This window comes from Pseudonocardia benzenivorans CB1190 (assembly GCF_000196675.2).
Taxonomy (GTDB): Bacteria; Actinomycetota; Actinomycetes; order Mycobacteriales; family Pseudonocardiaceae; genus Pseudonocardia; species Pseudonocardia benzenivorans.
In genome coordinates this window covers 4,342,639-4,572,203 of sequence record NC_015312.1, presented here as the reverse complement: position 1 = coordinate 4,572,203, position 229,565 = coordinate 4,342,639, and the positions used below count along the sequence as shown (strand labels likewise).

The 229,565-nt window shown below is 73.6% G+C and carries 212 protein-coding genes, 1 tRNA gene and 2 pseudogenes (2 of these 215 only partly in view); 102 read left to right on the top strand and 113 right to left on the bottom strand.

Annotated elements, in window-relative coordinates; genetic code table 11:
* The 4 genes from PSED_RS21355 to PSED_RS21340 all read left to right on the top strand — a co-directional run.
* Positions 1-123, top strand: the 3' portion of a protein-coding gene (locus tag PSED_RS21355) for a carbon-nitrogen hydrolase family protein (protein WP_013676324.1). 885 nt of this gene lie to the left of the window's left edge; the window shows 123 of its 1,008 coding nt (coding positions 886-1,008); the start codon falls outside the window, past its left edge; the stop codon is at positions 121-123.
* Positions 120-1,787 carry an AMP-binding protein gene (locus PSED_RS21350; RefSeq protein WP_013676323.1) on the top strand — a complete coding sequence of 556 codons (1,668 nt, stop codon included), beginning with the start codon at positions 120-122 and terminating at the stop codon, positions 1,785-1,787. The genes PSED_RS21355 and PSED_RS21350 overlap by 4 nt, the downstream gene beginning before the upstream one ends.
* 43 nt (positions 1,788-1,830) lie before the next feature.
* Positions 1,831-2,748: an AraC family transcriptional regulator gene (locus tag PSED_RS21345; protein ID WP_013676322.1), complete on the top strand. Its 918-nt coding sequence runs from the start codon at positions 1,831-1,833 to the stop codon at positions 2,746-2,748.
* A 155-nt stretch (positions 2,749-2,903) separates the two neighbouring features.
* A complete protein-coding gene (locus tag PSED_RS21340; RefSeq protein WP_013676321.1) occupies positions 2,904-3,629 on the top strand; it encodes an alpha/beta fold hydrolase in 726 nt (241 codons plus the stop codon).
* A 24-nt stretch (positions 3,630-3,653) separates the two neighbouring features.
* Here the strand turns inward: PSED_RS21340 and PSED_RS21335 are convergent, their stop codons facing one another.
* The gene (locus tag PSED_RS21335; protein WP_013676320.1) at positions 3,654-4,532 is read right to left on the bottom strand and encodes a PaaX family transcriptional regulator; all 879 of its coding nucleotides are present in this window, start codon (positions 4,530-4,532) and stop codon (positions 3,654-3,656) included.
* 285 nt (positions 4,533-4,817) lie between these two features.
* Here PSED_RS21335 and PSED_RS21330 point away from each other — a divergent pair, with 285 nt between their 5' ends.
* Both PSED_RS21330 and gvpJ read left to right on the top strand, forming a co-directional pair.
* The gene (locus tag PSED_RS21330; protein WP_013676319.1) at positions 4,818-5,249 is read left to right on the top strand and encodes a GlcG/HbpS family heme-binding protein; all 432 of its coding nucleotides are present in this window, start codon (positions 4,818-4,820) and stop codon (positions 5,247-5,249) included.
* 129 nt (positions 5,250-5,378) lie between these two features.
* Positions 5,379-5,663: pseudogene (gene gvpJ, locus PSED_RS21325) on the top strand (gas vesicle protein GvpJ); the annotation flags it as partial.
* Positions 5,664-5,762: 99 nt separating this feature from the next.
* Here the strand turns inward: gvpJ and PSED_RS21320 are convergent.
* From PSED_RS21320 to PSED_RS21300, 5 genes are all read right to left on the bottom strand, one after another.
* Positions 5,763-7,364: a PP2C family protein-serine/threonine phosphatase gene (locus PSED_RS21320; RefSeq protein WP_013676317.1), complete on the bottom strand. Its 1,602-nt coding sequence runs from the start codon at positions 7,362-7,364 to the stop codon at positions 5,763-5,765.
* Positions 7,365-7,367: 3 nt separating this feature from the next.
* Entirely contained in the window at positions 7,368-7,739 is a 372-nt protein-coding gene (locus tag PSED_RS21315) for an STAS domain-containing protein (protein WP_013676316.1), read from the bottom strand.
* A gap of 84 nt (positions 7,740-7,823) precedes the next feature.
* Positions 7,824-8,117, bottom strand: a complete 294-nt coding sequence (locus PSED_RS21310) for a hypothetical protein (protein ID WP_132975607.1) — start codon at positions 8,115-8,117, stop codon at positions 7,824-7,826.
* Positions 8,118-8,479: 362 nt separating this feature from the next.
* A complete protein-coding gene (locus tag PSED_RS21305) occupies positions 8,480-9,424 on the bottom strand; it encodes a ParA family protein (RefSeq protein WP_013676314.1) in 945 nt (314 codons plus the stop codon).
* 50 nt (positions 9,425-9,474) lie between these two features.
* The gene (locus PSED_RS21300; protein WP_013676313.1) at positions 9,475-10,653 is read right to left on the bottom strand and encodes a hypothetical protein; all 1,179 of its coding nucleotides are present in this window, start codon (positions 10,651-10,653) and stop codon (positions 9,475-9,477) included.
* Positions 10,654-11,007: 354 nt separating this feature from the next.
* Here PSED_RS21300 and PSED_RS21295 point away from each other — a divergent pair, with 354 nt between their 5' ends.
* Entirely contained in the window at positions 11,008-12,354 is a 1,347-nt protein-coding gene (locus tag PSED_RS21295) for a serine/threonine-protein kinase (protein WP_013676312.1), read from the top strand.
* Positions 12,355-12,400: 46 nt separating this feature from the next.
* Here the strand turns inward: PSED_RS21295 and PSED_RS21290 are convergent, their stop codons facing one another.
* Together PSED_RS21290 and PSED_RS21285 are read right to left on the bottom strand one after the other, a co-directional pair.
* On the bottom strand, positions 12,401-12,541 hold the full coding sequence (locus PSED_RS21290) for a hypothetical protein (protein ID WP_158511336.1): 141 nt from the start codon (positions 12,539-12,541) through the stop codon (positions 12,401-12,403).
* Positions 12,538-13,026: a hypothetical protein gene (locus PSED_RS21285; protein WP_013676311.1), complete on the bottom strand. Its 489-nt coding sequence runs from the start codon at positions 13,024-13,026 to the stop codon at positions 12,538-12,540. The genes PSED_RS21290 and PSED_RS21285 overlap by 4 nt, the downstream gene beginning before the upstream one ends.
* A 250-nt stretch (positions 13,027-13,276) precedes the next feature.
* Between PSED_RS21285 and PSED_RS21280 the strand changes: the two genes are divergently transcribed.
* Entirely contained in the window at positions 13,277-14,524 is a 1,248-nt protein-coding gene (locus PSED_RS21280; RefSeq protein ID WP_013676310.1) for a PP2C family protein-serine/threonine phosphatase, read from the top strand.
* A 62-nt stretch (positions 14,525-14,586) separates the two neighbouring features.
* On the opposite strand, the gene PSED_RS21275 is transcribed toward PSED_RS21280, so the two are convergent.
* The 13 genes from PSED_RS21275 to PSED_RS21215 all read right to left on the bottom strand — a co-directional run bounded on the left by PSED_RS21275 (position 14,587) and on the right by PSED_RS21215 (position 27,513).
* A complete protein-coding gene (locus PSED_RS21275; protein WP_049803468.1) occupies positions 14,587-15,387 on the bottom strand; it encodes an SDR family NAD(P)-dependent oxidoreductase in 801 nt (266 codons plus the stop codon).
* Positions 15,388-15,610: 223 nt separating this feature from the next.
* Positions 15,611-16,462 carry a lipase family protein gene (locus tag PSED_RS21270; protein WP_013676308.1) on the bottom strand — a complete coding sequence of 284 codons (852 nt, stop codon included), beginning with the start codon at positions 16,460-16,462 and terminating at the stop codon, positions 15,611-15,613.
* A gap of 76 nt (positions 16,463-16,538) precedes the next feature.
* Positions 16,539-17,021, bottom strand: coding sequence for a hypothetical protein (locus PSED_RS21265; RefSeq protein ID WP_013676307.1), 483 nt, complete (start codon positions 17,019-17,021; stop codon positions 16,539-16,541).
* A complete protein-coding gene (locus PSED_RS21260) occupies positions 17,018-19,471 on the bottom strand; it encodes a molybdopterin oxidoreductase family protein (protein WP_013676306.1) in 2,454 nt (817 codons plus the stop codon). Before PSED_RS21260 ends, PSED_RS21265 begins: the two co-directional genes overlap by 4 nt.
* Before the next feature lie 60 nt (positions 19,472-19,531).
* Positions 19,532-20,011, bottom strand: a complete 480-nt coding sequence (locus PSED_RS21255; RefSeq protein ID WP_013676305.1) for a DUF421 domain-containing protein — start codon at positions 20,009-20,011, stop codon at positions 19,532-19,534.
* Positions 20,012-20,056: 45 nt separating this feature from the next.
* Positions 20,057-20,512 (bottom strand): hypothetical protein, encoded by a 456-nt coding sequence (locus PSED_RS21250; RefSeq protein ID WP_199796689.1) that lies wholly within the window; start codon positions 20,510-20,512, stop codon positions 20,057-20,059.
* A gap of 205 nt (positions 20,513-20,717) precedes the next feature.
* Positions 20,718-20,864: a hypothetical protein gene (locus PSED_RS21245; RefSeq protein ID WP_199796688.1), complete on the bottom strand. Its 147-nt coding sequence runs from the start codon at positions 20,862-20,864 to the stop codon at positions 20,718-20,720.
* Between the two features lie 130 nt (positions 20,865-20,994).
* Positions 20,995-22,038 (bottom strand): LLM class flavin-dependent oxidoreductase, encoded by a 1,044-nt coding sequence (locus PSED_RS21240; RefSeq protein ID WP_013676303.1) that lies wholly within the window; start codon positions 22,036-22,038, stop codon positions 20,995-20,997.
* On the bottom strand, positions 22,038-22,544 hold the full coding sequence (locus PSED_RS21235) for an SRPBCC family protein (protein ID WP_013676302.1): 507 nt from the start codon (positions 22,542-22,544) through the stop codon (positions 22,038-22,040). Before PSED_RS21235 ends, PSED_RS21240 begins: the two co-directional genes overlap by 1 nt.
* 170 nt (positions 22,545-22,714) lie before the next feature.
* Positions 22,715-23,194: a winged helix-turn-helix transcriptional regulator gene (locus PSED_RS21230; protein ID WP_013676301.1), complete on the bottom strand. Its 480-nt coding sequence runs from the start codon at positions 23,192-23,194 to the stop codon at positions 22,715-22,717.
* Positions 23,195-23,263: 69 nt separating this feature from the next.
* Positions 23,264-24,601: an MFS transporter gene (locus tag PSED_RS21225; protein ID WP_202946301.1), complete on the bottom strand. Its 1,338-nt coding sequence runs from the start codon at positions 24,599-24,601 to the stop codon at positions 23,264-23,266.
* 176 nt (positions 24,602-24,777) lie between these two features.
* On the bottom strand, positions 24,778-26,421 hold the full coding sequence (locus tag PSED_RS21220; RefSeq protein WP_013676299.1) for a long-chain-fatty-acid--CoA ligase: 1,644 nt from the start codon (positions 26,419-26,421) through the stop codon (positions 24,778-24,780).
* A gap of 93 nt (positions 26,422-26,514) precedes the next feature.
* On the bottom strand, positions 26,515-27,513 hold the full coding sequence (locus PSED_RS21215) for an LLM class flavin-dependent oxidoreductase (RefSeq protein WP_013676298.1): 999 nt from the start codon (positions 27,511-27,513) through the stop codon (positions 26,515-26,517).
* Positions 27,514-27,727: 214 nt separating this feature from the next.
* Between PSED_RS21215 and PSED_RS21210 the strand changes: the two genes are divergently transcribed.
* Both PSED_RS21210 and PSED_RS21205 read left to right on the top strand, forming a co-directional pair.
* Positions 27,728-28,687, top strand: a complete 960-nt coding sequence (locus PSED_RS21210; RefSeq protein ID WP_013676297.1) for an MBL fold metallo-hydrolase — start codon at positions 27,728-27,730, stop codon at positions 28,685-28,687.
* Between the two features lie 33 nt (positions 28,688-28,720).
* Positions 28,721-30,331 (top strand): FAD-dependent monooxygenase, encoded by a 1,611-nt coding sequence (locus tag PSED_RS21205; RefSeq protein WP_013676296.1) that lies wholly within the window; start codon positions 28,721-28,723, stop codon positions 30,329-30,331.
* Positions 30,332-30,390: 59 nt separating this feature from the next.
* Here the strand turns inward: PSED_RS21205 and PSED_RS21200 are convergent, their stop codons facing one another.
* The gene (locus tag PSED_RS21200; protein WP_013676295.1) at positions 30,391-30,693 is read right to left on the bottom strand and encodes a hypothetical protein; all 303 of its coding nucleotides are present in this window, start codon (positions 30,691-30,693) and stop codon (positions 30,391-30,393) included.
* A 139-nt stretch (positions 30,694-30,832) separates the two neighbouring features.
* Positions 30,833-31,489: a L,D-transpeptidase gene (locus tag PSED_RS21195; RefSeq protein WP_013676294.1), complete on the bottom strand. Its 657-nt coding sequence runs from the start codon at positions 31,487-31,489 to the stop codon at positions 30,833-30,835.
* 226 nt (positions 31,490-31,715) lie between these two features.
* Here PSED_RS21195 and PSED_RS21190 point away from each other — a divergent pair.
* Positions 31,716-31,808 (top strand) — tRNA-Sec (locus PSED_RS21190).
* A 25-nt stretch (positions 31,809-31,833) separates the two neighbouring features.
* Here PSED_RS21190 and PSED_RS21185 read toward each other — a convergent pair.
* Complete coding sequence (locus PSED_RS21185) at positions 31,834-32,391, bottom strand: pyridoxamine 5'-phosphate oxidase family protein (protein WP_013676293.1); 558 nt, start codon at positions 32,389-32,391, stop codon at positions 31,834-31,836.
* Positions 32,392-32,454: 63 nt separating this feature from the next.
* Here PSED_RS21185 and PSED_RS21180 point away from each other — a divergent pair, with 63 nt between their 5' ends.
* Positions 32,455-33,603: a CaiB/BaiF CoA transferase family protein gene (locus PSED_RS21180; protein WP_013676292.1), complete on the top strand. Its 1,149-nt coding sequence runs from the start codon at positions 32,455-32,457 to the stop codon at positions 33,601-33,603.
* A gap of 91 nt (positions 33,604-33,694) precedes the next feature.
* Here PSED_RS21180 and PSED_RS21175 read toward each other — a convergent pair whose 3' ends face one another.
* Positions 33,695-34,558, bottom strand: coding sequence for an alpha/beta fold hydrolase (locus PSED_RS21175; RefSeq protein ID WP_013676291.1), 864 nt, complete (start codon positions 34,556-34,558; stop codon positions 33,695-33,697).
* 137 nt (positions 34,559-34,695) lie between these two features.
* Here PSED_RS21175 and tyrS point away from each other — a divergent pair, with 137 nt between their 5' ends.
* The 3 genes from tyrS (at position 34,696) to PSED_RS21160 (ending at position 38,177) form a co-directional block, all read left to right on the top strand.
* Entirely contained in the window at positions 34,696-36,090 is a 1,395-nt protein-coding gene (gene tyrS / locus PSED_RS21170; RefSeq protein ID WP_013676290.1) for a tyrosine--tRNA ligase, read from the top strand.
* Positions 36,091-36,162: 72 nt separating this feature from the next.
* Entirely contained in the window at positions 36,163-36,933 is a 771-nt protein-coding gene (locus PSED_RS21165) for a TetR/AcrR family transcriptional regulator (protein ID WP_013676289.1), read from the top strand.
* Positions 36,930-38,177, top strand: coding sequence for an MFS transporter (locus tag PSED_RS21160; protein ID WP_407692849.1), 1,248 nt, complete (start codon positions 36,930-36,932; stop codon positions 38,175-38,177). Before PSED_RS21165 ends, PSED_RS21160 begins: the two co-directional genes overlap by 4 nt.
* Here PSED_RS21160 and PSED_RS21155 read toward each other — a convergent pair.
* From PSED_RS21155 to PSED_RS21140, 4 genes are all read right to left on the bottom strand, one after another.
* Entirely contained in the window at positions 38,174-38,605 is a 432-nt protein-coding gene (locus tag PSED_RS21155; RefSeq protein WP_013676287.1) for a PPOX class F420-dependent oxidoreductase, read from the bottom strand. The genes PSED_RS21160 and PSED_RS21155 overlap by 4 nt on opposite strands.
* Before the next feature lie 40 nt (positions 38,606-38,645).
* The gene (locus PSED_RS21150) at positions 38,646-39,002 is read right to left on the bottom strand and encodes a Rieske (2Fe-2S) protein (RefSeq protein ID WP_013676286.1); all 357 of its coding nucleotides are present in this window, start codon (positions 39,000-39,002) and stop codon (positions 38,646-38,648) included.
* Between the two features lie 8 nt (positions 39,003-39,010).
* A complete protein-coding gene (locus PSED_RS21145; protein WP_013676285.1) occupies positions 39,011-40,033 on the bottom strand; it encodes a Rieske (2Fe-2S) protein in 1,023 nt (340 codons plus the stop codon).
* A gap of 238 nt (positions 40,034-40,271) precedes the next feature.
* A complete protein-coding gene (locus PSED_RS21140) occupies positions 40,272-40,415 on the bottom strand; it encodes a hypothetical protein (RefSeq protein ID WP_158511335.1) in 144 nt (47 codons plus the stop codon).
* Positions 40,416-40,511: 96 nt separating this feature from the next.
* Here PSED_RS21140 and PSED_RS21135 point away from each other — a divergent pair, with 96 nt between their 5' ends.
* Both PSED_RS21135 and PSED_RS21130 read left to right on the top strand, forming a co-directional pair.
* Positions 40,512-40,841: a DUF6092 family protein gene (locus PSED_RS21135; protein ID WP_013676284.1), complete on the top strand. Its 330-nt coding sequence runs from the start codon at positions 40,512-40,514 to the stop codon at positions 40,839-40,841.
* Complete coding sequence (locus tag PSED_RS21130) at positions 40,838-41,440, top strand: nitroreductase family protein (RefSeq protein WP_013676283.1); 603 nt, start codon at positions 40,838-40,840, stop codon at positions 41,438-41,440. Before PSED_RS21135 ends, PSED_RS21130 begins: the two co-directional genes overlap by 4 nt.
* 6 nt (positions 41,441-41,446) lie before the next feature.
* Here the strand turns inward: PSED_RS21130 and PSED_RS21125 are convergent, their stop codons facing one another.
* The 20 genes from PSED_RS21125 to PSED_RS21030 form a co-directional block, all read right to left on the bottom strand.
* The gene (locus tag PSED_RS21125) at positions 41,447-41,869 is read right to left on the bottom strand and encodes a VOC family protein (protein WP_013676282.1); all 423 of its coding nucleotides are present in this window, start codon (positions 41,867-41,869) and stop codon (positions 41,447-41,449) included.
* 56 nt (positions 41,870-41,925) lie between these two features.
* A complete protein-coding gene (locus PSED_RS21120) occupies positions 41,926-42,309 on the bottom strand; it encodes an STAS domain-containing protein (protein ID WP_013676281.1) in 384 nt (127 codons plus the stop codon).
* Between the two features lie 75 nt (positions 42,310-42,384).
* On the bottom strand, positions 42,385-43,242 hold the full coding sequence (locus PSED_RS21115) for an HpcH/HpaI aldolase/citrate lyase family protein (RefSeq protein ID WP_013676280.1): 858 nt from the start codon (positions 43,240-43,242) through the stop codon (positions 42,385-42,387).
* A gap of 5 nt (positions 43,243-43,247) precedes the next feature.
* The gene (locus tag PSED_RS21110; protein WP_013676279.1) at positions 43,248-44,714 is read right to left on the bottom strand and encodes a dihydroorotase; all 1,467 of its coding nucleotides are present in this window, start codon (positions 44,712-44,714) and stop codon (positions 43,248-43,250) included.
* 2 nt (positions 44,715-44,716) lie between these two features.
* Complete coding sequence (locus PSED_RS21105; RefSeq protein ID WP_013676278.1) at positions 44,717-46,165, bottom strand: MmgE/PrpD family protein; 1,449 nt, start codon at positions 46,163-46,165, stop codon at positions 44,717-44,719.
* On the bottom strand, positions 46,158-47,000 hold the full coding sequence (locus tag PSED_RS21100; protein WP_013676277.1) for a cyclase family protein: 843 nt from the start codon (positions 46,998-47,000) through the stop codon (positions 46,158-46,160). The genes PSED_RS21105 and PSED_RS21100 overlap by 8 nt, the downstream gene beginning before the upstream one ends.
* Positions 47,001-47,028: 28 nt before the next feature.
* Complete coding sequence (locus PSED_RS21095; protein WP_013676276.1) at positions 47,029-48,297, bottom strand: CaiB/BaiF CoA transferase family protein; 1,269 nt, start codon at positions 48,295-48,297, stop codon at positions 47,029-47,031.
* Entirely contained in the window at positions 48,294-49,157 is an 864-nt protein-coding gene (locus PSED_RS21090; protein ID WP_013676275.1) for an IclR family transcriptional regulator, read from the bottom strand. The genes PSED_RS21095 and PSED_RS21090 overlap by 4 nt, the downstream gene beginning before the upstream one ends.
* Entirely contained in the window at positions 49,154-49,594 is a 441-nt protein-coding gene (locus PSED_RS21085; protein ID WP_013676274.1) for an Ohr family peroxiredoxin, read from the bottom strand. The genes PSED_RS21090 and PSED_RS21085 overlap by 4 nt, the downstream gene beginning before the upstream one ends.
* Complete coding sequence (locus tag PSED_RS21080) at positions 49,591-50,412, bottom strand: alpha/beta fold hydrolase (RefSeq protein WP_041759927.1); 822 nt, start codon at positions 50,410-50,412, stop codon at positions 49,591-49,593. The genes PSED_RS21085 and PSED_RS21080 overlap by 4 nt, the downstream gene beginning before the upstream one ends.
* A 5-nt stretch (positions 50,413-50,417) precedes the next feature.
* Complete coding sequence (locus tag PSED_RS21075; RefSeq protein WP_013676272.1) at positions 50,418-51,836, bottom strand: M20/M25/M40 family metallo-hydrolase; 1,419 nt, start codon at positions 51,834-51,836, stop codon at positions 50,418-50,420.
* A gap of 43 nt (positions 51,837-51,879) precedes the next feature.
* Complete coding sequence (locus PSED_RS21070) at positions 51,880-52,629, bottom strand: SDR family NAD(P)-dependent oxidoreductase (RefSeq protein ID WP_013676271.1); 750 nt, start codon at positions 52,627-52,629, stop codon at positions 51,880-51,882.
* A complete protein-coding gene (locus PSED_RS21065) occupies positions 52,626-53,492 on the bottom strand; it encodes an ABC transporter permease (RefSeq protein WP_013676270.1) in 867 nt (288 codons plus the stop codon). The genes PSED_RS21070 and PSED_RS21065 overlap by 4 nt, the downstream gene beginning before the upstream one ends.
* Positions 53,493-53,522: 30 nt before the next feature.
* Positions 53,523-54,353 (bottom strand): ABC transporter ATP-binding protein, encoded by an 831-nt coding sequence (locus tag PSED_RS21060; RefSeq protein ID WP_013676269.1) that lies wholly within the window; start codon positions 54,351-54,353, stop codon positions 53,523-53,525.
* A gap of 47 nt (positions 54,354-54,400) precedes the next feature.
* A complete protein-coding gene (locus PSED_RS21055) occupies positions 54,401-55,528 on the bottom strand; it encodes an ABC transporter substrate-binding protein (protein WP_013676268.1) in 1,128 nt (375 codons plus the stop codon).
* Positions 55,525-55,938, bottom strand: a complete 414-nt coding sequence (locus tag PSED_RS21050; protein ID WP_013676267.1) for a nuclear transport factor 2-like protein — start codon at positions 55,936-55,938, stop codon at positions 55,525-55,527. The genes PSED_RS21055 and PSED_RS21050 overlap by 4 nt, the downstream gene beginning before the upstream one ends.
* Positions 55,938-56,249 carry a hypothetical protein gene (locus tag PSED_RS21045; RefSeq protein ID WP_013676266.1) on the bottom strand — a complete coding sequence of 104 codons (312 nt, stop codon included), beginning with the start codon at positions 56,247-56,249 and terminating at the stop codon, positions 55,938-55,940. The genes PSED_RS21050 and PSED_RS21045 overlap by 1 nt, the downstream gene beginning before the upstream one ends.
* Positions 56,249-57,331: a class I SAM-dependent methyltransferase gene (locus PSED_RS21040; protein ID WP_013676265.1), complete on the bottom strand. Its 1,083-nt coding sequence runs from the start codon at positions 57,329-57,331 to the stop codon at positions 56,249-56,251. Before PSED_RS21040 ends, PSED_RS21045 begins: the two co-directional genes overlap by 1 nt.
* Before the next feature lie 128 nt (positions 57,332-57,459).
* On the bottom strand, positions 57,460-59,481 hold the full coding sequence (locus tag PSED_RS21035; protein WP_013676264.1) for an oxidoreductase: 2,022 nt from the start codon (positions 59,479-59,481) through the stop codon (positions 57,460-57,462).
* 242 nt (positions 59,482-59,723) lie between these two features.
* Positions 59,724-60,578 carry an IclR family transcriptional regulator gene (locus tag PSED_RS21030; RefSeq protein ID WP_013676263.1) on the bottom strand — a complete coding sequence of 285 codons (855 nt, stop codon included), beginning with the start codon at positions 60,576-60,578 and terminating at the stop codon, positions 59,724-59,726.
* Positions 60,579-60,750: 172 nt separating this feature from the next.
* Here PSED_RS21030 and PSED_RS21025 point away from each other — a divergent pair, with 172 nt between their 5' ends.
* From PSED_RS21025 to PSED_RS21005, 5 genes are read left to right on the top strand one after another with little or no spacing between them, the layout of a single operon-like run.
* Positions 60,751-63,624: an oxidoreductase gene (locus PSED_RS21025; RefSeq protein WP_013676262.1), complete on the top strand. Its 2,874-nt coding sequence runs from the start codon at positions 60,751-60,753 to the stop codon at positions 63,622-63,624.
* Positions 63,621-65,000, top strand: a complete 1,380-nt coding sequence (locus tag PSED_RS21020) for a M20/M25/M40 family metallo-hydrolase (protein ID WP_041761887.1) — start codon at positions 63,621-63,623, stop codon at positions 64,998-65,000. Before PSED_RS21025 ends, PSED_RS21020 begins: the two co-directional genes overlap by 4 nt.
* The gene (locus tag PSED_RS21015; RefSeq protein ID WP_013676260.1) at positions 64,997-65,866 is read left to right on the top strand and encodes an alpha/beta fold hydrolase; all 870 of its coding nucleotides are present in this window, start codon (positions 64,997-64,999) and stop codon (positions 65,864-65,866) included. The genes PSED_RS21020 and PSED_RS21015 overlap by 4 nt, the downstream gene beginning before the upstream one ends.
* Before the next feature lie 21 nt (positions 65,867-65,887).
* Positions 65,888-67,003, top strand: coding sequence for a class I SAM-dependent methyltransferase (locus tag PSED_RS21010; protein ID WP_013676259.1), 1,116 nt, complete (start codon positions 65,888-65,890; stop codon positions 67,001-67,003).
* The gene (locus tag PSED_RS21005; protein WP_013676258.1) at positions 67,000-67,269 is read left to right on the top strand and encodes a hypothetical protein; all 270 of its coding nucleotides are present in this window, start codon (positions 67,000-67,002) and stop codon (positions 67,267-67,269) included. Before PSED_RS21010 ends, PSED_RS21005 begins: the two co-directional genes overlap by 4 nt.
* 519 nt (positions 67,270-67,788) lie before the next feature.
* Here the strand turns inward: PSED_RS21005 and dmpG are convergent.
* On the bottom strand, positions 67,789-68,823 hold the full coding sequence (dmpG, locus tag PSED_RS21000) for a 4-hydroxy-2-oxovalerate aldolase (protein ID WP_013676257.1): 1,035 nt from the start codon (positions 68,821-68,823) through the stop codon (positions 67,789-67,791).
* Positions 68,820-69,725, bottom strand: a complete 906-nt coding sequence (locus PSED_RS20995) for an acetaldehyde dehydrogenase (acetylating) (RefSeq protein ID WP_013676256.1) — start codon at positions 69,723-69,725, stop codon at positions 68,820-68,822. Before PSED_RS20995 ends, dmpG begins: the two co-directional genes overlap by 4 nt.
* Here PSED_RS20995 and PSED_RS20990 point away from each other — a divergent pair.
* The 19 genes from PSED_RS20990 (at position 69,724) to PSED_RS20900 (ending at position 92,309) form a co-directional block, all read left to right on the top strand.
* Positions 69,724-70,533, top strand: a complete 810-nt coding sequence (locus PSED_RS20990) for an IclR family transcriptional regulator (protein ID WP_083845243.1) — start codon at positions 69,724-69,726, stop codon at positions 70,531-70,533. The genes PSED_RS20995 and PSED_RS20990 overlap by 2 nt on opposite strands.
* A 478-nt stretch (positions 70,534-71,011) precedes the next feature.
* Positions 71,012-71,674, top strand: a complete 663-nt coding sequence (locus PSED_RS20985; protein ID WP_158511334.1) for a GntR family transcriptional regulator — start codon at positions 71,012-71,014, stop codon at positions 71,672-71,674.
* A 121-nt stretch (positions 71,675-71,795) separates the two neighbouring features.
* On the top strand, positions 71,796-72,737 hold the full coding sequence (locus PSED_RS20980) for a polysaccharide deacetylase family protein (protein ID WP_013676253.1): 942 nt from the start codon (positions 71,796-71,798) through the stop codon (positions 72,735-72,737).
* 145 nt (positions 72,738-72,882) lie between these two features.
* Complete coding sequence (locus PSED_RS20975) at positions 72,883-74,079, top strand: CaiB/BaiF CoA transferase family protein (protein WP_013676252.1); 1,197 nt, start codon at positions 72,883-72,885, stop codon at positions 74,077-74,079.
* An 11-nt stretch (positions 74,080-74,090) separates the two neighbouring features.
* On the top strand, positions 74,091-74,744 hold the full coding sequence (locus PSED_RS20970; protein ID WP_013676251.1) for an isochorismatase family protein: 654 nt from the start codon (positions 74,091-74,093) through the stop codon (positions 74,742-74,744).
* Between the two features lie 30 nt (positions 74,745-74,774).
* Positions 74,775-75,950 carry a sugar ABC transporter substrate-binding protein gene (locus PSED_RS20965; RefSeq protein WP_013676250.1) on the top strand — a complete coding sequence of 392 codons (1,176 nt, stop codon included), beginning with the start codon at positions 74,775-74,777 and terminating at the stop codon, positions 75,948-75,950.
* On the top strand, positions 75,950-77,584 hold the full coding sequence (locus PSED_RS20960) for a sugar ABC transporter ATP-binding protein (protein WP_013676249.1): 1,635 nt from the start codon (positions 75,950-75,952) through the stop codon (positions 77,582-77,584). Before PSED_RS20965 ends, PSED_RS20960 begins: the two co-directional genes overlap by 1 nt.
* Positions 77,581-78,612 carry an ABC transporter permease gene (locus tag PSED_RS20955; RefSeq protein WP_013676248.1) on the top strand — a complete coding sequence of 344 codons (1,032 nt, stop codon included), beginning with the start codon at positions 77,581-77,583 and terminating at the stop codon, positions 78,610-78,612. The genes PSED_RS20960 and PSED_RS20955 overlap by 4 nt, the downstream gene beginning before the upstream one ends.
* 26 nt (positions 78,613-78,638) lie before the next feature.
* Complete coding sequence (gene ilvD, locus PSED_RS20950; RefSeq protein WP_013676247.1) at positions 78,639-80,321, top strand: dihydroxy-acid dehydratase; 1,683 nt, start codon at positions 78,639-78,641, stop codon at positions 80,319-80,321.
* The gene (locus tag PSED_RS20945) at positions 80,318-81,166 is read left to right on the top strand and encodes an HpcH/HpaI aldolase/citrate lyase family protein (protein ID WP_013676246.1); all 849 of its coding nucleotides are present in this window, start codon (positions 80,318-80,320) and stop codon (positions 81,164-81,166) included. The genes ilvD and PSED_RS20945 overlap by 4 nt, the downstream gene beginning before the upstream one ends.
* Complete coding sequence (locus PSED_RS20940) at positions 81,163-81,957, top strand: alpha/beta fold hydrolase (protein WP_013676245.1); 795 nt, start codon at positions 81,163-81,165, stop codon at positions 81,955-81,957. The genes PSED_RS20945 and PSED_RS20940 overlap by 4 nt, the downstream gene beginning before the upstream one ends.
* Positions 81,954-83,231: a polysaccharide deacetylase family protein gene (locus PSED_RS20935; protein ID WP_013676244.1), complete on the top strand. Its 1,278-nt coding sequence runs from the start codon at positions 81,954-81,956 to the stop codon at positions 83,229-83,231. Before PSED_RS20940 ends, PSED_RS20935 begins: the two co-directional genes overlap by 4 nt.
* 56 nt (positions 83,232-83,287) lie before the next feature.
* On the top strand, positions 83,288-84,025 hold the full coding sequence (locus tag PSED_RS20930) for a FadR/GntR family transcriptional regulator (RefSeq protein WP_013676243.1): 738 nt from the start codon (positions 83,288-83,290) through the stop codon (positions 84,023-84,025).
* Positions 84,026-84,037: 12 nt separating this feature from the next.
* Positions 84,038-85,483 (top strand): amidohydrolase family protein, encoded by a 1,446-nt coding sequence (locus PSED_RS20925; protein ID WP_013676242.1) that lies wholly within the window; start codon positions 84,038-84,040, stop codon positions 85,481-85,483.
* Between the two features lie 645 nt (positions 85,484-86,128).
* A complete protein-coding gene (locus tag PSED_RS20920; RefSeq protein ID WP_041759922.1) occupies positions 86,129-87,283 on the top strand; it encodes a sugar ABC transporter substrate-binding protein in 1,155 nt (384 codons plus the stop codon).
* A gap of 109 nt (positions 87,284-87,392) precedes the next feature.
* The gene (locus PSED_RS20915) at positions 87,393-88,955 is read left to right on the top strand and encodes a sugar ABC transporter ATP-binding protein (RefSeq protein WP_013676240.1); all 1,563 of its coding nucleotides are present in this window, start codon (positions 87,393-87,395) and stop codon (positions 88,953-88,955) included.
* Between the two features lie 17 nt (positions 88,956-88,972).
* The gene (locus tag PSED_RS20910) at positions 88,973-90,067 is read left to right on the top strand and encodes an ABC transporter permease (protein ID WP_199796681.1); all 1,095 of its coding nucleotides are present in this window, start codon (positions 88,973-88,975) and stop codon (positions 90,065-90,067) included.
* A gap of 56 nt (positions 90,068-90,123) precedes the next feature.
* The gene (locus PSED_RS20905; protein ID WP_013676238.1) at positions 90,124-91,296 is read left to right on the top strand and encodes an MFS transporter; all 1,173 of its coding nucleotides are present in this window, start codon (positions 90,124-90,126) and stop codon (positions 91,294-91,296) included.
* Entirely contained in the window at positions 91,293-92,309 is a 1,017-nt protein-coding gene (locus PSED_RS20900; RefSeq protein WP_013676237.1) for an aldo/keto reductase, read from the top strand. The genes PSED_RS20905 and PSED_RS20900 overlap by 4 nt, the downstream gene beginning before the upstream one ends.
* Positions 92,310-92,350: 41 nt before the next feature.
* On the opposite strand, the gene PSED_RS20895 is transcribed toward PSED_RS20900, so the two are convergent.
* Entirely contained in the window at positions 92,351-93,340 is a 990-nt protein-coding gene (locus PSED_RS20895; protein WP_013676236.1) for a hydroxymethylglutaryl-CoA lyase, read from the bottom strand.
* Positions 93,341-93,570: 230 nt separating this feature from the next.
* On the opposite strand from PSED_RS20895, the gene PSED_RS20890 reads away from it, so the two are divergent.
* Positions 93,571-94,758, top strand: coding sequence for an MFS transporter (locus PSED_RS20890; RefSeq protein WP_013676235.1), 1,188 nt, complete (start codon positions 93,571-93,573; stop codon positions 94,756-94,758).
* An 81-nt stretch (positions 94,759-94,839) separates the two neighbouring features.
* Here PSED_RS20890 and PSED_RS20885 read toward each other — a convergent pair whose 3' ends face one another.
* From PSED_RS20885 to PSED_RS20865, 5 genes are read right to left on the bottom strand one after another with little or no spacing between them, the layout of a single operon-like run.
* The gene (locus PSED_RS20885; protein ID WP_013676234.1) at positions 94,840-95,880 is read right to left on the bottom strand and encodes an alcohol dehydrogenase catalytic domain-containing protein; all 1,041 of its coding nucleotides are present in this window, start codon (positions 95,878-95,880) and stop codon (positions 94,840-94,842) included.
* Entirely contained in the window at positions 95,877-96,566 is a 690-nt protein-coding gene (locus PSED_RS20880; protein WP_013676233.1) for an isochorismatase family protein, read from the bottom strand. Before PSED_RS20880 ends, PSED_RS20885 begins: the two co-directional genes overlap by 4 nt.
* A 5-nt stretch (positions 96,567-96,571) precedes the next feature.
* On the bottom strand, positions 96,572-97,978 hold the full coding sequence (locus PSED_RS20875) for an amidohydrolase family protein (protein ID WP_013676232.1): 1,407 nt from the start codon (positions 97,976-97,978) through the stop codon (positions 96,572-96,574).
* A gap of 29 nt (positions 97,979-98,007) precedes the next feature.
* A complete protein-coding gene (locus PSED_RS20870) occupies positions 98,008-99,252 on the bottom strand; it encodes a CaiB/BaiF CoA transferase family protein (protein WP_013676231.1) in 1,245 nt (414 codons plus the stop codon).
* 44 nt (positions 99,253-99,296) lie between these two features.
* Complete coding sequence (locus PSED_RS20865) at positions 99,297-100,661, bottom strand: amidase (protein WP_013676230.1); 1,365 nt, start codon at positions 100,659-100,661, stop codon at positions 99,297-99,299.
* Positions 100,662-100,918: 257 nt separating this feature from the next.
* Here PSED_RS20865 and PSED_RS20860 point away from each other — a divergent pair, with 257 nt between their 5' ends.
* The 10 genes from PSED_RS20860 to PSED_RS20815 all read left to right on the top strand — a co-directional run bounded on the left by PSED_RS20860 (position 100,919) and on the right by PSED_RS20815 (position 111,386).
* On the top strand, positions 100,919-101,620 hold the full coding sequence (locus PSED_RS20860; RefSeq protein ID WP_013676229.1) for a GntR family transcriptional regulator: 702 nt from the start codon (positions 100,919-100,921) through the stop codon (positions 101,618-101,620).
* Positions 101,621-101,682: 62 nt separating this feature from the next.
* Entirely contained in the window at positions 101,683-102,744 is a 1,062-nt protein-coding gene (locus PSED_RS20855) for an isocitrate/isopropylmalate dehydrogenase family protein (RefSeq protein WP_013676228.1), read from the top strand.
* A gap of 158 nt (positions 102,745-102,902) precedes the next feature.
* Positions 102,903-103,073: a hypothetical protein gene (locus tag PSED_RS20850; RefSeq protein ID WP_013676227.1), complete on the top strand. Its 171-nt coding sequence runs from the start codon at positions 102,903-102,905 to the stop codon at positions 103,071-103,073.
* A complete protein-coding gene (kdpF, locus tag PSED_RS20845) occupies positions 103,070-103,171 on the top strand; it encodes a K(+)-transporting ATPase subunit F (protein ID WP_013676226.1) in 102 nt (33 codons plus the stop codon). The genes PSED_RS20850 and kdpF overlap by 4 nt, the downstream gene beginning before the upstream one ends.
* Complete coding sequence (kdpA, locus tag PSED_RS20840) at positions 103,171-104,832, top strand: potassium-transporting ATPase subunit KdpA (RefSeq protein ID WP_013676225.1); 1,662 nt, start codon at positions 103,171-103,173, stop codon at positions 104,830-104,832. The genes kdpF and kdpA overlap by 1 nt, the downstream gene beginning before the upstream one ends.
* Positions 104,829-106,934 carry a potassium-transporting ATPase subunit KdpB gene (gene kdpB / locus PSED_RS20835; RefSeq protein ID WP_013676224.1) on the top strand — a complete coding sequence of 702 codons (2,106 nt, stop codon included), beginning with the start codon at positions 104,829-104,831 and terminating at the stop codon, positions 106,932-106,934. Before kdpA ends, kdpB begins: the two co-directional genes overlap by 4 nt.
* Before the next feature lies 1 nt (position 106,935).
* Entirely contained in the window at positions 106,936-107,556 is a 621-nt protein-coding gene (locus PSED_RS20830) for a potassium-transporting ATPase subunit C (protein ID WP_013676223.1), read from the top strand.
* 20 nt (positions 107,557-107,576) lie between these two features.
* Complete coding sequence (locus tag PSED_RS20825) at positions 107,577-110,150, top strand: sensor histidine kinase (protein WP_013676222.1); 2,574 nt, start codon at positions 107,577-107,579, stop codon at positions 110,148-110,150.
* 26 nt (positions 110,151-110,176) lie between these two features.
* On the top strand, positions 110,177-110,680 hold the full coding sequence (locus PSED_RS20820) for a GNAT family N-acetyltransferase (RefSeq protein WP_013676221.1): 504 nt from the start codon (positions 110,177-110,179) through the stop codon (positions 110,678-110,680).
* Positions 110,681-110,765: 85 nt separating this feature from the next.
* Positions 110,766-111,386: a zinc ribbon domain-containing protein gene (locus PSED_RS20815; RefSeq protein WP_013676220.1), complete on the top strand. Its 621-nt coding sequence runs from the start codon at positions 110,766-110,768 to the stop codon at positions 111,384-111,386.
* Positions 111,387-111,435: 49 nt separating this feature from the next.
* On the opposite strand, the gene PSED_RS20810 is transcribed toward PSED_RS20815, so the two are convergent.
* From PSED_RS20810 to PSED_RS20795, 4 genes are all read right to left on the bottom strand, one after another.
* On the bottom strand, positions 111,436-112,635 hold the full coding sequence (locus tag PSED_RS20810) for an FAD-dependent monooxygenase (protein ID WP_013676219.1): 1,200 nt from the start codon (positions 112,633-112,635) through the stop codon (positions 111,436-111,438).
* Between the two features lie 104 nt (positions 112,636-112,739).
* Complete coding sequence (locus tag PSED_RS20805; protein ID WP_041759919.1) at positions 112,740-115,727, bottom strand: AfsR/SARP family transcriptional regulator; 2,988 nt, start codon at positions 115,725-115,727, stop codon at positions 112,740-112,742.
* A gap of 354 nt (positions 115,728-116,081) precedes the next feature.
* The gene (locus PSED_RS20800; RefSeq protein WP_013676216.1) at positions 116,082-117,221 is read right to left on the bottom strand and encodes a CaiB/BaiF CoA transferase family protein; all 1,140 of its coding nucleotides are present in this window, start codon (positions 117,219-117,221) and stop codon (positions 116,082-116,084) included.
* Positions 117,218-118,327: a zinc-binding dehydrogenase gene (locus tag PSED_RS20795; protein ID WP_013676215.1), complete on the bottom strand. Its 1,110-nt coding sequence runs from the start codon at positions 118,325-118,327 to the stop codon at positions 117,218-117,220. Before PSED_RS20795 ends, PSED_RS20800 begins: the two co-directional genes overlap by 4 nt.
* A 116-nt stretch (positions 118,328-118,443) precedes the next feature.
* Here PSED_RS20795 and PSED_RS20790 point away from each other — a divergent pair, with 116 nt between their 5' ends.
* Positions 118,444-119,793: a glycoside hydrolase family protein gene (locus tag PSED_RS20790; protein ID WP_013676214.1), complete on the top strand. Its 1,350-nt coding sequence runs from the start codon at positions 118,444-118,446 to the stop codon at positions 119,791-119,793.
* A 27-nt stretch (positions 119,794-119,820) separates the two neighbouring features.
* On the opposite strand, the gene PSED_RS20785 is transcribed toward PSED_RS20790, so the two are convergent.
* The 10 genes from PSED_RS20785 to PSED_RS20740 all read right to left on the bottom strand — a co-directional run bounded on the left by PSED_RS20785 (position 119,821) and on the right by PSED_RS20740 (position 131,906).
* The gene (locus PSED_RS20785; RefSeq protein WP_013676213.1) at positions 119,821-120,411 is read right to left on the bottom strand and encodes a TetR/AcrR family transcriptional regulator; all 591 of its coding nucleotides are present in this window, start codon (positions 120,409-120,411) and stop codon (positions 119,821-119,823) included.
* A gap of 65 nt (positions 120,412-120,476) precedes the next feature.
* A complete protein-coding gene (locus PSED_RS20780; RefSeq protein ID WP_233899094.1) occupies positions 120,477-121,355 on the bottom strand; it encodes an LLM class flavin-dependent oxidoreductase in 879 nt (292 codons plus the stop codon).
* 137 nt (positions 121,356-121,492) lie between these two features.
* Positions 121,493-123,334: a helix-turn-helix domain-containing protein gene (locus tag PSED_RS20775; RefSeq protein ID WP_013676211.1), complete on the bottom strand. Its 1,842-nt coding sequence runs from the start codon at positions 123,332-123,334 to the stop codon at positions 121,493-121,495.
* Positions 123,335-123,348: 14 nt separating this feature from the next.
* A complete protein-coding gene (locus PSED_RS20770) occupies positions 123,349-125,292 on the bottom strand; it encodes a helix-turn-helix domain-containing protein (protein WP_013676210.1) in 1,944 nt (647 codons plus the stop codon).
* Positions 125,293-125,411: 119 nt separating this feature from the next.
* Positions 125,412-126,662 carry an LLM class flavin-dependent oxidoreductase gene (locus PSED_RS20765; RefSeq protein ID WP_013676209.1) on the bottom strand — a complete coding sequence of 417 codons (1,251 nt, stop codon included), beginning with the start codon at positions 126,660-126,662 and terminating at the stop codon, positions 125,412-125,414.
* Positions 126,663-126,695: 33 nt separating this feature from the next.
* On the bottom strand, positions 126,696-127,457 hold the full coding sequence (locus PSED_RS20760; RefSeq protein ID WP_013676208.1) for an SDR family NAD(P)-dependent oxidoreductase: 762 nt from the start codon (positions 127,455-127,457) through the stop codon (positions 126,696-126,698).
* On the bottom strand, positions 127,454-128,239 hold the full coding sequence (locus tag PSED_RS20755; RefSeq protein ID WP_013676207.1) for an alpha/beta fold hydrolase: 786 nt from the start codon (positions 128,237-128,239) through the stop codon (positions 127,454-127,456). Before PSED_RS20755 ends, PSED_RS20760 begins: the two co-directional genes overlap by 4 nt.
* Before the next feature lie 145 nt (positions 128,240-128,384).
* On the bottom strand, positions 128,385-129,722 hold the full coding sequence (locus PSED_RS20750; RefSeq protein WP_013676206.1) for an MFS transporter: 1,338 nt from the start codon (positions 129,720-129,722) through the stop codon (positions 128,385-128,387).
* Between the two features lie 299 nt (positions 129,723-130,021).
* Entirely contained in the window at positions 130,022-130,816 is a 795-nt protein-coding gene (locus tag PSED_RS20745; RefSeq protein WP_013676205.1) for an SDR family NAD(P)-dependent oxidoreductase, read from the bottom strand.
* A 31-nt stretch (positions 130,817-130,847) separates the two neighbouring features.
* Positions 130,848-131,906, bottom strand: coding sequence for a zinc-dependent alcohol dehydrogenase (locus PSED_RS20740; protein WP_158511333.1), 1,059 nt, complete (start codon positions 131,904-131,906; stop codon positions 130,848-130,850).
* A 358-nt stretch (positions 131,907-132,264) separates the two neighbouring features.
* On the opposite strand from PSED_RS20740, the gene PSED_RS20735 reads away from it, so the two are divergent.
* The 6 genes from PSED_RS20735 (at position 132,265) to PSED_RS20710 (ending at position 139,002) form a co-directional block, all read left to right on the top strand.
* Positions 132,265-133,077: an alpha/beta fold hydrolase gene (locus PSED_RS20735; RefSeq protein ID WP_013676203.1), complete on the top strand. Its 813-nt coding sequence runs from the start codon at positions 132,265-132,267 to the stop codon at positions 133,075-133,077.
* 91 nt (positions 133,078-133,168) lie between these two features.
* On the top strand, positions 133,169-134,164 hold the full coding sequence (locus PSED_RS20730; RefSeq protein WP_013676202.1) for a 3,4-dihydroxy-2-butanone-4-phosphate synthase: 996 nt from the start codon (positions 133,169-133,171) through the stop codon (positions 134,162-134,164).
* Positions 134,165-134,181: 17 nt separating this feature from the next.
* A complete protein-coding gene (locus PSED_RS20725) occupies positions 134,182-134,850 on the top strand; it encodes a nitroreductase family protein (protein ID WP_013676201.1) in 669 nt (222 codons plus the stop codon).
* A 149-nt stretch (positions 134,851-134,999) separates the two neighbouring features.
* Positions 135,000-136,733, top strand: coding sequence for an L-lactate permease (locus PSED_RS20720; RefSeq protein WP_013676200.1), 1,734 nt, complete (start codon positions 135,000-135,002; stop codon positions 136,731-136,733).
* A 77-nt stretch (positions 136,734-136,810) separates the two neighbouring features.
* Entirely contained in the window at positions 136,811-137,695 is an 885-nt protein-coding gene (locus tag PSED_RS20715) for an IS5 family transposase (protein WP_013673184.1), read from the top strand.
* Between the two features lie 218 nt (positions 137,696-137,913).
* Positions 137,914-139,002, top strand: coding sequence for a VIT1/CCC1 transporter family protein (locus tag PSED_RS20710; RefSeq protein ID WP_013676199.1), 1,089 nt, complete (start codon positions 137,914-137,916; stop codon positions 139,000-139,002).
* Between the two features lie 126 nt (positions 139,003-139,128).
* Here the strand turns inward: PSED_RS20710 and PSED_RS20705 are convergent, their stop codons facing one another.
* On the bottom strand, positions 139,129-139,572 hold the full coding sequence (locus PSED_RS20705; protein ID WP_013676198.1) for an SRPBCC family protein: 444 nt from the start codon (positions 139,570-139,572) through the stop codon (positions 139,129-139,131).
* A 177-nt stretch (positions 139,573-139,749) separates the two neighbouring features.
* On the opposite strand from PSED_RS20705, the gene PSED_RS20700 reads away from it, so the two are divergent.
* A complete protein-coding gene (locus tag PSED_RS20700; RefSeq protein WP_013676197.1) occupies positions 139,750-140,091 on the top strand; it encodes a YciI family protein in 342 nt (113 codons plus the stop codon).
* Entirely contained in the window at positions 140,081-141,289 is a 1,209-nt protein-coding gene (locus PSED_RS20695) for an RNA polymerase sigma factor (RefSeq protein ID WP_013676196.1), read from the top strand. The genes PSED_RS20700 and PSED_RS20695 overlap by 11 nt, the downstream gene beginning before the upstream one ends.
* Here PSED_RS20695 and PSED_RS20690 read toward each other — a convergent pair.
* On the bottom strand, positions 141,276-143,372 hold the full coding sequence (locus PSED_RS20690) for an ATP-dependent Clp protease ATP-binding subunit (RefSeq protein ID WP_013676195.1): 2,097 nt from the start codon (positions 143,370-143,372) through the stop codon (positions 141,276-141,278). The two genes, PSED_RS20695 and PSED_RS20690, sit on opposite strands and share 14 nt — an antisense overlap.
* A 157-nt stretch (positions 143,373-143,529) precedes the next feature.
* Between PSED_RS20690 and PSED_RS20685 the strand changes: the two genes are divergently transcribed.
* The gene (locus PSED_RS20685; RefSeq protein ID WP_013676194.1) at positions 143,530-144,351 is read left to right on the top strand and encodes an oxygenase MpaB family protein; all 822 of its coding nucleotides are present in this window, start codon (positions 143,530-143,532) and stop codon (positions 144,349-144,351) included.
* A 13-nt stretch (positions 144,352-144,364) separates the two neighbouring features.
* Here the strand turns inward: PSED_RS20685 and PSED_RS20680 are convergent, their stop codons facing one another.
* The 6 genes from PSED_RS20680 to PSED_RS20655 all read right to left on the bottom strand — a co-directional run bounded on the left by PSED_RS20680 (position 144,365) and on the right by PSED_RS20655 (position 149,999).
* On the bottom strand, positions 144,365-144,715 hold the full coding sequence (locus PSED_RS20680) for a VOC family protein (protein WP_013676193.1): 351 nt from the start codon (positions 144,713-144,715) through the stop codon (positions 144,365-144,367).
* A gap of 97 nt (positions 144,716-144,812) precedes the next feature.
* Positions 144,813-145,322: a MaoC family dehydratase gene (locus tag PSED_RS20675; protein ID WP_013676192.1), complete on the bottom strand. Its 510-nt coding sequence runs from the start codon at positions 145,320-145,322 to the stop codon at positions 144,813-144,815.
* Positions 145,323-145,363: 41 nt separating this feature from the next.
* Positions 145,364-146,515 carry an acyl-CoA dehydrogenase family protein gene (locus PSED_RS20670; RefSeq protein WP_013676191.1) on the bottom strand — a complete coding sequence of 384 codons (1,152 nt, stop codon included), beginning with the start codon at positions 146,513-146,515 and terminating at the stop codon, positions 145,364-145,366.
* A gap of 39 nt (positions 146,516-146,554) precedes the next feature.
* Positions 146,555-147,739 (bottom strand): CaiB/BaiF CoA transferase family protein, encoded by a 1,185-nt coding sequence (locus PSED_RS20665; RefSeq protein ID WP_013676190.1) that lies wholly within the window; start codon positions 147,737-147,739, stop codon positions 146,555-146,557.
* Positions 147,736-149,136, bottom strand: a complete 1,401-nt coding sequence (locus PSED_RS20660; protein ID WP_013676189.1) for an MmgE/PrpD family protein — start codon at positions 149,134-149,136, stop codon at positions 147,736-147,738. Before PSED_RS20660 ends, PSED_RS20665 begins: the two co-directional genes overlap by 4 nt.
* Positions 149,133-149,999, bottom strand: a complete 867-nt coding sequence (locus tag PSED_RS20655) for an HpcH/HpaI aldolase/citrate lyase family protein (protein WP_013676188.1) — start codon at positions 149,997-149,999, stop codon at positions 149,133-149,135. Before PSED_RS20655 ends, PSED_RS20660 begins: the two co-directional genes overlap by 4 nt.
* Before the next feature lie 159 nt (positions 150,000-150,158).
* On the opposite strand from PSED_RS20655, the gene PSED_RS20650 reads away from it, so the two are divergent.
* Together PSED_RS20650 and PSED_RS20645 are read left to right on the top strand one after the other, a co-directional pair.
* Positions 150,159-150,920, top strand: coding sequence for an IclR family transcriptional regulator (locus PSED_RS20650; RefSeq protein ID WP_013676187.1), 762 nt, complete (start codon positions 150,159-150,161; stop codon positions 150,918-150,920).
* Between the two features lie 246 nt (positions 150,921-151,166).
* Complete coding sequence (locus tag PSED_RS20645; protein ID WP_013676186.1) at positions 151,167-151,781, top strand: carboxymuconolactone decarboxylase family protein; 615 nt, start codon at positions 151,167-151,169, stop codon at positions 151,779-151,781.
* A gap of 27 nt (positions 151,782-151,808) precedes the next feature.
* Here PSED_RS20645 and PSED_RS20640 read toward each other — a convergent pair whose 3' ends face one another.
* Positions 151,809-153,326 (bottom strand): catalase, encoded by a 1,518-nt coding sequence (locus tag PSED_RS20640; protein ID WP_013676185.1) that lies wholly within the window; start codon positions 153,324-153,326, stop codon positions 151,809-151,811.
* A 281-nt stretch (positions 153,327-153,607) separates the two neighbouring features.
* On the opposite strand from PSED_RS20640, the gene PSED_RS20635 reads away from it, so the two are divergent.
* The 5 genes from PSED_RS20635 to PSED_RS20615 all read left to right on the top strand — a co-directional run bounded on the left by PSED_RS20635 (position 153,608) and on the right by PSED_RS20615 (position 158,051).
* On the top strand, positions 153,608-153,763 hold the full coding sequence (locus PSED_RS20635) for a hypothetical protein (RefSeq protein ID WP_013676184.1): 156 nt from the start codon (positions 153,608-153,610) through the stop codon (positions 153,761-153,763).
* 197 nt (positions 153,764-153,960) lie between these two features.
* Positions 153,961-155,040: an NADH:flavin oxidoreductase/NADH oxidase gene (locus PSED_RS20630; protein WP_013676183.1), complete on the top strand. Its 1,080-nt coding sequence runs from the start codon at positions 153,961-153,963 to the stop codon at positions 155,038-155,040.
* Positions 155,041-155,150: 110 nt separating this feature from the next.
* Positions 155,151-156,878 carry an AMP-binding protein gene (locus PSED_RS20625; protein WP_013676182.1) on the top strand — a complete coding sequence of 576 codons (1,728 nt, stop codon included), beginning with the start codon at positions 155,151-155,153 and terminating at the stop codon, positions 156,876-156,878.
* Positions 156,879-156,925: 47 nt separating this feature from the next.
* Positions 156,926-157,183, top strand: a complete 258-nt coding sequence (locus tag PSED_RS20620; protein WP_013676181.1) for a DUF7218 family protein — start codon at positions 156,926-156,928, stop codon at positions 157,181-157,183.
* A gap of 70 nt (positions 157,184-157,253) precedes the next feature.
* Positions 157,254-158,051, top strand: a complete 798-nt coding sequence (locus tag PSED_RS20615; protein ID WP_013676180.1) for an SDR family NAD(P)-dependent oxidoreductase — start codon at positions 157,254-157,256, stop codon at positions 158,049-158,051.
* Positions 158,052-158,130: 79 nt separating this feature from the next.
* Here the strand turns inward: PSED_RS20615 and PSED_RS20610 are convergent, their stop codons facing one another.
* The 4 genes from PSED_RS20610 to PSED_RS20595 all read right to left on the bottom strand — a co-directional run bounded on the left by PSED_RS20610 (position 158,131) and on the right by PSED_RS20595 (position 161,148).
* On the bottom strand, positions 158,131-158,427 hold the full coding sequence (locus PSED_RS20610) for a hypothetical protein (RefSeq protein ID WP_041759916.1): 297 nt from the start codon (positions 158,425-158,427) through the stop codon (positions 158,131-158,133).
* Positions 158,428-158,517: 90 nt separating this feature from the next.
* Complete coding sequence (locus tag PSED_RS20605) at positions 158,518-159,669, bottom strand: acyl-CoA dehydrogenase family protein (protein WP_013676178.1); 1,152 nt, start codon at positions 159,667-159,669, stop codon at positions 158,518-158,520.
* Between the two features lie 10 nt (positions 159,670-159,679).
* On the bottom strand, positions 159,680-160,480 hold the full coding sequence (locus tag PSED_RS20600; RefSeq protein ID WP_013676177.1) for an enoyl-CoA hydratase-related protein: 801 nt from the start codon (positions 160,478-160,480) through the stop codon (positions 159,680-159,682).
* Positions 160,477-161,148 carry a TetR/AcrR family transcriptional regulator gene (locus tag PSED_RS20595; RefSeq protein WP_013676176.1) on the bottom strand — a complete coding sequence of 224 codons (672 nt, stop codon included), beginning with the start codon at positions 161,146-161,148 and terminating at the stop codon, positions 160,477-160,479. Before PSED_RS20595 ends, PSED_RS20600 begins: the two co-directional genes overlap by 4 nt.
* Before the next feature lie 107 nt (positions 161,149-161,255).
* Between PSED_RS20595 and PSED_RS20590 the strand changes: the two genes are divergently transcribed.
* The 3 genes from PSED_RS20590 to PSED_RS20580 are packed head-to-tail and all read left to right on the top strand — an operon-like array spanning position 161,256 to position 164,621.
* Positions 161,256-162,194 carry an LLM class flavin-dependent oxidoreductase gene (locus PSED_RS20590; protein ID WP_013676175.1) on the top strand — a complete coding sequence of 313 codons (939 nt, stop codon included), beginning with the start codon at positions 161,256-161,258 and terminating at the stop codon, positions 162,192-162,194.
* A 31-nt stretch (positions 162,195-162,225) separates the two neighbouring features.
* Positions 162,226-163,893: an AMP-binding protein gene (locus PSED_RS20585; protein WP_013676174.1), complete on the top strand. Its 1,668-nt coding sequence runs from the start codon at positions 162,226-162,228 to the stop codon at positions 163,891-163,893.
* Positions 163,890-164,621, top strand: a complete 732-nt coding sequence (locus PSED_RS20580; RefSeq protein ID WP_013676173.1) for an SDR family NAD(P)-dependent oxidoreductase — start codon at positions 163,890-163,892, stop codon at positions 164,619-164,621. Before PSED_RS20585 ends, PSED_RS20580 begins: the two co-directional genes overlap by 4 nt.
* Before the next feature lie 73 nt (positions 164,622-164,694).
* Here PSED_RS20580 and PSED_RS20575 read toward each other — a convergent pair whose 3' ends face one another.
* A complete protein-coding gene (locus PSED_RS20575) occupies positions 164,695-165,177 on the bottom strand; it encodes an SRPBCC family protein (RefSeq protein ID WP_013676172.1) in 483 nt (160 codons plus the stop codon).
* 440 nt (positions 165,178-165,617) lie between these two features.
* Between PSED_RS20575 and PSED_RS20570 the strand changes: the two genes are divergently transcribed.
* The 7 genes from PSED_RS20570 to PSED_RS20540 all read left to right on the top strand — a co-directional run bounded on the left by PSED_RS20570 (position 165,618) and on the right by PSED_RS20540 (position 173,916).
* Complete coding sequence (locus tag PSED_RS20570; RefSeq protein WP_013676171.1) at positions 165,618-166,613, top strand: ABC transporter permease; 996 nt, start codon at positions 165,618-165,620, stop codon at positions 166,611-166,613.
* 61 nt (positions 166,614-166,674) lie between these two features.
* Positions 166,675-168,426 (top strand): ABC transporter substrate-binding protein, encoded by a 1,752-nt coding sequence (locus PSED_RS20565; protein WP_013676170.1) that lies wholly within the window; start codon positions 166,675-166,677, stop codon positions 168,424-168,426.
* Positions 168,427-168,534: 108 nt separating this feature from the next.
* Positions 168,535-169,548: an ABC transporter permease gene (locus PSED_RS20560; RefSeq protein ID WP_013676169.1), complete on the top strand. Its 1,014-nt coding sequence runs from the start codon at positions 168,535-168,537 to the stop codon at positions 169,546-169,548.
* Positions 169,549-169,565: 17 nt separating this feature from the next.
* A complete protein-coding gene (locus PSED_RS20555; protein WP_013676168.1) occupies positions 169,566-170,648 on the top strand; it encodes an ABC transporter ATP-binding protein in 1,083 nt (360 codons plus the stop codon).
* Positions 170,645-171,751, top strand: coding sequence for an ABC transporter ATP-binding protein (locus tag PSED_RS20550; RefSeq protein WP_013676167.1), 1,107 nt, complete (start codon positions 170,645-170,647; stop codon positions 171,749-171,751). The genes PSED_RS20555 and PSED_RS20550 overlap by 4 nt, the downstream gene beginning before the upstream one ends.
* Positions 171,752-171,937: 186 nt before the next feature.
* Complete coding sequence (locus tag PSED_RS20545) at positions 171,938-173,047, top strand: LLM class flavin-dependent oxidoreductase (protein ID WP_013676166.1); 1,110 nt, start codon at positions 171,938-171,940, stop codon at positions 173,045-173,047.
* Entirely contained in the window at positions 173,044-173,916 is an 873-nt protein-coding gene (locus tag PSED_RS20540; protein ID WP_013676165.1) for an SDR family NAD(P)-dependent oxidoreductase, read from the top strand. Before PSED_RS20545 ends, PSED_RS20540 begins: the two co-directional genes overlap by 4 nt.
* 9 nt (positions 173,917-173,925) lie before the next feature.
* On the opposite strand, the gene PSED_RS20535 is transcribed toward PSED_RS20540, so the two are convergent.
* Positions 173,926-174,300, bottom strand: a complete 375-nt coding sequence (locus PSED_RS20535; RefSeq protein ID WP_013676164.1) for a VOC family protein — start codon at positions 174,298-174,300, stop codon at positions 173,926-173,928.
* Positions 174,301-174,376: 76 nt separating this feature from the next.
* Here PSED_RS20535 and PSED_RS20530 point away from each other — a divergent pair, with 76 nt between their 5' ends.
* Positions 174,377-174,712 carry a DUF3140 domain-containing protein gene (locus tag PSED_RS20530; RefSeq protein WP_013676163.1) on the top strand — a complete coding sequence of 112 codons (336 nt, stop codon included), beginning with the start codon at positions 174,377-174,379 and terminating at the stop codon, positions 174,710-174,712.
* Positions 174,713-174,740: 28 nt separating this feature from the next.
* Here the strand turns inward: PSED_RS20530 and PSED_RS20525 are convergent, their stop codons facing one another.
* From PSED_RS20525 to PSED_RS20515, 3 genes are all read right to left on the bottom strand, one after another.
* Complete coding sequence (locus PSED_RS20525) at positions 174,741-175,148, bottom strand: DUF5313 family protein (protein ID WP_013676162.1); 408 nt, start codon at positions 175,146-175,148, stop codon at positions 174,741-174,743.
* A gap of 130 nt (positions 175,149-175,278) precedes the next feature.
* The gene (locus tag PSED_RS20520; protein WP_103382280.1) at positions 175,279-175,473 is read right to left on the bottom strand and encodes a hypothetical protein; all 195 of its coding nucleotides are present in this window, start codon (positions 175,471-175,473) and stop codon (positions 175,279-175,281) included.
* 186 nt (positions 175,474-175,659) lie between these two features.
* The gene (locus PSED_RS20515; protein WP_202946300.1) at positions 175,660-177,792 is read right to left on the bottom strand and encodes a putative bifunctional diguanylate cyclase/phosphodiesterase; all 2,133 of its coding nucleotides are present in this window, start codon (positions 177,790-177,792) and stop codon (positions 175,660-175,662) included.
* Between the two features lie 125 nt (positions 177,793-177,917).
* Here PSED_RS20515 and PSED_RS20510 point away from each other — a divergent pair, with 125 nt between their 5' ends.
* A complete protein-coding gene (locus PSED_RS20510; protein ID WP_013676159.1) occupies positions 177,918-178,724 on the top strand; it encodes an SAM-dependent methyltransferase in 807 nt (268 codons plus the stop codon).
* Positions 178,725-178,792: 68 nt separating this feature from the next.
* Here PSED_RS20510 and PSED_RS20505 read toward each other — a convergent pair whose 3' ends face one another.
* Positions 178,793-179,764 carry an aldo/keto reductase gene (locus PSED_RS20505; protein ID WP_013676158.1) on the bottom strand — a complete coding sequence of 324 codons (972 nt, stop codon included), beginning with the start codon at positions 179,762-179,764 and terminating at the stop codon, positions 178,793-178,795.
* A gap of 422 nt (positions 179,765-180,186) precedes the next feature.
* Here PSED_RS20505 and PSED_RS20500 point away from each other — a divergent pair, with 422 nt between their 5' ends.
* Positions 180,187-180,918, top strand: a complete 732-nt coding sequence (locus tag PSED_RS20500) for a serine hydrolase (RefSeq protein WP_013676157.1) — start codon at positions 180,187-180,189, stop codon at positions 180,916-180,918.
* Between the two features lie 18 nt (positions 180,919-180,936).
* On the opposite strand, the gene PSED_RS20495 is transcribed toward PSED_RS20500, so the two are convergent.
* Positions 180,937-182,118, bottom strand: coding sequence for a hypothetical protein (locus PSED_RS20495; RefSeq protein ID WP_013676156.1), 1,182 nt, complete (start codon positions 182,116-182,118; stop codon positions 180,937-180,939).
* A 208-nt stretch (positions 182,119-182,326) separates the two neighbouring features.
* Between PSED_RS20495 and PSED_RS35355 the strand changes: the two genes are divergently transcribed.
* Positions 182,327-182,461, top strand: a complete 135-nt coding sequence (locus PSED_RS35355; protein ID WP_013676155.1) for a hypothetical protein — start codon at positions 182,327-182,329, stop codon at positions 182,459-182,461.
* Positions 182,458-182,919 (top strand): SRPBCC domain-containing protein, encoded by a 462-nt coding sequence (locus PSED_RS20490; protein ID WP_013676154.1) that lies wholly within the window; start codon positions 182,458-182,460, stop codon positions 182,917-182,919. The genes PSED_RS35355 and PSED_RS20490 overlap by 4 nt, the downstream gene beginning before the upstream one ends.
* A gap of 59 nt (positions 182,920-182,978) precedes the next feature.
* On the opposite strand, the gene PSED_RS20485 is transcribed toward PSED_RS20490, so the two are convergent.
* The 3 genes from PSED_RS20485 to PSED_RS20475 all read right to left on the bottom strand — a co-directional run bounded on the left by PSED_RS20485 (position 182,979) and on the right by PSED_RS20475 (position 185,687).
* Positions 182,979-183,746: an alpha/beta fold hydrolase gene (locus PSED_RS20485; RefSeq protein ID WP_013676153.1), complete on the bottom strand. Its 768-nt coding sequence runs from the start codon at positions 183,744-183,746 to the stop codon at positions 182,979-182,981.
* A gap of 373 nt (positions 183,747-184,119) precedes the next feature.
* Complete coding sequence (locus PSED_RS20480) at positions 184,120-184,551, bottom strand: cupin domain-containing protein (protein ID WP_013676152.1); 432 nt, start codon at positions 184,549-184,551, stop codon at positions 184,120-184,122.
* A 776-nt stretch (positions 184,552-185,327) separates the two neighbouring features.
* Positions 185,328-185,687: a DUF1330 domain-containing protein gene (locus PSED_RS20475; RefSeq protein WP_013676151.1), complete on the bottom strand. Its 360-nt coding sequence runs from the start codon at positions 185,685-185,687 to the stop codon at positions 185,328-185,330.
* Between the two features lie 188 nt (positions 185,688-185,875).
* On the opposite strand from PSED_RS20475, the gene PSED_RS20470 reads away from it, so the two are divergent.
* Positions 185,876-186,688 carry a maleylpyruvate isomerase family mycothiol-dependent enzyme gene (locus PSED_RS20470; protein ID WP_013676150.1) on the top strand — a complete coding sequence of 271 codons (813 nt, stop codon included), beginning with the start codon at positions 185,876-185,878 and terminating at the stop codon, positions 186,686-186,688.
* 54 nt (positions 186,689-186,742) lie between these two features.
* On the opposite strand, the gene PSED_RS20465 is transcribed toward PSED_RS20470, so the two are convergent.
* The 3 genes from PSED_RS20465 to PSED_RS20455 form a co-directional block, all read right to left on the bottom strand.
* On the bottom strand, positions 186,743-187,591 hold the full coding sequence (locus tag PSED_RS20465) for an MBL fold metallo-hydrolase (protein WP_013676149.1): 849 nt from the start codon (positions 187,589-187,591) through the stop codon (positions 186,743-186,745).
* Positions 187,592-187,656: 65 nt separating this feature from the next.
* The gene (locus PSED_RS20460; protein WP_013676148.1) at positions 187,657-188,502 is read right to left on the bottom strand and encodes an MBL fold metallo-hydrolase; all 846 of its coding nucleotides are present in this window, start codon (positions 188,500-188,502) and stop codon (positions 187,657-187,659) included.
* A gap of 64 nt (positions 188,503-188,566) precedes the next feature.
* Entirely contained in the window at positions 188,567-189,007 is a 441-nt protein-coding gene (locus PSED_RS20455; protein ID WP_013676147.1) for a nuclear transport factor 2 family protein, read from the bottom strand.
* A 228-nt stretch (positions 189,008-189,235) separates the two neighbouring features.
* On the opposite strand from PSED_RS20455, the gene PSED_RS20450 reads away from it, so the two are divergent.
* The 3 genes from PSED_RS20450 to PSED_RS20440 all read left to right on the top strand — a co-directional run bounded on the left by PSED_RS20450 (position 189,236) and on the right by PSED_RS20440 (position 195,393).
* A complete protein-coding gene (locus PSED_RS20450) occupies positions 189,236-189,823 on the top strand; it encodes a CGNR zinc finger domain-containing protein (protein ID WP_013676146.1) in 588 nt (195 codons plus the stop codon).
* A 148-nt stretch (positions 189,824-189,971) separates the two neighbouring features.
* Positions 189,972-193,058 (top strand): DEAD/DEAH box helicase, encoded by a 3,087-nt coding sequence (locus tag PSED_RS20445; protein ID WP_013676145.1) that lies wholly within the window; start codon positions 189,972-189,974, stop codon positions 193,056-193,058.
* Between the two features lie 52 nt (positions 193,059-193,110).
* Complete coding sequence (locus PSED_RS20440) at positions 193,111-195,393, top strand: M28 family peptidase (RefSeq protein ID WP_041759909.1); 2,283 nt, start codon at positions 193,111-193,113, stop codon at positions 195,391-195,393.
* Positions 195,394-195,477: 84 nt separating this feature from the next.
* Here the strand turns inward: PSED_RS20440 and PSED_RS20435 are convergent, their stop codons facing one another.
* The 8 genes from PSED_RS20435 to PSED_RS20400 all read right to left on the bottom strand — a co-directional run bounded on the left by PSED_RS20435 (position 195,478) and on the right by PSED_RS20400 (position 207,431).
* On the bottom strand, positions 195,478-195,897 hold the full coding sequence (locus tag PSED_RS20435) for a nitroreductase family deazaflavin-dependent oxidoreductase (RefSeq protein ID WP_013676143.1): 420 nt from the start codon (positions 195,895-195,897) through the stop codon (positions 195,478-195,480).
* Complete coding sequence (gene treS / locus PSED_RS20430) at positions 195,894-198,119, bottom strand: maltose alpha-D-glucosyltransferase (RefSeq protein ID WP_013676142.1); 2,226 nt, start codon at positions 198,117-198,119, stop codon at positions 195,894-195,896. The genes PSED_RS20435 and treS overlap by 4 nt, the downstream gene beginning before the upstream one ends.
* 147 nt (positions 198,120-198,266) lie before the next feature.
* Positions 198,267-199,496 carry a CynX/NimT family MFS transporter gene (locus PSED_RS20425; RefSeq protein ID WP_013676141.1) on the bottom strand — a complete coding sequence of 410 codons (1,230 nt, stop codon included), beginning with the start codon at positions 199,494-199,496 and terminating at the stop codon, positions 198,267-198,269.
* Between the two features lie 103 nt (positions 199,497-199,599).
* The gene (locus PSED_RS20420; protein ID WP_013676140.1) at positions 199,600-201,456 is read right to left on the bottom strand and encodes an ABC transporter ATP-binding protein; all 1,857 of its coding nucleotides are present in this window, start codon (positions 201,454-201,456) and stop codon (positions 199,600-199,602) included.
* The gene (locus PSED_RS20415; protein WP_013676139.1) at positions 201,453-203,348 is read right to left on the bottom strand and encodes an ABC transporter ATP-binding protein; all 1,896 of its coding nucleotides are present in this window, start codon (positions 203,346-203,348) and stop codon (positions 201,453-201,455) included. The genes PSED_RS20420 and PSED_RS20415 overlap by 4 nt, the downstream gene beginning before the upstream one ends.
* A 181-nt stretch (positions 203,349-203,529) precedes the next feature.
* The gene (locus tag PSED_RS20410; RefSeq protein WP_013676138.1) at positions 203,530-203,928 is read right to left on the bottom strand and encodes a YchJ family protein; all 399 of its coding nucleotides are present in this window, start codon (positions 203,926-203,928) and stop codon (positions 203,530-203,532) included.
* Positions 203,929-203,988: 60 nt separating this feature from the next.
* Positions 203,989-204,948, bottom strand: a complete 960-nt coding sequence (locus PSED_RS20405) for a helix-turn-helix transcriptional regulator (protein ID WP_013676137.1) — start codon at positions 204,946-204,948, stop codon at positions 203,989-203,991.
* Positions 204,949-205,079: 131 nt separating this feature from the next.
* Positions 205,080-207,431 (bottom strand): FUSC family protein, encoded by a 2,352-nt coding sequence (locus tag PSED_RS20400; RefSeq protein WP_013676136.1) that lies wholly within the window; start codon positions 207,429-207,431, stop codon positions 205,080-205,082.
* 72 nt (positions 207,432-207,503) lie between these two features.
* Here PSED_RS20400 and PSED_RS20395 point away from each other — a divergent pair, with 72 nt between their 5' ends.
* Positions 207,504-208,124, top strand: a complete 621-nt coding sequence (locus PSED_RS20395; protein ID WP_013676135.1) for an L-threonylcarbamoyladenylate synthase — start codon at positions 207,504-207,506, stop codon at positions 208,122-208,124.
* A gap of 12 nt (positions 208,125-208,136) precedes the next feature.
* Here PSED_RS20395 and PSED_RS20390 read toward each other — a convergent pair whose 3' ends face one another.
* Positions 208,137-209,243: a serine hydrolase domain-containing protein gene (locus PSED_RS20390; protein WP_013676134.1), complete on the bottom strand. Its 1,107-nt coding sequence runs from the start codon at positions 209,241-209,243 to the stop codon at positions 208,137-208,139.
* Between the two features lie 187 nt (positions 209,244-209,430).
* Between PSED_RS20390 and PSED_RS20385 the strand changes: the two genes are divergently transcribed.
* The 3 genes from PSED_RS20385 to mftD all read left to right on the top strand — a co-directional run bounded on the left by PSED_RS20385 (position 209,431) and on the right by mftD (position 213,268).
* A complete protein-coding gene (locus tag PSED_RS20385) occupies positions 209,431-209,988 on the top strand; it encodes a 2'-5' RNA ligase family protein (RefSeq protein WP_013676133.1) in 558 nt (185 codons plus the stop codon).
* A gap of 149 nt (positions 209,989-210,137) precedes the next feature.
* Positions 210,138-211,925, top strand: a complete 1,788-nt coding sequence (locus PSED_RS20380; RefSeq protein WP_013676132.1) for a hypothetical protein — start codon at positions 210,138-210,140, stop codon at positions 211,923-211,925.
* Positions 211,926-212,089: 164 nt separating this feature from the next.
* Positions 212,090-213,268, top strand: a complete 1,179-nt coding sequence (gene mftD / locus PSED_RS20375; protein WP_013676131.1) for a pre-mycofactocin synthase MftD — start codon at positions 212,090-212,092, stop codon at positions 213,266-213,268.
* Here the strand turns inward: mftD and PSED_RS20370 are convergent.
* Positions 213,246-214,034: a phytanoyl-CoA dioxygenase family protein gene (locus PSED_RS20370; RefSeq protein WP_013676130.1), complete on the bottom strand. Its 789-nt coding sequence runs from the start codon at positions 214,032-214,034 to the stop codon at positions 213,246-213,248. The two genes, mftD and PSED_RS20370, sit on opposite strands and share 23 nt — an antisense overlap.
* Between PSED_RS20370 and PSED_RS35700 the strand changes: the two are divergent.
* Positions 214,018-214,197, top strand: a pseudogene (locus PSED_RS35700) (relaxase domain-containing protein); the annotation flags it as partial. The gene PSED_RS20370 and the pseudogene PSED_RS35700 overlap by 17 nt on opposite strands.
* 24 nt (positions 214,198-214,221) lie before the next feature.
* On the opposite strand, the gene PSED_RS20365 reads toward PSED_RS35700, so the two are convergent.
* Positions 214,222-215,025 (bottom strand): LysR family transcriptional regulator, encoded by an 804-nt coding sequence (locus PSED_RS20365; protein WP_049803458.1) that lies wholly within the window; start codon positions 215,023-215,025, stop codon positions 214,222-214,224.
* Positions 215,026-215,129: 104 nt separating this feature from the next.
* Between PSED_RS20365 and PSED_RS20360 the strand changes: the two genes are divergently transcribed.
* Positions 215,130-215,894, top strand: a complete 765-nt coding sequence (locus PSED_RS20360) for an NADPH-dependent F420 reductase (protein WP_013676128.1) — start codon at positions 215,130-215,132, stop codon at positions 215,892-215,894.
* A gap of 61 nt (positions 215,895-215,955) precedes the next feature.
* On the opposite strand, the gene PSED_RS35350 is transcribed toward PSED_RS20360, so the two are convergent.
* Both PSED_RS35350 and PSED_RS20355 read right to left on the bottom strand, forming a co-directional pair.
* Positions 215,956-216,090: a hypothetical protein gene (locus PSED_RS35350; protein ID WP_267939103.1), complete on the bottom strand. Its 135-nt coding sequence runs from the start codon at positions 216,088-216,090 to the stop codon at positions 215,956-215,958.
* A 106-nt stretch (positions 216,091-216,196) separates the two neighbouring features.
* On the bottom strand, positions 216,197-217,126 hold the full coding sequence (locus PSED_RS20355) for an RluA family pseudouridine synthase (protein WP_013676127.1): 930 nt from the start codon (positions 217,124-217,126) through the stop codon (positions 216,197-216,199).
* Positions 217,127-217,611: 485 nt separating this feature from the next.
* Between PSED_RS20355 and PSED_RS20350 the strand changes: the two genes are divergently transcribed.
* The 4 genes from PSED_RS20350 to PSED_RS20335 are packed head-to-tail and all read left to right on the top strand — an operon-like array spanning position 217,612 to position 221,925.
* A complete protein-coding gene (locus tag PSED_RS20350) occupies positions 217,612-219,471 on the top strand; it encodes a PP2C family protein-serine/threonine phosphatase (protein ID WP_013676125.1) in 1,860 nt (619 codons plus the stop codon).
* Positions 219,468-220,541 carry a cobalamin B12-binding domain-containing protein gene (locus PSED_RS20345; protein ID WP_013676124.1) on the top strand — a complete coding sequence of 358 codons (1,074 nt, stop codon included), beginning with the start codon at positions 219,468-219,470 and terminating at the stop codon, positions 220,539-220,541. The genes PSED_RS20350 and PSED_RS20345 overlap by 4 nt, the downstream gene beginning before the upstream one ends.
* The gene (locus tag PSED_RS20340; protein WP_063821906.1) at positions 220,538-220,957 is read left to right on the top strand and encodes an STAS domain-containing protein; all 420 of its coding nucleotides are present in this window, start codon (positions 220,538-220,540) and stop codon (positions 220,955-220,957) included. Before PSED_RS20345 ends, PSED_RS20340 begins: the two co-directional genes overlap by 4 nt.
* Positions 220,954-221,925 carry a threo-3-hydroxy-L-aspartate ammonia-lyase gene (locus tag PSED_RS20335; protein ID WP_041761797.1) on the top strand — a complete coding sequence of 324 codons (972 nt, stop codon included), beginning with the start codon at positions 220,954-220,956 and terminating at the stop codon, positions 221,923-221,925. Before PSED_RS20340 ends, PSED_RS20335 begins: the two co-directional genes overlap by 4 nt.
* Before the next feature lie 13 nt (positions 221,926-221,938).
* Here PSED_RS20335 and PSED_RS20330 read toward each other — a convergent pair whose 3' ends face one another.
* Positions 221,939-223,447, bottom strand: coding sequence for an MFS transporter (locus PSED_RS20330; RefSeq protein WP_013676122.1), 1,509 nt, complete (start codon positions 223,445-223,447; stop codon positions 221,939-221,941).
* A 233-nt stretch (positions 223,448-223,680) separates the two neighbouring features.
* Between PSED_RS20330 and PSED_RS20325 the strand changes: the two genes are divergently transcribed.
* Positions 223,681-224,553, top strand: coding sequence for an LLM class F420-dependent oxidoreductase (locus tag PSED_RS20325; RefSeq protein ID WP_013676121.1), 873 nt, complete (start codon positions 223,681-223,683; stop codon positions 224,551-224,553).
* Positions 224,554-224,585: 32 nt separating this feature from the next.
* Here the strand turns inward: PSED_RS20325 and PSED_RS20320 are convergent, their stop codons facing one another.
* Both PSED_RS20320 and PSED_RS20315 read right to left on the bottom strand, forming a co-directional pair.
* Complete coding sequence (locus tag PSED_RS20320) at positions 224,586-225,272, bottom strand: alpha/beta fold hydrolase (RefSeq protein WP_013676120.1); 687 nt, start codon at positions 225,270-225,272, stop codon at positions 224,586-224,588.
* 50 nt (positions 225,273-225,322) lie between these two features.
* Positions 225,323-226,444: a PLP-dependent cysteine synthase family protein gene (locus tag PSED_RS20315; RefSeq protein WP_013676119.1), complete on the bottom strand. Its 1,122-nt coding sequence runs from the start codon at positions 226,442-226,444 to the stop codon at positions 225,323-225,325.
* Positions 226,445-226,683: 239 nt separating this feature from the next.
* Here PSED_RS20315 and PSED_RS20310 point away from each other — a divergent pair, with 239 nt between their 5' ends.
* The 3 genes in view from PSED_RS20310 to PSED_RS20300 are tightly spaced (each overlapping or abutting the next) and all read left to right on the top strand, a layout consistent with a single transcriptional unit that may run on beyond the window.
* The gene (locus PSED_RS20310) at positions 226,684-228,249 is read left to right on the top strand and encodes a hypothetical protein (RefSeq protein ID WP_013676118.1); all 1,566 of its coding nucleotides are present in this window, start codon (positions 226,684-226,686) and stop codon (positions 228,247-228,249) included.
* Positions 228,246-228,968: a hypothetical protein gene (locus tag PSED_RS20305; protein ID WP_013676117.1), complete on the top strand. Its 723-nt coding sequence runs from the start codon at positions 228,246-228,248 to the stop codon at positions 228,966-228,968. Before PSED_RS20310 ends, PSED_RS20305 begins: the two co-directional genes overlap by 4 nt.
* On the top strand, positions 228,965-229,565 hold the 5' portion of the coding sequence (locus tag PSED_RS20300; RefSeq protein ID WP_013676116.1) for a hypothetical protein. Its footprint extends 3,920 nt past the window's final position; the window shows 601 of its 4,521 coding nt (coding positions 1-601); the start codon lies at positions 228,965-228,967; its stop codon lies off the right edge, out of view. Before PSED_RS20305 ends, PSED_RS20300 begins: the two co-directional genes overlap by 4 nt.

The following is a 229,565-nucleotide window of genomic DNA, read 5'->3' as shown; positions in this document are numbered from 1 at the left end:
GGCCACTACAACCGGTTCGACGTGCTCTCGCTGCACCTCGACGCGACACCGCGGGTCCCGCTCGTCGTGACGGGCCGGCCTCCGGTCGCGGCGACCGACGACGAGGCGGAGGTGGAGCGATGACCCCGCTCTCGCCCAGCGCCCACGTCGACACCTTCTGCCGCGACCGGCTCCCACCGGCGCAGCAGTGGCCCGAGTTCGTGTTCGACCTGCCCGACCTGCACTACCCGCAGCGGCTCAATGCCGCGACCGCCCTGCTCGACGCGGCCGTCGCCGGGCACGGTGCCGACCGGCCCTGCCTGCTCTCGGCCGACGAGACCTGGACCTACGGCGACGTGCTGGCCCGGGCCAACCGGATCGCGCACGTCCTCACCGCCGACCTCGGCGTCGTCCCCGGCAACCGGGTCCTGCTCCGTGGGCCCAACACCCCGTGGCTCGCGGCGTGCTGGCTCGCCGTCCTCAAGGCCGGGGCGGTCGCCGTCGCCACCATGCCGCTGCTGCGCCGCCACGAGCTCGACAAGATCGTCGCGACGGCACAACCCACCGTCGCGCTGTGCGACGAGCGCTTCCTCGACGAGCTGCCACCCGGCGTGCCCGCGGTGTCGTTCGGCCAGGAGCTGCAGGCCCGCTGCGCGGCGCACCCCGCCACGTTCCCGGACGTCGCCACCGCCGCCGACGACGTCGCCCTGCTCGCGTTCACCTCCGGCACCACCGGGCGGCCCAAGGCGACGATGCACTTCCACCGCGACGTGCTCGCGATCGCCGACACCTTCTCCACGCACGTCCTGAAGCCCCGGCCCGACGACGTGTTCACCGGCACGCCACCGTTGGCGTTCACGTTCGGGCTCGGCGGGCTGCTCGTGTTCCCGCTGCGCGTGGGTGCGTCGGTGCTGCTGGTCGAACGCGCGACCCCCACCGAGCTGGCCCGGATCGCCGCCGAGCACGGCGTGACCGTCCTGTTCAGCGCGCCGACGGCATACCGGGCGATCCTCGACGCCGGCGACGGGCACCTGCTGGCCGGAGTCCGGCGCGCGGTGTCGGCGGGGGAGGCGCTGCCCGCCGATGTCGCCGTCCGCTACCGCGAGGCCGTCGGGCGGCCCCTGATCGACGGCATCGGCGGCACCGAGATGCTGCACGTCTTCATCTCCGCGGCCGACGACGACGCCCGCCCCGGCGCGACCGGCCGCGCCGTCCCGGGCTTCCGTGCCGAGGTGCACGACGTCGACGGCCGGCCGGTGCCCGACGGCACCCCCGGCCTGCTGGCGGTGAAGGGCCCCACCGGCTGCCGCTACCTCGACGACCCGCGACAGACCGGCTACGTCCGCGACGGCTGGAACCTCACCGGCGACGTCTACGTGCGCGACCCCGACGGCTGGTTCCACTACGTCGCGCGGTCCGACGACATGATCGTCTCCTCCGGCTACAACATCGCCGGGCCGGAGGTCGAGGAGCTGCTGCTCACGCACCCCGACGTCGTGGAGTCCGGCGTCGTGGGCGCTCCCGACGCCGAGCGCGGTGCGCTCGTCACCGCGTTCGTCGTCCTCCGCGACGGCGTCGAGCCCGGTCCGGCGACCGCCAGGACGCTGCAGGACCACGTCAAGCGTGTCGGAGCGCCGTACAAGTACCCGCGCCGGGTCGAGTTCGTCGACGCCCTGCCGCGCAACGCGTCGGGCAAGCTGCTGCGGGCCGTGCTGCGCGAGCGGGCCGCCGACCCCGCGGTCGCGGTGCCGGTACCCGCTACGCCGCAGGACGCTCGAGGTCTCCCGTCCACGACTGCGGGTCGCTAGCCTTCGGAGCTTCCCGGCCGGGCCGGGGACCCGAGGAGGCGCGGTGCAGGGCTGGGAGATCCGTCTCGACACGCGCGACGTCGATCTCGCGCGCGCCCAGGTCGCCCGCTCGTACTGTCCGCATGCGCTCGCGCCCACGAGGGGCGCGTTCCGCGCGCGGCACGCCGAGGCCGGCTCCGCCGACGTCGGCGTGTTCTCGCTGTCCTACGGCGAGGGCGCGGTGCGGGTGCGTCCGGAGCCCTTCGGCGACTTCGTCCTGCTGTCCCGTCCGCTCGCCGGGACGCTCACGGTCCGTGGCCGGGCCGGGGAGTGCCGTGCCGTCCCGGGGCGGACCGTCGCGCTCGATCCGCACACCGCGCACGATCTCGACTTCGGGCCGGGCTGCCGGCTGCTGACGATCAAGCTGCCGACGACGCTCGTCGCACGCGCGGGCGCCGCCTCGGGGCGGGCCGGCGACGTGCGCACCGGACCGGCGACCGATCCGCGGCCGTGGGACGCCATCATGCGGCTGCTGCTCGCCGACGTCGTCCCGCAGGGGCTGCTCGACACCCCGTTCGGCGCCTCGGTCGCCCAGCTCGCCGCCGTGGCCGCGCTGGACTCCTTCGGGGCCGCACCGGCTCCCGAACGCCGCCGGGCCGCCGCGGCCGACGTCGTGCGCCGGGCGTGCGACTACGTCGACGCCCACGCGGGCGACGGGATCGGGCTGCTCGACATCGCCGACGCGGCCGGCGTGGCGCCCCGGACCCTGCAGGACCACTTCCGCGACCGGCTCGGCACGAGTCCCACCGCGCACCTGCGCCGGGTCCGGCTGGAACGGGCGCGCGCCGACCTCCTCGCCGGCGACGGGGAGACCGTCGTCGCGGTTGCGTCGCGCTGGGGATTCGGCCACCTCGGGCGCTTCGCCGCGGAGTACCGCCGTGCGTTCGGCCGCTCACCCTCCGACGACCTGCGGCGCGGCTGACGACCCTGTGAGCGGCGATGGTCGCTGTAGCGGCCTGCTGTAGCGGCCATCGCCGCTCACGACCGCGTGATGCGGCCACGTCGCGCTCGCCGGACAAGCCGAGGGACGAGCCGCGCCTAGCGTCGCCGGACATCTCACACACGGAGGCCCAGCGCATGAGCACCTACGTCCTCGTCCACGGTTCCTGGCACGACGGCGACATGTGGAAGCCGGTCGCGACCCACCTGGCCGGCATGGGCCACGACGTGCACACCCCGACCGTCGCCGGGCACGGCGTCGGCGTGCCCAAGAACGTCGACCACGACGACTGCGTCGCCTCGATCGTCGACCACATCGTCGGCGCCGACCTGCGCGACGTGATCCTGCTGGGCCACAGCTTCGGGGGCACCGTCATCGCCCGCGTCGCCGAGGAGATCCCCGACCGGCTGCGCCGGATGATCTTCTGGAACGCGTTCGTCCCCGCGCCGGGCAACAGCCTGCTCGACGAGGTGCCGCCGCACTACCGCGCCCTGTTCGACCAGCTGGCCGCCTCGAGCGACGACGACACCGTGGCGATGCCGTTCCCGGTCTGGCGCGAGGCGTTCATCCAGGACGCGGACGCCGAGCTCGCCGCCGCGACCCACGCCCGGCTGTCGACCGAGCCCTACCAGCCGTTCCGCGACAAGCTGGACCTCAGCCGCTTCTATGCCTCGGACATCCCGAAGAGCTACATCAACGCCACCGAGGACACCGCGCTGCCGCCCGGCGAGTGGGGCTGGCACCCGCGCATGTCCGGTCGGCTCGGGATGTACCGGCTGGTGCAGCTCGCCGGCAGCCATGAGGTCATGTTCACCGCGCCGGAGCGGCTCGCGGTCGCCATCGACGCCGCCGGCCGGGACTGAGCGCCGGCGCGCCGCCGGGGCCGGTCAGCCCGCGCGGGAGGCGGGGAGCGACCGGGCCGGCGCCTCGGCCGGGCCGAGCATCGCCTCGACGTGCCGCGCGGCGGGCTCGCGCAGCCGGGCGGACAACGCGCTGAACAGCTCCTGGGCCCGTCGGCCGTTCCAGTCCGCGGGCAGCAGCTCCAGCGGGAGTCCCGGGTCGGCGTAGGGCAGCCGGCGCCAGGCGGTCAGCATGTCGACGAGGTCGACGAAGGCGCGCGCGTCGTCGCCCGTGCCGTCGAGCCAGCGGGCGCCGACCGGCTCGAAGCGGTCGAGGAAGTCGGCGTAGAGCGCCTGCAGACCATCGAGGTCCCACCACGACGCCACCAGCTCGGACAGGTCGCCACCGGCGACGTGCGGCCCGGTGAAGACCTGGGTGAACCCGGCGAGCCCCGCCCGCTCGAGCGTCTCGACCGTCGCGTCCCGCAGATGGCTCGGCGCGATCCAGGTGCCGGGCGACACGGTGCCGAAGCCGAGCCTCGTCAGGGTCGAGCGGAGCTGGTGGCGCTTGGCCCGCTCGGTGTCCGGGACGGAGAAGACGACGAGCAGCCAGCCGTCGTCGGCGGCGCCGCGGGTGTGCCCGAAGATGCGCACGTCGCCCTCGGCGAGCAGGCCGTAGGCGTCGGCCGACAGCGCGTACCCCGCGGCGTCGGCCCGGCGCTGGGCGTCGACGAGCCCGCGCCGCTTGAGCCGGTGGATGGCCGAGCGGACGGCCTGCACGTTGACACCCATCTCGCCCAGCAGCCGGACGAGGCCCGCGATCGGCAGCCAGCCGCCCCGCTCGCGTGCGTACAGGCCGTACACGGTCAGGATCAGGCGACCGGGTTGGCCCGCGGCACCTCCGCCGTCCTCGTCGTCGATCGCCACGTCGTCACCCTAACCGGCCGCGGTCCGCGCACCGCTCGGGACGCGGCGCGTGCCACGGCCGTCGCACGGGCCCCGCCGGAGCGTGTCGCTCGGTGAACACCCGTACTCGCCGCGATGCTCGTCGGCCTGCCACGGTCGCGACGGTTGTCGGCCGAGCTCTGCCGGACGAGCTCGGCGTGGGCGCGATGCACCCGGGCGCGTCCGGACCTGCGCCGAGCGCCATGTGCCCCTCCGAGCCGTTCCCGCCGCGCGTGATCCGGGCCGCGACACGTAGATCGCGCCGGCATGTCCGCTCCCACCTTCGCGCCGCCGACGGTCAGTGCTGCCCTGGCCCGCACGCTCCTCGACACCGCGGTCGCCGCGTCCGAGGTGCACGGCCAGGCGAGCGCCATCGCAGTCGTCGACAACTCCGGCGTGCTGAAGGGCTTCGTCCGGATGGACGGCGCCGCGCTGCTCACCGTCCAGATCGCGCAGGACAAGGCCTACACCGCCGCGTCGTTCGGACTGGCCACGCACGAGTGGCACGACTTCATCAAGGATGACGCCCCGCTGGCGGACGGCATCGTCCACACCTCGCGCCTGGTCGTCTTCGGAGGTGGCTATCCGATCAGGGTCGGCGGCGCCGTCGTCGGGGGTATCGGGGTGTCGGGCGGGCACTACTCCGACGACATGAAGATCGCGACGGCCGCGCTCGCGGACGCGGGATACCCCGCCTGACCGCCGACGCCGCGCCGCCGACGGTTGCTCAGGTGGCCGGTCGGCGAGGCCGGACGACCCGGTCCGGTCACCGAGCGTGGTTCGGACTCGCCCGGACGGGTACTCCGGCTCGTCGAGGAGGAGGGCGGGATGTCGGTGGCGACACGCGGCGGTGGCCATGTGCAGCGGTCGGGCGGGGGCGGGTCGAGCGGGCTGGCCGACGTCGTCGAGCTGATCCTGGACAAGGGCCTGGTGATCGACGTCTTCGTCCGGGTGTCGATCGTCGGGATCGAGCTGCTGACGATCGACGCACGCATCGTCGTCGCCAGTGTGGACACGTTCCTGCGGTTCGCGGAGGCGACGAACCGGCTCGACCTGTACAGCAAGGAGAAGCGCGGCACCGACCTGCCGGAAATCCTGCAGAAGACCACCGAGAAGGCGATGCGCTGACGACGGCGGGGCCGCGCTCAGGTCGTGGCCACGCGCCGGCTGATCGCTCGATGTCCTGCTCGACGTCCTCGTCCTCGTCCTCGCTCACGCCACGCCGCGGCCGGTGTTGCGGACGTGGATGAGGGCGACGTCGTCGTCGTGGGCGCCGCCGGTCAGCTCCGCGACCAGCCCGTCGCACAGCTCGGCGGTGACCGGGCGTGGCAGCGCCGCGACGGCGCTGCGCAACCACCCCATGCCGACGGTGAGGTCGCGCGTCCGGCTCTCGACGAGCCCGTCGGTGTAGAGCAGCAGTTCGTCGCCGATGCCGAACCGGATGGTGCGTTCGGGGAACGACGCGCCGACGCCGAGCGGCTGGCCGAGCGCCTCGCCGAACTCCGTGAGCGTGCCGTCGACGTGCCTGAGGAGCGCGGGGAGGTGCCCGGCGTTGGCGTAGCGCAGTGTGCCGTCGGCGGAGTGCACGGCGTAGAAGCAGGTCACGAACGTGCTTGCGGTGAACGCCGACAGGACGGCCGACGTCTGGTGCAGCACCCGGGAGGGCGGCAGGCCGAGCACCGCGTAGCAGCGGACCGCGGTCCGGGCCTGGCCCATGACGGTCGCGGCGGTGACCCCGTGCCCGACCACGTCGCCGATCACGAACGCGGTCGCATCCCCGGGCAGCGGGATGACGTCGAACCAGTCCCCGCCGATCTTCGACCCGGTGGCGGCGGGCAGGTAGCGGGTGACGATCTCCAGGCCCGCGACCGGGGGCGCCTCGGGCAGCATGCTGCGGGACAGCTCGCGGGCGAGGTTGCGTTCCCGTTCGAAGAGCCGCGAGTTGTCCAGCGCGATGGCCGAGTAGCCGGCGATGCCCTCCGCCAGGTACTCGTGCCGGTCGGTGAACCGGCCCGGTTCGGGATGGCCGAAGAAGAAGCCGCCGAGCACCTCGCCGCTGGTCGGGGAGATCACCGGGACCGCGAGGTAGCTGCGCACCGGCAGGTGCCCCTCGGGCATCCCGTGGTAGGGCGCGTTGCGCCCGAAACGCGGGTCGACGGTGATGTCCGGGCTGCGGACGGTGCCCTCGCCGTCGAAGGTCGGGGCGAAGACGGCGGTGTTGCGCGGCATCGGGAAGCGCTCGAACGCCTCCCGGGGCGCCCCGGAGAGCGTGTAGAGGGTGTAGGACTCGCCGAACTGGTCGACGAGGTTGTAGAAGAACGCCCCGAACGCGGCCCCGACGGCGGTGGTGGCGGCGTCGGTGGCGTCCTGCACGACCCGGTCGAGATCGAGCTGTGCGGTGAGCCGGCGGCCCACCGAGTTGAGCGCGTCGATCACCGCGGCCTCGGCGCGCAGGACGTCGACGGTGTGCTGCACCGCCGCGGTCCCCGCCGCGAAGGCCTCGAGGACACGCCGGTGTCCCTCGCCGACGTCGGTCCGGGCGACCAGCGCGACCGCACCCCCGGGCGGCGGCCCGGCGCCGTCGTCGCCGGCGAGACCGGCCTCGGCGGTCACGACGACGCCTGCGGTCGCTCCCCGGACCAGTGCGGCGAGTACGTCGGGATCGGGGACGAACACCATGGGCGACGCGCCGTCGCAGGGGCACAGCAACGACCGTTGTGCGGCCGTGAGCACGACGCGTTCGACCGGGACGGGTCGTCCGTCCGGGCCCGTCAGCAGCGCCGCCAGCGAGCTGAGCGCGGCCGGGCGGGGCATCGGTCAGGCCTCCGCGAGCGCGTCGTGCAGCGTCGAACGGATCTCGAGCTCGTCGGTGAGCCTGGTCAGCTCCAGCGGACGCAGCAACAGCGGGCCCGCCGCGACGATCCGGACGGTCACACCGGCGCCCGCCGTCCGGTGGGCGCGGACGAGCTCCGCCATCCCGACGGAGGCGAGGAACGTGCTCGCGCTCAGGTCGATCACCAGCGTCGCCGGCCGCAGCCGGACCGCCCGCAGTACCTCCCGCCGCAGCCGCGGAGCGAGGGAGAGGTCGAGCGGACCGGTCACGACCAGCACCACGCCCCCGGGGACCTCGTGGAGCCGCACCGAGCCCGACGGCTCATTGCCGAACGGTCCACGGTCGGGCTCGGTCATGGGCGACATCCTCGCACCCGCGAGGCCCTGCGGAACCCGTCCAGGACCACGTTCCTGGGCGGATAGCCGACCGGTCCCGCCGGGTCACGCCGCCGGGTGGCCCCGTCCGCCGCGGTCGTCGCCGAGCAGCGCCTCGATCGCCCCGACGAACACCCGCCACCGCTGGACGCGGCTCGCCAGGATCCGGGCCCCGACGGCGGTCACCCGGTACCGGCGGTCGGCGCCGCGGCGCACCAGACGGTTGCGTTCGAGATGCCCCAGCCTGCGGATGACCTGCTCGCGGGCCGGGACGATCCGGCCCGCCGCGCGCGTCGTCCCCAGGTCGAGCAACGCGGCCCGGGTCCGCGGCCCCTGTTCGAGCACCGCGAGCAGGATCATGTCCACCTGGTGGGCGTCACGGACGACGATCGGTCGCGTCCGGCGGCGCGGGGCGGCGGGGTGGTCGGCACGGCCCGGACGTCGGTCGCTCTGCCGGACCGCGGGCGCCGGATCGTCCGCCTCTCCGTGGGACGACCGTCGGGTCGGGCCGCCGCGGTCGACGCGCGACCGGTCGGGCTCCGCTGCCGCGCGACGGCCCCCGTCGGCGGCGTGGCCACGTCCGTCCCGGGATGCCGCACGGGGCTGGGAGTGGTCGTCGGACGCCGTGCCGGTCGGGCGTGGCGGCCGGGCCCGGGTCCGGGACGCCGCGGCCGGTCCGAACGCCGAGGCCAAGCCGTCTCCCGTCGTCGTGTCGCGTCGGGTCACCGGTGCTCCTTCCCACGTCCGGCCGGCTCGGGTGGTTCGGCCTCCTCCGCCGCCTGCAGCGCGGTCAGGATCTCCACGCCGAGCGCGCGGTAGTCGCCGGCGACGTTCGCCGCGGTCGCGGCGACACGCGGCGTCCGGGTGCCGGCGCGCAACGACTCCCACCACACCGGCTGGTGCGCGACCTCGATCTCCAGCTCGTGGGCCAGTTTGCCGAGCCTGCGGGCGTCCTGGGCGGTGCGTTCGGCGTGCCGGATGGTCGTGCGGAACCGCGGCGAGTCGTCGCCGAACGCCCGGTCGATCGCCGCGTTGGCCTCCGCGTGGATGGCCCGGGAGCGGCTGCCCGTGCCGAACAGGACGACACCGAGCAGCCCGAGCTGTGGGTTGATCTCGCGAGCCAGCACGAACCGCTCGGCGACCAGCCCGATCCCGACGAGGCCCCCGACGTCGGTCTTCGTCGGCATCAGGACCCACCGAGCCGCCGCGAGGGCGAGATCGGAGAGGATCGTCGACTCGGGAGGGCAGTCGATGAAGACGATCTCGTAGTCCCCGGCCACTGGCGCGAGGACGTCGCCGAGCACGGTGAACGCCTCCCGCCCGTGGTGCTGGAGCCGCGAGACCATCACCGGGGTGAGGTCCTCGAGTCGCGCACCGCCGCAGACGACGTCGAGCTGCGGCCGGACGTCGCGCAACGGCCGCACCGGAGTCCCCCCGATCACCGCCGCCAGCAGCCCGGCGCCCTGGTCGTCGTCGGGGGAGTCGCGGTAGCCGAGGTCGTCGGAGAGGTTCGCCTGGCGGTTGAGGTCCACGAGCAGGCAGCGGTAGCCCGCCGCGGCGAACTGGCCCCCCAGGTTCGCGGCGAGCGAGGTCTTGCCGACCCCGCCCTTGTCGTTGACGACGGCGACGACCCGCGACAGCGCCGCCCCACGGTCGCGCCCGTCCATCTCCGCCTCCCTGCGCGCGGCCGCGTCCGGCCGCCTGGCCCGCCCGTGCCTCATCGCTGCGCGCGGCCCCGCCGCCCGGTGCCGCGCGCCGCGCGCGCCCGCGTGCCCTGCTCGTCGACGCCGGTCTCCGGCGGGCCCGCCTCGCGGGTGGCCTTCCGGCGTGGTGGCGGCGTGCGGGCGCCGGCGTCGGCGTCACCCGACGCGCGGGTGCGTTCGGCGGCCGCCTTGCGACCTCCCGGATCGTGACGTCCCGCGTCCCGGCGTCCCGCCTCCCGGGTTCCTGCGTCGCGCTGTCCCGCGTCGCCCGACCGCTCGCGGCGGGAGCCGGCGTGCCCCGCCCGGCCGGAATCGTCGCGGCGCGATGAGGACCGGTCCGACCGCCGTGGCTCCGTGTCCTCCTCAGGCGCGCGCCGGCGTGCTCCCGTCGCGCGGCGAGGGCGGCGTTCGGTCGCCACCTCGGTGCCTCCGCCGGACGTACGTCGTCGGGGTCGGAGGAGCCCCTCGAGGCGGGTGCCCGCGGGCTGATGCTCGCCCTCGTCGGTCTCCTGGTCCGGGTCGTCGACCGTCTGCCCGCCGGGGTCGGTCTCCTCGTCGGAGTCGGTCAGCCCGACGTCCTCGTCCTCGTCCTCGTCAGAGTCTTCGTCGGAGTCTTCGTCGTCCGAGTCCTCCTCGTCGGAGTCCTCCGCGTCCGCCACGTCCGCGGTCTCGTCGTCGGGCTCGTCGATCTCGTCCTCGGTGTCGTCGTCCTCGGTGTGGTCGTCCTCGGTCCCGTCGAACTCGTCGTCGTCCGGGGAGGAGGCGTCCTCGGTGTCGTCGTCCGTCTCGGTCCCGACAGAGCCGGTGTCGTCGGCGTCGTCGACAGGCTCCTCGTCCTCGTCCCAATCCTCGGCGGCCTCGTCGTCCTCGTCGTCGGCGGCCTCGTCGTCGGCCGCCTCGTCGTCCTCGTCGGCCGCGTCCGAGTCCGGGCCGCCCGAGCCGGTGATCCCGGAACCGGACTCGTCGGTCTCGGCGTCGTCGGAGGCGTCGTCGGAGTCCCGGTCGGTCGCGGCCGTCTCGCCGGTCCGGGAGTCGTCGGAGGGTGCGGTGACGTCGGCGCGCCCGGACGTCTCCGCGGACTGCTCCTCGTCGGCGGCGGTGTCCTCGACGCGGATCTGCACGTCGACCCTGCGCGTCCCGATCATGAAGTAGCCGCTGAAGTTCGCCAGCTCGGCCGGTGATCGCTCGTTCATGATCCGCTCCTCCGTCGACGGTCGCGCTCGCGCCCTGCTTTCCCCACCGTCGGCGGCCCAAGCGGTCGGGAGCGCCGCGAGACCCGCCGGACCGAGAGGTTGCGCTGGTCGGCGGGACGGGGACACCCGGACGCGCACCCCGGCCTGCGCCGGTCGGACCTCGGGTGGCGACCGGGAGCGACATCGACTCGTCCCGCCGGGCACTGCGTGTGACGACAACGGGCCCACGATCGTGTTTCCGACTGTCGTGGGCGGGCAATGTCATCGACGGACGGCGCTGCTCCCCGGCGCCTGCCACCCACCGACGGCGGGCGCGCACGCGGCCCGCCCCGACCGCGAACGGAACCCGACGCGATGACCGCCACGGTCCACGGAACCGATCTCGGAGACCAACCCGCGTGGGGCCCGGAGCTGCCGGGACGGTATCGACTCGGCGGACTGGTCGGCGTCGGCGGGACGGCAAGCGTCTACCGGGCGACGGACGTCTCCACCGGCACCGAGGTCGCCGTCAAGGTGCTGCATGCGACGTCGGACCCGACCGTCGCCGCCCGGTTCGCGGGCGAGGTGAGGCTGCTGCGCGGTCTGCACCATCCCGGACTCGCCCGGATCGTCGACGCCGGTCTCGCCGGCCCGCACCCCTTCCTGGTCACGCGGTTCGTCGACGGCGAGACCCTGCAGACCACGATCCGCCGCGGGCCGATGGACGTGAGCGAGGTGACCGCCCTCGGGGCACGGCTGGCCTCGACGTTGGCCCACGTCCACGCGCACGGGGTCGTCCATCGCGACGTCAAACCCGCCAACATCCTTCTCGACGGCACCGGACGCCCGTTCCTCACCGACTTCGGGGTCTCCCGGCTCGTCGAGGCGACCCAGCTGACCGAGACGGGCGCCACCGTCGGGACACCCGCCTACATGGCTCCGGAGCAGGTGCGCGGCAGCCGCGTCGGTCCGGCGGCCGACGTCTACGCGCTGGGTCTGGTCCTGCTCGAGGCGCTCACCGGGCGACGGGAGTACCCGGGCGGGCTGGTCGAGTCGGCCGTCGCCCGGCTCCACCGGAGCCCACGGGTGCCGGCCGAGCTTCCCACCGGCCTCGCCGCGCTGCTGCGCCGGATGACCGCCGACGACCCGGACCGTCGCCCGGACGCCGGCACCGTCGCGACCCGGCTCGCCGGCCGGGACGCCGCGGCGGCGGCCCGGGGTCGTCGTGTGGCGCGCGTGCTCGCGGCGGCGGTGGCGCTGGGCGTCGTCGGACTGGGTGTCAGCCGGGTGCCGGACCTGGTAGGGGCCGACGCCGTCGTCGCCGACACCCCGGCCGTGCTGGATGCGCCCGCGAAGGCGGGCCCGGATCCGTCCACGGACGGCGGGTCCCGCGTGGTCGTGGCCGAGCGGACCCGGGCCTCGTCGGCGGGTCGCGCCGGTCCCGCGGCCGCGGCCGGCACCGAGCCGCCCGCGACGCCGGCGGCCGGGACCACGCCGGACGCGGGCACGACCGGGACACTCGACGACGATGCTGCTGACGATGCGGCGCGCGACGCCGCAGCCCGCGACTCCGCGGCGAACGACAGGCCCCGCGACGCCGCAGCCGGCGACAGTGTCCGCGACGCCGACGCGGGAGCTGCGACGACGCCGACCACGGCGGCGAAGTCGAACAACGGCAAGGCCAAGGGACACGACAAGGGGCGCGGCAACGGCCGCTCGTGACGCCCGACGAAGCCCGGGCCGCCCGCACACGACGGGGGCCCGGGCTTCACCGTTCACGAGGACGAGCGGGTGTCCTCCCTGTCGGACAGCCGAGGACTCCGACCAGCAGGAACACCACCCCCATCAGCCCGGCGGCGGTGCGGACCGGTCGGCCGGTGGCGGTCTCGGCGGATCGGGCTGTGCTCATCGTGATGGCTCCGTCGTCGAGGTGGACCGTGTGGTCGCGGACGGGTCGTCGGGCCGGTTGAGGCGGGTGACGAGCAACCCGGGGGTCGTGACGGTGACGGTCAGGCCGGGGTGGTGCAGCAGGCCGAACGGCTCGAACCCGCGGACCGGCCGGCGGAACCGGATGCAGACACCGCCACGGGTGTCGCTGCCGAACGTCAGACCGAGGTCGGCGAGCGAGAGGCGCGGGCCGAGAACCGTGACGGCGTTCAGCGGACCGGTCGGTTCGGCCGAGAAGACGTTGACCAGCGGCGTGCGGACCCGCCACGGCCCGAAGCGGACGTCGAGCAGGTCGTGCGTGACGGCGACCCACGCCGTCGCCGGTCGGACGCCGAGCGCGGCCAGCATTGGGCGGGCCACGGCGGCGAACGAGAAGTCGTACCGCGTCTCCGGCGTCAGGATCGGCGAGTGCAGCCGGCCGGACAGCGCGATCACGATCCGCGCCACGCGCGCGGCGCTGCTGCGCTCATGGGTTGCTCCTCGTTCCGGGTGGGGGGTGGTCGGGCTGCGGGAACGGCGGCGGCCTGCTGCTCGACCGCGCGGAGGTCGGCCCTGCCGACGACGTCGTCTGCCCGGTCGCACGCGGTCGAAACCGGTTTCACTGCGAAGAATCGGACACGACGCCCCCCGGCCGCGGCACCCGCGCGGCCGACCACAACAAGCCGCGGGGAGCACCGGCGCGTAATACCGTGCGGCCATGCACCTCGACGGGGCGTGGGCCCGGGCGTGGGCGGGCGCCCTCGCGCACCTGATCGACTCGGCGCACCTGGCGACGGGTGCCGACCTCTCGCGGACGGTCGACCGCTCGGTGGGCCCCCTCGGTCTGTCCGCCGAGGTGCTGATGGTGGACCTGGCCCAGCAGGTCCTCATGCCCGTCCGGCAGGAGCCGGTCGTGGGGGTGGACGTCGAGGGGACCCTCGCCGGGAGGGCCTACCAGTACGGCGAGATCGTCCGGGACGACGACCGCGGCGCGCCGCAGCTGTGGGTCCCGGTCCTCGACGGGACCGAACGGGTGGGGGTGCTGCGGATCGGGCTGCCCGGCCGCCGGCCGTCCGGGTTCCCCGACGACGACACCCTCGCCGACGAGCTCTGGACCCTCGCGGGGCTCGTCGGCCACATCGTGATGTCCAAGCTCGTCCACAGTGACCGGCTCCGGCGCCTGCGCAGCAACGGCCTGCTCTCGCCGGGATCGGAGCTGCTCTGGCAGCTCGTCCCGCCACGCACGTTCGCGACCGACCGCGTCGTGGTCTCGGCGATCCTCGAGCCCCACGACACGGTGGTCGGCGACGCCTACGACTACAGCGTCGACGGGGACGTGGTCACCCTCGCCGTGTTCGACTCGTCGGGACACGACATCCGGGCCGGGGTGACGAGCGCCTTGGCGTTGACCGCGGTCCGCAACGCTCGGCTGTCGGGGCGGCACGACCTCGTGGAGGTCGCGGCCCACGCCGACGCGGTCATCGCCGACCAGCCACGCCCGATGCAGTTCTCCACCGCGGTGCTCGCCCGCCTCGACACCGCCGGCGGAGCGTTGGACTACCTGCTGGCCGGTCATCCGCCACCGCTGCTCGTCCGGGACGGGCGCGTGGTGAAGGAACTGACGGCGGTACCCCGCCCGCCCCTGGGGGTGACCGGTCCGGACGTCGGCCCGGCGCACACCGCGCGTGAGCAGCTGGAGCCGGGGGACCGGTTGCTGCTGTACACCGACGGCGTCACCGAGGCACGCGACGGCAACGGCGAGTTCTTCGGGGAACGACGGCTCGTCGAGCTCACCGAGCAGGCCGCCGCCGCCGACCTGTCCGCGCCGGAGACCCTGCGCCGGTTGCGGACCGCGGTGATGCGCCACCAGGAGGGGCGGCTCCAGGACGACGCGACGCTCCTCCTCGTCGACTGGGCCTCGGACCGGCACCTGCGGATGTTCCCGGCCGGCCGACCGTCGCGCTGACCCGTGGCGTCGGGCGCGCGAGGGGTCCGAGGAGACGCCGTGCCCGTGAGCGGCGATGGCCGTCATGGCGACCGTCGCCACTCACGACGCGGTGCGGGTCGCGGGCACGAGGGGCGCGGGTCCGGCGCGCGCTCAGCCGTGGCGACGGCGGGCCCTCGCCCCGACGGCGACCGCGAGCCCGACGGCCAGCGCGGCCGCCGTCCCGGCCGCGCGCCGGCGCCGTTCCCGTCGGTGCCCGTCCCGGCCGCCGTGCACCTGCCGCGGGCGGTCGGGAGGTGCATAGAGCGCGCCCGCGCTCGCGGGGGCCGACTCGTCGGAGCTCTGCACGTAGTGCCGGACCTCCGTGGCGAACAGCCGCTCGGCGCTCTCGGGCCACACCTTGTGCTGCACCAGCAGCAGTCGCGCGAGCAGCCGCCGGCGACGACCCCGCGCCGCGGCACCCGCAGCTGGTCGACGACGATCCGGGCGACGCGCTCGGGGGTGTAGGTCGGCGGGGACAGCCGCAACCGGGTGCCGGTGCAGTTGCCCGCGTCCCGCCAGATCGGGGTGTCGATCGCGGCGGGCAGCACCGTCGCGACCCGGACCCCCGACGCGCCGGAGGTCCGCAACTCCTGGCGCAGCGAGACGCCCAGCGCCCGCACACCGAACTTCGCCATCGAGTAGGCCGCGCCGTACGGGAGCGCGATGACGCCGAGGACCGACGACACGTTGACGATCACCCCGTGGCCGCGCTCGAGCATGTGCGGCAGTACCGCGCGGCAGCCGTGGACGTAGCCCATGAGGTCGACGTCGAGGACGCGCCGGACGTCGGCGAGCGGCACGTCGAGGAACGCGCCGAACTGGACGTGGACCGGCACCGTCACTCGCGGGCGGAGCACCTCGACGAGATCGGCCCCTGGCGTGCGTCCATCGTGAGCAGCAGGCCGGCGATCCGCGTGCCGCCGAGGTGCGCGACGGCACGTCGGGTCGACGAGGTCCCCCATGACCGGTGGCAGGGCCCGCTGCGCTGGTCCGGGCCCGTGGCGGCCGGGCACGGCGGTCACGCGCAGCACCGTCGCCCCTCCCGGCTCGACCGCCCGGCCGACGTCAGGCCGAACCGGCCGCGGCGAGGTCGGGGACGGGCCCGCGCTGCCGCGGGACCCTGGTCTCGTGGCGTGCCTGCGGCCGGAGCCCGGCTCCGCGGTGTCGTTGCGACGCGCCGGCCAGTGCCTCGGCGACGGCGGCCAAGGGACCTGGGCCGTCGAGCAGGTCCAGGTGCCCGCCCTCCACCGTCACGTTCCGGGCGGCGGCGTCGACCGATGCGCGCCACGGGACCACCCGGTCGCCATGGCTGTGGATCGAGGTGAACGGAACCGGCACCGCGGCGCGGACCGTCCGCCGGAACTCGGCACAGCACGATCCGTACAGGCACTCGAACCGCGCGACGTCCGGCACCCCGAGCGTGCCGGCCGTGCTCATGAACGTCCCGAGGACCAGCCCGACCAGCCCCAGACGGCGCAGGTCGAACGGGGTGCCCAGGGTGACCAGCGACCGCGCGGGCGCCCCGGCGGCGACGGCGGCGCGGGCGAACAGGCCGCCCCGGCTGTGCGCGACCAGGTGCACGCCGGCACCCCGGTCGACGCGCGTGATCGTGTCGAGGAGCGCGTCGGTGCTGCGGGCGCCGCAGGCCGTCCCGATGCCCGCGGTGTGGGGTGTGACGTCGTACCCGAGCGAGCCGAGCCAGTCGCAGAGCGGCGTCAGCCCGGCGGCGACGGTGCCCACCCCGCCGACGACGACCACCGGGCCGTGGCCCCGCCAGCGCCGGGCGACGTCGTCGGCGGGCGTGGCCGTACCCCGCCACAGGGTCCGCACCCCCGCGATGCGGCCGAGGACGGTGGCGAGCGCCGTGAGGCCCTCGGTCACGGGATGGGTGCCGAGTGCCGCGGTCGTCGTGGTCATTGGTCGCCTCCGTCGGTTCCGGCAGTCATGTGCCCGGACGGTCGGGCGACAAACAGTCATCGGCGCCACAGCCCCGTCACGACGCGATGACCTGCGGCGACACCACTACGAGCTGCGATCGCGCCCAGGTGGCGGTCTGGTGCGCGTGGGGCGAGCAGGCGCCGGCGAGCTCGACGAGTGCGGCCCGCCGCATCGCCTGCGCGGCCTGGGCGAGCAGCGTCCAGTCGAGCGCGACCCCGGCCGCCTTGCGGTGCAGCCGACGCAGGTCGGCGAGCAGCAGCAGCCCCGTCTCGGGACGGTGGCGCACCGACCGTGCGGCGCGCGCGGCCACGGCGCCGCGCAGGGGCGCGGGACGCGGCCACGACCGCAGCGCCACACCGGTGTCGGCAGCGGTCTCGCCCAGCCGCTGCAGGTCGGCGGCGGCCCAGCCGGCGAGGTCGTGCGCGGTGTGGACGATCTCGTGCTCGTCGGGATGGCGGTCGGGCAGCGCCTGCAGCTCGTGCAGCAACGAGGTCTGGGACCGGCCGAGCTCGCGCAGCACCAGGGCGATCTTGCTCATCGCACTCCCTCGCTCCCGGCCGTCGGCGCCGCGGTCCCGCTCTGGTCGGGAACCCTCTGCAGCGCCGCGGCGGCGATCTTGAACAGTGGTTGCTTCGAGACGGGGTCCCAGTCGGTCGGCACCGTCTCGTTGGCCGCGCGTCCCGGCTCGCCGTCGCCGGGCCGGTCACCGGCGGGGGTGTCCCAGTAGCCGTAGTGGAACGGCACGAAGAGCACCCCGTCGCGGGTCTCGGTGATCCGGACGCGAGCCCTTACCGCACCCTGCGCGGTCCGGACGTCGGCGAGGTCGCCGTCGCCGAGCCCGCAGCGGCGGGCGTCCGTGGCCGAGCACTCGATCCACGGTTCGGGCGCCGCGTCGCGCAGCTCGGGGGTCCGGCCCGTCTTGGTGCGGGTGTGGAAGTGGTGGATCGTACGACCGGTGACCAGCGCGAACGGGTACTCGTCGTCGGGGGCCGTGCGCGGCGGGAGGAACTCGGCCGCCTTCAGCACGGCCTTGGCATCGGGGTTGAGCGCCCGGTACTCGGTCTCCTCCAGCGGCGCGCCGGTCACGAGGTCGCGCCCGTAGCTCTCGCACTCGTCCGGCGCGCTCCAGAACCGGCCGTCGGCGTACAGGCGCTCGGTGCCGTCGGGGTGCGCGTCGTTGCACGGCCATTGCACGCCCGACGCACGCGCGCGCAGCGTCGCGTGCGAGAGGCCGGTGTAGTCGCACGGGCGTCCCGCCGTCGACGCGGCCCACGCGTCGAACGCCGACTCCGCGTCGTGCCAGGCGGGGAACGGCCGTCCGTCCGCGTCCCGGAAGTCCATGCGACGTGCGAAGTCGAGCAGGATGTCGAGGTCGGCGCGGGCATCGCCCGGCGGGTCGACGGCCTTGTCCGACAGGTGCACCGTGCGGTCGGCGTTGGTGAAGCACCCGGTCTTCTCCGCCCAGGTGGCGGCCGGCAGCACGACGTCGGCGAGCCGGGCCGTCTCCGACGGGAAGATGTCCTGCACGACGAGGAACAGCCGCTCCTGCCCGAGGATCCGCCGGATGCGGGCGAGGTCGGGCATCGAGACGGCCGGGTTGGTCGCGCTGACCCACAGCATGCGGATCGTGCCCTGCTCGACGTAGCGGAACATCTGCATCGCGTGCGTCGGCGGGGCCATGTGCGGGATCTGCAGGGGATCGAGGTTCCAGTGCCGCGCGAGCTCGGCCACGTGGGCGTCGTTGTTCCAGTTGCGGAACCCGGCCATGTCGCCGTCGGCGCCGCACTCACGGGTGTTCTCCGCGGTGGGCTGGCCGTTCATCTGCAGGATCCCGCACCCGGGCCGGCCGAGCATGCCGCGCACCAGGTTGAGGTTGTTGACCTGTACGGCGGCGGCCGTCGCCTGGTGGGACTGGTAGAAGCCCTGCAGCACCGTCGACAACAGCCGTTCGGCCGAGCCCAGCAGCCGGGCCGCGGCGCGGATCTCCTCGGCGTCCAGCCCGCAGATGTCCGCGACCCGGCCGGGCGGGTACTCGGCGACGCCGGCGGCCAGCTCGTCGAAACCCACGGTATGGGCGTCGACGTACCCGTGGTCGATCCGGTCGTCGGCGATGACCTGGTGCAGCAGTCCGTTCATCAGCGCGAGGTTCGTCCCGGGCAGCGGGGCCAGGTGCACGCCACCGCTCTCGACGGCCGCGCGGGCGACCGCGGTGCGGCGCGGGTCGACGCACAGCAGCCGCGGGGGAGTGGGGCCGGCGAGCCGGTCGAGGATGCGCATCCACAGCACGGGCTGGGTCTCGGCGGCGTTGTGCCCGAACAGGGCGATCACGTCGGCGTGGTCGACGTCGCCGTAGCTGCCGGGTTGGCCGTCGCACGCGAAGGTCTCCTTCAGCGCCGCGGCCGCGGTCGCGGTGCACAGCCGGGTGTTGCCGTCGACGTGGTTGGTGCCGATCGCGCCGTGCGCGATCGCGGCGAGGGAGTAGTACTCCTCGGCGAACAGCTGCCCGGAGGTGTAGAAGCCGATCGCGCTCGGGCCCTGTTCGCGCAGCAGGGTCCTCGTCCGGTCGACGACCCGACCCATCGCGGTGTTCCAGTCGGTCTCGACGAGCCGGTCGCCGTCGCGCACGAGGGGTCGGGTGAGCCGGTCGGCCGAGGCGTTGGCCTGCCAGGCGTAGAGGTCTTTCGGGCCGAGCCGCCCGCGGTTGACCCGGTCGTCGGCGCGGCCGCGCACGCCGACGACACGCCCGTCGCACACGGCGATGTCCATCGCGTCGCCGTTGGAGTGCAACAGCGACGCCGTCGGCACCCACCGCTCGACGTCCTCCTCCCGGACGCCGTCGGCGAGGTGGACGTCGACCCGGGCGGGCCACGTCTCGCCCGCGGCGTAGGGGCACCGCGCACCCCACGGGTCGGCGATCGCGTCCCGATCGCGCGGTGTCGACGACGGGGACGACGGCGGGGACGACGGTCGGGGCGACGGCTCGGACATGCCGGGGGACTTCCCCGAACGACGGTGTTCACGCGTTCACCGGGCGCAGGGACACGCCGGTCACCCGACGGACGGGCGCTCCGCGGACCCGCTGCTCCCGGCCGTGGACGTGAAGAAGGAGATCTTGCCGTCGGCCTCGAGCACGGCGAGGTCGATCTCGGCGAAGTGCTGGATGCCCTTCTCCCTGGCGGCGGCCATGAGGTCGTTGGCGGGCAGGCGCTCCCGCGCCATCACGTCGAGCAGCGGATCGCCGTCGCGCACGATCACGACCGGCACGCCGTGGGTCAGCGGACGCGCCTGCCGCCAGCGGGTGTTGACCCACGAGACGCCGATCGTCAGCAGCGCGAACGTGCTCACCGCCAGGATGCCGGACGTGACGGAGTAGTCCTGCTGCGTGATGGCCTGTTGGACGAGGTCGCCCATGGTGACGTACAGCAGCAGCTGGAACGTGCTGAGTTCCCCGAGGGTGGAGCGCCCGGCGACCCGGGTGACCAGCCAGAGGAAGCCGAAGATGATCGCGGCCCTTACGACGATCTCCATCAGGTCACCGGTCCTTCGGCGGTGTGTTCGGTCCGCATCGCGGGCTCAGGGCAGCAGGAAGGTCGAGAACGACACCGTCGCCGCAGGCGCCCCCGCGTCGACGACGGACACCTCGCCGGACTCGCCGAGCTGGCTCGACGGCTGGATGTAGGCGTCGAAGTCGACGCTCAACGTCTCGCCGGGCGGCGGGTCGAACGTCCAGTAGAGGTTCGTGTCGTCGGCGGTCTCGGTGGCGGGCTCGGGATCGAGGCCCTGGCTCTCGAAGATGTCGAAGTAGTCGCTCGTCACGGCCAGGGTCACCGGGCCGGGGAAGCCGCCCGCCCGGCGCACGGTGACCGTCCAGGGCACGTCGAGTCCCGCCCGGGCGACCCAGGCGTAGGTCACCGAGACCGTCCAGGGTCCGCTCGACGCCGTGCGCGTCGTGCTGCGCACCCCCAGCAGCCCCGCCAGTCCGGCCAGCACGATCACCAGCAGGATCGCGACGACCGCCGTCCGGGCCACTGCGCTCCGCGGGCCGGCGGCGTCGCGGACGTCGGAGAGAGTCGATCCGCTGCCGGAGGCCGACCTTCGGCCCGCGCGGGAGACGGTCACGGCGCCGGCACCCCCACGGCTCCTCCTCCCACCGGGCCGCCGTCGGCGGCGACGGTCGATCGCTACCCACCGGCACGGCGGGCAAACATCCCGCCCGGACCCGGGGCAGCGCCGCTCAGCCGTCGCGCCGGCCGTCGTCGCGCAGGTGCGAACCGGCCATGGGCCCCATCTGCAGCATCCCGCCGTCGACGACCCACGACCGACGACCCACGACGCGCCCGTCACGTGGCAGGCGGCGGGCCGAGGCGGGGGAAGCGATCACGTCGGCGAGCGCGCGCGCGTGACCGGACCGGCCGCCGGTACTCCCGGACGGGCGGTGCCGGTGGGGTCCCGACGGTGCACGCGACGCTCGTCCGACCGGCGCGGACGGCGCCCCGCGGTCGTGACTGGCGTCAGCCGATCTCGTGCGCGAGCTCGATGGCCCTGGCGAGGTTCGTCAGCTTCGCGTCGACGGTCTCGCCGGCCGGGTAGAACCGGACGGTCGTCACGCCGCGGTCGCGCCACAGCGCCAGCCGGTCGCGGATCATGTCCTCGGTGCCGATCAGCGTCGTCGCGAAGATCATGTCGTCGGAGACGAGCGCGGTGGCCTCGGTGTGCCGGCCCGCCTGCCACAGGGCGCGGACCTCGGCCGCGACGTCGGCCCAGCCCTGGCGGCTGTAGGCGCTGTTGTAGAAGTTCGTGGTGGCCGAGCCCATGCCGCCGAGGCTGAACGCGAGGTCCTTCTTGCGCGTCGCCGCGACTGCCGCGAGCTCTCGTTCGTCGTCGACGAAGTTCACCTCGGCGCCCTGGCAGAGGTCGAGGTCGGCGAGCCTGCGGCCGGCCCGGTCGGCGCCCGCACGCAAGGGTTCCAGGTAGGCGTCGGCACCCTCGGGGACGAAGCTGCTGCCCAGCCAGCCGTCGGCGATCTCGCCGACGAGCTCGAGCATCTTCGGCATCAGGGCCGCGACGTAGATCGGGATCCCCGGGTTCGCCGGCAGCGAGGACCGCATCGGTACCCCGTCGCCGCCCGGCAACGGGATCGACACCGCCGACCCGTGGTACTCGATCTTGTCGCCGGCGAAGACCTGCCGGACGACGTCCACGGTCTCGCGCATGCGCCGCAGCGGGCGGTCGAACGCGACGCCGTGCATCCCCTCGATGACCTGCGGGCCGGAGTTCCCGAGACCCAGCACGAACCGGCCGCCGGACAGCTCCGAGAGCGTCATCGCGGTCGTCGCGATCGCGGTGGGTGTGCGGGTGCCGAGCTGCAGCGTGCCGCTGCCGAGCAGCATCCGGTCGGTCCTGCCCGCCAGGTAGCCGAGGGGGGAGGGGGCGTCGGAACCCCAGGCCTCGGAGATCCAGCACATGTCCATGCCGAGCTTCTCGGCCTCGACCGCGAGGGTGAGGTTGTCCTGCCACGATCCGACGAGGGCCTCGATGGTCGTCGACGTCCGCATCAGGCCGCCGCCTTCTCGGCGAGTGCCTTGATCGCCTCGAGGTTCGACTCGATGCCGCTGCGGAACTCCTGCATCCGGTTGGCCACGATCTTCGCCTCTTTGTGGGGCAGGCGGTCGATGGCGAAGCTGAGCCCGGAGCGGCCCGGACCCAACCGGCCCCACTGGTGCAGCGTCGTCGTCGGGCCCGCGCGGTCGAGGACGAAACCCCAGGTCGACGACGGCCGCTCGTCCTGTCCGGCGTCGACGTCCCACGTGAACGCCTTCTCCGGCTCCCACTCGACGACCGTGGACGTCGACTCCCACTCGCCGAGCGCGGCGTGGAAGCTGCGGGCGCGGAACCGGTGCCCGACGGCGGGCGCGTCGACGCCGTCGAGCCAGGTGATCTCGAGCAGCTCGGCGCTGAGCTTCACCATGAGCTGGACGTCGCCGACGAGGGCCCACACGTCGGCGGGTGAGGCGTTGATCTCGACGCTCGCCCGGGCGACGGGCAGATCGGCATACAACATCGGTGCCGCTCCTTCGGTTCTTCGCGGACGGGCTCTAGTAAGTTCTTTCATAGAACGTACAACGGCAGCGAATTGCCCACAAGAACGGGAAGGCGACCCACAGAAAAAGAGGTCGGCCCGCCGCGGTGCGCGGCGGGCCGACCCGGAACGATTTCGCGCCGGCGAAATCGTCAGGCGAACAATCGTCCCCGCGGCTGCACGCGCGGCGCGTCCCGGCCCTCGACGGTGCGGCCGGTGAACGGCTCACCGCAGTGCGAGCAGACCTGCACCGCGCGTGCGTCGTGGTCGCACGTCGTGTGGTGCAGCAGGACGGGTGGCCCCTCCGGCCCGGTGGCCCACTTGTCGCCCCAGTTGAGGAGCGCCATGATGACCGGGAACAGGTCCTTGCCCTTCTGCGTGAGGTGGTACTCGTAGCGCGGCGGGTTGTCCTGGTAGGGCCGCTTCTCCACGACCCCGTGCTCGATCAGGCCGTCGAGGCGCTCCTTGAGGATGTTCCGGGAGATCCCGAGCTCCTCCTGCATCTGTTCGAAACGGTTCCGACCCTTGAATCCGAACAGATCGCGGACGATGAGCAACGTCCACCACTCGCCCACGACTTCGAGCGTCTGGGCGATGGAGCAGTCGAAGTCTGCGAAGCTCTTCCTGCGCATGGTGCGACTATAGCCCGACTTCCCATATCGTGACGCAACCCACCCGTCGCGACGGGCGCGGCCGGCCGGTCACGCCGTTCCCGGGGCGGTCGCGGCGCGCTCGCCCAGCCCGGGGTCGGCCGCGGCGCCGTCGGTGGCACCGGGACTCGTCCACGACGTGCGCAGGGCCGCCAGCGCACCGAGCGTGATCAGGCCCATCACGACGATGTACACCGACACCGACGCCGACGTGCCCATCGACGCGAGCAGCGACGTCATGACCAGCGGCGCGAACCCGCCGCCGACGACGTTGGACAGCTGGTAGCCCAGCGACGCGCCGCTGTAGCGCACCGCCACCGGGAACAGTTCGGAGAACAGCGCCGCCGTCGGGCCATACATGATGCCGTTGACGAACATCGCGACGGCGATACCCGCGCCGACGACGACCGGGTTGCCGGTGTCCACCAGCATGAAGTACGGGAAAGCCCAGACCACGGTCGCGACGACGCCGATGAGGAAGACGGGGCGGCGCCCGATCCGGTCGCTGAGGCGCGAGAACACGATGATCGACACCGCCATGAACGCCGCCCCGATCATGATCGCGATCAGCATCGTGTTGCGGGTCAGCTTCAGTGTCTGTGTCGCGTATGCGAGTGTCCCGGTCGTGTAGACGTAGAACGAGCCGCCGACCACCAGGAACGTCCCGATCGTGACGAGGATCCGGGCCGGGTGGTCCTTGATCACCTGCAGCACCGGCGAGCGCCGGGGTCGGGCGGTCGCGGCGTTGTCGCGGAAGGCCGGTGTGTCCTCGATGCGCAGCTGGACCAGCAGCGCGACCAGCACGACCGCCCCGCCGACGAGGAACGGAATCCGCCAGCCCCAGTCGAGGAACGCCTCGGCGCTGGTCGTCCCCGCGACGAGGAAGAACGCACCGCTGGACAGGATGAGCCCCAGTGGGAGCCCGATCTGGGCCCAGGCGCCGTAGGCCCCGCGTCTGCCCGGCGGGGCGTACTCGGTGGCGAGCAGCACCGCGCCGCCCCACTGGCCACCCAGTGCGAGGCCCTGGGCGATGCGCAGCAGCGAGAGCAGCAGCGGTGCGGCGAGGCCGATCGTCGCGAAGCCCGGCAGGACGCCGATGGCGAAGGTCGCGGCGGCCATCAGGGCGAGTGCGACGACCAGGGCCCGGCGCCGTCCGTGCCGGTCGCCGAGGTGGCCGAACAGCGCGCCCCCGACCGGACGCGCGACGAACCCGACGGCGATCGTCGCGAAGGAGGACAGCGTGGCCACCAGCGGGCTGAACGACGGGGAGAAGAAGACCTTCGGGAAGACCAGCGCCGCGGCAGTCGTGTAGAGGAAGAAGTCGTACCACTCGGTCGACTGCCCGAGCAGCGTCGCGATGCGGACGCGGCGCAGCTCGCGGGGGGACACCGTCGACCCTCTCGGGTCCCGGCGAGGTGGGGTAGAGCTCATGTCAGGCCTCCGTTGGTCGTGGCAGAGCACTTTCCTTGTCGTGCGCGTGGCGCCGCAGATGTGGTCGTGCGCGTGGCGCCGCAGATGTGGTCGTGCGCGTGGCGCCGCAGATGTGGTCGTGCGCGGCGGGGTGGTCAGCGGGTTCCGGCGTCGGCACCCACGGGGGAGGGGTGTGCGAGCGTCCGGACGGTGAGGCCGCCCTCGGCGGCGACGGCCCGCAGTCGCTTCTTGTCGAGCTTCCCGACGCTGGTGCGCGGCAGCTCGGAGGTGAGGGCCCAGCGCTCCGGCAGCCACCACCGGGGGACGTGCACGGCGAGGTGGGCGCGCAGGTCGTCGGCGGTGACGTCGGCCCCGGCGCGCAGGACCACGACGGCGAGCGGACGTTCGTCCCAGCGCGGGTCGGGCACGCCGATGACCGCGGACTCGACGACGTCCGGGTGGGCGTCGAGCTGGTCCTGCAGCGCGACCGAGGAGATCCACTCGCCACCGGACTTGATGACGTCCTTGGCGCGGTCGGTGATCTTGAAGTAGCCCCGGCGGTCGATGACGCCCATGTCGCCCGTGCGCAGCCAGCCGTCGGCGGTGAACCGGTCGGCGCCGGTCCCGCCGAGGTAGGACCCCGTGACCCAGGGCCCGCGCAGCTCGAGCTCGCCGACGGCCTCGCCGTCGCGCGGGAGCGGCTCGCCGTACTCGTCGACGGCGCGCATCTCCAGCCCGGGGAGCAGCCGGCCCGACCACTGCCGCCACGGCGTGTCCTCGTCGTCGGCGTCCGCGGCGGCCGGCAGCGCCAGGCCGCCCCACGGACCGACCTCGGTCATGCCCCAGCCCTGCACGAGGTTCGCCCCGTGGGTCCGGGCGTAGTGGTCGATCAGCGAGTCCGGCACCGACGACCCCGCACAGATGATCGACCGCAGCGACCCGAGGTCGACCGGGTGGTTCTGCGCGTAGGTCTTCACCTGGGCCCAGATCAGGGGGATCGAGACGGCGACGGTCGGGCGGGTCGCAGCGACGATCGAGGCGATCGCCCGCGGCCCGACGTCGCGCCCGGGAAGGACCAGCCCGGCGCCGGTCAGCAGCGACGCGTGCGGCAGCCCCCATCCGTTGACGTGGAACATCGGGGTGACCTGGAGGATGCGGTCGCGATCCGACAGTGCCATCGCCGAGCCCGACGCGATGGTCAGCGCCTGCAGCCAGATCGACCGGTGGCTGTAGGCGACGCCCTTGGGGAGCCCGGTCGTCCCGGTCGTGTAGCAGATCGCGGCGGCGGCGCGCTCGTCCGGATCCGACGGCCAGCCGTCCGTCGGGTCGGCGGACCCGACCAGTGCCTCGTAGCCGAGGTACGGCTCGGGGGCCGTCCCCACGACGACCACCGTGTGCACGCTCGGCGTCCGCTCCAGCAGCGGCTCGACGCGCGGCAGGAGGTCGTCGTCGACGATGAGCACGCCGTCACGGGCGTCGTCGATGACGTACACGAGCTGGTCGTCGGAGAGCCGCGAGTTGACCAGGTGCAGCACCGCGCCCATCGCCGGAACCCCGTAGAACGTCTCGAGGTGCGCCTGATGGTTGTGGCACAGGGAGCCGACGCGGTCGCCCGCGCGGACGCCGAGCGCGTGCAGGGCCGCGGCGAGCCGTCCCGCCCGGGCGAGGACGGTGGCGAGGTCGGCCTCGTGCGCGACGGCGCCGTCGGCGCACGACAGCACCCGGGTGTCGGGGTGCACGTGCTGCGCGTGCCGCACCATCGCTCCCACGGTCAGCGGGACGTCCTGCATCGTGCTCATGAGCTCGCTCATGGGTCTGACCAACTCCAGTCCGTGATGCGTGCACAACCAGTTCGATGACGCTACGCAGCGGCGGTGTCGCCGCGGTCGTCGTCAGAGGTCCGCGACCGCCGGGATGACGTCGTCGCCGATGCGCCGCAGCGAGTCGAGGATCTGCTGGTGGTCGCCGACGATGTGGCGCACCAGGACCTTCTCGAAGCCCATGTCGCGGTAGCCGGCGAGCCGTTTGACCACGGTTCCGGCCGACCCGACGAGCGAGGTGTCGCGCTCGTGGCCGAACCCGCGGTACCCCGCCGCGATCATCGGTTCCACGGCCTCCCATGCCTGCTCGTCGGTCTCGGCGACGTAGATGTCGCGGCGGAGCACGGCGTCGGGGACCCGCCCGTGCTCGGCGCACACGGCGCGGTACCGGTCGAGCAGCACGCGCAGCTCCTCGGGGGAGGTGCCGGGTGCGGTCTCCCAGGCGTCGCCCAGCCGCCCCGCGCGGTCGACCGCGCCACCTGCCGTCGCCGCCACCCAGATCTGCGCGGGGACGGCGGGGACCGGGTTGATGCGCACGCCGTCGAGCTGGAAGAACTCGCCCTCGTGCGTCACCGTCTCGCCCGCCAGCAGCGCGCGGACGACGGTGATGAACTCCTCGCTGCGCCGCCCTCGGGAGCCCTTCGCGATCCGGAATCCCGTGAACTGCTCGTTGACGTCGCCGTTGCCGACGACCAGGGTCAGCGGCTCGGGCGCGAACGCCGCCAGGGTCCCGACCTGTTCGGCGGCGATCACGGGGTGGTGGAACGGCGCGAGGTAGAGCAGCCCGACCGGCATGTCTCCGGTGACGGCCAGCATCCGGGCGAGGGTGGGCGTCGGGGCGAACGCGTTCGCGTAGGACGAGGCGTGGCTGTCGCCGACCATCAGGAACCCGAAGTGGTGCTCCGCGGCGGTCCGCGCGATCTCCAGCAGCTGCCGGGCCTGGACGCGCGCGTCGGTCACCCCGAGTGGGATGTCGCTGAACTCGCCCTTCGCGACGACGGTCTCGTGGTAGCGGCGCAACGAGTCCTCCGACGAGGCGAAGATGAACCGGAGCGACGTTCCGAGCAGCATGCGCGTTCCCTCTCGGTGCGGCGTGTTCGCCGTCGTGCCGGAGTGGCCGGCGCTCGGCAGTGAGTAGCGTCATAGAACGCTAGCAGCGGTCGCCGGAGCGGGGCAAGGGTGCGGTTCGCCCGTTGTGGGCCGGTTTCCCGACACTGTGCGTGCCGAGGGGTGGGGCTCTACCGTGGCGATGGGTACCGGGAACCGTCGGAGAAAGGACCCGGCCATGGCCAAGCCGTTCGCCTCCTCAGCCGACGTCGAGGCCAAGGAGCAGACGCTCGAACTGCTCGCCGACGGCGTCTACGCGCTCACCGCCGAGGGTGACCCCAACATCGGCGCGATCGAGGGCGAGGACTTCCTCGTCTGCTTCGAGGCGCTGGCGACGCCCGTCGTCGCCGCGAGATGGCTCGCGATCCTGCGCGAGCACACCGACAAGCCGGTCCGGTACCTGGTGCTGAGCCACTACCACGCGGTCCGCGTGCTCGGGGCGAGCGCGTTCGACGCGGAGGCGATCGTCGCTCACGAGATCACCCGTGAGCTGGTGGCCGAGCGCGGCGCGCAGGACTGGGAGTCCGAGTTCGCGCGGATGCCGCGGCTCGCCGAGGGTGCCGACTCGGTCCCCGGGCTGACCTGGCCGACGCTGACCTTCGCCGACCGGATGACCATCGATCTCGGCGGCGACCGCGGCGAGCTGGTGCTGCAGTACCACGGCCGCGGGCACACCGAGGGCGACATCACCGCGTGGCTGCCCCGGCACCGGATCCTGTTCGCGGGCGACCTCGTCGAGGCCCAGGCCGCCCTCTACACCGGCGACGCCTCCCACCGCGACTGGGCGACCACCACGCTCGACCGCATCGAGGCCCTCGGGGCCGATCAGCTCGTCGGCGGCCGCGGCGGGGTGTCGCGCGGACCGGCCGAGGTCTCCGCCGCGATCGCGCAGACCCGGCGGTTCCTGCAGGTCATGATCGACCGGGTGGGTGCCGTTCAGCAGCGTGGCGGCACGCTGAAGGAGGCGTTCGAGACCACCCACGCCGCGCTCGTCGACGACTACGGGCGGTGGCCGATCTTCGAGCACTGCCTGCCGTTCGACGTCTCGCGTCTCTGGGACGAGCTCTCCGGGGTGGAGCGGCCGATCATCTGGACGAGCGAGCGCGACCAGGAGGTCTGGGCGCAGCTGCAGGACTAGCTGTCCTCGCTCCGACGACGGGAGACGACGACGATGTCCTCCTCCGCACCCGTCCTGGTGCTGGGCGCCGGGCCGGTCGGCCAGACGACCGCCTTGTTGCTCGCCCGCTGGGGCGTGTCGACGATCCTGCTGGACCGCCGTCCCCGGCGCGACGCCGTCGGGTCCAGGGCGATCTGCCAGCAGCGCGACGTCCTCGACATCTGGGAGGCCGTCGGGGCGGGCCACCGGATCGCCGACGAGGGCGTCACCTGGACCACGGCCCGGACCTTCCACGGCGACCGCGAGCTGTTCAGCGTCGAGCTCGCCGACCACGGGGTCCCGGCGTTCCCGCCGTTCGTCAACATCTCGCAGAGCCGCACCGAGGAGATCCTCGACGAGCTCGTCGCCGCCCAGCCGCTGGTCGACCTGCGCTGGGACCGGCACGCGACCCACCTCCACCAGGACGGCGACGGTGTGACGGTCGTGCTCGGTGACGGGCACCGGCTCCGCGGTTCCCACGTCGTCGTCTGCGCCGGGCCGCGCTGCGACGAGCTGCGCGCGCCGCTGGGGGTGTCGTTCGACGGGCACTCGTTCGACGACCGCTTCCTGATCTGCGACATCCGGACGGACCTGCCGGACCGGGTGCACGAGCGGCGGTTCTACTTCGACCCGGTGTGGAACCCGGGCCGGCAGGTGCTGATCCACCCGTGCCCCGACTCGCGGTTCCGCATCGACTGGCAGGTCCCCGCCGACTACGACCTCCACGACGAGGCGGTGTCGGGCGCCCTGGACGACCGCATCCGGGCGGTGATCGGCGATCGCCCGTACGAGCTGCTGTGGTCGTCGGTGTACCGGTTCCACTCGCGCGTCGTCGACCGGATGCGGGTGGGGCGCGTCCTCGTCGCGGGCGACGCCGCGCACCTGATGTCCCCCTTCGGGGCGCGGGGTCTCAACTCCGGGGTCGCCGACGCCGAGAACGCGGCGTGGAAGATCGCGTACGTCCGGCACGGCTGGGCTCCCGACGCGCTGCTGGACAGCTACCACGCCGAGCGGCACGCCGCCGCCCTGGAGAACCTCGCGGTCACGACGGCGACGATGAACTTCCTCGTCCCCCGCGACGACGCGCAGGCCCGGCACCGTGCGGACACGCTCGCGGCCGCCGCCGACGACCCGGCGAGCCGCGCCTTCGTGGACTCGGGCCGGCTCGCCGAACCGTTCTGGTACGTCGACTCTGCGCTGACGACCCCGGCCGCGCACCGGCCGTTCGCCGGGCGCCCGCCCCGGGGGCAGGCCCCGGCCGCCGGTCCGGGGGTGCTGGTGCCCGACGCGCCGGTCGTGGCCCCCGACGGTCGCCGCCGGCTGCGGCTGCTGGCCCGCGACGGGTTCCTGCTGCTCAGCGGCCATCAGGTCGGGCCCGCCGCCGTCCGCGACGGCGCCGCCGGGATACCGGGCCCGGTCCGCAGCCTCGCGCTGGCCGACATCGACGCCGAGGGCGCGCTCACCGCGGCCCTCGCGGCCCGGCCCGACGAGGTCTGGATCGTCCGGCCCGACGCCCACGTCGCCGGGGTCCTGGTCGACCCGGTCGCGCCGGAGATCGCGGCCGCGCTGCACCGCGCCGTGGGCCACCCGGCGCCGGCCGATCGGGACGACGCGCTGCGCCGCTGACGGAGCGGCTGCCACGCCCGCGGCCGCCGCGCCGCGGACGACCTCGGCGCAGCGGGAGCTCAGGGCGGGAGGGGCTCGTCGGGCGGCGCGGTGGTCCCGGCGACGTCCTCGACGGCGTCCGCGAGCCGCCGCGCACACGTCGCGATGTCCGGCGGCACCGAACGCAGGTGCCGCGACGACGCCTCCCCGAGCGCCGCGGCGGCCGCCAGCAGCCGGGCCATCCCGCCGTCGTCGTAGAGCACCCGGCCGGCGATGCGGCGCAGGGTGATCGAGGCCTGCGCGACGCGCCGCTCCTCGGCCCGGGCCGCCTCGTGCCGCCTGCCCGGTGCGGTGCCGGGCCAGTGGTCGTCGTGGATGGGCACGTCCCGACGATACGGGTCTTCGAACAGATGTTCGAGTGACGTCACCCGGCTGCCGCACCCACCGGCGCGACCGGGACCGCGGCGGCCTGCCCGGGTCGCTCACGAGCAGGCCGGCGCGGTCTCCGCCGCGCGGGCCGGTTCAGCTGTCGTCGCCGCCGTCGTTGCCGCTGTCGTCGCCGTGCGCGGCCTCCCACGCCCGGACGCCGCCCGCCCCATACATCGGGCCGTCGTAGGTCAGACCACGGGCCTTCATCTCGTCGGACGCCTTGACGACCTGCACCTCGTCGCCGACCTGGAGGTAGGCGTACCAGGCCTTCGCGTCGTCGGCGGCGAGGTGGATGCAGCCGCCGGACGCGTTCTCCGGGTCGCCCTCGTGGAACGCGATGCCGCCGTCCTCGAAGAACACCGAGTACGGCATCGGGTCCGGCACGCCGTTGGTGAACGACTCGCCGCTGACGTGGTCGATGTCCTTCAGGTAGACGTGCAGGTCGTGCCCGACCGGCGTCGGCTCGGTCTTGCCGCCCGAGGCGATGTTCACCGGCCCGCGCGTGACCTTGCCGTCCTGGATCAGCCAGGCGCGCTGGGAGTCGAGGTCGACGCAGGCCTTCGCCGTCACCGAGCACGGGGTGCCCGGGACGAGCGGCTGCGCCCGCGCCGCCGCGGCGGCGGCGGACTCGCCGGTGGTCGGGTCCGGTGCCGTGTTCGGGGTGGCGGACGCGGGGGCGGCGAGCAGCACGCTCGTCACGGCCGTCACCACGCCGAGTCCCAGTCCGCCGTACAGATGCCGTTTGCGCACCGATGTCCTCCTCTAGTGCCGGCCCTGTCACCTGGCCGCTGTAGGGAGGACGGCCATCACCCGGTCAGGTTGCGCCGGGTGGCCGAGCATGTGCGGTCCGCAAGGGGGTCTGTCCCTCGGCGTCCGGATTCATCCGGTTTCCCGCCGCCCCGGGCGCGCGGTCCGTGGCCGTCCGCCACGGCGCGTGCCCGGGGCACGCCGCTGTGTAGGGTGACCGTGCCGGTAGGGAGGCGTCTGGGTGCCTGGTGGCCCCCGCGGTCTTCAACACCGACGTGGCCGAGTATCTCGGTCAGGCGGGTTCGATTCCCGTCCGCCTCCGCTCCCGGCCGCGCGTGTCCGAGCGGTCAGAACCGCCACGTCGTCGCCCCGCCGGGCGCGATGCTCAGCGCCGTCGCCGACTCGGCGACGATCCGGTAGACGTGCCACGGCGGCCGCCCGGCGGACGGGGCGCTGAAGTCCGCCGTCAGCGCGGTGCCGGAGTCGTCGACCCGGCACGGCCAGTCCTCGGCCCAGTGCGCGGCCATCCGCGCCACCGTCGCGGGGTCGGTGACCTGCTCCGCGGTGCCGCGGACGACGAGGTCGAACTTCTCGGTGGCCAGGCTCAGCGCGCATCGCGGGTCGCGGGCGAGGTTGCGGCCCTTGCGCGTCCGCTCACCGGTCTCGAACCAGAAGGTGCCGTCCACCCACAGCGCGCCGATGCCGGTCACGTGCGGGCCGCCGTCCGCGTCGAGGGTCGTGAGCCAGCTGGAGTGCCGGTTCGGCCCGCCCGAGCCGGGTGCCTGCGGGAAGCCGGCGTCGAGCCCGGCGGTGATCGTGCCCCAGTCGAGGGTGGGCAGGTCGTAGAGCGTGGCGAGGTTGGTGGCGTCCATGGTGGTGGGACCGTCGCCGACCGCGGCGCTCATCGGTCGTTCGGCGCGCCGCCGCCGCGGATGGTACGAGTGATCACCGGGACGAGGAGGTCGGACATGACGGGTCCGCTGGACGGGGTCACGGTCGTCGCGCTGGAGCAGGCCATCGCGGCCCCGCTGTGCACGCGGCACCTGGCCGACCTCGGTGCGCGCGTGATCAAGGTCGAGAACCCCGGCGTCGGCGACGCGAGCCGGCACTACGACGGCGTCGTCCGCGGGCTCGCGGCGCACTTCGTCTGGCTCAACCACGGGAAGGAGTCCGCCGAGCTCGACCTGCGCGAGGAGGCCGACCGGGCCGTGTTCGCCCGCCTCCTCGACCGGGCCGACGTGCTGGTCAGCAACCTGGCGCCGGGCGCGCTCGGCCGCCACGGGCTCGCTCCCGACGACCTGGCGCGGCGGCACCCGCGGCTGGTCGTCGTCGACATCTCCGGGTACGGCACGGGCGGTCCGCTCGACCACAAGCGGGCCTACGACCTGCTGATCCAGTCCGAGGGCGGCTCGTGCGCGATCACCGGCACGCCGGGTGCACCCGTCAAGCCGGGTGTACCCGTCGCCGACATCGGCACGGCGCTCTACGCATACTCGGCGGTGCTGGCGGCGCTCTACGACCGCGAGCACACCGGGCGCGGCACCGTCGTGCGCGTCGCGATGCTCGACGTCCTCGCCGAGATGATGGGCTTCGCCCTCAACACGGTCGTGCACGGCGGCGAGCTCGTCCCGGTCGGCCTCGGCTCACCGACGGTCGCCCCCTACGGCGCCTACCCGACCCGTGACGGGCAGACCGTCGTGCTCGGGGTGACCAACGACCGCGAGTGGCGACGGCTCACCGAGGACCTGCTCGGCCGTCCCGACCTCGCGGCCGACCCGCGCTACGCCCGCAACTCAGACCGGGTCGGGCGCCGCGGCGAGCTCGACGCGATCGTGGGCGAGTGGTGCGCCCGTCACGACCTCGACGACGTGCGCGCCCGCGCCGACGAGGCCGGCATCGGCAACGCCCGGCTCAACGACGTGCACGACCTCGCCGCCCACCCACAGCTGTCGGCGCGCGGCCGGTGGCGGGAGGTGGGCTCGCCGGTCGGGCCGCTGCCCGCGCTCGTCCCGCCCGCGCTCGGCACGGGATGGACGCTGCCCGACGCGCGGGTGCCCGCGCTCGGCGAGCACACCGACGCGATCCGGGCGGAGTTCGCGGCCGCGGAGCCCCCGTGAGCGGCGATGGTCGCCATGGCGACCATCGCAGCTCACCAACCGGGGTGGACGGGAAGCCGGCTCCGGGGCCGACCGGGGACGGACGGGCGACTCAGGCGTCGAGCACCTCGCGCAGCCGGGCGGCGAACTCCGCCGGCTTGCCGGCGTAGGGGCCGTCGCCGCCGGTGAAGCCGCCGTGGTGGCTCGGGAAGACGACGGCCTCCTGGCCGAGCCGCGCGGCGAGGGCCCGCGCCGTCCGCCCGGTGAAGCTCTCCCCGGACTCCTCGGCGACGCCGACGACGATCCGCGTGGGTGCCGCGCTCAGCGCCGCGACGTCCGGGACGTAGTCGGTGACGGCCAGCGAGACGTCCGACAGCAGCGGGTCGTCGCGGCTCCCGTCGTCCTCCGACGGCATGCCGAACATCGCGGGGTCGGGTGTCGGCCGGGCGAAGTACGCGTCGGTGAACTCGCCCTGCCACGACGTCATCGCGATGAACGCCGCCATGCCGGCGCCGAACCCCTTCGCCCGGTACGCGTCGAGGAACCCGTCGCGGGCGCGGACCGCGGCGTCGGCGTCGGGCAGGACCGGGATCAGGGGCGGCTCGTGGGCGACGAGGGTCCGCACGTCGCCGGGGTGTTCCGCGACGAGCGCCAGGCCGGCGACGGCGCCGCCGCTGCTGCCGAACACGTCGACGGGGCCCGCGCCGAGGGTCTCGACGAGCCGGTGCAGGTCCCCGGCCTGGGTACGGGGGTCGTTGTCGGTGCGCCCGTCCCTGCGGACGCTGCGGCCGAGCCCCCGCGGGTCGTAGGTCACGGTGGTCCGGTCGTCCATCAGCGACGCGAGGGTCGTGAAGCCCTCGGCGGTCATCGGCTGGCCGATCAGGAGCAGGGGCGGGCGGCCGCCGGCGGTGGGCAGCGGACCGTGCACGTCGTAGGCGATGTCGGCCTCGGCGTCGCTGAGGGTTCGTGTCGTCATGCACGGTTGACGACGGCGCGCCCGCGAACTCATCTGTGCCCGGCGAAGCGGTCCCCGCGGGCCCCGTCACCAGCGGCGGGGCCCCACGCCGCGGGCCGATAGAGTCGGTGCCGCACGCCATCCCCAGGAGAGCTTCGATGACCCGACTGAGCCAGTCCGCCGAGCGCGTCACCGCGCTGCTCGCCGGCGCCGACCTCGCCACCGACGCCGCGGTGCGCGAGCTGCTGACCGAGACCACGGCGCGCCGCAGCCTGGACCTGTCGGACCTGCCGCCTGCCGAGCAGGCCGCCCTGATCGCCGCGCGCTCGCAGCAGCTGCAGCCCTCGGCCGACGCGCTCGCCGCCCGGATCGTCTCGGCGGCGGAGAAGGGCAGGCCGTTCGTCGCGAAGTTCGGGATCGACCCGACCGGCGCCGAGGTGCACCTGGGCCACTCCGTGCCGATGCAGATCCTGAGCCGCTTCCAGCGCATGGGCCACGACGTCGTCTTCATCGTCGGCGACATGACGGCGAAGATCGGCGACCCGTCGGGCCGTTCCGACGACCGCCCGGCGCTGACCGACGAGGACATCGAGCACAACCTCGCCACCTACCGCGAGCAGGTCAGCCCCTTCTTCGACTTCGACCGGGCGCACTTCCGGCGCAACGGCGACTGGCTGCGGAAGATCACGCTGCCGGAGATCATCGGCATCACGGCGCAGATCCCGGTGTCGATGTCGTTGCAGCGCGAGGACTTCCGCAAGCGGCTCGACGCCGGGCAGGGGCTCTCGCTCGCCGAGCTGATGTACTCGATCGTCATGGCGCTCGACTCCGTGGAGATCAACTGCGACCTCGAGGTCGGCGGCATCGACCAGTTCCTCAACATGCAGATGTGCCGCAAGGTCATGGAGATCAGCGGCCAGGTCCCGGAGCTGGTCGTCGCGACGTCGCTGATCGAGGGCACCGACGGCACCGGCGCCAAGATGAGCAAGTCCAAGGGCAACTACGTCCCGCTGACGGCCGCGCCCGGCGAGATCTTCGGCAAGATCATGTCGGTGCCCGACCGGCTCGTCGAGCCGTACTTCCGCGCCCTGTCGGAGTGGCTCGACGCGGAGCTCGCCGTCGCGGCGGAGCGGGTCGCGGCCGGCACGCTGCACCCGATGGACCTCAAGAAGGTCCTCGCGGGTGAGGTCACGGCGGCGATCCACGGTGTGGACGCGGCGATGAAGGCCCGCGACGAGTTCGCCGCACGCTTCTCCCGGCGCACCTTCGCCGAGGTCGACGACCTGCCGACGGTCGCGGACCTCGGGGTCAGCGTCACCGAGGCGGTCAAGGCGCTGGGCTTCGCCGCGAGCAACGGCGACGTCCGTCGCGTCGCGCAGCAGAACGGCCTGCGCCTGGTCGTGGAGGCCGACGGCGAGCAGGAGCAGCTGTCGCTCACCGCGGACGACGCCCGCGCGGTGCTCGCGGACCTCGTCAAGGACCGGCTCGACGGAAAGACCGGGGACTACTTCCTCAAGGTCGGGCGCAAGCTGGCACGCATCCGGGCCGACTGAGCCGGGTCGCCCGGGACGGGGCGACCGAGCCGGAACCGCGGGGCGTCGGCACCTGCGCTCTACCATCGCGGCATGAGCGGCGAGGAGACGCGCGACGGCGCCCGTCGGAAGAACGCGTCCCGGCGCGGTCGTGGCGAGGCCGGCGCCGACGACAGGGGAGCCCGGCCGAGCACCGCCCGCCGCGAGCTGGTGGAGAACGAGCTCTACGAGCACGCCACGCGCCTGTTCGCCGAACGGGGCTTCGCCGGCACCAGCCTGCAGGACATCGCCGACGCCCTCGGCATCACCCGGCCCGCGCTGTACTACTACGTGAAGAGCAAGGACGAGCTGCTCGCCAAGCTCGTCACCGAGGTCACCAACGGCCCGCTCGACGACCTGAACGAGCTCGCGGCGCGGACCGACCTCGACGCCGTCGCAAAGCTGCGCGGGGTCGTCGAGGTGATCGTGGGCAGGCGGACGGCGCAGCCCGAGCGGTTCCGGCTGCTCATCCGGTCCGAGGCGGAGCTGCCCGCCGAGCTCGTCGAGGCCTACGACGAGGGCAGGCGCGAGGTGCTCGCCACCATCGCCGGGATCGTGGAGGACGGCGTGCGTGCCGGGCGGTTCCGGCCCGTCGACGCCCGGGTCGCGGCGCTGGGCGTGCTCGGGATGTGCAACTGGGTGGCGTGGTGGTTCCACCCCGGTGGCCGGGACTCCGGCGAGTCGGTCGTCGCCCAGCTCGCGGACATGGCCGTCGGTGCGCTGCAGCGGCCCGACGGACACGTCCTCGACGGCGAGGGTCCCGCCGCGGCGCTGAAGATGCTCCGCCAGGACCTCGACCATCTCGAACGCATCCTGGACGTCTGATCGTCCCGCGCTCCGGGCCCGCAGCCGGGCCGCTTCCCGCCGCACGCGCTCCCGCAGCGCTGTACGCGGCGGGGTTCGTCACGGCGTTCGGGGCACACGCGGTCGCGGCGACCGTCGGGTCGGAGGCCGGGATCGACGCGATGTCGCTGTTCTCCCTCGGCGTCGTCCTCGCCGTGTACGACGGCGCGGAGGTGCTGCTCAAGCCCGTCTTCGGCTCCCTCGCCGACCGGTGGGGGCCGCGACGCGTGCTCAGCGGCGGGCTGGTCGCCTTCGCGCTGGTGTCCGGCGGGTACGCCGTCGTCGCGGCCACGGGTGCGGTCGCCACCGGGCCGGGCGCGGTCGTCGCCCTGACGCTGGCGCGGCTCGGACAGGGCGCGGCGGCGTCGGCCTTCTCACCGGCCGCGGGAGCGATGGTCGGCCGGCTCTCTCCGACCGGGAAGCAGGGCCGCGCCTTCGGGTCCTACGGCGCCTGGAAGGGCCTGGGCTACACCGGGGGTCCGCTGCTGGGCGGGGTCGTCGTCCTGCTCGGCGGGCTGTCGGTGCTCTTCGCGACGCTCGGGGCGCTCGCTGCACTCGTCGCGGTGTGGGTGCTCCTCGCGGTGCCCGTGCTCGACCCGCTGCCGCGGCGCCGGCAGACGGTCGTCGACCTGGTGCGCAGGCTCGGGTCGCCCACCTTCCTGCGTCCGACCGCCGCGCTCGCCGCCGGCACCGCCGCGCTCTCGGTGGGGGTCGGTTTCCTGCCGGTCCTCGGCGCGGCGGCCGGACTCGGCCCGGTCGCCACGGGTGCGGCCGTCGCGCTGCTCGCCCTCAGCTCGACGCTGGTGCAGCCGCGCGCGGGCCGCGCGCACGACCGCGGGACCCTCGGGACGAGGGCCGCGCTGCTGCTCGGGTTCGGCCCGATGATCGCCGGGTTCGTCGTCGCCGCGACGGTCCCCGGGCTGCCCGGGCTCGTGCCCGCGGCCGTCGCCATCGGGTTCGGCGTCGGGACCCTGACCCCGGTCGCCTTCGCGACGCTCGCCGCGACCTCGCCGCCCGAGCGACTCGGGCAGACCATGGGCTCGGCCGAGCTCGGCCGCGAGCTGGGCGACGCCGGTGGACCGTTGCTCGTGGGCGCGGTCGCGGCCGGGGCGTCGACCGGCGTCGGCCTGGCGGTGCTGGCCGGTGTCCTCGCCGTCACCGGCGCGGCGAGCCTGGTGCGGACCGGCGGCACCGCCCCGCACGGGCCCGATGCCGGGGCGGACTAGCGGATCCGGGCGCCGTAGACGTGGTCGACCGTCATCGTCATGAGCACGCGGCGGTCGTCGACCATCACGCGCCGGTACTCGTCCCAGTCCGGGTGCTCCCCGGCCGCCGACCGGTAGTACTCGACGAGGGCCTGCACCTCGGGCCCGTCCGGGTCGGTGCCGGGACCGACGAGCGTCGCGACCCCCTCGACCGTCGCCCAGCCCCACCCGTCGGCACTGGTCACCTCGAGCGTCGCGCGAGGGTCGCGGCGCAGGTTGGCGGTCTTCGCGCGGCCCTCCGTCATCGACACGCGCACGACACCGGCCTCGCGGTCGTAGAACGGCGTGACGGGGGAGAGCTGCGGACGGCCGTCGGACTTGATGGTCGCCAGCACGCCGAGGCGGCTCTCCGCGAGCAGGGCGTGGGGGTCGAACGAGGAGTCGCTCATGACCCCGGCAACCCTGCCCGCGGCGGCCCGTATTCCGCCGTCAGTGGAACGGCTTGTGCGGGATCTCGGCGTCGTTGAGCTGCTGCTCGGGGTCGACCCAGATCGCGTCGTCCTCGATCTTGCAGGCGTACACGGGGATCGGGCTCACCGCCGGTACCCCGCGCGGTTCACCGGTGCGCAGGTCGAAGCAGGAGTTGTGGGCCGGGCAGATCAGCGTGTCGTCCTCCTGCAGGTAGCCCTCGTTGAGCGGCTGCTGCTGGTGGGTGCACGTGTTGTGCACGGCGACGGCCTCGTCCTCGTAGAGCCGGACGACGCAGATCGGCTCGCCCTTCATCTCCACGACCATCATGTCGCCCTCCTCGAGCTGGTCGAGGTCGGCGACGGCTTCCCATGCCATGGCTGCTCCTAGTTGGTGGTGGGGGCACTGCGCGTCCGGGTGCGGCCCTCCGCCGGTGCAGCCGAGCCCGCCGCCGACCGCGTGCCGCGCGCCCGCGGCTGCGACCCCCGCACCTCGACCCAGCCGTTGCGGATGCGGGTCGGCAGCACGGGCTGGGGATGGTGGGCGGGTCCGCGCACGATGTGGCCGTCGCGCAGGTCGAACAGCGACTCGTGCAGCGGGCAGGAGATGACGCAGTCCACGACCTCGCCGCGGCTGAGCAGGCCGCCCGCGTGGCTGCACAGGTCGTCGAGGGCGTACACCTCGTCGCCGGCGCGGTGCAGCACCACCTGCCTGCCCTCGACGACGACGCCGGTGGTCGCGCCGTCGGGCAGGTCGGCCTCCTCGACCGCCTTCACCCAACGGTTGGGGCCCGACGTCGTCGCGACCCGGTTGACCATGAGCGCGCGACCCTGCACGAGGTGCCCGCCGACGTACCCGGCAGCGGCGGTCACCGCCATGCTCGCGACGCTCAGCGCCTGCGCCGGGCGGCGCCTGCCCGCGACACGCGCGGCGAGGGAGGCGGCCTGCAACGTCGTGCCGGCGAGGTTCATCATGCCGTGCAGCAGCCCGACCCGACGGTCCTCGCCGTCGCTGACGGTCCAGTCCGTCGCGCCCGTCGCGACCGTGGCCGCCGCGGCGGCGAGCCCGGCCGCGCTCAGGGCGCCGGCGGGATCGAGGCGGCTGCCGGCCGGACGCACGTCCTTGCCGAGGAGGTCGAGCACCACCGTGCCCGCCCAGAAGCCGATCGGCAGGTCGCTGAGCGCGGCGTGCAGCGAGTGCCCGGCCCAGCGGCCGCCGTGCATGAGCTCGACGGCGATGTTGCCGCGATGGCGGTCGTAGACGGGCAGGACGGCAGCGGCGACGTTCTCGTCGAGGTCGCGCAGCCACGGCCAGCGGGTGATCGCGGCGAAGAGGTCGCGGTGCCACGTCGTCAGCCGGGACGCGCCCCCGGGCGCCGGTGCGCCTGACGGTGTGTCCGAACTCGACATCGCAGCTCCGTCCGTCGTCGTGTCGCCCCGTCGCGATGTCTCGCATGGTCGCATCGCGGCGGTGTGCCCACCATCACTCACTTTCTCGCCCGGTGATGATCGGGCGGTTGCGCGACGATCACGCTGGTGAGGGGCCCGGGTCCGGTCAGGACGCCACCCGGTCCGGCGAGCCCCGGCACGGTGTCCGCTCACTCCGAGTAGGACTCGAACGCCGCGAGCCGCGACCAGTCGGGCCAGGTCAGCTCGTGCAGCCGCAGGATCCGGCCGTCGCGGTACTCACAGACGAGGACGACCTCGATGAGTAGATGTCGACGAGCGAGGCGTCCTTGGCCTCGACCATCCGCACGAACATCTCGCGCATCCGCTGCTGCAGCACCGTCATGTCCCCGACCCTGCCCGGCGGGGCGCCCGGCACGGAAGTCACACACCGCGCAGCTCGTGCGAGTCCACGGGTGACGACGCGTGAGGGGAGCCCGACATGCCGCGGACCGAACCCAGGTGGGTCCTCGACGAGGACGACGCGATCGAGGTGCTCGCGTACCTGGTCACGGCGGCCCGCACCCAGGTCGACGAGGCCGCCGAGTACGGCCCGCTGCGGCTGCTGACGGCCGCCCGCAGGCTCGCCGGCCTGCTCGCGCCGCGTGCGTCGGAGCCCACGGCGACGTTCGTCCGCGACCACGTCGAGCCGATGCCCGAGCTCGCGGTGCCGCGCCAGGGCCGCGACGAGTACGTCGCGCGGCTCGACGGCCTGTGCGCCGAGCTGGGCTCGTTGCTCGCGCAGCGCTACGTGCCGGGCCGGTCGTCGTGAGCGCCGCCGGGCCGGTCGACACGAGCGCCGCCGGAGCCGGGCCGGGCCGCGACGCGGAGCCGGGCCGCAACCCCGTCCTCGCGGCGATCCGCAGCCGCCGGGTGGTGCGCGCGATGACCGGCGAGCCGCTGGCCCGCGCGACCCTCGAGGCGATCCTCGACGCCGTCCGCTGGGCACCCACGGCAGGCAACCGGCACCTGCAGCGCTTCGTCGCGAGCGACGATCCCGGCACCCTGCGGGCGTTGCGGATGGTGTCGCCGGGGATGCTGCAACGGCCTGCCGCGGTCGTCGCCGTCTGCGTCGACCGGGACCTCGCCACCGACTACGGGTTCGCGCCGGACGCGCGGAGCCTGTCCGTCGACGTCGGCACCGCGACCGCGACGTTGCTGCTCGCGGCGCACGCGCTCGGCGTCGGCTCCGGACCGGTCACGTCCTTCAGCCGGGTGGCGGCGGCCGCGGTCCTGGACGTCCCGAGCGGCTGGACGGTCGAGCTCGTCGTCTGCCTCGGGCACCCGGCGCCGGTCGAGCCGGGCCGGCTGGGCCGCGGCCGGGTCACCTGGCGCGACCTCACGGTCTGGGCACCGCGCGACGCCGGCTGAGCCGGGTCAGTCCGCGTCGGCCCACAGCTCCAGAGCGATGTTGTCGGGATCGCGGAACTCCAGGAGGTAACCGATGCCGATGTCCTTGACACCGGCGTGCTCGACGCCCAACTCCTCGAGGCGCCTCGCGGCCGCGTCGAGGTCGGCCCGGCCCGGGAGCTTGAAGCTCAGGTGGTCCAGGCCCGCCCGGTCCTCGGTGAACCGGTCACCGCTGGGTGCGACGGGCCGCAGTCCGAAGAACCCGCCGGGTACCTGGTAGACGACACCGCCGAAGAGCCACCACATGTCCTGCTGGGTGGACTCGTCGGCGTCCGGGGGCATCTCGAAGGCGATCGGCAGGCCGAACACGTCGTCGTAGAACTGCTTCGATCGCCCGAGGTCGGTGACGGTGATCCGCACATGGGAGAACCCGGTGACAGGAAGGGACATGGCGGGAGTGTTCCCCCGGGCGCGGATCGCGTCACCTGGCCGACGGACAGGCCCGTTCAGCCTCGTCCGAGCGCCTGCAGGGCCGCCGCGACCGTGGGGAACGACCGGAACCGCAGCAGCTGGTAGCGGTCGCGACCGCTGAGGGTCATGGTGTGCTTCGACGTCCCGACGAGGTCGAGGGTGAGGCCGTGCGCCTCGGCGACCTCGCGGGCGCGCAGCAGGACGGTGGCCGTCCCGGGTGCCATGCCGGTCACCCCCGAGAGGTCGACGAGCACGTGCCGCGTCGCGCCGTCGCCTGCCGCGACGACGTGCCCCCTGGCGTCGACGATGCGCAGCAACCGGTTCGCCGTCGCGGCGTCCAGGTCACCCGAGACCCGGACCAGGTGCACGGTCGGGGTCGGGGACTCGATCGCGAGGAACCCGGGGTGTGCGAGCGTCATCGGCCGCCTCCGTCTGCGCGGGAGCGGCTTCTTCACCCCTGGACCGTCGGCGGCGGGAAGCCGCCCACCCCGACCTTACCGCGGAGTGGCCGCCCGTGAGAGGACGTCGCGGGCCGATCGGACGACCGCCTCGTCGAGCATGCGGCCCGTGCGGGGGTCGACGGCGACGCCCGAGCCCGCGGACTCCAGCGTCTCGACGATGCCCCGGGCGCGGTCGAGCTCGTCGGTGGACGGGGTGAACGCCGCGTTGATCGACGGTACCTGCCGGGGATGCACCGCCGTGCGCGCCCGGAAGCCCTGGCGGAGCAGGGCGGCGGTGCTCGCGACGAGCGCGTCGTCGCTCACCGTCAGGTCCGTCTCGACGGGGGCGATCGGGCCCGCGAGCCGCGCCGCCGCCGACGCGACGACGAGCTGCGCACGGTGCGGGGCGAGCTCGGCCCGGTCCGGACCCGGTACGACGCCCAGCTCGGCGGCGAGGTCGGCCTCGCCGATGGCGAGGCGCGCGACGCGCGGCCCGCGGGCGAGCGCCGCGGTCTCGAGCAGGCCCGCCGCCGTCTCGACGACCGGCACGACCGCCACGGACCCGGTGGCCATCCCGGCGGCCCGTTCGGCGTCGGCGAGAAGGGAGTCGATGCGGTGCAACGATTCCACGCTCGCCTTGGGCAGCAGGACACCCGCGAGCGCCGGGCCCGTCACGGCCGCGACGTCGGCGTCGAGCCGGTCGGCGTCGACGCGGACCCAGTTCTGCGGGCCCGGGCCCGTCGGGGCCAGCGCGGCGAGGTGCCGGGCCACCGCCGCGCGGGCGCGGTCCTTCGCCGCGGCGGCGACGGCGTCCTCGAGGTCGAACACCAGCGCGTCCGCGCCGCGCTCCGCGGCACGGGCGAAGCGGTCCTCGCGGTCGCCCGGCACGTAGAGGTAGCTGCGCGGACGCACCGGCGTCAGCTCCGTCCGGTCGGCCGGTGCAGGTAGCCGCCCACCGCGTCGCCGACGACCTTGCGGTCGGCCAGCACCTGGTGCCCGCGCACGAACGTGTCGGTGACGACCGCGTCGAGCTCGAAGCCCTCGAACGGCGTGTACTCCTGCGCCGACTCCGAGTCCGCGGCCCGGACCGTCCAGTGCACGGTCGGGTCGAGCAGCGCGACGTCGGCGTCGAACCCGACGGCGATGGCGCCCTTGGTGCGTAGGCCGAACCGCTGCGCCGGGTTCCACGAGGTCAGCTCGGCCACCCGCTGCGTCGAGAGCCCGCGCTTGGTGCCCTCGGAGTACAGCCCGGCGAGCAGGTACTCCGCGCCGCCGAACCCGGACTTGGCGACGAACACGTCGTCGCGCGGGTCGCCGAACTTCGTCTCGTCGCGGCAGCACGCGTGGTCGGAGACGACCCAGTCGAGCTCACCGGCGAGTAGGTGCGTCCACAGCGCCTCGACGTCCTCGCGCGGGCGGATCGGCGGGTTCACCTTGGCGCCCAGGCCCGACGCGGTGTCGACGTCGGCGAGCAGGTGCCCGATCGTCACCTCGCGGCGGAAGTCGATGTGCGGGAAGGCGCCCGCCATGCGCAGCGCGGCGTCGACGGCCTTGGCCGAGCTGAGGTGCAGCAGGTTGATCTTCGGCAGGCCGGTCTCGTGCGCCAGGTACGACGCGATCGAGACGGCGAGGCCCTCGGAGTGCGGCGGCCGCGACGCCGAGTAGGCCCGCAGCCCGGTCAGCGACCCGTCGGCCTCCACGATCTTCTGGTACGCCGTCATGATCTCGGCGGTCTCGCAGTGCAGGCTGAGCGAGATCTCCTCGGCGAGGTCCGGGAACCGCTCGCGGGCCGCCTGGATGCCGCGCATGACGAACTCGAAGTGCGCGAGGTCGTAGCGCTCGCCCTCGGGCGTCATGAGGAACGAGCTCTGGTCGTTCGAGCGTCCGTGCAGGCCGTGCCCGCCGTAGAACATGAAGATCTTGAACGAGGTGACGCCGAACTCCTCGACCAGGCGCGGGATCTCGTCGATGTGCTCGCGCATCATCGGCGCGAGGTGGAACGCGTAGTCGACGAGCGCGCGCCCGGCAGAGGCGTCGAGGACCTCGGGGAAGAAGTCGCGGTAGGGGCCGCCCTTGTTCAGGTAGTACTGCCCGGTGCGCATGTAGTTCAGCGCGGTGGTGACGCCGCCCTGCGCGCACGCGCGGCTCTCGATCGCGGTGTCCTCGGACAGCGGGTTGTAGATGCCCCAGTGCTGGTGGGCGTCGACGACGCCGGGGAAGGCCAGCTTGCCGGCTGCGTCGACGACGGTGGTGGCGTCCTCGACCGGGATGCCCGGCTCGAGGCGCACGATCTTCCCGTCCACGACGCCGATGTCGAGGCGCTCGGGCTCGGGCCGGTCATGGCCGGCGACGGCGGCGTTGGTGATGAGCAGGTCGAGTGCCACTGCTACTCCTCGGTGTCGGAGAAGGTCGGGGTGAGCCGGGCCAGCAGGCGGCCGACGACCGCGGGGTCGTCGGAGGCGGCCAGGCCCAGCACGGTGTCGGTGACCTCGTCGGCGACGGCGCCGGCGACGTCGGCCGGGAGCGTCACCGCGAGGTTGTCGCGGAACTTGCGGGCGTGCTCGGCGTCGGTCAGCGGCCGGTCGGGGCCGCCGCGGTTGGTGAGGACCTCCTCGGTCCACTCCCGCCCGTCGGCGGTGGTGACGCGCAGGACCGCCGGGAACTGGTGCGGGAACACGGCGTCGCAGCGGGCGTCGGCGACGACGTCGACCTTGGCCATCAGCGCGCGCCGGTCGGGGTCGGCGGCCAGCGCGTCGGTGTAGTCGGCGAGGGCGGCGCCGAGGCCGCCGCCGCCGAACAGGCCGACGGCCACGGCGTACGGACCGGAGAACTGCGCCTGGTAGCCGGTGACCGGCGCGCGCTTGGTCTCGATGGGCTCACCGATGGTGCGGATCACCGCGCCGGGCACGCCGAGCGTCGCCGACGTGACGTCCTGCGGCCGCACCCCGCGCTCCCGCAGCCGGGCCGCGGCGTCCACCGCGGTGTGGGTGAAGTGGTTGGCGGGGTAGGGCTTGAAGAAGATCCCGGGCACCGCCCACTCGTCGCCGAGGCCGTCGGTGATCGCGGCCGGGTCGGCCTCGCCGCGCAGGAACGCCTCGAAGAACCCGAAGCGGCCCTCCAGGACCGTCGGCGGGCCGGTGAACCCGCGGCGCACCAGTTGCGCGGCCGTGACGGCCGAGTGCGCGGCCCAGCCGCAGTGGACCCGCTTCACCGTGCCGCCCGTGCGGTTGGCCTCGATGACCCCGGCCGCCATCGACGCGGTGATGCCGAGCGCGTCGCGCACCCCGTCCTCGCCGAGGTCCAGCAGCAGCGCGGCCGCGGCCGCACCGCCCATCGCGCCGCAGATCGACGTCGCGTGCTGGCCGTGCTCGAAGAACACCGAGTTGCCGAGCCGCTCGTCGTAGCCCGCCATGCCGAGCCGGACGGTGATCTCCAGCCCGACGGCGATCGCCTCCACCGTTCGTGCGCCCGACGCGCCGGCGTACTCCGCGGCGGCGAGCGCGGCGGGGACGACCGCGGCGCTGGGGTGCAGCACGGACGGGAGGTGCGTGTCGTCGTAGTCCAGCGAGTGCGCGGTCACGCCGTTGGCGAAGGCCGCCCACGCCGCGGGCACCGCGGTGGGCAGCCCGACGGCGTGCGCCTGCGGGGCGCCGCCCTGCTCCGCGACGTGGTCCAGGGCGGCGCGGCTCGTCGGCAGGTCGAGCGCGGCGACGCAGAGCCCGAGGACGTCGAGGACGCGGCGGCCCACGCTCGCGGCGACGTCGCCGGGCAGCTGGCTCTGCGTGGACTTCGCGGCGAACGCCGCGAGGTGCTCGGCGAGGGTGCGCTCAGCCACCGCCGACCACCGCCAACGGCCGGACGGGCGACCCGGTCGCGCCGAAGAGGGCGAGCGGGCTCAGCACGAACAGGAACTCGTGGACCCCCGCGGCGGCGAGGTCGTCGAGCGCCATGGCCTCGATGATGTAGATGCCCGCCTCGACCAGCAGCACCCGGTGGGCCGGCAGCACGGCGTGCCCGGCGCCGGGGGCGAGGCGCTCGAACGCGATGGTGTCGGCGCCGGCGGCGTGCACCCGACGCTCGGCGAGCCACTGCGCGCCGGCCTCGGAGACCCCCGGGACCCCGGAGTCGTGCCCCACGTACGTGCGCGGGTCGGGATCGTCGAAGTGCCGTCCCCAGCCGCTGCGGACCAGCACGACGTCGCCCTCGGCCGGGACGGTGCCCTGCCGCTCGACGGTCGCGTCGAGGTCGTCGCGGGTGATCTCGTACCCGTCGGCGCAGTGCGGTAGGCCGAGCGTCGCGGGGACGTCGAGGAGGATCCCGCGCCGGACGATCGGTGCGATCGTGTGCGCGCCGAGCGCGGCGTACCGGCCGCCGACGCCCGCCTCGTGCGCGTCGGACCCGTCGTGCAGCCTGCCGTCCTGGGAGACGTGCGACAGCGCGTCGATGTGGGTGCCGACGTGCGTGCCCATCGTGATCATGTCGTTGGCCGCCGACGCCCCGTCGGACCGCACCCGGTCGCCGTGGCGGCGGGGGAGGGTGTGCCAGTAGGGCGGGTGGTTGGGCGACTGCGGCATACCGATGCTCAGCGGGCGGCCCAGGTCGTGGACCGTCACGCCGCCGGCGAGGGCGGCCAGGAGCGGGTCGGCCCGCTCGGTCGTCGTGGGGGTCATGCGTCCTCTCCGTCTCGCGGAGGCGGCGTCAGTTGACGACGCCGCGCTCCCGCAGCTCGGCGACGGCGTCCGGGTCCATGCCCAGCTCGCCGACGAGCAGTTCGTCGGTGTCGGCACCCGGTGGGCGCCCGGTGAACCGGATCGACCCCGGGGTCCTCGACATCCGCCACATCACGTTGTGCATGGCCATCGGCCCGAGGTCGGGATCCTCGACCTTCGTGATCATCTCCGTGGCCCGCACGTGCGGGTCGGAGACGATGTCGCTCGCGTCGTAGATCGGGGCGACCGCGGCGCCGGCCGCGGCGAACGCCTCGGCGACCTCGTCGCGGGTGCGTGCGGCGATCCAGTCGCCGACGTAGCGGTCGAGCAGGTCGGCGTGCTCGGCACGCTGGGCACCCGTCGCGAACCAGGGTTCGGCGATCACCTCGGGGTGCCCGACGAGCTCCATGACGCGTTCGGCGACCCTCTGCGCGCTCGTCGAGACCGCGACCCAGCGGTCGTCCTTCGTGCGGTAGGTGTTGCGCGGGGCGTTGTTCGACGACCGGTTGCCGTTGCGGGTGCCGATCTCGCCGAGCTGGTCGAAGACCGTCGGGCCCGGACCGACCGCGGCGAGGATCGGCTCCAGCAGGCTCATGTCGATCACCTGGCCGCGGCCGCGCTCGTCGCCGGGCGCGTTGTCGCGCGCGAACAGCGCCATCGCCACCGCCGACGACGCCGCGATCCCGGCGATGCTGTCGGCCAGCCCGAACGCCGGCAGCGTGGGCGGCCCGTCGGGCTGCCCGGTGAGGTGGGCGAACCCGCTCATCGCCTCGGCGAGGGTCCCGAAGCCGGCCCGCGCCGCGTACGGCCCGGTCTGCCCGAACCCGGTGACGCGCACCAGGATCAGGCCGGGGTTGAGCTCGTGCAGCACGTCCGGGCCGAGGCCCCAGCGCTCGAACGTGCCGGGCCGGAAGTTCTCGACGACGACGTCGGCGGTGGCCGCGAGCTCCTTGAAGACCGCGGCACCGGCAGGATCGGACAGGCTCAGCCCGATCGTGCGCTTGTTGCGCGAGATCTCCTTCCACCACAGCGGGACGCCGTCCTTGGACCGGCCGTGCCCGCGCATGCTGTCGCCCGCGACGGGGTGCTCGATCTTGACGACGTCGGCGCCGTAGTCGCCGAGGATCTGGCAGCACAGCGGCCCGGCGAGGATCGTCGAGGCGTCGATCACGCGGATCCCGGCGAGCGGGCCGGCGGCCGTCCCCACAGAGGCAGGGCCGTCGTTCACAGGGCCGTCGTGCACAGGGTTCTCGGTCATAGGGCATCCACCACCCCGTCGGGCTGCCACCCGAGCTCGAGGCTGATCTTGTGCGCGGCCGCGACGACGCGGGCGCCGTACTCGGCCTGCACGTCGGCACCGAACCGGTCGACCGGCCCGCACAGCGACACCGCGCCGAACACGCCGCCGTCGGCGAGCAGCACCGCTGCGGCGACGCTGCCCGCGCCGTGCTGGCGCTCGCCGCGGCTGCCCGCGTAGCCGCGCTCGCGGATCGACGCGAGCTCGGCGCGCAGCCGCTCCGCGGAGGTGATCGTGTGGTCGGTGACGGCGGCGAGCGCGTGCGACTCCAGGTACTCCTCGACCTCGGTGTCCGAGAGCGCCGCGAGGATCGCCTTCGACGACGAGCCCGCGTGCAGCGCGTGGGCGGTGCCCAGCGCGACCGACATCCGGATCTCGTGCGGCGACAGCACCTGGTCGATGTAGACGCGCGCCGCGCCCTGGCGGGCCGACAGCGTGGCCGTCTCGCCGGTCTCCTGGACCAGCCGCTGCAGGTGCGGACGGGCCACCCGCGGCACGTCGAGACCGCGCAGCGCGGCCATCCCGACCTGCAGCGCGCCCGTACCCAGCCGGTAGCGCTTGGTCACCTCGTCGAACGCGAGGAACTCCAGCGACGCGAGCTCCTTGAGGATGCGGTGCGCGACCGTCTTGGACAGCCCCAGCTCGCGCGCGATCGCCGAGACCCCCATCGCCTCGGGCGCCCGCTCGGCGAGCGTGCCGATCACGCCGAGTGCCCGGGCCAGGCCCGAGCGCGACGCGGTGTCCGGCACCGCGGCATCGGATTCGGTGACGTCGAGACCCGTCGGCAGCACGTGCATGTCCCCCCTGTCGGTGCCGGTCACGGCCGCCCCCTGGCGTCGAGCGTGACCGGGGCACCGGACCGCAGCGCGTTGGAGTACGGGCAGACCTGGTGGGCCCGCTCGACCAGCTCGTCGAGTGTGGCCTGCGGGCAGTCGGGTGCGTCGACGGTGAGCGCGGCGCTGATCGAGTACCGGCCGTCGTCGCCCGCGTGCAGGGAGACGGCGGCGGTCACGGTCGGGTCGCCGACGGCGACGCGGGCGGCGCGGGCGGCGCCGTGCAGCGAGCTCAGGAAGCAGGCCGCGTACCCGGCGGCGAACAGCTCCTCCGGGTCGGTGCCCTTGCCGGTCCCGCGGGTGGCGGGCCGGGCCAGGTCGAGGTCCAGCGAGCCCGACGTCGAGCGGGCGTGCCCGTCGCGGCCGCCGGTCGCGGCGACCTCCGCGGTGTGGAGCGCGGTCCCCGGGCCGGTCCCCGCGCTCATCGGGCACCGCCGGCGTGCGCGGGCTCGCGCAGGACGTAGCGGGCGAGCGCGTCGGCGAACGCCTCGGGCTGCTCGTCGGCGACGAAGTCGGTCCCGCCCGGGATCGTGACGAGCCGCGCGTGCGGCAGCGCCGCGGTGACCCGGGACGTCATCCGGTCGACGAGGTCGTCGGCGCCGTGCAGCAGCAGGACCGGGAAGGTGTCGAGCCGGTCGGTGTCGACGACGTGGTCGAACACGGCGCGGTAGGCCGTCGCGTAGTCGGGGCCGGTCTGCAGGTACTCGATGACCTGCCGGTCGGTCTCCGCGACGCCCAGCCGCGGGTAGAGGCCCTTCACACGGTCGCGGATGACCCGCAGGTGGCTGCCGTCCTCGGCCGGCTCGTAGGGCGGGGCGTAGACCGTCTTCTTCTCGATGCGCTCGGCGTCGTCGTAGAGCGGCAGACCCTGCAGCACGACGCCGTCGACCCGCTCGGGCTGCTGGAACGCCGCCTCCGCGGCGATCACGGCGCCGGTGTGCTGGCCGAGCAGGTGCACCCGGCCGAGGCCGACGGCGTCGGCGAACGCCCAGGCCGCCTCGGCGTACTCCGGGATCGACCACGTCGTGGGCGTCGGGTCGGACATGCCGAAGCCGGGTGTGTCGGGCGCGACGACGCGCAGCCCGCGCCGGGCCAGCGGCTCGACGACGGCCTCGTACGTGGCCGACGACAGCGGCGACTGGTGCAGCACCAGCACCGTCGGCGCGTCCGGGTCGCCGCCGTGGCGGTAGTGCACCTGACCCCACGGCAGGTCGACGTACCCGCGGGCGGCGCGGCCCCCCATGCTCCTCACGCCGGCTCCTCCGTGCTCGCAGCCATCGCGGCCATGATCTCGATGACGTGCTTGATCCCGGCCCGGTAGTCCTCGAGCAGGATCTGCTCGTTCGGGCCGTCGACGCCGGAGTCGGCGCGCGACACGCCGACGCCGACGATCGGCCGGTCGGCGAGCACGCCCTGGTTGCCGATCCACTGCGTGTAGGGCTCGATGACCGGCTCGGCGCCGTAGGTGCGCCGGGCGGCGTCGGCGACGAGCGCGACGAACGGGTCGCGGTGGTCGGTCAGGCTGGGCCGGCTGGTGGCCATGACGTCGATCTCGACGTCGGCGAAGCCGGTCCGGTCCAGGTGGGCGCGGATCGCGTCGAGTACCTGCTGGGGGTCCTGCCCGGCGACGAGCCGGATCTCGACCTTGGCCGACGCCTCGGCGGGGATGCCGAGGGTGACGTCGTCGCGGTCGTCGCCGCCGGTGAGGCTCGCGATCGTCATCGTCGGCCGGGTGCGGATCGCGACGGCCGCCTCCCGGTCGTCGACACCACCGATGAACCCGTCGACCTCGGCGCGGCGGCGCAGGAAGTCACCGTCGAACTCGACGTCGGCCAGCAGCGCGAGCTCGTCCTCGGTCGGCGGCCGGGCGCCGTCGGCGAAGCCGGGGACCCCGACGGTGCCGTCCGGGGAGACCATCCCGGCGAGCGCGCCGACGAGCCGGGTCGTGGCCGACGCGAGCAGCGCCGTGTTCTGGCTCGTCAGGTCGCGGGGCAGGGTGCGGACCTTGAGGCGCAGGTAGAGCACGCCCTTCTCGGCGAGCTTGAGCAGCGGGCGGCCCGTGCTGTCGCGCCACGAGTTCTCCCACAGCGCCGCGTCGGACGCGACCCGCTCGGCGTGCGCGGCGGTGAACGAGCCGAGTCCGGGGGAGTGCAGCATCTGCTTGCCCTCCATGATGAACACGCTGGTCACCGGCGGGGTGAGGCCCGCGAGCCGCCACGCGGCGACGGCGTGCAGCCGGGACATGATGACGCCCTTGTCGTCGGCGACGCCACGGGCGTAGAGCGCGCCGTCGCGGATCGCCGCCTCGTAGGGCCCGCTGACCCACTCGGAGTCGTCACCCGCGGGCTCCACCTCGACGTCGTAGTGGGTGAAGTGCAGCAGCCGCTTGGGCCCGCCGGGCACCTCGGCGAGCACGTACGGGTGCGAGTGCTCCCACGGGATGACGTCGGCCGTCGCGCCGTGGCGTCGCGCGGACTCCGCGAGCCACTCGGCGGTCGCCTTCATCTGCTCGGGCTCCTGGCGGCGGCTGCGGAACCGGCACAGCTCCTGCAGCTCGGCGACGAACTCGTCGAAGTGCGCGTCGACGGCGGCGAGCGCGGCGTCGATGTCGGCACGGGTCGGTGCGGGGGCCGTGCTCAGCTGGGTGCTTCCGGGCGCGTCGCCCACGGGGTCCTCCGGGAAAGGGGTGTCGGGGAAGGGCGGGGTGGTGTCAGTGGATGGTCACGCCGCCGTCGACGAAGATCGTCTGGCCGGTGACCATGCCCGCCGCGGGGCTGAGCAGATAGGCCACCGTGTCGGCCACGTCCTGGGTTCCGGCCATGCGGCCCAACGGGATCGTGGCCATCTTCTCCGTCATGTAGGCGTCGTCGACCCGGAGGTCGGCGGTCATGTCGGTCGGCACGATCGTCGGTCCGACGGCGTTGACGCGGATGCCGTCGGGCGCCCACTCCAGTGCGAGCACCCGGGCCATGTGCATGACACCGGCCTTGCTGACGCAGTAGCCCAGGGTGTTCAGCACGGCGATGTGGCCGTTGGTCGAGCCGATGTTGACGATCGAGCCGGACGTCTCCGCCAGCGCCGCGCGGGCGGCCCGGCAGACGCGGAACGTGCCGGTCAGGTTGACGTCGAGGACCTCGGTGACGGACTCGGCCGTCATCGTCGCCGCCGGGCCGCGACGCACGATGCCCGCGCCGTTGACGACGTGGTCGAGCCGGCCGTGCCGCGCGAGGACCTCGGCGACGACCGTGTCGGCCGACTCCTGCGACCGCACGTCGAGGGTGTGCCGCGAGTGCGGCTCGCCGAGCGTGTTGGTCCACTCCCCGGCGGGGAGCACGTCGGCGCTCGCGACGGTCGCGCCGCGCTCGGCGAGCGTCTCGGCGATCGTCTGCCCGATGCCGCGGGCCGCGCCGGTGACGAGCGCGACGCGCCCTGCGAACGAGTTCGGGTCCTGCCTGGTCATGCGGCGATCACCCGGCTCTCCTCGGCCCAGAACGCGATCTTGCGCTGGGCGAACCGGATCAGGAAATGGGCGAGCAGGCCCAGCACCGAGAGCACGACGAGCACGGCGAACATGCCCGCGATGTCGAAGTTGTAGTTGGTCTGCAGGAGGAGGTAGCCCAGGCCCTCCTTGGCGCCGATGAACTCGCCGACGACGGCGCCGAGGATCGCGAACACGATGCCGATGTCGAGACCGGCGAAGATGAACGGCATCGCGCTGGGCAGCCGCACCATCCGGAAGATCTGCAGCTTGCTGGCGCCGAACACGGTCAGCATCTGGATCCGGTCGGCGTCGGCGGCCCGCAGCCCCTCGATCACGTTGATCAGCATCGGGAAGAACGAGATCACCGCGGCCATGACGATCTTGCTGGTCAGGCCGAAGCCGAACCACACGACGAACAGCGGGGCGAGTGCCACCTTCGGCACCGTCTGGAACGCGACGACGTAGGGCATCAACGTCTTCTCGACGAGCCTGACCTGCGAGATCGCGGTGCCGAGGAGGATCGCCGACCCGACGCCGATGAGGAAGCCGATCAGCGACTCGCGCAGCGTCACCTCCAGGTGCCCCCAGAACAGCGGGTCGGTGAGCTGCTGGATCAGCGAGTCCACGATGCTCGAGGGCACCGGGAGCACGTAGTCGTCGACGAACAGCGGGATGAGGAACTGCCACACGAGGATCAGGACGACGAACACGGCAGGCACGAGCAGCAGCTCGGGCCGCTCCCGGACGTCGAACCGGGACTTGCGCTCCACGGCGGCGCTCCCCTTCGGAGACTGGCCCGGCGGGTCGGAGACGGTGCTCCCGGCAGGGGTCGCGGTGGTCATGTGGTCCCTCCTTTCCAAGCCGCGCCGGGCTCAGTCGATGACGCTGGTCGCGTTGAAGTGGCGGCGGATCCGCTCGACGTACACACCGGCCCGGTCGCTGGCCATGACCGAGAGGTCACGCGGCCGGTCGAGCTCGACGTCGACGATCTCGGCGATCCGGCCGGGGCGCGCGCTGAGCACGACGACCCGGTCGGACAGGAACACCGCCTCCGGGATGGAGTGGGTGACCAGCACGACGGTCTTGCCGCTCTGCTGCCAGATCCGCAGGAGCTCGACGTTCATGTACTCGCGGGTCATGGCGTCGAGCGCGCCGAACGGCTCGTCCATGAGCAGCACCGCGGGGTCGTGCACCAGCGCCCGGCAGATGCCGGCGCGCTGCTGCATGCCGCCGGAGAGCTCGTAGGGGTAGCTGTCGGCGAACTCGCCGAGCCCCACCATCTCCAGCAGTTCGTCGGCCCGCGCGCCGTACTTCTCCTTGTCCAGGCCCTGGACCTCGACCGGGACCAGGACGTTCTGCCGCACGGTCCGCCACGGCAGCAGGGTCGCCGCCTGGAAGACCATCCCGATCTCCGGGAGCGGCCCGTTCACGTCGTTGCCGGCGATCTGCACGTCCCCCGCGGTGCGGGAGACGAGGCCGGCGAGGATCTTGAGCATGGTCGTCTTGCCACAGCCCGACGGGCCGACCACCGAGACGAACTCCCCGCGGCGCACCGACAGGTCGATTCCCTGGAGTGCAACGGTCGGTTCGGAACGGCGTGCCTTGTACGTCTTGTCGAGACCCGCCACGCGGATCCACGCGTCGGTGTCGGTCTCGGCCGCGGTGGCCGGGCTGGTCTGCCGGCCGGGTGCGCGCAGGCTCACGGCGTGTCCTCCATGTCGGGGATCGGCCCGTCGGATGTGTGCGTCGGTCAGGGCTGGTAGTCGGCGGCCTGCTTGATGACCGCGGCGGAGTCGAACTGGTTGGCGGTCTGCAGCTGCGAGGGGTCCCAGATCTTGTCGAGCTCGACCGGCCCGGTGATCTGGCCGGCCTGCTGGGTGTAGTCCTGGGTCTTCGCCCACTCGGCGTCGCTGATCGCGCCCCAGTCCTTCCACGAGGACGGCTCGCCGGTGGCCGGGGTGGCGGTCTTGATCCAGGTCTTCAGCGTCTCGGTGTCGTTGGCCAGCCGCGTCGACGGGTCGGCGCCGCCGAGGATCTGCGGGAACACCTGGTAGCCGATGCGCATGGCGGCCTCGGGGTTCGAGGCGGAGAACAGCATCGCCTTGTACGCCGCACGCAGGAACTTGCCGTAGGTCTCGGGGCTGTCCTTGAAGTTCTTCGACGCGACGGCCCAGCTCAGCGAGCGGATGCCCTGGAAGACGTCCGGGTTGTCCAGGTAGGCGAGCTTCGTGCCCGCCAGCTCGATGACGGTGTAGGCCTGGGTGTAGAGCGCGAGGGCGTCGACCTGGCCGCCGTTGAGCGCGGCCGCGGCCTGGGCGCCGACACCCACCGGGACGAGCTCGACGTCGGTCTGCGGGTCGAGGCCGGCGGCCTTGACGTACGCCCGGGCGTAGGGCGCCGAGCCCGAGGCCAGGCTGATCACGCCGATCTTCTTGCCCTTGAGATCGGCGCCGCTCTTGACGGGCGAGTCGGTCTTGGTCGCGATGACCCACGGCCAGTTCTGGACGAGACCGCCGATGGTCGTGATCGGGACGTTCTTCTGCGCGGCGGCGAGCAGCGAGCCCGTGTCGGAGGCGGTGATGCTGCCGCTGCCGGAGGCGACGGCCTGCACGGCGGCGACGGAGCCGTCGGCGTTGATCGTGTCGACGGTCAGGCCCTCCTCGGAGAAGTAGCCCATCTTCTGCGCGACGGCGTAGACGGCCACCTCCTCCTTGGGTCCGATGACGGCCGACGCGATGGCCATCGTGAGCTTGGTGGGTTCGCCGCCGCCGCTGCCGCTGCTGTTGCTGTTGCCACTGTCGCCGCCGCTGCCACAGGCGGACAGCAGCAGGATGCTGCCGGCGGCGAGCGCGCCGAGCAGCTTTCGTCCGGTCTTCATGAGGTGGACTCCAGGTGGAGGGGGGTCGCCGCGGCCGTCGCGGCGATCGAGAGGTCGTTGAACACGTGCTGCTCGGCGATGCGGTCGCCGTCGAACACGAACACGTCGACGAAACGGATCCCGGAGAAGGACGTGCCGTCGAGCCACCGCCCGGACAAGGTGCCCAGGCAGGTGACGGTGGTGGCCCCCGAGCCGTCCGAACCGGCGAGGTAGCGCCGTTCGGGCTTGCCCACCTGCAGGTAACGACCCTTCGCCGCGGCCACCATCGACGGCAGGTCGGTGAACACCACCCCGCCGGGGAAGACGAGCCGGGCGCCGGGTGCGAGGTGGGCGGCCGCCTCGTCGAGACGGCGCTGCTCGCACAGCGTCAGGTACGTGTCGACCCGCTCGACGGCGGTCACGGCCGGCATCAGCCGGCCTTCGTGGCGAGGGCGTCCTCCCACTGCTCGCGCAGCGGGTGCTCGGCCGGTCCGGACTCGGTGATGATCCGGACGAGCCGGCGGGTGTAGGCGTCACGCTCGCGGTCGAGCGTGTCGGCCTCGTCGGCGGTGGCGCGGAAGCCGTCCAGCTCGCCGGCGGTCAGGGTACCGGAGCGCACGAGCAGCTGCTCCAGCGCGCGGGTGCGCTGGCGTCCGACGTGGACCTCCGTGGCCAGCTGCAGGACCAGGTCCAGCAGCTTGGAGATCCGGCGGTCGCCCAGGTAGTCGAACTCGTCTGCCATCAGTTCTCCTCGGCGGGGCGGGTCGCGGTCAGCACGGCCCAGGGGAAGTGCCACTCGGGACGGTGGCCCCAGCCCTGCGGGCGCATACCCTCCAGGCGCTCGTCGAACGGCGTCCAGCGGGCGTCGGTGAGGCCGTACCTCGCGCAGAGGGCGACCAGGTCGCTGCCGAACAGGTCGTGGAAGAACGGCTCGTTGTTGCGCTCGGCGTGCTCGACGACGGTGACGTCGCGCAGGGCCTCGCCGGTGGGCTGGAACTCGAGGAACGCGACGGTCCCACCCGGCTTCACGATGCGTGCGGCCTCGGCGATCGTCTCCTCGATGACGCTCGCGGGCATCTCGTGCAGCAGCATCGTCCCGGTGACGACGTCGCAGCTGTCGGCGTCCAGGCCGGTGCTGCGGGCGTCGGCCTGCCGGTAGCTGACCTCGATGCCGGCGTCGGCACTCTCGGCGTGGGCGAGCCGCAGGTTCGGAGCGGCGAGGTCGATGCCGATGACCTCGGCCGTCGGGTAGCGCAGCTTCAGCGGCCGGGTGCTCTTCCCGAACCCGCAGCCGAGGTCGACGACGCGGGTCGCCTCGGGGAGCTCGGGCAGCGCGGTGGTCACGAAGAGCTGGTGGAACTTGTAGCCGTCGTTGTCGCGCAGCATGACGATGCGCGCGCCGAACTCGTAGACGTAGGCCGACAGGTCGTCGGAGAAGACGCCGCCCGGCTGGACGTGGATGTCGTAGTCGGTGTACCAGTCCGGCAGGACGAGGTCGGGGTCGAGCCGGAGGCTGCCCTCGGGTCCCGCGGGGGCCTGCTCGAGCTGGCCGAGCAGCTCCTCGCGCCGTGCGATGACGGCGTCGCCCGCGATTTTCCACAGCATCTTCTGCTGTACCCGTTCGAGGTGGCTGAACCACGGATACAGCGGCAGATCGTGCAGCGCGGTGTCGGCGTCGCCGGCGGTCGCCGGGTCGGCGCCGGTCGCGACGAACTCCTCCACGAGGGCGGGATAGATCGTGTCCGACCAGCGTTTGCGCAGGCTGAGCACGAAGTCCACGGAAGAGCGCTCGTCGAGCGTCAACCGTTCCTCGATGTCGAGCACGAATGACCTCCGGGTTCGGCCGGCGGTGCCGGCAGATCGTCGTGCCGGCGGGGCCGGCGGATCATCCGGGCCGGCGGGTGCCGGCGCGGCGGTTCGGTATGCAGATGTCGATCGGTTCGCGTGCGGGTTCAGCGGGTCAGCGCGAGCAGGAACGGTGCCGGGTCGTGCACGGTGGTGTGCACCGCGCCGGCGAGCCTGCCCTCGTAGACGGCCTCGAGCGCGGTCCGCGGGGAGTTGGCGTCCCCGGCGAGGTGCAGGCGCGGACCCGGCCCGTTGCCGACGAGCGCGTCCAGCGCGCGGTGCAGCTCGTCGTCGGCCGAGCCGGACCCGGCGTCGACGACGAGCGTGACGCCCTCCACGCGGGCGCGGGTCCCGCCGACGACCTCGACGAGGTCGACCGCGTCCGGACCCGCCGCCTCCGGCGTGCACATCAGGTGGACGTGCACCCCGAGGTCGGACAGCCGCGGGACCAGCGCCAGCTTCGAGTAGGTCGTGATCTTCGGGCTCAGCGGCGCCGACGGCGAGACGAGATGGACCTCGGCGCCGCGGCGGGCGAAGCGCTCGGCGAGCGAGGCGGCGGGCCAGCCGCCGTCGTCGTCGAGCACGAGGACCGCGCCGGTCGGCGCCTCCTCGGCCTCGACGAGCTCGACCGCGGTCCAGGTGTCGACGACGCGCGGACCTCCCGGCAGCTCACGGCGCGCAGGGCGCGACCCGGTCGCGACGACGACGTCGTCCCAGCCGCCGTCGAGCACCTCGGCCGGGGTGACCCGGTGACCGGTGACGACCTCGGTGCCCGCGTCGCGCACGGCGCGCTCGAGGTCGTCGACCAGCAGCACGAGCCGCTCGCGGCCCCCGACCCGCGCCGCGGTGCGCAGCTGCCCGCCGAGCCGGTCGGCGGCCTCGACGAGCCGGACGGTGTGGCCGGCCCGGCGGGCGGACAGCGCCGCCTCCAGGCCCGCGGGCCCGCCGCCGACGACGAGCACCCGCCGTGCCGGCGCGGTCGCGGCGCGCTCCCGGTGTGCTGCCCACTCGCCCTCGGCACCGACCTCGGGATTGACGACGCACGAGATCGGCAGGCTCTGCTCGACGCGCGCGATGCAGCCCTGGTTGCACGCCAGGCAGTTGCGGATCTCGTCCGGGCGACCCTCCGCGACCTTGCGGACCAGGTGCGGGTCGGCGATGTGCGGCCGGGCGAGCGCGACGAGGTCGGCGTCGCCGTCGGCGACCAGCTCGGCCGCCTCGGGCAGCGTGTCCAGCCGGCACACCGCGATGACGGGCAGGCCCGGCAGTGCGCGCCGGAACGCGGCGGCGTGGTGCCGGAACGGCGCGTGCCCGAAGCTCATGTCCGCCATCTGCGTCGAGAGCGACCAGCTCCCGTGGTAGGCGGAGTGGCTGACGTGCACGTAGGCGAGCGGGAACTCCTCGCGCAGCAGCCCCACGATCTCGATCATCTGGGCGACGTCGAGGCCGCCGGGCAGGAACTCGTCGGCGCTGATCCGGATGCCGACGGGCAGGTCGGTCGCGCTCCGGACGGTCTCGAGGACCCGGCGGCTCAGCCGCATCCGGTTGCCCAGCGAGCCGCCGTACTCGTCGTCGCGCTGGTTGGTGACGGGGGAGAGGAACTGCTGCAGCAGATGGCCGTGGCCGAGGTGGACCTCGAGGCCGTCGAGCCCGGCTCGGGTCATCCGGGTGGCGGCGGCGCCGAAGGCGTCGACGACGGTGTCGAGGTCGCGGCGGCCCATCGCCCGCGGCACCTGGGCGCCGGAGGTCCAGCGCAGCGGTGAGGCCGACCAGGCGACGGTGCGCGTCGCGTCGCCGTTGGCCTGCCGGCCCGCGTGCATGATCTGCGCGAAGATCTTCGCGCCCTCGGCCTGGACGGCCTGCGCGACCTCGGCGAAGGCGGGGATCGACGAGTCGTCGAAGCTGCCGAGGCTGATGTGGCGCCCCGCGCTCGTCGGGTGCACGCGCACCGCCTCGGTGACGATCAGCCCGACTCCGCCGCGCGCCCGCTCGCGGTGGTAGTCGACGTGGCGGCGGGTGGGCAGGTTCGCGTGCCCGAAGTTGGTGGTGTGCCCGGGGACGACCACGCGGTTGCGCAGCGGGACGCCACCGATCGTCACGGGCGAGAGCACCGCCTTGACCGCGTCCACTCGTTCTCCCTGTTCCGGTGAGCCGTACGGCATTCCGATGAGAGGAACGTAGAGGGGCGTTCCGTCAGAGTCAACGGCCAGTTCGTTATGGTCGTGTTTCGAGGTACTGAATCGATTTCAACTGGAACGACGACGGGAGCCATGTGCGGGCCCGCAGGGTTGGGGCGCTCCTGCGTGTGCGGGCGCTCGACCGGCATCGGGATCGGAACGGTCGATCGGGGTGATACGGACCCCGAGCGTCGTCAGAAGGTGAGCGACTGCCCGTCCCGGTCGAGGGGCGAACGCCCCGTCGCGGAGTCGGGGCCCGCCGGTCGGCGCGGACCACCGGGGGTGGCCCGCCCGGCGAGCGCATCGGTCACCAGGGTCGCCGCGGCGACCACGTCGGGTACGACGGCGGCGATCCGCTCGTCGGTGAGGCGGAAGCGGGGGCCGCACACCGAGACCGCGCCGACGGCCACGTCGGCCCGGCCGAGGACGGGTGCGGCGACCGAGGCGGCGCCGGCCTCGCGTTCGCCCACCGACGCCGCGTGGCCGTCCGCGCGGATGCGGGCGAGCTCGGCGCGCAGCCGGTCCGGGTCGACGACCGTCGCCTGCGTCACCGCGCGCAGGTCGCGGGACAGGGCGAGGTCGATCTCGTCCGGGGTCGAGAACGCGAGGATGCACTTGCCGACCGCGCCGGCGTGCAGCGGGAGCCGGCGACCGACCTCGACCGACATCGTGATCTCGTGCGCCCCGACCACCTGGTCGAGGAAGAGCCGGCCGCCCGGCACCTTCGCGCTCACGGTCGCCGTCTCGTGCAGGCGGTCCCGGAGGTCGACGAGATGGGGCAGTGCGACCGCGCGCAGGTCCGAGTCCCGCAACGCCCGGCTGCCGAGGGACGCCGCGGCGGGGCCGAGCCCGTACTCGCGGCTCGCGGCGTCGTAGGCGACCAGGCCGCGGCCGGTGAGGGACTGCAGGATGCGGTGGACGACCGCCTTGGACAGACCGAGCTCGCGCGCCGCCCGGGTGACCCCGATCGTCCGCGGCCCGTCGGAGAAGAGCAGGAGGATGTCGGCGACGCGCTCGCTCGAGCTCGTGCCGCCGGTCGCCTCGGGCACCTGCACCTCATTCCGCTCAGAGGAACAATAGACGAACCGCCGCCAGGACGTCGTCGCACCAGGTATCGCGCCACCGACGACGTCTTGCCTTCGATCCCGGTAGATGTTCTCATCGCTGCGCCGGGAATACAACGACAGATGTTCCTCTTGGCGGAACGAGGAGGCCGACGTCGTGACCGACAGGAATGACGCGCCGCCGCCGGAGCGGGTGTTCCGGCCGTTGACGCTCGGTCCCGTGACCTTGCGGAACCGGATCTTCGTCTCGGCCCACACGACGAACCTCGGCGAGCGGCACGAGGTCTCCGACCGGCTCGTCGCCTACCACCGAGAGCGTGCCGCGGGCGGCGTCGGGCTCGTCGTCACCGAGGGGCTGCGCGTCCACCCCACGAGCCTGAAACGACCCGAGGCCCTGTCCGTCTGGTCCGACGACGCCGTCGCGCCACTGCGCCGGCTGACCGCCGCCGTCCAGGGCGAGGGCGCGGCGATCTTCGCCCAGATCCTCCACTCGGGACGGGAGGCCGCCGACGACTACACGCGGACGCCGTCCTGGGGACCGAGCCCGATCCCCTGGAGCCGGGGCGCGGCCGTACCCCACGCGATGACGACCGACGAGATCGACGAGCTGGTCGACTGCTTCGCAGGCGGCGTGCTCCGCGCCGCGGCCGCGGGGTTCGACGGGGTCGAGATCCATCTGGGTCACGGGCACCTGCTGCAGCAGTTCCTCTCGCCTATCAGCAACGGACGCGACGACGAGTACGGCGGCACACCCGCGAACCGGGCGCGGCTCGTCGAGCGAGTCCTCACCCGGACCCGGGGCCTGGTCCCCGCCCACATGGCGTTCGGCGTGCGGATCAGTGCCGAGGAGTTCGTCGACGGCGGCCTGGGCGTGGACGTCATGTCGCAGTACGCCGCGCAGTGGGCGTCGAGGTACCGGCTGGACTTCGTCGACGTCAGCCACTCCGCCTACGTCGGCGGCCCGTCCCTGTCGACACAGATGGCCGACATGTCGCACGGCCCGGCGCCCTTCGCGCATCTCGGGAAGGCGGTGCGCGACCGGCTGCCCGACGACGTCGCGACGCTGCTCGCCTGCCGGATCGACTCCCTCGACGTCGCCGAGGACGTCCTGGCCGCGGGATGCGCCGACGCGACGGCCATGACGCGCGCGCACATCGCCGACCCCGGCCTCAATCGCAAGCACCGCGGCGGCGAGGTCGTCCGCAGGTGCACCTCCTGCAACCAGCTCTGCATAGGCCGCTCGTCCGGCGGCCTGCCCATCAGTTGCGTCGTGAACCCCGAGGTCGGCCTCGAGGAGGCCTGGCGCGAGGCCTACGCCGCAGCCGACCGGGTCGTGACCGGCGGACGTCCCCGGCTCCTGGTGGTCGGCGGCGGCCCGGCCGGGATGGAGGCGGCGCTCACGGCCACGCGGTGGGCGGACGTCACACTCGTCGAACGTGAGCCCGCACTCGGCGGTGCGCTCCGGACGGCCCGTGCCCTGCACGGCCGGTCCGGTTGGGCCCGGCTGGTCGAGGACCAGGAGCGGACGTGCCGGGAGTGCGGCGTCGAGCTCCGCCAGGGCGTCGCGTTCGACGCCGGCCTCCTCACGGCCGAGCCGTGGGACGGGATCGTGCTCGCGACGGGCGCCGTCGTCGGGCCGCGATGGAGCGACGACCGCGACCCGGTGCGCTGCTTCGGCTCCGGCGTGCCGGATCCCGCCGGTGTCCGGCGGGCCGCCGTCCACGACGACCGCGGCGGCTGGGAGGCGTGGGGCGTCGTCGCACACCTCGTGCACCATGGCGTCGAGACGCACTACGTGACGCCGCTGCAGAGCCTGGCGCCGGGCGTGACGATCTACTCCCGACTCGGCCTGCTCGCCGGACTGCGCGCGTCCGACCTGCTGCACGTCCACCTGATGACGACCGTCTCGGGGTGGCGCGACCGCGTGCTGACCCTGCGGGCGAGCCTGCCGGACACCGAGACCGCCGTCGCGGACGTGGACGCGCTGTGGGACGCCGGCGTCGCGACCCCGGCTGCGCCACGTCGACTGCCGGTTCCCCATCGTGTCGTCGGCGACGCCTACGCGCCGCGCGGCGCGGGATGGGCCGTCTACTCGGGGAGGCTCGGCGCGCTGCGCATCCTCGCCGACATCCGACACCGCGACGACCCCGTGGCCCGCTCGACGGCCCAGCGGGGCCTCGACGCCGATCGGCGTGTAGCACACGTCGTACCAGGGAGAACCGTGAAGATCTGGTTTCAGAAGCATACGATCATCGGCCGCAACCCGTGGCTCGACGAGACCTACCCGAGACACGCGACGGCGATGCTCGGGGACCGCGCGGACGTCACGTTCGTCGGCCTGCCCGGCGCGGTCTACGACGACCAGATCCCGGCCGACTACGTGCGGTTCGGCCAGATCGAGGTGTTCTTCTCCTGGTACTTCGCCTCCCAGGCGGTGAAGGCCGAACGCGCGGGCTACGACGCCTACGTCATCGGCACGAGCCAGGACCCCGGGCTGGCGATGGCCCGCTCGCTGGTCTCGATCCCGGTGCTGGCCTACGGCGAGACCGCGTTCACCCTCGCCCGCACCCACGGGCTGCGCTTCGGCGTCGTCGGTTTCATCCCGGAGCTCGAGGAGGCCCTGACCGCCAACATCCGGGCACTGGGGCTGGCGGACTCCTGCGTGGGGTTCCGGTACCTCGAGGGCGGACGCGACCTCGTCACCAGCGCGACACGTGACGGTCGCACCGACGCGCTGGCGGCGGCGATGGACGAGGCCGCGACGACGTTGCGCCGCACCGGGGCGCAGTGCATCGTCCCCGGTGAGGGGCTGCCCAACGAGATGCTGTGGGCGGCGGGCATCCACGAGGTCGGTGGGCTGCCGGTGATCGACTGCGACGGCCTGGTGATGCTCACCGCGGAGATGCACGCCCGGGCCCGCCGGCTCCGCGTGTGGGCGCCCGACGACGACAGCTACGACACCCGTCGCGCGCCCGACGAGGTGATCGACCGGATGACGGAGATCTTCAGCCCGGGCGGTGGGAGGTGGTGACCCCCGCCGCGCCCGCTCAGGAGCGTGTCGCCGCGGTCTGGGAGGCGATCGACGCCTCGTTCGACGGCTACCTCGACGAGCTCGAGGAGCTCTGCCGGTTCCGGTCACGGCGCGAGGAACCCGACGGGATGCTCGCGACGAAGGAGTGGATCGAGCGCCGGCTACGCGCCCTGGGCGCGTCGATCGAGGTGGTCGAGTCCGCCCGCGCCTACCCGTACCTGCTGGCCAGGGTGGGGACCGGCGAGCGCTCGCTGCTGAACTTCAACCACTACGACGTCGAGGTCGAGCCGCCGGGACCCGACGAGGCGTGGACGACACCGCCCTACGAGCCCGCGCGCCGCGACGGTCGGATGTTCGCCCGCGGCATCGCCGACGACAAGGCCGCGCTGCTCTCGCGGATCCACGTCGTCGACGCGTTCGTGAAGGCCGGCGTCGAGCTCCCGGTCGAGGTGCGGTTCCTGATCGAGGGGAAGCGCACACTCGGCGCTCCGGCCCTGGCGGAGGTGGTCGACTGCTTCCCGGACTTCGTCCGCGCCGACGGTGCCCTCTGGGAGAACTCCTGGAGCGACTTCGACGGAAGGCCGCTGCTCAAGCTGGGGGAGAAGGGGATCCTCTACCTCGAGCTCCGGTGCCGGGCGCTCGACCGCGACCTCAGCTCGCAGAACGCGATCCTGCTCCCGCAGGCGGCCGCGCGCGTGACGGCCGCCGTCGCGGCGCTGACCCGATCCACCGACGGGCGGCACGTCCCCGGCTTCCTCGAGTCCGTGACGCCGTGGGGCGAGATCGACGCCGCGACCCTCGCGGCGATGCCGTTCGACCGCGAGTACCTGATCGGCCGGGCCGGGGAGTCGTTGCGCGAGAGCCTGACCGCCGTCGACGCCCCGGCATACACCGTCCGGACGTCACCGACGATCGTCCTGTCGTGGATCCACGCCGGCCCGCCCGCGGGGTCGGTCGCGCTCGGGGTCCCGGCCGAGTGCAGTGCGGGCATCGAGGTCCGGCTCGTCCCCGGCCAGACGACCGACGGCGTGCTCGCGGCGTTCCGCTCGTTCCTCGCGGGGGAGGGCCTCGACACCGGCCTGGAGATCGAGGTGCGGCGGGCCGGGGAGCCGGAGTCGACGGACTCGTCGGGATGGTTCGCCGGTGTCGTCGCGGCCGCGGCCGAGCTCGCGCACGGCGTGCTGCCGGTGCTGGAGGCGACGACGGTGTGGATCGGGACGCGGGCACTGGTGGCCGCGGCCGGTGTGCCCGTCGTGGGGGTCGGGATCGCGCGTCCGGACTCCGGCGTCGACGGGCCCGACGAGAACATCCTGATCGAGGACTACCGCCTGGCGTTGCGGCACCTGGCGGCGATCATCGTCGGGATGGCGACGTGACGGCCGCGGACGCCGGGTGGGGTGTGTCGACCGTCCCCACGGCTCGGGGACGGGTGGGGGTGCGGCTGCGCCCCGCGGCCGACCACGGCGTCGTCACGCCACTCGTCGCCATCCTCCACCAGTCCCCGCTCTCGGGCTGGACACACGAGCCGGTCCTCGACCACCTCGGCCACCGCGGTCCGGTCGCCGTCCTCGACACGCCGGGCTACGGGCTCTCCGATCCGCTCGACCCGGCGACGGACGACCTCGCCGTCTACGCCGCCACACTGTGGGACGCGATCGAGATCGTGCGCGCAGGCAGGCCCGTCGTCCTCGTCGGCCAGCACACCGGCGGCCACCTGGCGATGATCATGGCTGCCGCGCACTCCGGGGTCGTCGCCGCGGTCGTGTTCCACGGTGTGTCGCTCTACACCGACGACGAGCGGGCCGAGCGAGCGGCCCGCTATGCCCCCGACATCGAGAACGCCGGGGACGGCACCCACCTGGCGACGATCTGGGCACGGCTGGCCCACCTCTATCCGGACGTCGACATCGCGCTGCGCAACCGCGCCGTCTGCGACTACCTCGTCGCCCGGCCCGGGTATGCCAGCGCATACCGCGCGGTCTTCGCGACGCCCGTCGCACCGATGCTCGAGGCGTTCCGCACGACGGGGATCCCGTCGGCGGTGCTGATCGGCTCCGCCGACCTGATCGCCACCCGCCAGGACCGGGTCGCCCGCGAGCTCGGGAGCAGGGTGGTCCGTCTCCCCGGGCTGACCGACTTCGCCCCGTGGGAGGCGCCGGCCGACTTCGCCGCGGCCCTCGACGAGCTGGTCGACGAGCTCCTCACCCAGGGGTCCGGTCCCGGCGGCCCGCACGAGCACTGATCGGACGGAGGAAGGACAGGGATGGCCCGCATCGCACTCGACACCCTCGGCGACGACGACCGCCGCCGCATCGACTACCTGACCGCGATGAGGAGGCTCTGGTCGACCGAGGTCTTCGGACGGCTGCGCGACGAGTTCGACACGCTCGCCGCCCGGGAGGGCGCCCCGACGACCCTCGAGGAGGCGGGTGAGCTGGTCGAACGGTGCCCGAGCTACGCGTGGTTCGGCTTCCTCGAGCGCGGCGCCCAGGTCCTCAAGTGGCGGGTCGTGAACGACGTCGTCGCGCGGAACTGGGAGACCCTCGGCGAGGACCTGCGCCCGCCGCACCTCGCGCGCGCGGAGCTGGACCCGGAGCTCGAGCTGCCGGGCTGGTACCGCGACCACGACATCCACTGTCAGCCCGGCGGTGTCTGGGGAGCGGCGCCGTCCGCGCTCGTGTACGAGATCGGGACCCAGGTGCTGCACATCGGCCGCAACCGCGGGCTCGAGCTGCACCGCAGGTTCACCGCGACGTTCCCGGGCGAGACGTACCGGCGGATCGTCGACATGGGGTCCGGGTTCGGCAAGAGCACCCGTCCGTTCAAGGAGCGGTACGCCGAGGCCGACGTCATCGGCATCGAGTTCTCCGGACCGTGCGTCCGGCTCGCCGCGACCAGGGCCGACGACGACGGCCTGGAGATCACCTTCCGGCAGGGCGATGCTGCCGCGACGGGCCTGCCCGACGGCACCGTCGACGTCGTCACCGGGACGATGGTGCTCCACGAGATGCCGCCCGACGTCCTGCGCGCGACGTTCGCCGAGGCGGCCCGCATCCTCACGCCCGGAGGCATCGTGCGGTTCCTCGAGTTCAGCCGCACCGGCGACCTCTTCCGGGACGCGGTGATGGAGGACCACGCCTGGCGGCAGAACGAGCCGTTCATGCCCGGGCTCATGGAGTTCGACGTCGTACGGGAGCTGTCCGCGGTCGGGCTGGCCGGGGCGCGGTGGGTGCCGTTCGACGAACGGACGGGCGAGCTCCTGCCCGAGGGCTTCCCGGAACGAGCCGAGTGGCATCTGCCGTGGGCGGTGCTGGAGGCGCACAAGCCCGCTCTGGCGGCATCGACGACACCGCCGGCGCCGGCGGAGGGAGCAGCATGATCGACATCGATGACGTCGTGGAGGGGTCGGAGCCCGCCTTCCTGGGCAGCGCCACCGTCGACCAGCTGGCGGCGATGGTGCTCACGCTCGGGATGGAGCTCTCGGTGCTCGCCGCCCGGGTCGCCGAGCTGGAGGGCCGGGATCCCGCGACGGACAGCCAGTCGGCGTCGAGCCTGCTCGACCGGCTCTTCGCGAACCTGCGGCCCAGCAGCGGGCACGCCCGCCCGCTGGTCGCGGAGCGCCTCGACCTCGCCGTCCGTCCCTGACGGCCGGCGGTGGCGTGATACACGGGCTGACCCCGATCCGTGGCGACGTCACCGGTCGCGGGTGAGCACCAGCGCGGAGCCGTCCTCTGGGCGCCGGACGTCGCGACGGCGACGTCGTGGCGGGGCCCCGGCCCTGGACCTGCCGGACGGCCTCGGCGACGGTGTTCGTCCCGTGCAGGTAGCCCTCCCCGAGCAGCCCGCCGTGGGTTCTCCAGCGACATGAGGACTGCCTCGCTCCGCTCGTTGTGCAGGAACGGCACTTTCCCGCAACTGGACTGCCGGAAAGGGCCGTTCCTGGCGGCAGGAGGCCGGTGACGTTGCGGGCGTGGTCTGGGTGAGGACATCGCCCGGCCCGGCCCGGCCCGGCCCGGCGCACAGCACGCGGCGGCGGAGCGCCGGCGCGGCACAGCACGACGCGCCGAGCCGTCGGGGCGACGGGCTCGGCGCGCGTGTCGTCGGGGAGCCGGCGGGTCCGGCGTGGTGGTGTCCAGGAGCCGGCGCGGGCCGGCGCCGACGTGGTCAGGAGCCGGCGCGCTCGGCCGCCAACCCGATCGCCACGTCGATGATCATGTCCTCCTGGCCGCCGACGTAGCCCAGCTCGCCGCAGCGACGCAGGATCTCGTGCGCCGGGACCTTGTAGCGCTCTGCGGCCCGCTCGGCGTGCAGCAGGAACGACGAGTACACCCCGGCCCACCCCTGCACGATCGCGTTGCGGTCCATCTTCGGCCAGCGCTGCAGGTACGGCCGCACGACGTCCTCGGCGGCGTCGAGCAGGGCACCGGCGTCGAGCCCGGTGTCCACGCCGAGCCGGTCGAACACCGCGGCGAGCACCTCGGTGGGGGAGTTGCCCGAGCCCGCGCCGAGCGCGCACAGCGACCCGTCGATCGACCGGACCCCGGTCTCGTAGGCGATCACCGAGTTCGCGACGCCCATCGACAGGTTCTGATGCCCGTGGTAACCGACGAGCGCCTCGTCGCCGACCTCGGCGAGCAGCGCCTCGAACCGCGCCCTGGCCTCGTGCATCAGCAGCGCGCCCGCGGAGTCGGTGACGTACGGGCACTCGCACCCGGCGTCGACCATGATCCGCGCCTGCTTCGCCAGGTCGGCGGGGTCGGTGCGGTGGGCCATCATCAGGAAGCCGACCGTCTCCATACCCAGGTCGCGGGCGGCCGCGAAGTGCTGCGGCGACACGTCGGCCTCGGTGCAGTGCGTCGCGACGCGCACCATCTCCGCGCCCGCGTCGTGAGCCCGCTTGAGGTCGTCGACGGTCCCGATGCCCGGCACCAGCAGCACCGCGATCCTCGCCTGCCGGGCCTCTTCGCGGGCGGCGGCGATGAGGGTCATCTCGTCGGTGCCGGAGAACCCGTAGTTGAACGACGAGCCGCCGACGCCGTCGCCGTGCGACACCTCGATCCACTCCACCCCGGCGCCGTCGAGGGCACGGACGGTGTCGCGGACCTGCGTCTCGGTGAAGCGGTGGGCCATCGCGTGGCTGCCGTCGCGCAGCGTGGTGTCGATGATCCGGACGTCGTTGCGGAGTGCGCGCTTCGTCATGCGAGAGCTCCCAGCTCGGCGCGGGCCATCAGCTCGCCGGTGCGTGCCGCGGCCGCGGTCATGATGTCGAGGTTTCCGGCATAGGGCGGCAGGTGGTCGCCGTTGCCCTTGACCTCGAGGAACACGGCGACTCGGGCGTGCCCGCCCCACTCGTCGGTGGGCTCGTCGAACTGCGGCTCGGCACGCAGCGTGTAGCCCGGGACGTACTCCTGCACCCGCAGGACCATGTCGTGGACCGACGCGGTGATCGCGGCGCGGTCGGCGTCGGCACCGATCATGCAGAACACGGTGTCGCGCATGATCATCGGCGGTTCGACCGGGTTGAGGACGATGATCGCCTTCCCGCGCGCCGCCCCGCCGACCTCGGCGACGGCGCCGCCTGTGGTGTGGGTGAACTCGTCGATATTGGCGCGGGTGCCCGGTCCGGCCGACCGCGACGCGATCGAGGCGACGATCTCGGCGTAGGGCACCGGGGTCACCCGGGAGACGGCTGCGACCATCGGGATCGTCGCCTGCCCGCCGCAGGTGATCATGGAGACGTTCGCCGCGTCGAGGTGGTCCTCGCCGTTCACCGCCGGGCAGACCATCGGGCCGAGGTGGGCCGGGGTGAGGTCGACGGCGCGAATGCCCGCCGCCTCGTAGCGCGGCGCATTGGCCAGGTGCGCCTTGGCCGACGTCGCCTCGAAGACGATGCGCGGCAGCGGGTCCTGGGCCAGCAGCCAGTCGACGCCGCCCGCCGACGCCGCCACGCCGGCCTCGCGGGCCCGGGCCAGGCCCTCGGACTCGACGATCCCGGCGACGTAGCGGACGTCGAGCACCGGGCTCCGACGGAGTTTGACCAGCAGGTCCGTGCCGATATGTCCGGGGCCGACGATCGCGACCGGCACCTTCGGGATGTCCATGGACTGGACGATCGCACCGCGACGACGCAGGCTGGAAGGCGTGCGGTCCACTCATCGGAACGGCGACGGGCCCAACTCCGTTCTCGGCCGGGCCCTGACGGTGCTCACCGCGTTCCGGCTCGGCGACGACGAGCTTTCGCTCGCCGAGATCGTGCGCCGCACGGGCATCGCGAAGGCGACGGTGCACCGGTTGGTGAGCGAGCTCGCCGAGTGGCAGGTCGTGGAACGCAGCCCGGGGGGCGGGGTGCGGCTGGGGATGCGCCTGTTCGAGCTCGGCCAGCTCGTGCCGCGGCAGCTTGGCCTGCGCGAGGCGGCGGTGCCGTTCCTCGCCGACCTCTTCGAGGCCACCCACGAGACCATCCACCTCGCGACGCCCGACGGCACCGAGGTCGTCTACGTCCAGAAGCTCGAGGGCCGCTCGGGACCGCGGGTGCCCTCACGCGTCGGCGGCCGGATGCCGATGCACTGCACCGGCGTCGGCAAGGCCATCCTCGCGTTCGCGCCGCCGGAGCTCCTCGACGACGTCCTGCGCGCCGGCCTCACCCGCCGCGCCCCACGCACGATCATCGCGCCCGGCCTCCTGCACGCCGAGCTGGCCCGGATCCGCGAGCGCGGCGTCGCCTACGAGCGTGAGGAGTCGGGTGTCGGTGTCACCTGCGTCGCCGCCCCGGTGCTCGACGCCGACGGACGCGCGCTCGCCGCGCTGTCGATCACGGGCTGGGTCAACCGGTTCGACGCCGAGCGGCTCGCCCCGGCCGTTCGCACCGCGGCCCTCGGCCTCACCCGCGCGCTGGCCGTCGTCCGCTGACCGGCCGCAACCTCACTGTCGTCTCCGGGCGGGAAAGCGACGCTCAGGTTGCGCCCGGCGGGTCGTCCTTCCGCGTCGCGGGGGCGCGTCCGGTGTTGCCTGCCGACCCCGGGCGCAACCTCGCTGTCGTCGCCGGGCGGGAAAGCGACGCTCAGGTTGCGCTCGTCGGCCGCATCCGGGCCGGTCGCGCTCGCTCGCAATCCCGCGCGCAACCTCACTGTCGTCGCCGCGCGGGAAAGCGACGCTCAGGGTGCGCCCGGTCGTGGCGGCGCGAGCGGGCGGCCCTGCCGAGCGTGCTGAACGGGGCGTCGCAGCGGCTCCGTGACGACGAGGTTGCGTCGGGCAACGAACGGGTTTCGGCTGAAGCCGGTTCCTTGCATACAACCCGACTACAGGATATTTTCTATTCACTGCAGAACACGTCGAGGGGAGCCTCCCGTGAGACAGAGACGTCTGTGTTGCCTGCATGATCTGCCTCGTGACCGAACCTGAGATTCCGACGCATCGGACCAAGTCGGAGCTGGCGCTCCGGGTCCTGCGCGAACGAATCCGCAGTGGCCAGCTGGAGGTGGGCTATCGCCTGCAGGTCGACGAGCTGGCGGCCGAGCTGGGCATGAGCCCCACCCCGATCCGGGAGGCGCTCCGCCTGCTGCAGGCGGACCGTCTCGTGCACTACGAGCCGCACCGGGGTGTCGTCGTCGCGCGACACTCGCCGGAACGGCTGTCTGATGTGTATGCAATGCGCATGGCGCTCGAGCCGTTGGCCACCCGGCTCGCGATCGAGCGGATGACCGACGACCAGAGGGGAGAGCTGCAGACCATCCACGAGAGCTTCCTGGCCGCAGGCCGCGCCGGCCGCGGCAAGCGGATGGCTCAGCTCAACTCCGCCTGGCACCTGGCGATCTACGAGGCCGCCGGCTCGGACATGCTGCGGGACTTCACCGCACGGCTGTGGGACGTGTTCCCGTGGCGGACCAACTGGGCCGTCGAACAGCGGTCGCCCGACAGCATGCGCGAGCACAGCGAGGTCATGGCCGCCGTGCTGGCCGGCGACGCCCAGGCCGGCGCCGACGCGATGCTGGCGCACATCCAGGCGGGCTCGGCCTCCGAGCAGCCCGAGCTGGGCGAGCCGAGGACCTAGGACCCCCGCCGGCGACCCCCGGACACCGGCATGCCGGCGTCCGGCAGGCCCGCATGCCGTTCGCGACACGCAATTCCCGACATCGACAGCGACAGCGACTTCCGACATCGACGAGGATCCGATGACCCTTCAGTTCACCGAAGCCGACGTGCCCGGCCCCCGGCGCGACCTCATCGGGTACGGCGCGACGCCGCCCGCCGTCGAGTGGCCGGGCGGCGCGAAGATCGCCGTGAGCATCGTGGTGAACGCCGAGGAGGGCTCGGAGATCTCGTGGGCCGCGGGCGACGCCCGCAACGAGGGCCTGGGCGAGATCCCGTACGGCATGCCCGCGGAGTACCGCGACCTCTGCGTCGAGTCCATCTACGAGTACGGCGCGCGCGCCGGCGTCTGGCGGCTGCTGCGCCTGTTCGAGGAGTACCGCGTCCCGACGACGTTCTACGCCGCCGCCGTCGCGTTCGAGCAGAACCCCGAGCTGGCCAAGGCCGTCGTCGGCGGTGGGCACGAGGTCTGCAGCCATGGCTGGCGCTGGGAGGAGCCGTGGGTGCTCAGCCGCGAGGAGGAGCGCGAGCACATGGCGGCGGCCATCGCGTCGTTCGAGCGCACCTGCGGAACCCGGCCGGTCGGCTGGTACTGCCGCTACGGCCCGAGCGTGCACACCCGCGAGCTGCTGGTCGAGGAGGGCGGGTTCCTCTACGACTCCGACGCCTACAACGACGACCTGCCCTACTACGTCAGCGTCGGCGACAAGCGCCAGCTCGTCGTGCCCTACACGATGGTCTACAACGACGTGAAGTACGCGATGCCCCCCGGCATGGCCAGCCCGACCGACTTCTTCGACGTCTGCCGCCGCGGTTTCGACGAGCTGCTGCGCGAGGGCCGCGCCGGGCGGCCGCGGATGATGTCGATCGGTCTGCACCCGCGCTGGGCCGGCCAGGCCGGACGCACGTCGGCCCTGCGCGAGTTCATCGAGCACGCCCAGCGGGAGTCCGACGTCTGGTTCGCCACCCGCGAGCAGATCGCGCGCTTCTGGCTGGAGAACCACCCCGACGAGGGGGCCGCGTGACGCCCCCGGCGGGTCGTGAGCGGCGACCATCGCCGCTCACGGGGGGACCGGGCGCGAACCCCGGAGCCGCTCCGACCTTACTTCATAGAATATTTTCTGTATCGACTCCGAGCCTCCACGAGCTGACGACGAGGAGCCGTCCGGCATGACAGATCTTCCCCTGCAGGGACTCAAGGTGGTCGACGCGGCGTCGATCTTCGCCGGGCCCGTGGCCGCGACGCTGCTCGCGGACTTCGGCGCCGACGTGCTGAAGGTCGAGCACCCGCGCGGTGACAGCCTGCGATCGATGGGCTGGAACGTCGACGGCGAGTCGCTGTTCTGGGCGCTGGTCTCCCGCAACAAGCGCTGTATCACGCTCAAGCTGTCCGCCCCCGAGGGTGCCGACATCCTCAAGAAGATCATCGCCGACGCGGACGTGTTCGTCGAGAACTTCCGGCCCGGCACGCTCGAGCGCTGGGGCCTGGGCCCCGACGTCCTGCACGAGATCAACCCCGGCCTGGTCATCCTGCGCACCACCGGGTTCGGCCAGACCGGCCCGTACGCGAACCGGCCGGGGTTCGGCACCCTCGCCGAGGCGATGTCGGGGTTCGCCCACATCAACGGCTGGCCCGACAAGCCCCCGGCGCTGCCGCCGTTCGCGCTCGGTGACTGCATCGCGGGGTTCACCGGCTGCTTCGCGATCATGTTCGCGCTCTGGTGGCGCGAGCACGGCGGCAACGGCAAGGGGCAGGTCATCGACCTGTCGATCTACGAGCCGATGTTCTGGATGCTCGGCCCGCAGACGATCCTCTACGACAAGACCGGTGAGGTCGTGGGCCGCTCGGGCAACCACACGCCCTACAGCGCCCCGCGCAACGCCTACCAGACCAAGGACGGGCGCTGGCTCGCCCTGTCGGCCACCGCGCAGTCCATCGCCGACCGGGTCGTCCGGCTCGTCGGCCGGCCGGACTTCGCCGAGCAGCCGTGGTTCGCCGGCAACCCCGGCCGCATCGCCCACACCGCCGAGCTCGACGAGGCGATCGGCGGTTGGATCGCCGAACGCACCGCCGAGGAGGTGCTCGCGGAGTTCGAGACCGCGGAGGGGGCGATCGCGCCCGCGTACACCGCGGCGGACATCGTCAAGGACCCGCAGTACCTCGCGCGGGAGACGATCGTGCGGGTCCCGCACGAGGGGCTCGGCGACGTGCTGATGCAGAACGTCGTCCCGGTCCTGTCGGACACCCCGGGGAAGGTCCGGCATGCCGGGGCCCCCAAGGGGTCGAGCAACGACGAGGTCTACCGCGAGCAGCTGGGCCTCACCGACGAGCAGCTGGCGGCCCTCGAGGCCGACGGCATCATCTGAGGAGGAACGCGTTGTCGGACAACGGTTTCGAGGCCGTCGGGGAGTTCTACGCGGAGCGCGGCATCGGCGCGGCCGCCGGTGCGGGGGAGCGCCCCGCGGTGCTGGTCGTCGACGTCTCGCGGGCGTTCACCTCCAGCGCCTACGGCGTGGGTGCCGACGACGCGCCTGCGGTGCCGCACATCGCCGAGCTGCTCGGGCGGGCGCGGGAGGCCGGCGCGCCGATCGTGTTCACGACGATCGCCTACGCCCCCGGCGAGGACGCCGCGTCGTTCGCGGCGAAGGTCCCGGCGCTGCGCGAGCTGCGCACCGACGACCCGGCCGCGGTCGAGGTCCACCCGGACCTGGACCGGCGCCCCGACGAGCTGGTGCTCGTCAAGAAGTTCCCGTCGGCCTTCTTCGGTACCCATCTCACGTCGTACCTGGTGCAACGGGGGATCGACACCGTTGTCGTCACCGGGTGTTCGACGTCCGGCTGCATCCGCGCCAGCGTCATCGACGCGGTGTCCTACGGGTTCCGGGTGGTCGTGCCCGAGGAGTGCGTCTTCGACCGGGCCGAGGAGCCGCACCGCGCGAACCTCTTCGACATCGGCTCGAAGTACGCCGACGTCCTGCCCCGGCAGGACGTCGAGAAGTACCTGCTGTCCCACGCCCGCGGCGACCGCTGACCCGGTCCCGGCTGGTCTCTAGGAGGAGACATGCTGTCTGGCACGTCCATGAAACGGATGGCGACCGTCGGCGCGGCGGCGCTGATGCTGACCGTCGTCGCCGCGTGCTCGTCGGGAGGCTCGTCCTCCGGTGACGCCGCGGCGGCGGGCGGGGGCGCCTCGTGCGACCTCACCGCCGTCAACGCCGCGCTCGACAAGTACTCGGCGGTGCCCGAGTACAAGGAGCCGGGCCCGGCGTTCGACATGAGCAAGGCCGCCGGCAAGACCATCTTCAACATCCAGGAGTCCAGCGCGAACCCGTTCACGCAGGCCCTGACGACGTCGATGACCCAGGCCGCGGAGAAGGTCGGCATGAAGGTCGTCGACTACCCCAACCAGGGCGACCACACCCAGTGGATCCAGGGCATGAACGCGGCCATCGCGCAGAAGCCCGACGCCATCACCCTCACCGGCGGCACCATCAGCCCGACCTACTTCCAGCCGCAGGCCGCAGCGGCGAAGGCGGCGGGGATCCCGATCATCACCGTCCTCAACGAGGACCTCACCCAGCCCCAGGGACCCGAGGTCACCGCGCGTGTCGCGCAGCCGTACGACCTCGCCGCCCGGCTGTCCGCGGACTTCGTCATCAAGGACACCAACTGCGCGGGCAACGTCCTGGTGCTGACCTCGAAGGAGGTCATCGGGAGCCCGGCCTCGATCGACGCGATCAACGACGAGTTCAAGAAGTACTGCCCGAACTGCAAGCTGACGTTCCAGAACGTCTCGGTGCCGGACTGGTCGACGCAGATCACCAACATCGTCCGCTCGGCCATCCAGACCGACCCCAACCTCAACTACGTCGTGCCGCTCTACGACAGCATGTCGCAGTTCGTGGTGCCCGGCATCCAGCTCGCCGGCGCCACCGGCAAGGTGCACATCTCGACGTTCAACGGCACCCCGTTCGTGCTCAAGATGATGCAGGACGCGGACGTCGTGCGGATGGACGTCGGCGAGAACCCGGCGCAGGTCGGGTACGCCGTCGTCGACCAGGTCGGCCGGATCATCTCCGGCGCGGGCCCGATCGCGTCGGGTGACGAGGGCATCCAGCTGCGGGTCTTCACCAAGACCAACGTCGCCGAGGCCGGCAACCCGCCGGAGCTCGGCAAGGGCTACGGCGACTCCTTCGCGGACAGCTACCTCAAGCTGTGGGGCAAGGCGGCGGGCTGATGGCGGTTCCGGCAGGTTCCGGTGGGGCGCCCCGCGCGGGCGCCCTGCCGGTGGTCGAGGCGCGCGGCGTCTCCAAGTCGTTCGCCGGGGTCCGGGTGCTCGACTCGGTGGACCTCGACGTCCTCCCTGGAGAGATCCACGGTCTGCTCGGGGAGAACGGGTCGGGCAAGTCGACCTTCATCAAGGTCCTCGCCGGGTTCCACGACCCGGACCCGGGCAGCCGGCTGCGGATCAACGGCGAGGACGTCGCGCTGCCGCTGCCGCCGGGCGCGTTCCGCGACCACGGGATGAGCTTCGTGCACCAGGACCTCGGGCTCATCACGAGCCTGTCGGTGCTGGAGAACCTGCGCATCGGCTCGTTCAGCCGGTCGCGGAACTGGGCGATCGGCTGGCGACGGCAGCGGGCCGAGGCCCGGCGTCTGTTCGAGGAGTTCGACGTCGACCTGGACCCGGCCGCCCGCGTCGCGGATCTCGACGGCACCCAGCGGGCGCTGCTCGCGATCGTGCGGGCCGTCCACGAGATGCGGACGCTGCGCGGCAGCACCCGCACCGGGCCCGGGATGCTGATCCTCGACGAGCCGACCGTGTTCCTGCCGGAGACGGGTCGCCGCCAGCTGTTCTCGCTCATGCGCGAGATCGCCGGCGGCGGCTCCGCCGTCCTGTTCGTCTCCCACGATCTCGACGAGGTCCGGGAGATCACCGACCGCGCCACGATCTTCCGGGACGGCCGGCTGCGGGCGACGGTCGAGACGGCCACGGTGAGCGACACCGAGCTGGTCCAGCTGATCATCGGGCGCGAGCTGCCCGATCACAGCGGGGAGCGCGAGGAGGTCGTGCCGACCGCGGCGACGGGGGCGATGGCCGTCGAGGACCTGTCCGACGAGCGTGTCGAGTCGGTGTCGTTCGCCCTCGGCCCCGGTGAGGTGCTGGGCCTCACCGGGCTGCTCGGCTCCGGCTTCGAACGCATCCCCTACCTGCTGTTCGGGGCGTTCCCGGCGGCGTCGGGCACGCTGCGCAAGGGTGCGGAGGTGCTGTCGCTGCCGGGGATGGACCCGGTCAAGGCGATCGCACACCGGATGGCGCTCATCCCCGCCGACCGGCAGCGCGACGGCAGCGTCGGCAGCGTGAGCGTCCGCGACAACGCGATGCTGCAGGTCATCGACCGGTACTCGACGTGGCACGGGCTGTCGCGGGCCCGGCTGGCCCGGGACTGTCAGGACACCCTGCACCGGTTCGACGTGCGACCGCCCGTCCCCGGACTGGCCTACCAGTCGCTCTCGGGCGGCAACCAACAGAAGGTGCTGCTGGCCAAGTGGCTCGCGGCCGAGCCCGAGGTGCTGTTGCTGCACGAGCCGACGCAGGGCGTCGACATCGGCGCCCGCGCACAGATCTACGACGTGGTCCACGAGGCCGCGCGGTCCGGCTGCGCCGTGCTGTGCGCGAGCTCGGACTACGAGCAGCTGGCGGCGATCTGCGACCGGGTGCTGATCTTCGACCGCGGCCGCGTCGCCCGTGAGCTGTTCGGCGACGAGATCACGAAGGACCGCATCGCGCACGAGTGCTACACACTCGCCGACCGTGCGGTTCCCGCCGGCCCGGTGGGGCCGACCGAAGGCGAGGGAGAGGACCGATGACCCGCACGAGCAACTCCGAGCCGGCGACCGACGTCGTCGTGGAGCCGGGGCGCTCCTCGAGCGCGACCGTCGCGCGGTCGCTGGCGCAGCGGTTCTCGATCGTGATCGCGCTGGTCGTCGTCGTGGTGGTGTTCGGTGCGCTGCGCCCCGGCACGTTCCTGACGACGTCGACCCTGCAGGGCATCCTCGGCTCGCAGGCCGTGCTCGTCGTGCTGACGTGCGCGCTGCTGATCCCGCTCACCGCGGGCGACTACGACCTGTCGGTCGCGGGCGTGCTGATGACGTCACAGATGCTGATCGGCGTGCTGAACGCCCAGCAGGGCATGAACATCTGGCTCGTCATCGTGATCTGCCTGGTCACCGGGGCGGTGATCGGCCTGCTCAACGGTGCGTTCGTACTGCTGTTCGGCGTCGACCCGTTCATCGTCACGCTGGGGACGGGCACGATCCTCTCCGGCGCCGTGCTCTGGCTGGGCGACTCGACGACGATCAGCGGCATCTCGTCCGGCCTGACCGACTGGGTCATCGTCAACCGGTTCCTCGGGGTGCCGCTGGCGTTCTGGTACGGCCTCGTGATCACCGCCGGGCTCTGGTACTTCCTCGAGTACACCGCCGCAGGGCGGCGGCTGCTGTTCGTCGGCCGTGGCCGGGCCGTGTCGCGGCTGTCGGGCCTGCGGGTCACCCGGATCCGGTGGGGCGCACTGGTCGCGTCCGCGACGCTCGCCGCCCTGGCCGGCATCCTCTACGCCGGCACGACGGGCGCGGCCGACCCGGTGTCCGGCGAGGCGTTCCTGCTGCCGACGTTCGCGGCGGCCTTCCTCGGTTCGACGGCGATCCTGCCCGGCAAGTTCAACTCGTGGGGCTCGTTCATCGCCGTGTACTTCCTGGTCGCGGGCACCACCGGCCTCCAGATGCTCGGCGCCCAGTCCTACGTCTCGGACCTGTTCTACGGCGGCGCGCTCGTCGTCGCGGTCTGCGCCTCGCGCTACAGCAGGCGCAAGGAGGTCCGCGAGGCCGGATCGCTCTGACCCACTCCACGGAGGAAGCACCCACCATGCCGTTCCACGAGCGCCCCAGCCGGGCGCTGTACGCCGGGCCGGAGCGGGCCGCGGCCCGCTCCTACCTGCGCAACATCGGTTTCACCCCGGACGACCTCGACCGTCCCGTCGTCGGCGTCGTGCACAGCTGGACCGGCACGATGCCGTGCAACCTCAACCACCGCGACCTCGCCGTGCACGCGGCGGCGGGCGTGCGCTCCGTCGGGTACACGCCGATGGAGGTCAACACGATCGCGATCTCCGACGGGATCACGATGGGCACGCCCGGCATGCGGGCGTCGCTGGTGAGCCGCGAGCTCGTCGCCGACTCGGTCGAGCTCGTCGCCCGCGGCCACATGTTCGACGGCATCGTCGGCATCGCCTCCTGCGACAAGACGGTGCCCGCCATGGCGATGGCCATGGCCCGCATCGACCGGCCGTCGGTCCTGCTCTACGGCGGGACGATCCTCACCGGCCGGTTCCGCGGCCGGGAGGTCGCCGTGCACGACGTGTTCGAGGCCATCGGCGCACACGCCGCCGGGACCTTCACCGACGCCGACCTCGACGAGATGGAGGCCGCCGCCTGCCCCGGCGCCGGGGCGTGCGGCGGCCAGTACACGGCCAACACCATGGCGATGGTCATGGAGGTGCTCGGCCTCTCGCCCGCGCGGGTCAACGGCATCCCCGCGGTCGACGCGGACAAGCCCGAGGCGGTCGCGGCGGCGGCCGCCCTCGTCGACACCGTCGCCACGAACGACCTGCGTCCCAGCGCGTTGCTCACCCGGCCCGCGTTCGAGAACGCCGTCGCCGCCGTCGCGGCGTCGGGCGGCTCGACGAACGCGGTCCTGCACCTCATCGCGCTCGCCGCGGAGGTCGGTGTCCCGCTCACCCTCGACGACATCGACCGGATCTCCCGGCGGACACCGCTGCTGTGCGACCTGATGCCGGGCGGGCGCTACAGCGCCGCCGACCTGCACGCCGCGGGCGGCACGATGCTGCTCGTCGCTCGCCTCGTCGAGGGCGGGCTCGTCGACGGCTCGACGCCGACGGTCACCGGCCGCACGCTCGGCGAGGAGGCGGCCGACGCGGTGGAGTCGCCGCGCCAGCGCGTCGTCGCCCCCCTCGCCGAGCCGTTCGCGGCCGAGGGCGGGCTCGTCGTCCTGCGCGGCAACCTCGCGCCGGACGGTGCCGTCGTCAAGGTCACCGCGCACACCCCGCGGTCGCACACCGGGACGGCGCGGGTCTTCGACGGCGAGCGCGCCGCGCTCGACGCCGTCCTCGGCGGCGCGGTGGGCCCGGGCGACACCGTGGTCATCCGGCACGTCGGGCCGCGCGGCGGGCCGGGGATGCCCGAGATGCTGCAGGTGACGTCGGCGATCATGGGCCGGGGACTGGGCGAGACCGTCGCGCTGGTCACCGACGGCCGGTTCAGCGGCGCGACGCGTGGTCTGATGGTCGGGCACGTCGCGCCGGAGGCCGCGGCGGGCGGGCCGATCGGATTGCTGCGCACCGGCGACCGGATCGTCCTCGACGCCGACACCCGCACGATCGCCACCGACGCCGACCTCACCACCCGCACCCCGCCGCCCGCGCCCGGTCACGAGTTCACCCGCGGCGTCTTCGCCAAGTACGCCGCCACGGTCGGGTCGGCGGCCGGAGGCGCGGTCACGACCCCCTCCTCGAACGGAGCCCCCGCATGACCGACCCCCGCTCACTGCTCTTCGTGCCGTCCAACCGGCCCGACCGGTTCGAGAAGGCCTCCCGCAGCGGCGCCGACGCCGTGATCCTCGACCTCGAGGACTCCGTCGGCGTGAGCCAGAAGGTCGCCTCGCGCGACAACCTGCAGCAGGCCGCCGACCTGGCCGCCGCCGCCGGGCAGTCGGTGTACGTGCGGGTCAACCCCGTCGACACCGAGTGGCACACCGGGGACCTGGCCGCCGCCGCCCGGATCGGCGCGCGCGGCGTGATCGTCCCCAAGTGCGAGGACGCCGACGTCGTCGCGGGCATCGACCGCGACCTGGCCGCCGGGCTCGAGCTCGTGCTGATCCTCGAGACCGCGGCCGGGGTGCTCAACGCCGTCGCGCTCGCCCGCCCGAGCGACCGGGTCCGCCGGATCTCCTTCGGCGCCTACGACTTCGCGCTCGACATGGGGGTCGTGCCCGAGCAGGCGCACGCACTGATGACGTCGTCGCGGATCCACGTCGCGATGGCCGCCGTCGCCGCGGGCGTGCAGCCGATCGACACCGCGTTCGCCGACGTCCGCGACCCCGGCGCGATGCGCCGCCAGACCGAGGAGGCCCACGGGATGGGCTTCACCGGCAAGTTCGCGATCCATCCCGACCAGGTGCCGATCGTCAACGAGGTGCTCTCACCGAGCCCCGCCGAGATCGACACGGCGCAGCGCATCGTCGCCGCCTTCGACGAGGCCGAGCGCGACGGCATCGCCGCGATCACCGTCGACGACAAGCTCGTCGACTACCCGATCGCCCAACGCGCGCAGGCCACCCTGGAGCGGGCCGCGCAGTTCGGGCTGGTTGCGTCGTGAGCACGACCGCGCGCAGGTCGGCGTCCGGCCTCGACCTGCACGTCCACACCGGCGACGGCTCCGGGAAGGCCCCGATCGTCGCGCTGCACCCGTGGTTCGGCTGCTGGCAGTTCTGGCTGCCCGTCGTCGAACTGATGCCCGAGCGGGACTGGGTGCTCGTCGACATGTACTCCGGCGCCGGCACGATCCCCGCCGACGACGGTGCCTTCGACGGCCTCGCCGCCGCGATCACGTCGGCGACCGAGGAGTACACCGACCGGCCCGTCGTGCTCATGGGCAACTCGACGGGCGGGCTGCTCGCGCAGGTCATCGCCATCGCGGGCCGCCCGGCGCTGGACTCGCTCGTGCTGGTCGGCACCGGCGCCACGGCCGCCGGGGTGAAGGCGCCGTTCCGCGCGACGCTCGGCGAGTGGCTCGACGCGGGTGGCACCGCCGCGCCCGCGTCGACCGCCGCCGTCGTGCGGTCGCTGGTGTACCGCGACCCGCCGGCCGAGGACATGCGGCTCTACGCCGAGGCCGTCGAGACCGCCGATTACCCGTTCCTGTCCGCGGTGCTGCGCGGCGTGCTCGCCGGTGACGTCGTCGACCGGCTGCCGGAGATCTCGGTGCCGACGCTGGTCGTGCGTGGCACGGAGGACGCGGCGCGTACCGAGGAGCACGTCGCGACGCTCGTCGCGGGCATCCCCGACTGCCGGGCCGTCGAGATTGCGGAAGCGGGCCACTCGCCGATGGTCGACACCCCGCGTGAGTTCGCCGCGGCGGTCCGCGAGCTGTTGGGGGACGAGGCATGACGGGACCGGGAGGACGCGACGTCGTCGGCTACGGACCGACCCCGCCGACGCGTCGGTGGCTCGGCGACGACCGGCTCGCGATCTCGCTCGTCGTCAACTACGAGGAGGGTTCGGAGCGTTCGCTCCCGGCGGGGGACGCGACGCAGGAGTCGCTGACGGAGTGGGGGGCCTACCCCTTCCCGGACGGTGTCCGCAACCTCGCCATGGAGTCGATGTACGAGTACGGCTCGCGCGTCGGCGTCTGGCGGATCCTCGACGTGCTGCGCCGCCACGGCGTGCCCGCGACGTTCTTCGCGTGCGCACAGGCGTTCGAGATGGCCCCCGCGGTCGCGGAGGCCGTCTCCGCCGCCGGGCACGAGGTGTGCAGCCACGGCTGGCGGTGGGAGGAGGTGTTCGGGCTCTCCGAGGAGGAGGAGCGCGAGCACATCCGGATGGCCGTCGAGTCGCTGGAACGCACCACCGGGAGCAGGCCCGTCGGCTGGTACTGCCGGTACGGGCCCAGCGAGCGGACCCGGCGGCTCGTCGTCGAGGAGGGCGGGTTCCTCTACGACTCCGACTCCTACGCCGACGACGTGCCCTACGAGGTCGACGTCGACGGGACCTCGCACCTCGTCGTGCCCTACACGGCCGACACCAACGACATCCAGTTCTGGCTCGCCGACCCGCTCGCGACCTCGGAGCAGTTCTTCACCTACCTCAAGGACGCCTTCGACACGCTGTACCGCGAGTCCGCGCAGGCGCCGCGGATGATGTCGGTCGGCCTGCACTGCCGGATCATCGGCAGGCCCGCCCGCATCGCGGGCCTCGAGCGGTTCGTCGAGTACGCATCGGGGTTCGACGGGGTCGTCTTCACGACGCGCGAGCGGATCGCCAGGTCCTGGCGGGCCTCGGCCGACGGGCCCGTGCCCGCGTCCCCGGTGACCGTGATCCCGCGGGCCCAGGCCACCGCCGCCGCGGGCGAGGGGTCGTGGGCGACCATGCTCGTCGACGCCGACACGGTTCCCCACGCGACGTCGACGCTGGGGCTCTCCCACGTGCTGCCGGGGGAGTCGACGGCGCTGATCCGGCACACGACCGAGGAGGTCTGCCTCGTGGTGGCCGGGTCGGGTGTGCTGCGTACGGACCTCGGCGACGTCGCCTTCACCACCGGCGACACCCTGCACATCCCGGCGGGACGCCCGCACGCCATCGTCAACACCGGGGACGCGCCCGCCGAGATGGTCTTCTCGTTCCCGGGCGCCCGCCGGCCGCGGACCGAGGAGGTCACCGGCTGACGGTGTCCGGATCGTCGGCCCTTGTCCCAGTCCGTGGACAGGTCTAACCTCTCGCCATGCAGAGATCGGGCCAATCCTCGGGCGCGAAGCCCCGGCTGTACCTGGCGGTGGCCCAGCAGCTGCTCACCTCGGTGGCGACGGGCGAGTACGCCGCGGGGACCCGGCTCCCGGGCGACCGCGATCTCGCCGAGCGGCTCGACGTCTCCCGCGCGACGGCGCGGGAGGCGATCCTCGCGCTGGAGATCGTCGGCGCCGTCGAGGTGCGGCACGGCGACGGGACCTACGTCCGCACGCACCCGGCGGTCGCGGCGATCGAGGCCTCCGCGCTCGACGTCGCACCCCGGGAGCTGATCGAGGCCCGCCGCAGTGTGGAACCGGCCGTGGCCGCGCTCGCGGCCACCCGGATCGACGGCGACACCGTCGGCAGGCTGCGCCGGATCCTCGCCGAGGCCGCCGAGCTCGTGGCCGAGCCCGCCGAGGTGACCCGGTTCCTCGCCCTCGGTCTCCGGTTCCACGGCGAGCTCGCGCTGGGGTGCGGCAACACCCTGCTCGCCGGCATCGTCGGCCAGTTCGTCAACGCCGAGTCGCATCCGCTGTGGGTGCTGGTGAACCAGTTGGCGGTGAGCTCGCCGGCGGCCAGGGAGAGCCAGCTCGCCGAGCACACCGAGATCGTCGACGTGATCACCGCGGGCGATTCCGGCGCCGCGGCCGCGACGATGGCGGCCCATCTCGCGGCGGTCGACACCGTCATCTTCGATCCCGCGGCGGTCCGGGCCGCCACCGCAACGAGCTGAGGAGCCCGCCCGATGACCTCGTCGACCCCACCGTCGACCCCACCGTCGACCCCACCGTCGACCCCACCGGCTCCCGCGGACCTCGTCGTCCACGGCGGCACCGTCGTCAACGCGGGTGGCAGCGCCGCCGCGACGGTCGTCGTCACCGACGGACGGATCGTCGCGGTCCAGGACCCGGCGCTGCCGCTGCCGCCGCACCGACGGGCGATCGACGCCGCGGGATCGTTCGTGATCCCCGGTGGTGTCGACCCGCACTGCCACATCGGGCAGCGGCTCGGCGAGTACAGCCAGCTCGACGACTACGCCTCGGCCAGCATCGCCGCGCTGTGGGGCGGCACGACGACCGTCGTCGACTTCGCGATCCCCGATCCGGGTCAGCGTCCGATCGACGCGGTCGCCGAACGTCGCAAACTGGCGGAGATCTCCCGCTGCGACACCGCGCTGCACGGTTGCGTCATCCAGTGGGACGCCACGACGGCGGGCCAGATCGCCGAGATGGCGACCACGGGCGTGCGCACGATCAAGCTGTTCACGACGTACAAGGACGTCGTCATGGCCGGGCCCGACACGGTGCTCGAGGTGCTGCGGACGCTGCACGCCCAGGGCGGCATCGCCTACGTGCACGCCGAGGCCAACCACGTCATCGAGGACGCGCAGGCGTCGGCCGTCGCGGCGGGCGAGGCGGCCGCCGGTCACATGCCGCGGACCCGGCCCGAGCTCGCCGAGGCCGCGGCGGTGGCACAGGTCCTCGCGACGGCCGAGCACGTCGACGCCCCGGTCTACTTCGTGCACCAGACCACCGCCGAGGCCGTCGACCTCGTCCGGGCGGCGCGCCGGCGTGGGGTGCGGGCCTACACCGAGACCTGCCCGCACTACCTCTATCTCGACGAGGGCACCTACGCGGGCGACCATCCCGAGCGCTTCGTCTGCTGCCCGCCGCTGCGCGCGCCGGAGACCGTCGCGCAGCTGCGGGCCCGGGCGCTCGTCGGCGACGTCGACACCCTCGGCTCGGACCACTGCTGCTACTCGACGGGCCAGAAGTCCGAGCACTCGCACGACGTCCGGGTCATGCCCAACGGGCTGCCGGGCGTCGAGACCCGGCTGCCGGTGACCTTCACCCAGCTCGTCGTGCGCGGCGGGATGCCGGTCGAGCGGTTCGTCGGCATGTTCGCGACGAACCCCGCCCGGCTCAACGGCCTGACCGGCAAGGGCGTGCTGGCTCCCGGGCACGACGCCGACCTCGTCGTGCTCGACCCAGCCGGGCGCCGCCCCGCACGGATCGCCGACCTGCACATGGCCACCGACTACTCGCCCTACGAGGGGGAGGAGCTCGCCGGCTGGCCGTCGGTCGTCGTCAGCGGGGGCCGCGTGGTCCTCGACGCCGACGGCTTCCACGACCCCGGGCCCGTCGGCCGCGCCCTGCACGCCGACCCGATGCCCGACCACCTCATCACCTGACGGCCCCGCCGTCGCGCGTCGCTCGACCGTCACCGACCTCCGGAAGGCCACCAACCCCACGCGGAGCCCGTCATGACCAGCTCGGCCGCACGCCCCGGCCACGGACCGGCCGCCCGTGCCGCGCAGTGCGCGGCCGGCGGGTGTGCCGGGACGGCGGGCGCGGCCGGCGACGGCGCCGGGTGCGTGAGCGCGTGCGTGATCCGGCGTCGCCGTGATGCGTGTCTCGCGACGGCGTCCGCGGGGCCCGTCGCGGCCACCGTCGGTTCGCCCCGAACACCGGACGGCACGGATCTCCGGGCGAGCGGCCTGCCCGCGCCCGTGGGGATCCGGCGGCGTCCGGCGGACGCGCGACGACCTGGACGAAACCGACACGTCGCAGGGGCGGAAGGCTCTCCGCGAGCGTCCGGACGGACGGCCCGACGCGGAGCGCCACACGGGGCCGCGGGACGGCTGCGCCCTGTGACCGTTCCAAGATTGCATACCGAACGGGCAGAGTCACCGCCCGCTTACGAAACTCAACAGTTACAAACTGGGCGCCAGATCTGTTGACTGATGAGGGGAAACCCGGTTCGATTGGCCGATCGGGGGACTGAATCTGGTCCGAGAAGAGGGCAGCACATGTATACACATAGAGCCCGGCGCTGGGTGGCAGGAGCGATCGCCGCCGTCGCCGTGGTGGCACTGGCCGCCTGCTCCAAGGGCGGGACCGCCTCGACGTCGTCCGACTCCGGGGCACCCGCCGCGGCGGTGCCGCAGGCCGTCGTCGACAACATCGCGAAGTACAGCGGTCCGTCGACGTTCACCCCGCCCGGTCCGGCCATCGACGTCTCGTCGCTCAAGGGCAAGAAGATCTTCGACATCCCGTCGGTGCCGAACCCGTTCGTGCAGTCGATCTCGGCCTCCATGCAGGAGGCGGCCGAGAAGGCGGGCATGGTCTACACCAAGTTCGACAACCAGGCCCAGGTGTCGCAGTGGGTCCAGGGCATCAACCAGGCCATCGCCTCCAAGCAGGACATCATCGTCCTCAACGGCGCGCCCGACCCCCGCGCGCTCGGCCCGCAGCTGCAGGCCGCGAAGGCCGCGGGCATCCCGGTGATCGTGATGCACTTCCACGACAACGAGATGCCGGACCCGCCCGCCTGTGAGGGCTGCACCGACGTCACCGCGACGGTGACCGCGCCGTTCAACGAGGCCGGCAAGGCGGCCGCCGACTGGATGATCAAGGACTCCGGCGGCAAGGCGAACGTGCTGATCGTGGGCGGCAGCGACATCCTGCCCAGCCCCGGCACCATCAAGACGATGCAGGACGAGTTCGCGGCGAACTGCCCGGACTGCTCGACGACCGTCACCAACATCCCGGTGGCGGACTGGAACACCAAGACCCAGGGTGTCGTCCAGTCGGCCCTGCAGGCCAACCCGAAGGTCAACTACGTCTACGTGCTCTACGACGCCATGGTCGCGGGCGCGATCCCGGCGGTGCAGACGCTGGCCAAGACCGGTCAGGTGAAGATCACCAGCTACAACGGTTCGCCCTTCGCGCTCGACGCGATCCGCCAGTCCAACGGTGAGCTCGTCGCGATGAACGTCGGTGAGGACACCCCGGGTATCGGCTACGCGACGATGGACCAGGTCTTCCGGGTCCTGCTCGGTCAGCAGCCGGTGCACGAGCGCACGCCGATCCGCATCTGGGACAAGACCAACGTGGCCGAGGCCGGCACGCCGGCCAAGGCCGGCGAGGGCTACGGCAACGCCTACACCTCCGGGTTCCTCAAGCTGTGGGGCCTGGGCGGCGGCGCCTGACCCGTACGAACCATCCGCTCTCCAGCGGTCCCCGGGCCGGTCGCCGACGCGGCCGGCCCGGGGCCGGGTGAGCAGCCGACCCACCGCTCGCACGCCGAGGAGGACAGTCATGACGAACTCGACCCCGCTCGTCCGGATCCGCGGGCTCACGAAGATCTTCGGTGGGCAGCGGGCCCTCGACGGTGTCGACCTCACGATCATGCCCGGCGAGGTGCACGGTCTGCTGGGGGAGAACGGCTCCGGGAAGTCCACGCTGATCAAGGTCCTGTCGGGCTTCCACACGCCCGACGGGGGCACGCTGGAGGTCGCCGGCCGGGACGTTCCGCTGCCGCTGCTGCCGGGCCAGCACCGCAGCCTCGGCTTCGACTTCGTCCACCAGGACCTGGGGCTCGTGCCCTCGCTGTCGGTCACCGAGAACCTGATGCTCGGCGAGATCGCGTCGTCGCGGAAGGTCGCGTACTCCTGGCGGGCGGCCCGTGAGCGGGCAGCGGCCATGTTCGCGCGCTACGACGTCGACATCGACCCCGACGCCACCGTCGAACGGATCCGGCCCGTCGACCGGGCGATGCTCGCGATCGTGCGTGCCGTCGAGAGCATCCGCGCGGGCGCGGCCGCGGAGGGTGAGGCGGGCGCGAACATGCTCGTCCTCGACGAGCCGACCGTCTTCCTGCCCAAGCAGGAGGTCGGTCAGCTGTTCTCGCTGGTGCGGCGCATCACCTCCGACGGGTCGAGCGTCCTTTTCGTGTCGCACGACCTCGACGAGGTCCGTGAGATCACCGACCGGGTGACCGTCCTGCGCGACGGCCGTACGTCCGGCACCGCGGTGACGAAGGAGATCTCCGGCCGCGAGCTCGTCACGATGATCATCGGCCGTGAGCTCGCCGAGCACCCGCACGACGCGCACGCCGCGACGACCGTCGGCCGCGACGTCGTGCTGTCGGTGCGCAACCTCTCGCACGGCCCGCTGCAGGACGTGTCCTTCGACCTGCACGAGGGCGAGGTGCTCGGCTTCGCCGGCCTCGTCGGGTCCGGGTACGAGGAGGTCGTCTACTCGCTGTTCGGGGCCTCCCCGGGCGCGACCGGGACGATCAGCTCCGGCGAGCGCACCATCGACATCGCGAGCCTCACGCCGCGGCGCGCCATGTCGTTGGGCATGGCGCTCGTGCCTGGTGACCGCAAGAACTCCGGCAGCGTCGCGACGCTCTCGCTCGGCGAGAACATGAACCTCACCGTGCTGGACCGGTACTTCCGCGGCTGGCGGCTGCGGCACGGGACGATGCGCGACAACGTCCGTCAGCTCGTCACCGAGTTCGACGTCCGGCCCGCCGTGCCCGACCTGGAGTACGGGTCGTTCTCCGGCGGCAACCAGCAGAAGGCCCTCATGGCCAAGTGGCAGCAGACGAACCCGAAGGTGCTGCTGCTGCACGAACCCACCCAGGGCGTCGACGTCGGCGCCCGCCAGCAGATCTTCGACATGATCCGCGGCAGTACCGCGACCAGCGCGACGATCTGCGCGAGTTCGGAGTACGAGCAGCTCGAGACAATCTGTGACCGCGTGGGGATCTTCGTGCGCGGCCGGCTCGTCACGTTCGTGACGGGCGCAGACATCACCAAGGCCCGCATCGCCGACCTGTGTCACGGCCAGGCGTCGGCCCCCGTCCCGGCCCCGTGAACGACCACACCGGCCCCGTGAACGAGAAGAGAGGCGCCGACATGACGACCGCGCGCAAGGACGCCGAGACCCCGGTGGACGCGGGGCCGCCCGTCACCGAGTCCCCATCGTCCACCGCCGCCGAGGCGGCCGAGCCGTCGGAGAAGGCGGCCCGGCGCAGGCCCACCGGCCGGCTCGAGGCCATGGCACTGCCGCTGACCTGGCTCGCGGTGATCGTCGTCTTCAGCATCCTGGAGACCGACACGTTCTTCACCTCGGCCAACGCGGCGTCGATCCTGGCCTCGCAGGCCGTCCTCGTGGTGGTGACCCTCGGCCTGATCGTGCCGCTCATCGCGGGCGACTTCGACCTGTCGATCGGGTCGGTCGTCGGGATGTCGGCGCTGGTGATCGCGATCCTCAACGTCCAGCACGGCTGGAACATCTGGGCCGCGGTCGTCGTCGCGCTGCTGGCCGGCATCGTCGTCGGGTTGATCAACGGCATGCTGACCGTGCTGCTCGGGATCGACAGCCTGATCGTCACCCTGGGCATGAGCACGCTGCTCGCCGGCGTCGCGCTCTGGATCAGCGGCGCGAACACCATCACCGGCGTCGACCAGACGCTCGTCGACGTGGTGATCTCGTACCGGCTGTTCGGGATCCCGATGGAGTTCTACTACGCGATCATCTTCGCGCTGGTGCTGTGGTACGTCTTCGCCTTCACCCCGCTCGGGCAGCGGCTGCTCGTCGTCGGCCGCAACCGCGAGGTCGCCCGGCTCTCGGGCATGCGGGTGTCGACGCTGCGCATCGGCGCGCTGGTCACCTCGGCCTTCGTCGCCGCGCTCGGTGGTGTGCTGATCGCGGGCACGTCCGGTTCCGCGGGCCCGACCACCGGTCTGGACCTGCTGCTACCGGCGTTCGCGGCGGCGTTCCTCGGCTCGACGACGATCAAGCCCGGTCGCTTCAACCCGTGGGGCACGGTGATCGCGGTGTACTTCCTGGTCACCGGCATCACCGGGCTGCAGCTGCTGGGCCTGCAGTCGTTCGTGCAGAACATCTTCTACGGCGGGGCGCTGATCCTCGCGGTGTCGTTCTCCCAGATCATCCGGCGCCGCCGGATGAAGCAGGGGTTCTGACGCCCGCGCGGGCGGGACGGCCGCCGTTCTCGCTGCGCGAGGGAGTCGCGCTCTCGGTGCTCGCCCTGGCGGCCGGCGGCTTCGCGGTCGTCGGCGCCTCGGCGAACGCCCCCCTGATCAGAGTGGATCTCCGGCTCACCGAGGTGGGCGTCGGCGCGATCGCGTCGGTCGCCTACCTCGGCGCCATGTTGACGTCACGCACGGGTGGCCGGGCCACCGACCGGTTCGGCCCGGCCGTCGTGCTCGCGACGGGCCTGCTGACCATGGCCGCCGGCGTCACCGTCGCGGCCACCGCGGCGGGCGCCGGCTGGTTCTTCATCGGGATCGCCGTCACCGGCCTCGGCTACGGCATCGTCAACCCGGCGACGAACGTGCTCGCCAACCCGGTGCACGCCCGCCGCCGGGGCCTGGTCATGAGCGTCAAGCAGGCGGGTGTGCCGCTCGGCGGCATCGTCGCGGGCGCGGTACTGCCGGCCGTCGGCTCGGCCGCCGGCTGGCGCTGGGCCGCCGTCGTCCCGCTCGCGACGTGCGCGGTCGCCGGCCTGCTCGTCGCCCTGCGCGGGCGGGTGCGGGTCGCCGCGTCCGGGGTCGTCACCGGGCTCGCGCGTCCCGACCTGCGGATGCGGCTGCCGCACGGCTACGGCTACGGCTTCGTCATGGCCGGGGCCCAGGTCAGCATCTTCGCGTTCACCACGGTGTACCTCGTGGAGGAGCGCGGCCTGGATGCGGCGCGAGCCGGCCTGGGTGTGGCGCTGCTGCTGGTCGGTGGGGTCGTCGGGCGACCGCTCTGGGGCTGGGTCTCCGACCTGCGTCCCGACGCCCGGCTGCGGCACCTGCAGGTCGTCGCGCTGGCCGGGGCGGCCGCCGTCACGCTGCTGTGGGTGGTGCCCGAGGCCCTCCTGCCGGTGGCGCTGCCGGTCGTCGGGCTGTGCGCGATCGGCTGGAACGGCGTGTACGTCGCCGCGGTCGCCGAGGCCGCGCAGCCGGGCGAGGTCGGCCGCACGACGGGCGCCTCGCTGACCCTGATCAACCTCGGCGCCGTGGGCTGCCCGCTGCTCGTCGGGTTCGTGGTGTCGCTCGCGGGCGCCTGGACGTGGGGCTGGGTGACGTGTGCGGTCCTCAACGTGGCCGGCGCCGCGATCGTGGCGGTGTCGCGCGCCGACCGGGTCGACGGTACCGGCACCGAGAACGAGCCCCACGTCGACTGTTCCGAGGAGATGCAGCCGTGACCGATCCTGTCCTGTTCGACGACGACCACGCCGTGCTGGGCCGCACCGGTCTGCCGGTGTCGCGCTTCTGCCTGGGCACCGCGACCTTCGGCGGCCAGTGCGACGAGAAGGAGTCGCACGCGATCCTCGACCGGGCCGACGAGCTCGGCATCTCCTTCCTCGACACGGCCGACAAGTACCCCATCGGCAGCCCCTGGGAGCAGGCCGGGACGACCGAGGAGATCGTCGGGCGCTGGCTGCGCGGGCGGCGCGACCGGTTCGTCGTCGCGACCAAGGTCCACGGGCCGACGGGGCCGCGGCCGTGGGACGGCGGGCTGTCGCGACGGCACGTCCTCGACGCCGTCGACGCGTCGCTGCGCCGGCTGGACACGGACTGGATCGATCTCTACCAGCTGCACCGCCCCGACCCGCTGACCCCGGTCGAGGAGACCCTGTCGGCGCTCGACGACGTGGTCCGCGCGGGCAAGGTGCGCTACGTCGGCTGCTCGAACTTCCTCGCCTACCAGGTGGCGAGGGCGTTGGGGCGCAGTGCCCTGCACGGGTGGACGGCGTTCGTGTCGGTGCAGGCCCGCTACAACCTGCTCTTCCGCGAGCACGAGCGCGAGCTGCTGCCGCTGTGCCGCGAGGACGGCCTCGGGCTGCTCGCCTACAACGCGTTGGCCGGCGGCATGCTCACCGGGAAGCACCGCCGTGACGGCACGTCGGCGACGGGCACCCGGTTCGCCGACGCCGGCGCAGGCGGGCTCTACCGCGACCGCTACTGGCACGACGACGCGTTCGACGCCGTCGAGGCGATCCGCGGGCTGGCGGCCGGAGCGGGCCTGACGATGCCGGTGCTGGCCACGGCGTGGCTGCGCTCCCGGGCGGGGGTGACCTCTGTGATCCTCGGCGCGACCCGGCCCGACCAGCTCGATCTCGCGGTGGAGGCGGCGGGCGTCCGGCTCGACGACGCGCTGCTCACCGAGCTCGACGCGATCACGGCCCGGTTCCGGACGGGCGACGCCGTCCAGTGAGCCACCGCCCGCGGCCGGTGTGCGGCCGCGGGCGGGACGGATCACTTCTGCAGGGCGGAGTTCCCGCGGGCGGGCGCGTCGATGTGCGCCAGCGCCTCCTGGTGGAACTCGGCGTACGTGCCGTACTTGGACACCCGCCCGTAGGTCGGCAGGCCGATGATCTCGGCGGTCCGGTTCGCGGCGGTGCGCACCGCGTCGAGGTCGACGCCGGTCGAGACGCCCATCTCGTCGAACATGTTGACGACGTCCTCGGTCGGGACGTTGCCCATGCCCAGCACCGACACCGGCATCGAGATGCCGCCGCCGTAGCCGCCCGCGCACGTCTCGAAGATCGTCGCGCCGTTGTCCAGCGCAGCGACGATGTTGGCCAGCGCCATGCCGGTCCGGTCGTGCATGTGCATGCCGAGCTCCAGCTCGGGCCAGCGCGACGTGATCGCCTTGACCCGGGCGGCGACCATGCGCGGGTTGGCCATGCCGATGCTGTCGGCGATGCTGACCTCACGGACGCCGAAGTCCATGAACGTCTCGATGAGCCCGAGGATGTGCTTCTCGGGCATCTCGCCCTCGTACGGGCACAGGAAGCAGGTGCCCATGCTGACGTTGACCACGGCCTTCTCGGCCTTCGCCAGCTCGGTGATCAGCCGAATCTGCTCGATGTTCTGCTCGAGCGTCATGTTCGAGTTCTTCTTGTTGTACGTCTCGCTCGCGACGATCAGCGACGACAGCTTGGTGCAGCCCGCGGCGACGGCCCGCTGGGCGCCGCGCAGGTTGGGCACCAGCGCCCGGAAGACGGTTCCGGGGCGGTCGGGGAGCCGCTGCACGACCTCGCTCGCGTCCGCGAGCATCGGGATGACCTTCGGGTGGACGAAGCCGGTGACCTCCAGCTCGGGGATCCCGGCGTCCGCGAGCATCTCGATGAGCTCGAGCTTCTCCTCGGTCGTCGGGACGTGCCATTCCGACTCGTAGACCATCGTCTGCAGCCCGTCGCGCAGCAGGACCTCGACGATTCGGGCCTGGGGAGTGCCGGCCATCCGGGACGTCCTCTCGGTTGGGGCGGGCCCGCCCTCGCGGGGGTAGCACCGCAGGTGTACACGACCTGCTAAATGTATACGATCGTCCCAGGAAAGACCATGCTCTCCGGCGCCGCATCTTCTCTCGAATTCCGGCATTCAACAGGTCTTTCATGAGGAACGACGATGTGCGACGGTGGCCGGACGTAGACGCAGGTCGGGTCCATATCGCATACAACAGGAGATGAGTGGTGGACGAACGCGTGAGCTGGGGACGGGTGCTCGCGGCGGTGACGTGCGCGGCGACGGTGTCGATGCTGCCGGTGTTCCTGCTCGGCGCGGCCGCCCCCAGCCTGGGCGCCGACCTGCACGTCGACGCCGGACGCCTCGGCATCGCCGTGTCGGCGTTCTGGATCGCGATGGCGCTCGTCGGGCTGGTCGGCGGGCACGTCGCGCACGCCCGTGGTTCCCGGGCGACGACCATCGCGGGCATCGCGATCGCCGTCGTCTCGCTCGTCGGGCTCGCGACCGCCGGCTCGTTCGCGGCGCTCGTCGTGTTCGCGGTGGTCGGCGGTGCGGCGACGGCCCTCGCGACCCCCGCGGGGGACATGGCCCTGTTCTCCGTGCTCCCGCCCGAGCGGCGCGGTTTCGCCTACGGCGTCAAGCAGGCGTCACTGCCCGGTGCGTCGCTGCTGGCCGGCCTCGGGGTGCCGCTGGTCGTGCTCACCGTCGGCTGGCGCTGGGCGTTCGCCGCGGCCGTGCTCGTCGCACTGCCGGCCCTGATCGCGTTGCCGCGCAGGCTGCCGCGTCCGGCCGTGCGGTCGGCGGCGGAGCCGGCTGCGCGGCGGGCGGCACGGCCGCGCGGGCTCGTCCCGGTCTCGACGGCCGTCGCGCTCGCCATGGCCGCGGTCTCGGCCACGGGTGGCTTCTACGTCGTCGCGGCCGTTGCGGGCGGGACCGCCGCGCCGACCGCGGGCTTCCTGCTCGCGCTCGGCGGGGTGTGCGGGATCAGCGGCCGCTTCGTCGCATCGTGGCGGTTCGGTACGGCGGCGCGGCCGTTGCTGGTGTGCGCCGGGCTGATGGCGGCCGGCGGGCTCGGCACCGCGGGCCTCGCGCTGACCGGGTCGACGGGCGGGCTCGCCGCCGCGACCGTCCTGGCGTGCGGCGCGGGCTGGGGCTGGAACGGCCTGCTGACCCAGGACGTCGTCGCGTCGCACCCCGAGGCGACCGCCCGCGCGTCGGCCGCGATCATGGTGGGCGCGGCGGTCGGCGGGGTCGCGGGGCCGGCGCTGTTCGGGCTGGTCGCGACGGGTGCGGGCTATACGGTCGCGTGGCTGGCCGCCGGTGGCTGCCTGCTGCTGGCCGCGGCGGTGCTCGTCGTGCGGGAGGCCCGACGCGCCCCGGCCCCCGTGAGTGGCGCCACCGGTCATCACCGGTGACGCCACTCGCGGGGCCGAGCAGGGCGGACGTGAAAGTGCCCGGACCCCCCACCGCGAGGGCCCGGGCACCGGGAGGGACGGTCAGTTGCCGCCCACGTCGAGCAGGATCTTTCCGTAGTGCCTGCGGGCGACCAGCTCCTCCTGCGCCTTGGCCGCCTCGGCCAGCGGGTACACCGAGTGCACCCGCGGCGAGAACGTCCCGTCGGCGACGAGGCGGAGCACATGGGTCATCTCGTCGCGGGTCTGCGTGTGCGAGGAGATGTAGGAGATGTGCCGCCGGAAGAACTCGATGATGTCGAACGGCACGACCTCGCCCGCGTGGGCGCCGATGCTGATCAGGCGGGCGTAGGGCCGCATGACCTGCATCGACTTCCCGAACGCCTCGCCACCGACGACGTCGAACACCAGGTCGACCCCGCGTCCGCCCGTCGCGTCGAGGATCTCGGCGTACAGGTCGGGGGAGGTCGTGTAGTTGATGACGTGGTCGGCGCCGTCGGCCTTGGCGCGCTCGAGCGTCGCGTCCTGGCTCGCCGTGCCGATGACGGTCGCGCCCGCGGCCTTGCAGATCTGCAGGGCCGCCGACGCGACACCGGAGCCGATCGAGTGGATCAGCACCGTCTCGCCGAGCTTCAGGTCACCGCGGGGGATGAGCGCGTGGTACGCCGTGCCGAACGCCGTCAGCGAGGCGGCGGCGTCGGCGAACGACAGCCCGTCGGGCAGCGGCAGGCAGTGGTTCGCCGGCGTGAGCAGCTTCTCGGCGTAGGCGCCGGGGATGTGCTCGCCGTAGAGCCTGCGGTTCTCGCACAGGTTGTCCTGCCCGCGCTTGCACCACTCGCAGTACCCGCAGGTGCGGATGTAGGAGACGGCGACGCGGTCGCCGACCTTCGGCGACTCGACACCGTCACCGACGGCCGACACGACGCCCGCGCACTCCAGCCCGAGGATGTGCGGCATCTCGAAGTCGAAGCGCGACACCCCCTCGCGGATGTCGATGTCGACGTGGTTGAGTGCGGTGAACCGCACGTCGACGACGACCTCGCCCGGTCCGGCGACCGGGTCGGGCATGTCGGTGTGGCGCAGGACCTCCGGCCCGCCGAACTTGTCGAAGACGACGGCCTTCATCGTGCTCCCTCCGCCCGCGCGGCCGCGACCGACTCGATCGCGGCGATGGCCTCCTCGCTGGTCACGACGTCGGCGTACTTCCCGTCGAGGTCGATCAGGTTGGCCCGGTGCTGCTCGGGGCTGCGGTCACCGACGGCGTCGGCGACCACGACCGAGCGGAACCCGTACGCCTGGGCGTCGACGGCGGTCTGCCGCACGCAGCCCGACGTCGAGCAGCCGACGTTGATGATCGTGTCGATCCCGCGGTTCTGCAGCACCTGCTGGAGCTCGGTGCCGATGAAGGAGCTGCTGTGCCGCTTGGTGAGCAGGTAGTCGCCCTCCTGCATGGCGACGCGCTCGTCGATCTCGACCCAGCGGCTGCCGAGGGTGAGCGCACCCAGCGCGGGCACCTTCTCCACGAACAGGCCGGCGTCGGCGAGGTCCTCGCGGAAGGCGACCCGGGTGTAGACGACCGGCACCCCGGCCGCCCGCGCGGCCGCCAGGATCCGTTGCGTCACCTCGATCGGAGCGTCCTGGTTCGCCGACCCGAGCGGGCACTCGGGGTCGGTCATCCCGTACTGGAAGTCGATCACCAGCACGCACGGGTTACGGCCGAAGCCGGTCCGCCTGCGCATGCCTCGGGCGGCGTAGTCGTCGAGGGTCGCGTCGGCGATCGCCCCGCCGTTCGACGACTCGGTGACCGTCATCGGGCTCAGACCGTCTCGGGCGTCGACGCGGGGACGAACTTCCCGACGTTCTGCGGGCCGACGAACTCGCCCTTGTCGATCATCACGTTGCCGCGCAGGATCGTGGTGACCGGCAGACCGCGGACCTCCCAGCCGTCCCAGTTGCTGTAGTCGCAGTCCGAGTGCAGGTTCTCGCCCTGCTTGTAGGTGTGCGCGAAGCCGTCGTCCATGATCACGATGTCGGCGTCGGCGCCCGGGCGCAGGACACCCTTGGTGCCGTACAGGCCGAAGATCCGGGCCGGGTTGGCGGCGGTCAGCTCGACGAAGCGCGGGACCGACAGGTTGCGCTTGCACACGCCCTCGGACCAGAACACCGACATGCGGGTCTCGACGCTGTTCGTCCCGCCGGTGACGTTGTCGACGGTGTCGCCCATCATCTTGTTGTCCCACGGGATCGTGTAGTCGTCGCTGGCCAGCGTGTGCAGCGCGCCCGACTCGCACGCCGCCCAGAGGGCGTCGCGGTGCTCGATCGTCTTGTTCGGCGGGTAGTTCATGTAGCGCTGGCCGTTGGGCCGCTTGTAGAGCTCGGGGTCGAACACGAGGTTCGGGTGCAGCACCTCGCCGAACGCGTGGGCGCCCTTCTCGCGGAACTCGCCGATCGCGTCGATCGACTCCTTGGCCGAGACGTGCACGATGTAGAGCGGCGACCCGGTGCGCTCGGACAGCAGCAGCATCCGGCGCACCGCGGCCTCCTCGGCCAGCGGCGGGCGGGCCTCACCGATGTTGGAGAAGTGCTCGCGGCCCTCGCTGTAGAGCCTGCGGACGTTGTAGTCGATGATGCAGTCGTCCTCGCAGTGCACCATCACGACGCCGCCGTGCTTCTCGGTCTCCAGCATCGCGGAGTAGATGCGGCCGTCGTCGGTCATCATGCCGCCGATGGCCTCGGAGCCCGCGAACGTCGTGAAGAACTTGAACGACGTGACGCCACCGCTGATGGCCTCACGGATCCGGTCGGCGTTGGACTGCGGCCAGTTGCCGGTCATGATCGCGTGCAGCGCGTAGTCGCTGTAGAGGTTCTGCGAGTTCGTCTTCTCCATCTTCGACTGGATGGACTCGACGAGGTCCTCCTCGCCCCACGAGATCGAGAAGTCGATGTAGGTGGTCGTGCCGCCCCACAGGCCCGCGCGCGAGCCGGCCTCCGAGGACTGCGCCTTCATGGCCTCGGAGATCTGCAGGTCGTAGTGCACGTGGCTGTCGATGCCGCCGGGCAGCACGTAGCGGCCCGCCGCGTCGACGACGGTCGCGGCCCCGGTCTCGGAGAACTGTCCCCGAGTGCCGACGGCGACGATCTTCTCGTCCTTGATCGCGAGGTCGAGGGGCTGGACCGTGCGGTCGTCGGCCACGAGCCCGTTGGTGACGATGAGGTCGTACATTCTCACTCCTTGCCGTGCGGTGGATTCGCTCAGATGGCCCCGACGTCCTTGAGCTTGCGGTACTCCTCTTCGGAGAGTCCCACCTCGTCGAGGTAGAAGCTCTCGTTGTCCTGTCCCATCACGCCGCCGAGCCGGCTGACGCCGCCCGGGGTCTCCGACAGCCTCGGGTGCACGTGCGTCACCGACGTCGGACCGAGCTCCGGGTCGTCGATGCGCTGCAGCAGCTCGCGCGCCTTGAAGTGCGGGTGCTCGGCGACCTGGCTGATGTCGTGCACCGCCGCGGCGGCCACCCGGGCCTCCTCGAAGCGGCGCAGCACCTCCTCCTGCGGATGCCGGCCGACCCACTCGGCGATCACCTCGTCGAGGTCGGCCACGTTCTGCAGGCGGGTCTCGTTGTCGAGGAACCGGGGATCGGTGATGAGCTCCGGCCGGTCCATGACCCGGAACATGCGCTCGACGATGGCCTGGGTGCCGCCGGAGATCGAGATCCAGTGCCCGTCGGAGCACTGGTAGGTGTTGCGCGGGGCGAGGTCGGCGAGCCGGTTGCCGCTGCGCTTGCGGATGACGCCGCGCTTCTCCCAGTCCAGCATCGTGTAGTCGATCAGCCTGTAGGTCGCCTCGGTGATCGCGTTGTCGATGACCTGGCCCTTGCCGCCGTTGACGTCGCGCCAGTACACGGCTGCGAGGACGGCCATCGCGCCGGTCAGCGCCGCGACGCCGTCGGCCAGCGGGTAGCCCGCGATGCTCGGCGGCCGGTCGTCGGCGCCGGTGATGTAGGCCAGGCCGGAGAAGCCCTCGGCCAGGGTGCCGAACCCGGGACGCTCGGCGAACGGGCCGGTCTGCCCGTAGCCCGAGGTGCGCAGGATGATCAGCTTCGGGTTGATCTCCTGCAGGACGTCGGGGCCGAGACCCCAGCGCTCCATGACGCCGGGCCGGAAGTTCTCGATGAGGACGTCGAAGTCCTTGACCAGCCGCCGCACGAGCTCCTGGCCCTCGGGCTTGTTCATCGCGAGGGTGATGAGCCGCTTGTTGCGCGCCAACGTCTTCCACGCGAGCGACACGCCCTTGTACTGCGTGCCCCACTTGCGGACCGGGTCGCCGGTGCCGGGCAGCTCGGCCTTGACGACGTCGGCGCCGTAGTCCGCCAGGTAGGTCGCGGCCCATGGGGCGGCCATCATCGTCGCGAGGTCGAGTACGCGCAGGCCCTCGAGGGCGCCGCGCCCCTGCTCGACGGGCGGGAGCGCCGAGACGTCGACGGTGTGCTGGTCTGCCATGACAACCTTCCGGGTCTGCCCGGGTGTGCGGGCGGGAGAGCTGGTCAGCGGGTCGGGACGACGGCGCGTGCGCGGTGCCAGTCGGTGGCGTCCTGGTAGGCGCACGCGATCTGGAACAGGACGGCCTCGCCGAACCGGGGAGCGGTGAGCGCGACCCCCACCGGCAGCCCGCTGCGCGGGTGGAAACCGATGGGCAGGCTCAGCGTCGGGCCGTCGTGCAGCGCCCAGGGATAGGTGATGCGGCCGAGCTGCAGGGTCTGGGCGCGGGAGTCGGGGCCGTCGGCCGGCGGGACGTCGACGGGCACGACGGGCGTGACGATCACGTCGAGGTCGGTGAACACGTGGGCGAGCCGGGTGCGGTACTCGGCACGGAACACCAGCGAGCGGACGAGGTCGACGGCGCTGACGTCCAGGCCGGCCGAGACGCGGCCGAGGACGTCGGGGGAGAAGTCGTCCGGGCTCGCGAGCAGCCGCTCGCGGTGGTAGGCCGCGCCCTCGCTGCCGACGATGCGCGTCCAGTGCTCGTGGGCGTCCGGCGCGCCGAAGTCGGGAACGTCGGCGGCGACGGTGCCCTGGTCGGCGAGCCAGCCGAGGAAGGTCTCGATGCGCTCGCCGACGCCGTCGTCGAGGCCGTCGAAGAAGAAGCGGCGCGCGACGCCCACGGTGAGCCCGTCGAGCGGCTTGCCGATCGCGGAGGTGGCGGGCGCCCCGGTCGAGGCGACCGAGTAGGGGTCGGCCGGGTCGAACCCGGTCAGGACCTCGGTCAGCCGGGCCGCGTCGATCGCGCGCCGGGCCATCGGGCCCACGGTGTCCTGCGTCTTCGCGGCGGGGAGCACCCCGTCGATCGAGATGCTGCCGACGCTGGGCCGCAGCCCGACGACCCCGTTGAGCGCGGCCGGGATCCGGACCGAGGCGCCGGTGTCGGTGCCCAGCGCGAGGTCGCAGTAGCCCGCGGCGAGTGCGGCACCCGACCCGCCGGACGAGCCACCCGGGATGCGGTCGAGGTCCCACGGGTTGCGACAGGCGCCGTAGGTGAGGTTCTGGGTCGTCGCGCCCCAGGCGAGCTCGGCCATGTTGAGCTTCGCGCTGACGACGGCACCCGCCTCGCGCAGCCTGCGCACGACCGTCGCGTCGGCGGGGGCGACGTTGTGGGCCAGGAACGACGCCCCGGCCGTCGTCACGACCCCCGCGACGTCGATGTTGTCCTTGAGCCCGACGAGGACGCCGTCGAGCGGCCCGCGCGAGCGGCCCGCCTCTGTGCGGCGGGCGGCGGCGACGGCGTCCTCGCGGGAGCCGTCGATCCAGGTGATGACGGCCCGGACCCGGTCGTCGATCTCCTGGTACCGCGCATGCGCGGCGTCCCAGCCGTCCGGACCGCGGAGCGGTCCGGGATCGTCGGGTGTCTGCACGAGCGACCTCCTGACGTTGCGGAGCCGGAGACCCCGGCGTGACGGGCAAACTGTATGCAACTCGCGGTTGCGACGTCAACGGCCGTACGGCCGCTCCTGGCATCGAATCCGCAGCCAGTCAGGGTGTCAGCCGGTAACCTGCCGGAAACAGCCGGACCCGCCGCACGCCGTGAAGTGTGCACAAAGTTCGAGGATTTCGGTGGGTCGAGCGGCTGCAAGGGTGGCGTGGGCCGTTCGGACCTGTACCGTCTCGGCGAGTGACGTCGAGTAACGAACGGGCGGCCGACCGGGCCTACCGCATGATCCGGGCCGACATCATGTCCGGAGAGCTGGAGGGCGGCGCCCGGCTGGGCGAGGCCAACCTGGCCGAGCGGTACGGGCTGAGTCGAACCCCGGTGCGGGAGTCGTTGCGCCGCTTGCAGTCCGAGGGTCTCGTCGAGGTGCTGCCGCACCGTGGCGCCCGCGTCGTCGACTGGCGCTCGCTCGACATCGCCGCGATCTACGACATGCGCGCCGTCGTCGAGGGGTTCATGGTGCGCCGGGCCGCGGTGACGATGTCGGACGAGGAGATCGACCGGCTGACGACGCTGTGCGACAAGGTCGAGCGGCAGACCGCGGCGATGGAGCTGGGCGACCCGGAGCTCATCGACCTCCTGGCCGGGTTCAATCGCGAGTTCCACGGCTCCATCGCGCGCGCGGCGGGCGGGGAGATCTTCGCCGCCGTCCGGGCCAGCGTCGTCATCGGGCCGCTGATGCTGCGGACCGTGCACGACTACACGCGCGCCGACCAGGAGCGCAGCAACCGCCACCATCGGGAGATTCTCGCCGCCTTCCGGGCCCGCAGCCCGCAGTGGGCCGAGTCGGTGATGCTCGCCCATGTGTACTCGGCCAAGTCGCGGTTGCTCGAGGGCCGCGGTGAGGTGATCGGCCCCGATGCTGCTTCCATCGAGGCGAGCTGACTGCATACAATCCCGCGGCCTCATTGCCTCTGTTGCCTCTGTGCTGCGAACTGGAGGGCCGCATGGCCTACGACGTCGTCGTCCTGCCCGGGGACGGGATCGGGATCGAGGTCACGGACTCCGGTGTCGCCGTGCTGCGGGCCGTCGCCGCCGCGGTCGGCCTGGAGGTCGACCTGGAGTTCCTCGACGCCGGTGCCGGCGCCTACCAGCGGACCGGCGTCGCCATCGCGGAGCCGGTCATGGCGGCCGTCGGCCGCGCCGACGCCGTGCTCTTCGGCGCCATGGGCCTGCCCGACGTCCGGCGCGAGGACGGCACCGAGATCACCCCGCAGCTCGACATCCGGGAGCGCTACGACCTCGTGGCGGGCGTCCGGCCGTCCACGTTGCTCCCCGGCATCGACCCTGTGTTGTATGCACGAGACATCGACTTCGTCGTCGTGCGCGAGAGCACCGAGGGCCTCTTCGCCGGCCGTCGCGACCCGCGGTCGGCCGATCCCGACGTCGAGCACGACCGGATGACGATCACCCGCGCGACCAGCGAGACGCTGTTCGACATCGCGTTCTCGCTCGCCGCGGCCCGCCGCGAGGCCGGGCACGCCGGGCGGGTCACGCTCTTCGACAAGGCCAACGTGCTGAAGAGCCAGGCGTTCCTGCGCACCGTGTTCGACGAGGTCGCCGCGCGGCACCCCGACGTCGAGACCGAGCGGGTCTACGTCGACGCCGGCGTGATGATGATGGTCCGCGAGCCCGAGCGGTTCGACGTCGTCGTCATGGAGAACATGTTCGGCGACATCGTCTCCGACCTCGCCGCCGGCATCACCGGCGGGCTCGGCCTCGCGCCGTCCGGCGACATCGGCCGCGACCACGCCGTCTTCCAGCCCTGCCACGGCAGCGCGCCCGACATCGCCGGGCTCGACGTCGCCAACCCGGTCGGCATGATCCTCTCCGTCGCGATGATGCTCGACTGGCTCGGGGACCGGCACGACGACGGCCGCTGCCTCAAGGCCGCCGCCCGCGTGCGCGCGGCGGTGGGCGCGGCGCTCTCCGCCGGGGTGCGGACCCGTGACATCGGCGGCACCGCCTCGACGAGCGAGGTCACCGCGGCCGTCGTCGCCGCGCTCTGACCACCAGGCCCGGCGGGCCCCCTCGGCATGCCTGCCCACGATCGGTGAGCCGTTCCCCCGGCGGGTGCCCATGGGTGGGTCGAGCCTGCGGGTGACCGGCGTCTCCGGGGCGTAGGGAACGCGTCAAGACGCGGGGTCGTGGCGTCAAGGTCGCGTCGGTGGCGCGGCCGGCCGGGCCGGCGGATCGCAGACTCGGTCGGCCCGCCGGAGGTACCGGCGGCCCCCGACCCAGGAGTGAGTTCCCGGTGGCCGATCTGCTGTACACGCTGCTGCTGGTGGGCGTGTTCGCCGTGCTGGTGCTGTGCCTGCGCGGGCTGGAGCGCCTGTGAGTACCGCCGACGTGGTGACCAATGTGATCGGGGGCCTCGTCGCCCTCGCGCTGCTCGTTCATCTGACGGTCGCCCTGCTTCGCCCGGAGCGGTTCTGATGAGCGACACCCTCGCGGGCCTGTTCCAGGTCGCCGCGCTGCTCGTGCTGCTCGGCGTGTGCTACGTCCCGCTCGGCGACTACATGGCCCGCGTCTTCACCGCCGAACGGCACTGGCGCATCGAGTCCATGCTCTACCGGCTGGTCCGGGTCGACGCCTCGAGCGGCCAGCGCTGGCCCACCTACGCCGCGGGCGTGCTGGGCTTCTCGTTCGTCTCGTGCGCGCTGCTCTACCTCCTGCAGCGCCTCCAACCCGTCCTGCCGGCGAGCTTCGGGCGCGGACCGGTCCCGCCTGCGACGGCGTTCAACACCGCGGTCTCCTTCGTCACCAACACGAACTGGCAGTCCTACGTGCCCGAGCAGACGCTGGGCGACACCGTGCAGATGGCCGGGCTCACCGTGCAGAACGTGCTGTCGGCAGCCGTCGGGCTGGCCGTGGCCGTCGCGCTGATCCGCGGGTTCGTCCGCTCGGGCACCGACCGGCTCGGGAACGTGTGGGTCGACCTCACCCGCGGCACCGTGCGCATCCTGCTGCCGCTGGCGTTCGTCGCGGCCGTCCTGCTGCTGGTCATGGGAGTGACGATGTCGCTGCACGCGGGCGTCGACACGACCGGCGTCGACGGGGCCGCGCACACGCTGCCGCTCGCCCCGACCGCGTCGCAGGAGGCGATCAAACAGCTGGGCACCAACGGTGGCGGCATCTTCAACGCCAACTCCGCGCACCCGTTCGAGAACCCGAACGCCGTCTCGAACCTGTTCCAGATCTTCCTGATGCTGCTGATCCCGGTGTGCCTCACCCGCACCTTCGGGACCATGGTGCGCAACCCGCGGCAGGGGACCGTCCTGGTCTCGGTGATGGGCGTGCTGTGGGCGGGGCTGCTGGCCGTCGCCTGGTACGCCGAGATGCACCCGAACGGTCCGGCCGCGCTCGCCGCGGGCGGGGCGCTGGAGGGCAAGGAGGTCCGGTTCGGCATCCCGTCGTCGGTGCTGTTCGGCATCTCGACGACCGGCACGTCGACCGGGGCGGTCAACTCGATGCACGACTCCTTCACCGGGGGCGCAGGCGGGGCGACGCTGCTGAACATGCTCCTCGGCGAGGTCGCGCCGGGCGGTGTCGGGACCGGCCTCTACGGCATCCTCGTGCTGGCCGTCATCGCCGTGTTCCTGGCCGGGCTGATGGTGGGCCGCACCCCGGAGTACCTGGGCAAGAAGCTCGGCAGGCGGGAGGTGACCGCCGCCGCGGTCTCGATCCTGGTGATGCCGACGATCGTGCTGATCGGGGCGGGGCTGGCGATCGCCCTGCCCGGCACCGCGGGCGCGCTGAACAACGGCGGCGCGCACGGCTTCTCCGAGGTGCTCTACGCCTACGCCAGCACGGCGAACAACAACGGCAGCGCATTCGCCGGGATCACCGTGACCGGCAACTTCTTCCAGTCGACCCTCGGCGTGGCGATGCTGCTCGGCCGCTTCGTGCCGATCCTGGCCGTCCTCGCGCTGGCCGGTTCGCTGGCCGCGCAGCGCCGCGTCGAGCCAGGGGCCGGAACGCTGCCGACCGACAAACCGCAGTTCGCGGTCCTCGTGGGCGGCACCGTCGTGCTCGTCGCCGCCCTCACCTTCTTCCCGGCACTGGCCCTCGGCCCGATCGCGGAGGCACTGGCATGACCACCTCGTCGACCACCTCTGCGGCGACGACCCAGCCCGACACCGACGGTCGCGACGCGGTGCGCGCGGCGGCGGGCCCGGTGCAGGCCGGTGCCTTCCGGCCCGCGCAGCTGTGGGCCTCGCTGCCGGACGCACTGCGCAAGCTCGACCCGCGGGCCCAGCTGCGCAACCCGGTGATGTTCGTCGTGTGGGTCGGCTCCGTGCTGGTCACCGTGGACGCGATCGTCGACCCGACGGTGTTCGGCTGGCTGATCGCCGTCTGGCTATGGTTCACGGTGCTGTTCGCCAACCTGGCCGAGGCCGTCGCCGAGGGCAGGGGCAAGGCCCAGGCGGAGACGTTGCGCCGCACCAAACGCGACACGGTGGCCCGGCGGCTGACCGCCGACGGCGGCGAGGAGCGCGTCGGCGGCACGGAGCTGCGGATCGGCGACCGGGTCGTCGTGGAGGCGGGGGAGACGATCCCCGGCGACGGCGACGTCGTCGAGGGCATCGCGACCGTCGACGAGTCGGCCATCACCGGCGAGTCCGCACCCGTCGTGCGGGAGGCGGGCGGCGACCGGTCCAGCGTCACCGGTGGCACGACCGTGCTGTCGGACCGCATCGTCGTCGAGATCACCACGACGCCGGGGGAGTCGTTCGTCGACCGGATGATCGCGCTCGTCGAGGGCGCGTCGCGGCAGAAGACACCCAACGAGATCGCGCTGACGATCCTGCTCGCCGCGCTGACGATCATCTTCCTGCTCGCGGTCGTCGCGCTGCAGCCGATGAGTGCCTACGCGGGCGGGCTGCAGTCCGTGGTGACGCTGGTGGCCCTCCTGGTCTGCCTGATCCCGACGACGATCGGGGCGCTGCTCTCGGCCATCGGCATCGCGGGCATGGACCGGCTGGTGCAGCGCAACGTGCTCGCGAAGTCCGGCCGGGCCGTCGAGGCGGCCGGGGACATCGACACCCTGCTGCTGGACAAGACGGGCACGATCACCTTCGGCAACCGGCGGGCGACCGAGCTGATCCCGGTGGGCGACACCTCCCTGGCCGAGCTCGCCGCCGCGGCCCGGCTATCGAGCCTCGCCGACCAGACCCCGGAGGGTCGCAGCATCGTCGAGCTCTGCGCACGCGACCACGGGCTGGCCGCGGGAGCGACGGCCGACGAGGCCGTGGCGCAGTTCGTCGCGTTCACCGCGCAGACCCGGATGTCCGGCCTCGACCTGCCCGGCCGCGCGGTCCGCAAGGGTGCCGCGGCCGCCGTGCTGGCCTGGGCGGGCACCCGGTCGGACCAGGTCACACGCATCGCCGACGCGATCGGCGACGAGGGCGGTACGCCGCTGGTCGTGGCCGAGGCGGCGGGTCCCGAGGGCGGCTCGGCGCGGGTGCTCGGGATCGTCCGGCTCTCCGACGTCGTCAAGCCCGGCATCGCGGCGCGGTTCGCCGAGCTGCGGGCCATGGGCATCCGGACGGTGATGATCACCGGCGACAACCCCCGCACCGCCAGGGCGATCGCGGCCGAGGCCGGCGTCGACGACCACCTCGCCGAGGCCACCCCCGAGGACAAGATGGAGCTGATCAGGAAGGAGCAGGAGGGCGGGCGGCTCGTCGCGATGACCGGCGACGGCACCAACGACGCACCCGCGCTCGCGCAGGCCGACGTCGGCGTCGCGATGAACACCGGGACGGCCGCGGCCAAGGAGGCCGGCAACATGGTCGACCTCGACTCCGACCCGACGAAGCTGATCTCGATCGTCGAGATCGGCAAGCAGCTGCTGATCACCCGCGGCGCGCTGACCACGTTCTCCGTGGCCAACGACCTCGCGAAGTACTTCGCGATCCTGCCCGCGATGTTCGCCGCGCTCTATCCCTCGCTCGGCCTGCTCAACATCATGGGGCTGCACTCGCCGCAGTCCGCGATCCTCTCGGCGGTGATCTTCAACGCGCTGGTCATCATCGCGCTGATCCCGCTGGCGCTGCGCGGCGTCCGCTACCGGCCCACGTCCGCGGCCGCCCTGCTCCGCCGCAACCTGCTGATCTACGGCCTCGGCGGCGTCGTCACGCCGTTCGTCGGCATCTACCTCATCGACCTGCTGGTCCGACTCATCCCGGGGATGTGACGTGCTCTCCACGTTGCGCAGGCAGACCGGCACCGGTCTGCGGCTGTTGATCGTCTTCACCATCGTGTGCGGGATCGTCTACCCGCTGGCCGTCTGGGGGGTCTCGCGGATCCCGGGCCTGTCCGGGTCGGCCGAGGGCTCGGTCGTCACCGCAGCCGACGGGACCGTGGCCGGGTCGTCGGTGATCGGCGTCGACCCGGTGCCCGCGAACCCCGCCGCCGACCCGTACTTCCACACCCGGCCGGCGGCCTCGGCACAGGGGGTGCTCGGCCCGGCCGACACCACCACCTCGGGCGGGTCGAACAAGGCAGCCGACTCGCAGGACCTGCTGCACGAGGTCGAGCAGCGCCGCGCGGCCATCGCGCAGCGCGAGGGCGTCGCGCCCGCCGCCGTGCCCACCGACGCCGTCACCGCGTCGGGCTCCGGGCTCGACCCCGACATCAGCCCGGCGTACGCGGCGCTGCAGGTCGCGCGCGTCGCCCGGGTCACCGGGCTGCCGGTCGCACAGGTGCAGGGGCTGGTCGCGCAGGCGACGAGCGGGCGGGCCCTCGGCTTCCTCGGCGAGCCGGCGGTCGACGTCACGACGCTCAACCTCGCCGTGCAGGGCGCACTGCACCGCTAGCGCCGGGGGCAGGCGGGTCCATGATGGCGGTGGGACAGGGGGTGGAGCGCGTGGGGCGGGCCGGTGAGCTGCGTATCTACCTCGGGGCCGCGCCCGGCGTCGGCAAGACCTTCGCGATGCTCGGCGAGGCGCGGCGACGGTGTGAGCGCGGCACCGACGTCGTCGTCGGGCTCGTCGAGACCCACGGCAGGCCCCGCACCGCCGAGCTCCTCGAGGGGCTGGAGGTACTGCCCCGCCGGGAGGTGGTCCGCGGCGGGAACGTCCTCACCGAGCTCGACGTCGAGGCCGTCCTCGCCCGGCGGCCCGACGTCGTGCTCGTCGACGAGCTGGCCCACACCAACGCCCCCGGCTCGCGGCACGCGAAGCGCTGGCAGGACGTCGAGGAGATCCTGGCGGCCGGCATCGACGTCCTGTCCACGGTCAACGTGCAGCACCTCGAGTCGCTCAACGACGTCGTGCAGCGGATCACCGGGGTCCGCCAGCGCGAGACGGTGCCCGACGGGTTCGTCCGCCGCGCCGAGCAGATCGAGCTCGTCGACATCACCCCGGAGGCGTTGCGGCGCAGGCTCGCCCACGGCAACGTCTACGCGGCAGAGAAGGTCGACGCCGCACTCGCCAACTACTTCCAGCCCGGCAACCTCATCGCGCTGCGCGAGCTGGCGCTGCTGTGGGTCGCCGACGAGGTCGACGTCGCGCTGCAGCGCTACCGCAGCGACAAGCACATCCGCGAGACGTGGGAGACCCGGGAGCGGGTCGTCGTCGCGCTGACCGGCGGCCCCGAGAGCGAGACAGTCCTTCGCCGCGCCGCCCGGATCGCGAAGCGGGCGGGGCAGGCCGACCTGCTCGCCGTCCACGTGCTGCGCGGCGACGGGCTGGCCGGTGCCCCTGTGGGCGCGGCCGCGCGGCTGCGCACGCTGGCCGACGACGTCGGCGCCTCGTTCCACACCGTCGTCGGCGACTCCGGGGCGTCAGGGGTGACGGACTCGCTGCTGGAGTTCGCGCGCGGCGTGAACGCGACCCAGCTGGTGCTGGGCACGTCGCGCCGGTCCCGGCTGGCCCGGCTGTTCGATCCGGGGATCGGCGCGCGCGTCGTGCAGGAGTCCGGCTCGATCGACGTCCACATGGTCACCCACGACGCCGCCGGCTCGGCGCTGCGGCTGCCCACGTTGCGCAGCAACGTGCCCGGCGGCCGCCGGATGCTCGGCTGGGTGCTGTGCGTGCTCGCCCCGGTGGCCGCGACCGCGCTGGGGGTGGCACTGCGCGGGATCGTCGGACTCTCCACCGACGTCGTGCTGTTCTTCCTGGCGACGGTCGTCGCCGCCCTCGTCGGCGGGCTCGGCCCCGCGCTCGTCGCCGCCGTGCTCGGCGTGCTGATGCTGAACTTCTTCCTCACCCCGCCGCTGTACTCGCTGACGATCGGGGAGACCGAGAACGTCGTCACCCTCGTCGCGATGCTGCTGGTCGCGGTGCTCGTGGCGCTCGTCGTCGACCGGGCGGCACGGCGGGCCGAGCAGGCTGCGCGGGCGCGCACCGAGGCGGCGCTGCTGGCGTCGTTCGCGCGGACCGTGCTCACCCGCGCCGACCCGCTGCCGCGGCTGCTGGAGAAGGTCCGGGAGGCGTTCGGGCTGCGCTGCGTCGCCCTGCTCGAACGCGGTGACGGAGCCGCCGGCTGGGCGCGGATCGCCGTGTCCGGGCCCGCCGAGTGCGGCCGGCCCGAGGACGCCGAGGTCGACGTCGCCGTCGAGGCGGGGCTGCACCTCGTGGGGACCGGCCGGTCGTTGCCCGCGCACGACCGCCGGCTGCTCGAGGTGGTCGGCGGCCAGGCGCTGGTCGCGCTGCGCAGCCAGCGGGCGGCCGCCGACGCCGTCGCGGCGCAGCGGCGTGCCGAGGCCAACGAGACCCGCAGCGGGCTGCTCTCGGCCGTCGGCCACGACCTGCGCACGCCGCTGACGTCGATCAAGGCTTCGGCAGGCAGCCTGCGCGACCCGTCGCTGCCGCTGTCGGACGCCGACCGTGCCGAGCTGGCGGCGACGATCGAGGAGTCCGCCGACCGGCTCACCGGGCTCGTCGACAACCTGCTGGACTCCTCGCGGCTCGCCGCCGGTGCGGTCACCCCGCTGCTCGAACCGCTCGGCTACGCCGAGGTCGTCGCCCGGGCGCTGCTGGGGTTGCCGGGCGCCGAGCGGATCGACCTCGACGTCGCCGAGGACCTGCCCGACGTGTGCGCCGACGCCGGCCTGCTCGAACGCGTCGTCGCGAACCTGCTGGACAACGCGCTGCGCCACGGCGACGGCGCCGCCGTGGCGGTGCGGGGCAGCGCGTACGCCGACCGCGTCGAGCTGCGGGTGGTCGACGCCGGACCGGGGGTGCCGCCGAGGCAGCGCGACCGGCTGTTCACACCCTTCCAGCGGCTGGGCGACCGTGGCACCGGGACGGGACTGGGGCTGTCCGTCGCGCGCGGGCTCACCGAGGTCATGGGCGGCACGCTGACCGCCGAGGACACCCCCGGCGGTGGGCTCACCGTGGTCGTGTCGCTGCCGGCCGTCGCGCTCCGCTCCTCCGGATCGACGGCGCCCGGTTCGACGGCGCACTGACGCTGCCGAACTGCCAGCATCTCCGCGTGACCCCCACGATCCGGACGTTGCACGACGACGACCTGCCCGCCGTGCTCGACCTGGCCGTCCGGGCCTGGGCGCCGGTCTTCGCCTCGATGCGTGACGTGCTCGCGGGCTCGGGCGTGTACGAGCACTTCTTCCCGGAGTGGGAGCCGGTCCAGCGGCGCGCCGTCGGCCAGGTCTGCACGGCGACGGGCCACGACGTCGCGGTCGCGGTCGACGGCGGGCGGGTCGCGGGCTTCGTCGCCGCCCGCGCCGACGAGGCCGAGCGGCTCGGTGAGATCGTCATGCTCGCCGTCGACCCGGAGTTCCAGCGGCGGGGGATCGGCGGCGCCCTCACCCGGTACGCCGCCGACGGGTTGGCCGCGCGCGGGATGGCCGTCGCGATGGTCGAGACGGGCGGCGACGTCGGGCACGCGCCCGCGCGGCGCACCTACGAGCGCGCCGGGTTCACACCGATGCCGGTCGTCCGGTTCTTCGCGACGCTCCCGATCACCGGAAATTCGTGAATATTTCGTTCTTTTCGGACAGACGTCCGTAGCGTCCGGGGCGTGGCGGGCGACTAATCGTCAGAGCTCCGACGGACGGGACGAGATGACCGAACTGATTCCCTTCACCAGCAACTTCTCCGACATGAGCACGAACGAGGGGTACCAGTTCGAGTTCCGCTGCCAGCGCTGCGGCAACGGCTTCCGGTCGCGGTTCCGGCCCTCGGTCACCGGCTTCGGCGGCCGGCTCGCCGCACTGGGCGGGAGCATCCTCGGCGGGGAGATCGGCAACCGGGTGCAGGAGATCGGCTACATCGCGCAGTGGGACCGTTCCGGCACCCGCGGCGTCACGAACGACAAGCGGCTGCTGGAGGCGTCGGAGGACGTCGCGGGGGAGTTCCGGCAGTGCCGCGGCTGCACCGACTGGGTGTGCCGGCACCAGTGCTGGGACCAGCGCGCCGACGTCTGCACGACGTGCGCGCCCGCCCAGCACGGCCCGCCCCAGGGCGCCGACCCGTACGGCCGGCCCGGCCACGGCACTCATGGGCATTCCCCCGGCTACGGGGCACCGGCGGGAGGTGGCCGGACCTGCACGAGCTGCGGTGCGGTCGGCCCGGGCCGGTTCTGCGGTCACTGCGGCACCCCGTTCGCGCCACCGTCCTGCCGGGGGTGCGGCGCACCGTCGCAGGGCACCCGGTTCTGCGGGCACTGCGGCACACCCGCCTGAGCCGCGCCGCGTCGGTGCCGCGCGACGGCGGCACGCGCGGCGGGCCGGTTCACGACACCCCGGAGGGGCGCGGGTAGTCGCGCAGGTCGACGTCGGTGGCGTAGTCGTCGGTCATCCGCAGCATCAGCGCGAGCATGGGCCGGAAGCGGAAGATCGCGTTGCGCAGCCATCCGCCCGCGCGCGTGCGCGGCGCCAGGAACGGCCCGGCGTTCCCCTTCTTCGCGACCTTCGCGTAGCGCCGCATCACCGCCTCGTACTCGGCGAACGCGACCCGGTGGTCGCCGCCGGCGGCGGCCAGCTCACCGGCGAGCACATACGCGCCGACGACGGCGAGGCCCGTCCCGAAGCCGCCGAGCGTGTTGCCCCGCGCCGAGTCGCCGAGCAGCACGATCCGGCCAGACGACCAGCGGTCGATGCGCACCTGGCTGATCGAGTCGAGGTAGAAGCCCGTCGACCCCGGCAGCCGGTCGACGACCTCACCGACCCGCCAGCCGGCGCCGCGGTAGGCCTCGGCGAGCATCCGCTGCTGGGCGAGGGCGTCGTCGCGGGCGGCGTCGAGCCGGGCGGCCCGGTCGTCGGCGTCGGTCGCGAAGACGAAGAACGCGGGTGCCTTCGGGCCGCCGACGGCACACATCCGGCCGGGCTCGTTGTACATGACGGCGCCGTCGGCGAGGCCGAGGTCGCCGACGTCGGCCAGCGCATAGTGGTACCCGAGGTGCCGGACGAAGTCGGCCTCGGGGCCGAACGCGAGGCGGCGGACCGCGGAGTGGATGCCGTCGGCGCCGACCACGAGGTCGAACGTGCGCGGGGCGGCCTCGCGGAAGGTGACGTGCACGCCGTCGGCGGTCTCGGTCAACGACGTGACCGTGTCGCCGAAGACGTACTCGCAGGTCTCGGCGGTGTGCTCGTAGAGGACGGCGGCGAGGTCACCGCGCCGGATCTCGACGTCGCCGCCGGTGAAGTCGCCGGGGATGGTCGTGATCGCGCGGCCGTCGGCGTCGATGACGGTCTGGTCGTGGCCGCCGGTGGCGCGACGTTCGATCTCCTCGTACAGCCCCATGTGATCCAGGACCGCGCGGTGGACCGCACCTTTGAAGTCGACGGCCTGGCCGCCGGTACGCAGCTCGGACGCCTTCTCGACGACGGTGACGGCCGCGCCGTGGCGGGCGAGCCAGAACGCCAGTGCCGGGCCCGCGATGCTGGCGCCGGACACGAGGACGGTGGTGCCGGTGAGTCCGTGGTTCGTCATGTCCCGACGGTCGCGCGGGCCGCTGACAGTCCGGCGACAGTCCGCTGACAGCCGCTGACGGCCCCCGAGCGGCCCGTGAGTGGCGATGGTCGCGATAGCGACGGCTATCGCCACTCACAGTGCAGGGCCTCCTCGCGGGGCAGGGCGGCACCGCGGGCGTAGGCAGCGGAGAAGGCGTCGGGACCGAGCAGGTCGCGGGCCGCCGCCGCGGTCCCTACGACGTGCCGGTCGCCCACCACCGCGGTTCCGCGCAGCGCGACGGCGACACCCAACAGGAACGCGGCGCGCTCGGGGTCGGGGCCGGGGTCCAGCAGCGCCGCACCCGCCACACCCTCGACGACGTCGGCCCGGGCCGCGGCGAGCGGCGGGGCCGCGGCGAGCGCGGCGGCGTGCAGCCGTCGTGCCTCGTCGGCCTCGCCCGCTGCCGCGGCGACCCGTCCGCGGGCGGTCAGCACCGCGTGGCCGGACCCGGCCCCCGCCAACGCCTCCCGCGCCGCCGCCACCTGCCCGCGGGCCAGCGCGATCTCCGCCGACGACAGCAGCGCCTCGTCGGGCAGCGGGGTGCGGCCCGCCGCCGCCCACAGCTCGCGGGCGTGCGCGACGTCGGCGGCCGCGGCATCGAGCTCCCCGTGCCGGAGCAGGCTCGCCGCCCGGTGACACAGCACCTCGGCGCACTCGTCGAGCGCACCCAGCTCCTCGTGCAGCCGCAGCGCGGCAGCCCACAGCTCGTGCGCCCGGGTCCACTCCCCGCGCCGGCTCGCGATCAGCGCCGACCAGTCCAGGGCCTGCGCACCGCCCCACCGCTCGCCGAGCGCACCGAACGCCTCCCGGGCCGTGGACAGCTCCGGTTCGGCCTCGGCAGGTCGCCCGTCGAGCAGGGCGAGCAGGGCGCGGCTGAGCCGGTCGAGGGCGCGGCTCCACGCGTCGGACCCGAGCAGCCGCGGGTCGGGGTCCGAGCTGTCGGGCGGTCCCGCGACCATGCCCCACAGTGCCGCGCCGAACGGGTAGCGCAGCTCCCGGCCGTGCGTGCGCATGATCGCCTCGCCGCGCGCCCAGTGCTCGGGGGCGGCGCGCGGCACGGCGTGCGCCACGACCGCGACGTACTCCTCGGCCATGCCCTCCGGCACCTCGGCGGCGAGCAGCTCGGCCGCGACCGGACCCGGTCTGCTGTGCCGCCCGGAGAGCCACCAGTACGCGGCGAGCGCCGCGACCAGCGCGAACGCCGTCCGCCGGTCGTGGGTGGCGGACCAGCGCAGTGCCGCAGTCAGGTTCGCGTCCTCCGCGGACAGCCGGGCGAGCCACCGCAGCTGGTCGGCCCCGCGCAGCTGCGGGTCGGCCTCGCGGGCCAGCGCGAGGTGGTGACGGGCGTGCGCGGCGGCGACGGCATCGCGCTCGCCGGCCTCCTCGAGCCGGGCGAGGCAGAACAGCCGGACCGTCTCGAGCATCCGGTAGCGCTCGCCGTCTGTCTCGACGAGCGAACGGTCGACCAGGTCGGCGAGCACGTCCTCGCCGACCCCGCACACCGGCTCGACCGCCTCGGCAGGCGCCCCGCCTGCGAAGATCGCGAACCGGCGGGCGAGCGTCTGCTCCTCGGCGCCGAGCAGGTCCCAGCTCCACGCGACGACCGCCGCCAGCGTGCGGTGCCGGGCGTCGGCGGTGGGATCGCCGCGCGACAGCACCCGGAACCGGTCGTCGTCGGAGAGCTTGCGCGCCAAGGTGTCGACGCCGAACGTCCGCAGCCGCGCCGCCGCGAGCTCGACGGCCAGCGGCAGACCGTCGAGGTCGGCGCAGATGGCCTCGACGGTGGCGGCGTTGCCGTCGTCGACGACGAATCCGGGCCGCACCGCCGCGGCCCGCTCGGCGAACAGGCGTACCGCATCCGGCAGCGGGCCGAGCGGCAGCAGCGTCTCGCCGGTCAGGCCCAGCGGCTCGCGGCTGGTCGCGAGCACCCGCACGCGCGGACATGCGGTGAGGACGGTGCGGGCCACGGCGCCCGCCCCGCCGACGACCTGCTCGCAGTTGTCGAGCACCAGCAGGACCTCCTGCCCGGCGAGTGCCGTCACGAGGCGGTCGAGGGGCCCGTCGGAGCCGGTGGGGGAGTCGCGCACGCCGAGCGCGGCGAGCACCGCGGCGGCGACGGCCTCGCCGTCGTCGGCCGGCCCGAGCGGGGCCAGCTCGACCCAGCACACCGGTGCGCCCGTTCGGGCGGCGTGCTCGGCGGCCAGCCGCGTCTTGCCCATGCCGCCGGGACCCAGGATCGTCACCAGCCGGGCGTCGCCGAGTGCGGCGAGCCGATCGAGCTCCACCCGCCTCCCGACGAACGACGTCAGCTGCGCCGGCACCCGGCGCCGCCGACGCGGGGCGGGGTGCTCGGCCCGCAGGATCGCCGCGTGCACCTCGGCGAGCTCCGGGGACGGGTCCGCGCCGAGCTCGGTGCGCAGGAGCCTGCGGACCTTCTCGTACTCCTCGAGTGCCTCGGCCGGCCGGCCCGCGGCGTGCAGGGCACGCATCAGCAGCCCGCGCAGGTGCTCCCGCATCGGGTGCTCCGCGGCGAGCGCCGCCAGCGTCGCGACGGACGTGCCGCCCGGCAGCGCCAGCTCGGCCTCGGCGAGGTCCTCCCGGGCGTCGAGGTGCAGCCCGTCGAGCCGGGTCGGGTCCGGGCCGGGCGGCAGGTCCGGAACCGCCGGCCCGCGCCACAACGCCAGCGCCGCCCGCAGGACGGCGGCCGCCTCGGCGGTACGGCCCGACCGCAGGAGCCTGCGCCCCTCGGCCGCGACCCGGGCGAAGCGTAGGGCGTCGACGTCGTCGGGATCGGCCACCACCCGGTACCCGCCGCCGGTGAACTCGATCGTCCCGGGTGGCAGGGCCCGCCGTAGCCGCGACACCTGTGCCTGCACCGCGTTGGCCGCACCCGCGGGCGGGTCGTCGCCGTACTGGCCGTCGACCAGCGCCTCCACCGGGACGACGCGCCCGGCCCGCAGCAGCAGCATCGTCAGCAGCGCCCGCGGCCGAGGGCCGCCGACGGCGACCTCCTCACCCTCGGGGGTCCGGACCTGCAGCGGTCCGAGGATGCCGAACTGCACGATCTCCATCCTTGCAGGGCGGCCCCCGAGTGCAGGAGCTGCGCCGGGGGCGCGCCCGGGAGATCGCGCGCAACCTCACTGTCGTCGCGCGGCCGTCGGGGAGCAGTGGGGTTGCGCTCGGGTGGGTGTCGCGGACCACGCCGGTGAGCGCCGGGGTTGCGCTCCCGAGAGCGGGCGCAACCTCACGGTCGCCGCGACGCCGCGACGCAGCAGTCAGGTTGCGCTCCGGGGCTGCCGCGGCGACTTCCGTCGTATCCACCGGATGGGCATCATCGACTGCCACTACCGGGCCGCGGAGGGGCGGCACAAGGAGATCGAGCTCGCCGCGCACGAGCTGCTGCAGTACCTGGACGCCGCCACGGCCTAACGGATCTCGCGCAGCACCTCCTCGGTGTGTTGCCCCGGCGTCGGCGGGTTGCGGAGCGCGACGTCGGGGGACAGAAACGGCAACCGCGGCAGGGCGGGGGCGCCAGGAGGGGCGTCGACCGGGTCCACCAACATCCGGCGTTCCTGCGCGACGGGGGTGGCGAGGGCCTCGTCGAGCCGGTTGACCGCGGACACCGGGACCTTGGCGTCGCCGAGGAGCTTCTCCAGGTCACGACGGGTGTGCAGCGACGTGCGGGCCTCCAGCAGCGCGTGCAACGCCTCCCGGTTCACGACGCGTTCGCCGACCGACCCGAACCGCGGGTCGTCGGCGACCTCGGGGACGCCGAGGGCGGCGCACATGCGTCGGAAGATCGCGTCGTTCCCCGCGGCGACTATCAGCTCGCCGTCGGCGCAGCGGAAGGTCTCGTAGGGGGCGGCCATCGGCGTCACCGCACCGGTCTTGACGGGCGGGCGGCCCGTCGCGACGAGGTTGACCATCTGGTGGCACATCAGGGCGAAGCCCGAGTCGACGAGCGCGACCTCGACCCGCTCCCCGCGGCCGCTCTCCGACCGGCGGGCCAGCGCCGACATGACGCCCATCGCCGCCCACATGCCCGTCGTGATGTCGACGACCGACGCCGGCACCCGCGCCGACGGCCCGCCGGGGTGCCCGGTGGCGTCGACGATGCCGGTGAAGGCCTGCACGACGGGGTCGTAGCCGGGCAGCTCGGCGCCGAGCGGGCCACGGCCGAAGGCCGACACCGAGCAGTAGACGAGCCGCGGGTTGCGCGCCGACAGCGTCTCCCACGACAGCCCGAGCCTGTCGAACTTCAATGGCCGGTAGCTCTCCATGACGACGTCGGCCCCGTCGCACAACCGCAGCGCCGTCTCGCGTCCCGCGTCGGTGGTCAGGTCGAGGACGACGCTGCGCTTGTTGCGGTTGAACGTCGTGAAGATCGTCGAGATGCCGTCGGCGGCGAAGGGCGCGAGGCGGCGCGAGTCGTCGCCACCGGGCTTCTCGATCTTGATGACGTCGGCGCCCTGGTCGGCCAGGATCATCGCCGCGAACGGCCCGGCGATCATGGCAGTGAAGTCGACGACCCGCAGCCCGGCGTAGGTCCGACCGGGGCTCGTCACGGCCGGGAGGGGTCGAGCACCGGCTTGATCTCGGCCATGGCGCGCATGGCATCCATGGCCCGGTCGAGCTCGGAGAGGCCGTAGGTCGAGCCGAGGATCCGGTTCCAGTCGAAGCGGTCGGAGAACCGGTCGAGCGCGTCGAGGGCGACGGCGTAGTCGCCGATGTCGCCGCTCATCGAACCGCGGATCCGCAGCCCGTGGCCCACGATACGGGCGACGTCGACCTCCTGCCGGGGGCCGCCGAGCGTGCCCATCAGGACGTAGCGGCCGTTGCGCCCCATCATGTCGATGCCTTCCGCGCCCGCACCCGGGGCGCCCGCCATCTCGAACCCGACGCTCGGCCCGCCGCCGGTGAGGTCGCGGACCAGCTCGACGCGTGCCGCCGGGTCGGGGTGCTCGTCGACGGACACGACGTCGGTGGCACCCCATTCCTGCGCGACGGCCAGCCGGTCGGCCGGACCCCCCACGACGACGAGCTTGCGGGGGCCGTGCAGGGAGGCGAGCGCCGTCGTGAACAGGCCGACGGGACCCGCGCCCTGGACGAGGACGGTGTCGGTGAACTCGATGCGCCCCATGACGTCGAGCGCGCGGACGACGGTGCGCACGGCGCAGCTGCCCGCCGCGGCCCAGGTGCTCTCGACACCGTCGGGGACCACGAGCCGGCGCGCTCCCGGGACGACGTAGCCGACCTCGGCGAACGTTCCGGTGAAGTGCGGCGGGCGGCTGCAGTCGGACATGTAGCCGATGTAGCGCTGCGGGCACAGCGTCGGCTCCTTGTCCAGCGTGCACTGCCGGCAGCGCCCGCACGGGGTGTGCGCCCAGACGACGCGGTCCCCGATGCGCACGGGGTTGCCGAGGCTGTCGACGTCGGCGCCCGCGCCGATCGCGGTGACGCGCCCGGCCATCTCGTGGCCGAGGATCAACGGGAGGGAGATCGGGAGGCGTCCTTCGAGGTCACCGGCCCACACGTGCACGTCGGAGCCGCAGACGGTGGCGGCCTCGATGTCGACGACGAGCGCGCCCGGCTCGGGCTCGGGGCGGGGGAACGTCTCGACGGTGAACGGGGCCCGGTACTCGGTGAGGACGGCTGCTCTGGCGTCGGTCACCCCCTCTTCCTAGCCGATCCCGCCGCGACGCGCCCGGGTTCTCCGGGGTCCCGAGGCCGGGCCCTCGATCGGGTGAGGTGCCGGGCCGGAGCGCTCGGCGATGCCACTCTGACGCCATGCGCGAGGGTGGGCGACGGGTCACGACCGCACTCGCGGGTGCGGTGGTCGCCGGTGCGGTCGTCGTGGCGGGTCTGGCGGGTGTCCCGACGCCCGCGGCGGCGGCCGCGCCCCCGCCGACAGCCCAGCCGACGGCCCTGCCTCCGGCGCCCTCCGCCGCGCCGAGCACCCTGCCGTTGCTCGTCCCGCCGACGTCCGAGCTGCCGCTGCTGGTCCCGACGAGCACCGTCCCGGCGACCGCGTCCGCTCCGGCCCCGGCGCCGACCTCCTCGGTCGTCCCCACGACGGGACCGTCGGCTCCGAGCGGCGTCACGATCTCGGGGCTGGACCTGCACGACGGCACGATGCTGCAGTCCGGCGGTGTCGACCTGCTCTACGGGACGATGTACGGCTGCGGGTTCGAGTGGGGCGTCTCGTCACCGTGGTGCGGGTTCGGGGTGTCCGAGGCGTCGACGCCCGCAGGCCCGTGGTCGGCCCCGACGCGACTGTTCGCGCCGACCGACGTCAGCCCGTTCACGGGTACGACCTGGCAGGCGATCTGCGGCGACTCGGGCGCGGGCTGCTTCAACCCGCGCATGTTGCACCGCAGCGGCTGGGGTGACGACGACGGCGCCTGGATCCTCTGGTTCAACGCGCCCGACGACTTCGCCCGGACCCGGGCGAACGCGTACTACGCCATGGAGTGCGCGGGCCCCACCGGCCCGTGTGGCGGTGCCGGCCGCACGACGACGAAGCCCTCGCTGCACGACTGCACCGACAACGGCGACTTCTCGCTCGTCCCCGACGACCCCCGCCCGCCGATGATGCTGTGCACCATGGCCGACCAGACGCTCGCGTCGGAACGGCTGAGCGCATCGGGCACCGCCGGCGCCGGCGGCGGCTCGCACGACCTCGCGGGCCTGACGAACACCGAGGCCCCCGGCGCCTACCGCGACCCGTCGACGGGGACCTGGATCCTGACCTACAGCGACCCGAACTGCGGGTACTGCGCCGGCGCACCGACCGGGTACGCGACCGCGCCGGGTCTCGACGGGCCCTGGACCGCGCCGGCCAACACCAACCCCGACTGGGGCGCGCCGCCCTCGGGACGCCGGGCGATCTCCGCGACGTCGTGCGGCGGGCAGAGCCGCACCGTCGTCACCCTGTCCGGGCAGGCCTATCAGCTGATCGACCTCTGGCTCGGCACGCGCAACGAGACGCGGGCGGGTATCCGGCTCGAACCGCTGGTCTACCGCGGCGCCTCGGCGCCGGGGACGCCGCTGCAGGCCTTCGCGCCGTGGACGTGCGGCGCCGTCGAGGGCGGCCCGCACGGGACGGGGCACCGCGGCTCGGCCGCGTCCCCGGGGTGAGGCCGGAGTGCCGGGAGAGCCACCGCATCAGGCCACGCCGACGTAGGCGAGCACCCCGTCGAGCGCGCGCTCGAGGTGGACGAACTCGCCGGTCGACTGGTACATCGACGCCCCGCCCTGCACGGCCGCGAGCACGACCGAGGCGGCCGCCTCCGGGGCGACGTCGCCACCGCCACCGGAGGACCACAGCCGCGCGACGGCCCGCGTCATCAGGGCGTGCCAGCGCGTCTGCATGTCGACGACGATGCCCTCGGCCTCCGGACCGGTCCGCGAGATCTCGACGACGAGCGCCGTGACCGGGCAGTACCGCCCCAGCTCCGAGTAGCGCGCGATCACGGCGGCCCGCCAGGCGCGCCACGACTCCGGTGTGGACAGGTCCTCGATGTAGGGCTGCTGGTCGGCGATCACCCGGTCGGCCTCGAACCGGGCGATCGCGGCGAACAGCTCGGAGCGGCCGTCGGGGAAGTAGTGGAAGAGCTGGCTCTTGCTCGCGCCGGTGCTGGTGCAGATCCGCTCGAGGCTGACACCCGCGGTCCCGTTGGTGCGCAGCAGTTCGGCGGCACCCTCGAGGATTCGGCGACGGGTCTCCGCGCCCTTGGCCGTCAGCACCCGCTGCATGGCACGATCCTACGTGCGTCGCGGACGGTCCGAAACGGCCCGATGGCCTTCCGTCGCCAGTCCACTCACGCCGTCGTCGTCAGAGTGCGTCGCTGCGTGGCGGTTCCCCTTGCGCGAGCTGCTCGTCCCGGCGTGAGGACAGGGGCGACGACGTCCGCGATCGCCCGCATCGTCGTGATGTGCCCGGTGAGCCGCACGGCCGGCGGGCTGGTCTGGACGACGAGCTCGGTCGCCCAGTGCAGCGCCGGGTCGCGCCGCAGCCGGGCCACGGTGACGGCCGGGTCCTCGCCCGCGGGGACCAGTCGCGACACGGCCACCCGTGGGCTGCCCGCGGCGCGTGACCAGTACCGCGCCAGGTCCGCGGCGACGGGGGAGCCGGCGACGTCGGCGGGGCGACCGGTGAGCACCCCGATCCCGCGAGCGGCCGCCTCGTCGATCGCGACTCCCGAACCCGTCGCCCACCAGAGTCGCTGCGCGACCCCGGGCGCCGCCGGCACCAGCCGTGGACCCCGCAGGACGGTGCGCACCCGGTCGAGGACGGCGAGCGTCTCGTCGTGGCGGGCGCCGTGGTCGCGGCCGAACGCGGCCGCGGCGGCGGCGTCGGTCCCGGTGCCGACCCCGAGCTCCAGCCGGCCGCCGGACAGGGTGTCGACGACGGCGGCGTCCTCGGCCAGTCGCAGCGGGTCCTCGAGCGGAGCGGCGACCACCCCGGTCCCGAGCCGGATGCGCGACGTCGCGGTCGCGATCGCGGCCAGCAGGACCAGCGGGGAGGGCAGGAGGCCCGCCGACTCGTCGGCGTGGTGCTGGGCGACCCAGAACGTGTCGAAGCCGAGCTCCTCGGCGGCGACGGCGGCGGCGATCGTGTCGCGGTAGGTCTCGGCGGGTGCGCCCCGACCGCTGACGTGCGTGAGGTAGCCGAGCCGCATGTGCGGAACGTAGCGCACCGTTGACACACCGTGGCGCCCGCCGTCACCGCTCGGGCCGGCCGCGACCGACGGAGCAGCGGGCGGTCGCGCGGCCATCGGACCAGCGGCGGCCGCGCGGACCACCGGATCATCGGATCATCGGCCCACCGCGGCGGCTACCGGAGCAGATCGAGGAACCGCAGCACGACCTGCATCTCCAGGCTGCCCCGCGCCGACCGCCAGTCCTCGTCCCCGAGCACGGCGTCGATCCGTGCGATGCGCTGGTAGACGGTGTTGACGTGGACGCCGAGGGCCCGGGCGGTCGCGGGCGGGTTGCGGTCGTGCGCGAAGTAGCAGCGGACGGTCTCGACGAGCGGCGTCCCGTGCTCGCGGTCGTACCCGGTGAGCGGCCCGATCCGGCGATCGAGCAGCGCCCGCACGCGCTCGGGGGCCACGTCGTCGAGCAGCGCCCCGAGCACTCCCAGCTCATCGGCGGCCACCCCCTGACCGGCGCGCCCCAGCGCCCCGAGCAGCCGGGCGCTGCGCGCCGCGCCGGGATGCAGGTCGCGCAGGGCGGCGATCTCGCCCGCGGGGCCGTCCGCGCCCGCCGCCACGGGCGTCCCGGTCGTCGCCGACAGCGCGGCCGCGACCCGGCGGGCCGCCGCCCCCGCGTCGGCGTCGGGCAGCACCAGCACGGCGAGCCCGCCCTGCTCACCCGCGAGGCCGCCCTCGTCGTCGGCGAGATCGGCGGCGGCCGCGAGCAGGGTCCGCCGCGGCAGCGTCCCGCCCACGACCACCACGACGCAGTGCGCGCGCCCGGGATCGAGCACACCCAGGCGCGCGGCCCGCCGCTGCAGCACGTCCGGGTCCGCGGCGGACGCCCCGACCAGGTCGGCGACGAGCTCCGCGCGTAGCTCGCGGGCGACGCCGTCGGTCTGCCGGCGCATGAGGACGAGCAGCGCCGCGGTCTGGGCGGCGCGTTCGACGATGCGGGCGTCGCCGTCGTCGAAGGGAGCCGCGCGGTGCACCCGCAACGTCCCGAACGACTCGTGGCCCGCCTGCACGGTGACCTCGCGGGCGGCGCCGGCTCCGGCAGCGGGGGGAGCCGCGCCCGCCTCGGCCAGTACCGAGCCGTCGACGCCCACGAGGCTGACGCCCGCGTCGAGCAGCGCCGCCACGGCCGTCGCGAACTCGTCGAGCCCGGCCCGGCGCAACGCCATCGGCATCAGCTCCTCGTGGGCGCGGGCGGCGCGTTCGAGCGCCTCGCGGTGGGCGTCGAGCCGGGCGTTCGCCGCCCGCAGCCCGGCGGAGTCGGCCTGCACCCGCTCGAACAGCCGCGCGTTCTCGATGACGATCGCGGCGTGCGCCGCCAGCGAGGCGAGCAGCGCGATCTCGTCCTGGTCGAACGTGCGGTGGTGCCGGTCGGCGGCGAACAACGCCCCGATCACCGCGCCGCCCGAGGTCATCGGCACGCCCGCGATGCTGACGACGGCGTCGGCCGCGACCGCGGCGGCAACGTGGGGGTCGTGACGGATGCGCTCGTCGTTGAGGTAGTCGGAGGTGGCCAGCGGCCGCCCGGTCTGGATGACGTAGCCGCCGACGCCGTAGCCCATCGCCTGCCGGACCTGGCGCAGCGCGAGTGTCCGGGTGCCGGCCGTGACGCGCATGTAGGCGTCCCCGGTGTGCTCGTCGACGAGAGCGATGTAGCTGGAGTCGCAGGCCAGCAGCCGGCGGGCGCGGTCGACGATCGCGACGAGCACGTCGTCGCCGGGGCGCAGCGAGGTGAGGTCCGCGGCGGTCTGCAGCAGCGCCTGGCCCTCCCGCTCGCGCCGGGCGGTGCGCTCCAGCAGTGCCCGGACCCGCCCCGCGTCGGCGAGGGCCGCGGCGACGGCGGGTCCCGGCCGGTCGGTGCCGTCCAGGACGGCGGTGAGCTCCTCGGCGGGGGCCTCGTCGGCCAGCATCCGCAGGAGCGCGGTCAACGACCCCGTGCTCGTGCTGTGCTCGGCGGCGATGGGCACGCGGCGAACCTCCCTCACGTCCCCGTCGCGGGGACGAGCTCCTCCAGCGGGATCTCCGCGGTGAGGCGGTGCAGCTGCAATCCCAGCTGCATGGTGACCGCCCCCTCGCCCTCGCGCCAACGGCGGTGCCCGAGCACCAGGTCGATGCGGTCGAGGCGCTGGTAGACGGTGTTGGGGTGGACCTGCAGGGTGCGCGCGGCCGCGCGCGGGTTCTGCCCGGCGGCGAACCAGGCGTCGAGGGTGTCGAGCAGCAGCGCGTGGTGGGTGTCGTCGTAGCGGCGCACCGGGTCGACGGTCCGGCCCAGTAGCGCGCGAACCTGCTGCTGGGTGGTGCCGTCGAGGATGACGCCGAGCATCCCGAGATCGGTGGGACACGCGCCCTGGCCGTGGCGCCCGAGCGCGACGAGCAGGCGCAGGCAGCGCTGCGCCTCGCGGTGCCGCGCCCGGATCTCGGCGGCGGAGTCGGCCGGTCCGGCGACGCCCGCGGTGACGACCCCGCCGGCCAGCCTCTCCAGCTCGGACGCGACGGACCGGGCGACGGCGTCGGGGTCCTGGCGCGGCAGCACCATGACCACCCGGCCGTCGTGCTCGGTGCCCAGCCCCCCGCGCACCCCGACGTACTCGTTCGCGGCCCGTAGCAGCCGGGCGCGGGTCACACCCGTCGCCGCCGCGACCACCACGGTGTGCGCGACCCGCAGGTCCAGCGCACCCGAGCTGCGGGCCCGGCGCGTGAGCGCCGCCCAGTCGGGCTCGCGCGCGGCGAGCAGGTCGTCGATCAGCTCGCCGCGCACCTGGTGCTCGGCCGCGCCCACCTGCTGCTCGATCAGCAACATCAGCGCCGCGGTCTGGGCGGCCCGCTCGAACGTCCGGACGTCGGCGTCGGAGGGCACCTCGTCGGTGACGAGGACGAGATGGCCGAACGTCTCGTCACCGGCGCGCACCGGGACCGTCCAGCACGTCGGTGTGCCGCCGGGCTGGGCGGCGTGCGCGTCGTGCGGCGGCGCCGGCAAGGGGCTGGGAAGGTCGCCGTCGCCGCTGGTCACGAGCAGGCCGCCGTCGACGCCGACCGCGGCGACCGTGCCACCGAGCATGCTCGCGACGGACTCGACGAGCTCGCCCAGGTCGGCGCGGCGCAGCGCCAGCGGCATCATCTGCTCGTGCGCGGCGCTCGCCCGCTCCAGCGCCCGCTGCCGCTCGGCGAGCTCCTCGTTGACCGCGCGCAGCTCGGCGGCCGTGCGCTCGGCCCGCTCGAACAGCTCGGCGTTGCCGATGACGATCGACGCGTGGTCGGCCAGCGAGCACAGCAGGTCCATCTCGGCGTCGTCGAACGCGCGCTCGTAGCGGTTGGCGACGAACAGCACCCCGATGACCTCGTCGCCGAGCCGCAACGGCGCGCCCGCGATGCTGACGATGCCGTCCTCGATCACCGCGTCGGTGACGTGGGGGTCGCGGGACAGCCGGGCGTCGGCGAGGTAGTCGGCCGTCGCGAACGGCACCCCGGTGGCGACGACGCGGCCGCCGATGCCGGTGCCCACCGGCTGCCGGATCGACTCGATCGCCTTGGTCAGGGTGCCGAGCGTGATCCGCATGTAGACGTCGCCGCGCTCCGGGTCGCGCAGCGCGAGGTAGGTCGCGTCGGTGCCGAGGAGCTGGCGGGCCCGCCGGACCATCGCGTCGAGGACCTGGTCGACGTCGCGCATCGCGGCCAGGTCACGGGCCGACTCGACCAGCGCGAGCGCCGCCTTCTCCCGCCGCCGACGGTGTGCCAGCAGGTCGCGGACGCGTCCGGCGCTGCCGAGGGCCAGGAACATCTCGTCGCGCGCCGGCCCGGGCGGGCAGGCCTCGACCTCGGCGGCCAGCAGGTCGAAGGCGGCGGGCGGGGCCTCGGTCGCGAGCAGGTGCAGCAGCCGGGCGGCCAGCCGCTCGGCTGTCCGGGGAGCCGGGTCACCGTCGGCCATCGTCGCTCACCTGCCTTCTCGTGTCGTGACGTCACTCACCCGGCCTGCCGCCCGCCCGGACCACCCGCCGTTCACGCTAGGCGGGCGGTCCGGCCGACGGGCATCGGCCGATCAGGCGCTCAGGCCGCGGGCAGTCCCGCGTTCGCGCCGAACTTCGCCGCGACCCGCTCCTGGCTGACCCTGGGCGTCCAGCGGTCCTCCTCGTCCGCCCAGACGTCGCGCAGCTTCGGGATGACCTGGGTGCCGAACAGCTCGTTGTTGCGCATCGCGACCTGCTCGGGCAGGTCACCGACGTGCATGCACGTGATCAGCTGGCCGATGCGCAGCTCGGTGGCCAGCTCGCGGACACGCTGCTCGACCCGCTCGGGCGTGCCGGCGATGATGTAGCCGAGCTCGTCGTACTCCCAGAACGACAGCTCGCCGCGCGCCGCCTTCGTCCGCTCCTCGGCCGACTGCGTGCGCGCCCGCTCGAGGTTGGCGCGGATCGAGGGCAGGGTGTTGTAGCCGGGCGGCGTCGCGAACTCCAGCCCGGTCGGGTTCTGCCGGTAGAAGTACTTGACGGCGTCCGCGTACTGCTCCTCGGCCTCCTTCTCGGAGTCGGCGCAGCAGATGATCTGGGTGAACGCCATCCGGTTCGGGTTCATGTTGGCGCTCTGGCTCGCGGTGTAGTCCCAGAACCCGCCGACGATGGGCGCCGCGCTCTGCTTGCCGGAGAACGACAGGTAGCCGTAGCAGTAGTCCAGCGCGTTGACGACGTCCCAGGTCTCCGGGCTACCCGAGCCCGGGATCCAGACGGGCAGCTCGTCCTGGATCGGCCGCGGCCAGGTGTTGACGTAGCGCAGCTGGGTGTACTTCCCGTTGAACGCGAAGGGCTCCTGCGCGGTCCACGCGCGCGTGATCAGCTCGCGTGCCTCGTGGAACCGTTCGCGCAGCTCGATCGGCGGCACACCGTAGGAGAACGCGGTGTCCATCGGGGTGCCGAAGACGATGCCCGCGATGATCCGGCCGCCGGAGAGGCAGTCGAGCATCGCGATCTCCTCGGCCACCCGCACCGGGGGGTTGTAGAGCGCCAACGAGTTGCCGCACAGCGCGATGGCGGCGTTCTCGGTGGTCGCGGCGAGGACCGACGCGATCAGGTTGGGCGACGGCGTCATCGCGAGGGTGGTCTGGTGGTGCTCGTTGAGCAGCAACGAGTCCCAGCCGAGGGTGTCGGCCTGCTGCATCAGCCGGATGTAGAGGTGGTAGTCCTCGCCGACCTGCTGCGGGTCGGCCACCGAGATCGGCGGCGTGACCCACGAGCTGTGGACGGTCTCGCCGAAGTCGGCGGGCAGTTTCGTGTAGTACTGCTGGGCGAACCAGTGGAACTTCACTTCGTCAGCTCCTGCTCTCGAAAGAAGGGGGCGTCAGCCGGCCGTCATCCCGCCGCCGTCGACCCGGTAGACCTCGCCGTTGACGAACTCCGAGTCGTCCGAGGCCAGGAAGAGGACCATGTTCGCGATGTCCGACGGCTCGCCGACCCGCGGCGCCGCGACACCGGCGAGTGCCTGGGCGGGTAGGTCCGGCACCGCGTCGAGCAGCTGCTGGGTGCGGATGACGCCGGGTGCGATCGCGTTGCAGCGCACGCCCTGCTTGCCGTGCTGCGCCGCCACGTAGCGGGTCAGCCCGATCACCGCGGCCTTCGACGACCCGTAGGCCGTCAGCGCGGGGGAGCCGCGCAGGCCGGCGACCGACGCCATGTTGACGATCGAGCCCCTGCCCGCCGCGGCCATGTGCGGCAACACGTTCTTGCACATGACGAAGATGCTGCGGACGTTCGTCGCGAACGCGCGGTCCCACATCTCGATCGAGGTGTCGACGACCGAGCCGTCGGTGAACCACGCGTCCGGCCCGACGAGCGCCGCGTTGTTGTGCACCACGTCGATCCGGCCGTGGCGCCCGATCACCTCGGCGACGAGCGCCTCGATCGAGGCGGCGTCGGTGGCGTCGAAGTGCAGGGCGGAGGCACGTGCCCCGATCTCGTCGGCGACCTGCTTCGCCCGGTCGAGGTCGATGTCGGCGACGACGACCTCGGCACCCTCGCGGGCCAGCGTCCGCGCGGTCTCCCGTCCGATGCCCGCGGCGCCGCCGGTGACCAGCGCGATCTTGCCCTCGACGCGGCCGGTCACGACGCGTCCCGGGCGGTGAGGAACTCGCTGACGACGGACACGAACGCGTCCTCCTGCTCGATCTGCGGGTAGTGGCCGGCCTCGGGCAGCACCTCGAGCCGGGCGTCGGGGATGAGCCGGGCGAACTCGTGGGCGTAGGAGACGGGCAGCAGCCCGTCGGACGCGCCGTGCACGACGAGGGTCGGCGCGTGCACCAGCGGCAGCCGCCTGCGCAGGCCGCGGTCGGCGATGGGCCACATGAACTTGGTGGCCGAGCCCAGGTTGCGGGCGCTGAACAGGATGGCGGCGTGCGGGTCGTCCGGGTCCGCGACGAAGTTCGACGGCTCCCGCTCGGGCGGGGTGCCGTGCCACTTCGCGGCGGCGACCTCGGCGGCGGGACCGAACGGGTCGAGCGCGGGCTCGTCGTCGAGCCACAGCCCGAACGCGTCGACCAGCACGAGGCGGCGGACGAGTTGGGGCGCGAGCACGGCCAGCTCCGCGGCGAACATGCCGCCGAGGGAGTGCCCGACGACGTCGATGCGGTCGACGCCCCACGACGCGACGAGCTCGCGATGGAACAGCGCCACGTCGTGGACGTCGACGAAGGCCTCGAAGCCGGTGGAGCGCCCCCATCCCGGCTGCTCGGGGGCCAGCACCCGGCGGTCGGCGGCCAGCCGGGTCAGGAACCCCGCCCCGCCGGGATGGCGCTCGTATCCGTGCAGGTAGAGCAGCGGCTCGCCGCTGCCCTGCTCCCACACGTCGACGTCGAACGCGCCGACGTGCGGGATCTCGAGGGTGGTCACGCGGTCCTCCTTCCGGCGCGGCACGACGGATGAGCGTCGTGTCCGCGCAGCGAGTCTGTGGCGGCTGCCCGGGATGGACAACGGGACGATGTCCACCCCGGGCGGCATCGGTGTGTGCGGAGACCCATCCGCCGGGTGGCGGGCCTCAGGTGGTGAGCGACGGCTGCGCCGCCGGTTCGGCCTTCGAGGCGACGGCCTGGTGCACGCGCACCTCGCGCGAGAGCAGCACCGGCACGATGGCCAGGGCGAAGATCACCGCGCCGACGATCCAGACCGTGTTGAGCTGCGCGCGGCCCTCGACGGCAGTGTTGATCCACTTGCCGCTCTGGTCGGTGATGATCCAGCCGACGGCGACCTGCATGGCCGCCGACGCCCCGTTGAGCGTTCCGGTCACCTCGGGACGGGCGATGCCCGACCAGTAGCTGTTGACGGTGCCCCAGAACATCGGGTCGCACAGGAACGCGAACGCGCCGATGAAGAAGCCCCACAACACCCAGGTCGAGTTGTCGAGCACCACGCCCATGAGGAACCCGACGACGCCGCACGCGGGGCCGGCCACCAGCCACGGCCGGGTGCGACCACCGAAGAACCGTGCGACGAGGGAGCCGTTGACGAGCCCGAACAGCACGGGCACGACGGCGATGAGCGGGCTGACCCAGGCGACGGTGTCGGGGTTGACCTTCTCGAGGGTGATCAGCCCGTAGGGCAGCCACGGCCCGGACAGCCACGTGGGCGTGGTGGCGAACGCCGTCGCGATGATCATCGTGAGGACGCTGCGGCTGCGCAGCGCCCGGCCGAGCTCGCGGAAGGTGAGCTTCTCGCGGACCGTCGCGCCACGGTGCTCCTCCTGGATCGTGGCGATCTCGGCGGCGCTGATGCCACGCAGCTTCTCGGGCTTGTTCGACGTGAACAGCAGGAGCAGCACGAGCGCCGGGATGCCCAGCGCCGCGACGATCAGGAACGCGTCACGCCACGACAGGTGGTTGGCCAGCGGCAGCGCGATCGCGGGTGCGATCACCCCCGCGACCAGGCAGGAGCTCATCCAGGTCGACGTCGCCCGTGCGTTGAGCGCACCGGGGAACCACACCGAGAGCAACCGCTGCGACGGTGCCCACAGGAACCCGAAGAAGATGCCGAACAGGAAGTTCCGCCACCACATCTCCTCGTAGGTGTGGACGAAGGCCATCGTCGCCGACAGCACGGTCACACCGGCGATGCAGATGACGAGCATCAGCTTGGCGCCGATGCGGTCGGCCATGATCCCGGCGAGCAGCAGCAGGGGGAAGTAGCCGAGCAGGTAGCTCGCGGTGACGCTGGAGATCTGGGCCGTCGTCAGGTGCAGGTCGACCGACCAGAACGGGTTGAGCAGGCTGAACTTCGCGCTGTCGAGCCAGACGACGAAGTTGAGGAAGAGGATGCTCGCGAGCATCAGGCCGCGCTTGCCCGCGAAGAGGCGCGGAGACGCGGTCGCGGTGATCGACATGGTTGTCCTCCGGTCGGCCGGCGGCGGTGCCGGCGCGGATCGGCCCGGACACGGCGGGCGGATGCGCCCGCGACCCGGCGGAGGTCCCCCTGGGAGGGACCTCCGCCGGTTGACGTCCGGGGTGGTGCGTCCTGAAAGGACCGAGGGGCGGCCGTGCAAGGGCGTCACCACGAGGACGCCCCGGTTCATGACGTGGTGACCGGTTCACTGTGATCGCGCTCGCACCCGCTCACAACGGGAGGACGACCAGGCCGGCCAGGGTGCGGGTGGTCGGATCCACACTGCGGGATCCGTGTGGTTCACCCGGTGAACTGACCACCCGCCGGATGGAGCATCTGTCCGGTCATGAAGGACGACTCGTCGGTCGCGAGGAACAGGCACGCCGCCGCGATCTCCTCGGGTCGGCCGAGCCGGTTCATGGGGGTGATGCTCATCGCCGACGCGAACGCCGCGGGTTGCTGCTCGATGCCGTCGATCATCGGGGTGGCGGTGTACCCCGGCCCGACGGCGTTGACCCGCACCCCCGTCGTCGCCAGCTCGAGGCCCAGCACCTTCGTGAGCATCCAGACCCCGGCCTTGGAGACGCAGTAGGGGGCGGCCCCCGCCAGCGGGATGCGCGCGGCGCTGGACGCGATGTTGACGATCGAGCCGCTGCCCTGCGCGACCATCCGCCGCGCCAGCGCGCGGTCGGTCTGCATCACACCGACGACGTTGACGTCGAGCACCCGCTCGAACGTCTCCGTCGCCAGATTGACCACGTGCGTCGCGTTCGCGGCGTCGCCCGCGCGGGTCTGGACGTTGCTCGGGCCCGCGGCCGTCGCGATGCCGGCGGACGCGACGCCCACGTCGACCCGGCCGAACCTGTCGACGGCCGCGGCGACGAGCGCCTCGCAGTCGTCCTCGCTGGTGGTGTCCGTGCGCAGGTACACCGCGCGGCCACCGGCCTTCTCGACCTCGGCGACCGCGTCGTCGCCGGGGGCGAGGTCGCCGATGACGACGTCGGCCCCCTCGGCCGCGAAGCGGACGGCGGTGGCGCGGCCGATGCCGCTCGCCCCACCGGTGATCACGGCGACCTTGCCGTCGAGCGCACCCATCTGGGCTCCTCTTCTCCGAGAACGTCGGGGGTCAGGGACGGTCCGGCAGCACGACGACCTTCACCGAGCCGTCCGTGGCGTGCTGGGCGGCGAAGGCCTCGTCGACCTTCGACAGCGGGATGCGGTGGGTCACCAGCGGGGCGACGTCGACCGCACCGCTCGCCAGCAGCCGGAAGGCCTCCGTCGCGTCGTCGCCGGTGTAGGCGAACGTGCCGCGCAGCCGCAGCTCCTTCTGCACGACGGTGTCGAGGTCCACGCGCGGCCGCGAGCCGGACAGCCCGGTGAGCGCGACGACGCCGCCCGCCCGGGTGACGGCCGTCGCGACGCTGATCATCGCCTGGGCACCGGAGCACTCGAAGAACGCCGCGACGTTGCCGCTGCCGGGCTGGTAGGGCGAGTCCGAGGTGCCCCAGCGGTCCCGGACCGCGGCGACGACGCCGTCGCCCCCGCCCTCGCGGGCGTCGAGCACGTCGATCCCGGCGGCCGCCGCGACCTGCAGCCGCGGTGGCGAGACGTCGACCCCCAGCACGTCGGCGGCACCGTAGGCCCGCAGGACACGGACCACGCACTGCCCGATCGAGCCCAACCCGGCCACGACGATCGGCGCCGCGAGGTCGGCGTCGACCGTGCGCACGGCGCGGACCGCGACCGACAGCGGCTCCAGGAACGCGCCCTCCTCGAACGACATCGTGTCGGGCATCCGGAAGAGCCGGGCGCCGGACTCGGCGTGCGCGACGAGGACCTGGTCACCCAGCCCGCCGAACGAGCTGTGCACGGGCCGCGCGCAGAGGTTCGACGACCCGGCCGCGCACTGGGCGCAGGACCCGCAGGGCCCCATGGGGTTGACCGCGACGCGGTCCCCGACCGAGAAGGCGGAGACCTCGGACCCGACGGCGCCGACCGTTCCGGAGAACTCGTGGCCCATCGGGTCGCCCGTCGAGATCCAGGCACCCTCGGCGAAGGCGTGCACGTCGGAACCACAGATCCCGCAGGCGCCGACGTCCAGGACGAGGTCGTACGGGCCGGCCTGCGGTGCCGGCACCTCGACGAGACCGACCGTGCCGATCGTCTGCCATCGCGTGGACCGCACGGTGCTTCTCGCGGTCGCTGTCACAGCGCACCACTCTCCTCGACGTCGTCGTCGGTGGGATCGGGCAGAGCACCCGGGAGGCCGTCCGGACCGGGGTGGGCCGGGCGGCGGGACGGTCCGACTGTAGGAACCGGCATCGGGCCGGCGCGATGTGAAGGGCTCCACGAAATCCGCGGCCGGAGTGGTCACCGCTCCGTTGCCGGGCCCGTCGTGGCGACCCACGATGATCGGGCCGGCGTGCAGGCGGCCGGCGTCGCGGCGCCGGCGAGCCGCGTGCCGGGGGCGGTCCCGTCGTGAGTGGCGATGGTCGCCATGGCGACCTGCCACTCACAGACCGCAGGTCCCGAGGGGAGAACCGATGGCACAGTCCACTGTGAACGGGGTCCGGCTGCACCACGAGACCGTCGGGTCGGGCCCGCCGCTGCTGCTCGTCTCGGGCCTCGGCGCGAGCTCCGCGGCCTGGGCGGGCGTGGTTCCGGTGCTCGCGCAGCGCCACACGGTGACGACGCTGGACAACCGGGGGACCGGCCGCAGCGACGTGCCGCCCGGCCCCTACGCGATCGACGACCTCGGTGACGACGTCGCGGCGCTGGTCGACCGGCTGGGGGCCGGCCCGACGGCGGTCGTGGGCTGGTCGATGGGTGGTTCGATCACCCAGTCGCTGCTGGTGAGGCACCCCGGGGTCGTGTCGCGGGCCGTGCTGCTCAACGCCTTCCCGTCCTACACCCGGCTCCAGGACGCCTGGCTCGACGCGGGCCTCGCGCTGCGCCGCGCGGGGGTCGACCCCGTGACGACGGGGATCGACTCGATGCCGTGGGTGTACACGCCGCGGCTGCTCACCGACCACGACGCCGCCCTCGCCGCGGCCGAGCTCGCGCGCAAGGACCCCTACCCGACCACGCTCGCCGGGTTCGAGGCGCAGGCCGCCGGGCTGCGCGTGTACGACTCGCGACCCCACCTGCCGCGGGTCACCACTCCGACGCTGGTGCTCGTCGGGGCCGAGGACGTCCTCACCCCCGTCGCGCAGTCCGCCGAGATCGCGGCCCTCGTGCCGACGGCGAGACTGCAGGTGCTGCCCCGCGGCGGCCACGGCATGGTGCTGGAGTACCCGGACGACACCCTGGCGGCGATCACCGCGTTCCTCGACGAGGCGCCCGGGGCGGCGTCGTGAGTCCGCACCGGCCGGCCCGGCCGGGCACCGTCGTCGACCGGGGCGACGGGCGCGACCGGAAGGCGGGCCCCGCGCGGTTCGGGGCGGGCCGGTGACCGCTGGTCAGGGGCTCACGGGCGGCCGGCCCGTCGTCCTGCTGGACGACGCCGGGCCCCACCCCGGCACCGGCGTCCTCGTCGTGGCGGCAGCGGCCGTCGACCCGGCGACCATGGCGTTCGTGGTGCGGGCGAGCAGCGGTGTGGTCGGCGTCGCGCTGCCGGAGGAGCGGCTCGACGCCCTTCGGGTGCCGCCACAGGTGGCGGGCGCCGCAGGACCGGATGCCACGGCGTTCGCCGTGTCCGTCGACCTCCGCCGCGGGATCACGACCGGCATCTCCGCCCGCGACCGGGCCGCGACCGTCCGCGCCCTCGCCGACCCGGCCCTGCGCCCCGACGACCTCGTGCGCCCGGGGCACGTCCTGCCGGTCCGGGCGCGTGCCGGCGGCCTCGCCGAGCGGCCGCGTCCCGCCGAGGCCGCGCTCGCCCTGTGCGAGGCCGCGGGAGTGCAGCCGGCCGCCGTGCTCGCGACGCTGGTCGGCGCCGACGGCGACGCCGCCGGGCCGGTCGCCGCCACGGCGTTCGCGACCGGGCACGGCCTCACCACCCTCGCCGTCTCGGACCTCGCCCGCCCGTCGGGGAGCCGGCCGCCGTTGCGCCGCAGCGCACCTGCCGTGATCCCGACGCGCCACGGCCCGTTCACGGCCATCGCCTTCGACGACGGCGCCGCCGAGCACCTCGTGCTGGTGCGCGGGAACCCGGGTCGCGGGTCCGCGGTCGCGGTGCACGAGGAGTGCCTCGCCGCCGACGTCCTCGGCTCGCTGCGCTGCGGCTGCGCCGGCCGCCTCGACTCCGCACTGGCCGCGCTCGGCCGCGGCGGGTGCGGTGCCGTCGTGCTGCTGCGGGCGCCCCGCCGCGGGTTCGCCGCGGACCCCGTCGGCTGCACCGCGGGACGTCGCCCGCCCGGCGACCCCACGGCCGACCGCATCCTCGCCGACCTCGGCCTCACCGCGCCGACGGCACTGCCCGACCCGCTCGCCGACGCGGGCTGACGACCGGAGACCCCCTGATGAGCGACCTGACGACCGACCCCGACGCCCTGCCCGTCCTCGAGGCGCTGCACACGACACCGGCCCGTCGCTATCTCTCCACCGACCCCGTCCCCGACGAGGTCGTGTGGTCGATGCTCGACGCCGCCGTGCGGGGACCCTCGGGCGGGAACTCCCAGGGCTGGGGCTGGGTCGTCGTCACCGATCCCGACGTCAAGAAGCGCGTCGCGGGCTGGTACCGCGAGAACTGGAACGCGGTCTACGGGAGCAGGCGCGCTGAGATCCTCGCCCAGCCGCCGGGCACGCCGGGCCTGAGCCGCAACGGTTTCCTGGGTGCGGAGCACCTCGCCGAACACCTGGAGGACGCGCCGCTGTGGATCTTCCCCGTGCTGCGCGGCGCCGCGGGCGCCACCGACCCCATGATCGGGGCGTCGATCTACGGCGCGGTGCAGAACCTGTGCCTCGCCGCCCGCGCGCACGGCCTGGGCACCTCCCTCACGACGCTCTACCGCGGCCACGAGGACGAGCTGCGTGAGCTGCTCGGCCTTCCCGACGACGCCCTCACCATGGCGCTCGTCCCGATCGGCCGGCCCGTCCGGGGCCGCTGGGCACAGCCGCGGCGCCGGCCCGTCGAGGAGGTCGTGCACTGGGACCGCTGGGGTGCAACCCGCCCCCGTGAGGGGCGCTGACCCGGGCCCGGGTTGGGCCGTTCGGGTGGCCGGACGTGCCTCGTCGTGCGGGCGGTGCGAGACGGGCGGATTCTCCCGGCGCGGCCGTCGTCACCGGGTGGCCGTCCCGTGCCGGCGGGGGCGCCGCCGCTCCAGGGGGGTGCTGCGCGGTGAGCAGCGGGATCGTCCTCGCCTCGTACACGCAGGACTACGACCCGATCGGGAACTCGCTCGGGCTCTCGTCGATCGTGGCGGTCCTGCCGCTGGTGGTCCTGTTCGTGTTGCTGGGCGTCGTGCGGATGCGGGCCTGGCTGGCGTCGGTGATCGGCCTCGCGGTCTCGCTCGTCGTCGCGATCGTGTTCTACGGCATGGGGGTCGGCGACGCGCTCAACAGCGGCCTGCTCGGGGCCGCCTTCGGCTTCTTCCCGATCATGTGGATCGTCATCAACGCGATCTGGGTCTACAACCTGACCGTCGACACCGGGCACTTCGACGTCCTGCGCCGCTCCTTCGCCTCGATCAGCGACGACCAGCGCATCCAGGCGATCATCATCGCGTTCTGCTTCGGCGCGTTGATGGAGGCGCTCGCCGGGTTCGGCACACCCGTCGCCATCAGTTCGGTCATGTTGATGGCGCTGGGGTTCCGACCGCTGAAGGCCGCCGCGGTCGCGCTGGTGGCGAACACCGCACCGGTCGCGTTCGGGGCGCTGGCCGTCCCGATCACGACGCTCGCGGCGGTCACGAAGCTCCCGGTCGACGACCTCGGCGCGATGGTCGGCCGGCAGACCCCGATCCTCGCCGTGTTCGTGCCGCTGGCGCTGGTGTTCATCGTCGACGGAAAGCGTGGGCTGCGGCAGTGCTGGCCCGCGGCGCTGGTGTGCGGACTGGTGTTCGGGATCGCGCAGTACGCCGCGTCGAACTTCTGGTCCATCCCGCTGACCGACATCATCGCGGCGCTCGCCTCGGCGCTCGCGGTCCTCGCCTTCTCGAAGCTCTGGCGGCCGGTCACCCCGCCCGACGTCACCGAGCAGGGCGGCGAGCCGCAGCCAACGGCCGCCTCCGGTGCCGCCGGCCCCGAGCCCACCGGCGGCGGTACGGCCACCCGGGTGGAGGAGCGCGTCGTCGACTCGCGGTCGGAGGTGCTCAAGGCGTACGCGCCATACCTGATCATCATCGTGGTCTTCGTGCTGGCGACGCGCGTCCCGCCGATCACCGGGGTCGCGCCGACCAAGCCGGGGGCGACCGGGACCGGGCTGGAGGCAGCGACCTGGATCGTCAACTGGCCGGGTCTGCACATCGTCAGCGGCACCGGCGCCCCGGTGTCGACGACATTCAAGATCAACATATTGTCCGCCGCGGGGACGTTGCTGCTGATCAGCGGCCTGCTCACGCTCCCGGTGCTCCGGATCGGCGTCGGGCACGCCCTGCGGACCTACTGGCGCACGCTGGTGCAGCTGCGCACGGCGATCGTCACCGTCATGGCCGTGCTCGCGCTGGGGTTCGTCATGAACGAGTCCGGGCAGACCCAGACGCTGGGCCTGTGGCTGGCGGGCGCGGGTGGGCTGTTCGCCCTGCTCTCACCGATCCTGGGCTGGCTCGGCACCGCCGTCACCGGCTCGGACACGTCGTCGAACTCGCTGTTCGGTGCGCTGCAGGTCAGCGCCGCGACGTCGGCGCACCTGTCGCCGACGCTGCTCGCCGCGGCGAACTCGTCCGGCGGTGTGCTCGGCAAGATGATCTCGCCGCAGAACCTCGCGATCGCAGCGGGCGCGGTCGGGCTGGCCGGGCGCGAGGGCGAGAGCTTCCGCAGGGTCCTGTGGTGGAGCATCGGGTTCCTGGCGTTCATGTGCGTGCTCGTCTACCTGCAGTCGACGCCGGTGCTGTCCTGGATGGTCGTCGCCTGAGAGAGTGTTGTGAAACCTGGTGATCACTCGGCGTGGCGGCCGTAGTAGTCGCCCGGACCTGTTGATCATCCGGTCGGGTGTGTGTCTGTACCTGCAAACCGGCGTATGACTCCTCGGTGACCGACGCCCAGTGGGTGTTGATCGAGCCGTTGCTGCCCCGCCCGGCGGCGGTGTTGGGCGGGCGCCCGTACGTGCACTCCCGCCGGTTGATCATCGACACGATCTCTTATGTGCTGGTCAGCGGGTGCGCTTGGCGGCTGGTCCCGCACGATCTGGCCCCGTGGAGCATCGCCTACCAGTGGTTTCGGGCCTGGACCCGCGACGGCACCTGGGACCGGGTCCACGAGGTGCTGCGTGAGCGGGTCCGCATCGCCGACGGGCGTGACCCGCAGCCCTCGGCGGCGGTGCTGGACTCCCAGTCGGCGAGGTCCAGCGAGGGCGGTGAACAGATCGGCTACGACGCCGGTAAACGCGTCCGGGGCCGCAAGCGCCACCTGCTGGTCGACACCCTGGGCCTGGTGCTGCACGTGGTGGTGCACTCGGCGTCGGTGCAGGACCGGGCCGGGGCCCGGTTGATGCTGTCCGGTGCCCGGGCCCGGTTCCCGCTGCTCGGGTTGGTGTGGGTCGACGGCGGTTATGTCAACTCGGTGGACGCGGGCCTGGTCGGTTGGGCCCGGCGCAGTGAGGGGCTGGAGGTGGTCGCGGTGCCGCGTAACGCCGACGTGAAAGGGTTCCAGGTGCTGCCCCGCCGGTGGGTGGTCGAGAGAACCTTCGGCTGGTTGACGAGGTGTAGACGGTTGGCCCGGGACTACGAACGCAAGACCGCCCACGCCGAGGCGATGATCAAGTTCGCGATGATCCGGCTGATGGCCGCCCGCCTCGCCGGTGAGGAACTCCCCGCTCCCCGCAGTGACATTGAGAAGGAAGCCGCCCGCCGACTAGCAGAAGACCTCAAAGACTGACCACCGAGGTTCTACAACACTCTCTGAGCCGGGACGGACCCGGACGCCGCCCGGGCGACGACACCACCCGCCGCGCCCGTCACCTCCGACGGTCCTGTCGGAGCTGAGTGGCACGCTCGGCGCGGGCGCGCTCCGGGGTGGGCCGCCCGGTGCCGCGGCCGCGCCTCGTGGCAGCGTTGCCCGCGTCGGGGGAGCGCGTGCGTGTGGAGGTGGTCGCGGTGGCGGACCCGGGGGTGGGCACGGGGGCGTCGCGGTCGTCGGTGCGTCGCTGGCGGCGGATGCTGGCCGACGAACGCGCGGAGTCCGCGCTCTACCGCGACCTCGCCCGGCGGCGCACCGGTGAGGACCGTGAGATCCTGCTCGGCCTCGCGCGCGCCGAGGAACGTCATGCCGCGCACTGGGAGAGCAAGCTCGGGCCACGTGCGGGCAGGCTGCCGCGGCCCGCGTTGCGCAGCCGACTGCTCGCGTTGCTGGCCCGCCGGTTCGGGTCGGTGTTCGTGCTCGCGCTCGCGCAGCGGGCGGAGAGCCGGTCGCCGTACGCGACCGACCCCGAGGCCACCGCGACCATGGCCGCCGACGAGCGGATCCACGAGGAGGTGCTGCGGGGGCTGGCGGCGCGCGGCCGGGCGCGGGTGTCGGGGTCGTTCCGGGCCGCGGTCTTCGGCGCCAACGACGGTCTCGTCAGCAACCTCGCGCTGGTCCTGGGCATCGCCGGTGCCGGCGAGAGCGCGCGGACGGTCCTGCTCACCGGCATCGCCGGGCTGCTGGCCGGTGCGTTGTCGATGGGGGCGGGGGAGTACGTGTCGGTGCGCTCGCAGCGCGAGCTGCTGGAGGTCTCGGCGCCGGTGCTGACCGACGCACCGCAGGTGCTGCCCGCACTCGACGTCGACGAGAACGAGCTGGCACTGGTGATGCGCGCCCGCGGCCTCTCCGCCGAGGAGGCACAGGAGCGGTCCCAGGAGATGCTGCGGACCCACGACCCGGCCGTCGGGCTCCGCGGCGGGGCCGGCGACGACGCCCACGAGACGGTCGGCACCGCGCTGGCCGCGGCGGCGTCGAGCTTCGCGTTCTTCGCGTCCGGGGCCGCGATCCCGATCCTGCCGTTCATGTTCGGCGCCGCCGGGCTGTCGGCCTACCTGGTCTCCGCGGTGCTGGTCGGGCTCGCGCTGCTGACGACGGGCGCGGTCGTCGGGCTGCTCTCCGGCGGGCCGCCGCTGCGCCGCGGGCTGCGCCAGCTGCTGATCGGCGCGGCCGCCGCGGGTGTCACCTACGGGCTGGGCCTGCTGTTCGGGTCGGTCCTCGGCTGACCCGGCCGGCCTGCTGTTCGGGTCGGTCCTCGGCCCACCCGGCCGGCCGCGGGCTCCGCCCCGTGGCGGACCTCCCGGCCTGCGCCGACGCCGCCGGCGGCCCCGCTCAGGACTCACGGGACGGGCTCACCCGCCGAACGGGCTGCCGGCCCCGTCCTCGAGGTGCCGGACCAGGCTCGCGAGGTGGGTGTTCCAGCCGTCGGTGCACATCTCGATGCAGTCGAGCGCGGAGTTCAGGCCGTGGTGGCGGAAGTGCACCGTGGTGCGCTCGTCGCCGGGAACGATCGTGAACGTCGGCCGGGTGCCGACCCACTCCGGCAGGAACGCGCAGTCGGTCACGGTCCACTCCACCCGTCCCGGCCGGTCGGCCCGGTCCACGCGCATCACGCACGGCTCGGGCACGGAGAAGAAGAACCGCAGCTCACCGCCGGTCTCCCCGGAGCCGGTGGCGCGGGTCCACCACGAGCCGAGGCCGTCGGTGGTGGTGACGGCGTCGAACACGGCGTCGGCGTCGGCGCGGATGTGCAGGGTGGTCCGGTAGTCGGTCGTCGTGGTGGCGTCGATGGTCATGAGGGTGTCCTCCCGAGCGTGTCGGCCGGCGGGGTGCCGGGCCGGCAGGACGACGAACGGCGACTCGCCCGACGGACATCCCCTCGCCGAGAATTCGTCGCGAGAGGGTGTCCGTCCCGCCGCCGCCCGCTCGTCGAGAGGTCGACGCGAACACACCCGACGCCGGACAGGAGCGACATGCAGTACGCACTGCTGATCCACCGGACCACGGAGGCGACCCCCGAGGAACGACGGGAGGTCGAGGCCGGGGTCGCGCCCGTCCTCGGCCGGCCCTACGTCCGCAGCTGGACCCGGCTGCACCCGCCCGAGACGGCGACGACCGTGCACGGCCCCCGCGAGGCGCCGCTGCTCACCGACGGGCCCTTCATCGACACGAAGGAGTACCTGGCCGGCATCATCGTGATCGAGGTGGCCGATCTCGACGCGGCGCTGGCGGTGGCGACGGAGCTGCAGGCGCTGCGCCCGGGGCTCGCGATCGAGGTGCGGCCGGTCCGCGAGGAGGTCCCGGGTGGCGGGTGAGGACGCGGTCGAGGCGGCGTTCCGCGCGCACTGGGGCCGGGTGCTCGCGACGCTCGTCGGGATCTTCCGGGACCTCGAGCTCGCCGAGGAGGTCGCCCAGGACGCGTTCGTCGTCGCGGCCGAGCGCTGGCCGCGCGAGGGCGAGCCGGCGAACCCGGTCGCGTGGCTGGTCACTGTCGCGCGCAACCGCGGCATCGACCGGATCCGCCGGCGCGCGGCCCTCGACGACAGGACCAGGGCGATCGCCGCCGAGCTCGCCCGCGGGGACCGCCGCCCACCGGCCGAACCGACGACCTTCCGCGACGAGCGCCTGGAGCTCGTCCTCACCTGCTGCCACCCGGCGCTCTCGCGTGCGGCGCAGGTGGCGCTGACGTTGCGGACGCTGGGCGGTCTGTCCACCGAGGAGATCGCGCGGGCGTTCCTGACCCCCGTCGACACGATGAGCAAGCGCCTCACGCGGGCCAAGCACAAGATCCGCGCCGCCGGGATCCCGTTCGCCGTACCGGACGACCATCAGCTCCCCGACCGCCTCGCGGCCGTCCTCGCCGTCGTCTACCTGATCTTCAACCAGGGCTGGGGCGACGGCCGGCCGGACCTGGCGGCCGAGGCGATCCGGCTCGGCCGGGCGCTCGTCGAGCTCATGCCCGACGAGCCGGAGGCACTCGGGCTGCTCGCGCTCATGCTGCTCGACGACGCGCGGCGCGACGCCCGGCAGAGCGACGGCGTGCTGGTCCCGCTGGATGAGCAGGACCGGTCGAGGTGGGACGACCGGCAGCTGCGAGAGGGCCGTGACCTGCTCGAACGTGCGGTCGTCCGGCCGGACCCCGGGCCCTACGTCGTCCAGGCCGCGATCGCCGACCTGCACCTGCGCCGGCCGCGCGACTGGGTGCAGATCGAGGCGCTCTACGCCGTGCTCTCCCGGCTGACCGGCTCGCCCGTCGTCGAGCTCAACCGGGCCGTCGCCGTCGCGGAGCTCGACGGGCCCGAGGCGGCCCTGGCCGTCGTCGACACGCTCGCCCTCGACGGCTACCGCTACTACCACTCGACCCGCGCCGAGCTGCTCCGCCGGGCCGGCCGGACCGAGTGCGCGGCGGCGGCGTACGCCCGGGCCGTCGAGCTCGCGGAGACCGGTCCCGAGCGCCTGCTGCTGGCCCGCCGGCTCGCCGAGCTGCAGCCTGACCGGGTCAGGTCGCGGTGAGCGTGAGCGCCGTCGCGTCGGGACCGGTGACGTCGACGAGCACCCGGGCCCCGGCCCCGAGGTCCTGCGCGATGAGCAGCCGCGACAGCCGCCGTTCCAGCTCGCGGCCGACCGTGCGGCGCAACGGCCGCGCCCCGAGCCCGGGCTCGTGGCCGCGGCGGGCGAGCCAGTCGACCGCGGCCGAGCTGACGTCGAGGGTGATGTGCTGTGCCGCCAGCCGGGCGGTGGTCTCCGCGAGCAGCAACGTGGTGATCCGCCGCAGGTCGGCGTCGTCGAGCGAGCGGAACGCGACGACGTCGTCGACCCGGTTGAGGAACTCCGGGCGGAAGTGCGCGCGGGCGGCGGCCAGCAGCGTGTCGCGCGTGGCCGGGCCTGCGGCGGCGAGCAGCGGCGGCGCGCCCAGGTTGCTGGTGAGCGCCACGACCGTGCGGGTGAAGTCGACCGTGCGCCCGTGCGAGTCGGTGAGCCGGCCCGCGTCGAGCACCTGCAGCAGCGTCGACACGACGTCGGGGTGGGCCTTCTCGACCTCGTCGATCAGCACGACGGCGTAGGGGGTGCGCCGCACGGCCTCGGTGAGCTGGCCCGGCTCGTCGAACCCGGCGTGCCCGGGAGGGGCCCCGACCAGCCGGTACGCGCTCGCCCGGTCGGTGTACTCGCTCATGTCGAAGCGCAGCAACGCGTCCTCGCCGCCGAAGAGCGCGTCGGCGAGCGTCCGCGCCAGCTCGGTCTTGCCGACGCCCGTCGTCCCGAGGAACAGGAACGACCCGACCGGCCGGCCGGGGTGCGCGAGCCCGGCCCGCCCGGCTCGGACGGCGTCGGCGACGATCCCGACGGCCTCGTCCTGGCCGACGATCCTGCGGCGCAACGTGTCCTCGAGCCCCAGCAGCGAGCGGCGGTCGTCGGCGGTGAGCCGGGCGACGGGGATGCCGGTGGTCTCGGCGAGCAGCCGGGCGACGTCGTCGGCGGTGACGGTGACGCGACCGCCGCGGATCGTGCCGCCACCGGCCTCGGCGGCGTCGATCTCCCGGGTGAGCTGCAGTGCCCGCTCGTAGTCCTCGGCGTCGACGGCGACCTCGCGGGCCCGGCGCAGCTCTTCGACGGCCCCCGCCGGCCGGCCGCGGGACGCCCGGATCCGGGCGCGGGCCCCGGCCCGGTCGACGAGGTCGATCGCCTTGTCGGGCAGGAACCGGTCGGTGATGTGCCGGTCGGAGAGCTCGGCGGCGGCGACGAGCGCGGCGTCGTCGATCGCGACGTCGTGGTGGGCCTCGTAGCGCTCCCGCAGCCCGCGCAGGATCGCGACTGTGGCGGCCACGTCCGGCTCCGCGACGCGCACCGGGGCAAGCCTGCGTTCCAGCGCGGGGTCGCGCTCGATGTGCCTGCGGTACTCCCCGGCCGTCGTGGCCCCGACGAGCTGCAGGTCGCCGCGGGCGAGCGCGGGCTTGAGCAGGGTGCCCGCGTCCATGGCCTGGCCCTCGGCCGAGCCCGCGCCGACGACGGCGTGCAGCTCGTCGACGAACACGACGACCTGCCGGCGCGCGGCGACGATCTCGTCGATCACCCGGGTCAGCCGCTGCTCGAAGTCACCGCGGTAGCGGGTGCCCGCGACCATCCCGGCGAGGTCGAGCGCGAGGACCCGGACGCCCTGCAGCGCGGGCGGCACGTCGCCGTCGGCGACGCGGTGGGCGATCCCCTCGACGATGGCCGTCTTGCCGACGCCCGGATCGCCGACCAGCACCGGGTTGTTCTTGGTCCGCCGGGCGAGCACCTCCAGCACCTGGTCGATCTCGGCCTCGCGGCCGATGACGGGATCGAGCTCGCCGGCCGCGGCGGCGGCGGTGAGGTCGCGGGCGAACCGGTCGAGCCGGGGGGTGCGGGCCCGCGGGGCACCGGCGGGCGGGGTCTGCGGGCCCGCCTCGGACGTGCGCCGCTCGCCGCCCAGGTCCCCGAAGCCGAGGTCGCCGAGGCCGCCGAACGGCGAGCCGCCCTCGCCACGGCCCATGTCGCCGAGCGCCGTGCCGAGATTGCCGATGAGCCGTTCGACGATCTCGTCGAACGGGCCGAAGTCGGGTCGGTCCTGTGCCACGTGCACCTCCGTCGACGGGCGTCGACATCGATGCTCCTCCGATCCCGCGCATTCGGCACGCGCCCGGCAAGGACGCCGGGTCCGGCGGAGCGCCGGACCGGGTGCCGGGGCCACCGCTCCGGTCGCCGTCCCGGGCGCGCAGTGGTGTCCTGTAGGCATGCTGGAACGTGTGGACCACGGGCTGTTCGGCCCCGCCTCGGTGACCTGGCGGGTGCACCTGGAACCCGTCATGTGGGTGGCCGGGATGCGGGCGTTGCTGCTGCAGTCGCTGCACCCGCACGTGATGCGCGCGACGTGGCAGAACTCGGCGCTCTTCGACCCGAAGAAGGCCTATCCGCGGTTCCAGCGGACCGTCGAGTTCGTCGGTACCCGCACGTTCGGCAGCACCGACGAGGTCGAGGCGGCCGCGGCGCGGGTGCGGCGGCTGCACGCCTCGCTGACCGGGTTCGACCCCGACACCGGCCGCACCTTCCGGGTCGACGCGCCCGCGGGCCTGCTGTGGGTGCACTGCGCGGAGATCGACTCCTACGTCGACATCGCCCGCCGGGCCGGGATCGTCGACACCGCGGGCGTCGACGCCTACATCGCCGAGAGCGTCCGCGCGGCCGAGGTGATCGGCATCGACCCCGCCGTCGCGCCGCGCTCGCGCGCGGAGCTCGACGACTACTTCACCGCCGTCCGCCCGCAGCTGCGGCTCACCGAGGAGGCCACCCGCGGCGTCGCGAACCTGCTGGCGCCGCGCGGTGAGGCGCCGCGCTGGACCAAGGCGGCCATCTCGACGGTGTCGACGCTGGCGGTCGCCACCCTGCCCCGCTGGGCCCGGCGGATCTACGGCCTGCCCGGACTGCCGACGACCGACCTGGTGACCGCGGCCCTGCTGCGCGTGGTCAGGACCGGGACGCAACTGCTGCCGGAGGTCCCGGCGCCGCCGGAGATCCGCGAGGCCCGCCGGCTGGTCCGCGAGGCCCGCGGCGCCTAGGCCGGCTCAGACATCAGAGTGCGGTCGGGTGGCGTGGCTCGTACAGGCCGATCTCGCCTGCGCCGGGGACGCGCAGCGACGTCACGAGGCCCCAGCCGCGGTCGGCGACGGGCGAGGTGAACTCGACGCCCTTCGAGGTCAGCGCGGCCACCGTCGCGGTGACGTCGTCGCACATCAGGTACAGCTCCGCGCGCCCACTGCTCGCGGCGTCGGTGGGGTGGACGGCCACCTCGGTCGGCGGGGCGGCGAAGACGAGCCATCCGTCGCCCGCGTCGACCCATCCGAGGCCGAGCACGTCGCGCAGGAACTCGCGGGCCCGCGCGGCGTCCTGCGCATAGACGATCGTGTGCAGTCCGGAGATCATGGGTCCTCCTCGACGGCCGACGCGCGGACCGTACCGGGCGGCGGTGCGGTGCGGGCGGTCGGCGCGGGCGGCGACGGGCCGCGCAGGCCCGCGACCGTCAGCTCGTGCCCTCCGAGCCGGCGTCGCCCGCGGTGCTCGGCCGCTGCCCCCGCTTGTAGACCATCACGGTCCGGCGGAACGTCATGATCGTCGTGCCGTCCTGGTTGAAGCCCTCGGTGCGGACCGTGAGCAGCCCCGCGTGCGGGCGCGACCGCGACTCGCGCTTCTCGAGGATCTCGGTGCGCGAGTAGACGGTGTCGCCCTCGAAGACCGGGTTGGGGATCTTCACGTCGTCCCAGCCGAGGTTGGCGATGACGTTGTGCGAGATGTCGCGCACGCTCTGCCCGTTGACCAGCGCGAACGTCAGCGTGGAGTTGACCAGCGGCTTGCCGAACTCCGTCCGGGCGGCGTAGGCGTGGTCGAGGTGCGCGGCCGCGGTGTTCTGGGTGAGCAGCGTGAACCAGATGTTGTCGGTGGTGGTGATCGTGCGGCCGACGCCGTGCTCGTAGACGTCGCCGGGGACGAAGTCCTCGAAGAAGTGGCCGGTCGAGGTGTGGTGCACGGTCATGGGGAGCCTCCTCGGGCGGGGGTGGTGGGGACACGAGCCGGTCAGAACGAGCGCGGCATGCCCAGGACGTGCTGTCCGATGTGGGCGAGGATGAGGTTCGTGGAGATCGGCGCGATCTGGTAGAGCCGCGTCTCGCGGAACTTGCGCTCGACGTCGTACTCCGCGGCCATCCCGAAGCCGCCGTGGGTCTGCAGGCACGCGTTGGCGGCTTCCCAGGACGCGTCGGCGGCCAGCAGCTTGGCCATGTTGGCCTCGGCGCCGCACGGCTGGTCGGCGTCGAAGAGGTCGGCGGCGCGCCAGCGCATCAGGTCGGCCGACTCGACGTGCACGTGCGCGCGGGCGATGGGGAACTGGATCCCCTGGTTCTGCCCGATGGGCCGGTCGAACACGACGCGCTCGCACGCGTAGCGCGAGGCCCGCTCGACGAACCAGCGCCCGTCGCCGATGCACTCCGCCGCGACGAGGACGCGCTCGGCGTTCATCCCGTCCAGGATGTAGCGGAAGCCCTTGCCCTCCTCGCCGACCAGGGCCGAGGCCGGGATGCGGACGTCGTCGAAGAACACCTCGTTGGTCTCGTGGTTGACCATGGTGCGGATCGGGTTGACGGTGATGCCCTCGACCTCGCGCAGGTCGATCAGGAACATCGACATGCCCTGCGACTTCTTCTCCACCTGGTCGAGCGGGGTGGTGCGGGCGAGCAGCAGCATGAGGTCGGAGTGCTGGACCCGCGACGTCCACACCTTCTGCCCGTTGACGACGTAGGAGTCCCCGTCACGGCGGGCGAACGTGCGGATCTTCGTCGTGTCGGTGCCCGCCGTGGGCTCCGTGACGCCGAAGGCCTGCAGCCGGATGTCGCCGGACGCGATGCCGGGCAGGTAGCGTTCGCGCTGCTCGGGGCTGCCGTGCCGCAGCACCGCGCCCATCGTGTAGAGCTGGGCGTGCACGGCCGCGGCGTTGCCGCCGTTGCGGTTGATCTGCTCGACGATGACCGACGCGTCGCCGACGCCCAGCCCGAGCCCGCCGTGCTCCTCGGGGACCAGCGCGCCGAGGACGCCCGTCGTCGTCAGCGCGTCGACGAACGCCTCCGGGTAGGAGTGGGTCTGCTCGAGCTCGCGCCAGTAGGCGTCGGGGTGGTCGGCGCACACCCGGTCGATCAGGGAGCGCAGGTCGCGGCGGACCTCGGAGTCGGTCATGGCGGTGCAGTCCTTTCGGTCCGGCATCCGGGGTGGGTGTCAGACGACGCCGTCGGCGCGCAGGGCGGCGATGTCGTCGGGGGACAGGCCGATGCCGCGCAGCACGGCGTCGGTGTGCTCGCCGACGGCGGGCACCGCCCCGAGGGGGGCCCGCCCGTCGCCGGGCAGGCCCGGCGGGTAGAGGGTGCGGGCCGGGCCGGTGGGGGTCGGGGTGTCGACCCAGCGGTCGCGTTCGACGAGCTGCGGGTGGGTGGGCAGGTCGGCGATGTCGTTGATCCGGGCCTGCGCGATCCCCGCCTCGTCGAGCAGCGCCTGCGCCTGCGCCGTGGGCAGCGCGGCCAGCCGGGCGCCGACGAGCGAGTCCAGCGCGGTGCGGTGGGCGATGCGGTCGTGGTTGGTGGCGAAGAGCGGGTCGTCGGCGCGGGCGGGGTCGCCGAGCACGACCTCGCACAGCCGCCGCCATTCGCGGTCGTTCTGCACGGCGACGAGCACCGGGGTGCCGTCCGCGGTCGGGAACGCGCCGTAGGGGGCGATCGTCGGGTGCGTCGTGCCCATCCGCGCGGGCGCGGTCCCGCCGTAGAGCGTGTAGTAGAGCGGGTAGGCCAGCCACTCGGCCAGCGAGTCGAACAACGACACCTCGACCGGCAGCGCCTCGCCCGTGCGGTCGCGGTGCACGAGGGCCGCGAGGACCGCGCTGTAGGTGTACATGCCGGCGGAGATGTCCGCGATCGAGATGCCCACCTTCGCCATCGCGGCGGGGTCGCCGTTGATGGAGATGATCCCGGTCTCGCCCTGGACGAGCAGGTCGTAGGCCTTGGCGTCGCGCATCGGGCCGCCGGTGCCGTACCCGGACACCCCGCAGGCGATCACCCGCGGGTGCCGGGCCCGGACCGCGGCCGGGTCCAGCCCGGCCCGCGCCGCGGCGGCGGGGGAGAGATTCTGCACGAACACGTCGGCACCGGCCAGCAGCCGTTCCAGGACGTCGCGCCCCGCCGCGGCCTTGAGGTCGAGGGAGAGCGACTCCTTGCCCCGGTTGAGCCACAGGAACACGCTCGACGTCCCGTTGACGGTGCGGTCGTAGCCGCGCGCGAAGTCCCCGCCACCGGGCCGTTCGATCTTGACGACGCGCGCGCCGAGGTCGGCCAGCTGGCGCGTCGCGAAGGGGGCCGCGACCGCCTGCTCCACGGTGACGACGGTGACGCCGTCGAGCGGGCGTGGCGTCACGAGCCGACCCGGGCGGCCAGGCTGACGCGGTCGAGCTCGCCCAGTCCGGACAGCCGCTCCCACACGGCGTCGGCGTCGGCGCTGTGCCCGCCACGGGCGAGGCAGTCGTCGAACTTGGCGCGCAACGCCTGCGCGCCGGCGGGACGGGTGGCGTGCCCGAGCGGCGCCGGACAGTGTGCGGTGTGCTCGGCGCCGTCGCGGGTGCGGACGGTGACCTCCGCGCTGAACTCGAGCCCGTCTGCGGCGCCACCGCCGGTGGACTCCTTGTGGGGCAACGTCTCCGTCGACCCGACACGGGCCGCGAGGTCCGCGACGGCGGGGCGGGTGACGGCCTCGTCGGTGAAGCTGGCGAGCCGCAGCGCGCCGTCGTGCAGGCACGCGGAGACGACGTAGCCCATCGAGAACTTGCCCTCCAGCTCCGTGCGCGGCGCCCGGGTGATGAGCGGGCGCAGCCCACCCGGCGGCACGCGCACCGAGACCGTGTCGATCTCGGCCGCGACGACCCCGCGCCCGGCGAGGTCGAGCGCGGCGTCGGCGGGCGCGTGGGTGGCGTAGCAGCAGGGGTGCAGCTTGACGTTCAGTGCCGCCGGACCGGGGTCGGCGACGACGGCGAGCGCGCGGGCCGCGGCCGCCGCCAGGTCGGTCGTGCCCGGGTCCCCGGTCTCGCCGGAGAACAGCGCGAGGTAGCCGAACGGGCTGTCGAGCTGGTCGGCGTCGGCGGTGAAGCCCGCGGCGGCGAGCCGGGCGGCGAGCACCGCGTCCGAGGCCGCGACACCGGCGTGCAGCGGCTTGGTCATCGACCCGAAGTTGCGCCTGCTGCCCGCGGCCCGGGACGCGGAGATGCCCAGCGCGTGCCGGGTGGCGTCGGCGTCGAGGCCCAGCAGCACGGCGGCGGCCGCCGCGGCGCCGACGACGCCGAGCGTCGCCGTGGAGTGCCAGCCGCGGGCGTAGTGGCCGCCGATCCCGACGCCCGCGGCCAGCGCCCGTTCGACGACGAGCCCGCGCCAGAACGCCTCGACGACCGTCGCCCCGTCGGCGCCCACCTGCTCGGCGACGGCCAGCACGGCCGGGACGAGGACCGTGCTCGGGTGGCCCGTGAGGGCGTCGTCGACGTCGTCGAAGTCGAGCGCGTGGCCTGCGGTGCCGTTGAGCAGGGCGGCGGTGGGCGCGTCGGTGCGGGAGCCGTCGACGAGCACCGTGCACGGTCCCTCGGGCAGCGGCCCGTCGGGCGCGACGGCGGTGCGCAGCCGCGTCACGGCCGGCTCCGCGGTGGCGGCGAGCGCACATCCGACGGTGTCGAGGACAGCCGTCGTGACGAGGGTGGCGACGTCGTCGCCCGCGTGCCGGCCGGGGTCGGCGACGAACTCCGCGAGGGCGGGGGTGAGCCGGGTGGTCACGTGTCTGCCTCCTGTCCCACGAGCAGGTCCCGCGCCCGGCGCGCGACGGGCTCGTCGATGAACGTGCCGTCGGCGAGCCGGGCCACGCCCGACCCGGACGACTGTGCGGCCTCGTGGGCCGCGACGATCTCCCGGGCCCGGGCGAGGGCCCGCGCGTCGGGGGTGAACTCCGCGTGGACCGCGGGGATCTGCGCGGGGTGGATCGTGGCCTTGCCGCCGAAGCCCAGCTCGCGGGCGGTGCGGACGGACCGGGCGAGGCCCTCGGGGTCGTCGAGGGTGAGGTAGGGACCGTCGAGCGGGGGCAGGAGGCCTGCGGCCGCCGACGCGAGGACCAGGTGTGCCCGGGCGTGCGCCAGCTCGGATCCCTCCGCGGTGACGGTGACGCCCAGCTCGGCGGACAGGTCGGCGACGCCGAACATCATCGTCGTGACCCGGGCCGACGCGGCCCCCGTCGCGCGGGCGTCGAGGATCCCCGCGGCGGTCTCGGCGATCGCGAGCACCTGCAGGCCGTCGGGAGCGGAGTGGGTGGTGAGCACCCTGTCGAGCTCGGCTGCGGCCGCGGGCGAGGCCTTGGGCAGGACCAGCGCCTCCAGCGCGCCGAGGACGGGCGCGAGCGCGGCGACGTCGTCGGCGAACCAGGGCGTGTCGGCGGCGTTGACCCGCACCATGACGCGGCCGTCGATCCGGCTGTCGCGCAACAGCTCCACGAGACCCTCGCGGGCGGCGGGCTTGGCGTCGGGGGCCACGGCGTCCTCGAGGTCGGCGACGACGGCGTCGGCGCCGCGGCGAGGCGCGGACTGCACGCGGTCGGTCCGGTCGGCCGGCACGAACAGGACGCTCCGGTATCTCCGGCGGACGGCCACGGTGCCCCTTCCCTCGTCCCACGGTGTTCCGTACCATGGAACGTCGTATCGACAGTGCGTACGATTCTCGGCAGCCTGGTCGACCCCCGTCAAGGTGGGGCGGCAGTGACGGCGGCAACGACGAGCCGCTGCGCGGCACGGACGGACGGGACGGGAGCGGTGTCAGGGGACTCGGGCGGCATCCAGAGCGCGCTGAGCACGTTGCGCGTCCTCGAGGAGGTCGCCCGCCGCCAGCCCGTCGGTGTCTCGGAGATCGCCCGCGCGACCGAGATGCCCAAGAGCTCGGTCCAGCGCTGCCTGGTCACGCTGCAGCAGGCCGGCTGGCTGCGGGTCGTCGACACCACACGCGCCCGCTGGGGCCTCACCGCCAAGCCCGTGGGCATCGGGCTGCGCGCGGCGGGCGAGGGCGGGCTGCGCGAGGCGGCGCTGCCCGTCATGCGGGAGCTGTCCAAGGAGCTCAACGAGACGGTGCACCTCGCCGTCCGGGACGGCGACGGCCTGCTCATCGTCGCCCGCCGCGACGGCACCCGGACGCTGCGCACCTACGTCGAGCTCGGCACCGTCGCGCCCCTGCACGGCACGGCGAGCGGCCTCGCGATCCTCGCCGGGCTGCCCGACGCCGAGATCGACGACGTCGTGGCCGCCGGTCTGGAGGCCTTCACCGAGACGACGATCGTCGACGGTGACGCGCTGCGTGCCGAGATCGACGCCACCCGCGCACGCGGCTTCGCGGTCAACGTCGCGAGCTGGTGGCGACCGCACGTGGCCGCTGTCGCGGCGGCGATCACCGGCCCGGCCGGGCGGCCCGTCGCCGCGTTCGCGGTGTCGATCCCGAGCGTGCGTTTCGACCCCGACGACGTCGAGCGGATCGGCGGGCTGGCGGTGCAGGCGGCCGACCAGGTGTCGGAGCTGCTGGACTGACCGCCGCCCGCCCGCCCGGGCGGTCCCGACGGCACCGCACGGTTCGCGGCCGGCCGCCCTGATCGTGCCGCCCGGCGCTGCGGACCGCCCGGTGGACGGAGCCGCACTGCGTCCTCCGTCCGGACGACAGCGACGCGTGCCGTTCAGCGCATCGTGGTCGGACGGATTCCGGCAGATCGGGCAAGACGTGCCACTTCCGCGCGACCGGCGAGTAATCTCCTCCTCACGGAGAGCAAGGAGCTGACCATGGGCGGCCGTGCGGTCGACCGGATCGTCACCGGTCTGCTCGAGTGGGGATGCAGACGGATGTGGGGCTTCGCCCCGCGCATGATCCCGCACATCGTGGCGCACAAAGGGGCCGCCGGTTCGCTGCGCTGGTTCGCCGCGAACATGCCGCGTTACCTGACGACGCTGCACGTACTGGGCCCCGCCCGGACCCATCTCGCGGCGCTGGTCGTCTCCCTGCTCAACGGCTGCGTCTACTGCGCGTACGGGCACGGGTACGCCCTCGAGCTGATCTACCTGCGCGACCGCGACCGCCTGTTCCCGTTCGACGCGCGCGCCGTGCACGCCTGGGCGGGGCTGCCGCCGCGGGCGCTGGCCGAGCGGATGCGCGCGGTCCTGCAGGCCGCGGGCATGCACGCCGAGGTCATCTGGGCCGACCGGACGATCGAGATGCTCGCCGGCAGCCAGCCCGTCGACGCGGCCGAGGCGCGGATCGCGCACGTCGTGCGGATGCTCTCGGAGATGAACGCGATCGCCTCGGCCGCGGGCGTCGAGCCCGACGAGGCGCAGAACCCCGTCAACAAGGACCACGGCCTCAAGGAGCGGCACGCCGCCATGCGCGCCGGCGTGGGCTGACCCGCACGCCGGCGCGGGCGTCGTACGTCAGGCCTTGGCCTGCATGCTCTCCCTGGCCGGGTTGCCCTGCTCGCCCGCCTTCGGGTCCGGCTGCGCGGCCTTCTCCCGAACCCCGGCCTCGATGCGCCCGCCGAGGTCCTTGTCGACGTTGCGCCAGTACTCGAACGCCCGCTCGAGCACGGGTGCGCTGACGCCGTTGAGCAGGTGCCCCACGACGTTGTCGACGAGGCGGCCGCGGGCGTCGTCGTCGAGCACCTCCCGCACGAGCGTGCCGGCCTGGCCCCAGTCGTCGTCCTCCGCGTGGTCGACGTAGGCGCTGCGCATGATGTCGCCGTCCGCATGCCAGGTCGGGACGTGCTGGGTGGTGTCGGCGGCCGGGCCGCCGTAGGAGTTCGGGGCGTAGACGGGGTCGGAGACCTTGGTCATCCGCATCGCCCCGTCCTTCGAGTAGGAGTGCACGGGACAGACCGGGGCGTTCACCGGGATCTGCTGGTAGTTGCCGCCGAGGCGGTGCCGGTGGGCGTCGGCGTAGGAGAACAGCCGGGCGAGCAGCATCCGGTCCGGGCTCGGCCCGATGCCCGGCACGAGGTTGTTGGGCTGGAACGCCAGCTGTTCGATCTCGGTGTGGTTGTCGGTGGGGTTGCGGTCCAACGTCATCCGCCCCACCTCGTGCAGCGGGTAGTCGCCGTGCGGCCACACCTTCGTCAGGTCGAACGGGTTGAAGCGGTAGTCCTTCGCGTCCGCGTACGGCATCACCTGCACGTACAGCGTCCACGACGGGAAGTCGCCGTCGCGGATGTGCTCGAAGAGGTCCCGCGTGTGGTAGTCCGTGTCGGCCGCGGCCATCTGGTCGGCCTCGTGCTGGGTGAAGAACTCGACGCCCTGGTCGGTCTTGAAGTGGTACTTCACCCAGGACTGCTCGCCGGCCTCGTTGATCCACATGTAGGTGTGGCTGGTGTAGCCGTTCATGTGCCGCCACGTGCGCGGGATGCCGCGGTCGCCCATCAGCCACGTGACCTGGTGCGCCGACTCGGGCGAGAGGGTCCAGAAGTCCCACTGCATGTCGTGGTCGCGCAGGTTGTTGTCGGCACGGCGCTTCTGGGACCGGATGAAGTGCTGGAACTTCATCGGGTCCTTGACGAAGAAGACCGGCGTGTTGTTGCCGACCATGTCGTAGTTGCCTTCGGACGTGTAGAACTTCACCGCGAACCCGCGCGGATCCCGCCAGGTGTCGGGGCTGCCGCGCTCGCCGGCGACGGTCGAGAACCGGACGCCGAGCTCGGTCGTCGTCCCGGGCCGGAAGACCGCGGCCTTCGTCCAGCGTGACACGTCGGCCGTCACCTCGAAGCGGCCGAACGCGCCGCTGCCCTTGGCGTGCGGCTGACGCTCCGGGATGCGCTCCCGGTTGAACTGAGCCATCTGCTCGATGAGATAGCTGTCCTGCAACAGGATCGGGCCGCCGGCACCGACGGTGAGCGAGTGCTCGTCGCTCTCCACGGGGATGCCCGCATCGGTCGTCGTCGGGGTGGGCCGCGCGTGGGTCACAGCGTCGTCTCCTCGGGGTCGGAACGGGGCTCATACCCGGGTCACCGTTTTCCCCGACGTCAAACCTCCGCCTCCGGAACACCATCGGGCGGAACACCATTCGGGCGGGCCGGGGCGGTACACGTCCGCACGGGTGACCGGCATTCGGGGAACCGGCGGCGCGCACTGCGACGAACGGAGTGAAATCACATTCGTAGGTTTCGAAGACGGGCCTGCGGTGCATTCTCGGCCAGCTTTTCGACCCTTCCTCCCGGAAGGGCCCCCTTCGGAAAGGAACGCCAATGATCATCCTCGGGCTGATACTCCTGGTCATCGGTCTGATCGTCGGGATCCCGGTGCTCTACTACATCGGCGGCCTGCTGCTGCTGATCGGCATCGTCCTGCTCGTGCTGGGCAGCGTCGGCCGTCCGGTCGGTGGTCGAAAAGTCTGGTTCTGACGCGCGGCAGAGCCGCGTGACCGACTGACCGGCGACGGCCGGTCCCCGAACTCCGGGGGCCGGCCGTCGCCGTGCGTGGGCGTGCTGCGAGAGGCAGCTGCGAGAGACGTCGATCACGCCGTGCGATGCCCCGGCGACATCCGGCCGTTGATCAGCGTGGTGGGCCACGCGGGTGGCCATGTCGTGAGGAGCGCTGCATGCCGGCCCTGTTCGACCCGATCACGCTGCGCGGGCTCACCGTCCGCAACCGGATCTGGCTCGCCCCGATGTGTCAGTACGCCGTGGACGCCCGCGACGGGGTGCCGACGGACTGGCACCTGGTCCACCTGGGTTCGCGTGCGACGGGCGGCTTCGGCCTGGTGCTCACCGAGGCGGCCGCGGTGCTGCCCGAGGGTCGGATCAGCCCGCAGGACGTCGGCATCTGGGACGACGCGCAGGCACAGGCGTGGGAGCGCATCGTCGGGTTCCTCCACGCCCAGGGTGCGGCCGCGGGCGTCCAGCTGGCGCACGCGGGACGCAAGGCCTCGATCGAGGCGCCCTGGCGAGGCGGCGGGACCGTCCCGGCCGACGAGGGCGGCTGGCCGTCGGTCGGCCCGTCGGCCACCGCGTTCGGCCGGTTGGCCGAGCCCCTGGCGTTGGACGCGGCCGGGCTGCGTGGGGTCGTCGACGCCTTCGCGGCCGCTGCGGCCCGCGCCGACGCCGCCGGGTTCGACACCGTCGAGCTGCACGGCGCGCACGGCTACCTGCTCCACCAGTTCCTCTCGCCGCTGGCCAACCGCCGCGACGACGCCTACGGCGGCTCCTTCGAGAACCGGGTCCGGCTGCTGCTCGAGGTCGTCGACGCGGTCCGCGGGGTCGTCCCCGAGCGCAAGCCCGTCCTCGTGCGGCTCTCGGCGACGGACTGGGTCGACGGCGGCTGGAGCGTCGAGGAGACCTGTGAGGTCTCCGGGCTGCTCGTCGAGCACGGCGTCGATCTCGTCGACGTCAGCTCCGGCGGCCTCGACCCGCGGCAGCAGATCGACCTCGGGCCGGGCTACCAGGTGCCCTTCGCCGCGCAGGTCCGGGCGAAGGCCGGCATCGCGACCGGCGCGGTCGGGCTCATCACCGAACCGGGGCATGCCCAGCGGGTCCTCGACGACGGCGCGGCGGACGTCGTGCTGCTCGCCCGGGCCGCGCTGCGTGAGCCGGCCTGGCCGTTGCGGGCCGCGCACGAGCTCGGCGTCCCGGCGGCGCAGGCTCCCTATCCCGTGCAGTACGAGCGCGGCGCCTGGGCCTAGACGGTCCGACGGATCGCCGTTGCCGAGACCGCGGCGAGTGATCCGCCGGACGCCCCCAGGCACCCGCGCGGACGGCACCGCGCGGGATTTGGCGGAGGTAGGTTCGCCGGGTGCCCGAGGAGATCTGCGCTCAGGATTTCAGTACCGAGGAGATCAGCGCTCAGGAGATCAGCACCGACGCGGGGCCACCGGCTCCGCACCCGGTGGCGCCGCACCCGGCCCCGCCCGCCGCGCCGGCCGACCTCCCCGCGCTGCTCGGCGATCTCGCCCGTCGCGACCCCGGGGCGGTGGTGGTGCTCGACCGCACCGCGGCCGGCACGACCGTCCCCGTCACCCGCGGTGAGCTGTGGCGGCGCACCTGCCGGCTCGCCGCCGGGCTCGCCGAGCGCGGGGTCGGGCCGGGCGACTGCGTCGCGGTCTGGCTCCCCAACTGGTCCGACGCGTTGGCCTGGCAGTTCGCCGTCGCGGCCCGCGGCGCGCACGTCATCGGGGTCAACACCCGCTACAACGTCGACGAGGTCGGCCACGTCCTGGAGCGGGCGCGACCGGTCCTCGTCGTCCTCGCGCACGCGTTCCACGGCCTCGACCTGCTCGGGAGGCTGCGCGAGGCGCTGAGCGCGATCGACGCCCCGGCTCCCGCCGTGGTGCTCGTCGCCGGGCCGGGCGAGCCGGCGCCCGATCCGGGCGCTGCCGACGTCGGCGGCGGGTCCTGGGCCCCGGACCCGACGGGCCCGGCCCCGGAGCCGGCGCCGTCCGACCCGGCCGCGCCGGTCGTCGCCTTCACCACGTCCGGCTCGACCGGGATGCCCAAGCTCGCCGCGCACAGCGGGTCCGCGGTGCTCCGGCAGGCCGTCGCCGACGCCGCCGCGATGGGGGGCCTCGGCGAGGCCGACACGATGCTGTGCGCGCTGCCGCTGTCGGGCGTGTACGGGTTCAACGCGGCGACCGCGACGCTCGCAGCCGGCGGCCGTTGCCTGTTCGTCCCGGTGTTCGACCCCGACGAGGTGCTCGACCTGATGGCCGAGCACGGGGTCACGCACGTGCCTGCCGGCGACGACATGGTGATCCGGCTCCGGGCGGCGCAGCAGGCCCGGCCGCGTGACCTGCGGAGCTGGCGGTGGTGGGGCGCGGCGGACTTCCAGGGCAGGATGCGGGAGCTGGCCCGGTGGGCGGCCGACGAGCTCGGCGTCCGCACGACCGGCGTGTACGGCGCGTCGGAGCTGTTCGCCCTGCTCACGATGTGGCCGGACGCGGAGCCGGCGCCGGGACGCTGGTTCGGTGGCGGACGCGTCGTCGACCCGGCGACGGAGGTGCGGACCGTCGACCCGGCGACGGGGGAGCCCGTCGCCCACGGGGTCGAGGGCGAGCTGCAGTTCCGCGGCCCGTGCGTCGTCGACGCGTACCTGGGTGAGCCCGAGCGGGCCGCCGCGTCGCGCACCGCCGACGGCTGGTTCGGCTCCGGCGACCTCGGCGTGCTGGTCGACGACGGCGCCTTCGTCTACGTCTGCCGGATGGGCGACGCGCTGCGGCTGCGCGGGTTCCTCGTCGACCCCGCGGAGATCGAGAACCGGCTCGGCGCGCACCCGGACGTCGGGATCGCCAAGGTCGTCGGCGTCACCGCGGACGACGGCGCGACGGTCGCGGTCGCGTTCGTGACGGCCGCGGACGGGGCGGCGCCCGACGCGGCCGCGCTGCGCGCCTGGTGTGCCCAGGGGCTGGCGCACTTCAAGGTGCCGGAGTCCGTCCACGTCGTCGACGCGATGCCGACGACGTCGGGCACCAACGGTACGAAGATCCGCGCCGCCGTGCTGCGGGAGTGGGCGCGCGAGCGTCGCTGACGGACGTCGCGCGTTTCGTCGGGTGGCGATCCGGGCACGTCAGGAGCATGCCGAACTCGAGCATCAAGGACGAGAAGACCTACGAGGAGATCCGCAAGCAGGGCGCCTCGAAGGAGAAGGCTGCGCGGATCGCGAACGCCTCGGCGAACGAGGGCCGCAAGAAGGTGTCCTCGCGCGGGGGCAGGTCGGGCAGCTACGAGGACATGACCAAGGGCGAGCTCTACGACCGCGCGAAGAAGGTCGGCATCGACGGCCGGTCGTCGATGAGCAAGAAGGAGCTCGTCGACGCCCTGCGCAACCACTGAGCCGGGCGGCCGCACCGAAGATCCGTCACGATCGTCGTCGCAACCCTCACGACGAACGGAGCGGACGACGATGACCCCTTCTGGTGAGACCGTGGCCGACAGGGCGGCCCCGGGCCCCGACGTGCTGCGCGACAAGGTCGCGGTGGTGACCGGCGCGGCGGGCGGGCTCGGCCGGGCGATCTCTCGACGGTTGCACGCCGCGGGGGCGCGGCTGGCACTGGTCGACCTCGACGAGGCGAGCCTGGCCGATGCCGCGGCCGAGTTCGGGGAGCAGGCGGCCACGTTCGTCGTCGACCTCTCCGACGACGAGCAGACCGAGGCGCTCCCCGGCCGGGTCCGCGCGCAGCTCGGCGGCCTCGACGTCCTCGTCAACAACGCCGGCGTCCGCCAGATCGCCCCGATCCTCGACCTCACGCCGAAGGAGTGGCGCCACACCCTCGACGTCGACCTCACCGCGCCGTTCGTGCTCTCGCGCGCGGCGATCCCCGGCATGATCGAGCAGGGCCGCGGCAAGATCGTGAACATCGCGTCGATCACCGGGGAGCTGGCCTTCGCCGACCGTTCGGCCTACTGCGTCGCCAAGGCCGGGATCATCATGCTCACCAAGACGATCACGCTGGAGTTCGCCGCTCGCGGCATCTGGTGCAACGCCATCGGCCCCGGTGTCGTCGAGACGCCGATGACGCGCGCGTACTTCGAGTCGCCCGCCATGCGGGAGTCGATCGAGCGCAACGCCCCGATGAAGCGGTGGGCCCAGCCGGAGGAGATCGCCGGGCCCGTCGCGTTCCTGTGCGGCCCCGAGTCGGACTACGTCAACGGGACGACCCTGTTCGTCGACGGCGGCTGGAACAGCGCGAAGACGTACTGACCGGGACGCACTGACTGGGACGCACTGACCGGGACGCACTGACCGGGACGTACCGCCGGACCGGCCGGCTCCGGGCGCCTCAGCCGTGCCCGGAGCCGCTCCTGCGCACCTTCGCCAGCCGCGCGCGGCACCCCACGAAGATGCCGATGCAGATCAGCGCGATGACGGCGAAGACGATCGCCGCGGCGATCGTCTCGAGGTAGACGAAGACGACGGCCACGAACAGGCACAGGATCGTGGCCATCACCGAGATCGCGGCGTGCAGCTTGAGGGTGCTCTGGCCGTCGTGCGAGTCGACCGCCCAGCCCGGGCCGCCGACGGAACCGCCGCGCGCGTGGGCGGGCGACGCTGCGGGGGGCGGGGTACCGTCCGTCACCGGTGTCGGGGTCGGCTCGGCGGCGTGCGATGTGGACATACGGCAGGGTACCCATGGCGACCGGCCCACATGCCAGAGTCCCCCCACGTGTCATGGCGCATACGCCCTCCCCAACAGGTGACGGGCGACCACGAGCTTCGCGATCTGGGCGGTTCCGTCACCGATCTCGAGGCCGATGACGTCGCGCAGCCGCTGCCCCTGCGGGTTGTCGGTCGACCAGGCCGCGTGCCCGAAGGTCAGCAGCGACTGGTGGACGATGTCGGCGGCCAGCTTGGGTGCCCACCACTTGGCCATGTTCGCCGGGACGGCCGGGTCCTCGCCGGCGTCCTTGAGGGCCAGGGCCTCGTAACAGAGGTGCCGTGCGGCGCGCAGCTGCGTCGCGCACTCCACCAGCGGGAACGCGAGCCCCTGGAACCGCCCGATCGGCTGCCCGAACGCCTCGCGCTCGCGGGCGTAGGCGAAGGCGTCGTCGAGCGCGGCGGAGGCGATGCCCAGGCACATCAGCCCGATGACCGCGCGCGAGTAGTCGAAGCCGCGCATCACCGACACGAAGCCCTCGCCCTCGCCGCCGACGAGCTGGTCGCGGCCCACGCGCACGCCGTCGAAGTACAGGCTCGCCCGGCCGATCGCGCGGCTGCCGTGGTCGTCGAGCGGGCTGCGGGCCAGGTCGGGGTCGGGGTCGGACAGATCGACCATGAACGCCGACACGCCCCGCGCCCCCTCGCCGCCGGTGCGCGCGAACACCGCCCCGACGTGGGCGTACATCCCCAGCGAGATCGAGGTCTTCTCGCCGAAGAGCCGCCATCCGTCGCCGTCGGGCTCGGCGCGCAGCTGCAGGTGCGCGGCGTCGGAGCCGTGGCCCGGCTCCGTCAGGCAGAGCGCCGGGACGTGCTCTCCCGACGCGATCGGCGGCAGCCACCCGGCCAGTTGCTCCTCGGTCGCGCCCGCCAGCAGGATGTCGGTGACGAGTGCCGAGTTGAGCACCAGGTAGCACGCGTTGAAGTCGGCCCGCGAGACCTCCTCGGCCACCAGCCCGGTCGTGACGGCGTCGGCGTCCTGGCCGCCGAAGCGCTCGGGCGCCCGCAGGCCGGTCAGGCCCATGGCGCCGAGCTCGCCCGCCAGCGAGGGCCGCAGCGATCCGGCGAGGTCGTCGGCACGGTAGTGCGGGGCGAGTCTCGCCGTCGCGAACGCCCGCACCTCCTGACGGAAGGCCTCCTGCTCGGCGCTGAGCCCGAAGTCCACGGCGTCCCTCCTAGCGGACCGCGTAGCCGCTGAAGTCCGGCGGCCGCTTCTCGGCGAAGGCCCGGGCGCCCTCCCTGCCCTCCTCGGACTCGACGAACAGCGCGAGTCCGGCCGACGCGACGTTCGCCAGTCCCGCCTGGTGCTCGGTGTCGGTGTTGAACGAGTGCTTGAGGAAGGTGATGGCCGTCGGGCTCATCCGCCCGATGTCGGCGGCCCAGCTCAGCGCCTCGGCCATCAGGTCGGCGGCCGGGACGACCGCATTGACCAGACCCCACCGTTCGGCGGTCGCCGCGTCGTACTGACGGCACAGGTACCAGATCTCGCGCGCCCGTTTCTCACCGACGACGCGCGCGAGGTAGGTGGTGCCGAACCCGGCGTCGAACGACCCCACACGCGGTCCGGCCTGCCCGAACCGGGCGGTGTCCGCGGCGATCGAGAGGTCGCACAGCACGTGCAGCACGTGGCCGCCGCCGATCGCGAGGCCGTTGACCGCCGCGATGACGGGTTTGGGGATGTCGCGGATGAGCTTGTGCAGCGCGTCGATCTCGAACAGCCCGCTCTCGGTGGGGCCGTAGTCGCCGGTCTCGGCGCGCTGCTTGACGTCGCCGCCGGTGCAGAACGCCTTGTCGCCCGCCCCGGTGAGCACGACGACCCGCACCGCCCTGTCGGCCCACGCCGTGCGCAGCGCGGAGATCAGCTCCTCGACGGTCCTGCCGCGGAACGCGTTGTAGCGCTTCGGCCGGTTGATCGTCACGACGGCCGTCGTGTCCTCGACGCGGTAGAGGACGTCCTCGAAGTCGGTGGGCGTCACGCGCTGTTCCCTTCGTGCGGGGTCGGGGTGAGGGCGGGCCGGACGAGCGTCGCGACCTGGTCCGCGACGAACCGTTCGACGCCGTAGCCCTCGGGGAAGTGCCAGTGTTTGAGCGCCCAGACCTGGGCGAGCACCGTCAGGTCGAAGACGAGCACCTCGGGGGAGACGCCGTCGGCGAGCAGCCCGGCGGCGGCGGCCTCCTCGACCACGGCGGTCAGCGGCGCGAACGTCCGGCGCTCGGCCTCCTTGAGCCGTTCGCGGGCGGCGGGGCCGAGCTCGGCGGACTGCCGGTAGGTCAGCAGCCCGGCGTTGCGGTGGGAGTCCATCGCCACGCAGTAGCCGGCGAACCCCGCGGCGAGCCGCTCGACGGGGTCGGCCCCGGCGGCGGCGATGCGGTCGTCGACCTCCCGGCGAATCTGCTCGGCCAGGTCGGCCACCACCGCGACGACGACGTCCTCCTTGCCGCCGAAGTAGCTGTAGATGAGGCCGACGCTGATCTGCGCCTCCTTGGCCAGCGCCTGCATCGACATGCCGTGCAGGCCGCCGGTGTTGATCAACCTGACCGCGGCGTCGAGGACCTGGCGGGTGCGCCAGCGGGCCCGGACGTCGCGGATGTCGCGGCGGACCTGCTCCTCGGCCGCCGGCCGCTCGCCTGCGAGGTCCGGCACGCGGCCTCCCGGGACGTCGTTGAACGGGTCTTCTCTTGACAATGAAGCTACGTTCAATCCGGGTCGGCCGTCAACGGGCGGTGGCCGGGCGAGAGCGGGAGGCGCGCGTGGTCCAGCCGTCGGATGCGGGGTTCGGGGTCATGCTGCCGAGCTTCGACCCCTTCCGCAGGGGCCGGACGCCGGTCGTCGAGGGCGCCGTCCTGGCCGAGGAGCTCGGGTTCGACTCCGGCTGGGTCGGCGACCACCTGAGCTTCCACCCCCCGCTGCTCGACGCCCTGACCGCGCTCACCGCCGCAGCCGTCCGCACCGAACGCCTCGTCCTCGGGACGGGTGTGCTGCTGCTGCCGATGCGCAACGCGGTGTGGACGGCCAAGCAGCTCGCCTCGATCGACGCCCTCGCCCCCGGCCGGCTGCTGTTCGGCGTCGGGGTGGGCGGGGAGAACCCGGCGGAGTTCGAGGCCGCCGGGGTGTCGACCGCACGGCGTGGCGCCCGGCTCGACGAGGGTCTCGACATGGTGACGGCGCTGCTGCGCGGCGAGGCGGTCGACCATCCGGGCCCGCTGCTGCCGACGCGCTCGCCCGCGCTCGAACCCGCTCCGTCCGCGATGCCCCCGCTGGTCGTCGGCGGCCGGTCGGAGGCGGCACTGCGCCGGGCCGCACGGCGCGGCGACGGCTGGCTGGGCGTGTGGATGTCGGCCGGTCGCGTCGCCGGGGTGCGCGCACGGCTCGACGAGCTCGCCGCGGAGTACGCGCGGCCCTCGCCGACGCCCCTGCTGATGGTGTTCGTGCACGTCACCGACGGCCCGGGCGGGCTGGAGACGGGCCGGGCCGAGGTCGCCGGGTTCGTGAACGGGCAGTACGGGCTGCCGGTCGAGCGGCTCGAGCGGTGGGTGCTCGTCGGCGACACGGACCACGTCGCGAAGGGGCTCGACGAGCTCGTCGCCGCCGGGGTCGAGGGATTCGTACTGATGCCGGCGGCGTCGGATCCGCTGGAGCAGTTCCGCAGGCTGGCCCGGGTGCGGGAGCGTATGACGAGCTCGCTCTGACCGGGATCGGACCCGAGGACGGGAGTCGACGATGACTGTCACGACCCTCACCACCGATTTCGACGCGGCCTACCGCGCCGAGATGGCGCCGTACTGGCCCGGGCGCACCCTGCTCGACCATCTCGACGAGGCCGTCGCCGCCCACCCCGACAAACCCGCGATCATCGGCCACGTCGCCGGTGCGGGCGATGCGCCGCAACGGTTCTCGGTCACGTATCGCGAGCTGCTCGACGCCGCGGACCGCATCGCGGCGGGCCTGCTCGACCTCGGCGTCGAACCGGGCCGCGTCGTCGCCGCGCAGCTGCCCAACTGGTGGGAGCTCGCCGCGCTGCACCTCGGCTGCCTGCGGGTCGGTGCCGTCACCAACGCGCTGATGCCGATCTTCCGGCGTCGCGAGCTCGAGTTCATGCTCGGACTCGCCGAGTCGGCGGTGTTCGTCGTCCCGGAGACGTTCAACGGGTTCGACCACGGCGCCCTCGCCCGGCAGCTGCAACCGGCGCTGCCGGCGTTGCGGCACATCGTGTCCGTCCGGCCCGGCGGTGGCGGGACGTTCGACGGGCTGCTCCTCGGCCGCGCCCCGACCGACGCCGACCGCACCGAGTTCGCCCGCCGCGCCCCCGGCCCCGGCGACGTCGTGCAGCTCGCCTACACCTCGGGCACGACGGGCGAGCCCAAAGGCGTGTTGATCACACCCGACGTGGCGCTGTGCAACGTCCGCGACTTCGCCGACCGGCTCGGCCTCACCGGCGACGACGTCGTGCTCATGGCCTCGCCCCTCGCGCACCAGACCGGCTTCCTGTACGGGCTGATGATGCCGATCCTGCGTGGCCAGACCGCCGTCCTGCAGGACGTCTGGAAACCCGCCCGGGCGACGGAGATCGTGCGGACCGAGGGCGTCACGTTCACGATGGCGTCGACGCCGTTCCTGTCCGACCTCACCGCGCAGGCCGAGGCGGACCCCGAGGCGTTCACGACGTTCCGGCTGTTCCTGTGCGCCGGCGCGCCCGTCCCGCGCGAGCTCGTCCGCCGCGCCACGACGGCGCTGTCCGCGCGGATCAGCTCCGGGTGGGGGATGAGCGAGATGGGAGCGGTGACGATCACCGGCCCCGACGACCCCGACTCCCGCGTGTTCGAGACCGACGGCCATCCGCTGCCCGGTGTGTGGCTGAAGATCGTCGGCACCGGCGGGAACGAAGCGGCCCCCGACGAGGAGGGTCGGCTGCTCGTGCGCGCCGCGAGCCTGTTCGGCGGCTACCTGCACCGCCCGGAGCTGCGGGGGCTCGACGACGAGGGGTGGTTCGACACCGGTGACCTCGCGCGGGTCGACGCCGACGGCTACCTGCGGATCACCGGGCGCTCCAAGGACATCATCATCCGCGGGGGCGAGAACGTCCCCGTCGTGGAGATCGAGAACCTGCTCTACGCGCACCCGGCGGTGGCGGAGGTCGCGCTCGTCGCGATGCCCGACGAGCGGCTGGGGGAGCGGGCGTGCGCGTTCGTTGTCCCTGCCCCCGGTGCCGCGCCCACGCTCGACGAACTCACCGGGCACCTGCGCGCGCAGGGCACCGCCGCCAACTACCTGCCGGAACGCCTCGAGCTGATCGACGCGTTGCCGCGCACGCCGACCGGGAAGATCCAGAAGTTCAAGCTGCGGGAGAGGCCGGCCGCCTCGCCCGGGAACGGGGAAGTGGGCTCATGACGGACAGGATCGCGGTCGTCACCGGGGCGGCGTCGGGGATCGGCCGGGCCGTCGCGCTCGGACTGGCCCGCACCGGGGCGCGGGTCGTCGCCGCCGACCTCGACCTCGACGGCGCCACCGCCGTGTCCCGCGAGGTCGACGGCATCACCCCACTGGCCGTCGACGTCGCCGACCCGGACTCGGTGACGGCGCTCGCCGGTCAGGTCGCCACCGACATCGGCACCACGAACGTGCTGGTCAACTGCGCCGGCTGGGACCGGACGGGCAAGTTCCTCGACTCGACGCCCGACTTCGCGGACAAGGTCGTCGGCATCAACTACCTCGGCCAGGTCCACATGTGCCGGGCGTTCCTCCCGGGTATGGTCGAGGCGGGGGAGGGCGGCAAGGTCGTCAACGTCGCGAGCGACGCGGGGCGCGTCGGCAGCTCGGGGGAGACGATCTACGCGGGAGCCAAGGGCGGCGTGATCGCGATGAGCAAGTCGCTCGCCCGCGAGATGGCGCGCCACGCGATCAACGTCAACGTCGTGTGCCCCGGGCCGACCGACACACCGCTGTTCGCCGCCCAGGACGAACGGCTCAAGGAAGCCCTGATCAGGGCGATCCCGTTCCGCCGGCTCGCGAAGCCGGAGGAGGTCGCCGACGCGGTGCTGTTCTTCGCCTCCGACGCCGCGTCCTATGTCACCGGCCAGGTGCTCAGCGTCAGCGGCGGGCTCACCATGGCCGGGTGAGCCGGCCCGCACCGGCCCGCTGACCGCCGGGCGGGCCCCACGCGCGGGGTGGGGCAGGCCGCCCGCGGTGATCTCACGAGACGGCCGTGGCGATCCGGTCGAGGGTGCCCTTGAGGTCCTTCTCCGAGACGAGCGGGAACGACTCGAGGAACTTCTCGTCGTGGACGCTCATCCACTCGTAGGTCTCGGTGACCCTCGTACCGCCGTCGACCTCGGCGAGGTCGTAGGTGAAGGTGTGACCGCCCAGCGTCATGTCGCCGACCTTCGACGCCAGCTCGCACGTCGGGTCGATCGCCGGGGCCCAGCCGATCCGACTCGTGGGCTGGTACGCGGTCACCGTGTTGACCATGCGGTAGTCGCCCAGCGAGTCCTGGTGCATGTTCATCGTGAACACCTGGCCGATGCCACCCAGCGGCACGCAGTCGCCGTCGACACCTCGCACCATGCCGGCGTCGTCGAGATCGGCGTGCCTGCCCGGGTCTGCCAGCAGCGCGAAGATCGCGTCCGCGGGCGCGTCGATCACCCTCGACACCTGCAGCTTCCTGGACGTGTCCACCATCGCTCCTCACGACGTCGGGACGGCCCGGGACGCTCGCGGTCCCTGGGCCGTTCAGGTCACAATGGCTACCCCGGGTGGCGGTGGCGAAACGTTCCCGGGTCGGCGAGCGGGTGGCCCGCCGGTCGGCGTAATTGGACGATTCGGGCAAATCGAGCCGAGACCCGCGGGAATTCGCGCCGGACTCACCCGGACGCCGTCTGTACGTGGACCCTACTGGCGAGTAATGGTCTCTCACCTTTGTCGTGTGAGCGCCCGGAGATCGTTTTCGGGTGAACCGGGACATTCGTGTGGAGATGAGGGGAGCCTGCCCTGTGCGCCTTGCGCGGATCGTTATGGAAGAGGAGCTTTCGAGGCCTTCCGCATGATCGGCCACCCGTTAGTGTCACGAATTCGGGAGTGACCGATTCCATCCCGCCGCGCTCCGGAGGACGTGCACGATGACGGCACCGCTCGACGTTCCCGGTGCGGCAGAGCAGGCCGTGCCCGAGGCCGTCACCGCGGGCATGGGTCGCGCGATCGAGGGGCGTTCGCTCTGGCAGATCGCCTGGCGACGGCTCCGCCGGGACAAGGTGGCGCTCGCGGGCGGCGTGGTCATCGTGCTGCTCGTCCTCGTCGCGATCTTCGCGCCGCTGATCGTGCAACTGCTCGGGCACCCGCCGCTGGAGTTCCACTACGACCAGATCGACCCGGACCTGCAGATCTCGCCGGCGCCGTTCGGTGGGATCAGCCGGGAGTTCCTGTTCGGCGTCGAACCGGTCAACGGCCGCGACATCTTCTCCCGCGTCGTCTACGGCGCGCGGATCTCGTTGCTCGTCGCCTTTCTCGCAACGCTCGTCGCCGTCGTGATCGGAACGGTCGCGGGAATCGTCGCCGGGTACTACGGCGGCTGGATCGACTCGCTGATCAGCCGCACGATGGACGTCTTCCTCGCGTTCCCGGTGCTGCTCTTCGCCCTCGCCCTCGCGGGCGTCATCACCGACGGCTCGTTCGGGCTCTCGGGCGACACGCTGCGGATCGTCGTGATCATCGCGATCATCGGGTTCACCAGCTGGCCCTACATCGGTCGCATCATCCGGGGCCAGGCGCTCTCGCTGCGGGAACGCGAGTTCGTCGACGCCGCGCGCAGCCTCGGTGCACGCACCCCGCGCATCCTGCTGACCGAGCTGCTGCCCAACCTCGTCGCCCCGGTACTGGTCTACGCGACGCTGCTGATCCCGACCAACATCCTGTTCGAGGCCGCGCTGAGCTTCCTGTCCGTCGGCATCCGGCCGCCCACCCCCAGCTGGGGCGGGATGCTCTCGGACGCGACGCACTGGTTCCAGATCGCGCCGAACTTCATGCTCTTCCCCGGCCTCGCGATCTTCGTGACCGTGCTGGCCTTCAACCTCTTCGGCGACGGGCTGCGCGACGCGCTGGACCCGCGGGGCCGATGACCGGCACGACGGACAGAGAACGGCACAACGGGTGTTCGAGGGAGATTCGAGGGGTGGTCCGATGAGGCACACGCGAAGGTTCGCGGTGGCGGCCGTCGGCGCGGTGACCGCGCTGGTGCTCGCCGCCTGCGGTGGCGGGACGTCCGGGGGGTCGTCCGGTTCGGGCAGCGGTGGCGGTACCGGTGACGGCAGCATCCACAACCCGTCGGACGCCAAGGGCGGCACCCTGCGGTACGCCAACTCCGGCGACTGGGACTCCCTGGACCCCGCCGACACCTACTACGCGTACTCGTGGAACTTCGTGCGGCTCTACGGCCGGGCGCTGGTGATGTTCAAGTCCGCACCCGGCGCCGACGGCGCGACGCTCGTCCCCGACCTCGCCGAGTCCCTCGGGAAGTCCTCCGACGGCGGCAAGACGTGGACCTACACGCTGCGCAAGGGGGTGAAGTTCGAGGACGGCACACCCGTCACCAGCAAGGACGTCAAGTACGCCGTCGAGCGCTCGCTCGACAAGACCACGTTCCCGAACGGCCCCACGTACTTCAACGACTTCCTCGACCTGCAGGGCTACACCAGCCCGTACGAGGACCCCTCGCCCGACAAGCTCGGCCTCAAGGCCATCGAGACCCCGGACGACTCGACGATCGTCTTCCACCTGAACAAGCCGTTCAGCGGGTTCGACTACTTCGCCCAGCTGCCGGCGACGATCCCGGTGCCGCCGGCCAAGGACACCGGCACGAAGTACAAGGAACACGTGGTGTCCTCGGGCCCCTACATGTTCCAGACGAACGACCTGGGCAAGAGCTTCACGATGGTCCGCAACCCGAACTGGGACCCGGCCACCGACCCCAACCGCAAGGCGCTGCCCGACCAGATCGAGGTGGCGCTCAACGTCAACTCCGACGACATCGACAACCGGTTGATCTCCGGTGACCTCGACGTCGCGATCGAGGGCTCCGGCGTCGGACCGTCGGCGCAGGGCCGCATCCTGGCCGACCAGAACCTCAAGGCCAACACCGACTCGTCGCTGCAGGCCCGCATCTGGTTCACCGTGCTCAACGCCGACGTCGCGCCGCTGGACAACGTCCACTGCCGCCGTGCGGTGATGTACGCGGCCGACAAGACCGGCTACCAGCGCGCCTACGGCGGCGCGACGGGCGGCGAGATCGCGACGAACCTCATGCCGCCGGTCATCCCCGGCGCGCAGCAGTTCGACACCTACCCGACGCCGGGCAACGCGGGCGACATCGCGAAGGCCAAGGACGAGCTCGCGCAGTGCGGGCAGCCCAACGGCTTCACGACGAGCATCTCCTACCGCGCCGAGCGGCCGAAGGAGAAGGCGACCGCCGAGACCCTGCAGCAGTCGCTGGCCAAGGCGGGGATCAACCTCGAGATCAAGCCCTACCCGCTCGCCGACTACCTGAAGCTCTACGCCGGCAAGCCCGACTACGCCAAGGCCAACAACCTCGGGCTGATGGTGTACGGCTGGGGCGCGGACTGGCCCGACGGCTACGGCTTCCTGTCGCAGATCGTCGACAGCCGCACGATCCGGCCCACCGGCGGCAACAGCAACCTGGGTGTGCGTGACCCGGCGGTCGACGCCATCATCGACCAGGCCGTGAACGAGCAGGACACGGCCAAGCGTCAGCAGGACTGGGTCGACGTCGACAAGAAGGTCATGGACGACGCGTACATGCTCCCGGGCATCTGGGCCAAGGGCCTGCTCTACCGCCCGCCGAACCTGACGAACGTGTTCATCACCAACGGGTTCCAGATGTACGACTACCTGGCGCTCGGCACGACGAGGAAGTGACCGGGCAGATGACACGGGCTCGTCCGGGCACGACCGGGAGGTAGGTGAGGGCACCGGTTCCCGTCCGCCCGCGCGCTGGGGCGCGGGCGGACAGGAACCTGCCGGGACATGGCGGTCTACATCGTCCGGCGGCTCATTGCGGCGATCTTCCTGCTGCTGATCGTCACCGCCGCCTGTTTCGTGATCTTCTTCCTGGTGCCGCGCCTCGGCGGCGCGACCCCGGAGGACCTCGCGTCGCGCTACGTCGGCAAGACCGCCGACGTCGAGACGATCCACAACATCGCGGTGCGGCTGGGCTTCACCGAGCCGGTCTACGTGCAGTACGGGCGGTTCCTGCGCGGGCTGGTGCTCGGCGCGGACTACCCGACCGGCCCGACGACCACGCACTGCCCGGCGCCCTGCTTCGGGTACTCGTACCTGACGCAGCAGCCGGTGCTGCCCGAGATCCTCGACCGCCTCCCGGTGACGATGTCGCTCGCCGCGGGCGCGGCGGTGATCTGGGTCGTCGCCGGGGTGTCGACGGGCGTCGTCTCCGCGCTGCGCCGGGGCAGCGTCTTCGACCGCACCGCCATGAGCGTCTCGCTCGCCGGTGTCTCGCTGCCCATCTTCTTCACCGGCCTGCTGACGCTGTCGGTCTTCAGCTACACCCTCGGCATCACCGCGCCGGGCGGCAGCTACACCCCGATCGAGGAGAACCCGCTGCTGTGGGCCTACGACCTGCTCCTGCCGTGGATCACGCTCGCGTTCCTCTACGCCGCCGGGTACGCGCGGCTCACCCGCGCCGGCATGCTCGACACGATGGGTGAGGACTTCATCCGCACCGCGCGGGCGAAGGGGCTGCCGGAGCGCACCGTCGTCGTCAGACACGGGCTGCGGTCGGCGCTGACCCCGATCCTGACGATCTTCGGGCTCGACCTGGGCCTGCTGCTCGGCGGCGCGATCCTCACCGAGTCGACGTTCTCGCTGCCGGGCATCGGGAAGTACTCCGTCGACGCCATCACCAACAACGACCTGCCGAAGGTGCTCGGTGTCGTGCTGGTGGGCAGCCTGTTCATCATCATCGCCAACCTCGTCGTCGACGTGCTCTACGCCGTCGTCGACCCCCGGGTACGGCTGTCGTGAGGGGGGAGGAGCCGGTGATGGCGGAGGACGTGCTGGCCGGCGCACCGGAGTCCGGTCCCGCGCCCCGGCCGTCGGGATCGGGACGGCCGTTCCTCGACGTCCGCGACCTGCGGGTGCACTTCCCGACCGACGACGGCGTCGTCAAGGCCGTCGACGGGCTGTCGTTCTCCGTCGAGCGCGGCAAGCGGCTCGGGATCGTCGGGGAGTCCGGATCGGGCAAGTCGGTGACGAGCCTGTCGATCATGGGCCTGCACAAGCGCGGCTCGGCACGGATCTCCGGCGAGATCTGGCTGGGTGACGACGAGCTGGTCGCCGCCGACCCGGAGCGGGTGCGCAGGCTGCGCGGCGAGACGATGGCGATGATCTTCCAGGACCCGCTGTCGGCGATGCACCCGTACTACACGGTCGGCGACCAGATCATGGAGGCCTACCGGCTGCACAACGACGTCAGCCGGAGGGCCGCCCGCAAGCGCGCCGTCGAGCTGCTCGACCGCGTCGGCATCCCGCGGGCCGACGCCCGCGTCGACGACTACCCCCACCACTTCTCCGGCGGCATGCGGCAGCGGGCGATGATCGCGATGGCCCTGTCCTGCAACCCGCAGCTGCTCATCGCCGACGAGCCCACCACCGCGCTCGACGTCACCGTGCAGGCCCAGATCCTCGACCTCATCGTCGACCTGCAGGCCGAGTTCCACACCGCCGTCGTGATCATCACCCATGACCTGGGCGTCGTCGCCGAGCTGGCCGACGACATCCTCGTCATGTACGCGGGACGGGCCGCCGAGAGCGGGCCCGCCGTCGACGTCTTCACCGAGCCGCGCCACCCCTACACCTGGGGGCTGCTCGGCTCGGTGCCGCGCTGGGACCGCGAGCGTTCCGAGCGACTGCTGCCGATCAGCGGCAGCCCGCCGTCGCTGATCAACGTGCCGCCGGGCTGCGCGTTCCATCCGCGGTGCCCCTACGCCGACCGCAACGGCGACCGCTCGCGCACCGAGCGGCCCGAGCTGGTCGAGGTCGGGCCGCGGCATCTCGCCGCCTGTCACATGGGCCTCGAGGAGCGTGCGACGCTCTTCCACGACGAGATCCGGCCGAAGCTGTGAACGCCCCGGCCGCCGGCGGCTCGTCGTCCCCCGCGGCGCCGCCCGCCACCGAACCCCTCCTCGTCGCCACCGGCCTGCAGAAGCATTTCCCGGTGCGGCGCGGGCTGCTGCAGCGCAAGGTCGGCGCCGTGCAGGCCGTCGACGGGGTCGACTTCGAGGTGCTGCCCGGCGAGACGCTCTCGATCGTCGGCGAGTCCGGTTGCGGGAAGACCACCACCGGCCGGCTGCTGACCCGGCTGCTGGAGCCGACCGCCGGCTCGGTCGTGTTCGACGGCCGCGACATCAGCCATCTCCCGCCGCGGGCCATGCGGCCCCTGCGCCGCGACGTCCAGATGATCTTCCAGGACCCGTACTCCTCGCTGAACCCCCGGCACACCGTCGGGACGATCGTCGGGGCGCCGTTCCGCATCCAGGGCGTCGAGCCGCCGGGCGGCATCCGCTCGGCGGTGCAAGACCTGCTGTCGCTCGTCGGGCTCTCGCCCGAGCACTACAACCGCTACCCGCACGAGTTCTCCGGCGGCCAGCGCCAGCGCATCGGCATCGCGCGGACGCTGGCGTTGCGGCCCAAGCTGATCGTCGCCGACGAGCCCGTGTCCGCGCTCGACGTGTCGATCCAGGCGCAGGTCGTGAACCTGCTGGAGGACCTGCAGGACGAGCTGGGGCTCACCTACGTCCTGATCGCGCACGACCTCTCGGTGGTGCGGCACGTCTCGGACCGGGTCGCGGTGATGTACCTGGGCAAGATCGTGGAGATCGGGGACCGGGCCGACGTCTACGAGCGGCCGATGCACCCCTACACGGTCGCGCTGCTCTCGGCCGTGCCGATCCCCGACCCGCGCCGGGGCCGCTCGCGGGCGCGCATCCTGGTCACCGGCGACGTGCCCAGCCCCCTCGACCCGCCCCCCGCGTGCCGGTTCCACACCCGGTGCTGGAAGGCGCAGGAGGTCTGCCGGACGGTGGAGCCCCCGCTCGAGGAGAAGACCCCCGGCCACCGGGTCGCCTGCCACTTCCCGGAGACCGGCGGGGCGCCGGTGGTGGAACTGGCGGCGCCCGCGCCGGGCGAGGCGGCCGAGCCCGCGTCGTCCCGGCCTCCTGCGGAGTAGGGCCGAGCACGCCGTCACCGCCCGGTTTCCCCGGTCGCCGCGCTGCCCGCAGGCCGAGTGCTGAGCGGGCAACCCGCGCGGTGACCGGGGACGCCGGGCGCCGGGAGAGTTGCGCCGCACCCGCGTCCCGTCTACAACAGGTCATCAACGCTTTAAGGCGGATGCCTCAGCGGGGAGGTCGGACTCTTGCACGTCGGGATCGGAGTGTTCTTCCAGGGGCTCGAACCGGGCCGCGACGACCACGGGGTGCTGCGTGACCAGCTCGCCCTGGCCGACGCGGCCGAGGGCGCGGGCTTCGGCTCGATCTGGACGGCGGAGCACCACTTCACGCGCTACCAGATGATGCCTAACCCGGCGCAGTTCCTGACCTACATGGCAGGGCGCACCACGCGGGCCCGGCTGGGCACGATGGTGATGGTCCTGCCCTGGCACGATCCCGTCCGCGTCGCGGAGGAGATCGCCTGGCTCGACAGCGTGTCGGGCGGTCGCGTCGTGCTGGGCCTGGGACGCGGGCTCGGGTCGGTGGAGTTCGACGGGTTCCGGCTGGACATGGGGGAGTCGCGGACGCGGTTCGTCGAGTACGCGACGGCGATCTCGGAGTCGCTGGAGACCGGCGCCATCGAGCACGACGGCACCCTCTATCGCCAGCCCCGCGCGGAGCTGCACCCGCCCGCGTTCACGACGTTCCGCGGTCGCACCTACGCCTCCGCGGTGTCGCCGGAGTCGGCGAAGATCATGGCGACGCTCGGCTTCGGGCTGATGCTGATCGCGCAGAAGCCCTGGGAGACGACGTTGCAGGAGACGAACGACTACCGCGAGCTGTACCGGGAGGTACAGGGGGAGGAGCCACCCGCACCCGTGCTGGTCAACTTCACGACGGTCGACCGCGACCCCGGCCGGGCCCGGGAGATGCACGAGCGGTTCGCGGTGGGCTACGCGCGCTCGACGATCGACCACTACGAGTTCACCAACCCGCGGCTCGAGCACGTCAACGGCTACGAGTACTACGCGGGCCTGCGACGCAACATCGAGAAGCACGGGCTGGCGCGGTTCAACCGGTTCCTCGCCGACCTCCAGATCGGCGGGACGCCCGACGAGGTCGTCGACGCGACCGTCGACCGGGTCCGGGCGCTCGGGGCGGGCGGCGTCGTCAACGTCCTCGGGTTCGGGGGCATGACCGGCGAGGAGTCCCGGCATACCTTCGAGACCTACGCCCGCGACGTCCTGCCGCGGCTCGCGGCGATCGATCCCGAGCGCGACATCTGCGCGCCCGCCCCGGCCGGGCAGCACGCATGAGCGACGTGGACGGGCAGCAGGTCGCCGTCGTCACCGGAGCCGGCAGCGGGATCGGCCGCGCCACCGCACTGCGCCTGCTCGAGGGCGGGTTCCGGGTCGTCGTCGCGGACGTCAACGAGGCCAACGCCGCCGAGACCGCGGAGCTCGCGGCCGCCCCGGACCGCGTCGTGGTGCGCGCCACCGACGTGCGCAGCGAGGAAGCCGTGGCCGGCGCTCTCGACTTCGCCGTCGAGACCTTCGGGGCGCTGACCTGCGTGGTGAACAACGCGGGCGTCGGCGGGGCGTTCGGCCCGATCCACACGATCGAGAGCGGCGACTGGGACTACACCTTCGAGGTGCTGGTCCGGGGTGTGTTCTACGGGATCAAGCACGCCGCGCGGATCATGCTCGCGCAGGGGGCCGGCGGCAGCATCGTCAACGTCGCGTCGGTCGCCGGGCTCGGCGGGGGGCTGGGCCCGGTGCCGTACTCCGCGGCAAAGGCGGCGGTGGTCAACCTGACGCGGTCGGTCTCGATCGAGCTCGCGCCCGAGCGGATCCGGGTCAACGCCGTCTGCCCCGGCGCCATCTCGACACCGCTGGTGCACCGCGGACGACCCGAACGCGTCGACGACAAGCTCGCCGCCACCCAGCCATGGCCCGGCCACGGCCGCGCCGACCACATCGCGTCGGCCATCGCGTTCCTCGCGGGCCCCGACGCGGAGTTCGTGACCGGGGAGGCGCTCGTCGTCGACGGCGGGCTGACCGCCGCGGGCCCCGGACGGGCGTTCGCCGAACGGCTGAACAACGACCCCGGCCTGCGCGGCATGAGCGGCGTCAACTACGGGTCGACCGGGGTGGCCTCGGTGGTGCGGCACCGGGCGGGCGAGTAGCCCCGCCCGTCACGGGGCCGGCGCGTGACAGACGGCCTCGACGTTGTTGCCGTCGGGGTCGCGCACGAACGCGCCGTAGTAGTCCGGGTGGTACTCCGGCCACACCCGCGGCTCGTGCAGCACCTGCGCGCCCGCGGCCACGGCGGCCCGGAAGAACGCGTCGACCGTCGCCCGGTCGGGCGCCGCGAACGCGAGGTGGCTCTCGCGGAAGCCGGCCGAGTCGTCGGCGCGCGGGCCGAGCCAGAACTCGGGCCGGTCGGTCCCGTACCCGATGACGGGGCCGAACTCGAGCACGCGGCGGCCGCCGAGCGGCGCGAACGCGGCGTCGTAGAACCGGGCGGCCGCGGTGACGTCGGAACACTGGATGGCGACGTGGTCGATCATCGGCACATCCTCGCAGCGCACCCCGACGGTTCCGGTGGCCACGATTCCGGCGCGCGGCGCCGGGGTAGCCCACGGCATGGCAGCGACCGTCGACGACGCGCTGTGGGACGAGTTCCACAGCGTCGTGAACATGACCTCGAAGGAACTCCGCGACTGGCTCCGGACGGACTCGGCCGCGCCGGACTCGGAGACCGAGCCCGACCACGCGGGCACGCCCACGGGGCGCGAGGTCCTCGACATCCTGGGCAAACGGCGCAGCGACCTCACGGCCGACGACGCGCGGGCCATGCAGCGTGTCGTCGACCGGGTGCACGAGCAACGCCGCGACGACCTCGAACCGACCCCGGGCCAGGCGGGCTGGCGGCACCGGCTGATGCGACTGGGGCACGACCCGCTGAAGCCCGCGGGCTGACCCGCCGCGGCCGACGACCGCCCTGCCGTCAGCCACCGCGCTCCCGACGGCGGCGCTCGGCGGAGCGCAGGTCGTCGCGCACGGCGGCGGCATAGCCGACGGGGTAGCCGGCCTTGACCGCGCGGTGCTCGTTGGTCTCGTAGATGTAGACGCTCGACCAGAACAGTCCCATCACCGCGCCGACGCCGATCGCGGCGAGCCGCACCCACGTGGGACCCGGGATCACCACGTAGAGCACCACCGCGAACGGGATGATCTGCACGATCGTGCGGGCGAGATGGCGCAGCATCCACGTGCGCGTCGTGACGTCGAACAGCACCCAGCCGCGGTGCGCCGCCGGCAGCCCCATCCCGAGGGCGTAGAGCAGCCAGCGCAGCGGGCCGGGCCGCCGGATCGGTTCGGCGCCCTCGTCGAGCCAGTCGGTGCGCTCGTTCATGTGGGCACCCGGCCGATCTGCCAGCGCGGCCTCCCGTGGGTCGCGTCCGCGTCGGGTACCCGGCGCGGCACGCCCCCATCCGCTCGCGGGCGGGTGCGCCCACGGCCGTCGGGGAGGGGGCCCGGCGGCCTCAGATCTCGTGCGCGGCGTCGTACCCCAGGTCCCCGTCGGGGTCGACCTCCCGGCGCGGCATCGGGACCGCCCCGCCGGGACGCCGCCCGGTGCGGCTCGTCGGCAGGTTGAGCACCGACTTCATCTCGTGGGCGAGGTCGTAGGCATAGTCGCCCGAGTACTCCGAATCCCCCGACACCATCGTCTCCTTCACGCTCACACCCGCAAGGGCTTTGACGCTCCGTGACCGACGCCATCCGGACGGTGCAGGAAAATCATCGCTCGATCGGACCGCCCGGGCAACGACGTTCAACCCTCTGGAGGCGTGCGGCACACGAACAGGTGATCATCGTGGTGATCGCGTGCAGGCGTCCCGCGGACGCCGTGCCGCCGCAGACGATCAGCGTCGCGGCCGCGTGCGGCCCAGCGCGGCGACGACGGCGTCCCACGGCGCGGGGCGCGCGTAGAGCCAGCCCTGCGCGGTGTCGCAGCCGGCGGTGCGCAGCCGTGCCGCCTGGGCCGGTGTCTCCACACCCTCGCCGGTCACCGTCAGCCCGAGCGCGTGGGCGAGCGCGACGAGGCTCGTGACGATCCGGCTCGCACCCGCCGTCGGACTGCGCAGCCCCTCGACCAGTACGCCTGCGAGCTTGAGCGAGTGCAGCGGCAGCCGGGGCAGGTAGCCGAGGTTGGAGTACCCGGTGCCGAAGTCGTCGACGGCGATGCGGATGCCGAGATCGGCGAGCGCCCCGATCGCATCGACGGGCCGGCCTGCGGGGCCGAGCAGCGCGCTCTCGGTCAGCTCGAGCTGCAACAGGTGGGGCGGCAGTCCGGTGTCGGCCAGGATGTCGGCGACGTCGGAGACCAGCGCGGGATCGTGCGCTTGACGGACCGCCAGGTTGACGCTGACGAACAGGTCGGCGCCGGGATTCTCGGCGTTCCACCGCGCGGCCCGCCGGCAGGCCTCGCGCAGCACGTGCCGGCCGAGGGGGACGATCGCGCCGGTCTCCTCGGCGACCTCGATGAACCGGTCGGGGCCGAGCCTGCCCAGCGTCGGATGGTCCCAGCGCACGAGGGCCTCGACGCCCGCGACGGCCCCGTCGTCGAGCCGGACGATCGGCTGGTACTCGACCTCGAACTCGTCGCGCTCCAGGCCGGCGGCGAGGGTCGCGGTGAGGGTGAACCGGGTCATGTCGAGGGCCGCGCGTTCGGGGTCGTACTGCGCCCAGCGGGCGCGGCCGTCGGACTTGGCCCAGTACAACGTGACGTCGGCGGCCTTGAGGACCTCCGCGGGCGTCGTGTCGTCGACGTCGGTCTCGACGACGCCGATGCTGGCGGTGACGACCAGCCGGTGCTCGTCGACGTCGACGGGGGAGGCGAGCGAGGCGAGGACGAGATCGGCGACGAGCGCGACCTCGCCGGGCGGCGGGTCCTGCACGAGGATGACGAACTCGTCGCCGCCCATGCGCCCGACCAGGTGCCCGCGCTCGGCGACGCACTGGTGCAGCCGCGCGGAGATCGCGACGAGCAGCTTGTCGCCGATGCCGTGGCCGAGCCGGTCGTTGACGATCTTGAAGTTGTCGACGTCGAGGTAGCAGACCCCGATCCGCCCGCCCGGGCGGGAGAACAGCTCGGCGAGCCGCTCGTTGACCATCGTCCGGTTGGGCAGCCCGGTCAGCGGGTCGTGCAGGGCCTGGTGGCGCAGCCGGTCCTGGAGCTCGTGGCGGGTCGTGGCGTCCTCGGCCATCGCGACGGTGTAGAGCGGATCACCCTGCGCGTCGCGGATCAACGACGCCGTGAGGTCGGTCCAGACCATCCGCCCGTCGCGGTGCCGGTAGCGCTTCTCCACCCGGGCCTGCTCGCGCTTGCCCTCGATGATCTCGGCGTAGAGCTCCCACATGCCCTGCGCGTCGTCGGGATAGACGAAGTCGGCGACGTTGATCCGGCAGAACTCCTCGACGGTGTAGCCGAGCATCGACGCGAATGCCTCGTTGGCGTCGACGATGCGGCCGTCCATGTCGGCGATCCCGATGCCGATCCCGGAGTTCTCGAAGATGGCCCGGAACCTGGCCTCGCTCGACAGCAGCGCGTCCTGGGTCTGCTTGCGCGCCTGCACCTCCGCCTGGCGGACGGTCTCCTGCTCGTCGAGGATCCGGGCGCGCATCCGGGCGACGTAGCCGGCCACCACGGCGGCCGTGACGTCACGTGCCGCGACGTCGGGTGACGGGGCGCCGCGCTCGGCGGCGACGGCGGGCAGGTGGGCGGTGAGCGCCGAGACGGTGGCGGGGAGGTCGTCGCGGTCGAGCAGGTCGGTGTCGACGAGCGCGGCGCCGACGTCGTGCGCGCACCGGGTGTCGACGGGCCGGACCGCGGCGGCCCCGGCAAGACGCAGTGCCGCCCAACGCGTGAACCGATGCAGCTCGACGTGGCTCATGGGCCGGTAGACCGGGCGCGCCAGAGCGGCGGCCCATGCCGACACGAGGTTCTCGATCGCCGGTGCCGGGGACCGCGGGGTTGCCCGGTCCCCACCGATCACCTGGCGGAGCATACGTCCGTCCGGCGACGTGACCCGGCCGTGTCATTCCGTCGGGTGAAGGGTTCGCCGTACGCTCGTCGCGCTGTGTGGAGATCCGCAACACCCGGTGTGGAATGTGGGGGATCATGAGTCGGCCGTCGTGGGCACCGCTCGACATCGACCTGGACCGCCCCAGCGGGGCGCGGGTGTACGACTACTTTCTCGGCGGGGCGCACAACTTCGCGGTCGACCGCAGGCTCGCGGAGATGATCGCCTCGATGACGCCCGACATCGGCGACACCATGCGCGCCAACCGGGCCTTCCTGCGCCGGGCGGTGGGCTGGCTCGTCGAGCAGGGGATCACCCAGTTCCTCGACCTCGGCTCCGGCATCCCGACCGTCGGCAACGTGCACGAGGTGGCCCAGCACGCCGACCCGGCGTGCCGCGTCGTCTACGTCGACGTCGACCCCATCGCGGTGTCGCACAGCCGCGCGATCCTCGAGGGCGTCGAGGGGACGGCGGTCGTGCAGGCCGACGTGCGCGACGTCGAGGACATCGTCTCCGACCCCGTGGTCCGCGGGCTGCTCGACTTCACCCGGCCGATCGCGGTACTCGTGCTGGGCGTGCTGCACTTCGTGCCCGACTCCGACGACCCCGCCGGGATCGTCGGCCGGCTCCGCGACGCGGTGCCACCGGGCAGCATGCTGGCGCTGGTCAACGTCACCCATGAGGACCAGCCGCCGGAGGTCATCGAGGCGCAGAAGCTCTCGTCGCGGACGGGCACGCCGATCTTCCTGCGCTCGCGCGCCGAGCTGGCCGCCCAGTTCGACGGCTGGACCCTCGTGGAGCCCGGCCTGGTGCACCTGCCGCTGTGGCGCCCGGAGGTCCCGCTGGCCGACGGCGAGCGCCCCGAGCGGTTCGGGGCGCTCGCCGGCGTCGCGCGCAAGGACTAGCCGGCCGCGCGCAAGGACCAGCAGCCTGCGGCGCCGTCCTCGCCTCACTCACGGGCCGGGGCCTGCGGTCAGCGGAAGCCGGCCACCGGGTGCGGGACGTAGGGCTGCTCGAGGCGCTCGACCTCGGCGTCGTCGAGGGTGATGTCGACGGCGGCGATCGCGTCCTGCAGGTGCTCGAGCTTCGTCGCTCCCACGATCGGGGCGGCGATGCCGGGCTTGCCGAGCATCCAGGCCAGCCCGACCTGGGCCATCGAGATGCCGCGGGCCTGCGCCACCTCGGAGACGCGCTCGACGATCTCGCGGTCCTCGTCCTTGTAGAGGCTGCGGCCGAACTCGTCGGTGCGGCTGCGGGCGCTCTCGGTGTCCCACGGACGCGCGAGGCGGCCCCGGGCGAGCGGGCTCCACGGGATGACGCCGATGCCCTCCTCGACACAGAGCGGCAGCATCTCCCGCTCCTCCTCGCGGTAGAGCAGGTTGTAGTGGTTCTGCATCGTCGAGAACCGGGTCCAGCCGTGGGTGTCGGCGAGGTGGAGCGACTTCGCGAACTGCCACGCCCACATCGACGAGGCCCCGATGTGCAGGGCCTTCCCGGCGCGCACGACGTCGTGCAGCGCCTCGAGCGTCTCCTCCATCGGGACGGTCGGGTCGAAGCGGTGGATCTGGTACAAGTCGACGTAGTCGGTGCCCAGCCGGCGCAGGCTGTGGTCGATCTCGGTGAGGATCGCCTTGCGGGACAGCCCGGCGCCGTTGGGCCCCGGGCGCATGCGCCCGTGGACCTTCGTGGCCAGCACGATCTCGTCGCGGTCGGCCAGCTCCCCGAGCACCCGGCCGACGATCTCCTCGCTGGTGCCGGCGGAGTAGACGTTCGCCGTGTCGAAGAAGTTCACGCCGGCCTCGAGCGCTGCCTTGATCAACGGACGTGCGGCGTCGTAGTCGAGGCTCCAGGCGTGGTTGCCGCGGTCGGGGACACCGAAGCTCATGCATCCCACGCAGACCGGCGAGACGTCGAGCCCGGTCGAGCCCAGTTTCACGTACCGCATCGGGTTCCTCTCGTGTGACGGTGCCGTGTGGCGGGTCGCCCCGAGCCTTCTCCGGTCGGGCCGCCACGACCACCGCGTGCGCGCCGGATGTCGTGTGACCTGGCGCGGGGCGCCGGACGGCCCGGCACGGACCCGGCGCTCCGCCGGGGTGCCGGCCGTCGTAGCGTGGCGGCATCCGTTCCCCGGCCGCACGTCCCGTCCTCGCCGCGCTCGCCCTGGCTTGCGCGGTCGCGGTCGCGGCCGGGTGCGCGAGCCCCGCCCCGCAGGACCCACCGCCGTCCGCGACCACCGCCGCGACGGCGAGCGCGCCGCCGCCGCCGACCGTCGCACCCGGTCCGTCGGGCACGGCGGCGGCGACCGCTGCCGGCTGCGGTGCGTGGGGTTGTGCACAGCAGGAACGTTTCGACGCGGCGGCCGCCTACGTGTCCCGCACCGTCGGCGCGCACGGCTACCTCGGTGTCGAGATGCTCGACCGGACCACCGGCGCGGTGTGGCGCGACGGCGCGACCACCCACGAGGGCTGGACGGCGTCGACGATCAAGCTCGCCATCGCGGCCGACCTCCTGACCCGGGCCCGCGCGGGGGCGGTCACGCTCACCGCGGCCGACCGGCACGACATGGACACGATGCTGAACTTCTCCGACGAGGCGGCGTCGGACCGGCTGTGGAAGCGCTTCGGGAACGACGCGATGCTCGCCCGGTTCCGCTCCACGTTCGGGATGACCGGGCTGCGCTTCGTCCCCGGGTTCACGGCGTCGACCTACTGGGGCTTCGTCACCTGCACCACCGACGACCTGCTCGCCCTCGGGCGCTGGGTGCTCGCGCAGGCCGCCCCCGCCGACCGGGCCTACCTGGTCGCGGCGCTGCGCGGCGTCGCGGCGAACCAGCGGTGGGGGGTCTGGGCCGCGGGCCCCGACCAGCACCCGGGCAACAAGGACGGCTGGTCGTTCGAGTCCGACCCCTACGGACGGCACTGGGTGGCCGACACCGTCGGGTTCGCGGGGCCGGGGGAGCGCTACGTCGTGGCGGTGACCTACCAGGTCGACCCGGCGGGGTCGCTGGCCGACGGCGTGCATGCGGTGAGCGACGTCGTCGCGCTGCTGTTCGGCCGACCCGTGCCTGCCCCGGTGACCGTTCCGGCGCCGGACGGCTGAGCCCGGCGCGGGCGGCCGTCAGGAGACGGCGTTGAGGATCCGCTCCCGGCCCTCGGGCGGGCCGTCGAGCAGCCGTCGCGCCCTGGCCTGCAGCTCGGCCACGGACTCCAGGTCGTCGGAGATGTCGGAGAGGTCCGACGAGGCGTTCCGTGCCGTGTCGGCGGCCTCGCGGGCGGCGTCGAGCCGGTCGGTGAACTCCGCGGCCCTCGTGTTCACCGCGTTCGTCGCGGCGCGGCGGAGGTCGCTCTGCAGGAGCCGGGTGGCGTCGCGGATCTGCTTGCTCATCGCCATCTGGTACTCGTCCATCATCCCGCGCAACATCGACTTCGCGTCGCCGCGGCGGCGGTCGAGCTGACGCTTGCGCTCCCCGGAGAGGGCCGCGCCGCCGAGCGCGACGGCGCCGACGCCGGCGCAGACGCCGATGACCCAGCCCGGCAGGGTGAGGCCGATGAACCGGGACAGGACGATGGCCATCATGACGCCGCCGTAGGTCGGCATCATGATCGCGAGCATCCGCGCGGGGGCGGGCGGGTTGCCGCCGCTCTCGGACTTCCGCGCCTTGAGCTCGCCCACGAGGCGGTCGGGAGGGGTGACCGGCAGCGAGTCGACGCGCTCCGCGGGAGCGCCGAGCTGCTCGCCCAGCTGGGCGGCGATCTTGCGGCTGCGCTCGAGGAGCAGCGAGTAGACGTCGTCGGCCTCGACGGCGAGCCGGTGGCGCAGCCAGCCGTCGAACGTCTCCGAGGTCTTCTTCGGGTCGCTCGACTCGATCGACTCCTCGCCCTCGGCGATGACGGTGCGGGCACGCGTGCGCAGCGCGAACTCCGCGTCCGAGCTGAGCGCCGAGAAGCCCTCGCCGAGCAGCTGCGGCCACTCGCGCGAGCGGGTCTGGAAGTCCTCGAAGTGGGTGCGGGCGCGGTCGAGCTCGGCGCGCAGCCGGGCGGTGCGGCCGGGGTCGGACAGCTCGGTGCGCCGGGTGCGCAGGTCGATCTTGAGCGACTCGAGCGCGCGGATGCACTCGGCGGCGGCGTCACGGACCGTCGCGGGGCCGGGATGACGGGACAGTGCCGTGCGCGCGGTCGTGAGCTTGCGGATGAGGTCGTCGCGGTCGTTGGCCTCCGACCCCTGGATGCACAGCTCGATGATCGCCTTCGCCTCTCCGACGGCCGCGTCGGCTCGGGGTGGGTGGGGGGTGGCGTTCATCCGTGCTCGTCCTCTCGTCGACGCCGCGGGCCGCCCGGCGTCCGTTCTGATCTCCTGGTGACGATCGTGCGCGGGCGGGCCCGCGGAGGCGATCGAGAGGTCCCTACACCTGTGGGGTGAATCCCGAAGCGAAGGGTAGGGCACGCCCCAGGATCGTGAACAGCCGCCGACACGCCGGGCGGCGCGGCTCCGCGGTGCCCGGAACGGCGTGTCCAGCGGGATTCGCGCCGCCGAGGTGGCCGCGATCCGCGGAAACTTCCGTACGGTGTGGGGCCACGCGGCCGACCGGATCCGGCCGGTCGTCGAGAACATCCAGCCCGACACCGGGAGGGACGCGCCGTGACCACCACCTCCGAACCGCTCGTCGTCGAGTTCCACGTCGCGGCTCCGCCGTCGCATGCCTTCGAGGTGTGGACCAGCCGGATCGCGACGTGGTGGCCGCCGTCGCACACGATCTCCGGCGACCCCGCGTCGATCACCGTCGAGCCGCGCGTGGGCGGGCGGGTCGTCGAGACCGCCCCGGACGGCACCGAGCACACATGGGGCGAGGTGCTGGTGTGGGAGCCGCCGGAGCACCTGCGGCTGCTGTGGCACCTGTTCTTCGACCGCGAGGAGGCCACCGAGGTCGACGTCCGGTTCGTCGCCACGGCCGGCCGGACCAGGGTGCACATCGAGCAGACCGGGTGGGAACGGCTCGGGGCGGCGGGCGCGCCGCGGCGGGAGCGGACCGGCGGAGCGTGGTCGTCGATCGCCGCGCACTTCGTCGCGGGCTGCGAGGCGGGGTGGAACTGCCACGGCTGATTGCCCCTGCGGCCGGGGCCGACGCCAGGGCATATTCCTGGGGGCCTATTCCTGGGGGCCTATTCCTGGGGGCCGGTCTCCCACAGCCCGTGGTCGAGCGTGCCCGCGAGGAACCCCAGGACGAGCGCCGCCACGAGCTCGGGTGCCTCGAGCGGGAGCGAGTGGGTGCCGGGCAGGATCGCGAACCGCCCGGCGGGCAGCGTGTCGGCCACGGCCTTCCCGTGCGCGACGGTCACCTCGTCGCGGTCGCCCTGGAGGACCAGCGTCGGCGCGGTGACGCCCGCGAAGCGCCGCAGGTCGATGTCCGGTTCCCGGGCGAACATGTCGAGCAGCTTCCCGACGACGACGGGGAAGTGGTCGGGCCCGTCGGGCGAGGGATGGGTGCTGCGCAGGAAGTCCGGCGGGTCCGCGCGCATGGCCTCGAGCGTCGCGAGGAACTCGGGGCGGGCGATGCCGTCGGGGGAGTAGTACTGCCCGATGAGCACCTGCCGGGCCACCAGCTCGGGGGCGCGCATCGACACCAGCGCCGCGACGACCGCGCCGTCGCTCCAGCCGACCAGGTGCGCGGGCCCGCCCACGGCCGCGCGCAGGAACGCGATGGTGTCGTCGGCCATCGCGCCGTAGGTGATCGGTCCCGGGACGTCGGGGGTGCCGCCGTGGCCGCGCCGGTCCGGCGTGAGCACCGTGTAGCCGCCAGCCGCGAGCAGCTCCGGCCACGGCCCCCAGGAGTCCGACGCGACGATCCCTCCGTGCAGCAGCACCAGTGCCGGACCGTCGCCCGTGCTCTCGAAGTAGGTGGGCAGCCCGTCGACGTCCAGGATCGGCACGTCGACGACGGTAGCCCCCGGCGACGCCCGGGGCGCCGCCCGCGTCGGGCGAGCGCGACGGTCTCGCCCACCCGACGGTCGCCGCGGTAGGCGTCGTCGGCCGGGGGTGTCTCCGTGGGGCGTCGAGCGGCTGCGGCCGCGGGCGGCAGGGTCGGGACGCTCGGTGGTGCGGAGGGCGCAAACGCCCCACCCCGGGAGGTGGGGCGTTTCCGGACTGCGCGTCCGGTCGACCGCCGGTCGGTCGCACGACGGAGGTCGACCTCGGCAGCTCGTGCCGAGCCCGAGGAGTACCGGCCCGACACCGTCGAGCGCAGGCGTCGGAGAGAGGCCGGTCCGCCGGCAGGCCACGGGCCCCGGCACTCACGTCGGAGAACTAGCTCCGCGGAGCGTCCGAGTCGAGCTGGAGCCCGAACTTCGCAGGGTCGCCGTCGCTGTCATCGCGTGGGACGAGGAAGTACTCGGCGCCGGCCGGAACGAGCGTCAGCAAGAGCCGTGCCGACTCACCGCGCACCTTGACCCCGTGCGGCACGCCCTTCGGCAGTGCCCCGTAGGAACCCGCTTCGACCTCGATCTTCTGATCACCGACGAACGCCGTGATCGCACCCTCGAGGACGTAGACGGTCTCGTCCTCGCGCGTGTGGGTGTGGATCGGGCCTTCGTCGCCCGCTCGCACGTTCCACTCGACCACCGACCACTGCCCGCCGGTCTGGTCGCCCTCGACCTTCAGCTCGGCCGTCGAGCCGTTGGCGGACGTGACCGTCCGCCCACCCTGCGGTCCAGTAAGAACAGCATCGTTCAGGCTCATTCCAACTCCTTGGTCGATCATCGAACGTGACTGGACTAGTAAGACCTAAAAATACTAGCGGTCCGTTGCTGTGCCGTGCGTGCACCTACCGGGGTTGCCGTGTCCGCCGGTCGGCGGTCCACCACGTCACGCCGTCGTCGATGCCGACGCCCCGCCGCTTCCTCGTGCGTACCGTGTGGCACCACAGGGCCGCTACCTCTACGTTCGGCCAGGCCGGCTACTCGTCCAGGTTGGGTCGGAGCCCTCACTCAAGTGATCGCGGCCGCCGCGTGACCGACAGATGGCTAGTCAGCTCAACTGGACTATCTGGTTCGCATATAGAGCCACTTCGTAGCGGGGTCGAAGCGCTCAGCTGTCGACCGGGCGGTCCTCTCCGCCGCAACGTCGTCCTCGACGAACGGCTTGCTGCGGGCTGGTCGGCGGGAACGCGACGTCGAAGGCGACGCCGCCGGTGTCGCGCCACCGGGAGCCGACCCGGGCCCGCTCGACATGTCAGCGCCCGTCATCGCCGGGGCGTCGGGGACGAACTCGTCGAGCGCAACCCAGCCGCCGGGCCGGGAACGCGCCGGTCGTCGGCCCGGTCGCGGGCCGGTAGGCACAGTGCGGGCAGTACTCGCGCCGAAGCCGGTTGTCGAGCCGGCCATGGCGGCGGTGCACGAGTTCACCACCGCACCGCACCGAGCAGCATGGCGGCCGCCCCGACGATCAGGCCGTGCGCCGCGGCCTCCCGCGGCTGGTCCGCGCCGGCGGGTGGCTGCCTGCGAGGGCCGGGTCGGTCAGCCGTCCTCGCCGCGCAGCAGCGGACGCAGGTCGTCGAGCCGGTCGAACAGGTGCCACACGTAGGCCGACGCCCCGTTCTCGCGGTGGGGATGCAGGTCGGCGAGTGCCGGGTCGTCGCGGTAGCCGTCGAACGCCGCCTCGGACTCCCACTCGACGACGATCATGGCGGTGCGCGGGGTGACGTCACCGGTCACCGCGCGGCGGAACCGGCCGAGCGCGACGACCCTGCCGCCGTGCGCCCGGACCTCCTGCGCGGACCGTCGCGAGTAGGCGAGGTACTCGTCGCGGTCGGCGACGTCGAAGAGGTTGAGGGCGTAGACCGGGCCGTTCGACGCCGGGCCGTTCGATGCGGTCATCAGGGCTCCGTCAGGGTTCGGGTGGCACGACCGTAGCCGTCCCGCACCCCGGCGGGCCGACGACGGTGCACGGCGGGCACTGTGCGGGCCCGACCACCGTGCGATGCTCGGACCGACCGACCGGTCCGCCCTGCGGCCGCGGCCGGCCGGCGCCCCGGCACCCGAGTCCGAGCGAGGAACCCGACGCGATGAACCGACCCGCGACCACCGGCCCTGCGGACGACGTCTACGCGGCCGCGCCCGGCGCGGACGAGTACCTCGAGCGGTTCGACGCCGCCGGTGCGGCCCTGCTCGACGTGCTCGCGGAGCGCGACCCGGACGACCCGGTCCCGTTCTGCGAGGGCTGGCTGCTGCGCGACCTCGCGGCCCACCTGGCGCAGGTCTACCGGTGGGTCGCGGTGATCGTGAGCGAGGCCAGGGCGCAGCGTCCGCCCGCCGCCGAGTTCGCCGCGATGCTCGACCCGGCCGACACCCCCGACCTCGCGCGGCGGCTGCGCGCGGCGCGCGATGGGCTGCTGGCGGTCCTGCGGGCCGCGCCCGCCGACCTCGACTGCTGGACGACGTGGGAGGTCGCGGCGCCGGCGCGGGAGTTCTGGGCGCGGCGCATGCTGCACGAGACGCTGGTCCACGGCGTCGACGTGGCGAACGCGGGCCGGAGCACGCCGGCGGGCGGCGAGGAGATCGACCGCGCCGTCGCCGTCGACGGGATCGACGAGATCGTCTGCGGGTTCGCCCGCCGCTACGGGCGGACGCTGCGGTCCCCGGACCCGGTCGGTCTCGGCGTGACGTGTGCCGCGACCGGGCTGCGCTGGTGGGCCCGGATCGGCCCCGACGAGCTCACGTTCGGCCGCGGCACCGCCCCGGCCGGAGTCGACGTCGAGGTCACCGGGCACCCCGGTGCGCTCCTGCTGTTGCTGTGGAACCGGCGTCCCTACACCGGGCTCGACGTGCGCGGCGACCCCCGCGTCCTCGACCTCTGGGCGGCGGGGGCACACCTGTGACGGCGCTCGGTCGTGACAGCGCCCGGTCGTGACAGCGCTCGGTCGTGAAAGCACTCAGTCGAGCCCGAACACCCGCTTCGAGGCCGCCCACGCCGACCCGGGGTTGGCCCGGTGCGGGTTGCGCTCGACGATCGCGCGGTACAGGCCCTCCGCGTCCGCGGCCTCGGCGGCGAGCGCCTCGAAGTCCTCCAGGTAGGTCAGCGTCGCCCGGATGTGGCTCGCGTCGTCGGCGGAGTCGAGGTGCTTGTGCCCGGCCACGGCCGTGACGGCCCCCAGCTCGGCAAGCCTGCCCAGGGTGGCACGCCACGACGCGCGGGTCCCGGCGTCGGTCTCGGCCAGGAAGATGTGTGTGTCGTTGTAGACGACGTCACCGGCGACGAGCAGCGCCGCGTCGGGCACCCACAGCGCGGTCGTGGCGGCGGTGTCGGTGAAACCGGCGTCGAGGATCTGCAGGGCGTGGCCCTCCAGGTCGATAGTGTCGCCGTCGAGCGCCTCGGGCACGACCTGGTCCTGGCGGATCGCGCCGGGGAAGCGCACGTTCCAGAAGCTCTCGAGCACCGGGCGCGACGCGTGCTCGCGCGCCTTCTCGACCGACCCGGGCGTCGCGACGGCACGGGCCCCGGGGAACGCGTCGAGCAGGTCCGTGACCCCGAAGAAGTGGTCGCCGTGGCCGTGCGTGACGTAGATGGTCGTCAGGTTGACGTTCTTGCTCTTGACCCACTCGACCAGCTCGGCGTTCTGCTCCCGGGTGACGAACGTGTCGACGAGCACCGCGTCGCGCTCGCCGCTGATCAACGTCGAGGTGTTGGTCACCCAGCCGAGGCCCTCGGGGAGGAACGGCGCGTCGCGCGTCAGGGACTCGCGCGTCGTGACCAGCACGTCCCATGTGAGACCTGAACGCATCGGTGGTCCTTACGGTGTCGGGGATGTGTCTGCGGGATCGGGTCGCCGCGGACGGGTCCGGGTGCTCAGCCGAGGGCCGCGCGGGCCGAGCCCCACAGCGCGCCGCGGTTCACCCGGCCACCGTGTGCGTCGAGCATCAGCCGGTAGAGCCGCTCCGCCGAGTCCGCCCGCTGCAGCGCCTCCTCGAAGTCCTCGAGGTACTGCACCGTCTCGGCGACGATCGACGCCGGGTCGTCGCGCGTCGGCCGCTTGTGGCCCGCGACGACCGTCCTCGGGTCGAGTGCGGCGATCTTCTCCAGTGCCGCACGCCATTGCGCGCGTTGCGGGGCGGGCGACTCGGCGAGGTAGAGGTGCACGTCGTTGTAGGCGGCGTCGCCCGCGACGACGAGGTCGAGCGCGGGCACGTGCAGCGCCGTCGTGTCGTCGGTGTCGGTGTGGCCGAGGTCGACGATGCGGATCTCGTGTCCCTCGAGGGCGAGTTCCGGCGCCGGGAGGGCCTCGGGCACGACGAGGGTGTCGGGGATCGCGCCCGGGAAGCGCGCCTCCCAGAAGCTCTCGACGAAGTCCGGGGTGTGCTGCCGTCCGATCGCCGCCACGACGGTCGGGGTGGCGACGGCGCGGGCCCCCGGGAAGCGTCCGAGCAGCGTCGACAGGCCGAACCAGTGGTCGCCGTGCGCGTGCGTGACGTAGACCGTCGTGAGCGTGCGGTCGAACGTCTCGACCCAGTCGGCGAGGGCGGTCGCCTGGGCGGCCGTCAGTGGGACGTCGACCAGCAGCGCCTCGCGCTCGCCGTGGAGCAACGTCGAGGAGATCGGCGACCACTCGCGTTCGGTCAGGTCCGGCGGCAGGTCGGACGTCACGTACGGCCGCCCCGGGGTCACGTGGACGGCCCACTGCAGGTCGCGGGACACGGAATCGCTCCTTCGCGGAGGTTCGGTCGGGCCCGGGCCGGGCGGCTCGGGGTCCGGGAAGAGCTCAGGCTTCCTGGAAGAAGTGCTTCGCCGGGACGACGCCGTCGAGGCGGCGGCCCAGCTCGGCGGAGAACTGCAGGGCGCTGCCGAGCGGGCGGTGGTGGATGGCGATGTGCTCGATCGCGCCGTCGGCGTTCGCGGTGAGCACGGTGACGCCCCGGTACTCCGTCCCGCTGTCGGCCGCCGTGGCGCGCCACTCCAGGAACGTCCTCGCGGCCGAGGTGACGGGGTCGGTGAAGACCAGCTCGCCGTAGATTCCGCTCGCCGCGGCCATGACCGACCGGACCGCCTCCAGCCCGACGACGGGCTCGTGGAGCGTGGCGGCCTCGAGCACGACGTCGCTCGCGAAGGTGCCGCCGAAGGCGGCCTTCGTCCTGTCCTCGAACGCCTTCGACCAGCCGGCGGCGACCGTGTCGCCCCCGGTCCCGCCCGTCCCTGCAGCCATCGCGGTACACCCTCCTCGTCGTGGGCGCGGGGCCGGACGATGTGTCCGGCCGCGCCGGGCCGGCCGGCGCTCGCCTCGACGACATAATCACAACGACTTTGCCTATGTCTACGCGAGGTGAGCGCCGTAACGGGCTGGGGCGGGTCGCGCCGCAGCGGCCGCCCGGTCATGCCCCCGTGACGCACCCGACGGGCTGCTGCCTGTGTCCGACACGGCTACAGTGCAGATGTGGGCTGGCCGGCTACCGAACGCTTCGAGCTCGTCGTCGCCCCTGGCGGGCTGGCGCTGATCCAGGATCTGCTCAACACCCGTTCGGCGCGCCGACCGCCCTCGCCGGACCTCCTCTCCACCGTGGCGCAGGCCCAGGCGTGGGCCGACGAGGCGCTCGAGGCCTGGGCGCTCGCGGCCGGGCAGGCGCGGCGCCGGGCGCGGCTCACGAGGGCCGACGTCGAGCAGCTCCGCACCCTGCGCGACCAGCTCGTCGTCGCCGTGCGCGCGCCGGGTGCCCCCGTTCCGGACGCCCTGCTCGGGCTCTCGGTGCGCTCGGCCCGCGGCGCGGACGGCGCGCTGCTGCTCGAGCCGGTGGGCCGCGGCTGGGAGCTGGTCGCCGGGGCGGTGCTGCTGGAGCTCCACCGGGCCCGGGAGCTCGACACCTGGCGCCGGGTCAAGACCTGCCGCAACGAGGCCTGCCCCGGCACCTTCTACGACCGCTCGCCCAACAACAGCGGTGCCTGGCACGACGTCCGCAGCTGCGGCAACGTCGCCAACCTCCGCGCGGCGCGAGCACGTCGCCGGATGCGTGCCACCTCCTCCTGACCAGGAGTGACGCCGGACCGGGAACTGGCACCGTCGGGTGACCTCGAACGGGTGGCGGCTGGGGCCGGACGAAGATCGTCACGCGCTACTGTGACGCGGGCGTCCGGACCAGCGGAGGGGCGACAGTGACCCGTCAGGATCGTCGTTCGTGACCGAACCGCTGCCCGAGGGCGTCTACGAGCGGCTGCGCACATCCGGTCTCGATGCCACGCTCGCCGGCCACCCCCACCTCGTCCCGCACTTCGCCGACGTCGAGGAGGCCGACCAGCCGCACGTGCTCGCCCGCCACGTCGCCGTCGCGTTCCGGAGGGTGCTGGAGTCCGAGACCGACCCGGAGCGGCGGATCGCCCTGACCAACGAGGTGCTGACGCGCATCGCCGCAGCAGGCGAGGACCTGGACGGGAGGATCGAGCAGCTCGTCGTCCTGAGCCGCGAGATCGCCCCGGGCGTGCACCGCCTGGTACGGCCCAGGACGTCGCTGTCGGCGGCGGCGTTGATGACGAACACCCCCGGCGAACCGTCGCTGTCGGCCGAGCTGCGCTCGGAACTGACCTCGGCCGACGCGGTCGACCTGCTGTGCGCCTTCATCCGGTGGCCGGGGCTGCGGCTGCTGCACGACGAGCTCGGCGTGCTCCGGGACCGCGGCGTCGCGCTGAGGGTCATCACCACGACCTACATGGGCGCGACCGAGCAGCGCGCCGTCGACGAGCTCGTCCGTCGGTTCGGTGCCACCGTGCGGATCAACTACGCGTCGGCGACCACCCGGCTGCACGCGAAGGCCTGGCTCTTCCGCCGCGGGACCGGCTTCGACACCGCCTTCGTCGGCAGCAGCAACCTGTCGCGGTCGGCCCTCGTCGACGGGCTGGAGTGGAACGTCCGGCTCTCCGCCGTCGCGACACCGGACCTGATCCGGAAGTTCACCAGCACGTTCGACACCTACTGGGCCGACCCGGCGTTCGTCCCCTACGACCCGGACAACGCCGACGACGCCGCGCGCCTCGCCGACGCACTCGGGCGCGCGCGGACACCGTCGGCCGACCGGACGCCCACGGGCCTCGAGGTGCGCCCGCTGCCGCACCAGTCCCAGATCCTGGAGGCGCTCGACACCGAGCGGGAGGTCCACGGCCGGCACCGCAACCTCGTGGTCGCGGCCACCGGGACCGGCAAGACGGTCGTCGCGGCGCTGGACTACGCCCGGCTGCGGCGCACGCTGCCCAGGGCCCGGCTGCTGTTCGTCGCGCACCGCAAGGAGATCCTCGACCAGTCCCGCCGCACCTACCGGGCGGTGCTGGCCGATGGGGCCTTCGGTGAGCACTACGTCGGCGGCGAGCGTCCCGAGCGGTGGAACCACGTCTTCGCGAGCGTGCAGGCGCTCGGGGCCTACGGCGTCGAGCGCATCCCGCCGGACCACTTCGACGTGGTCGTCGTCGACGAGTTCCACCACGCCGAGGCCGCCGGTTACCGGCGGCTGCTCGCGCACCTGACCCCGCGGGAGCTGCTGGGCCTGACGGCGACGCCCGAGCGCGCCGACGGCGCCGACGTCCGCGACCAGTTCGGCGGCCGCTGCGCCGCCGAGCTGCGCCTGTGGGACGCGCTCGCCGACGACCTGCTGGTCCCGTTCCACTACTTCGGCATCGCCGACGACGTCGACCTCAGCGGTGTGGAGTGGAAGCGCGGCGGATACGACGCGGCCGCGCTCGACGCCCTCTACACCGGCAACGACGCCCGCGCGGCGAAGGTCGTCCGCGAGACCCGCGACAAGGTCACCGACGTGCAGGCCATGCGGGCACTGGGCTTCTGCGTCTCGGTCGAGCACGCCGAGTACATGGCCGAGGTGTTCACCAGGGCCGGGATCGCGAGCCTCGCCGTGAGCGGCCGCACCCCGGCCGCCGACCGGGCGCGGGCCCTGCGCCGGCTGGCGGCCCGCGAGGTGAACTGCCTGTTCACCGTCGACCTCTTCAACGAGGGCCTCGACCTGCCGGAGGTCGACACGATCCTCATGCTGCGCCCGACGCAGAGCGCGACCGTCTTCCTGCAGCAGCTGGGCCGTGGGCTGCGGCGAGCCCCCGGCAAGGCCGTGCTCACCGCACTGGACTTCATCGGTCAGCAGCGCCGGGAGTTCCGCTTCGACGTCCGCTACCGCGCGCTGACCGGCAGCAGCCGTCGTGGCCTGGCCGAGGACATCGAGCAGTCCTTCCCGTTCCTGCCGTCCGGTTCGGCGCTCGTCCTCGACCGCGTCGCGCAGCAGATCGTGCTCGACAACGTCCGCCGCAGGCTGCGGTTGCGCCGTCGGGACCTGGTCGCCGACATCCGCTCGCACGGCGATCTGGCGCTCGCGGGCTACCTGCGTGCCGCCGACCGCGAACCGGCCGACGTGTACCGGGACAAGGGTTCCTGGACCGCGCTGCGCCGCGACGCGGGCCTGCCGACCCTGCCCCCGGGCCCGGACGAGGACGCCCTGCTCCGCAGGATGGCCACGCTCAGCCACGTCGACGATCCCGAACGCGCGCAGGTCTACACCGCGCTGGCCGACCCGTCAGGGCCCGGCTACCACGAGCTGACCGAGCGGGAGCAGCGGCTCGCCCGGATGCTGTTCTTCCAGCTCTGGCCCAACCGCAACGGGTTCACCGGCTACGACCAGGGCCTCGCGCACCTGCGCCGGCATCCGGCGGTGTGCGCGGAGATCGCGGAACTCGTCGCGTACACGCTCGACACCGCGCGCCACCTTCCCCGCTCACTGGGCGAGGGCCTCACGCACATCCCGCTGGCGAGCCACGCGCACTACCGGCGCGAGGAGATCCTGGCGGCGCTCGACTGGGCGGGCACGGCCCGCAAGGCATCCGGGCACGCGACGGGTGTGGTGTGGGCGCCGGAGCACGCCACGGACGCGCTGCTGGTCAACCTCCGCAAGACGGAGCGCGACTTCTCGCCGAGCACGATGTACCGCGACTTCGCCGTCAGCCCGGAGGTCTTCCACTGGGAGTCGCAGAACGCCACGTCGCTGCGCTCGGACACCGGGCAGCGCTACGTCCACCACCGGGAGCGGGCCACCCGCGTCGTGCTGTTCACCCGCGACGCGCCCTCCGACGACCTCGGGCCGGGCGCGCCCTTCCTGTGCCTCGGCCAGGTCGACATCGAGAGCCACCGCGGCGAGCGGCCGATCGCGATCACCTGGCGGCTGCGCCGGCCGATGCCGGCCGAGACGTTCCGCATCGCCGGGGTCGCGGCCTCCTGAGCGCGAGCGTGTCCGGGCCGGGCGCTGCGCGCGGGTCGGGCAGACTGCACGCGTGCGGTCGCCGACGATCACCCCGCCGCCCCGGCCGGTGGCGGTCGCCGCCGCGTGGCTGATCGTCCTCGTCGTCACCGTCGTGGCCGTGCTGTCGGTGTCGCCGCCGTCGCCGCGCACCGACGTCCCCGCCGGCGAGCCGTCGGCCGCCGCGGCGTTCGCGCACGTCGAGCGCATCGGCGCGCAGACCCACGTCGCGGGCTCGGCGGCCGCCGACGGGGTGCGCACCTACATCCTGGACACGCTGCGCGGACTCGGGATCGACGCGCGCGTGCAGGACGCCGTCGGCGTGCACCCCGGCGACCCGGTGCAGGCGGCGCGGGTGCGCAACGTCGTGGCGACGCTTCCCGGCACGGCACCGCAGGCCGGGCGCGGCCGGGTCCTGCTCGTCGCGCACTACGACTCGGTGCAGGTCGGTCCGGGCGCCAACGACGACGGCGCCGGGGTGTCGACGCTGCTGGAGTCGGCGCGCGTGCTGCGCACGACCCCGCTGCGCAACGACGTCGTGCTGCTGTTCACCGACGCCGAGGAGGCCTGCCTGTGCGGGGCGGAGGCGTTCGTCGCCTCCGATCCCGTTGCGGCGCAAGGTGGAGTGGTGCTCAACGTGGAGGCCCGGGGGACAGGTGGCCCGGCGATCATGTTCGAGACCACCCGCGGCAACGCGCGGCTCCTCGACGTCTACGCCGACGCGGTGCCGCATCCGGTCACGACGAGCTTCGCCGTCGAGGTCTACCGCATCCTGCCCAACGACACCGACTTCAGTCCCTTCCGCGACTCCGGCCGCTTCACCGGTCTCAACTCCGCCTACATCGACGGGGTCGCGGCCTACCACTCGCCGCAGGACACCCCGTCACGGATGGACCGGGGGAGCCTGCAGGCCCACCTCGACGACACCGTCGCGCTCGCGCGGGCGTTCGGCGGGCAGGACCTGCGCGAACTGTCCACGCCCGCGGCGCAGGACGCGACGTACTTCCCGGTGCTCGACCGGCTGGTGCGTTACCCCGGATCGGCGGTGTGGCCGCTCGCGGTCCTGGCGGCCGTCGCGGTGCTCGCGCTGGCCGTCGTCGCGCGACTGCGCCGGGCGGCGAGCGTCCCGCGGCTGCTCGTCGGCCTGGTCGCGGCCGTCGTGCCGCTGCTGGTCGCGCCGTTGCTCGCGCAGGGCGGGTGGCTGCTGCTGGTGGCGCTCCGCCCGGACTACGCCGACGTCAGCGGCGACGTCTGGAATCCGACGTGGTACCGCTGGGCGGTCGTCGTGCTCGTCGCGGCCGTCGTGCTGACCTGGTTCGCGCTGCTGCGCAAGGCGGTCGGGGCGACGGCGCTGACGGTCGGCGGGCTGGCCTGGCTCGCGGCGCTGGGCATCGCGCTGGCCTCGCTCGCGCCCGGCGGCTCGTACCTCGCGACGTTGCCGGCGCTCGTCGGGGCGGTGTGCGTGCTCGTCGCGGTCGCGGTGGGGCGCACCGGCGTCGGGGTGGCGGCGGCGACGGTGGCGGCATGCGTCGGCGTCGTCGTCCTGGTCCCGACGGCGGTGCTGTTCTTCCCGGCGCTCGGCATGCCGGTCGCCGCGGTGCCGGCGTTCGTGCTGGTGCTGGCCACGCCGACACTGCTGCCGCTGCTCGACCCGCTGCTGGGCCGGCGGGCCGGCTGGCAGGGCCCGGCCGCGTTCGTCGTCGTGGTGGCGCTCGGGGCCGCCGGGCTCGTCGCCGACCGGCCCGACGCCCAGCACCCCGTCCCGTCGCAGCTCATGTACTCCCTCGACGCCGACACCGGGCAGGCGCGGTGGGTCAGCGAGCAGACGCGGCCGGGCACCTGGACGGCCCGCTACGTCGACCGGCGCGAGCTGGTCCCGCAGCTGCTCGGCATGTCGGGCCTGTTCTGGACCGGCGCCGCGCCGACGGCGGACCTGCCCGCCGCGAGGGTGGACGTCGTGTCGGACGTCGCCGGCGACGCGGGGCGGACGGTCACCGTGCGGGTCGTCCCCCAGCGGCCGGTCCGGCTGATCGCGCTCCGCACCGCGAACGGGCCGGCCGTGCGGGCCGCGACGGTGGCGGGCGCCCCCGTCGGGGTGCGGGACGGGTCGCTCGACCTGATCTTCCACGCGCCGCCGCCCGAGGGCCTGGAACTGCGGCTGGAGCTGGCCGCGCCGGGACCGGTCGACCTCGACGTGCTGGACGGCAGCGACGGGCTCGCCGGGCTCCCGGGCTTCACCCCGCGCCCGCCCGACGTCGCGGTCGCGGGCAGCCACACCAGCGAGCTGGTCGCGGTCACCCGCACCACGCGGATCTGACCGCGACCCGATCGCGCGCCGGGGGCGCCACGCACGGCGTGCCGGGTCGTGCGCGCGTCGACCGTCAGCGGATGCGGCGGCGCACTACGACCTGCGGGTCAGTGCGACGACCGGGATCTCGCGCGTCGTCCGGCCCTCGTGGTCGGCGAAGAACGGGTAGGTCTGCTTGAGCATCGCCCATGTCGCGGCGCGGTCGTCGCCGGTCAGCGGGGTCGCGAGGGCGTCGTAGGTCTCGTCACCGACCTCGACGGTGACCTCCGGGTCGGCCACGAGGTTGGCGTACCAGTCGGGATGGCGCGGCGCCCCGATGTTCGAGGCGACGACCAGCAGCCGCTCGCCGTCGCGGTGGAACATCATCGGCGAGGTGTGGCTGCGGCCCGAGCGGCGCCCGGTCGTCGTCAGCAGGAGCAGCGCCTCGCGGTGCATCCCCTCGATCTCGCCGCCCGCGCGGAACTGCTCGATGACACGGCGGTTCACCGCCGCGATGTCGTCGGGGACCGTCATGGCCGCACCTCCTCCGGCGGCGGGGCCGTGACCAGCAGCGAGTGTCCCTGGTGCGGCTCGAGGTCGATGGTGAACCCGAGCAGGTCGTCGACGACGCCGACCTCGCGGTCGGTGAACATGTCGGTGACGACCGAACCCGGCAGCAGGTGCTCCGAGCGGACGGTCGCGGTGACGTCCTCGTTGGCGAAGTTCAGGACGCCGACGTGCAGCGTCCCGGCCTCGGCGAGCCGGTGGACCAGCACGAGGGTGCCGCGGTGCGAGACGTCGGGGACGTCGATCTGCTCGCTCGTCGCGATGCCGTAGCGGCGGCGGACCGCGAGGATCGCCTGCAGCTGACGGGCGAAGCTCGTCTCGTCGGCGAGCTGCTCGGGCAGCGTGCCGTAGAGGCTGCGGCCGCGCGGCATCCCCGCGAGGCTGCGCGTCGCACCCGGGTCGGCGCCCATCAGGTCGTGCGCGCCGCGGTTGATCCACCGGGTGTCGCCGTGGTCGAGCAGCGCCGTGACCTCCGACGGCGGCAGCGTCAGGATGCCGCACAGATCCCAGCCCGACAGCGCGAAGACGCCGGGCTGGAGCGCGTTGAACATGGCGAGCAGCAGGTGCGCGCGCATGATCCGGGCGCGCACGGCGTCGTCGATGCCGTCGAGCCGGGGCACGCCCAGGATGGCCGCGATCGCCGACGTGGTGGTGCAGGCGATGCCGTTCGTCGTGAAGATCAGGTTGTACGGGTGCTCGGGCCCGGTCAGGGCGGCCACGAGGTCGGCGCGGACGGCCTCGGCGATCTCCTCGCCCGGCGTCGGCGCGCCGCGGAACGGGTAGAGGTCGTCGCGGTGGCCCGTGGACCAGTGCAGCAGCTCGTAGGTCAGCTCGTCGTGGTTCTGCAGCGCGTGCACCAGCGCGGCCGGGTCGACGCCCAGGTCGAGCGACGTGCGCAGCGTCAGCCGCAGGAACTCGCTGTCCCCGGTGGCCAGCGCGTGGTGGTAGGCGGGCCGGTTGACGAAGTCGTAGGACAGGTCCGCCCCGGCCTCCGACGTCTGCTTGATGTCGTCGATCGTGAGGTTGAGCTCCTGGAAGGTGAAACCGCCCAGCTTGCGGACCATGCTGCCGATCAGGTGGTTCGCCGCCTGCGACAGCGGATGCCCCTCCGACCAGGCGGGGAGCCCCTCCGTCGACTTCTCGACGCCGAGGAAGCCGTTGGCATCGAGGCGGAGCGCGCCGGAGCCGAGGTCGGCCAGCGAGTGGAGGGCGTCGCCGATCACCAGCCGCATGCCGGCGAAGGACGGGTCGAGCCAGTTGACCGACGGCTGGCCGTCCTTGAAGTAGTGCAGGTAGACCCAGCGCCGCTGAACGCCGTCGACCCCGACGACCGGGGCCGTCGCACTCCAGTTCGTCTCCTTGACGCCCTCGGCGAAGAAGATCACCCGCTGCAGCCTGCCGATGATGTAGCCCGACTTCTCGAGCCGTTCCTCGGTGGCCGCGTCGAGGTTGACCGAGTCGCGGCCGGGGGGCACCTCGGGAAGCAGGTTCCAGTCCTCGGGCTCGATCTCCACCATGTGGTAGATGCCGGGGTAGTCGCCGTACTTCATCTCGGCGAGCCGGAAATCGGCGCCCTTGCCGGTGTGACCGGGGACGATGTCGTCGATGATCGTGCCGCCGTGCCAGGTCGCCATGCCGCACATGGCCCGGAACTCGGCCTCGGTGCCGAAGGCGGGGTCGATCTCGGTGCTCATCCGGTCGAAGTGGCCGTCGACGCTCGGGGTGGTCCGCCAGCCGGTGATGCCGCCCGCGCGCTTCACCGGGCCGGTGTGCACGCCCTCGATCCCGATGTCGGAGAACGCCTTCCAGAGGTCCTCGTCGGCCAGTGCCGCGAGGAACGACTCGTCGGGCCGGGTGATCAGCGACAGCGGGTAGGCGGTGAACCACACCGATGCCGTCTCGACGGCCTGCCGCGGTCCCGGGTTGGCGAAGGGGTTCTGCCACATCGTCCCGGAACCGGAGAACTGGCGGGCGATCTCGTTGGCGTCGGCCAGCATCGACTGCGACAGCAGCCACGACACGTACGCCGGGTTGGTGCCGGTGGGCTCGCCGTCCTGGGTGACCGAGCGGCGGGGGACCGGGCTCTTCACCCGGGCGCGATGGCGGAGGCTGCGTGGGCGCGCCGGATGGTAGTGCTCGGCGTAGGTGATCTCGCTCGGCTCGTGCTCGGGGGACTGCTCGACTGACATGTGGGGACTCCGGAAGATCGCCGCGCCGGACGGGCCGTCGCACCGGGCCCGTCGCAGGGGTGAAGGTACCGGTGCGGACCGCGCCCACCGCGATGGCCGGACCCGCGTTTCGCCGTCGCCGAACGGTCGCCGCGGGCGCAGGCGACGTCAGCCGGCGGTGGCGTCCGGCGGTGCGATGCGGAGTACCCGATCGCGCCCGGCGAGGAACCCGGCGATGCCCTGCGGGACGTAGAGCGCGAGCAGTGCGACGAGCGAGACGGTCCACCCGTGGGTGAGGTCGTGCAGCGCGCCGACGGCGAACGGGCCGGCCGCGGCGAGCACGTAGCCGACGCACTGCGACATGCCGGAGAGCTGGGCCGCGTGCGCCGCGTCGGGGCTGCGCACCCCGACGTAGGTCAGCGCGAGCCCGAGCGCCGCGCCGTAGCTGATCCCCGCGACGACCGAGGCGACGACCTCCAGGCCGGGGACCAACGTCGCCCCCACCCCGGCGACGCCGATCGCGGTCACGACGAGTGAGAGCCCGCGCTGGTCGCGGGTGCGCGCGGCGAGGACGGGCGTCCCGAGGCTGCCGATGATGCCGGTGAGGCTCACCGTCGAGACCAGTGCTCCCGCCGCGGCGGGCGACCAGCCGCGTTCGACGAAGATCTCCGCGAACCACGCCGAGGCGGCGTAGAAGCCCAGCGACTGCAGGCCCATGAACACCGTGACCTGCCACGCCAGCGCCTGCCGGCCCAGACCGCGCACCCGCGGGGCGCGCACCGCCGGCCGCGCCACCCGGCGCAGCTGCGGCAGCCAGCACAGGATGCCCAGCACGCCCCAGATCACCCAGACGCCCAGCCCGAGCCGCCAGCCGAGCCCGGCCGCGTCGGCCAGCGGCACGGTGACCGCCGCACCCAGCGCGCCGCCCAGCGAGATCGCCGCCGAGTAGACCGCGGTCATCATCCCGGTGCGGTGTGCGAAGTCACGCTTGATCAGGGCGGGCAGCAGCACATTGCCCGACGCGATCGCGGCACCGATCAGCGCCGTCCCGAGATAGAGCGCCCACACCGCCGGGACGAGCCGGACCACGCAGCCCACGGTGATGACGCCCAGCACCGCGAGCAGCGACCGTTCGATGCCGATCAGCCGCGACATCCGCGGTGCGACGGGCGCGAGCAGGCCGAAGCACAGCACCGGCAGCGCGGTCAGCACCCCGCCCGCGGTGGCCGAGAGCGCCTGGTCGGCGCGAATCTCCGAGAGCAGCGGCCCGACACCGACGATGGCCGGGCGCAGGTTCAGCGCGACGAGCACGATGGCGGCCGTGGTCCACCACGGCACCCCCAGCGGCGCGCGTCCGGAGACGGTCGGCGACGCGGTCCCGGCGTCCGGGGCGGTCACCGCCCGGCCTCGACGTCCGGTCCTGTCCGCGCCGCCCCCACGCGTCCGAACGTAACACTCCGCGTGCGTGCCCCGGCCCCGATCGTGAGCCGGGCCGCTCTCGCTACCGATAGGACGCCGCCTGCAGCTCGTAGAGCTCGGCGTAGCGGCCGCCCGCGGCGACGAGCTGGGCGTGCGTGCCGCGCTCGCGGACCCGCCCGTCCTCCAGCACGACGACGAGGTCGGCCATGCGCACCGTCGAGAACCGGTGGGAGACCAGGACGGTCACCGCGCCGTTGCGCTCGGCCCCCCGCGCGGCCGCCGAGGCGTAGCGCTCGAACATCGCGTGCTCGGTCGGGGCGTCGAGGTTCGCGGTGGGCTCGTCGAGCACGACGAGCAGCGGGTCGTCGCGCATCATCGCCCGGCCCAGCGCGAGCTTCTGCCACTGCCCGCCGGAGAGCCCCCGGCCCCCGGTGTAGGTCGAGCCGACGAGGGTGTCGAGCCCGTCGGGCAGGGTCTCGGCGACGGACGTGGCGCCGGCCCGGTCGAGCGCCCCGGCGACCGCGTCGGTGTCGTCGAGCCGGGCGAGGTCGCCGACGCCGACGGTGTGCCGCACCGGCAGGTGCAGCCGGGCGAAGTCCTGGAAGGCCGCCGTGGTGCGCGACCGCCAGGCGCCGGGCTCGATCCCGCTCAGCGGCCGGCCGTCGACCTCGACGGTGCCCGCGTCGGGGCTGTACATCCCGAGCAGGAGCTTGACCAGCGTCGTCTTGCCCGCGCCGTTCTCCCCGACGATCGCCACCGTCGAGCCGGCCGGCAGGTCCAGGTCGAGACCGGTGAGCACCGGCTGCTCGGCGCCCGGGTAGGTGAACGACACGTCGCGCAGCCGGATCCCGTCGTGCAGCGCGTCGGGCGCCGGGTCGTGGCCGCGCGCCGCGGCCTCGGCGGCCGCGTGGTCCTCCAGCCAGAACATCCGGTCGGCGACCGTGAGCGTGCTGAGCAGGGCACCGGAGCGGACGGCCGCGGTCGCGAGCTGCGCGCGGGACCGCCGGATCAGCGTGACCGCCATGAGCAGGGCACCGGCCGATAACACCCCGTGGGTGGTCTCGACGACGACGAACGCGATCGCGCCCATCAGCCCCGCCGCGTAGATCGTCCAGCCGGTCGCCTGGATGGCGAGGACCTTGAGCGCCTCACCGCCGGTCCGCCTGTCGACCGCCGCGGCGAGCCGCGCGTGCTCCGCGCCGACGTGGTCGGCCAACCCGTAGGAGCGCAGCTCGGCGGCGGAGCCGGTCGTCGTCGCCAACGAGAACAGCAGGCCCGCGCGGCGCTGGTCGTGGGCGACCTCGTCCTCGTTGGTGCGGATGATGCGCTTGGCCCACCGGTCGGCCAGCAGCGGCGGGACCGCGGCCACCGGGAGCAGCAGCAGCCACGGCGACACCGACGCGAGCAGCACGAGCAGCGCGACGATCCGCGCCACCGACGCGACGCTGCCCATCAGCTGCCGCGGAGCGCCCGCCAGCGCCCGGCGGCGCGAACTGATCTGCTCGATCTCGGTGAGGTACTCCGGACGTTCCAGGTGCTCGAGCCCGGGGACGCCGCTGACGAGCCGCACCAGCCGCGCGGTGTGGAAGATGCTGACGCGGTCGGACAGGGCCATCGCCTCGGTGGCGCCGATCGCCTGCAGCACCCAGGTCAGCGCGAGCAGCCCGCCGACGAACAGCGCGCCCAGCACCAGCTGGCGGGTGTCGTGGGCGAGGGCGCCGTCGAGCAGGATGCGGAACCCGAGCGGGTAGCAGGTCGCCGCGACCCCGCCCACGACCAGCAGCGCCGTCACCGCCGTCATCAGGCCGGGGGCGGCGCGGAAGCCGTCGAGCAGCATGAGGTGCAGCAGCCGGATCGCCCGGCGCGGGACGCGCTCGCCCGGCTCGGGGGAGCGGGGCCTGTCGCGGCGCGGGGCGGGCGGGTCGGCCAGCGCGGTCATCGGCGGCCACCCGCCCGGCGCCGCGGCCGGCCCGCGTCCCGCCGGCCCGGCGGGCCGTCGCGGAACCTGGCCGCCTGTACCTCGTACATGTGCGCGTAGGTGCCGCCGAGCGCGACGAGCTCGTCGTGCGAGCCCCGCTCGGTGATCCGGCCGCCGTCGAGGACGCAGATCGTGTCGGCCCGGCGCACGGTCGAGAAGCGGTGGGAGATGACGACCGTCGTCAGCCCGGCGGTGATCTCCAGGAACCGTGCGTAGAACTCGGCCTCGCCGCGGACGTCGAGCGCCGCGGTCGGCTCGTCGAGGACCAGGACGCGGGCGCCGTGCCGGGTCGCGAACAACGCCCTGGCCAGCGCGAGCCGCTGCCACTGGCCGCCGGACAGGTCGACCCCGCCCGGCAGCTCCGGCGACAGCACGGTGTCCCAGCCGTCGGGCAGCGTCTCGACGACGGCCGCGAACCCCGCCTGCGCGGCGGCCGCGTGGACGCCGTCGGCGTCGGCGAGGTGTGCGAGCGCGCCGTAGGCGACGTTGTCGTAGGCCGTCGCGGGGTAGTGCACGGGCTCCTGCGGCACCACCGCGACCTGCCGCTGCCACCGGGCCGGATCGAGCTCCCGGGCGTCCGTGCCGTCGACGAGCACCTCGCCCGAGACCGGGTCGCGCAGCCGCGAGAGCAGCCCGACGAGCGTGGTCTTGCCGGCGCCGTTGACCCCGACCACCGCGGTCGACGTACCCGCCGGCAGCTCGAGATCGATGCCGGCGAGGACGTCGTCGTCCTGGCCGGGGTAGCGGAAGTACACGTCGGCGAACCGGATCGACTCCCGCGGCAGCCCGGCCGGCTCGCGGGCACCACCCGGCGGTGCGGCCTCCCTGGCCAGGTCGCGTTCGAGGCCTTCGACATCGGGCAGCCCGGACATCGTCCACGCGACCGTCAGGTCGTCGAAGGTGACCGAACCCGCCGACATCGTCACCGCCAGCATCGGCAGCAGCGTCGCGAGCGCGGCGAGGCCGACGTCGTGCGCGTCGGCCCCGATGACCAGCAGCGCGCCGACGATCCCGACGGCCACGACGACCACGCAGCCCAGTGCCCGGCGGTGCAGCCGGCGCATCCCGCCGACCGCGGAGTCCAGCGCTGCGCCGTACTCGGCGCCGTAGCGGTCGGCGACGAACCCGTCGAGACCGAAGACCCGGATCTCCTTGGCCGCCGCGGCCCGCGTGCCGAGCGCGGCGAAGTAGCCCGCGCGTCGCATCGCCGTCGTCTGGCCGCGGTGCTCGGTGGCGAGCACGACGACGGTGCGCAGCATCAGCCGCCGCACGACGACCCACATCACGAGCAGGACCAGCCCGACCCACCACTGGTAGAGCGCGACGACGCCGCAGGCCAGCCAGCCCGACGCCTGCGTCGCGACCGAGCCCGCCCAGGTCACCGGCGCGTCGCCGGGGAACATCCCGGTGAGCCTGCCCTCGGCGCGGGCGAGCCTGTCGAGCACGTCGGCGTCCTCGAGGTGCGCGACGCCGACCGGTTGCGAGACCGCGCGCAGCAGCCTGCCCTGCAGCGCGCCGGTGATCCGGGTGCGGGCGGCGATGCCGATCGCGCTGCCGACGGGATCGAGCACGAGCGAGAACGCGTAGACGACGGTCGCGACGACGAGCCCGACGACCAGCCGGTGCCCGTCGGGAGAGCCGAGGCCGTGCTCGGCGGCCGCGGGCACGGCGCCGACGACAACCCCCAGCGCGACGACGACCCCGGCCGGGGCGACCGCCGCCGCCGCCGCCCAGACGGCCGTCGCCCATGCCAGCGGTCTGCTCGTCGCGGCCAGCAGCCGCAGCACCTCGCGCCCCGACGCCCGCCGGCCGGGGTCGCCGCTGAAGCTGCCGACCGCGGTGCGGGTGCCCATCGTCGTCACGGGCGGAGATTAGGTCGGCCCACCCACGCCGTGCGACCCGGTAGATCCGGCAGGATCCGGTCGTACCTGACGGTTCCGGCCGTGTCTGCGCAGGTCAGGGAGGGGGCGAACCACCGTCGAGGACCAGTCCGGCCCGGTCATGTGGGCTCTCTTCCCGACCGGTGCCCGGGTCTCAGTCCTCGGTCCCGTCGAAGTACAGCCAGACACCGTCCTCGCGGACGAAGCGGCTGTGCTCGTGCAGCACGCCGGGCCGCCCGCGGCGGGTGTAGTGCGCGGCGAACTCGACGATGCCGTGCGTGGTGAACAGGACGCCGCCGCTGCGGGAGAGGATCTCCAGCCGGGTCCAGACCTGCTCGGGCTCGAGCGCGAGACGCCGTGGGCGGGTCCGCGGATGCCATGTGCGCCGCAGGTAGCCGGTGTCGCCGACGGCGAAGGCGGTGTACCGGGAGCGCATGAGCAGCTCCGCGGTCGGCGCCGCCGCGGCGCCGGTGTGGAACCGGCCGCAGCAGTCGTCGTACGGCTCGGGGAGGCCGCACGGGCAGGTCCCCGGCGTCGACGACGATCTGGTCACGCGATCAATCGTGGCAGCTGCCCTCGGCACCGGCAGCACCCGGACGGCGGCCGCCGGTTCTCAGGGTGCGGCGGTCAGCTGTTCGGCGCGGGTGCGCAGCCGGTTGAGCTCTGCGACGAGGTCCGGGGATCCCTCGACCAGCTCGACGTCGGCGTCGAGCCGGGTCAGGCTCAGCGCGAGCCACTCCAGGTTGTCCGCGCCCGTGCGCAGCAGGCAGGTGCCGTCGCCGTCGGGAACGGGCTCACCCATCCAGCCGGGCACCCGGTCGCGCAGCTCGTCGGCCGTCCCGCGCAGCCGCAGCACCGCGGTGAACGGCTGCGGGCGTGACCGCAGCGCCGCCGCGACGAAGCTCGCCGCGTCCTCGGCGGGCAGCTCGCGCGGCGGGACCCGGACACCGTTGGCGAAGGGACGGGTGACGCGGTCGACGCGGAACGTCCGCCACGCGCCGCGGTCGACGTCCCACGCGACGACGTACCAGCGCCGGTACCGCGACACCAGTCGGTGCGGCTCGACCAGCCGGGAGGTCTCGGACCCGTCCGTGGCCGTGTAGTGGAAGCGCAGCTGCTCGGAGCCGCGGCACGCCTGGGCGATGGTGAGCAGGACGTCCGGGTCGACGGACTCCCCGTAGCCCGCCACGGCCTCCGTCGCCACCGCGAGGGCCTCGACGCGTCGGCGCAACCGCGTCGGCAGGACCTGCTGCAGCTTCGCCAGTGCCCGGACCGACGTCTCCTCGATGCCCGCCACCGACCCGTTCGCCGCGGTGCGCAGCCCGACCGCGATGGCCACGGCCTCCTCGTCGTCGAGCAGCAGGGGTGGGATCCGGGTGCCCGCTGCGAGCTGATAGCCGCCGTAGGTACCGCGGCTGGTCAGGACGGGATAGCCGAGCTCACGCAGCCGTTCGACGTCGCGACGCAGTGTCCGCGGGCTGACCGCCAGCCGCTGCGCGAGCTCGTCGCCCGACCAGTGGCGGTAGGTCTGCAGCAGCGAGAGCAGCCGCAGGATGCGAGCCGTCGGGTCCATGACGCGAGCCTGCCAGACCTTGTGGCCGGAACCTGACCGCAAGCTCGAGACTGCCTTCCGAGCGCAACCTCAGGGTCGGCCCGAGCGCCCGCGGGAACCGTGAGGTTGCGGGCGGGCGGGGTGGGCGGGCGTCAGCGGGCGGCCGCCCGCGGGCGGTCCGCCGGGTCGGGCGCCACGCCGAGGTCGACGGCCAGCCCGACGACGGCCTGGTCGATCCGCCGCAGGTAGCGGGCGGCGGCGAGCATCTCGTAGCGTTTGCGGGGTTCCGTGCAGCGCGCGGCGTGGGCCTCCGCGGCGTCGACGAGGTCCTCGGCGGACCCGATGTCGGCGGGCGGTTCGAGCGTGTCGACGTCCCGTGTCGACGGCCCGCTCTGCTGCGGGATGGCCGCGACGAGGTGGTCGCGCAGCGCGTCGAGGTTGGCGCGGACCCGGTCGCCCGCGGGCCGCAGCGTCGGCTCCCAGTCGGGGTCGGTGACGCCGTCGGAGGTCCGCGCCAGGTCGCGGGTGTAGTGGTCGACGGCCGTGAGCACCCGCAGGATGCGGTCGTAGCCCGAGCGCCCCCGCCTGCGCGGCAGCGGGTTGCCCAGCGGTTTGGCCCGTTGCCGCAGCGTCGCGAGCGCGTCGTCGAGGTCGCGGGCGAGCTCGACGGGGGACGTCTCGGGCCGGAGGCCGCACAGCTGGTCGATCGCCGCGGCGAGCGCGGCGTCGGAGGCGTCGACCGCGTCGTCGAGCGCCTCCCCGAACGCCTCCCGGGTGCGCTTGGGGAGCACCAGGTAGCCCGCGATCATCCCCATCGCCGCCCCGACGGCGGTCTCCTCGATCCGCACCAGCAGTGTCTCGGTCGAGAACTGTCCGATCAGCCCGTACAGCAGCGCCAGCACCGTCGTGATCCAGAACGCCATGAGCGCCTGCGAGATCCGGACCAGGTAGAGCGCGAGGAACACGCAGCCGAACAGCAGGACCAGTGCGACGAGCCGATGGTCCCCGACGAGCCACGCCAGCCCCATCCCGGCCGCCACCCCGCCGATCGTGCCGACGACGCGCTGCGATCCGCGGTTGACCACGTCGCCGCGGCTCGCCGTCCCGGCGAACACGACGAAGGCCGCGATCACCGCCCAGTACCAGCGCGACGGGGAGATCAGGTCGCCGACGACGATCGCCAGGCTCGTCGCGACCAGCACCTGGACGGCCTGGCGCGTGGTCAGGTCCAGTCCCGGCCGGCCGTCGCCGGCGTCGGGCGCGTCGTCCTCGGCGGCGCTGCCGTCGGCCGGGGTGCCGGTGGTGCGGTCGGTGCTGCCGGATGCCGGGTCGGTGTGGTCGGGGTCGGTGTGGTCGGGGTCGGTGTGGTCGGGATCGGAGCGGTCGGGCGCGGCGGTGGGGTCGGGCGCCGCGGGGCGGGCGCCGTCCGGCGCGGGGTCGTGGCCCGCGGCCTCCCGGGCCAGGCTGAGCGCATCGGCGAGCCGGGTGACGGCGAACGCGACCCGTTGCGCGCGTTCGGAGCCGCCCTCGGTGTCGGCGGAGATGGCGTCGACGCTGCGTCGCGCGCCGTCGAGCAGGGCCGGGACGCGATCGGTCGGCGTCGGGGTCAGGGTGGCTCGGCCCAGCCCGCGCACGCCCGCGGCGAGCCGGCGCAGGACCAGCCGGTCGGGCGGCGGGTCCTCGGCCATGAGCCGCCGGGTGGAGATCGCCAGCCGTTCGGTGGCGAGCTCGGTGTCCATGACGCGCAACGGCAGGTCGCCGGGTTCGGGGGAGTCGCGGTCGAGGTGCTCGAGCTGGTCGACGACCTGCAGCGCGGTGTCGTTGAGCCGGACCCGGGCCCGGCGGACGGCGGCGAGCTCGTCGGCGACGTCGCCCGGTTCGGCGGCCAGCACGTCGCCCACCGCCTCCACGACGGCGTGCACCCGCGCCCGGAAGGCGCGCACGAGCCGGTCGAGCACCCGCTCGGGACGCTCGGCCAGCAGCCAGCCGCGCAGCAGCAGCGTCGAGGCGATCCCCACGCCCGCGGCCAGCAGGAGCCAGGGCAGCTCGGCGGCGCCCGTCTGCAGGAACTGGGTGAAGAAGTACGGCATGAACGCCGCCATGCCGAGCGCGAAGCCGCGTGGGCCGAACCGGCGCACCCACACCGCGGCCGCCATGACCAGCACGAAAACGACATCGGCGAGGAGCCGCGCGGGCGCCAGCAGCGTGCCGGCGGTGATCGCCAGGGCGGCGGGCAGCAGCATGAGTGCCGTCGTGATCCGGCGGGCGGGCAGCTCCGGCTCGTTGACCGACAGGTTGCTGACCATGGCGAGCACGGCGGCGAAGAGCAGGACGGTGACGGGCTGGCCGGTGAGCTCGCGGACCCCGGCCATGACGGCGGCCGCGAGCACCATCGCGGCGGTGGCGGTCGCGGCCATCCGCAGCCGGCCGAGCCCGGGGTCGACACCGGTGAGCGTCGTCCGCACCTCCGTGCGGAGGTCCCGCACCCACGCCCCCGCCGGCACGGGCGCGAGTCTCGCACGCGGCGGGTGAGGGCCGCGCCCGCGGGCGGGCGGGCGGGCATAGGCTGCGGCGCCATGGCCCGGTACTTCGACGTCCATCCCGTCGACCCCCAGCGGCGCGCGATCACGCAGGTCGTCGAGATGGTGCGCGAGGACGGGCTGATCGCGTACCCGACCGACTCGCTCTTCGCGCTCGGCTGCCGGCTCGGCAACGCCGAGGGGATCGCCCGCATCCGCGAGATCCGCCATCTCGACGACAAGCACCACTTCACCCTCGTCTGCCGCGACTTCGCGCAGCTCGGCCAGTTCGTCACCGTGTCGAACAGCCTGTTCCGCACGCTCAAGGCGGCGACGCCGGGCAGCTACACCTTCATCCTGCCCGCGACGCGCGAGGTGCCGCGCCGGTTGCTGCATCCCAAGAAGAAGACGGTCGGTGTCCGGATCCCCGAGCACACGGTGGTCCGGGCGCTGCTCGACGAGCTGGGGGAGCCGCTGCTGAGCTCGTCGCTGCTGCTGCCCGACGAGCCCGAGCCGCTCACCCAGGGCTGGGAGATCAAGGAACGGCTCGACCACCTGGTCGACGCCGTCGTCGACTCGGGGGAGTGCGGGGTCGAGCCGACGACCGTCATCGACTTCTCGGGACCCGAGCCGGAGATCGTCCGCCGCGGGGCCGGCCCGACCGACCTCTTCGAGTGACGGCCCGCCGGCTCAGACCGCCGCCCGGAACGCACTGATCAGCTCGAACACCGGCCCGCTGAACGTGCGCTGGGTCAGCAGGACCGCGACCGTCCCGGAGCCCGGGTCGGTCAGCCACGTCGTCCCGAAGCCGCCGTCCCAGCCGTAGCGGCCCCCGGGGTCGACGGCCAGGCCCAGGCCCCAGCCGCGGTCCCCGAGCAGCACGGAGCCGTGCTGCGGGCCGGTCAGCCGGTCGGTGACCATCCGCGCCACCGTCGCGGGGGCCAGCAGCTCGCCCGCCGCCAGCGCGGTCGCGAACCGCACGTAGTCGTCGACGGTCGAGACGAGCCCTGCGCTGCCCGACGGGAACGCCGGGGGCCGGGTCCATGCGCCGCCGTCCTGCAGGGGGACGGGCGTGCCGTCGGGTCCGTCGGTCCAGCCGGCCGCGAGCCGGTCGACGTCGGCGCCCTCGACGTGGAATGCGGTGTCGGGCATCCCCAGCGGGGTCAGGACGCGCTCGGCGAGGACGTCGGGCAGCGCCGCGCCCCCGGCCCGGGCGACCAGGACGCCGAGCACGTCGGCGCACGTGTCGTAGAGCCACCGCGCACCTGGCTGGGCGAGCAACGGCAGCGTGCCGAGACGGCGCAGCCACTCGTCGGGGGAGTGCGGCGACGGCGGGACCGGCGGCCCGATGGCGAGGCCGAGCTCGGCCGCGGCGGCGAACAGCGGGCTCGTCGGGAAGCCGACGTCGAGGTCGAAGCCCAGGCCGGCGCGGAAGCTCAGCAGGTCCTCGACGGTGATCGGACGCTCGGCGGCGACGGTGTCGTCGAGCGGGCCCTGCGGGTCGCGCAGCACCCGGCGGTCGGCGAGCTCGGGAAGCAGGTCGTCGACCGCGTCGTCGAGGCCGAGGGTCCCGTCCTCGACGAGCGACAGCGCCGCGGCCGCGACGACGGGCTTGGTCATCGACGTGATCCGGAACAGCGTGTCGCGCGTCATCGGGCGCGCGCCCTGCGCGCCGGGGTACCCGGTCGACCCGAGGACCTCGACGTCGGTCACACCACCGCGGGCGACCCCGGCGACCAGGCCCGGGACGGCGCCGCGTTCGACGTGCTCGGCGAGGGTCGCGTACAGGTCGGTCATCGTCGTCCTCTCGGTCAGGTCCCGGGCACCGGGACTCCGACGGTAGGACGACGCGGTCGCCACGTACTCATCGCCGACGCAGGCGTCGATCATGTGTCCGACGCACGCGCGGTCGATGAGCCCGGCGCACGCGCGGTCGGCCCGGTGCGCGGGCGGGGGATCGCGGCGGGCGGAACGAGGCGGGACGATGTCGGTCGTGCGCATGTCGATCGCGGTCCGGCCGTCCGCCGCGGTGCTCGACGCGCTGCGGGACCTGCCGCGGCCCGTCGTCCGCGGCGTCACGTGGTCGGTCCCGGAGCAGTGGATCGTGAAGCTGCGGCCGCTGGGGCACCTGACCGTACCGGCGGCCGGGGGCGGGCTGGAGGCCGCGCTCGTCGACGCGGTGGCCGACGCGGTCGAGGGCGCGGGGCCCGTGGAGTGCGTGCTCGGCCCGCGGACCGTGCGCCTCGGCGGGCAGTGGCTCGCGGCGCCCGCCCGGGGCCTCGACGAGCTCGGCGCGGCCGTGTTCGACGCCACATCACCGATCGTGCCGGTGACCCATCCGCAGCCGTTCCGCGCCGACCTGGTGCTGGCCCGCGGCCGGGTGCCCGCCGACCTGGCCGGTGCGGAGATCGACCTCCGGTGGACCGTCGAGCAGGTCGTTCTCGTCGCCGACCGGTCGTCGCCGCGCGGGGCGCGGCTCGAAGATCGGGCCGAGGTGCCGTTGGCAAGCACCCCGTCGGCGTGTCGCCGCGCGAATGCCTGATTCCCCTCGGGTGCGCCGCCGGCGATTGCGTGGCGGGGTAGCCTTCAGCCTTCACGACGCAGGATCGCAGCTCCCCCGTCGGCACCAGCGTCCCGGCTCCCGCGTGGAGTGGGACGGGGCGGCGATCGCAAGCCGTTCGGAGGGATCGCGTGGTGCGAAACTCGGAGCAGGGTGAGCCGCTCGGCGGCTCCACCGACCTCTGGGGGGACGTGTCCGGCGCCGGCGAGGGCCGGCGGCCCGCGTCGTGGCAGCCGCTGGGCGCCGCGCGGGTCCCGGTCGTCGAGGACCGCGGCCGTGACGACGCGTGGGCGCCCGAGGTCCGCCACCGCCCCTCGACCCCGGCGGGCGGGTTCGCGCAGGTCCCCGGCCCGTCCTTCCCGCCCGCCGGCCACGACGCGCCGGCAGCGGGGTCGCGGCCCTCGCCCGTCGCGCGGGAGCGTGCTGTGCCCGCCGAGCCCGAGCCGCTGTCGGGCCCGCTGCCCGTCGTCACGCCGGGCGTGGCGGTCGACGGCGTCCTGCTCGGGGTGATCCGGCGGCTGCGCGCGCAGGCCTCGCGGCAGGCGGCGCTCGCCGAACGCCTGCGCGCCAACGAGACCCGCCCCGGTCCGCTCGCCGACCTCGCAGAGCTCGCCGCCGTCGCCCGGCGCACCCGCCGCGACAGCGACACAGTCCTCACCCTCGCCGGTGCCGAGCCGGTGCGGCGCGCCGAGGGGCCGGTCCTGCTCGGCGAGCTGCTCGGTGAGGTGATGTCCGGTGTCGAGGACGCGCCGCGCGTCGTCGTCGCCCCGCCCGCCGGGGCCGTGCTGGCGGCCGCCGCGGCCGACGGTCTGGGCGCCGTCCTCGCCGAGCTGCTGGCGCACACCGGCGCGACCACGGCGCCCGGCGCCCGCATCGACCTGGCCAGCCACTGGACGGCCGACGGCGGGCTCGCCGTCGAGGTGTTCGTCGCGGGGGTCGCGCTGCGCGGCGAGGAGGCCGACGAGCTGCAGTTCCGCCTCGACGACCCCGCACAGGAAGGCCTGCTCCCGGCCGACCGGGTGGGGCTGTTCGTCGCGGCCCGGCTCGCCCGGCGGGCGGGCCTGCGTGTCAGCGTCCGGGTCGATCCGGCGCATCCGCCGGCGCCCGGCCTCGCCCTGGTCGCCGCCGTGCACTGTCCGGCGCACGTGCTCGTCGGGCCCGCCGAGAGTGGGCCGCTGCCCGTCACCGCCACGGCAGGGTTCGACCGTGAGGGGTTCGGGACCGGGGCGTTCCCGGCGTCGTCGTCGCCCGCCGGGCTCGCCGACCTCGACGATGCCGTCGGTGCGGACGCCGGGTTCGCCGACTCGCCGACCAGCATGTTCGCCGGTCGTCCGCCGGCGGAGCCGCTGTCCGCCGAGGCCGTCGACCCGCCCACCGGCGCGCTGCCCGTCGTCGACCCGCTGGGCGGGCGGCCAGTGACCGACACCCCGGCGCCCGACGGGCTGCCGCCGATCCGCATCGACGAGACACCGCTGTTCGCCGCGGCCAGTGCCGCGGTCTCGCACGGCGCCGACGCGCTGTTCGGCCCGCTCGACCCGCGCACGATGGGCACCGACGACGAGGCCGGCAGCCCCATCTACGAGGAGATGGCGTCGGCCTGGTTCCGGACCGGCGGGGCCCACCACGCGCCCGGCGCGGGCGCCGAGGACTGGGGCGACGACGGTGGCTGGGCCGCCGCGGCACAGCTCGCGGCCGAGTCCGACGAGCTGTCCACGACGGCGAGCGGGCTCCCGCGCCGGCAGCCCGGCCGTCAGGTCGTCCCGCCGCCCCGCGGTGAACCCGGGGAGGACGGCGTGGGCGTCGGCGCGACGCGTACCGAGCGCGCCCCCGACCGGGTGCGGATGCGGCTGTCGAGCTGGCAGCGCGGTCTGCAGGAGGGTCGCCACCGCGCGGGCGGCGACGAGACCGTCGACGACTGACGGCGTCTGATCCCGTACGCACACCCTCCCGCGACCCCGGTTGCGGGAGGGTGCTTTTCGTCGGGATGGACGCCGCGGCACGCACCCTCCACTTTCGGCACTCGGTGCCGAAACGCTAGGCTCCCGCGGACGACGACGAGGGCCGGGCTGCAAGGGAGCGGGCAATGGCGAGCACGGGCGAGTGGTTCGAGACGGTCGCCGAGGCACAGCGGCGGGCGCGCAGGCGGCTGCCGAAGTCCGTCTACATGGCGCTGGTCGCCGGCAGCGAACGCGGCATCACGACCGAGGACAACGTGGCCGCGTTCAGCGAGCTGGGCTTTCGGCCGCGCATCGCGGACCTGCCCCAGGAGCGTTCCCAGACCACGACGGTGATGGGCCAGGAGATCGCGTTCCCGGTCGTCATCTCCCCGACGGGCGTGCAGGCCGTCGACCCGGAGGGCGAGGTGGCCGTCGCGCGCGCCGCCGCCGGGGCCGGCACCGCGATGGGGCTGTCGTCGTTCGCGAGCCGGGCCGTCGAGGACGTCGCCGCGGCCAACGACAAGCTCTTCTTCCAGATGTACTGGGTCGGCACGCGGGAGCGCATCCTGCAGCGCGCCGAACGGGCCAAGGCCGCGGGCGCGAAGGGGCTCATCGTCACCCTCGACTGGTCGTTCGCCAACGGCCGCGACTGGGGCAGCCCGATGATCCCCGAGAAGCTCGACCTCAAGGCGATGCTGCGGTTCGCCCCCGAGGGCGTGCTGCGGCCGCGCTACCTCGCCGGCTGGCTCAAGCACGGCAAGCTCCCCGACCTCACGACGCCCAACCTCGCCGCACCCGGCGAGCCCGCCCCGACGTTCTTCGGCGCCTACGGGGAGTGGATGGGCACCCCGCTGCCGACGTGGGAGGACATCGCCTGGCTGCGCCAGGAGTGGGGCGGTCCGTTCGCCGTCAAGGGCATCACGCACCCCGACGACGCCCGGCGTGCCGTCGACGCGGGCGCCACGGCGATCTCGGTGTCCAACCACGGCGGCAACAACCTCGACGGGACGCCGGCGGCGATCCGGCTGCTGCCGGCGGTCGTCGACGCGGTGGGCGACCAGGTCGAGGTCCTGATGGACGGCGGCATCCGGCGCGGCGGCGACGTCGTGAAGGCACTGGCGCTCGGGGCCCGAGCGGTCCTGATCGGGCGCGCCTACCTGTGGGGCATGGCCGCGAACGGCGAGGCCGGGGTGGCCAACGTGCTGCAGATCCTGCGCCAGGGCATCGACTCGGCCCTGCTCGGGCTGGGCAGGTCGTCGATCCACGAGCTCAGCCGCGACGACCTGGTCATCCCGCCCGACTTCACCCGGTCCTGGAAGGGCTGAGCCCCGCCGCCGCGAGGCCGTCCAGCACGGCCTGCTCGACGGGCGTCGGATCGGTGCCGGACAGGTCGAGCAGGCCGGTGGGCTCCAGCGGGGGCTGGGCCATGAACCGCGGCGCGGTGCCCCGGTGCGGCTGCGCCGCGTGCACGACGAACGGGTGCACCAGGTAGACGTCGCCCGCGGCGCCGGTCGCGAACGCGACGGGCCGCCCGTCGCTCGCCGGGACCGCATCGCCGGCGAGGGCGACGAACTCCGCGCCGTCGTCGCCGTAGGGGGCGAGCAGCGGCGCGACGTCGAGGTGCGAGCCCACCCGGATCCGGGTCGGCGCGTCGTCGGGCCCGACGTCGGAGAACAGGAACAGCATCAGCAGCGCACGGCCGCGGGAGCGGAGGTTCGTCCGCGGCGCGCCGTCGGGACCGGCGTAGCTCGCCTCGACGTGCCACCCGGCGTCGCCGGGGTCGTCGGGATGCGGGAACCGGACGGGGAACGTGCCGAGCCCGGCGCGCGGCACCCACCGGCCCGGCCCGACGAGCCGGTCGAACGCCGCGTGCAGCACCGGCGTGGTCGCGACCGCGCGGAAGGGCGGCTGGGCCATGCCGGGGATCCGCACGACGGGCCGCGTCCACGTCGCGGGATCGTCTGCGGCGCAGCCGGTCGCGGTCCACAACAGGTCACGGCACTCGTCGGCGACGTCGCGGCCGAACGCGCCGGGCAGGTGCACGAACCCGTCGGCGACGAACCGGTCGACCAGGGTGTCGTCGAGCTCCACGACGAGGAGCCTCGCCGAACGACCCGCCCCGGTCGACCGAGTTACGTCGTGGGCGGCAGCCGAGGGACGTGAAGAGGCCACCGGGCTGGCGTGGACGCGGTGGGATCACGCGACCAACCGCAACCAGGACCCACAGCCGCACAGCCACGTGGCGGTGCTCAACCGCGTCGTCGCGGGGCCCGGTCCGTCATGCCGAGCGGCGCTCCCGCACCAGGTCGAGCAGCCCGGCGACGCGCGGGTCCGGACCGTCCGCCGGCCAGGCGAGCAGAACGTCCGTCGCCGGGAGGCCGGTCACGGGGACTGCGGCGACGTGCCGGCCGAGCCGGTCGAGGGCGCTGTCGCCGACGACCGCGATCAGTTGGCCCGTGGCGACCAGATCGATGAGCGCGTCGAGCCCGACCGGTGGGGGCTCGGTGACGTAGGCCGGGTCGCGGCTCAGGCACGCGGCCGTGAGGGAGGGCCGTCCCGCGAAGGGGTGGTCGAGCGGCACGAGGGCCACCGGGTGCTCGGTGGCAACGTGCCGGACCTGCAGGCCCGTCAGGTCGTCCGCCGAGGAGCACACCAGCGCGACGTCGGCGTGGCCGTCGCGGACCGTGGAGACCTGGTCCCTGGTGAAGACGAGCTCGATCGCGTCACGGCCGGAGCGGGCGACGTAGCCGCGCACCACCTCGCGCAGCAGGCCCGCGCCGGTGCCGGACGGGGTGGCGATCCGCAGCGGGCCGCGGCCGGTTTGCTGCGCCCGCCGGACGGCGCGGTCGAGGGCGCGCAGGGTGGCCCGCGCCTCGGTGCGGAACACGCGGCCGGCCGCGGTCAGCTCGACCCGGCGGCTGGAGCGCTCGAAGAGCGCCGTGCCCAACCGCCGTTCGAGCCGTGCGATCGCGCGCGACAGCGGGGGAGGGGCGATCCCGAGTTGGTCTGCGGCGCGGGCGAAGTGCAGCGTGTCGGCCACAGCGAGGAAGTACTCGAGTTCGCGGACCTCGATCCGAGCCATGACTCCCAGGGTAATGATCGTGCCTGTTTCCGGCATCGCTCCGCGGCATCGGACCTGCGACGCTCGATGACAGACGTGATCAGGACGACGAAGGGAAGAGGGCTGTGCGGATCGGCATCATCGGCACCGGGAGCATCGGGGCCGAGCTCACGCGGAAGCTCGGCGCGGCCGGGCACGTCGTGCAGGTCGCCAATACCCGCGGACCCGGGTCACTGGCCGGACTGGCGGCCGAGTCGGGCGCGGCCCCCACCGCCCTCGACGAGGTCTGCTGCGACGTCGACGTGCTCATCACCTCGATCCCGTTCGGCAGCACGCCGACCCTGCGGCCGATCATCGACCGCCTCCCCGCCGACGTCCCGGTGGCCGACACGTCGAACTACTACCCGCACCGAGACGGGCGCATCGCGGAGATCGACGACGGCACGGCCGAGGGCGTCTGGATCGAGCGGCACCTCGGCCGCCCGGTCGTTCGGGCATGGAACGCGCTGCTCAGCACGACGCTCGCCGGCCGGGCGCGGCCGCAGGGGGCCGCCGACCGGCTCGCCGTCCCCGTCGCGGGCGGCGGCCCGGGGGCCAAGGAGATCGTGATGGGCCTCGTCGACGACACCGGGTTCGATCCGGTCGACGCGGGCACCGTCGACGACACCTGGCGAATGCAGGCCGGGGCACCGGGCTACTGCACCGAGCTGACCGCCGCGCAGCTGCAGGAGGTGCTCGCGCACACGGACCCGGACGCCGTCGTCGTGCGGCGGGAGGCGGTCATGGCGATCATCGGGTCGTGGCCCCCGGGCTCCTCGTCCTTCTTCGACGACGTGCTGGCGCTCTACCGGGCTGCGGCGGGGCCGACCCTCACCGCTGCGCGCGCCTGACGAGCGGCCCGCGCGGCGCCGCGGTCGTTCTCGCTCGGCCGCGCCTGGCGAGATCACCATGTCACAGGCAGCGCGTCCACCCCGTGCGTGAACCACTACTCGCGGTGTAGCTGCTCAGGCAGGTAGCGATCCGGGCGGTGAGCGCGTCGCGCACGGCCTCGACGCCGTAGCCGTCGAGGCGAGGCAGGTGGATCACCACCCGGCGGGTGAGGAGCGGGCGCGAACGACGTCCTCCCGGCGGAGAGGTCCGCCTCGGAAGCGGTGTCGCGGCGCCGGGGGCGTGGGCGGCTGCCGAGGGCCGCTCACAGGGCCCAGGCCGCGTAGTCGTCCCAGGCCTGCAGCGCCAGCGTGCTCGTGAACCGCCGGTTCTCGCCGGTCAGGGGGTCGGTGAAGGCCAGCGTGCGGGCGAGCAGCTGCAGCGGACGGGTGTAGTCGTCCAGCGGCTTGTCGTGCAGCTCGGGGTAGAAGTGGTCGCCCAGGATGGGGACGTTCAGCGCCGCCATGTGCAGCCGCAGCTGGTGGGTGCGCCCGGTGGCGGGCGTCAGCCGGTAGCGACCGAGCCCGTCGCGGTGCTCGACGAGCTCGACGTAGGTCTCGGCGTTCGGCGGCCCGTCGACCTCGCGCGCGACGATGATCCCGCGCTCCTTCACGATCCGGCTGGTCACGGTGCGCGGCAGCAGCAGCGCCGGGTCGTGGGGGGCGATCGCCTCGTAGGTCTTCGCGACCCGCCGGTCGCGGAACATCGTCTGGTACGCGCCGCGGTCCTCCCGGCGCACGACGAACATCAGCAGTCCGGCGGTGACCCGGTCGAGCCGGTGCGCCGGGCTGAGCTCGGGCAGGTCCAGGTCGCGCCGCAGCCGCACCAGCGCCGTCTCGACGACGTGGCGGCCGCGCGGGATCGTCGACAGGAAGTGCGGTTTGTCGACGACGAGCAGGTGCTCGTCGCGGTGCACGACGTGGATCGGGAACGGGACGGGTGTCTCGTCGGGCAGGTCCCGGTGCAGCCAGACGAAGGTCTCGGGGACGAAGGGGGAGTCCGGGCGCAGCGGCCCGTCGACGCCCGCGATCTCCGACCGGGCGAGCATCTCGTCGATGCGCTCGGGAGCGACCCGCGGCAGCCTCTCGACCAGGTGGTCGCGCATGAGGGTCCACGGCCCGTCGGCGGGGGTGCGCAGCCGGACCGCGTCGAGACCGTGCCGCTGCGGCAGCGGCGAGCGCAACGATCGCCTCATCGGTCCTCGACGCTACCGGGTGCGCGGCCCGCGCCGGCCCCCGCCCGCGCCGTCGCGCCCGCGCCGACCTGCGTCGTCACCCGTTGGTGGACCCGGACGTGGCGCACCGTTACCGGTTTGAGACGGTCGGGGGCGTCCCCCGAGAACCCCGACACGAGGAGTGGACATCATGAAGAAGCTGCGTCGCCGGCTGGGATCGGCCGTGAACGGCCTGGTGGAGGGCCTGTCCGTGGTCGCCGGCTGGAACCGTGGGAACCGTCGCAGGCGCTGACCGACCGCCCGTCCGGCCCGCGTCGGGGCTCGCCCCACGGGGCGCGCCACCCGACGCACCAGCTCCCCTCGACGCGGTCGGACGCTGAGGAATCCCCCGGAGACCTCTACCCTCGGACGAACGGCGTCGTCATTCGCGGCCTCCAGCTGTGCGGTCCCGCCGTGGCGGTCCCGCCGCGGGTCCGTGCCGACTACCGAGAGTGTGTGATTCGCGGGTGATCAGCCGCAGCAAGGACGCCGACACGGACCGCGCCGCCACCGGCATCGGTGGTGGTGCGGTCGACGGCGCCCTGGTGCCGCTCCCGGCACGGTCGGCGGCCCTCGTCCCGACGGGACCCGCGGCGCCCGCCGCTGCACCGGAGCCGAGCCTGGCCGAGCGCCTGCTCGACGGGGCGGGGGAGGGCGTCCTCGCGTGCGACGAGCGCGGCGTCGTCCGCTCGGCCAACGTCGTCGCGCGGCGGCTGCTGCCCGGCCTGCGCGTCGGCGAGCTGTCGGCGGCGGCGATGTCGCCGTTGACGCTCGCGTGCGGCGCCGAGAACGGCGGCGAAGACAGCGGCCGGGCCGGCGGCGGGAAGGGTGACGCCCCCGGCGGCGGAGGGGCCGGGACCGCGGAGGCCGAGGTCGCCGTCGACGGGCGCGCCCTCGCCGTCCGCCGCCGCAGCCTCCCGGGCGGCTGGACCGCGTGGCACGTGCGCGACGTCACCGAGGAACGTGCCCGGCTCGACAGTCTGCTGGCCGAGCGCGCGCGGTCGCGGTTCCTGGCCGCGGCCAGCCGCCGGCTCGGACTGTCGCTGCACCCGGGGCGGACGGCGCGGGCGGTCGCCGAGCTGGCCGCCGACGAGCTGGCCGAGGCCGCGATCGTCGTGCTGCCGGTGCACGCCGGCACCGTCGACTGGTACCGCTGCGAGCACGCCGGGCCCTCCAGCGCGGGGCAGGCCCCGGCCCGCGCGCTGCCCGCGCCGGTCGCGAGGGCGCTCGCAGGCCTCGACACCGGTCCGCAGCTGCTGGTCGCCGCCGAGCTCGACTCCGAGCCGTGGCGACGCACCGGCACCGGCGCGAGCGGGGCCGCGCTGATGGCGTTGCCGGGCAACGGGAAGCCCGCCGGCGCGCTGGTACTGCTGCCGCCGGAGGACGGCCCCGACGGCACGCGGGCCACGGCGGTCTCCCCCGAGCTCGACGCGGCGCTCGTCGAGGAGTTCGCGCAGCGGGCCGGGATCGCGCTCGCCGCGGCCTCGCTCTACGCGGCGCAGGCCCGCACCGCCGCCGTGCTCAAACGCAGCCTGCTGCAGCCAGAGCTGCCGCTCGTCGAGGGCGTGTCGTTCGCGGCGGCCTACCGGCCGGCCGAGCAGGGACTGCTCATCGGCGGCGACTTCTACGACGTCCACGCCGAGCCCGGTGGTCGCTCCGCGACCTTCATGCTCGGCGACGTGTGCGGCAAGGGTGTCGACGCCGCGGTCAGCACGGGCAGGCTGCGGCACTCGGTGCAGGCGCTGCGGCGGCTGGAGAGCGATCCGGTCCGGCTGCTCGAGCTGCTCAACGAGACGATGCTCGAGGCCGCCGCCGACGAGGACGACCCGGGGTTCGTCACCGTCGTCGTCGGCTCGGCAGTGCCGCTGGAGTCGGGCGGGCTGCGGCTCCGGCTCGCCGGCGGGGGGCACCCGCCCCCCGTCCTCGTGCGCGCCGACGGCGCGGAGATCGCCGAGGTCGGCGGGACCCTGGTCGGCGCCATCCCGGGAGCCCGCTTCCGGGCGCGCACGATCGACCTCGCCCCGGGCGAGTCCTGCGTGCTCTACACCGACGGTGTCACCGAGGCCCGCGGCGGCGTCGGCGGGCGCGAGGAGTTCGGCGAGGAGCGGCTCGTCGACCTGCTCGGCGGCTGCCACGTCATGCCCGCGGCCGCGATCGCCGAACGGGTGACGCTGCACGCCACCAACTGGCTCAGCGCGGGCAGCCGCGACGACATCGCCGTGCTGGTCGTACAGGCGCCGCTGCCGGGCAGCGCTCCGCGCCGCCACCTGCACTCGGTCCGCACCGCGACCGGGACGCCGCCGGCCGACAGAGAGGGACCTGCGTGACCGCACCACCCCCGACGCTCCCCGCCCGGTACGACGAGGCGACGGCCGCCGAGTTCCTCGACGCGCTGGGCCGTGCCGACGAGTGGCGTGCCTGCGAGATCGCGGTGCGCCTGCTCGACGCGGGTGTCCCGGTGTCCGAGGTGCTGGTCGGTCTCGTGGGCGGCGCGGCGCGGCGGATCGGGCAGCTCTGGCAGGGCGGGCAGTGGAGCGTCGCCCAGGAGCACGCGGCCACCGCCGTCAACGAGCGCGTCGTCGCCGCGGTCGGGGCCCGGATCCCGGCGGGCCGCGCGCGGGGCTCGGTCGTCGTCGGCTGTCTCGACGGCGAGTGGCACGCGCTGCCCGCGCGCATCGTCGCGGAGGTGCTGCGCGCCGACGGCTGGGGCGTGACGTTCCTCGGCGCCAGCGTGCCCGCCGAGCACCTGGCCTCCTACCTGCACGAGTACGGGCCCGACGCGGTCGCGCTGAGCTGCGCGCTGCCCATCCACCTACCGGCGGCGCACCGCACGATCCAGGCCGCCCAGCGCACCGGGACACCGGTCATCGCGGGCGGGCCCGGGTTCGGCGTCGACGGCCGCTGGGCCCGGCGGCTGGGCGTCGACGCCTGGGCGCCCGGCCCGGTCGAGGCCCTGGAGATCCTCGAGCGGGAACCGTGGCGGGGCCGTGCGGCGGCCGAGCAGGCGGCCTCGACCGGCGCGGACGCGGAGTACCCGGCGCTGCGCGAGCGCCGCGGTGAGCTCGTCGGCGCGGCGGTCACGGCGTTGCACGGGTTCTCCCCGCTCGCGGGCGGGGCACTGGCCAACCCGCTGGAGACCGATCCGTTCGAGGACGTCGGGCAGGTCGTCGACTTCCTCGCCGCGGCGGTCTACCTCGACGACGCCGAGCTGTTCGCGGACTACCTGCGCTGGCTCGCGGCCGCGCTCACGGCCCGCGGCATCACCACCGGCGGTCTGCGCACCGTGCTCGACGCGCTCGCCGCGGGACTGCACGACTTCCCGTTCGCCCTGCGGTGCCTGCGGGACGGCCGCGCGCTGCTGCGACGGGAGCCGACGATCGGAGGCGACGACCGGTGAGCGGCCATCCCGAGCCACTCCATCTCGACACGACGACCGGCGCCGACGGCACGCCGTGCGTGTCGGTGCGCGGCGAGCTCAGCCACACCACGGCCCCGGTGCTCGACGAGCAGCTGCGGGCCCTGGCCGGGCCGGGCACGGGGCCGGCCGACGTCGTCATCGACGTGTCCGCGGTGACGTTCTGCGACTCCTCGGGGCTGTCCGCCCTGCTCGCCGCGCACCGTCGCACCCGCCGCCGCGGCGGATCGGTCACGCTGCGCGGGCCGCGCGGCACGTTGCGCCGCATCCTGCGCCTCACCGGTGTCGACGTGCTGTTCGTCGTCGAGGACCCCGACGACGCCGCCCGCGACGGCGCCGCGCCGGCCGGCGAGGTCCCGCCGCACGCGCTCGACGCCGCCGCCGGGGGTCAGGCCTGAGCACGCTCGAACGGCCCGTCCCGACCTTCGCCGACGTCGAGGCGGCCGCCCGGGCGCTGGCGGGCGTCGCGCACCGCACGCCCGTGGTCACCTCGCGGACGCTCGACGCGATGGCCGGCGCATCGCTGTTCCTCAAGTGCGAGAACCTGCAGCGTGGCGGCGCGTTCAAGTTCCGCGGCGCCTACACGGCGCTGTCGCGGCTCCCGGAGCCGCAGCGCGCCGCGGGGGTGCTGGCCTTCTCGTCGGGCAACCACGCGCAGGCCGTCGCGCTCGCCGCCCGCGAGCTGGGGACGTCGGCGACGATCGTGATGCCGCTCGACGCGCCCGCCTCGAAGGTCGCCGCGACCCGCGGCTACGGCGCGGAGATCGTCACCTACGACCGCTACGCCGTCGACCGCGAGGAGCTGGCCGCCACCATCGCGGCCGAGCGCGGGCTGACGGTGATCCCGCCCTACGACCATCCGGACGTGCTCGCCGGTCAGGGCACCGCGACGCTCGAGCTCATCGAGGAGGCCGGGGAGCTCGACGCGCTGTTCGTCTGCCTCGGCGGCGGCGGGCTGCTCTCGGGGGCGATCCTCGCGGCCCGGGCCACGTCGCCCGGCGTGCGCATCCACGGCGTCGAGCCGGCGGCGGGCGACGACGGGCTGCGGTCGTGGCGGGCGGGGGAGATCGTGCACATCGACGTCCCTCGGACCATCGCGGACGGGGCGCAGACCCAGCACCTGGGCCGCTACCCGTTCGCGATCATCCGCGAGGGGGTCGACGAGATCCTCACCGTCGACGACGAGGCGCTCGTCGACTGCATGCGGCTGCTGGCGAGCAGGCTCAAGCTCGTCGTCGAACCGACGGGCTGCCTCGCGCTCGCCGGCGCGCTGTCCCGCCGGGAGAGCCTGGCGGGACAGCGCGTCGGTGTCATCGTGAGCGGCGGGAACGTCGACCTGGACCGCTTCGCCGCCCTGGTCGGCTGAGGCCGCGGGCGGCTCAGCCCGCCGACGGCGAACCCGCGCCCGGGGCCCGGGTTGCGGGCGCGCGCGCCGCGAGCGGCGACACGACGTCCTCGAGCGACTTGCGCTCGGCGTCGACACCCAGGAACCACGCGACCAGGCCACCGATCGCCATGATCACCGCGCCCATGAGGTAGCCGATGAACAGCAGGAAGGGCCGCGATCCGTCGCCGATCAGCGCCCCGTAGATCAGCGGTGCGATGGCGCCGAAGCACTGCGCGATGGCGAAGAACACCGCGATCGCCTTCGCCCGGACCTCCAGCGGGAAGATCTCGCTCACCGTGAGGTACGCCGCGCTCGCGCCGGCCGAGGCGAAGAAGAAGATGACCGTCCACGCGATCGTCTGCGTCAGCGCGTCCAGCATCCCCGCGTTGAAGAACACCGCCGTGATCGCCAGCAGGACGCCGGAGAGCAGGTAGGTGCCGCCGATCATCTTGCGGCGCCCGATCGTGTCGAACAGCGGGCCGAGCACGAGCGGGCCGACGAAGTTGCCGACGGCGAACGCGATGAAGTACAGCGGCACGTTTCCGGACGGCACGTGGAAGAAGGTCGTGAGCACGAGGGAGTAGGTGAAGAAGATCGCGTTGTACAGGAACGACTGCGTGATCATCAGCGTCGCGCCGAGCGTGGCGCGCCCCGGCATCTCGCGGAAGAGCAGCCGCAGCAGCCGCAGGTAGCCGATCTCCGAGGCGGGGACGAGCGCGATGGCCTTCGACTCGTCGACGGCGGGCAGGTCGCGCCCGGTCTTGCGGACCTCCTCCTCGATGTAGGTGATCGACTTCTCGGCCGCGTCCCGGCGGCCGTTCATGATCTGCCAGCGCGGGCTCTCCGGGAGGTTGCGCCGCACGACGATGATGATCAGGCCGAGCACCGGGCCGAGCAGGAACCCGAGGCGCCAGCCCAGTGACGGGTGCACGGCGTTGAGCAGGATGAACGTGCCGAGCGTGCCGAGGATCGCGCCGAACCAGTAGGTCCCGTTGACGGCGATGTCGACACGCCCGCGGTAGCGGGCCGGGATCAGCTCGTCGATCGCGGAGTTGATGGCCGCGTACTCGCCGCCGATGCCCATGCCGGCGATGAACCGGGTGAAGTAGAGGAAGACGATCCATCCCACGCCGTTGCCGAGCGTCAACGCCGTGAGGCCGCTGCCGATGAGGTACACGGCGAGCGTGATGATGAAGAGGTTGCGGCGGCCGAGGCGGTCGGAGAGATGTCCGAAGAACAACGCCCCGACGACCTCGCCGACGAGGTAGACCGTGGCCACCGCGCCGACCGCGGCCGCCGACATGCTCAGCCCCTCGGGCTTCTCCAGGATGCTGGCCACCGAGCCCGCGACGGTGATCTCGAGCCCGTCGAGCACCCACGCCACGCCGAGGGCGACCACCAGGCGGGTGTGGAACGGCGACCACGGCAACCTGTCGATCCGCGCGGGGATCAGGCTGCGGATCGGGTGTTCTCGTCTGACTTCTGCTTCCGGGCTCGCCACATCGGCCTCCTCATCCGGTGAGTCGACGTGCGGTACCCAAGGGCTGTGTTCCCGTCACACGGCTCCCCGGGAACCAAACCCGAATGGCAGATCGAATTCGTGGAATTCGGTTTGCTATTTCGGTTATGTCCGGTTCGAATCGGCCCCGTCGGGAGGTGGCGGCGCACGGGAGCGGTGGCGTGCCGGGCTAGCGTCGGAAGGGAACACCCACCTCCGAGGGAGAAGACCACAGCATGAAGATCGGCCTCCACGTCGCTGACTTCACCTGGCCGGGCGGCCCCCAGAACCTGGCCGCCGACCTCACCCGCGTCGTCACCACCGCCGAGGACGTCGGCTTCACCAAGGTCAGCGTGATGGACCACGTCTGGCAGATCCGCGGCGTCGGCCCCGTCGAGAACGACATGCTCGAGGCGTACACGACGCTGGGCTACCTCGCGGCCCGCACGTCGCGCGTCGAGCTGCTCGCCTGGGTCACCGCGGTCAGCTACCGCGCGCCCGGCCTGCTCGCCAAGCAGATCTCCACCCTCGACGTGCTGTCGGGGGGCCGGGCCTGGCTGGGCATCGGCGCCGCCTGGAACGACGAGGAGGCCCGCGGGCTCGGCCTGCACTTCCCGCCGACCGCCGAGCGCTTCGAGCGGCTGGAGGAGACGCTGCAGATCTGTCTGCAGATGTGGAGCGACGACGACGGCCCCTACAACGGCACCCACTACACGCTGGAGCGCACCCTCGACTCGCCGCACCCGCTGCGGCGCCCGCACCCGCCGATCCTGATCGGCGGCGGCGGGGAGAAGAAGACGCTGCGGCTGGTCGCGCAGTACGCCCAGGCGTGCAACCTGTTCGGCGGCCCCGAGGTCGCGCGCAAGCTCGACGTCCTGCGCGAGCACTGCGAGGCCGTCGGCCGCGACTACGACGAGATCGAGAAGACGGTCATGTTCCCGCTCGACCCTGGCGCGGACGGCGAGAACGTCGACCCGATGCTCGAGCAGCTCGCCGGGCTGGCGACCCTCGGTGTCACGCACGTCCACGGCTGGGTCCCGGGTGTCTCGGCGATCACGCCGCTGGAGATCCTCGGCGAGAAGGTGATCCCGGAGGCCGACAAGCTCTGACGCGCCGGGCCCGGCCCGGGTCGCGGTCCGGGTCAGGCCAGGCCGAGCAGGATCGCGGTCAGCTCCTCCGGCCGGTTCTCCGGGACCATGTGGCCGGTGTCGATCTCGTGGTAGCGCCACGCGGGCGAGGCCTTCGCCCGCGCGGCGGCCGCCTCGAACGCCACGCTCGGCTCGGCCGTCGCGCGGATGTAGGTCAGCCCGAACCCGCACTCCTCCAGCGGCGCGCCGAGCCGGACGGGCTCGGTGAAGGTCCGCGCGGGCTGCGGGGTGCGCCGCGGCTGGGAGAACGCCGCGATCTCCGGCGAGTCGTAGGCGCGCTCGTTCGGCGGGATCAGCCACGGCGCCCCGAGGCCCTGCGGAACCTCGCGGGCCGGGGAGAGCGAGGTGACGCTCTGCCCGTCGGCCGGGACGAACGCGTCGAGGTAGACCAGCTCGCGGACCCGGTCCCCGATGGCGTCGAGCGCGCCCGTCACCACCATGCCGCCGTAGGAGAAGCCGAGCAGCACCATGTCGTCGAGGTCCTCGTAGCGGACCGTGTTGACGACGTCGAGCACGTGCGTGGTGAGCGACACCAGCGGACCGGTGAGGTGGGACCGCTCCCCGATACCGGTGAGGCTGGGGGTGAACACCTCGTGGCCCTGCGCGGCCAGCAACCGGCGGACGTGCCGGAAGCCGTAGGAGCCGCCCCAGGCGCCGTGCACGAGAACGTAGGTCCTCATGGTTCCAGTCCATCACGGACCCGCCCGTCACGGACCCGCCCGACACGGGATCAGGACAACGTGCCCGTCCGCCAGAACTCGTCGAGCCGCCGCAGGTACGGGGCGACGTCGATCCCGGCCCCCGCGAGCCACTCGTCGGAGTAGTAGGTGTCGGCGTAGCGGTCGCCCGCGTCGCACAGCAGCGCGACGACGCTGCCGCCCCGCCCGGCCCTGACCATCTCCGAGACGATCCGGTACGCCGCCCACAGGCCCGTCCCGGTCGAGCCCCCGGCGCGGCGCCCGGACACCGTCGCCAGGTGCCGGACGGCGGCGACGGCCGCCGCGTCGGGCACCCGGATCATCCGGTCGATCGCCGCGCCGACGAAGCTCGGCTCGACCCGCTGCCGGCCGATGCCCTCGATGCGGGAGCTGACCGGCGTCGTCACGGCGGTGTCGCCGTCGCGCCAGCCCGGCATGAACGCCGAGTTCTCCGGGTCGGCGACGCAGACGGCCGTGCGCCGTCCGGTGTAGACGCAGTAGCGGGCGATCGTCGCCGACGTGCCGCCCGTGCCCGCCGTCGCGACGACCCACGCCGGCTCCGGGTGGCGCTCCTGCGCCATCTGCGCGAACAGCGACTCCGCGATGTTGTTGTTGCCCCGCCAGTCGGTGGCACGCTCGGCGTAGGTGAACTGGTCCATGTAGTGCCCACCGGTCTCGCGGGCCAGCCGCGCCGCCGTCGCGTAGACCTCCGACGGGTGGTCGACGAGATGGCACCGCCCGCCGTGCAGCTCGATGAGCTCGATCTTCTGCCGGCTCGTCGTGCGCGCGACGACCGCCACGAACGGCACGCCGACGAGCCGCGCGAAGTACGCCTCGGAGACCGCCGTGGACCCGCTGGAGGCCTCGACGACGGGTCGCCCGCGCCGGATCCAGCCGTTGCAGAGCGCGTGCAGGAACAGCGAGCGGGCGAGCCGGTGCTTCAGGGAGCCCGTCGGGTGCGTGGACTCGTCCTTGAGGTAGAGGTCGACGTCCCACTCCGGCGGCAGCGGGACCGTCAGCAGATGGGTGTCCGACGAGCGGTTCGTCTCGGCCTTGATGCGCGCGACCGCCTGCACGACCCACGCCCGGTGGCCGGGGTCGTAACGGTCGACGTCCTCGTCGAGCGGGACGTCGGGACAGGAGTCGCTGGTCATGGTCCTCCTCGCCGTGACGGACGTGGCCGGGCCACGTCCGGTCGCCGGCGCGCGTACGTGGAGCTCCGCCGCCCGCGATCACCCTAGCGGCGCCTGTGCGCGGCGATGGTCGCCCCAGCAGGTCGCTCCAGCGACCATCGCCACGCGCGACCTCCGGCCGTGGCCGTCGGACGCGGTGGCTACCCTCCGTTCGGCGCTGCAGGACGCGGCGCTGCAGGACCGAACAGCCGGCGAGGGACATGACGGGTGCGTACGGGGGCGTGGTCTCGCCCGCCGCCGACGCGTCCGCACGCGACCGGTGGCGGGCGCTGGCGCTGACCGACCCGGTGTCGCGGCTGGTCCGCAACGCCGCCCACGCCGGCATCGACGACGACGAGTACGACCTGCGGCTGCTCGCGCTCGCCGCGGTGGACATCGTCGTCGGATCGATGGGGTTCGCCCGCGAGGCCACCCTCGACGACGTGGTCGACGAGCTCGCCGGCCTCGCCGCCCGGATGGCGCCGCACCGGCCCGACCAGGCCCGCGACGTCGCCCAGACGGTCGTGCGCGGACTGCTCAACGACGCCCACGAGCAACGCCGCTTCACCTACCGCTTCGCCGACCTCGGCGCGCCCGGCGAGCCCGCGCGCTGGGAGGCCTACAGCTTCCGGCTGCTGTCGCTGCGCGAGGCCGAGTACGGGCCGGTCCTCGTCGCGAGCGACCAGGCGGTGACGTTGTTCCTGCACGGGCTCGACGTCGACCTCGAGGACGCCGACCGCGCGCTCGCCCACGTCCTGCAGCGCCAGCTCGACGACCGCCGGTTCGACGCGGCCGCGCGCACCGCCGCCCAGGCGGAACGGACGAGCGTCGGGATGTCGGCGATGCTCGCCGAGCTGCTCGACGCGACGCGGCGCGACGTCGGCTCGCACGACTGGGAGCGCGAGGTCCCCGAGCGGCTGCTGCGCGCCCGCCGGCACGTCGAGTCCCGCATCGCCGAGGACGACCGGCTGCTCGAGCACGTCCAGGGCGGGCTCGACGCCGAGACCTCGCCGGAGGTGCGGGCGGTGTCGGGCCGGATCGTCGACCTGCTCGGCCGGGCCCGGCAGGTACACCTGGACCTGGAGCGGCGGCTGGTCGGCGCGCGCGAGGTGTTCCTGTCGGCGCAGGTGCGTCAGCGGCTGGCGCGGCGGCGCCGGCTGCGGATGCTCGCGCTGCGCGAGGAGCTGCTGCTGCCGGTGCTGGAGCTGCCGCGGGCGGAGGCCGCCCTCGTCGCCTCCGCGTTCGCCGACCGCGCGCTCGGGGTGAGCGTGCCGCGGCTGGTCCGGTTCGACGACCTGGTCGACGCGCTGTGGGCGCCGCCGCGGGCGCGCGAGGCGGCCGAGCCGGAGATCGAGCTCGTGCCCGACGTCGACGTCTCCGACGACGTGCAGCGCTACCCCGAGCAGGTCGTGGCGGCCGCCCGCGAGGTGCTGGGAGCCGCCGCGGACGGCGAGGTCCGCCTCTCGGAGCTGCTCGCCGCGGTCCCCGACGGCCCCGACGCCGCCGAGGTCACCGAGCTCGTCCTGCTGTCGGCGCTGTGGGCGTTCGCCCCCGACGTCGCGGCCGAGGCCGAGGGCGAGGTCGCCGCCGAGGTCGACGTGCTCGCGGGCGGGATCGAGGCCGAGCGCGCCGACGAGCTCCTCGACGTCCCGGGTGTCGGCGGGCCCGACCTGGTCGTGCGCCTGCGCGGCGGCGCGACCGGGGCGACGGAGACGCCTGCGGAGCCTGCCGACGTCCTGTTCGTCGACGTCTACGGTGACGCCTACAGCAGGGAGACCGTGTCGTGACCAGCGTCGCCGCCGATCTCACCGAGGTCCGCGCCGCTGCCGAGCTGCTCGGGTTCGCGCTCGCGCGGCGCGCCCGACCCGTCGAGGGCGGGCAGTACCGGGCGCTGCTCGACCGCTACCGCAGCGAGCTGCGCTTCCGCGACGTGGTCGACACGATGGCCGAGGGGCTGGGGCTGGAGGTGCTCGGCACACCGCGGTCCGGACTCGTGCTCGCCCCGGACCCGGCGGGCCCGTTCGCCACCCGCCTCGGCGACCTGCGGTCCACGATGGACGCCGACGACCGGCTCGTGTTCGGGCTCGTCCTGATCGGCATCGCGGCCTACGCCTACCCGACCGACGCCGACTTCGACGACCCCGAGACCAAGCTCGTCGAGGTCGCGACGATCGACGGCTTCATCCGCGCCGCACTCGGAACGCTCGGCTCCCTCGCCGGGGTCGAGGGCAGCGCCGAGGAACGCGCCCGGGCCGCCGCGCAGGTGTACGCCGACCTCCCGCAGCTGATCACGACCCAGACCGGCCGCCGGGCCCGCGGCTGCACGCTCAAGGCCGTCGAGGACGTGTGCGGCTGGCTCGTCGAGCAGGGCGCGGCGCGCGAGGCCGCGTCGCTGGGGCCCGACACGTTCCACCTCACCGACCGGTTCCGGCTGCTGGTCGCCGACAGCGCGGGCGGCGGCGCCCTCGACGCGCTGCGCGACCTGCGGCGCGAGGACGTGCCGTGAGCCCGGCCGTGCCCGTGATGTGGACGATGCGCCGCGTCCGCCTGCACCGGATCGGGCCGCGCGCCGCGCGGTTCGTCGACGTGACCCTCGATCTCACCGACGCCGACGGCCGCGCCCTGCACTCGATCCTGTGGCTGCGCAACGGCGGCGGGAAGTCCACGGTCCTCTCGCTCATCTGCGCGCTGGTCCGCCCGCACCGCCGGGACTTCCTCGCGACGTCCTCGACCGGCAAGCACCTCGAGGACTACGTGCTGGGCTCGGACACCGCGCACGTCGTCGTCGAGTGGTCGGGGCCGGGCGGGCAGACGCTCGTCACCGGCGCGGTCTACGAGTGGGCCGACCGCGCGCAGCCCGCCGACCCCAACCGCGACCACGACCGTCTCGGCGCCCGCTGGTACGTGTTCCGGGCCCAGCCGGGTACGCGGTCGGGCGCGTCGCTGGACACGCTCCCGTTCGGCCCCGACGACGCCCCGACGCCGTTGCGCGACTTCGTCGCCGCGGTCAAGCGCTGGGACGCGATCCCGAACTGCGGCGTCGCCGTGACCGACTCGCAGGACCGCTGGAGCAGGCTGCTCGACGAGCACGGCCTCGATCCCG

Coding starts and splice junctions, on each gene's coding strand:
- PSED_RS21350 (WP_013676323.1), top strand. CDS start 120: ATGACCCCGCTCTCGCCCAGCGCCCACGTCGACACCTTCTGCCGCGAC.
- PSED_RS21340 (WP_013676321.1), top strand. CDS start 2,904: ATGAGCACCTACGTCCTCGTCCACGGTTCCTGGCACGACGGCGACATG.
- PSED_RS21330 (WP_013676319.1), top strand. CDS start 4,818: ATGTCCGCTCCCACCTTCGCGCCGCCGACGGTCAGTGCTGCCCTGGCC.
- PSED_RS21320 (WP_013676317.1), bottom strand. CDS start 7,364: ATGCCCCGCCCGGCCGCGCTCAGCTCGCTGGCGGCGCTGCTGACGGGC.
- PSED_RS21315 (WP_013676316.1), bottom strand. CDS start 7,739: ATGACCGAGCCCGACCGTGGACCGTTCGGCAATGAGCCGTCGGGCTCG.
- PSED_RS21310 (WP_132975607.1), bottom strand. CDS start 8,117: ATGATCCTGCTCGCGGTGCTCGAACAGGGGCCGCGGACCCGGGCCGCG.
- PSED_RS21305 (WP_013676314.1), bottom strand. CDS start 9,424: ATGGACGGGCGCGACCGTGGGGCGGCGCTGTCGCGGGTCGTCGCCGTC.
- PSED_RS21300 (WP_013676313.1), bottom strand. CDS start 10,653: ATGAACGAGCGATCACCGGCCGAGCTGGCGAACTTCAGCGGCTACTTC.
- PSED_RS21295 (WP_013676312.1), top strand. CDS start 11,008: ATGACCGCCACGGTCCACGGAACCGATCTCGGAGACCAACCCGCGTGG.
- PSED_RS21290 (WP_158511336.1), bottom strand. CDS start 12,541: ATGAGCACAGCCCGATCCGCCGAGACCGCCACCGGCCGACCGGTCCGC.
- PSED_RS21280 (WP_013676310.1), top strand. CDS start 13,277: ATGCACCTCGACGGGGCGTGGGCCCGGGCGTGGGCGGGCGCCCTCGCG.
- PSED_RS21270 (WP_013676308.1), bottom strand. CDS start 16,462: ATGACCACGACGACCGCGGCACTCGGCACCCATCCCGTGACCGAGGGC.
- PSED_RS21265 (WP_013676307.1), bottom strand. CDS start 17,021: ATGAGCAAGATCGCCCTGGTGCTGCGCGAGCTCGGCCGGTCCCAGACC.
- PSED_RS21260 (WP_013676306.1), bottom strand. CDS start 19,471: ATGTCCGAGCCGTCGCCCCGACCGTCGTCCCCGCCGTCGTCCCCGTCG.
- PSED_RS21255 (WP_013676305.1), bottom strand. CDS start 20,011: ATGGAGATCGTCGTAAGGGCCGCGATCATCTTCGGCTTCCTCTGGCTG.
- PSED_RS21240 (WP_013676303.1), bottom strand. CDS start 22,038: ATGCGGACGTCGACGACCATCGAGGCCCTCGTCGGATCGTGGCAGGAC.
- PSED_RS21235 (WP_013676302.1), bottom strand. CDS start 22,544: ATGTTGTATGCCGATCTGCCCGTCGCCCGGGCGAGCGTCGAGATCAAC.
- PSED_RS21230 (WP_013676301.1), bottom strand. CDS start 23,194: ATGCGCAGGAAGAGCTTCGCAGACTTCGACTGCTCCATCGCCCAGACG.
- PSED_RS21220 (WP_013676299.1), bottom strand. CDS start 26,421: ATGAGCACGATGCAGGACGTCCCGCTGACCGTGGGAGCGATGGTGCGG.
- PSED_RS21215 (WP_013676298.1), bottom strand. CDS start 27,513: ATGCTGCTCGGAACGTCGCTCCGGTTCATCTTCGCCTCGTCGGAGGAC.
- PSED_RS21210 (WP_013676297.1), top strand. CDS start 27,728: ATGGCCAAGCCGTTCGCCTCCTCAGCCGACGTCGAGGCCAAGGAGCAG.
- PSED_RS21205 (WP_013676296.1), top strand. CDS start 28,721: ATGTCCTCCTCCGCACCCGTCCTGGTGCTGGGCGCCGGGCCGGTCGGC.
- PSED_RS21185 (WP_013676293.1), bottom strand. CDS start 32,391: ATGAGCGCCGCGGTCGGCGACGGTCCCACCACCATGGACGCCACCAAC.
- PSED_RS21180 (WP_013676292.1), top strand. CDS start 32,455: ATGACGGGTCCGCTGGACGGGGTCACGGTCGTCGCGCTGGAGCAGGCC.
- PSED_RS21175 (WP_013676291.1), bottom strand. CDS start 34,558: ATGACGACACGAACCCTCAGCGACGCCGAGGCCGACATCGCCTACGAC.
- tyrS (WP_013676290.1), top strand. CDS start 34,696: ATGACCCGACTGAGCCAGTCCGCCGAGCGCGTCACCGCGCTGCTCGCC.
- PSED_RS21165 (WP_013676289.1), top strand. CDS start 36,163: ATGAGCGGCGAGGAGACGCGCGACGGCGCCCGTCGGAAGAACGCGTCC.
- PSED_RS21155 (WP_013676287.1), bottom strand. CDS start 38,605: ATGAGCGACTCCTCGTTCGACCCCCACGCCCTGCTCGCGGAGAGCCGC.
- PSED_RS21150 (WP_013676286.1), bottom strand. CDS start 39,002: ATGGCATGGGAAGCCGTCGCCGACCTCGACCAGCTCGAGGAGGGCGAC.
- PSED_RS21145 (WP_013676285.1), bottom strand. CDS start 40,033: ATGTCGAGTTCGGACACACCGTCAGGCGCACCGGCGCCCGGGGGCGCG.
- PSED_RS21140 (WP_158511335.1), bottom strand. CDS start 40,415: ATGACGGTGCTGCAGCAGCGGATGCGCGAGATGTTCGTGCGGATGGTC.
- PSED_RS21135 (WP_013676284.1), top strand. CDS start 40,512: ATGCCGCGGACCGAACCCAGGTGGGTCCTCGACGAGGACGACGCGATC.
- PSED_RS21125 (WP_013676282.1), bottom strand. CDS start 41,869: ATGTCCCTTCCTGTCACCGGGTTCTCCCATGTGCGGATCACCGTCACC.
- PSED_RS21120 (WP_013676281.1), bottom strand. CDS start 42,309: ATGACGCTCGCACACCCCGGGTTCCTCGCGATCGAGTCCCCGACCCCG.
- PSED_RS21100 (WP_013676277.1), bottom strand. CDS start 47,000: ATGACCCCCACGACGACCGAGCGGGCCGACCCGCTCCTGGCCGCCCTC.
- PSED_RS21095 (WP_013676276.1), bottom strand. CDS start 48,297: ATGACCGAGAACCCTGTGCACGACGGCCCTGTGAACGACGGCCCTGCC.
- PSED_RS21085 (WP_013676274.1), bottom strand. CDS start 49,594: ATGAGCGCGGGGACCGGCCCGGGGACCGCGCTCCACACCGCGGAGGTC.
- PSED_RS21080 (WP_041759927.1), bottom strand. CDS start 50,412: ATGGGGGGCCGCGCCGCCCGCGGGTACGTCGACCTGCCGTGGGGTCAG.
- PSED_RS21070 (WP_013676271.1), bottom strand. CDS start 52,629: ATGACCAGGCAGGACCCGAACTCGTTCGCAGGGCGCGTCGCGCTCGTC.
- PSED_RS21065 (WP_013676270.1), bottom strand. CDS start 53,492: ATGACCACCGCGACCCCTGCCGGGAGCACCGTCTCCGACCCGCCGGGC.
- PSED_RS21055 (WP_013676268.1), bottom strand. CDS start 55,528: ATGAAGACCGGACGAAAGCTGCTCGGCGCGCTCGCCGCCGGCAGCATC.
- PSED_RS21050 (WP_013676267.1), bottom strand. CDS start 55,938: ATGCCGGCCGTGACCGCCGTCGAGCGGGTCGACACGTACCTGACGCTG.
- PSED_RS21045 (WP_013676266.1), bottom strand. CDS start 56,249: ATGGCAGACGAGTTCGACTACCTGGGCGACCGCCGGATCTCCAAGCTG.
- PSED_RS21010 (WP_013676259.1), top strand. CDS start 65,888: ATGGCCCGCATCGCACTCGACACCCTCGGCGACGACGACCGCCGCCGC.
- PSED_RS21005 (WP_013676258.1), top strand. CDS start 67,000: ATGATCGACATCGATGACGTCGTGGAGGGGTCGGAGCCCGCCTTCCTG.
- dmpG (WP_013676257.1), bottom strand. CDS start 68,823: ATGACGAAGCGCGCACTCCGCAACGACGTCCGGATCATCGACACCACG.
- PSED_RS20990 (WP_083845243.1), top strand. CDS start 69,724: ATGGACTGGACGATCGCACCGCGACGACGCAGGCTGGAAGGCGTGCGG.
- PSED_RS20995 (WP_013676256.1), bottom strand. CDS start 69,725: ATGGACATCCCGAAGGTGCCGGTCGCGATCGTCGGCCCCGGACATATC.
- PSED_RS20980 (WP_013676253.1), top strand. CDS start 71,796: ATGACCCTTCAGTTCACCGAAGCCGACGTGCCCGGCCCCCGGCGCGAC.
- PSED_RS20975 (WP_013676252.1), top strand. CDS start 72,883: ATGACAGATCTTCCCCTGCAGGGACTCAAGGTGGTCGACGCGGCGTCG.
- PSED_RS20965 (WP_013676250.1), top strand. CDS start 74,775: ATGCTGTCTGGCACGTCCATGAAACGGATGGCGACCGTCGGCGCGGCG.
- PSED_RS20960 (WP_013676249.1), top strand. CDS start 75,950: ATGGCGGTTCCGGCAGGTTCCGGTGGGGCGCCCCGCGCGGGCGCCCTG.
- PSED_RS20955 (WP_013676248.1), top strand. CDS start 77,581: ATGACCCGCACGAGCAACTCCGAGCCGGCGACCGACGTCGTCGTGGAG.
- ilvD (WP_013676247.1), top strand. CDS start 78,639: ATGCCGTTCCACGAGCGCCCCAGCCGGGCGCTGTACGCCGGGCCGGAG.
- PSED_RS20945 (WP_013676246.1), top strand. CDS start 80,318: ATGACCGACCCCCGCTCACTGCTCTTCGTGCCGTCCAACCGGCCCGAC.
- PSED_RS20935 (WP_013676244.1), top strand. CDS start 81,954: ATGACGGGACCGGGAGGACGCGACGTCGTCGGCTACGGACCGACCCCG.
- PSED_RS20930 (WP_013676243.1), top strand. CDS start 83,288: ATGCAGAGATCGGGCCAATCCTCGGGCGCGAAGCCCCGGCTGTACCTG.
- PSED_RS20925 (WP_013676242.1), top strand. CDS start 84,038: ATGACCTCGTCGACCCCACCGTCGACCCCACCGTCGACCCCACCGTCG.
- PSED_RS20915 (WP_013676240.1), top strand. CDS start 87,393: ATGACGAACTCGACCCCGCTCGTCCGGATCCGCGGGCTCACGAAGATC.
- PSED_RS20895 (WP_013676236.1), bottom strand. CDS start 93,340: ATGGCCGGCACTCCCCAGGCCCGAATCGTCGAGGTCCTGCTGCGCGAC.
- PSED_RS20885 (WP_013676234.1), bottom strand. CDS start 95,880: ATGAAGGCCGTCGTCTTCGACAAGTTCGGCGGGCCGGAGGTCCTGCGC.
- PSED_RS20880 (WP_013676233.1), bottom strand. CDS start 96,566: ATGACGGTCACCGAGTCGTCGAACGGCGGGGCGATCGCCGACGCGACC.
- PSED_RS20875 (WP_013676232.1), bottom strand. CDS start 97,978: ATGTACGACCTCATCGTCACCAACGGGCTCGTGGCCGACGACCGCACG.
- PSED_RS20870 (WP_013676231.1), bottom strand. CDS start 99,252: ATGGCAGACCAGCACACCGTCGACGTCTCGGCGCTCCCGCCCGTCGAG.
- PSED_RS20855 (WP_013676228.1), top strand. CDS start 101,683: ATGGCCTACGACGTCGTCGTCCTGCCCGGGGACGGGATCGGGATCGAG.
- kdpA (WP_013676225.1), top strand. CDS start 103,171: ATGAGCGACACCCTCGCGGGCCTGTTCCAGGTCGCCGCGCTGCTCGTG.
- kdpB (WP_013676224.1), top strand. CDS start 104,829: ATGACCACCTCGTCGACCACCTCTGCGGCGACGACCCAGCCCGACACC.
- PSED_RS20825 (WP_013676222.1), top strand. CDS start 107,577: ATGATGGCGGTGGGACAGGGGGTGGAGCGCGTGGGGCGGGCCGGTGAG.
- PSED_RS20815 (WP_013676220.1), top strand. CDS start 110,766: ATGACCGAACTGATTCCCTTCACCAGCAACTTCTCCGACATGAGCACG.
- PSED_RS20810 (WP_013676219.1), bottom strand. CDS start 112,635: ATGACGAACCACGGACTCACCGGCACCACCGTCCTCGTGTCCGGCGCC.
- PSED_RS20805 (WP_041759919.1), bottom strand. CDS start 115,727: ATGGAGATCGTGCAGTTCGGCATCCTCGGACCGCTGCAGGTCCGGACC.
- PSED_RS20790 (WP_013676214.1), top strand. CDS start 118,444: ATGCGCGAGGGTGGGCGACGGGTCACGACCGCACTCGCGGGTGCGGTG.
- PSED_RS20785 (WP_013676213.1), bottom strand. CDS start 120,411: ATGCAGCGGGTGCTGACGGCCAAGGGCGCGGAGACCCGTCGCCGAATC.
- PSED_RS20770 (WP_013676210.1), bottom strand. CDS start 125,292: ATGGCCGACGGTGACCCGGCTCCCCGGACAGCCGAGCGGCTGGCCGCC.
- PSED_RS20750 (WP_013676206.1), bottom strand. CDS start 129,722: ATGTCGATCACCGCGACCGCGTCTCCGCGCCTCTTCGCGGGCAAGCGC.
- PSED_RS20745 (WP_013676205.1), bottom strand. CDS start 130,816: ATGGGTGCGCTCGACGGCAAGGTCGCCGTGATCACCGGTGGGGCGAGC.
- PSED_RS20735 (WP_013676203.1), top strand. CDS start 132,265: ATGGCACAGTCCACTGTGAACGGGGTCCGGCTGCACCACGAGACCGTC.
- PSED_RS20725 (WP_013676201.1), top strand. CDS start 134,182: ATGAGCGACCTGACGACCGACCCCGACGCCCTGCCCGTCCTCGAGGCG.
- PSED_RS20705 (WP_013676198.1), bottom strand. CDS start 139,572: ATGACCATCGACGCCACCACGACGACCGACTACCGGACCACCCTGCAC.
- PSED_RS20700 (WP_013676197.1), top strand. CDS start 139,750: ATGCAGTACGCACTGCTGATCCACCGGACCACGGAGGCGACCCCCGAG.
- PSED_RS20685 (WP_013676194.1), top strand. CDS start 143,530: ATGCTGGAACGTGTGGACCACGGGCTGTTCGGCCCCGCCTCGGTGACC.
- PSED_RS20680 (WP_013676193.1), bottom strand. CDS start 144,715: ATGATCTCCGGACTGCACACGATCGTCTATGCGCAGGACGCCGCGCGG.
- PSED_RS20675 (WP_013676192.1), bottom strand. CDS start 145,322: ATGACCGTGCACCACACCTCGACCGGCCACTTCTTCGAGGACTTCGTC.
- PSED_RS20670 (WP_013676191.1), bottom strand. CDS start 146,515: ATGACCGACTCCGAGGTCCGCCGCGACCTGCGCTCCCTGATCGACCGG.
- PSED_RS20645 (WP_013676186.1), top strand. CDS start 151,167: ATGGGCGGCCGTGCGGTCGACCGGATCGTCACCGGTCTGCTCGAGTGG.
- PSED_RS20635 (WP_013676184.1), top strand. CDS start 153,608: ATGATCATCCTCGGGCTGATACTCCTGGTCATCGGTCTGATCGTCGGG.
- PSED_RS20630 (WP_013676183.1), top strand. CDS start 153,961: ATGCCGGCCCTGTTCGACCCGATCACGCTGCGCGGGCTCACCGTCCGC.
- PSED_RS20620 (WP_013676181.1), top strand. CDS start 156,926: ATGCCGAACTCGAGCATCAAGGACGAGAAGACCTACGAGGAGATCCGC.
- PSED_RS20615 (WP_013676180.1), top strand. CDS start 157,254: ATGACCCCTTCTGGTGAGACCGTGGCCGACAGGGCGGCCCCGGGCCCC.
- PSED_RS20585 (WP_013676174.1), top strand. CDS start 162,226: ATGACTGTCACGACCCTCACCACCGATTTCGACGCGGCCTACCGCGCC.
- PSED_RS20580 (WP_013676173.1), top strand. CDS start 163,890: ATGACGGACAGGATCGCGGTCGTCACCGGGGCGGCGTCGGGGATCGGC.
- PSED_RS20570 (WP_013676171.1), top strand. CDS start 165,618: ATGACGGCACCGCTCGACGTTCCCGGTGCGGCAGAGCAGGCCGTGCCC.
- PSED_RS20565 (WP_013676170.1), top strand. CDS start 166,675: ATGAGGCACACGCGAAGGTTCGCGGTGGCGGCCGTCGGCGCGGTGACC.
- PSED_RS20560 (WP_013676169.1), top strand. CDS start 168,535: ATGGCGGTCTACATCGTCCGGCGGCTCATTGCGGCGATCTTCCTGCTG.
- PSED_RS20555 (WP_013676168.1), top strand. CDS start 169,566: ATGGCGGAGGACGTGCTGGCCGGCGCACCGGAGTCCGGTCCCGCGCCC.
- PSED_RS20540 (WP_013676165.1), top strand. CDS start 173,044: ATGAGCGACGTGGACGGGCAGCAGGTCGCCGTCGTCACCGGAGCCGGC.
- PSED_RS20535 (WP_013676164.1), bottom strand. CDS start 174,300: ATGATCGACCACGTCGCCATCCAGTGTTCCGACGTCACCGCGGCCGCC.
- PSED_RS20530 (WP_013676163.1), top strand. CDS start 174,377: ATGGCAGCGACCGTCGACGACGCGCTGTGGGACGAGTTCCACAGCGTC.
- PSED_RS20525 (WP_013676162.1), bottom strand. CDS start 175,148: ATGAACGAGCGCACCGACTGGCTCGACGAGGGCGCCGAACCGATCCGG.
- PSED_RS20510 (WP_013676159.1), top strand. CDS start 177,918: ATGAGTCGGCCGTCGTGGGCACCGCTCGACATCGACCTGGACCGCCCC.
- PSED_RS20505 (WP_013676158.1), bottom strand. CDS start 179,764: ATGCGGTACGTGAAACTGGGCTCGACCGGGCTCGACGTCTCGCCGGTC.
- PSED_RS20495 (WP_013676156.1), bottom strand. CDS start 182,118: ATGAACGCCACCCCCCACCCACCCCGAGCCGACGCGGCCGTCGGAGAG.
- PSED_RS20480 (WP_013676152.1), bottom strand. CDS start 184,551: ATGAGCCTGAACGATGCTGTTCTTACTGGACCGCAGGGTGGGCGGACG.
- PSED_RS20475 (WP_013676151.1), bottom strand. CDS start 185,687: ATGACCGCATCGAACGGCCCGGCGTCGAACGGCCCGGTCTACGCCCTC.
- PSED_RS20470 (WP_013676150.1), top strand. CDS start 185,876: ATGAACCGACCCGCGACCACCGGCCCTGCGGACGACGTCTACGCGGCC.
- PSED_RS20465 (WP_013676149.1), bottom strand. CDS start 187,591: ATGCGTTCAGGTCTCACATGGGACGTGCTGGTCACGACGCGCGAGTCC.
- PSED_RS20455 (WP_013676147.1), bottom strand. CDS start 189,007: ATGGCTGCAGGGACGGGCGGGACCGGGGGCGACACGGTCGCCGCCGGC.
- PSED_RS20435 (WP_013676143.1), bottom strand. CDS start 195,897: ATGACGGTCCCCGACGACATCGCGGCGGTGAACCGCCGTGTCATCGAG.
- treS (WP_013676142.1), bottom strand. CDS start 198,119: ATGTCAGTCGAGCAGTCCCCCGAGCACGAGCCGAGCGAGATCACCTAC.
- PSED_RS20420 (WP_013676140.1), bottom strand. CDS start 201,456: ATGACCGCGCTGGCCGACCCGCCCGCCCCGCGCCGCGACAGGCCCCGC.
- PSED_RS20415 (WP_013676139.1), bottom strand. CDS start 203,348: ATGGGCACCCGCACCGCGGTCGGCAGCTTCAGCGGCGACCCCGGCCGG.
- PSED_RS20405 (WP_013676137.1), bottom strand. CDS start 204,948: ATGGACCCGACGGCTCGCATCCTGCGGCTGCTCTCGCTGCTGCAGACC.
- PSED_RS20395 (WP_013676135.1), top strand. CDS start 207,504: ATGGCCCGGTACTTCGACGTCCATCCCGTCGACCCCCAGCGGCGCGCG.
- PSED_RS20390 (WP_013676134.1), bottom strand. CDS start 209,243: ATGACCGACCTGTACGCGACCCTCGCCGAGCACGTCGAACGCGGCGCC.
- PSED_RS20385 (WP_013676133.1), top strand. CDS start 209,431: ATGTCGGTCGTGCGCATGTCGATCGCGGTCCGGCCGTCCGCCGCGGTG.
- mftD (WP_013676131.1), top strand. CDS start 212,090: ATGGCGAGCACGGGCGAGTGGTTCGAGACGGTCGCCGAGGCACAGCGG.
- PSED_RS20365 (WP_049803458.1), bottom strand. CDS start 215,025: ATGGCTCGGATCGAGGTCCGCGAACTCGAGTACTTCCTCGCTGTGGCC.
- PSED_RS20355 (WP_013676127.1), bottom strand. CDS start 217,126: ATGAGGCGATCGTTGCGCTCGCCGCTGCCGCAGCGGCACGGTCTCGAC.
- PSED_RS20325 (WP_013676121.1), top strand. CDS start 223,681: ATGAAGATCGGCCTCCACGTCGCTGACTTCACCTGGCCGGGCGGCCCC.
- PSED_RS20320 (WP_013676120.1), bottom strand. CDS start 225,272: ATGAGGACCTACGTTCTCGTGCACGGCGCCTGGGGCGGCTCCTACGGC.
- PSED_RS20315 (WP_013676119.1), bottom strand. CDS start 226,444: ATGACCAGCGACTCCTGTCCCGACGTCCCGCTCGACGAGGACGTCGAC.
- PSED_RS20310 (WP_013676118.1), top strand. CDS start 226,684: ATGACGGGTGCGTACGGGGGCGTGGTCTCGCCCGCCGCCGACGCGTCC.